General features: G+C 46.2%; 202 protein-coding genes, 5 tRNA genes, 3 rRNA genes and 1 pseudogene (2 of these 211 running past the window's edge). 84 read left to right on the plus strand and 127 right to left on the minus strand.

Going from position 1 to position 230686, the window contains the following annotated elements; all coding sequences use genetic code 11:
- Positions 1 to 559, plus strand: partial view of an autotransporter outer membrane beta-barrel domain-containing protein gene (locus GOL65_RS10525; protein ID WP_140919699.1) — the 3' portion only. It extends 2807 nt beyond the left edge of the window; only the last 559 of its 3366 coding nucleotides appear in the window; the start codon falls outside the window, past its left edge; its stop codon occupies positions 557 to 559.
- A 68-nt stretch (positions 560 to 627) separates the two neighbouring features.
- On the opposite strand, the gene GOL65_RS10530 is transcribed toward GOL65_RS10525, so the two are convergent.
- The 3 genes from GOL65_RS10530 to GOL65_RS10540 form a co-directional block, all read right to left on the minus strand.
- Positions 628 to 1365, minus strand: coding sequence for a DUF3142 domain-containing protein (locus tag GOL65_RS10530; protein ID WP_407657475.1), 738 nt, complete (start codon positions 1363 to 1365; stop codon positions 628 to 630).
- A complete protein-coding gene (locus GOL65_RS10535; protein WP_140919698.1) occupies positions 1335 to 3503 on the minus strand; it encodes a hypothetical protein in 2169 nt (722 codons plus the stop codon). Before GOL65_RS10535 ends, GOL65_RS10530 begins: the two co-directional genes overlap by 31 nt.
- Before the next feature lie 89 nt (positions 3504 to 3592).
- Complete coding sequence (locus GOL65_RS10540) at positions 3593 to 4081, minus strand: YbaK/EbsC family protein (RefSeq protein ID WP_228723086.1); 489 nt, start codon at positions 4079 to 4081, stop codon at positions 3593 to 3595.
- A gap of 123 nt (positions 4082 to 4204) precedes the next feature.
- Between GOL65_RS10540 and GOL65_RS10545 the strand changes: the two genes are divergently transcribed.
- Positions 4205 to 4864, plus strand: a complete 660-nt coding sequence (locus tag GOL65_RS10545) for a helix-turn-helix transcriptional regulator (RefSeq protein WP_140919696.1) — start codon at positions 4205 to 4207, stop codon at positions 4862 to 4864.
- Positions 4865 to 5176: 312 nt separating this feature from the next.
- On the opposite strand, the gene GOL65_RS22210 is transcribed toward GOL65_RS10545, so the two are convergent.
- From GOL65_RS22210 to GOL65_RS22220, 3 genes are read right to left on the minus strand one after another with little or no spacing between them, the layout of a single operon-like run.
- On the minus strand, positions 5177 to 9688 hold the full coding sequence (locus GOL65_RS22210) for an autotransporter outer membrane beta-barrel domain-containing protein (RefSeq protein WP_228723087.1): 4512 nt from the start codon (positions 9686 to 9688) through the stop codon (positions 5177 to 5179).
- Positions 9639 to 14147 carry a beta strand repeat-containing protein gene (locus GOL65_RS22215; RefSeq protein WP_228723088.1) on the minus strand — a complete coding sequence of 1503 codons (4509 nt, stop codon included), beginning with the start codon at positions 14145 to 14147 and terminating at the stop codon, positions 9639 to 9641. The genes GOL65_RS22210 and GOL65_RS22215 overlap by 50 nt, the downstream gene beginning before the upstream one ends.
- Positions 14122 to 14823, minus strand: coding sequence for an ESPR domain-containing protein (locus GOL65_RS22220; RefSeq protein ID WP_228723089.1), 702 nt, complete (start codon positions 14821 to 14823; stop codon positions 14122 to 14124). Before GOL65_RS22220 ends, GOL65_RS22215 begins: the two co-directional genes overlap by 26 nt.
- A gap of 774 nt (positions 14824 to 15597) precedes the next feature.
- On the opposite strand from GOL65_RS22220, the gene GOL65_RS10555 reads away from it, so the two are divergent.
- Positions 15598 to 16554, plus strand: a complete 957-nt coding sequence (locus GOL65_RS10555; RefSeq protein WP_140919695.1) for an AEC family transporter — start codon at positions 15598 to 15600, stop codon at positions 16552 to 16554.
- 75 nt (positions 16555 to 16629) lie between these two features.
- Positions 16630 to 17313: a glutathione S-transferase family protein gene (locus GOL65_RS10560; protein WP_140919694.1), complete on the plus strand. Its 684-nt coding sequence runs from the start codon at positions 16630 to 16632 to the stop codon at positions 17311 to 17313.
- Between the two features lie 315 nt (positions 17314 to 17628).
- On the opposite strand, the gene rlmB is transcribed toward GOL65_RS10560, so the two are convergent.
- The 13 genes from rlmB to nnr form a co-directional block, all read right to left on the minus strand.
- Positions 17629 to 18363 (minus strand): 23S rRNA (guanosine(2251)-2'-O)-methyltransferase RlmB, encoded by a 735-nt coding sequence (rlmB, locus tag GOL65_RS10565; protein ID WP_140919693.1) that lies wholly within the window; start codon positions 18361 to 18363, stop codon positions 17629 to 17631.
- A 73-nt stretch (positions 18364 to 18436) separates the two neighbouring features.
- Positions 18437 to 20872, minus strand: coding sequence for a ribonuclease R (gene rnr, locus GOL65_RS10570; protein ID WP_140919692.1), 2436 nt, complete (start codon positions 20870 to 20872; stop codon positions 18437 to 18439).
- Positions 20873 to 20884: 12 nt separating this feature from the next.
- The gene (nsrR, locus tag GOL65_RS10575; protein WP_130590222.1) at positions 20885 to 21334 is read right to left on the minus strand and encodes a nitric oxide-sensing transcriptional repressor NsrR; all 450 of its coding nucleotides are present in this window, start codon (positions 21332 to 21334) and stop codon (positions 20885 to 20887) included.
- Between the two features lie 316 nt (positions 21335 to 21650).
- Positions 21651 to 22949 (minus strand): adenylosuccinate synthase, encoded by a 1299-nt coding sequence (locus GOL65_RS10580; RefSeq protein ID WP_140919691.1) that lies wholly within the window; start codon positions 22947 to 22949, stop codon positions 21651 to 21653.
- A gap of 307 nt (positions 22950 to 23256) precedes the next feature.
- Positions 23257 to 24270 carry a protease modulator HflC gene (gene hflC / locus GOL65_RS10585; protein WP_140919690.1) on the minus strand — a complete coding sequence of 338 codons (1014 nt, stop codon included), beginning with the start codon at positions 24268 to 24270 and terminating at the stop codon, positions 23257 to 23259.
- A 6-nt stretch (positions 24271 to 24276) separates the two neighbouring features.
- Positions 24277 to 25557 carry an FtsH protease activity modulator HflK gene (gene hflK, locus GOL65_RS10590; protein ID WP_140919689.1) on the minus strand — a complete coding sequence of 427 codons (1281 nt, stop codon included), beginning with the start codon at positions 25555 to 25557 and terminating at the stop codon, positions 24277 to 24279.
- Between the two features lie 53 nt (positions 25558 to 25610).
- Entirely contained in the window at positions 25611 to 26894 is a 1284-nt protein-coding gene (gene hflX / locus GOL65_RS10595; protein WP_179038309.1) for a ribosome rescue GTPase HflX, read from the minus strand.
- A gap of 35 nt (positions 26895 to 26929) precedes the next feature.
- Positions 26930 to 27220: an RNA chaperone Hfq gene (hfq, locus tag GOL65_RS10600; protein ID WP_130590214.1), complete on the minus strand. Its 291-nt coding sequence runs from the start codon at positions 27218 to 27220 to the stop codon at positions 26930 to 26932.
- Between the two features lie 154 nt (positions 27221 to 27374).
- Positions 27375 to 28301, minus strand: coding sequence for a tRNA (adenosine(37)-N6)-dimethylallyltransferase MiaA (gene miaA, locus GOL65_RS10605; protein ID WP_140919687.1), 927 nt, complete (start codon positions 28299 to 28301; stop codon positions 27375 to 27377).
- 4 nt (positions 28302 to 28305) lie between these two features.
- Positions 28306 to 30297 carry a DNA mismatch repair endonuclease MutL gene (gene mutL, locus GOL65_RS10610; RefSeq protein WP_140919686.1) on the minus strand — a complete coding sequence of 664 codons (1992 nt, stop codon included), beginning with the start codon at positions 30295 to 30297 and terminating at the stop codon, positions 28306 to 28308.
- Between the two features lie 27 nt (positions 30298 to 30324).
- Positions 30325 to 32085, minus strand: coding sequence for an N-acetylmuramoyl-L-alanine amidase AmiB (gene amiB, locus GOL65_RS10615; RefSeq protein WP_140919685.1), 1761 nt, complete (start codon positions 32083 to 32085; stop codon positions 30325 to 30327).
- Between the two features lie 4 nt (positions 32086 to 32089).
- Positions 32090 to 32578, minus strand: a complete 489-nt coding sequence (gene tsaE / locus GOL65_RS10620; RefSeq protein WP_140919684.1) for a tRNA (adenosine(37)-N6)-threonylcarbamoyltransferase complex ATPase subunit type 1 TsaE — start codon at positions 32576 to 32578, stop codon at positions 32090 to 32092.
- 25 nt (positions 32579 to 32603) lie between these two features.
- Positions 32604 to 34106: a bifunctional ADP-dependent NAD(P)H-hydrate dehydratase/NAD(P)H-hydrate epimerase gene (gene nnr / locus GOL65_RS10625; RefSeq protein WP_179038310.1), complete on the minus strand. Its 1503-nt coding sequence runs from the start codon at positions 34104 to 34106 to the stop codon at positions 32604 to 32606.
- Here nnr and queG point away from each other — a divergent pair.
- Positions 34105 to 35244 carry a tRNA epoxyqueuosine(34) reductase QueG gene (queG, locus tag GOL65_RS10630; RefSeq protein WP_140919682.1) on the plus strand — a complete coding sequence of 380 codons (1140 nt, stop codon included), beginning with the start codon at positions 34105 to 34107 and terminating at the stop codon, positions 35242 to 35244. The two genes, nnr and queG, sit on opposite strands and share 2 nt — an antisense overlap.
- 355 nt (positions 35245 to 35599) lie before the next feature.
- On the opposite strand, the gene GOL65_RS10635 is transcribed toward queG, so the two are convergent.
- From GOL65_RS10635 to GOL65_RS10645, 3 genes are read right to left on the minus strand one after another with little or no spacing between them, the layout of a single operon-like run.
- Positions 35600 to 37060 carry a hypothetical protein gene (locus GOL65_RS10635; protein WP_179038311.1) on the minus strand — a complete coding sequence of 487 codons (1461 nt, stop codon included), beginning with the start codon at positions 37058 to 37060 and terminating at the stop codon, positions 35600 to 35602.
- Complete coding sequence (locus GOL65_RS10640) at positions 37061 to 38443, minus strand: DUF6384 family protein (RefSeq protein WP_140919680.1); 1383 nt, start codon at positions 38441 to 38443, stop codon at positions 37061 to 37063.
- Positions 38440 to 39591, minus strand: coding sequence for a merozoite surface protein 3b (locus tag GOL65_RS10645; protein ID WP_228723090.1), 1152 nt, complete (start codon positions 39589 to 39591; stop codon positions 38440 to 38442). Before GOL65_RS10645 ends, GOL65_RS10640 begins: the two co-directional genes overlap by 4 nt.
- Before the next feature lie 441 nt (positions 39592 to 40032).
- On the opposite strand from GOL65_RS10645, the gene GOL65_RS10650 reads away from it, so the two are divergent.
- Positions 40033 to 40866, plus strand: a complete 834-nt coding sequence (locus tag GOL65_RS10650; protein WP_140919678.1) for an alpha/beta fold hydrolase — start codon at positions 40033 to 40035, stop codon at positions 40864 to 40866.
- Positions 40867 to 41104: 238 nt separating this feature from the next.
- A complete protein-coding gene (locus GOL65_RS10655) occupies positions 41105 to 43351 on the plus strand; it encodes an ankyrin repeat domain-containing protein (RefSeq protein ID WP_140919677.1) in 2247 nt (748 codons plus the stop codon).
- 61 nt (positions 43352 to 43412) lie between these two features.
- Here the strand turns inward: GOL65_RS10655 and GOL65_RS10660 are convergent.
- Positions 43413 to 43488 (minus strand) — tRNA-Gly (locus GOL65_RS10660).
- Between the two features lie 38 nt (positions 43489 to 43526).
- Positions 43527 to 43602, minus strand: a tRNA-Gly gene (locus GOL65_RS10665).
- Positions 43603 to 44288: 686 nt separating this feature from the next.
- Between GOL65_RS10665 and GOL65_RS10670 the strand changes: the two genes are divergently transcribed.
- Positions 44289 to 44504 carry an antitoxin, Phd family protein gene (locus GOL65_RS10670; RefSeq protein ID WP_140919676.1) on the plus strand — a complete coding sequence of 72 codons (216 nt, stop codon included), beginning with the start codon at positions 44289 to 44291 and terminating at the stop codon, positions 44502 to 44504.
- Between the two features lie 11 nt (positions 44505 to 44515).
- On the opposite strand, the gene GOL65_RS10675 is transcribed toward GOL65_RS10670, so the two are convergent.
- Both GOL65_RS10675 and orn read right to left on the minus strand, forming a co-directional pair.
- Positions 44516 to 44591, minus strand: a tRNA-Gly gene (locus GOL65_RS10675).
- Positions 44592 to 44773: 182 nt separating this feature from the next.
- On the minus strand, positions 44774 to 45319 hold the full coding sequence (gene orn, locus GOL65_RS10680) for an oligoribonuclease (RefSeq protein ID WP_140919675.1): 546 nt from the start codon (positions 45317 to 45319) through the stop codon (positions 44774 to 44776).
- Between the two features lie 90 nt (positions 45320 to 45409).
- On the opposite strand from orn, the gene rsgA reads away from it, so the two are divergent.
- The 3 genes from rsgA to mscM all read left to right on the plus strand — a co-directional run bounded on the left by rsgA (position 45410) and on the right by mscM (position 50890).
- Positions 45410 to 46453: a small ribosomal subunit biogenesis GTPase RsgA gene (rsgA, locus tag GOL65_RS10685; protein ID WP_140919674.1), complete on the plus strand. Its 1044-nt coding sequence runs from the start codon at positions 45410 to 45412 to the stop codon at positions 46451 to 46453.
- A gap of 201 nt (positions 46454 to 46654) precedes the next feature.
- Positions 46655 to 47518 carry an archaetidylserine decarboxylase gene (gene asd, locus GOL65_RS10690; protein WP_140919673.1) on the plus strand — a complete coding sequence of 288 codons (864 nt, stop codon included), beginning with the start codon at positions 46655 to 46657 and terminating at the stop codon, positions 47516 to 47518.
- Between the two features lie 48 nt (positions 47519 to 47566).
- Positions 47567 to 50890 (plus strand): miniconductance mechanosensitive channel MscM, encoded by a 3324-nt coding sequence (gene mscM / locus GOL65_RS10695; protein ID WP_407657476.1) that lies wholly within the window; start codon positions 47567 to 47569, stop codon positions 50888 to 50890.
- Positions 50891 to 51128: 238 nt separating this feature from the next.
- On the opposite strand, the gene epmA is transcribed toward mscM, so the two are convergent.
- Positions 51129 to 52106: an elongation factor P--(R)-beta-lysine ligase gene (gene epmA, locus GOL65_RS10700; protein ID WP_140919672.1), complete on the minus strand. Its 978-nt coding sequence runs from the start codon at positions 52104 to 52106 to the stop codon at positions 51129 to 51131.
- A gap of 394 nt (positions 52107 to 52500) precedes the next feature.
- Here epmA and frdA point away from each other — a divergent pair, with 394 nt between their 5' ends.
- From frdA to frdD, 4 genes are read left to right on the plus strand one after another with little or no spacing between them, the layout of a single operon-like run.
- On the plus strand, positions 52501 to 54309 hold the full coding sequence (gene frdA / locus GOL65_RS10705) for a fumarate reductase (quinol) flavoprotein subunit (protein ID WP_140921525.1): 1809 nt from the start codon (positions 52501 to 52503) through the stop codon (positions 54307 to 54309).
- Positions 54302 to 55036 carry a succinate dehydrogenase/fumarate reductase iron-sulfur subunit gene (locus tag GOL65_RS10710; protein WP_140921526.1) on the plus strand — a complete coding sequence of 245 codons (735 nt, stop codon included), beginning with the start codon at positions 54302 to 54304 and terminating at the stop codon, positions 55034 to 55036. Before frdA ends, GOL65_RS10710 begins: the two co-directional genes overlap by 8 nt.
- An 18-nt stretch (positions 55037 to 55054) precedes the next feature.
- On the plus strand, positions 55055 to 55444 hold the full coding sequence (frdC, locus tag GOL65_RS10715) for a fumarate reductase subunit FrdC (protein ID WP_140921527.1): 390 nt from the start codon (positions 55055 to 55057) through the stop codon (positions 55442 to 55444).
- Positions 55445 to 55457: 13 nt separating this feature from the next.
- Positions 55458 to 55814, plus strand: a complete 357-nt coding sequence (gene frdD / locus GOL65_RS10720) for a fumarate reductase subunit FrdD (protein WP_179038312.1) — start codon at positions 55458 to 55460, stop codon at positions 55812 to 55814.
- A gap of 902 nt (positions 55815 to 56716) precedes the next feature.
- Here the strand turns inward: frdD and GOL65_RS10725 are convergent.
- From GOL65_RS10725 to hypF, 3 genes are all read right to left on the minus strand, one after another.
- A complete protein-coding gene (locus tag GOL65_RS10725) occupies positions 56717 to 59488 on the minus strand; it encodes a S8 family serine peptidase (RefSeq protein WP_140921297.1) in 2772 nt (923 codons plus the stop codon).
- A gap of 894 nt (positions 59489 to 60382) precedes the next feature.
- On the minus strand, positions 60383 to 61423 hold the full coding sequence (locus tag GOL65_RS10730; protein ID WP_140921298.1) for a hypothetical protein: 1041 nt from the start codon (positions 61421 to 61423) through the stop codon (positions 60383 to 60385).
- Between the two features lie 75 nt (positions 61424 to 61498).
- Positions 61499 to 63781, minus strand: a complete 2283-nt coding sequence (hypF, locus tag GOL65_RS10735; RefSeq protein WP_140921333.1) for a carbamoyltransferase HypF — start codon at positions 63779 to 63781, stop codon at positions 61499 to 61501.
- A gap of 235 nt (positions 63782 to 64016) precedes the next feature.
- Here hypF and coaA point away from each other — a divergent pair, with 235 nt between their 5' ends.
- A complete protein-coding gene (coaA, locus tag GOL65_RS10740; protein WP_140921299.1) occupies positions 64017 to 64970 on the plus strand; it encodes a type I pantothenate kinase in 954 nt (317 codons plus the stop codon).
- A gap of 53 nt (positions 64971 to 65023) precedes the next feature.
- Here coaA and birA read toward each other — a convergent pair whose 3' ends face one another.
- From birA to yccX, 3 genes are all read right to left on the minus strand, one after another.
- Complete coding sequence (birA, locus tag GOL65_RS10745) at positions 65024 to 65989, minus strand: bifunctional biotin--[acetyl-CoA-carboxylase] ligase/biotin operon repressor BirA (protein ID WP_140921300.1); 966 nt, start codon at positions 65987 to 65989, stop codon at positions 65024 to 65026.
- Positions 65986 to 67023 carry a UDP-N-acetylmuramate dehydrogenase gene (gene murB, locus GOL65_RS10750; protein ID WP_140921301.1) on the minus strand — a complete coding sequence of 346 codons (1038 nt, stop codon included), beginning with the start codon at positions 67021 to 67023 and terminating at the stop codon, positions 65986 to 65988. The genes birA and murB overlap by 4 nt, the downstream gene beginning before the upstream one ends.
- A gap of 1406 nt (positions 67024 to 68429) precedes the next feature.
- Positions 68430 to 68702 (minus strand): acylphosphatase, encoded by a 273-nt coding sequence (yccX, locus tag GOL65_RS10755; RefSeq protein WP_140921302.1) that lies wholly within the window; start codon positions 68700 to 68702, stop codon positions 68430 to 68432.
- Between the two features lie 167 nt (positions 68703 to 68869).
- Here yccX and GOL65_RS10760 point away from each other — a divergent pair, with 167 nt between their 5' ends.
- Both GOL65_RS10760 and GOL65_RS10765 read left to right on the plus strand, forming a co-directional pair.
- Entirely contained in the window at positions 68870 to 69388 is a 519-nt protein-coding gene (locus GOL65_RS10760) for a hypothetical protein (RefSeq protein WP_228723091.1), read from the plus strand.
- A 141-nt stretch (positions 69389 to 69529) separates the two neighbouring features.
- Positions 69530 to 70525, plus strand: a complete 996-nt coding sequence (locus GOL65_RS10765; protein WP_140921303.1) for an MBL fold metallo-hydrolase — start codon at positions 69530 to 69532, stop codon at positions 70523 to 70525.
- Between the two features lie 156 nt (positions 70526 to 70681).
- Here GOL65_RS10765 and GOL65_RS10770 read toward each other — a convergent pair whose 3' ends face one another.
- The 3 genes from GOL65_RS10770 to GOL65_RS10780 all read right to left on the minus strand — a co-directional run bounded on the left by GOL65_RS10770 (position 70682) and on the right by GOL65_RS10780 (position 72770).
- On the minus strand, positions 70682 to 71122 hold the full coding sequence (locus tag GOL65_RS10770) for an HD domain-containing protein (RefSeq protein ID WP_218652026.1): 441 nt from the start codon (positions 71120 to 71122) through the stop codon (positions 70682 to 70684).
- Positions 71123 to 71207: 85 nt separating this feature from the next.
- A complete protein-coding gene (locus tag GOL65_RS10775) occupies positions 71208 to 71609 on the minus strand; it encodes a hypothetical protein (protein ID WP_140921304.1) in 402 nt (133 codons plus the stop codon).
- 141 nt (positions 71610 to 71750) lie between these two features.
- On the minus strand, positions 71751 to 72770 hold the full coding sequence (locus tag GOL65_RS10780) for a LacI family DNA-binding transcriptional regulator (RefSeq protein ID WP_228723117.1): 1020 nt from the start codon (positions 72768 to 72770) through the stop codon (positions 71751 to 71753).
- A gap of 312 nt (positions 72771 to 73082) precedes the next feature.
- Here GOL65_RS10780 and GOL65_RS10785 point away from each other — a divergent pair, with 312 nt between their 5' ends.
- Together GOL65_RS10785 and GOL65_RS10790 are read left to right on the plus strand one after the other, a co-directional pair.
- Positions 73083 to 74279, plus strand: coding sequence for an L-talarate/galactarate dehydratase (locus GOL65_RS10785; RefSeq protein WP_140921305.1), 1197 nt, complete (start codon positions 73083 to 73085; stop codon positions 74277 to 74279).
- 89 nt (positions 74280 to 74368) lie between these two features.
- A complete protein-coding gene (locus tag GOL65_RS10790; RefSeq protein ID WP_140921306.1) occupies positions 74369 to 75664 on the plus strand; it encodes an MFS transporter in 1296 nt (431 codons plus the stop codon).
- Between the two features lie 192 nt (positions 75665 to 75856).
- Here GOL65_RS10790 and GOL65_RS10795 read toward each other — a convergent pair whose 3' ends face one another.
- Positions 75857 to 77605, minus strand: a complete 1749-nt coding sequence (locus GOL65_RS10795; RefSeq protein WP_140921307.1) for a sigma-54 interaction domain-containing protein — start codon at positions 77603 to 77605, stop codon at positions 75857 to 75859.
- A 377-nt stretch (positions 77606 to 77982) separates the two neighbouring features.
- Between GOL65_RS10795 and dpaL the strand changes: the two genes are divergently transcribed.
- The 8 genes from dpaL to GOL65_RS10835 all read left to right on the plus strand — a co-directional run bounded on the left by dpaL (position 77983) and on the right by GOL65_RS10835 (position 89829).
- Positions 77983 to 79200: a diaminopropionate ammonia-lyase gene (gene dpaL / locus GOL65_RS10800; RefSeq protein WP_140921308.1), complete on the plus strand. Its 1218-nt coding sequence runs from the start codon at positions 77983 to 77985 to the stop codon at positions 79198 to 79200.
- Between the two features lie 35 nt (positions 79201 to 79235).
- A complete protein-coding gene (locus GOL65_RS10805) occupies positions 79236 to 80420 on the plus strand; it encodes a YgeY family selenium metabolism-linked hydrolase (protein WP_130593097.1) in 1185 nt (394 codons plus the stop codon).
- 98 nt (positions 80421 to 80518) lie between these two features.
- Positions 80519 to 82111 carry an N-acyl-D-amino-acid deacylase family protein gene (locus tag GOL65_RS10810; RefSeq protein WP_140921309.1) on the plus strand — a complete coding sequence of 531 codons (1593 nt, stop codon included), beginning with the start codon at positions 80519 to 80521 and terminating at the stop codon, positions 82109 to 82111.
- A 77-nt stretch (positions 82112 to 82188) separates the two neighbouring features.
- On the plus strand, positions 82189 to 83475 hold the full coding sequence (locus tag GOL65_RS10815; protein WP_140921310.1) for an MFS transporter: 1287 nt from the start codon (positions 82189 to 82191) through the stop codon (positions 83473 to 83475).
- A 900-nt stretch (positions 83476 to 84375) separates the two neighbouring features.
- Positions 84376 to 87216, plus strand: coding sequence for an autotransporter outer membrane beta-barrel domain-containing protein (locus tag GOL65_RS10820; protein WP_179038313.1), 2841 nt, complete (start codon positions 84376 to 84378; stop codon positions 87214 to 87216).
- Between the two features lie 87 nt (positions 87217 to 87303).
- Positions 87304 to 87864, plus strand: coding sequence for a GNAT family N-acetyltransferase (locus GOL65_RS10825; protein ID WP_140921312.1), 561 nt, complete (start codon positions 87304 to 87306; stop codon positions 87862 to 87864).
- An 11-nt stretch (positions 87865 to 87875) separates the two neighbouring features.
- Entirely contained in the window at positions 87876 to 89588 is a 1713-nt protein-coding gene (locus GOL65_RS10830; RefSeq protein ID WP_140921313.1) for an AMP-binding protein, read from the plus strand.
- A gap of 1 nt (position 89589) precedes the next feature.
- On the plus strand, positions 89590 to 89829 hold the full coding sequence (locus GOL65_RS10835) for an acyl carrier protein (RefSeq protein ID WP_140921314.1): 240 nt from the start codon (positions 89590 to 89592) through the stop codon (positions 89827 to 89829).
- A 118-nt stretch (positions 89830 to 89947) separates the two neighbouring features.
- Here the strand turns inward: GOL65_RS10835 and GOL65_RS10840 are convergent, their stop codons facing one another.
- Both GOL65_RS10840 and GOL65_RS10845 read right to left on the minus strand, forming a co-directional pair.
- Positions 89948 to 92716, minus strand: a complete 2769-nt coding sequence (locus GOL65_RS10840) for an autotransporter outer membrane beta-barrel domain-containing protein (protein ID WP_140921315.1) — start codon at positions 92714 to 92716, stop codon at positions 89948 to 89950.
- 705 nt (positions 92717 to 93421) lie between these two features.
- Positions 93422 to 94327, minus strand: coding sequence for a winged helix-turn-helix domain-containing protein (locus tag GOL65_RS10845; RefSeq protein ID WP_179038314.1), 906 nt, complete (start codon positions 94325 to 94327; stop codon positions 93422 to 93424).
- A gap of 421 nt (positions 94328 to 94748) precedes the next feature.
- Between GOL65_RS10845 and GOL65_RS10850 the strand changes: the two genes are divergently transcribed.
- The 13 genes from GOL65_RS10850 to fdhF all read left to right on the plus strand — a co-directional run bounded on the left by GOL65_RS10850 (position 94749) and on the right by fdhF (position 109180).
- Entirely contained in the window at positions 94749 to 95390 is a 642-nt protein-coding gene (locus GOL65_RS10850) for a 4Fe-4S dicluster domain-containing protein (protein WP_140921317.1), read from the plus strand.
- Positions 95390 to 97408, plus strand: a complete 2019-nt coding sequence (hyfB, locus tag GOL65_RS10855) for a hydrogenase 4 subunit B (RefSeq protein WP_140921318.1) — start codon at positions 95390 to 95392, stop codon at positions 97406 to 97408. Before GOL65_RS10850 ends, hyfB begins: the two co-directional genes overlap by 1 nt.
- Before the next feature lie 55 nt (positions 97409 to 97463).
- Positions 97464 to 98387, plus strand: a complete 924-nt coding sequence (locus GOL65_RS10860; protein ID WP_140921335.1) for a respiratory chain complex I subunit 1 family protein — start codon at positions 97464 to 97466, stop codon at positions 98385 to 98387.
- Between the two features lie 18 nt (positions 98388 to 98405).
- Positions 98406 to 99845 carry a hydrogenase 4 subunit D gene (locus GOL65_RS10865; RefSeq protein ID WP_140921319.1) on the plus strand — a complete coding sequence of 480 codons (1440 nt, stop codon included), beginning with the start codon at positions 98406 to 98408 and terminating at the stop codon, positions 99843 to 99845.
- A gap of 11 nt (positions 99846 to 99856) precedes the next feature.
- Positions 99857 to 100507, plus strand: a complete 651-nt coding sequence (gene hyfE / locus GOL65_RS10870) for a hydrogenase 4 membrane subunit (RefSeq protein ID WP_140921320.1) — start codon at positions 99857 to 99859, stop codon at positions 100505 to 100507.
- A 5-nt stretch (positions 100508 to 100512) separates the two neighbouring features.
- Positions 100513 to 102078, plus strand: coding sequence for a hydrogenase 4 subunit F (locus GOL65_RS10875; protein WP_140921321.1), 1566 nt, complete (start codon positions 100513 to 100515; stop codon positions 102076 to 102078).
- 23 nt (positions 102079 to 102101) lie between these two features.
- Positions 102102 to 103814 carry a hydrogenase large subunit gene (locus tag GOL65_RS10880; protein ID WP_140921322.1) on the plus strand — a complete coding sequence of 571 codons (1713 nt, stop codon included), beginning with the start codon at positions 102102 to 102104 and terminating at the stop codon, positions 103812 to 103814.
- A 16-nt stretch (positions 103815 to 103830) separates the two neighbouring features.
- Positions 103831 to 104385, plus strand: coding sequence for a hydrogenase 4 subunit H (gene hyfH / locus GOL65_RS10885; protein ID WP_140921323.1), 555 nt, complete (start codon positions 103831 to 103833; stop codon positions 104383 to 104385).
- Positions 104382 to 105164, plus strand: a complete 783-nt coding sequence (locus GOL65_RS10890; RefSeq protein WP_140921324.1) for an NADH-quinone oxidoreductase subunit B family protein — start codon at positions 104382 to 104384, stop codon at positions 105162 to 105164. The genes hyfH and GOL65_RS10890 overlap by 4 nt, the downstream gene beginning before the upstream one ends.
- A gap of 4 nt (positions 105165 to 105168) precedes the next feature.
- Positions 105169 to 105579: a formate hydrogenlyase maturation HycH family protein gene (locus GOL65_RS10895; protein ID WP_179038315.1), complete on the plus strand. Its 411-nt coding sequence runs from the start codon at positions 105169 to 105171 to the stop codon at positions 105577 to 105579.
- Positions 105579 to 106052: a hydrogenase maturation peptidase HycI gene (hycI, locus tag GOL65_RS10900; protein ID WP_140921326.1), complete on the plus strand. Its 474-nt coding sequence runs from the start codon at positions 105579 to 105581 to the stop codon at positions 106050 to 106052. Before GOL65_RS10895 ends, hycI begins: the two co-directional genes overlap by 1 nt.
- Before the next feature lie 404 nt (positions 106053 to 106456).
- The gene (locus GOL65_RS10905; RefSeq protein WP_140921327.1) at positions 106457 to 106996 is read left to right on the plus strand and encodes a 4Fe-4S dicluster domain-containing protein; all 540 of its coding nucleotides are present in this window, start codon (positions 106457 to 106459) and stop codon (positions 106994 to 106996) included.
- Between the two features lie 39 nt (positions 106997 to 107035).
- Complete coding sequence (gene fdhF, locus GOL65_RS10910; RefSeq protein ID WP_140921328.1) at positions 107036 to 109180, plus strand: formate dehydrogenase subunit alpha; 2145 nt, start codon at positions 107036 to 107038, stop codon at positions 109178 to 109180.
- Between the two features lie 322 nt (positions 109181 to 109502).
- Here the strand turns inward: fdhF and GOL65_RS10915 are convergent, their stop codons facing one another.
- The 3 genes from GOL65_RS10915 to GOL65_RS10925 all read right to left on the minus strand — a co-directional run bounded on the left by GOL65_RS10915 (position 109503) and on the right by GOL65_RS10925 (position 113398).
- A complete protein-coding gene (locus GOL65_RS10915) occupies positions 109503 to 111143 on the minus strand; it encodes a sigma 54-interacting transcriptional regulator (RefSeq protein WP_140921329.1) in 1641 nt (546 codons plus the stop codon).
- 321 nt (positions 111144 to 111464) lie between these two features.
- Positions 111465 to 112385 (minus strand): NAD(+)/NADH kinase, encoded by a 921-nt coding sequence (locus GOL65_RS10920; RefSeq protein WP_140921330.1) that lies wholly within the window; start codon positions 112383 to 112385, stop codon positions 111465 to 111467.
- Positions 112382 to 113398 carry an SPFH domain-containing protein gene (locus GOL65_RS10925; protein WP_140921331.1) on the minus strand — a complete coding sequence of 339 codons (1017 nt, stop codon included), beginning with the start codon at positions 113396 to 113398 and terminating at the stop codon, positions 112382 to 112384. Before GOL65_RS10925 ends, GOL65_RS10920 begins: the two co-directional genes overlap by 4 nt.
- Positions 113399 to 113599: 201 nt before the next feature.
- On the opposite strand from GOL65_RS10925, the gene GOL65_RS10930 reads away from it, so the two are divergent.
- On the plus strand, positions 113600 to 114322 hold the full coding sequence (locus tag GOL65_RS10930; protein WP_140921332.1) for an NUDIX hydrolase: 723 nt from the start codon (positions 113600 to 113602) through the stop codon (positions 114320 to 114322).
- A gap of 254 nt (positions 114323 to 114576) precedes the next feature.
- Here the strand turns inward: GOL65_RS10930 and rrf are convergent.
- The 5 genes from rrf to GOL65_RS10955 form a co-directional block, all read right to left on the minus strand.
- Positions 114577 to 114692: ribosomal RNA gene (gene rrf / locus GOL65_RS10935) — 5S ribosomal RNA — on the minus strand.
- A gap of 126 nt (positions 114693 to 114818) precedes the next feature.
- Positions 114819 to 117725: ribosomal RNA gene (locus tag GOL65_RS10940) — 23S ribosomal RNA — on the minus strand.
- 201 nt (positions 117726 to 117926) lie between these two features.
- Positions 117927 to 118002, minus strand: a tRNA-Ala gene (locus GOL65_RS10945).
- A 131-nt stretch (positions 118003 to 118133) separates the two neighbouring features.
- Positions 118134 to 118210, minus strand: a tRNA-Ile gene (locus GOL65_RS10950).
- A gap of 74 nt (positions 118211 to 118284) precedes the next feature.
- Positions 118285 to 119827: ribosomal RNA gene (locus tag GOL65_RS10955) — 16S ribosomal RNA — on the minus strand.
- The 16S, 23S and 5S rRNA genes sit together here with 2 tRNA genes alongside, the layout of an rRNA operon.
- A gap of 437 nt (positions 119828 to 120264) precedes the next feature.
- Between GOL65_RS10955 and GOL65_RS10960 the strand changes: the two genes are divergently transcribed.
- From GOL65_RS10960 to GOL65_RS10980, 6 genes are all read left to right on the plus strand, one after another.
- The gene (locus GOL65_RS10960) at positions 120265 to 120408 is read left to right on the plus strand and encodes a hypothetical protein (RefSeq protein WP_179038317.1); all 144 of its coding nucleotides are present in this window, start codon (positions 120265 to 120267) and stop codon (positions 120406 to 120408) included.
- A 134-nt stretch (positions 120409 to 120542) separates the two neighbouring features.
- Positions 120543 to 120899 carry a phage holin, lambda family gene (locus GOL65_RS10965; RefSeq protein WP_140921451.1) on the plus strand — a complete coding sequence of 119 codons (357 nt, stop codon included), beginning with the start codon at positions 120543 to 120545 and terminating at the stop codon, positions 120897 to 120899.
- A complete protein-coding gene (locus GOL65_RS10970) occupies positions 120865 to 121290 on the plus strand; it encodes a lysozyme (RefSeq protein WP_140921452.1) in 426 nt (141 codons plus the stop codon). Before GOL65_RS10965 ends, GOL65_RS10970 begins: the two co-directional genes overlap by 35 nt.
- The gene (locus GOL65_RS10975) at positions 121287 to 121661 is read left to right on the plus strand and encodes a hypothetical protein (RefSeq protein ID WP_140921453.1); all 375 of its coding nucleotides are present in this window, start codon (positions 121287 to 121289) and stop codon (positions 121659 to 121661) included. The genes GOL65_RS10970 and GOL65_RS10975 overlap by 4 nt, the downstream gene beginning before the upstream one ends.
- The gene (lysC, locus tag GOL65_RS22640) at positions 121582 to 121797 is read left to right on the plus strand and encodes an Rz1-like lysis system protein LysC (protein WP_456152040.1); all 216 of its coding nucleotides are present in this window, start codon (positions 121582 to 121584) and stop codon (positions 121795 to 121797) included. The genes GOL65_RS10975 and lysC overlap by 80 nt, the downstream gene beginning before the upstream one ends.
- Positions 121798 to 121954: 157 nt before the next feature.
- The gene (locus GOL65_RS10980) at positions 121955 to 122491 is read left to right on the plus strand and encodes a gamma carbonic anhydrase family protein (RefSeq protein ID WP_140921454.1); all 537 of its coding nucleotides are present in this window, start codon (positions 121955 to 121957) and stop codon (positions 122489 to 122491) included.
- Positions 122492 to 122502: 11 nt separating this feature from the next.
- Here GOL65_RS10980 and GOL65_RS10985 read toward each other — a convergent pair.
- From GOL65_RS10985 to dprA, 5 genes and pseudogenes are all read right to left on the minus strand, one after another.
- Positions 122503 to 122760, minus strand: a pseudogene (locus tag GOL65_RS10985) (DUF1488 domain-containing protein).
- On the minus strand, positions 122757 to 123575 hold the full coding sequence (gene aroE, locus GOL65_RS10990) for a shikimate dehydrogenase (protein ID WP_140921455.1): 819 nt from the start codon (positions 123573 to 123575) through the stop codon (positions 122757 to 122759). Before aroE ends, GOL65_RS10985 begins: the two are co-directional and overlap by 4 nt.
- Before the next feature lie 17 nt (positions 123576 to 123592).
- Positions 123593 to 124150 (minus strand): L-threonylcarbamoyladenylate synthase type 1 TsaC, encoded by a 558-nt coding sequence (gene tsaC / locus GOL65_RS10995; RefSeq protein ID WP_140921456.1) that lies wholly within the window; start codon positions 124148 to 124150, stop codon positions 123593 to 123595.
- Complete coding sequence (locus GOL65_RS11000; RefSeq protein WP_140921457.1) at positions 124143 to 124694, minus strand: DNA topoisomerase family protein; 552 nt, start codon at positions 124692 to 124694, stop codon at positions 124143 to 124145. Before GOL65_RS11000 ends, tsaC begins: the two co-directional genes overlap by 8 nt.
- A 77-nt stretch (positions 124695 to 124771) precedes the next feature.
- Positions 124772 to 125872: a DNA-processing protein DprA gene (dprA, locus tag GOL65_RS11005; RefSeq protein WP_140921458.1), complete on the minus strand. Its 1101-nt coding sequence runs from the start codon at positions 125870 to 125872 to the stop codon at positions 124772 to 124774.
- A gap of 292 nt (positions 125873 to 126164) precedes the next feature.
- On the opposite strand from dprA, the gene def reads away from it, so the two are divergent.
- From def to mscL, 5 genes are all read left to right on the plus strand, one after another.
- Positions 126165 to 126677: a peptide deformylase gene (gene def / locus GOL65_RS11010; RefSeq protein ID WP_140921459.1), complete on the plus strand. Its 513-nt coding sequence runs from the start codon at positions 126165 to 126167 to the stop codon at positions 126675 to 126677.
- A gap of 42 nt (positions 126678 to 126719) precedes the next feature.
- Positions 126720 to 127667: a methionyl-tRNA formyltransferase gene (fmt, locus tag GOL65_RS11015; protein WP_140921460.1), complete on the plus strand. Its 948-nt coding sequence runs from the start codon at positions 126720 to 126722 to the stop codon at positions 127665 to 127667.
- Positions 127668 to 127734: 67 nt separating this feature from the next.
- The gene (gene rsmB / locus GOL65_RS11020; RefSeq protein ID WP_140921461.1) at positions 127735 to 129024 is read left to right on the plus strand and encodes a 16S rRNA (cytosine(967)-C(5))-methyltransferase RsmB; all 1290 of its coding nucleotides are present in this window, start codon (positions 127735 to 127737) and stop codon (positions 129022 to 129024) included.
- 45 nt (positions 129025 to 129069) lie between these two features.
- Positions 129070 to 130446: a Trk system potassium transporter TrkA gene (gene trkA, locus GOL65_RS11025; RefSeq protein WP_140921462.1), complete on the plus strand. Its 1377-nt coding sequence runs from the start codon at positions 129070 to 129072 to the stop codon at positions 130444 to 130446.
- A gap of 120 nt (positions 130447 to 130566) precedes the next feature.
- Positions 130567 to 130968 (plus strand): large-conductance mechanosensitive channel protein MscL, encoded by a 402-nt coding sequence (gene mscL, locus GOL65_RS11030; protein ID WP_140921463.1) that lies wholly within the window; start codon positions 130567 to 130569, stop codon positions 130966 to 130968.
- Positions 130969 to 130981: 13 nt separating this feature from the next.
- On the opposite strand, the gene GOL65_RS11035 is transcribed toward mscL, so the two are convergent.
- Entirely contained in the window at positions 130982 to 131188 is a 207-nt protein-coding gene (locus GOL65_RS11035) for an alternative ribosome-rescue factor A (RefSeq protein WP_140921464.1), read from the minus strand.
- Between the two features lie 65 nt (positions 131189 to 131253).
- Positions 131254 to 131694: a Zn(2+)-responsive transcriptional regulator gene (gene zntR, locus GOL65_RS11040; RefSeq protein ID WP_140921465.1), complete on the minus strand. Its 441-nt coding sequence runs from the start codon at positions 131692 to 131694 to the stop codon at positions 131254 to 131256.
- A 156-nt stretch (positions 131695 to 131850) separates the two neighbouring features.
- Here zntR and GOL65_RS11045 point away from each other — a divergent pair, with 156 nt between their 5' ends.
- On the plus strand, positions 131851 to 133140 hold the full coding sequence (locus GOL65_RS11045; RefSeq protein ID WP_140921466.1) for a tetratricopeptide repeat protein: 1290 nt from the start codon (positions 131851 to 131853) through the stop codon (positions 133138 to 133140).
- Between the two features lie 79 nt (positions 133141 to 133219).
- Here the strand turns inward: GOL65_RS11045 and rplQ are convergent, their stop codons facing one another.
- From rplQ to rpsJ, 28 genes are all read right to left on the minus strand, one after another.
- Positions 133220 to 133606 (minus strand): 50S ribosomal protein L17, encoded by a 387-nt coding sequence (gene rplQ / locus GOL65_RS11050; protein WP_108900569.1) that lies wholly within the window; start codon positions 133604 to 133606, stop codon positions 133220 to 133222.
- Between the two features lie 40 nt (positions 133607 to 133646).
- Positions 133647 to 134636, minus strand: coding sequence for a DNA-directed RNA polymerase subunit alpha (locus tag GOL65_RS11055; RefSeq protein ID WP_029095697.1), 990 nt, complete (start codon positions 134634 to 134636; stop codon positions 133647 to 133649).
- 25 nt (positions 134637 to 134661) lie between these two features.
- The gene (rpsD, locus tag GOL65_RS11060) at positions 134662 to 135282 is read right to left on the minus strand and encodes a 30S ribosomal protein S4 (protein ID WP_130593136.1); all 621 of its coding nucleotides are present in this window, start codon (positions 135280 to 135282) and stop codon (positions 134662 to 134664) included.
- 34 nt (positions 135283 to 135316) lie between these two features.
- Positions 135317 to 135706, minus strand: coding sequence for a 30S ribosomal protein S11 (gene rpsK, locus GOL65_RS11065; RefSeq protein ID WP_027275681.1), 390 nt, complete (start codon positions 135704 to 135706; stop codon positions 135317 to 135319).
- Positions 135707 to 135722: 16 nt separating this feature from the next.
- Positions 135723 to 136079 carry a 30S ribosomal protein S13 gene (gene rpsM, locus GOL65_RS11070; RefSeq protein ID WP_130593137.1) on the minus strand — a complete coding sequence of 119 codons (357 nt, stop codon included), beginning with the start codon at positions 136077 to 136079 and terminating at the stop codon, positions 135723 to 135725.
- A 163-nt stretch (positions 136080 to 136242) separates the two neighbouring features.
- Entirely contained in the window at positions 136243 to 136356 is a 114-nt protein-coding gene (gene rpmJ / locus GOL65_RS11075) for a 50S ribosomal protein L36 (RefSeq protein ID WP_108900572.1), read from the minus strand.
- A gap of 33 nt (positions 136357 to 136389) precedes the next feature.
- On the minus strand, positions 136390 to 137718 hold the full coding sequence (gene secY, locus GOL65_RS11080) for a preprotein translocase subunit SecY (protein ID WP_130593138.1): 1329 nt from the start codon (positions 137716 to 137718) through the stop codon (positions 136390 to 136392).
- 7 nt (positions 137719 to 137725) lie between these two features.
- Positions 137726 to 138160 carry a 50S ribosomal protein L15 gene (gene rplO / locus GOL65_RS11085; protein ID WP_130593139.1) on the minus strand — a complete coding sequence of 145 codons (435 nt, stop codon included), beginning with the start codon at positions 138158 to 138160 and terminating at the stop codon, positions 137726 to 137728.
- A 3-nt stretch (positions 138161 to 138163) separates the two neighbouring features.
- On the minus strand, positions 138164 to 138343 hold the full coding sequence (gene rpmD / locus GOL65_RS11090) for a 50S ribosomal protein L30 (protein ID WP_029095691.1): 180 nt from the start codon (positions 138341 to 138343) through the stop codon (positions 138164 to 138166).
- Between the two features lie 6 nt (positions 138344 to 138349).
- The gene (gene rpsE / locus GOL65_RS11095; RefSeq protein ID WP_029095690.1) at positions 138350 to 138850 is read right to left on the minus strand and encodes a 30S ribosomal protein S5; all 501 of its coding nucleotides are present in this window, start codon (positions 138848 to 138850) and stop codon (positions 138350 to 138352) included.
- Positions 138851 to 138864: 14 nt separating this feature from the next.
- Complete coding sequence (gene rplR, locus GOL65_RS11100) at positions 138865 to 139218, minus strand: 50S ribosomal protein L18 (RefSeq protein WP_130593140.1); 354 nt, start codon at positions 139216 to 139218, stop codon at positions 138865 to 138867.
- Positions 139219 to 139227: 9 nt separating this feature from the next.
- A complete protein-coding gene (rplF, locus tag GOL65_RS11105) occupies positions 139228 to 139761 on the minus strand; it encodes a 50S ribosomal protein L6 (protein WP_108900575.1) in 534 nt (177 codons plus the stop codon).
- A gap of 13 nt (positions 139762 to 139774) precedes the next feature.
- The gene (gene rpsH / locus GOL65_RS11110) at positions 139775 to 140167 is read right to left on the minus strand and encodes a 30S ribosomal protein S8 (protein ID WP_130593142.1); all 393 of its coding nucleotides are present in this window, start codon (positions 140165 to 140167) and stop codon (positions 139775 to 139777) included.
- Positions 140168 to 140198: 31 nt separating this feature from the next.
- Positions 140199 to 140504, minus strand: a complete 306-nt coding sequence (gene rpsN, locus GOL65_RS11115) for a 30S ribosomal protein S14 (RefSeq protein ID WP_047779700.1) — start codon at positions 140502 to 140504, stop codon at positions 140199 to 140201.
- A 13-nt stretch (positions 140505 to 140517) separates the two neighbouring features.
- Entirely contained in the window at positions 140518 to 141057 is a 540-nt protein-coding gene (gene rplE, locus GOL65_RS11120) for a 50S ribosomal protein L5 (RefSeq protein WP_140921467.1), read from the minus strand.
- Between the two features lie 14 nt (positions 141058 to 141071).
- A complete protein-coding gene (gene rplX / locus GOL65_RS11125; protein ID WP_108900577.1) occupies positions 141072 to 141386 on the minus strand; it encodes a 50S ribosomal protein L24 in 315 nt (104 codons plus the stop codon).
- Between the two features lie 10 nt (positions 141387 to 141396).
- Complete coding sequence (gene rplN / locus GOL65_RS11130; protein ID WP_108900578.1) at positions 141397 to 141768, minus strand: 50S ribosomal protein L14; 372 nt, start codon at positions 141766 to 141768, stop codon at positions 141397 to 141399.
- A gap of 161 nt (positions 141769 to 141929) precedes the next feature.
- Complete coding sequence (rpsQ, locus tag GOL65_RS11135; protein WP_140921468.1) at positions 141930 to 142184, minus strand: 30S ribosomal protein S17; 255 nt, start codon at positions 142182 to 142184, stop codon at positions 141930 to 141932.
- A complete protein-coding gene (gene rpmC, locus GOL65_RS11140) occupies positions 142184 to 142375 on the minus strand; it encodes a 50S ribosomal protein L29 (RefSeq protein ID WP_047779697.1) in 192 nt (63 codons plus the stop codon). The genes rpsQ and rpmC overlap by 1 nt, the downstream gene beginning before the upstream one ends.
- Positions 142375 to 142785, minus strand: coding sequence for a 50S ribosomal protein L16 (rplP, locus tag GOL65_RS11145; RefSeq protein ID WP_029095681.1), 411 nt, complete (start codon positions 142783 to 142785; stop codon positions 142375 to 142377). Before rplP ends, rpmC begins: the two co-directional genes overlap by 1 nt.
- Before the next feature lie 12 nt (positions 142786 to 142797).
- Complete coding sequence (rpsC, locus tag GOL65_RS11150) at positions 142798 to 143499, minus strand: 30S ribosomal protein S3 (protein WP_108900580.1); 702 nt, start codon at positions 143497 to 143499, stop codon at positions 142798 to 142800.
- 17 nt (positions 143500 to 143516) lie between these two features.
- Positions 143517 to 143849 (minus strand): 50S ribosomal protein L22, encoded by a 333-nt coding sequence (rplV, locus tag GOL65_RS11155; protein WP_047779694.1) that lies wholly within the window; start codon positions 143847 to 143849, stop codon positions 143517 to 143519.
- Positions 143850 to 143863: 14 nt separating this feature from the next.
- A complete protein-coding gene (rpsS, locus tag GOL65_RS11160) occupies positions 143864 to 144142 on the minus strand; it encodes a 30S ribosomal protein S19 (RefSeq protein ID WP_029095678.1) in 279 nt (92 codons plus the stop codon).
- A 14-nt stretch (positions 144143 to 144156) separates the two neighbouring features.
- Positions 144157 to 144981 (minus strand): 50S ribosomal protein L2, encoded by an 825-nt coding sequence (rplB, locus tag GOL65_RS11165; protein WP_130593145.1) that lies wholly within the window; start codon positions 144979 to 144981, stop codon positions 144157 to 144159.
- A gap of 19 nt (positions 144982 to 145000) precedes the next feature.
- Positions 145001 to 145303: a 50S ribosomal protein L23 gene (gene rplW / locus GOL65_RS11170; RefSeq protein WP_029095676.1), complete on the minus strand. Its 303-nt coding sequence runs from the start codon at positions 145301 to 145303 to the stop codon at positions 145001 to 145003.
- Positions 145300 to 145905, minus strand: a complete 606-nt coding sequence (gene rplD, locus GOL65_RS11175) for a 50S ribosomal protein L4 (protein ID WP_108900583.1) — start codon at positions 145903 to 145905, stop codon at positions 145300 to 145302. The genes rplW and rplD overlap by 4 nt, the downstream gene beginning before the upstream one ends.
- A 16-nt stretch (positions 145906 to 145921) precedes the next feature.
- Complete coding sequence (gene rplC, locus GOL65_RS11180; protein WP_140921469.1) at positions 145922 to 146551, minus strand: 50S ribosomal protein L3; 630 nt, start codon at positions 146549 to 146551, stop codon at positions 145922 to 145924.
- A 32-nt stretch (positions 146552 to 146583) separates the two neighbouring features.
- Positions 146584 to 146895 carry a 30S ribosomal protein S10 gene (rpsJ, locus tag GOL65_RS11185; RefSeq protein WP_001181005.1) on the minus strand — a complete coding sequence of 104 codons (312 nt, stop codon included), beginning with the start codon at positions 146893 to 146895 and terminating at the stop codon, positions 146584 to 146586.
- Between the two features lie 440 nt (positions 146896 to 147335).
- Between rpsJ and GOL65_RS11190 the strand changes: the two genes are divergently transcribed.
- Positions 147336 to 149000: an LTA synthase family protein gene (locus GOL65_RS11190; RefSeq protein ID WP_140921470.1), complete on the plus strand. Its 1665-nt coding sequence runs from the start codon at positions 147336 to 147338 to the stop codon at positions 148998 to 149000.
- A gap of 96 nt (positions 149001 to 149096) precedes the next feature.
- Here the strand turns inward: GOL65_RS11190 and tuf are convergent, their stop codons facing one another.
- The 10 genes from tuf to GOL65_RS11240 form a co-directional block, all read right to left on the minus strand.
- The gene (gene tuf / locus GOL65_RS11195) at positions 149097 to 150281 is read right to left on the minus strand and encodes an elongation factor Tu (RefSeq protein ID WP_179038318.1); all 1185 of its coding nucleotides are present in this window, start codon (positions 150279 to 150281) and stop codon (positions 149097 to 149099) included.
- 70 nt (positions 150282 to 150351) lie between these two features.
- The gene (fusA, locus tag GOL65_RS11200; RefSeq protein ID WP_140918845.1) at positions 150352 to 152457 is read right to left on the minus strand and encodes an elongation factor G; all 2106 of its coding nucleotides are present in this window, start codon (positions 152455 to 152457) and stop codon (positions 150352 to 150354) included.
- A gap of 95 nt (positions 152458 to 152552) precedes the next feature.
- A complete protein-coding gene (rpsG, locus tag GOL65_RS11205) occupies positions 152553 to 153023 on the minus strand; it encodes a 30S ribosomal protein S7 (protein ID WP_108900587.1) in 471 nt (156 codons plus the stop codon).
- Between the two features lie 96 nt (positions 153024 to 153119).
- The gene (gene rpsL / locus GOL65_RS11210; RefSeq protein ID WP_047779685.1) at positions 153120 to 153494 is read right to left on the minus strand and encodes a 30S ribosomal protein S12; all 375 of its coding nucleotides are present in this window, start codon (positions 153492 to 153494) and stop codon (positions 153120 to 153122) included.
- A gap of 195 nt (positions 153495 to 153689) precedes the next feature.
- Positions 153690 to 153980 carry a sulfurtransferase complex subunit TusB gene (gene tusB / locus GOL65_RS11215; protein WP_140918846.1) on the minus strand — a complete coding sequence of 97 codons (291 nt, stop codon included), beginning with the start codon at positions 153978 to 153980 and terminating at the stop codon, positions 153690 to 153692.
- Positions 153981 to 153989: 9 nt separating this feature from the next.
- Positions 153990 to 154349 carry a sulfurtransferase complex subunit TusC gene (gene tusC / locus GOL65_RS11220; protein WP_140918847.1) on the minus strand — a complete coding sequence of 120 codons (360 nt, stop codon included), beginning with the start codon at positions 154347 to 154349 and terminating at the stop codon, positions 153990 to 153992.
- An 11-nt stretch (positions 154350 to 154360) separates the two neighbouring features.
- Entirely contained in the window at positions 154361 to 154747 is a 387-nt protein-coding gene (gene tusD, locus GOL65_RS11225; RefSeq protein WP_140919177.1) for a sulfurtransferase complex subunit TusD, read from the minus strand.
- Between the two features lie 2 nt (positions 154748 to 154749).
- Positions 154750 to 155463, minus strand: a complete 714-nt coding sequence (locus GOL65_RS11230; RefSeq protein WP_140918848.1) for a helix-turn-helix transcriptional regulator — start codon at positions 155461 to 155463, stop codon at positions 154750 to 154752.
- A gap of 159 nt (positions 155464 to 155622) precedes the next feature.
- Positions 155623 to 156408 (minus strand): FKBP-type peptidyl-prolyl cis-trans isomerase, encoded by a 786-nt coding sequence (gene fkpA, locus GOL65_RS11235; RefSeq protein WP_140918849.1) that lies wholly within the window; start codon positions 156406 to 156408, stop codon positions 155623 to 155625.
- Positions 156409 to 156677: 269 nt separating this feature from the next.
- Positions 156678 to 157877 carry an FKBP-type peptidyl-prolyl cis-trans isomerase gene (locus tag GOL65_RS11240; RefSeq protein ID WP_140918850.1) on the minus strand — a complete coding sequence of 400 codons (1200 nt, stop codon included), beginning with the start codon at positions 157875 to 157877 and terminating at the stop codon, positions 156678 to 156680.
- 169 nt (positions 157878 to 158046) lie between these two features.
- Between GOL65_RS11240 and GOL65_RS11245 the strand changes: the two genes are divergently transcribed.
- On the plus strand, positions 158047 to 158274 hold the full coding sequence (locus GOL65_RS11245; RefSeq protein ID WP_140918851.1) for a protein SlyX: 228 nt from the start codon (positions 158047 to 158049) through the stop codon (positions 158272 to 158274).
- Positions 158275 to 158363: 89 nt separating this feature from the next.
- Here the strand turns inward: GOL65_RS11245 and slyD are convergent, their stop codons facing one another.
- The 3 genes from slyD to kefG all read right to left on the minus strand — a co-directional run bounded on the left by slyD (position 158364) and on the right by kefG (position 161542).
- Positions 158364 to 158990 (minus strand): peptidylprolyl isomerase, encoded by a 627-nt coding sequence (gene slyD / locus GOL65_RS11250; RefSeq protein WP_130593157.1) that lies wholly within the window; start codon positions 158988 to 158990, stop codon positions 158364 to 158366.
- A gap of 162 nt (positions 158991 to 159152) precedes the next feature.
- On the minus strand, positions 159153 to 160991 hold the full coding sequence (kefB, locus tag GOL65_RS11255) for a glutathione-regulated potassium-efflux system protein KefB (RefSeq protein ID WP_140918852.1): 1839 nt from the start codon (positions 160989 to 160991) through the stop codon (positions 159153 to 159155).
- Positions 160991 to 161542: a glutathione-regulated potassium-efflux system ancillary protein KefG gene (kefG, locus tag GOL65_RS11260; protein ID WP_140918853.1), complete on the minus strand. Its 552-nt coding sequence runs from the start codon at positions 161540 to 161542 to the stop codon at positions 160991 to 160993. The genes kefB and kefG overlap by 1 nt, the downstream gene beginning before the upstream one ends.
- A 356-nt stretch (positions 161543 to 161898) precedes the next feature.
- On the opposite strand from kefG, the gene GOL65_RS11265 reads away from it, so the two are divergent.
- Positions 161899 to 163818: an ABC transporter ATP-binding protein gene (locus GOL65_RS11265; protein WP_140918854.1), complete on the plus strand. Its 1920-nt coding sequence runs from the start codon at positions 161899 to 161901 to the stop codon at positions 163816 to 163818.
- 299 nt (positions 163819 to 164117) lie between these two features.
- Here the strand turns inward: GOL65_RS11265 and GOL65_RS11270 are convergent, their stop codons facing one another.
- Positions 164118 to 164720, minus strand: a complete 603-nt coding sequence (locus GOL65_RS11270) for a LysE family translocator (protein ID WP_140918855.1) — start codon at positions 164718 to 164720, stop codon at positions 164118 to 164120.
- A gap of 101 nt (positions 164721 to 164821) precedes the next feature.
- On the opposite strand from GOL65_RS11270, the gene GOL65_RS11275 reads away from it, so the two are divergent.
- The 5 genes from GOL65_RS11275 to GOL65_RS11295 all read left to right on the plus strand — a co-directional run bounded on the left by GOL65_RS11275 (position 164822) and on the right by GOL65_RS11295 (position 170085).
- The gene (locus GOL65_RS11275) at positions 164822 to 165802 is read left to right on the plus strand and encodes a hydrolase (protein ID WP_140918856.1); all 981 of its coding nucleotides are present in this window, start codon (positions 164822 to 164824) and stop codon (positions 165800 to 165802) included.
- The gene (locus GOL65_RS11280; protein WP_130593163.1) at positions 165799 to 166047 is read left to right on the plus strand and encodes a YheU family protein; all 249 of its coding nucleotides are present in this window, start codon (positions 165799 to 165801) and stop codon (positions 166045 to 166047) included. Before GOL65_RS11275 ends, GOL65_RS11280 begins: the two co-directional genes overlap by 4 nt.
- A gap of 84 nt (positions 166048 to 166131) precedes the next feature.
- Positions 166132 to 167001 (plus strand): phosphoribulokinase, encoded by an 870-nt coding sequence (locus tag GOL65_RS11285; RefSeq protein ID WP_140918857.1) that lies wholly within the window; start codon positions 166132 to 166134, stop codon positions 166999 to 167001.
- Positions 167002 to 167297: 296 nt separating this feature from the next.
- Positions 167298 to 167930 (plus strand): cAMP-activated global transcriptional regulator CRP, encoded by a 633-nt coding sequence (crp, locus tag GOL65_RS11290; RefSeq protein ID WP_027273485.1) that lies wholly within the window; start codon positions 167298 to 167300, stop codon positions 167928 to 167930.
- 70 nt (positions 167931 to 168000) lie between these two features.
- Positions 168001 to 170085, plus strand: a complete 2085-nt coding sequence (locus tag GOL65_RS11295; protein ID WP_140918858.1) for a YccS/YhfK family putative transporter — start codon at positions 168001 to 168003, stop codon at positions 170083 to 170085.
- A 220-nt stretch (positions 170086 to 170305) separates the two neighbouring features.
- Here the strand turns inward: GOL65_RS11295 and argD are convergent, their stop codons facing one another.
- Positions 170306 to 171532 (minus strand): bifunctional acetylornithine/succinyldiaminopimelate transaminase, encoded by a 1227-nt coding sequence (gene argD, locus GOL65_RS11300; RefSeq protein WP_140918859.1) that lies wholly within the window; start codon positions 171530 to 171532, stop codon positions 170306 to 170308.
- A gap of 327 nt (positions 171533 to 171859) precedes the next feature.
- On the opposite strand from argD, the gene manD reads away from it, so the two are divergent.
- The 4 genes from manD to GOL65_RS11320 all read left to right on the plus strand — a co-directional run bounded on the left by manD (position 171860) and on the right by GOL65_RS11320 (position 177108).
- On the plus strand, positions 171860 to 173074 hold the full coding sequence (manD, locus tag GOL65_RS11305; protein WP_140918860.1) for a D-mannonate dehydratase ManD: 1215 nt from the start codon (positions 171860 to 171862) through the stop codon (positions 173072 to 173074).
- A gap of 14 nt (positions 173075 to 173088) precedes the next feature.
- Positions 173089 to 174102 carry a Zn-dependent oxidoreductase gene (locus GOL65_RS11310; protein WP_140918861.1) on the plus strand — a complete coding sequence of 338 codons (1014 nt, stop codon included), beginning with the start codon at positions 173089 to 173091 and terminating at the stop codon, positions 174100 to 174102.
- Positions 174103 to 174176: 74 nt separating this feature from the next.
- On the plus strand, positions 174177 to 175583 hold the full coding sequence (locus GOL65_RS11315) for an MFS transporter (protein WP_140919178.1): 1407 nt from the start codon (positions 174177 to 174179) through the stop codon (positions 175581 to 175583).
- Between the two features lie 43 nt (positions 175584 to 175626).
- A complete protein-coding gene (locus GOL65_RS11320; protein ID WP_140918862.1) occupies positions 175627 to 177108 on the plus strand; it encodes a mannitol dehydrogenase family protein in 1482 nt (493 codons plus the stop codon).
- A gap of 323 nt (positions 177109 to 177431) precedes the next feature.
- On the opposite strand, the gene GOL65_RS11325 is transcribed toward GOL65_RS11320, so the two are convergent.
- The 3 genes from GOL65_RS11325 to GOL65_RS11335 all read right to left on the minus strand — a co-directional run bounded on the left by GOL65_RS11325 (position 177432) and on the right by GOL65_RS11335 (position 180956).
- Positions 177432 to 178829, minus strand: coding sequence for a heavy metal sensor histidine kinase (locus tag GOL65_RS11325; protein WP_140918863.1), 1398 nt, complete (start codon positions 178827 to 178829; stop codon positions 177432 to 177434).
- A complete protein-coding gene (locus tag GOL65_RS11330) occupies positions 178816 to 179508 on the minus strand; it encodes a heavy metal response regulator transcription factor (RefSeq protein WP_140918864.1) in 693 nt (230 codons plus the stop codon). The genes GOL65_RS11325 and GOL65_RS11330 overlap by 14 nt, the downstream gene beginning before the upstream one ends.
- Positions 179509 to 179663: 155 nt before the next feature.
- Positions 179664 to 180956, minus strand: a complete 1293-nt coding sequence (locus tag GOL65_RS11335) for a ferredoxin reductase family protein (RefSeq protein ID WP_140918865.1) — start codon at positions 180954 to 180956, stop codon at positions 179664 to 179666.
- Between the two features lie 447 nt (positions 180957 to 181403).
- On the opposite strand from GOL65_RS11335, the gene GOL65_RS11340 reads away from it, so the two are divergent.
- Entirely contained in the window at positions 181404 to 182093 is a 690-nt protein-coding gene (locus tag GOL65_RS11340) for a GntR family transcriptional regulator (RefSeq protein WP_140918866.1), read from the plus strand.
- A 345-nt stretch (positions 182094 to 182438) separates the two neighbouring features.
- Here GOL65_RS11340 and GOL65_RS11345 read toward each other — a convergent pair whose 3' ends face one another.
- Complete coding sequence (locus GOL65_RS11345) at positions 182439 to 183953, minus strand: helicase HerA-like C-terminal domain-containing protein (protein ID WP_140918867.1); 1515 nt, start codon at positions 183951 to 183953, stop codon at positions 182439 to 182441.
- 356 nt (positions 183954 to 184309) lie between these two features.
- Between GOL65_RS11345 and GOL65_RS11350 the strand changes: the two genes are divergently transcribed.
- The 4 genes from GOL65_RS11350 (at position 184310) to GOL65_RS11365 (ending at position 189676) form a co-directional block, all read left to right on the plus strand.
- Positions 184310 to 187126 carry an FAD-binding and (Fe-S)-binding domain-containing protein gene (locus GOL65_RS11350; protein WP_140918868.1) on the plus strand — a complete coding sequence of 939 codons (2817 nt, stop codon included), beginning with the start codon at positions 184310 to 184312 and terminating at the stop codon, positions 187124 to 187126.
- A gap of 178 nt (positions 187127 to 187304) precedes the next feature.
- The gene (locus GOL65_RS11355; RefSeq protein WP_140918869.1) at positions 187305 to 188291 is read left to right on the plus strand and encodes a TIGR04222 domain-containing membrane protein; all 987 of its coding nucleotides are present in this window, start codon (positions 187305 to 187307) and stop codon (positions 188289 to 188291) included.
- 11 nt (positions 188292 to 188302) lie between these two features.
- Positions 188303 to 189370, plus strand: coding sequence for a radical SAM/SPASM domain-containing protein (locus GOL65_RS11360; RefSeq protein WP_140918870.1), 1068 nt, complete (start codon positions 188303 to 188305; stop codon positions 189368 to 189370).
- Positions 189371 to 189538: 168 nt separating this feature from the next.
- On the plus strand, positions 189539 to 189676 hold the full coding sequence (locus GOL65_RS11365) for a hypothetical protein (RefSeq protein WP_179038320.1): 138 nt from the start codon (positions 189539 to 189541) through the stop codon (positions 189674 to 189676).
- 148 nt (positions 189677 to 189824) lie between these two features.
- Here the strand turns inward: GOL65_RS11365 and GOL65_RS11370 are convergent, their stop codons facing one another.
- The 3 genes from GOL65_RS11370 to codB form a co-directional block, all read right to left on the minus strand.
- A complete protein-coding gene (locus tag GOL65_RS11370; RefSeq protein WP_140918871.1) occupies positions 189825 to 190391 on the minus strand; it encodes a peptidylprolyl isomerase in 567 nt (188 codons plus the stop codon).
- Between the two features lie 142 nt (positions 190392 to 190533).
- A complete protein-coding gene (codA, locus tag GOL65_RS11375) occupies positions 190534 to 191814 on the minus strand; it encodes a cytosine/isoguanine deaminase (protein ID WP_140918872.1) in 1281 nt (426 codons plus the stop codon).
- Complete coding sequence (gene codB / locus GOL65_RS11380) at positions 191804 to 193057, minus strand: cytosine permease (protein ID WP_140918873.1); 1254 nt, start codon at positions 193055 to 193057, stop codon at positions 191804 to 191806. The genes codA and codB overlap by 11 nt, the downstream gene beginning before the upstream one ends.
- Before the next feature lie 401 nt (positions 193058 to 193458).
- Here codB and GOL65_RS11385 point away from each other — a divergent pair, with 401 nt between their 5' ends.
- On the plus strand, positions 193459 to 194046 hold the full coding sequence (locus GOL65_RS11385) for a dual specificity protein phosphatase family protein (RefSeq protein ID WP_179038321.1): 588 nt from the start codon (positions 193459 to 193461) through the stop codon (positions 194044 to 194046).
- A 73-nt stretch (positions 194047 to 194119) separates the two neighbouring features.
- Here the strand turns inward: GOL65_RS11385 and trpS are convergent, their stop codons facing one another.
- From trpS to pilM, 12 genes are all read right to left on the minus strand, one after another.
- Positions 194120 to 195124: a tryptophan--tRNA ligase gene (trpS, locus tag GOL65_RS11390; protein WP_140918875.1), complete on the minus strand. Its 1005-nt coding sequence runs from the start codon at positions 195122 to 195124 to the stop codon at positions 194120 to 194122.
- 9 nt (positions 195125 to 195133) lie between these two features.
- Complete coding sequence (locus GOL65_RS11395) at positions 195134 to 195826, minus strand: phosphoglycolate phosphatase (protein ID WP_140918876.1); 693 nt, start codon at positions 195824 to 195826, stop codon at positions 195134 to 195136.
- The gene (gene rpe / locus GOL65_RS11400; protein ID WP_130593183.1) at positions 195823 to 196497 is read right to left on the minus strand and encodes a ribulose-phosphate 3-epimerase; all 675 of its coding nucleotides are present in this window, start codon (positions 196495 to 196497) and stop codon (positions 195823 to 195825) included. The genes GOL65_RS11395 and rpe overlap by 4 nt, the downstream gene beginning before the upstream one ends.
- A 65-nt stretch (positions 196498 to 196562) precedes the next feature.
- Positions 196563 to 197381: an adenine-specific DNA-methyltransferase gene (dam, locus tag GOL65_RS11405; protein ID WP_140918877.1), complete on the minus strand. Its 819-nt coding sequence runs from the start codon at positions 197379 to 197381 to the stop codon at positions 196563 to 196565.
- Positions 197382 to 197459: 78 nt separating this feature from the next.
- Positions 197460 to 198407, minus strand: coding sequence for an SPOR domain-containing protein (locus tag GOL65_RS11410; protein ID WP_140918878.1), 948 nt, complete (start codon positions 198405 to 198407; stop codon positions 197460 to 197462).
- Positions 198408 to 198482: 75 nt separating this feature from the next.
- The gene (gene aroB / locus GOL65_RS11415) at positions 198483 to 199568 is read right to left on the minus strand and encodes a 3-dehydroquinate synthase (protein ID WP_140918879.1); all 1086 of its coding nucleotides are present in this window, start codon (positions 199566 to 199568) and stop codon (positions 198483 to 198485) included.
- Between the two features lie 55 nt (positions 199569 to 199623).
- A complete protein-coding gene (aroK, locus tag GOL65_RS11420) occupies positions 199624 to 200142 on the minus strand; it encodes a shikimate kinase AroK (RefSeq protein WP_108900624.1) in 519 nt (172 codons plus the stop codon).
- A gap of 359 nt (positions 200143 to 200501) precedes the next feature.
- Positions 200502 to 201836, minus strand: coding sequence for a DNA uptake porin HofQ (gene hofQ / locus GOL65_RS11425; RefSeq protein ID WP_228723092.1), 1335 nt, complete (start codon positions 201834 to 201836; stop codon positions 200502 to 200504).
- A 3-nt stretch (positions 201837 to 201839) separates the two neighbouring features.
- Complete coding sequence (locus GOL65_RS11430; protein WP_140918880.1) at positions 201840 to 202202, minus strand: hypothetical protein; 363 nt, start codon at positions 202200 to 202202, stop codon at positions 201840 to 201842.
- Complete coding sequence (locus tag GOL65_RS11435) at positions 202199 to 202768, minus strand: hypothetical protein (RefSeq protein ID WP_140918881.1); 570 nt, start codon at positions 202766 to 202768, stop codon at positions 202199 to 202201. The genes GOL65_RS11430 and GOL65_RS11435 overlap by 4 nt, the downstream gene beginning before the upstream one ends.
- Positions 202765 to 203310, minus strand: coding sequence for a PilN domain-containing protein (locus GOL65_RS11440; RefSeq protein WP_140918882.1), 546 nt, complete (start codon positions 203308 to 203310; stop codon positions 202765 to 202767). Before GOL65_RS11440 ends, GOL65_RS11435 begins: the two co-directional genes overlap by 4 nt.
- A complete protein-coding gene (pilM, locus tag GOL65_RS11445; protein WP_140918883.1) occupies positions 203310 to 204173 on the minus strand; it encodes a pilus assembly protein PilM in 864 nt (287 codons plus the stop codon). The genes GOL65_RS11440 and pilM overlap by 1 nt, the downstream gene beginning before the upstream one ends.
- 134 nt (positions 204174 to 204307) lie before the next feature.
- Between pilM and GOL65_RS11450 the strand changes: the two genes are divergently transcribed.
- Positions 204308 to 206926, plus strand: coding sequence for a PBP1A family penicillin-binding protein (locus tag GOL65_RS11450; RefSeq protein ID WP_140918884.1), 2619 nt, complete (start codon positions 204308 to 204310; stop codon positions 206924 to 206926).
- A gap of 52 nt (positions 206927 to 206978) precedes the next feature.
- Here GOL65_RS11450 and nudE read toward each other — a convergent pair whose 3' ends face one another.
- A complete protein-coding gene (gene nudE / locus GOL65_RS11455) occupies positions 206979 to 207548 on the minus strand; it encodes an ADP compounds hydrolase NudE (protein ID WP_140918885.1) in 570 nt (189 codons plus the stop codon).
- A 348-nt stretch (positions 207549 to 207896) separates the two neighbouring features.
- Here nudE and GOL65_RS11460 point away from each other — a divergent pair, with 348 nt between their 5' ends.
- The 4 genes from GOL65_RS11460 (at position 207897) to pckA (ending at position 213418) form a co-directional block, all read left to right on the plus strand.
- A complete protein-coding gene (locus GOL65_RS11460) occupies positions 207897 to 210077 on the plus strand; it encodes an IgaA/UmoB family intracellular growth attenuator (protein WP_179038322.1) in 2181 nt (726 codons plus the stop codon).
- Positions 210078 to 210237: 160 nt separating this feature from the next.
- Positions 210238 to 210642, plus strand: a complete 405-nt coding sequence (hslR, locus tag GOL65_RS11465; RefSeq protein WP_140918887.1) for a ribosome-associated heat shock protein Hsp15 — start codon at positions 210238 to 210240, stop codon at positions 210640 to 210642.
- A gap of 47 nt (positions 210643 to 210689) precedes the next feature.
- Positions 210690 to 211574, plus strand: coding sequence for an Hsp33 family molecular chaperone HslO (gene hslO / locus GOL65_RS11470; protein WP_130593195.1), 885 nt, complete (start codon positions 210690 to 210692; stop codon positions 211572 to 211574).
- A gap of 221 nt (positions 211575 to 211795) precedes the next feature.
- Positions 211796 to 213418 carry a phosphoenolpyruvate carboxykinase (ATP) gene (gene pckA, locus GOL65_RS11475; protein WP_140918888.1) on the plus strand — a complete coding sequence of 541 codons (1623 nt, stop codon included), beginning with the start codon at positions 211796 to 211798 and terminating at the stop codon, positions 213416 to 213418.
- A gap of 98 nt (positions 213419 to 213516) precedes the next feature.
- Here pckA and envZ read toward each other — a convergent pair whose 3' ends face one another.
- The 3 genes from envZ to greB all read right to left on the minus strand — a co-directional run bounded on the left by envZ (position 213517) and on the right by greB (position 216245).
- A complete protein-coding gene (gene envZ / locus GOL65_RS11480) occupies positions 213517 to 214845 on the minus strand; it encodes a two-component system sensor histidine kinase EnvZ (RefSeq protein WP_140918889.1) in 1329 nt (442 codons plus the stop codon).
- Positions 214842 to 215561 (minus strand): osmolarity response regulator transcription factor OmpR, encoded by a 720-nt coding sequence (gene ompR, locus GOL65_RS11485; RefSeq protein WP_179038323.1) that lies wholly within the window; start codon positions 215559 to 215561, stop codon positions 214842 to 214844. The genes envZ and ompR overlap by 4 nt, the downstream gene beginning before the upstream one ends.
- Positions 215562 to 215759: 198 nt before the next feature.
- Positions 215760 to 216245 (minus strand): transcription elongation factor GreB, encoded by a 486-nt coding sequence (gene greB / locus GOL65_RS11490; protein ID WP_140918891.1) that lies wholly within the window; start codon positions 216243 to 216245, stop codon positions 215760 to 215762.
- Positions 216246 to 216407: 162 nt separating this feature from the next.
- Here greB and GOL65_RS11495 point away from each other — a divergent pair, with 162 nt between their 5' ends.
- The 4 genes from GOL65_RS11495 to GOL65_RS11510 all read left to right on the plus strand — a co-directional run bounded on the left by GOL65_RS11495 (position 216408) and on the right by GOL65_RS11510 (position 222156).
- Positions 216408 to 218732 (plus strand): Tex family protein, encoded by a 2325-nt coding sequence (locus tag GOL65_RS11495; protein ID WP_140918892.1) that lies wholly within the window; start codon positions 216408 to 216410, stop codon positions 218730 to 218732.
- Between the two features lie 574 nt (positions 218733 to 219306).
- Positions 219307 to 219531 carry a ferrous iron transporter A gene (feoA, locus tag GOL65_RS11500; protein ID WP_130593780.1) on the plus strand — a complete coding sequence of 75 codons (225 nt, stop codon included), beginning with the start codon at positions 219307 to 219309 and terminating at the stop codon, positions 219529 to 219531.
- Positions 219532 to 219590: 59 nt separating this feature from the next.
- Complete coding sequence (feoB, locus tag GOL65_RS11505) at positions 219591 to 221906, plus strand: Fe(2+) transporter permease subunit FeoB (RefSeq protein WP_140918893.1); 2316 nt, start codon at positions 219591 to 219593, stop codon at positions 221904 to 221906.
- Between the two features lies 1 nt (position 221907).
- Complete coding sequence (locus tag GOL65_RS11510) at positions 221908 to 222156, plus strand: FeoC-like transcriptional regulator (protein ID WP_140918894.1); 249 nt, start codon at positions 221908 to 221910, stop codon at positions 222154 to 222156.
- Positions 222157 to 222178: 22 nt separating this feature from the next.
- On the opposite strand, the gene bioH is transcribed toward GOL65_RS11510, so the two are convergent.
- A complete protein-coding gene (gene bioH / locus GOL65_RS11515; protein WP_140918895.1) occupies positions 222179 to 222973 on the minus strand; it encodes a pimeloyl-ACP methyl ester esterase BioH in 795 nt (264 codons plus the stop codon).
- Between the two features lie 59 nt (positions 222974 to 223032).
- On the opposite strand from bioH, the gene GOL65_RS11520 reads away from it, so the two are divergent.
- Together GOL65_RS11520 and nfuA are read left to right on the plus strand one after the other, a co-directional pair.
- Complete coding sequence (locus tag GOL65_RS11520) at positions 223033 to 223731, plus strand: phosphoribosyltransferase family protein (RefSeq protein WP_140918896.1); 699 nt, start codon at positions 223033 to 223035, stop codon at positions 223729 to 223731.
- A 42-nt stretch (positions 223732 to 223773) separates the two neighbouring features.
- The gene (nfuA, locus tag GOL65_RS11525) at positions 223774 to 224352 is read left to right on the plus strand and encodes a Fe-S biogenesis protein NfuA (protein WP_140918897.1); all 579 of its coding nucleotides are present in this window, start codon (positions 223774 to 223776) and stop codon (positions 224350 to 224352) included.
- A 366-nt stretch (positions 224353 to 224718) separates the two neighbouring features.
- Here nfuA and glpD read toward each other — a convergent pair whose 3' ends face one another.
- The gene (gene glpD, locus GOL65_RS11530; protein WP_140918898.1) at positions 224719 to 226224 is read right to left on the minus strand and encodes a glycerol-3-phosphate dehydrogenase; all 1506 of its coding nucleotides are present in this window, start codon (positions 226222 to 226224) and stop codon (positions 224719 to 224721) included.
- A gap of 224 nt (positions 226225 to 226448) precedes the next feature.
- Between glpD and GOL65_RS11535 the strand changes: the two genes are divergently transcribed.
- Positions 226449 to 227006, plus strand: a complete 558-nt coding sequence (locus GOL65_RS11535; RefSeq protein WP_140918899.1) for a glycine zipper 2TM domain-containing protein — start codon at positions 226449 to 226451, stop codon at positions 227004 to 227006.
- A 59-nt stretch (positions 227007 to 227065) separates the two neighbouring features.
- Here GOL65_RS11535 and GOL65_RS11540 read toward each other — a convergent pair whose 3' ends face one another.
- The 5 genes from GOL65_RS11540 to ftsX form a co-directional block, all read right to left on the minus strand.
- Positions 227066 to 227827, minus strand: coding sequence for a DeoR/GlpR family transcriptional regulator (locus GOL65_RS11540; RefSeq protein WP_130593208.1), 762 nt, complete (start codon positions 227825 to 227827; stop codon positions 227066 to 227068).
- A 48-nt stretch (positions 227828 to 227875) separates the two neighbouring features.
- The gene (gene glpG / locus GOL65_RS11545) at positions 227876 to 228715 is read right to left on the minus strand and encodes a rhomboid family intramembrane serine protease GlpG (protein WP_140918900.1); all 840 of its coding nucleotides are present in this window, start codon (positions 228713 to 228715) and stop codon (positions 227876 to 227878) included.
- Between the two features lie 269 nt (positions 228716 to 228984).
- Positions 228985 to 229308 (minus strand): thiosulfate sulfurtransferase GlpE, encoded by a 324-nt coding sequence (gene glpE, locus GOL65_RS11550; protein WP_140918901.1) that lies wholly within the window; start codon positions 229306 to 229308, stop codon positions 228985 to 228987.
- 192 nt (positions 229309 to 229500) lie between these two features.
- Positions 229501 to 230358, minus strand: coding sequence for an RNA polymerase sigma factor RpoH (gene rpoH / locus GOL65_RS11555; protein WP_130593211.1), 858 nt, complete (start codon positions 230356 to 230358; stop codon positions 229501 to 229503).
- A gap of 241 nt (positions 230359 to 230599) precedes the next feature.
- A protein-coding gene (gene ftsX / locus GOL65_RS11560) for a permease-like cell division protein FtsX (protein WP_140918902.1) crosses the window boundary here: on the minus strand, positions 230600 to 230686 show its end. Its footprint extends 891 nt past the window's final position; only the last 87 of its 978 coding nucleotides appear in the window; its start codon lies off the right edge, out of view; the stop codon is at positions 230600 to 230602.

A 230686-nucleotide genomic window follows, 5' to 3' on the forward strand; every position in this document is an offset into this window, starting at 1 on the left:
AGATGGTTCAATGGATCACAGCGTCAGAGTGGGTAATTACCGTACTAATAATCAGTCCGACTGGACTGGTCTGAGCGGTTCGTTGATGGCTGGTGGTGGTTATAACTGGAAACTAACACCTGAATTCAGCGCCGGACCTGTTGCCGCACTGAACTATACGGTGTTATCTCATCCGGACATTAATGAGAACGGCTGTGACAGCGCCTGTCTGGAACTGGATGCTAAAAATTTTAACTCACTGCGTTCCAGTATCGGTATTGGCAGTTCACTGGATCTGTCGCGAACAACAGGTCAGGGATTTAAAGCCAGCCTGCAACTTACCTGGAACCATGAATATCTGGATACTGATTTGGTGCAAAATACCAATTTCAGTGGATATGATAATGTTTCATTTAGCAGTAAGAATCGGATCACCAGTCGTGACTCCGCAGGCGTTCAGGCAAATCTGAGCTATCAGATTAATAAAGACGTGACGGCGAATGTTGGTGTATCCAGCGATCTGTTCCGTTCTGGCTATAACAATGTATCGGGGAATGCTTCGGTGAACTGGCGTTTTTAAACTATTCCAGCATCTTCGTTAAAAGTATGCCCTGCCTAAAAACAGGGCATTACATCAATATTAGTCAATCAGCCTGGATTCAACAAAAAAACCACCTCCCCCCTATAGTGAGGAGATTGTGATAGTCGCTGCTGCCACTGCTTATCCCACTCACCATGCTGAACTAAACCTACGCGAAAAGGTATAGTTAAACCAAGTAGCGCGGGTAAATAGGCATCATAGTTAGTAACAGTCTTACGCCCCTGATAGGTTTGCACCACCAGTTCATCCACCGGCAGTTGATTAAGCTGATTAACATTACCGGTTTTCGCCCAGTCCAGCAGACCCGTAACGCTTAAAGGACAATCTTTTGGCAGCTTGTTCCGAACCCGGCTTAAAAACTCTGCATATTTATCAAGTTGGTAGCTGGCGGCATCAAAATCAATTTGAATACCCACGTGCTGATTGCCTGCTGCAACCCACTTTTCCCGCAGCGTTAACATGGCATCCAACATTGGCTCCGGAATATCCAGCGTAGTAACCCGTATTGATAACCAAAGCTTGGGTGCCTTTAATCGACTTACCGGGATCCCTTTGCTCCACAACCGGGCTTTTCCCTGCTGACGGACAATTTCTCCCTGATAGAGATAAAGCTCAGACATCTGATGTAGCACGGGCTGAGGACGAACCCCAGCCCATAGCCAGAACTTCTGATACTGACTGGCATCAACCCCGCTTTGAGCAACACAAACCATCGGGCTCAATAGCAGGCTGAATACCAGCAGAATGCGTTTGGTTACCAGTAGTAACGCAATTTTTCTGCCCACACCGAACCTTTGTAATCACGCTTTAACTGCTGGAACCAGGATTTACGCACATTGCTGTCAATTTCCTGCCCATCGCAACTGTTGTAGCCTGAAGGGGCATAACACATGATCGCCCGATACAGGGCATAGCTTTTATCTTCCGGCTCTGCACCAGGATTGGCGATTACTTGCTGATAGCGAGTTAAACGGCTCTGAGCTTTGCCTTTAAACATGGCGGGTGCATCATTTAGCTGCCACTGTAAACCATACTCCATTCCGGTATCGACGTGAGTTTCGGTTAAGCGGAAAAATTCCCCCATACAGTTAAGCGCATGTCCATCTTTAGGCTGACTGGTCAGTACTTCTGCGGTCTTATCCAGAGATGCACAAAGGTAGCCTTTCTCGGTATTGCTACCATCCCAGTCAAATAGAGTGATATTCACATCACCCAGCTTCTCTTTATCAAACTTCAGTGACACTGAATCTTTACCCAAAGCGCGATCTTTCAGGTAATCCGAATAATTCCCGGTAATCAAATCCCGGGTAAGTAACGTATGCAGCGCAATAACACGTTCTTCATTATTTACACCAGAAGCTACCTGTTGGCGTAACAGCGAAGCATTGGCCACATCTTTTAATACTAAAGAACGGAAGCGAAGTGAGGTAACCGGACTGTTGGCAGCAAATACCAGTTCAGGTTTTCCCTGATAGGCCAGTGAATTAGTTAGCATTAACTGCAGGAACTGCTGCTGAATAGCAGTGGTTTTTAAAGTTAGTAAATGACGCCAGTGCGCTTCTGCCTGAGGCCATTTTTTCTGCGCCTGTAACGCCTGCCCCAAAAGAACCTGCAGGCTGAAATCTACAGTATCAGTCAACGCTTGTGTGGTCGCAGCAGGAATAGCAGACTCTACTTTGGCATAATCTTTTGGCAGATAAAACAGCCAGGCATTATGTAAATAGTTCCATGCCGAAGCCATACCCGCCTTTTCAAACATAGGTTTATAACCGTTAATTTCTGCTTCAGTAACCAGAATCGCATTGGGGCGGGACTGATAGCCTTCCCGCAAACGGCGTAGCGTTTGAGTCAGAGTTAACATTGGCGTTTCTGGCGCGGAAACAAATTGATTATCGATATCCTGCCATGCGTAGCTGCTCAATAATTTGGTATCAATTTCATTAATCAGAGACTGTAGCATCTCCATATTGGCTGCCCGCCCCAGCGCCTGTTCTGAACTTTTAGCCAATTCATTCCATTCAGAAGCAAACCAGTAAATACGGCGATACAGGTCTTGAGTTGATGTCGCATAGCGCCCGGTCGGATAAGCCGTAAGATAATCCTTCGCCTTCTGAGCAGCCAGCGAGGTCAGATTTTTATCGCTTTTGGTTACGTCAAACATCTCATACTCATCCAGGGCATGTTCAACGGCCTGATTTAGCGCCACGCGAAATAACATGTAAGTCGCAGTTTCCGCTACCCAAGGCTGACTCGCCTTTACCAGATTCTGAAAGCCCGCGGTCGCCTCACTAAAGTTGCCATTATAAAAATAGGCGGCGCTGAATAAATAATTATGCAAATCGGCAGCATGTGATTTTTCAGGGAACGCAGCGGTTGAAACGTCTGCCAGCTCGGGATCGATCAGGATGTTCATTCGCTGATGGGCTAAATCTTTGCGTTGTTCCGGCGTCAGTTCTTTATCATCAATCAATAGCTGAAAAAAGTGAGCCAACGCTGCAGGCGTATTAGACACCATTCGACCACGGCCCCCCAACAGCATCTTATCCGACAGATCCAAAGAGCTAATATCAACCCCTAATTGATCCGCCAGCTTTTTAATCGCTGGTATATCAACTTCAGTGAAAGCAAAACCATATTCATTAACACCAGACGGAGGCGCAACACGAGGAATATTAAAAGGCAATTCACGACTGCGACCAGGTTCAGCCGCTAAAGGTGCATACGCTGAAGCAAATTGGTGCTTATCTGATTCCAGTAACAACAAGTTTGCACGGGTATCGTTGCTTACCCATAAAAATGGATAACTGCCAAGAGGCAGGGAACATGGGGCTAACCAAAAATCACATCCATCACCATCAAAAGATGCCTGCACTGGCTGACACAATAATCCGGTAAGGCATACCGCTAAAAATAGCTTTTTCACTTGCACCAACTCCCTGTCATCACTGAATTCATTCGCCGTTTTTTATCATATTATTTATGGGTTATCACCATATGATTGTTCACCAAATCTCAGGCTGATTCCGAAAATTCAACTTGCTCTGGTTTAACAATACGTTGGTAATCTTCCACATTAAGCAACAGCGATCTTTCTAACGATCCGGCATTAAAAACCATCTCGTCCAATTGTTGAAATAGCAAAGGGTCAACCACCAGCTTAAGGTCAGGATGAAAACTAAAAGGAGGGATAGCACCAAACACACACTGAGTTAGCGCCATCACTTCTTGTGGACTGGCCAGTGATGCTCGCGTTCCGCCTAATTTTTGAGCCAGCATTAGCAAGTTAGCTTTACGATGAGCAGGAAGTACTGCCAAAACATGTTGCTTGATACCATTGCCTTTTACATGGCACACCAGTGCCTTAGCTCCCTGTTCAATTTGCGTTCCTCTGGCTTTAGCCGCCTCTTCAGAACGCCCGGCACTGGCATGTTCAATGACCCGATAGCGAGCCTGCCCACCATCTAATAAAGCAATAAGCTGGTTAAAAATAACTGATGACACAATGTCCTCCCTTTGTAAGGTGCAAGATGCCGGAAAGCATACTCGTTCCCCCATCAAATATGCTATAAACTTCTTATCATATTGTATAAGAGTCAACAGAAAGTAAAATCGGATACCAGACTGATGCCATCAAATAAACAACCCTCTTCACCTGCTGAAAATGAAAATCAACTATTACTGCGTGAAGCGAAAAAAATAGCGACGGCGCTGGGTAAAATGTTTGCCCCCAGCTGTGAGGTGGTATTGCACGATCTGACTCACCCGGAACATGCCATTATCGCTATGGAAAACCCGCTTTCGGGACGCCAAATTAGCGATCCGGCAACAGAGATGGGTCTGGCAAGAATTCAGGACGATCAATTTCCTGATGTAGTACAAAACTATGAAAATCACTTTCCCGATGGCAGGCCAGCTAAAAGCACCTCGATAGGACTAAGAAACAGTCAGGGAGAATTCGTCGCAGCCCTGTGTATGAATCTGGATATTTCGCTATTTAATACCATGCAGCAAGTGCTCAGCCAGCTAACCGCTGTGAATAACCACGAAGCCCCGCTGAATGAATCACTAAAATCATGGAAACTGGACGACATCAAAACAGAGATCAACCACTACGCCGCCACACTAAACACCCAGCCTCGTGCCCTCACCTCTCAACAGCGACAAAAACTCATCCGCCACCTATCCGATCAGGGAATGCTCCAGCTACGCGGAGCCGCTACCACCGCCGCCGACACCCTCGGCATCTCCAGAGTCTCAATTTATAACGCCCTGAAAGGGCAATGAATTTTTAAAATTGAACATAAACAAACGGCAGCCTGTTGGCCGCCGTTTTTAATTGATGACAAAATCTGGTGACTTAGCCATGGCCCTAATAGCTAATCGTTGGGAGAGACGGGTGTTGGGGTCGACTTGGCGTAAGCCAACGAAGTGCCCCTAACCCGGCTAGGCCCAACGCACTCCAAAGCTAAGTACAAACGGTCTTCCGGCCGAGCACATGAGCTATATTCGCTCAATTGTTTTTACGGCCGGAATACCCATTGATGCCGATTTAATTCATTTATCAGCACCCAAAGACCACCATCCCCATCACCCCAATCAGAACCTAACCTTAAACCCTACCGATCCAGCAACCGACGATTCCACCTGAGAGTCATTGCTGTTATTACTGTAGGTTTTCCCCACTTCACCATAAGTTTGTACCTTATCGCTAATGTTCCAGGTGCCACCAATAGCCACTTCAGTACTCTGATAGTTTTGATCTGAACTTAACGAAGTACTGGCAACGTTATTACTGAAGCGAGAACTATCTTTACCGCCAGATAGCCCCTGCCACAGGTTTACGCGCACATACGGCTGAATTTTCCCTTTATCGGTTGGATAATCACCCACAATACGAACTCCCAAGCGACCAATTACCGAATCATCTGAATCCATTGATGCTGTAGTATTAGAGTTGCCACTCAGGCCAATACTATCAAAATCGCTATATTGATAGATTATCTGAGCCTGAGGTTCAATTCGCCATGCACTCTCAGCAATTCGGAAAGGTTTGCCCATTTCAAGGGAGGCCATCAACGTATTACCATCAGGATGATAGTTGGTACTCCCGGTTTTCAGATTCACATCAATGCTGTGGTTACCATATTGCAACACACTGTCGAGATAAAAATCATTATCAGCGGTGTAAGTGGCATAACCACCCAAATAGAGCGAATTGGAGTCAATTGATCCCGCCGTTCCCCGGCTGCCGGAGAAATCACCAACCACGTTACTATTAACATCCATCACCGAAGTATAAAAACCGGCTTTCCAGTTGCGATTGCTGTAAACATCAACACCAACCTGCAATCCAGTCATATGGGCATTCAGCTTAGAACCAACCTGATCGTTAAGGGTTAAATCAGAAGATTTACCAATCATTCGGCCCCACACCCGATTTTCATGAGACAGCTCGCTGCCTTCATTAACGGTCAATTCATCCCCTACACGTTGGTGAAGAGTACCCAGAACCGCCAGATCCGACTGACGAATCAGAGGTGCAACAGACGTCATCAACGGCACTTCCGGGCGATAGGCAGTACGTAAATACCAGTTCTCACCGCGGCCCTGAGCGTTACCGGCAAACAGTTGATACTGATAAGCACCGGCTTCCAAATGGTCAGCCGTCAGAGCAAAACCATCACGGGAGCTTTGTGCGGTAGTAGTTGCGCCATTCAGAGCCGTAACCACCTCAATACCATCACCAACGCTCTGCCCACCTAACTGGCTGACATCAATATCCAGAATAGTTTTGCCAGATACGTTGCCGCCATCAATCACCAGTCGGTCAGCGGTACCGTTACTACCCGGCTGCTGTTGGGCTGCTAATTTAATAACCCCATTCAGACCAACATAATCACCTTTAGCCGTCAGGGTTGAACCAACCTGTGCACCACGTAACGAGATGATTCCCTGATTCAAAATACCGGCAACGGTCTGGTTACTACCGCCGGTATCCAGTAAGGCATCACGACTTACTACGTGGATAGAGCCAGCACTAAGCGTATTTGCACCCTGAGCCAACAATGTTCCCTGTTCCACCAGTGTTCGACCGGTATAACTATTTTGTCCGGCAAGTACCGTAGTACCGCTACCTTGCTGCCACAATTGACCTGTTCCGCTCATCACACCATCAAGGGTATAACGGTCAGAGCGATCAACCTGTAATATTCCGTTATTCAACACATCACCAGAAATACTACCAATAGTGCCGCCGGTACCTAATTTCAATGCGCCTTGATCTATCACCGTTCCGCCGGTATAGGTGCTGTCCTGAGTCAGGGTTAACTGACCTTCACCGGTTTTAGTTAATTTACCTTCACCGGTCACCGCGGTTAGCAATGAAACTACCTGACCCGCAGTATCAATAGCGCCACCATAGCTACCAAGGCTAACTTCACGAGCAGTATCAAATGCCGCACCATAACGTAATGTACCGCCGTTAATGGTAATGCCGTTTGATATCAGCCCCAGATTGTTATCACCGGAGACTTGCAGCGTACCGCCACTGATGGTGGTACCTCCCAGATAATCATTATTACCGTTGAGAATTAATCTGCCGATATCCGCTTTATCCAGACCGCCGCTGCCGGTAATTACACTATCAATAGTTGCAGTATAAGATGCGCCCGGCGCAGTACCATCGCCTACCCGAATCACCGTATCTGCCGTATTAGTAGTGATGCTGCCACCAGTAACCAAATAACCATCGGAAGCAAACTGTGCTCCGCTAATGCGAACCGTTCCCAGACTGTTATCAACCGTTACAGTACCTTTATTACCCTCAAATACCGCAAAAGCATCATCACTGTATGGCGCATTAAATGCCCCTTCAGGCGTGGTTTCATTGGTAGTCCAGTTATCATTGCCTGCGCTGGCCTGCCATAGACCATCACCACCATCAATCGTATTATTGTTTTTCAGGTTACCGCCAGTGCCACCGGTACCATCCCAGAAACGTAAAGTGGTACCTGCACGGTTAACCAGATTCACCTGATTAGCAACTGAAGTCTGAACATACAGGTCTTCTGCCGCCACCGGACCACTGGCGATATCCAATACGTTATTAGTTAGAGAACCGGTGTAGTTGATCAAGCGGTAAACACCCACATCAAATCGACCACCGGCAGGCTGGGTGATATTCAGTTTACCGTTGAGATCCAGATCACCGTTGACATTCATCAGGTCGTTATAAGCACCACCCGGGTGATAAGCCTGGCCCAGTTGATAATCCAGTTGAGCATTATCTGCCAGGGTCAGACCACCCATGGTTAATACACCAACCTCACCAATGGTAGAGCCTGCTGCAATATGCCCATCGTCAGCTACGCTAACATGACCACCCAATACGCCAGAACCACCCAACGTAGTTTGAGCCATAACGCTAACGTCACCCGTTGCAGTACCCTGCTGACCATTTACCAATAGGATACCCTGTTCGATCAGCGTATTACCGGTATAGCTATTGTTACCGGAGAATGTCAGCGTTCCGCTACCGGTCTTAGTGAAACCGCCACCAATACCGCTGATGACACCGCTAATGGTTTCACTACGATTAAGCGTTCCTTCCGTTAAGGTATTTGCACCCAAGTGAACATCACCAGCACCAGACAGAGAGCCAACCGTTGTTGAGGCATTACTGGTATCAACTACCCCACCTACCTGATTCACAATGGTGGCGTTTTCCGCTAAAGCCTGACCAAAGAACGCAACGGTTCCGCTGTTGGTAATCAAAGCAGAGCCCGCATTAGAATTATCAGCCAGATTCAGCGTTGAAGTACTTAACAGATTAATATTGGACTGTGCGCTATTTGACTGGCCAAAGAAGTTAATCACGCCATTGGCTTTACCATCAATCAGCGCAGTATTTGCCGATGAAGTATCGTTGAAGTTCAGGGTACTACTGTCTACAGAGAAATGATGCTGTTCCGCACTACTGGCCGCATTCATATTGACAGTAGAACCAGTTTCCAGAGTAACCAGGCTGCTGCTTTTACCTAATGCTCCGGTAATGTTGGCATTGACCACCACCTGACTCAGGCCGTTAGTGCCTTTCACTGTGGTGTCACCCTGATAGTCATTTAACAGATCAAGGTTTAGGGTGCTGTCTCTTTGGGTTTTACTACTGAGGACTGTCAATGCGCCGTTACCGCTAATCAGCCCCTGGGTATTTAACGTATAACCATTCAGGTCGAAATTACCCCCTGAGGTTCCCAGGAAGATTTCACGTTGAGTGGTAAAGTCTGCCCCATTTTGTAAGGTAGAACCGTTATTAATCGTCAGTGATGTACCCAGTTGCCCCAGGTTTTGTTCTGCAGATATCTGCAAAATACCACCGTTGATACGGGTTCCTCCGGTGTAGCTGTTATTTCCTTTTAGGATCAGACGACCATTATCAGTTTTCAGCAACGTCAGTGAATCACTGCTGTCAAGCTGCTGGAGGTCTGAATTAATGGTGGCAGTATAATCGGCACCCGCACCACCAACACCGACACGAATCAGGAAATCACCTGTACCAACAGTTTGTCCGGTATAAAACTCAGGAGCCATAGATGTGTTGGTTTCAACAATCTTGATAACATCCCCACCAATCACATAACCCGATGAAGCAAACTGCGCGCCAGCCAATACGATGTCACCAAGGCTGTCATTGACCGTAACTGCCGCAGCTTCTCCCTGAAAAATCGCAAATGAAGCCTGCTGCCATGGGGCATTACCATTACCGTCCGGTAGCGTCCAGTTGTTATCACCCAATGAGTTACCCGGTGCCAGCCAGTTACCCACACCACCATCTACTTTTTTGTTACCTACCACGCCATCGATACCATGGTGCGAAAATTCACCGCCATCCCAGAATTGCAGCGTCAGATTATTACCGTTTACCAGGTTAACTTCTGTATCAATTGAGGTTTGAACAAATACGTTGTTTCTGTCTGCCGTTGACGGAATTGAACCGATGGTCAGAGTGTTGTTGGCATCATTCGGATCGGAAGCATCATTGGTGATATTGCCGGAGTAGTTAAACAGACGATAAACTCCCGGGCCAAAGTACCCCCCCCTGAGAAACATCAACATTCACCTGACCTTTCAATACCAGATCTTTCACATTCACCAGGTCATTCAAATCACCGCCCTGATTGTATGCCAAACCCAATTGGAAATTACTTTGGGTAGTACTGGTAAGGTCCAGGTTACCTTTAATATTTAATGTACTGGCGCTATTGTCTCCCGGTGTAAGAATGCTATTAGCATTCATAACCACATCACCACCAATGGTGCCTTTACCGCCCAGTGATGCGCCCGAAAGTACTGTTGTCAGCCCGGTAGCCGCACTTTGATCGCCATTAATCAGCAAGGTCCCATTATCAACACGCGTTTCTGCCTGATAACTGTTATTACCGTTCAGTCGGGTTAAACCACTGCCGATCTGATGGAATGCACCGGTACCAACGATAGCTCCGCTTAACGTTAACTCTTTTGATAAATCAATGGTAAACAGGCCGTTATCGATAATGGATGTGGCTTCAGACAGGCTGCCGCTGGTACCGCCATCACCAATTTGTAATGCGCCCGTAGCATCAATTAATGTATTACCGGTGTAGGTATTTTCTCCCAGTAAGATAGTGGTTCCGATAGCACCACGTTCAAGCTGACCGTCACCACTAATCACCCCGCTGTAGACTTGAGTGGCAGATGTACCATCCAGTACCACTTTACTGGTGCTGCCACTGGTGGCGACATCATAGTTATTCAATGTGGCTTTAGTGGCATCACTGATGTTATCAGCAGCACGTAAGGTGGCACCATTGGCCACACTAATGGTTGGAGTCGTGCCGGATAGCGCCAGATTATCAACAATACGGACATCTGCCTGACTGCCGGAAACCGCAAGACTATTCCAGCCAGTACCTATGTTTGTCGCTTTAGCCAGATCGTCAGTTGTCAGAGAACCAATTTTGGCACTTGGACCTGCGCCATTCCATAAATGGGTATCGGTTAATGTCAGTTGACTGTCTGTTCCCCCTTCACTAAGAATGTGGCGAGTGGCAAACAGATCAACATTACCCAACTGTGCGGAATCACCACCGTCAGCTCCGGAGAAGTTAACTTCTCCGGCAAAAGTACCGCTATTCCAGACGAAACGATCCTGGCCTGAGTCCGCATTGATTACGCCGCGCGTTGCGCCGCCGTCGAGAGTAATAACATCATTGCCGCTGCCTGACTGAATGGCTAACGCAGTATCACTGACAGCCTGCAATGTTCCTTTATTCGTAATAGTATTATTGGCACTACCACCAGCGTTAATCAGCGTAGCCTGCTGACTGTTAGCAATAATAGAAGCATTGGTATCATTAAGAATGGTTCGACTACCGGTACCAGCACCACTGATATCAATAACATCCATCTGACTGGTGGTACTACCCGCTGTAATAGAACCGGTATTGGTAAATGCGCCAGCCAGAGCCGCCTGAACAATATTCGACCCTTCACTGAAGCTGTTAATCACACCACCATTACTGATACTGCCAAGGGCTATCGGCGCATAAATAGCCGCACCACCCGCTGCATCAACATAAATATTGGCCTGAGTATCAACGCTGCCGTCGGTTCTTGCACGAATAGCATCCCCTGTTGCAGTATGGGTGGCGTTATCTACGTTGATGGTATAACCGCTACCAATATGCAAATCACCGGTAGTGTTACTACCATCTTCATTTTCAAAAGCGAAGCCCGCGCCGCTGAAGTTGCTATCGTCGCCCATAACGTTCAGCACGTTACCGGTATTGGCATTACTGTCATCGGCAGTAAATGTCACCGCAGTACGTATTGCCGGGCCATCTGCCGCATTAATCGTCACGTTATTCAGTTTGATGTTAGAACTGTTGGCGTTGTTCTGGATACCTGCACCGCTGCCGCTGACGTTGATGGTAGTATTTTGTGCCGTCAGAGAAACCGCACCGGTATCCATCAGAATACCGTGAGCACCATCCGTCGCATCTACCCGGTTATCATTACCGTTGATGGTTAATGTAGCGCCATTAATTAACTGTACGGCAGCCAGACCACCATTGGCAGTCACCACACCCAGTTTATTCACCACGGCGCCACTGCCTTCAACTTTAACCCCAACGCTACTACTTGGGCCTGTACTACCTGCGCTACGGCTAACGGAGATGGTACCTCTATTGGTTAGCTGCCCCTGATTCTGAATATATACCCCGAGGTTGTTATCACCTTCAACGGCGATATCAGAGTTATTGGTAGCAATTCCGCCATTGTGCAGATAAACACCAATATTATCGCTGCCCCCCAGTTGCATACCGGAATCATTGCCCAGAATTAACTGGCCATTATAGGAAACGTCATATCCTTTAATACCGCTCTGAGAGCTTTGAGTACTGATGTCAGCATGGGAATCAACAATAGTTGGCAGAGTCGTCGTGCTGATATTGCCGTTGATTTTATAATCCCGTCCATCAACGACTACTGCTGTAGTATTATTGTTCTCCAGCAGAATAGCACCATCACTGATAACACCCTGGGCACCACCGGTTACTTTCACACCAACAGCCTGCTCTCCTTTAACATGAATTTGAGCATCACCGGTTAATAATCTTGATGCAGTTGAACCGTCGCGCCCATTGGTATGTACTGCGACCGATCCTGCACCGCTGACGGTCAGATTGTAAGGATTTGCCAGACTTCCGGTTGAACTACCGGTAAAGCTGGCACCGTGGTCGATAGCAAACAGAATAGTTCCCGCTTGTCCATTGTCACCCAAGGTAGCAGTAGCCAAATCGATTTCCGCCTGTGGGCCATAGGCGTAATAACCGATCTGATTTTCACCGTTAAACTGAATAGTGGCTGAAGGTTGAACATTAATCAGTGCATTACCCCGGGCATGAACCCCTACCGCACCTCTGGCATTCAGGATTATTTGTGAAGCAATATTCCCGGTGGCGCGATAACTATTATCACCTTCAACAAACACAGCAAAGTTACGGTAATTAATATCACCGGAGCCATCCACGGTAATGGTGCCACCTAAAGACTGAACATCGGCATTGGCTTTATTTGCCAACACGTTTAATGCTACGTTGTTATCACCATTGACATAAATATCGCCGTTATTTCTCACCGTCGTGGTATCAATCGCCGACAGGCCAAAGTTTTGCGCTACATAACCAAGTACCTTGGTACCTAATACTTCAATTCGTCCGTTATTGATGACCAGACCACTGGCACCATTGACCAGCATACCAACGGCATTACGAACCTTAGATCCCAGAATAATGGTGCCATCATTGGTTACGTTGCCGCTGCTACTGGTTCGCACACCGGCAGCCTGTGAGGCACCGCCAATCATATTGACGTCGGAATAACTATCGGTCATCGAGGTTTGTGCCTGAGTACCAACATAAATCTCACCGCTGGCACTATTCACAAAGGTTGAGCTACCGCTGATATCTGCACCATAACCAGAAGCTTTACCCCTGGCATTATGGCTATTGCTGACAAGATTAATTCGGCCATCGTTAGTTGCCTGGGTATTTCCTTCTGCCACCATGCCCGCAGCGCCGTCACTATCACCATTGGTTAATGCAGCATTAATCAGTGAGCTATTGGTCAGAGTACTGTTGCCCTTGCCGTGCATAGCATAAGAGCCATTGTTATTGACGTTCTGGTTAGTACCATTCTTCTCAATAAACAGACCGGCATTAATCGTACCCAGGTTAGTGGCGCTGGAATCCTCCGCCAGCATGCCATCAGAAAGTGGGCTATTGCCACTTTCACGCCAGGCGTTTAGAGCACCCTGATTAATTAAAGTAGCATTATCTTTGGCATGCATTACCGAACTGGCACCGCTCACCGCCAGACTGCCTTCTGAAGTAATAATACCTGAGGCATTAGAACCGGTCGCCAGAATGACATTCAGCTCGCCGGTATCCAGAGTGCCATTATTACTGTGTGCCAGTCCGTCCTGCCAGATATGGTATTCCCAATCAACCCTGTCGGTTTCCCTCAGGGCCAGGACAGATAAGATAAGAGAGTTGTAAGCATCCTGCGCAGTTTTGGCAGAGTTAATCACCTTACCATCGCTGCTGGTTACTTCGCCATCTAACCAAAGCTGAACCTGGCTGGGAGTGGTGCCATCATCCCGAATTAACCAGTCATTCAGCGTGGCAATATCGGCCGCGGATTGAATCGTAAACGTTTTGTCCGCCAGACGAACCACTTCACCGGACGCATCCATACCATAAGCAGGTACACTAATTTCCTGACTGTATTTAGTACTGCTTACCGTTCCGGTCTGAGTATCGGAAGGGAGGACTATTGCCGGAGCAAAGTTAATGCGGTTATCTGAATACCAGTTAACATCGCTGGTTGCAGACCCGGTACCTTCGGCCGCCGCCAGAGTAGTATGTTTACTAAGTAATGAGATAGTGTTAGACGCGTCAGAAATCGCAGTATTACTGTTGGTATCAGCACCCAAATAGACATTAACCGTCCCACCTACCGGGGGCAATACGAGCAATGCCTAAATTGTTATATATTTTAATCGAAGAAGGATCATAAGTTGGTAACTGAATAGCGCCAACCTGTTCAGAGGTATTGGTACCAAAAGTGGAAGAATCATACACTTTTAGTACTGACTGACTTCCTTCCAGGCCAGGTATGGTTACATTAACTTCCTGGTTTTGTTGTGGCTGCCCTGCTGAAGTAGAATAGAAAAAGCTATCTATATTATCAGCAGTGATCTGTTCAGCTTGCTGGCTGCTTGACAGGGCCTGAATAGTTTTTATTCTTCCCTGAAGCAACAGATCTTTTAACGTTGCATTAATCACGTTACCGTTGCTGCCCGCTTCCAGTACAGGAATTGGCCCTACGATATTAAGAACGGTACCTGCCAGGTAGTGCTGATCGTTTGCGGTATTATCATTCTGATCGATGCCATCAATATTAAAATGCACTCCAGTTTGAAACTGCTGGTCCGGACTTTGTGCAGGAAAAGTGTAATTACCTATCCAGGATTGATTAATAGTTGCACTATGCGAAATAAACGGGAAAAGGCTAAGAGCCAGTATTAGTGCGGTTTTCAGTGTTGTTCGTCCAGAACCTTTCTTTCTTCCTTTTGTTGTTTCAGGGGCTACCACCATGGCATTAAGAGTGTCACTCCAGACCAGTCTATAAATGGTGTTCATATATTATTACCTATTGGACAAACAAATACTCACAAATACAGGGGGTATTCAATATAAATATTATATTCAACAACCCATTCCCATTAGTTATAAAGAAAAAGAGGTTTAATTATTAAGGTCATACTTAAAAAATAGCCCATGTATTTTATACAACAAGTTAATAGAGGTTAAATATTGAAGAAATTCTTTTTAAATAGCTTATTTTTTACATAGTATCATTATTGAAATTTCACCACTTTGAAAATGTAATAATTTGTTTTTCATAATATTTTATAAAATAAGAAATAAAATAACGTGTGTTTTTTATACATATAACCATGATATAAACATGGTTTATTTATAAATAAAAATAGATTTAACGTTCAAAAAACAACCTGATTATATAAATCCATTAGTATTTCTTAATAAAAAATAGTTTTTTAGGAACCATATAATCTATTTTAATTCATTGACTTTATTAACCTCATTATATTCAATAAATTAACCACAGAATTAAAATCGTACCGGGTGTAAACTAATATTTACCATACTAAAAAAATGCTTAAAATCACTAAGGCAGCTCAAAACTATTTCTGTAAATGGTTAAAATTTCAGCTTTATCACATTGTCTGATAGCTAAATAAAGCACTTATTTCTGAATCACCCGCAGAGTATTGACGTTTTAGTCGCGCTACGTAATAGTCATTAATTAATCATTTGGCAAATACTTAATATAAAAAGATTACCAAAATGATTAGCGCGATCATTATTTGTCTATTCATTTAACAGGATCACATGCAAAGCTTCCTTCTTCCTCTGTGGCATCAAATTGTACTTTCTGCACCGTTGTTTATTCTGGCCATATTAGGATATGCCTTAATTCGTTGGGCAAAATGGAGCAAGAATGTCGCCGATGGCCTGACTAAGTTCGTCTTCTCTGTCACACTACCCGCCATGCTGTTCCGTATGATGTGTAACTTCTCTAAGCAGCCACCGGTGGATGCACGTCTACTAATTGCCTTTTTTGGCAGTTGCCTGATCGTTTTTGTAATTGGTCGGATACTGGCGGCAAAGATGCTAAAACTGGACGGCACCTCAGGTTCAGTATTTGCACTGGGAGGGATATTCTCTAACAACGTTATGTTAGGCATTCCGGTAGCGACGGTGGCTCTTGGTGAAGCCTCTCTGCCTTCCGTTGCCCTGGTATTGGTGTTTAACGGGTTAATCCTCTGGACTCTGGTCACTGTATCAGTTGAATGGTCGCGTAGCGGTTCACTCTCTATCAACGGCTTTGCTAAAACAGCGGTCAATGTACTAAAAAATCCGCTCATTATTGGCATCATCTCCGGTACGCTATTTAGTTTAACGGGTTATGATTTACCTGCGGTTGTTGACCAACCAGTAACCATGCTCGGGCAAATTGCAGCCCCTATGTCATTGGTTGCTTTAGGAATGGGGCTGGCGGAATATCGAATTCGGGATGGCTGGCAAATTAGTTCGGTGATTTGTACCCTAAAACTTATCGTACAGCCCTTTATTGTCTGGCTACTGGCGGTTGCTCTTAACCTTCCGCCAATGGAAACGCAAGTCGTTGTGTTATTGGGGTCTATGGCGGTTGGGGTTAATGTCTATCTGATGGCACGCCAGTTCAACGTTATTGTTGGTCCGGCGGCGTCCAGTATGGTGATCTCAACAATTCTGTCAGCCGTAACCACCCCGCTGATTCTGACCCTGATTGGCGTTCGGGTTTAATCAATTGAAAAATTTTAGCCTACAATCAAATACTGAAGTGTTTAATTATTCATTGATAATCAGGAGAAGCTCATCATGTATCAGTTGTATATTGCCAATAAAAATTACTCCTCATGGTCGCTTCGCCCCTGGATCTTACTCAGTCAGTTAGGCATTCCCTTTGAAGAATGTATCGTTCCATTTGATACCGGTTCCAACTGGGAGAAGTTTCGTCGCTTCTCTCCATCAGGAAAGGTGCCTTGTCTGGTTGACGATCAAACCATTGTCTGGGACTCTCTGGCTATTGCTGAGTATCTTGCCGAGTCTTATCCTGAAGTCTGGCCAGACTCCCGGGAAGCTCGCGCCTGGGCCCGCTGTGCCAGTGCAGAAATGCACTCCGGATTCAGCGTATTACGCAACAGTTGCCCAATGAGCGTTGGTGTACGAATTCGCCCGCATCAACTATCAGAATCACTCATTACCGAACTGGCACGACTCAGTGAACTGTGGGAACAAGGACTAAATCAATTTGGCGGTCCTTTTCTGGCTGGTAAAAAGTTCACCGCCGTGGATGCCTTTTTTGCACCGGTTGCGTTCAGAATTCAAAGCTATGACTTACCGGTTTCTCCAGCCGCCAAAGCCTATGCTGAACGTCTGTTAAACCTTCAGTCCATGATGGAATGGGAAGAAGAAGCACTTAAAGAAGTCTGGCGCGAAGAGGGGCACGAACAGGAAGCACTGGCGATTGGCGTACTGTTAAATGATTTGAGAGCCGAATAGATTCAGAGACAATATGACCAGCATCCATACTGACCGTCAGACTGCTGACAAACCTAATAAATCAGCATCTGCTAATATTCCGACCGTAAAAGTACTGTGCTTATATTAATATCGGTAACGGTCGGTAAACCATCTATGCTCAGCTACGGAGCGCGTTGGGCCTGGCCGGGTTAGGGGCGCTTCGTTGGCTTACGCCAAGTCGACCCCAACACCCGTCCCTCCCAACGATTAACTATATTAAAGTTCTAAACTGAACTATCAATGTTTGTTATCAATGATAAGACCAGCATAAATACAATGTCACCGAATAAGGCTCTACTCTCCTCGCTGGCGCACAATCTCAAACAGGCATATGCCGGTCGCCACTGATACGTTCAGTGATGACACACTTCCCGCCATGGGAATACTAATCAGCTCATCGCAGTGTTCACGCGTCAGACGACGCATACCTTCGCCTTCCGCCCCCATGACTAAAGCAACCGGGCCAGTACATTTAGTCTGATACAGCGTATGGTCAGCTTCTCCCGCTGTCCCCACAATCCAGATATTTTGTTCTTGCAGGTATCGCAAGGCGCGGGCCAGATTAGTCACCCGAATCAAAGGAACGGTTTCTGCCGCGCCGCTGGCTACTTTTTTCGCCGTTGCGTTCAGTTGAGCTGAACGGTCACGAGGAACAATTACCGCATGAACTCCAGCCGCATCGGCACTACGTAAACAGGCACCCAAATTATGAGGGTCAGTAACACCATCCAGCACTAACAGGAATGGCTTTTCTAATCCCTCAAGCAGATCTGGTAGATCGTTTTCCTGATACTGACGCCCTTCTTTAACTCGGGCAACAATTCCCTGATGTACTGCGCCTTCGGCCTTATTATCCAGCCACTGGCGATTAGCGACCTGAACCGAAATACCGTTTTGCTCAATTTCCTGAATCAACGGCAGCAGGCGGCGATCTTCACGACCTTTAAGAATAAACACTTCAATAAAACGTTGAGGATCGCGTTCTAACAGTGATTGAACAGCATGGATCCCGTAAATAATTTCACTCATGTCTCAGTTCTTCTTCAATACTATATAAAAGCAGGGCGACACTCTGGCCGCCCTGCGATAATGACCGGACAGATTAAAGATCGGCGGCTTTCTTAGCCCGTTTACTCTTTAATGCTGCAGTTATTTTTTTAGTTTTTGCTGAAGGTTTAGCCTTCGCTTTGGTTTTAGATTTAGCCGGAGCTTTAGCTTTGCTTCCCGCCTCTTCCTGCTTAGGCTTGCTTCTTCTTGGCGCTTTTACCCGAACATTACTGTCAGCAGCAAAGTTATCCGCTTTAGAACGGGCAGCTTTTTTGCCCCTTTCTTTTTCAGTTTTACCTTCACCGCGTGGACGACGCTCACTGGAAACCAGTGAAAAATCTATTTTGCGCTCATCCAAATGAACAGCCTCAACTTTTATCTCAACTTTATCACCGAGACGGAAAGCCTGACCGGAAGACTCACCAATTAAGCGTTGACCGACATTATCAAACCGATAGTAGTCATTTTCCAGTGTTGAAACATGCACTAAACCATCAATATACAGGTCGTCCAAACGTACAAAGAAACCAAAGCCAGTCACGCTGGAGATAGTACCTTTAAATACTTCACCTACGTGATCCTGCATAAAGTCACACTTCAGCCAGTCGGCTACGTCGCGCGTGGCTTCATCAGCACGACGTTCGGTCATAGAACAGTGCTCACCCAACTGCAACATCTCTTCCATAGAGTAGTGCCAACCACCGCTGGAAGTTGAACCGCCTTTCTTACCGGACAGTACAAACTTGATTGCACGATGTAAAGAGAGGTCAGGATAACGACGAATGGGTGAGGTAAAGTGAGCGTAGGCATCCAACGCTAAACCAAAGTGACCACGATTTTCCGGGTCATAAACCGCTTGCTTCATCGAGCGCAACAGCATGGTTTGCAGCATTTCACGATCCGGACGATCGGCAACGGCATCCATCAATTTGGCGTAATCTTTCGGTTCAGGCTCCAGGCCTCCGCCCAGAGTCAGGCCCAGTTCAGACAAGACGCTGCGCAATGAAGCCAGATTATCGCCTTTAGGGCGATCGTGAATACGGAACACCGCTGGCTCTTCCGCACGCTCAACAAAACGAGCGGCTGAGATATTCGCCAGAATCATGCATTCTTCAATGATCTTATGCGCATCATTACGTACCAGAGGTTCAATACGCTCGATACGACGTTCGGCATTGAAGATAAACTTCGGCTCTTCAGTTTCGAATGAAATACCACCACGCTGTTCACGTGACTTATCCAGCACTTTGTACAATTTATGCAGCTCTTCCAGCATCGGAACCAGCGGCTGATAGTGTTGACGCAGGTCGGCATCACCTTCCAGGATATGTGCGACCTTGGTATAAGTCAGACGAGCATGAGAATTCATCACTGCTTCATAGAATTCAAATGAAGTCAGCTTACCGGTTTTGGATACCGTCATTTCGCAAACCATGCACAGGCGATCGACCTGAGGGTTCAGCGAGCAGAGACCGTTAGATAACACTTCCGGCAGCATCGGAATAACCTGTGATGGGAAATAAACCGAGTTACCACGGCTACGCGCTTCAGCATCCAGCGATGTTCCCGGCCGGACATAGTAACTGACATCGGCAATAGCAACCCACAGGCGCCAGCCACCACCACTTTTTTTCTCGCAGCACACTGCATCATCAAAGTCGCGGGCATCTTCGCCATCAATGGTAACCAGCGGAAAATCACGCAGATCAACGCGCCCTTTTTTCGCTTTCTCTGGTACTTGTTCTTTCAGACCTTCAACTTCTTTCAGTACTGCTTCAGGCCAGACATAAGGAATTTCATGGGTACGCAGCGCGATGTCTACCGCCATTGAAGTGCCCATATTGTCGCCCAGTACTTCAATAATATTACCGATAGCTTTAGTGCGGCGAGTTGGTCGCTGAGTCAGCTCAACCACCACCACATAGCCCATGCGGGCACCCATGATGCTTTCTGGCGGAATCAAAATATCAAAGTTCAGACGGCTGTCGTCCGGCACCACAAAGCCAGTTCCGGCGTCAGTGAAATAACGTCCGACAATATGACTGGTCTTTGGTACTAAAACTCGCACTACACGAGCTTCGCGGCGACCTTTACGATCTAACTCCATCGGCTGGGCTAAAATAACATCCCCATGGATGGTGAGTTTCATCTGTTCAGGTGAAAGGTATAAATCATCTTTACTGCCTTCAACCCGTAAAAAACCATAGCCATCACGATGACCGATTACCGTGCCTTTCACCATATCCAGGCGTTCCGGCAGGGCATAACATTGGCGACGGGTGAAAACCAGCTGGCCATCACGTTCCATCGCTCTTAAACGGCGACGCAGCGCCTCTTGTTGTTCTTCGCTTTCCAGTCCCAGTGCTTCTACCAGTTCATCACGACTGGCTGGCGTCTGGCGCTTTGATAATAAATCGAGAATATATTCGCGGCTGGGAATGGGATCCCCGTACTTTTCAGTTTCACGGGCTAAGAAAGGATCTTTTGTCATTATTTATCCTTATTATTTATTGACCGATATGGCAGGATGCTCCATAAACAGCAGTGTTTGAAGTCCAGTATTATCAACCACCATATCAGCAAGAGTATGACTATCGAGTTCGTGTAAAAAAGCCTTTACCGCATTATCCAATACTATCTTTAAACGGCAGGAAGGGGTGATATGGCAGAACTGCGGACTGCAGTTAACCAGAGCCAGCGGCTCCATGGCTCGAACCACATCACCAATTCGGATATCTTCTGCGGCCTTACCTAAACGAATACCACCATTTTTCCCGCGCACGGCGTCCACCAGGCCGACACGACTCAACTGATTAATAATCTTCACCATATGGTTACGCGAAACTCCATAGACTTCGGTGACCTCAGTAATATTGGTCAACTCCCCCTCTGGTAACGACGCCATATATATTAAGGCCCTCAAGCCATAATCGGTAAAACTGGTTAATTGCACAAACACCTCATAACAATAATTACGTACCAAACAGCCAGTAGCATCCTGTCGGCTGTATATCGCGAGCTTAACGATTCACCCGCATTTCTGGCGCTTTTTTCTCCTTGCGCCGAATAAAAGAACTCATTTCTCTCTTTTTAGAATAGCAAACATGTTGACTATTCGCTTGAAAATTATCCGGTTTGCATATTATACATACAAATGTCACCGCCTATTATCAGCCTATAGTAAACGATAGCTGGCAAAGCGGATAACTTTCCTGATAAAAAAACCGGGCTGATTAGCCCGGTTTTTACCTGTACATCAATAATAAAACTTACGCGTCAAATGGGTCACGTAGAATCATTGTTTCAGTACGGTCAGGACCGGTAGAAACGATATCTACAGGTACACCGGTTAACTCCTCAACGCGCTTAATATAGTTACGCGCAGCCTGAGGCAGTTTATCAAACTCTTTAACACCAAAGGTGGTTTCAGACCAGCCAGGCATGCTCTCATATACTGGTTCGATACCTTCCCAGGCGTCAGCATCCAGAGGCGTAGTTTCAACAACCCGACCATCTGGCATACGATAACCAACACAGATTTTGACTTCTTTCAGGCCATCCAGCACGTCCAGTTTGGTCATACAGAAACCAGAAAGCGAGTTAAGCAGTACCGCACGACGAACGGCGATAGCATCTAACCAGCCAGTACGACGACGACGACCCGTAGTTGCGCCAAATTCATTGCCTTTCTGGCAAAGGAATTCACCTACATCATCAAACAGTTCTGTCGGGAATGGACCTGCACCAACGCGAGTTGAATAGGCTTTTACAATACCTAATACATAATCAACATAACGAGGACCTAAGCCAGAACCCGTAGCAACACCACCAGCGGTAGTATTCGAAGAGGTAACATACGGGAATGAACCGTGGTCAATATCCAGCAGTGTACCCTGAGCCCCTTCAAACATCATCAACTCGCCTTTCTTGCGCGCGTTGTCCAGCAGATCAGATACATCAACCACCATTGAGGTTAAAATATCTGCAACCGCCATGACATCATCCAGAACGGTTTGATAATCAACAGCGTCAACTTTGTAGTAATTCACTAATTGGAAGTTGTGATATTCCACCACTTCTTTCAGCTTAGCCGCGAACGTCTCTTTGTTAAATAAGTCGCTGACGCGCAGAGCACGACGAGCAGCTTTATCTTCATAAGCAGGTCCGATACCACGTCCTGTGGTGCCAATCGCTTTTGAACCGCGTGCTTTCTCACGAGCTACATCGAGAGCCACATGATAAGGCAGGATCAGCGGACAAGCACCTGACAGGAGCAGACGCTCACGCACAGGAATGCCGCGATCTTCCAATTCACGCATCTCTTTCATTAAAGCTTCTGGAGATAACACCACACCGTTACCAATTACGCTGATAACGTTTTCGCGAAGAATACCGGAAGGAATCAAATGAAGAACGGTTTTTTCACCGTTGATAACCAGAGTATGGCCCGCATTGTGTCCGCCCTGATAGCGTACAACATACTTAGCCCGTTCAGTCAGCAGGTCAACGACCTTACCCTTACCTTCGTCACCCCATTGAGTGCCCAGTACGACGACGTTTTTGCCCATCTCACTATTCACCAAGTCAGTTAAAAAAGAATTCTACCATTACATTTCGTTGCTTTCAGTATTTTTTAACACACTTAGTTAAACTCAGACCAGATAAAAACCTGAGTAGCTTAAAAGATCGTCATTTCTTTGTTCTGGCGCAAGTAATCGATTGCCTGACGGGCATCTTCCATGAAGGTTTTTCATCAGGATTTTCTTTTAATAAGAAAAATGAATAAACCATTAAACTATTAATAACGCCCAAAATCCCAAATACAAAAAGGGCCCGGAGTTTCCCCCAAGCCCTTCCCAATCAAAAAAATATAACTTACTGCTTTAATCCAACCGACGGCGACTTCATATACCGGAAGAACTCACTATCCGGACGAAGTACCATCACATCACTTCCGCTATTAAAGCTGGTCTCATACGCACGTAAACTACGAATGAAAGCATAGAAGTCAGGATTTTGACTAAAGGCATCAGCAAACAGTTTAGCTGCTGTAGCATCACCAGAACCACGAGTCATACGTGCTTCACGCTCTGCTTCCGCAATAGTCTTGGTTACACGATAGTCAGCCAGTGCGCGGATCTTTTCAGCTTCTTCCTGACCTTGTGAACGGTGACGACGGGCAACAGCTTCACGCTCTGCACGCATACGCTGATAAATCGCGTCCGACACTTCTGTTGGCAGGTTGATTTGTTTAATCCGCACGTCGATAACCTGAATACCCAGTTCAGCCATACTGTTAGCGTTAACTAAAGGTAGCTTATTGTCCGCTGGCAGTGTATCTGCCGGAGCAGTACTATCCGTCGCAGCAGGCGCGGCGGCAGCTGCTGCCGGCACTTCAGATGGCTTATCTTCATACCCGTTGTTTAATGCATTACGAACGTCCTGCATTAATTGACCACGGGAGTCAGTTACCAGATCTTTAATATCGCGCTGACCAATCTCAGAACGTAAACGGTCACTCAGCTTACTGTTCAGAATACGTTCTGCATTGGCGCGGTTACCGTCACCGGTTGCCAGATAGTAGCGGCTAAAATCAATAATCTTCCACTTAACGTATGAGTCAACAATCAGGTCTTTGGTCTCTTTGGTTACAAAGCGGTCAGCCTGGTTGTTCATAGTTTGAATACGTGCATCTAACAGTTTTACCGAATCGATCAGGGGCATTTTAAAATGCAGACCCGGTTGGTAAACCTTTGGATTATCCTGAGAATCACGTAACACTTTACCGAAGCGCAGAACAATACCGCGGCTCCCTTCTTCCACGACAAACAGGGAAGTGAAGATACCGACTACAACAATAACAATAATAGGAATAAGTAATTTACGCATCGGTGATTATCCTCTTCCTAAGCCAAATGAATTAAGACGCTCGTTGTAAGCATCGTTACGCTCTTGCGTAACTTTATTGGTGCTCTGTGATGCCGTTGAACGTCTGGTCGTTTCTGGCTTACTGTTGGTTGCTGTTGCTGCCTGAGGTGCTTCAGTTGGCGTTTCAGTACTTGCCTGTGGAGCTACAGGTTGTTGTACTGCTGCGCCACCTTTACCACGCATCAGTTGGTCCAGCGGTAGAACCATCAGGTTATTACTCTTATCATCCACCAATACTTTGTTGGTTTTACCCAATACTTTTTCCATGGTTTCAATATACAGACGCTCACGAGTGATATCCGGAGCTGCCTTATACTCAGGCAATAGCTTGGCGAAACGAGAGACTTCACCTTCTGCTTCCAGAACGGTACGGGCCTCATAAGCTTTAGCATCTTCAATCAGACGTTGAGCTTTACCATTGGCGATTGGCTGTGCGGCGTTAGCATAAGCTTCTGCTTCACGGATATAACGCTGTTCATCTTCCCGCGCGTTAATCACGTCATCGAACGCGGCTTTTACTTCTTCCGGCGGGCGAGCTGCCTGGAAGTTAACGTCCAGCACTTTCAGACCCATATCATAAATCTGAATGGTCTTTTCCAGCTCTTGTTTGGTGTCATCACGAACAATGGTACGACCCTGAGTCAGGATACGGTCCATGGTGTACTTACCAATAACAGAGCGTAATGCGCTGTCGGTCGCCTGACTCAAGCTATCATCAGCATTGGTCACGCGGTACAGATATTTAATCGGATCGGAAACCTGATACTGTACGTTCATCTCTGCACGTACCACGTTTTCGTCAGAAGTCAGCATAATGCCTGATGCTGCCAATCCACGAACCGCTTTGGTGTTAACAGGTTTAACTGAGTCGATAAACGTTGGTTTCCAGTTCAGACCCGGGCCAACCATCGCTGGTTGTACCTGACCAAAACGGGTAATTACACCTAATTCACCTTCTTTGATGGTATAGAAACCACTGGCAGCCCAGATAACAACCACAACAACAGCAAGAATGCTGAACAAGCGACCACCCATAACAGGTAGGCCAGAATTGCTGCTGTTACCACCACCGCTACCGGATTTACCCAATAACCCACCTAACTTACTAAAAATATTGTCCAGATTCAGCGACTGCTGGCCACGACCTTTATTCGGTCCACCGCTGTTATTCCCCCCGGGGTTGTTATTGTTACCACTCCCCCACGGATCGCGGTCCTGGCCATTATTACCGGGCTGATTCCACGCCATGTTTTTTGCTCCACTCATTTACGATCGTTTTATCGGGCACAATCTAACAGGTCTCATTCAACAATGAAGTTTTCCAGAGCCTGCTCTTGTTTACAGAGGCGACGCCAGTCAACGATTGGCATCCTAATAACCAAACCGATGCTTCCATCCTCTTCAATCCACTCTTTAATAATGGCCTGAAGCTGATAAAAACGACTGCGTAACCGACCCTGTTCTACAGGCAATTTCAGTTCGTATTGCGCAATCTCACCGGAAAGACGTTCCGTCAATGCACGGAACAATAATTCAATACCATCACCAGACTCGGCTGAAAGCCAAACCCTGACGGGTAAATTGTTTTCATCTCGATCAATACGCGGCGCAAAATCCTCCAACATATCAATCTTATTCATTACCAGCAGAACTGGTATTTCATGGGCTTCAATTTCAGTTAAAACTTCATTGACCGCTTCAATATTCTCATCGACCCGACCATCTGCTGCATCAATCACATGCAACAATAAAGATGCCTGACGTGTTTCCTGCAGAGTTGCTTTAAACGCTGCCACTAAATCGTGGGGCAAATGGCGAATAAAACCAACGGTATCAGCTAAAACAGTTGCTCCCACATCTTCCACCTCAATACGGCGTAAGGTTGGATCCAGTGTCGCAAATAGCTGATCGGCTGCATAAACACCGGCAGTCGTAATACGATTGAAAAGGGTAGATTTCCCTGCGTTGGTATAGCCCACCAGCGATACGGTTGGAATATCGGCTCGCATGCGAGCTCGCCTTCCTTGCTCACGCTGCTTTTCAACTTTTTCAAGTCGGGCAAGGATCTGGCGTATCCGGTCCCGAAGCAAACGACGGTCAGTTTCTAACTGCGTTTCCCCCGGGCCGCGTAAACCTATCCCACCTTTCTGACGTTCAAGGTGAGTCCAGCCACGAACTAAGCGGGTTGCCAGATGGCGCAACTGAGCCAACTCAACCTGCAACTTACCTTCGTGAGTTCTTGCCCGTTGGGCAAAAATATCGAGAATCAACCCGGTACGGTCAATTACCCGACACTCACAAAGCCGCTCAAGGTTACGTTCCTGAGCGGGCGAAAGGGAGTGGTTAAACAACACTACCGAAGCACCTGTAGCCTGTACAGCATCAGCAATTTCCTGAGCTTTACCTTCGCCTACAAAGTATTTGGCATGTGGGGCTTTACGGCTACCAGTAACGACCTGCAACGCCTCCACTCCCGCAGAAGAAACCAGAGATTCAAACTCACTGAGATCTTCCGTATCTTTTTCCTGGGAGAAATAAACATGCACCAGTACCGCCTGCTCACCAGCATCATATCGGTCAAACAAGTGCATAACTCCTCAAAGAGAAATAACTGAGTAACTTATTCAGATACATCATCTTCCTGTTGTGACTGCATACCACCCTGGTAATTACCCACACTTCCAGTTGGCGCATTGCTATGATGCGAAACCGGACGAGAAGGTACTACCGTAGAGATAGCGTGCTTATATACCATTTGGCTAACCGTATTTTTCAACAGGATAACGAATTGATCGAAAGATTCGATTTGGCCTTGTAACTTAATACCGTTTACCAGATAAATAGAAACTGGAACACGTTCACGCCGCAGTGCGTTTAAAAACGGGTCTTGTAAAGATTGCCCCTTAGCCATTTTTCTTTTCCTTATCTCTTTGTATATATTTGTTGTTTGTTACCAAGAGCCAGAGGCCCTAAAATAAACTGCGTAAAAATGATACATTTCGTACAAAACAAAGCCATTGAGTACATTAAAGTATATAACCTATTAATTGTACACAATCATAAGCCTATACACTAATAGCACGTGTAACTCTTTCCATGGCATTTTTCAGTTGTTCACTATCTAACCAATCGACGTTTTCCCAACCGCGCAACCATGTCATTTGCCGTTTAGAAAGCTGCCGCGTTGCACAAATTCCCCGATAAACCATGTCGTCGTGGTCTATCTCTCCATTCAGGTACATCCACATCTGCCTGTAACCCACGCAGCGCATAGAGGGAAGGTCAGTATGTAAGTCGCCACGAGACATCAATTGTCGAACTTCATTTTCAAAACCTGCAGCAATCATCTGATGAAAACGTACTTCAATTCGCTGATGTAACAATTCACGGGAAGATGGCGCTATAGCAAATTGGTGTACACGATATGGTAACGTTTCACCAGCAATTTGTATCAACTCTGTTAAAGTTTTACCTGAAATGTAAAAAACTTCCAGTGCTCTGCTTAATCGTTGCGGGTCATTTTGATGAATTCTGGCTGCCGCTATCGGATCAATCTGTTGTAAGCGTTGGTGCAAACTCGCCCACCCCAGCTGCATTGCTTCACTTTCTATTCGTTCACGTACTTCAGGATCCGCTGAAGGTAAAGGCGATAATCCTTCCAACAGTGCCTTAAAATACAGCATGGTTCCACCCGCTAACAGGGGAATCCGTCCACGATTAACAATATCAGCCATTTCTGTTAGTGCATCCGCACGAAAATCTGCTGCGGAATAAGCTTCTGACAGATCGCGAATATCAATCAGCCGATGTGGTGTCTCATCCAGTTCCTGTTGGGTTGGCTTGGCTGTACCAATATCCATACCACGATATATCAAAGCGGAGTCAACACTCACTACTTCAACAGGTAAATGTTTGTAAAGCTCTGCCGCCAAAGCCGTTTTCCCCGAAGCCGTTGGTCCCATAAGAAAGATAGCAGCAGGTAAGGAATTCATATCGCTATTCACCCTGTAGAGCCTCCAGGGCTGGCTGCAGGTTAATCGGTTGCAGCATATTAGCGGGAGGATTAGCAATCAGTTCCGGACACAATCGCTCCAAATCTGCCAATAACTGTATCGCATGGGCTTGAGTCCACTGAGTATTTTCACTGATGAGCTTGCTCGCCAGCCAGTGTGTTAACATTTGCTTATCTACCGCCTCATTTTCCCCCAGATAGCGTAACAGTGCAGGCAACAGCTGCTGTAAATTCTGCTGGCGTAATGGCAAAGGCACACCGTGAACCTGCAGGCGATTACGTTCAAGGGAGAGATCAATACCAAAATGATTCAGTAATTCTTTGTGATTGCCAATTCCCAGTTTCTCTTTATCACCCAATGTTAATGCCAGTGGAATCAACAGTGGTTGTGGCTTAAGCGGTTCGGACGACGGTAATAATTGAGTCTGTCGTAAATAGTGCTCCGCCACCGGTAGTGATAATAGAGCCAATACAGCACCCCGCTCTACAATGGCATGGCAAGGTTGCCATACTGACAGCACTCGCCCAAAACTATGGGCTGCACCTTTATCCAGCATGGATGCAGGAATCGGCGATGTTGGCTGTGGGCGAGAAGAAAACTGCGGCATTTTTAGCGTGGTTGCCACATCCGGTAATGGTGCACTTTTTTCCGGAAACAGAGATGGTTTAACCGAATCAGATGAAGTGTCTGATACGTTATTATTGGAACTAACATCAGTTTGCAACAGTCGACGATAAAGCTCATTTTCGCGAGCGACCAGCGTCGGTGAACGTGTTGCTCCTGGTGTATAAGGCGCGGAACTATTGCCACCACCCTGCCCTGAAGATGACTTATCCGTCGCCGGACGTTTGGTTTCATTCTGCGAAGTATTGCTGTCTGCCGGACGATTAAAACGATTTTCCCCGGCAGATGAGCGATTTTCAGGCTGCCAGTTAATTTCGTCGGCTGAATTATCGCTAAGTGGCAATGCCGGAGCACCAGATTGCTGTAATACAGTGACCACTGCCTGATAGATAAAATCATGCACCAGCCGGGATTGATGGAATCTGACCTCATGCTTAGCCGGATGCACATTAACATCCACCTGATGCGGGTCAACTTCCAGATATAAGACATAAGCCGGAGATTGATCTTCTGCCAGTTGGGTCTGATATGCCTGACGTATAGCGTGATTTAATAAACGATCGCGCATCATGCGACCATTAACATAACAATACTGCATATCGGTCAGCGCCCGGGCACCGACCGGATCGACAACCCATCCATCGATTTTCAGGTCACCATGCTGCCATGAAATAGCCAGCGCATGCTGTAAAAACTGGGTACCACAAATGCTGCCTAACCTGCGCTCACGAGGCTCATTCTCTTTTATTGCCCGATACTGACGAATCATTTTGCCATTGTGTTGCAGATTAATGCTGACATCAAAACGTGCCAGAGCAATACGACGGATCACTTCGTCAATATGGGTGAATTCTGTTTTTTCAGTACGTAAGAATTTGCGACGTGCGGGAGTGTTATAAAACAGGTCGAGAACTTCCAGCGTAGTCCCAACCGGATGAGCAGCTGGTTTAAGCGTAACGTCCATATCCCGACCTTCCGCATAGGCTTGCCAGGCTTCATTTTGCTCTACGGTACGGGAAGTCAGAGTTAAACGAGAAACGGAGCTGATACTGGCCAGCGCTTCTCCACGAAATCCGAGGCTGATAATCGCTTCCAGATCGTCAAGGGTGGCAATTTTGCTGGTTGCATGACGAGCCAATGCCAAAGCAAGCTCATCTTTGTTAATTCCACAGCCATTATCACGGATGCGAATAAGCTTAGCGCCACCTTTCTCAATATCGATATCAATGCGAGTTGCTCCGGCATCCAGGCTGTTTTCCACCAGCTCTTTCACCACGGATGCCGGCCGCTCTACAACTTCTCCAGCGGCAATTTGGTTTGCTAACTGTGGTGGCAAAACCTGAATCGGCATGACAACTCCTGATAATAAACCCGATATTTATGAACTTGATATAGTCAGAACCTGCCCTAAACGCACTTCATCTGACATCATTTTATTATTCTGCTTTAATTCTGCGATGCTAACGCCATATCGACTACTGATGCCGGACAGAGTATCACCCTGTACTACCTTATGTTTACGGATATCAGTCGTCTTTTTTACAGATTTAGTCTCTTTTTTACTTGCGGAAACCGTTACCTGATTAGTTATGGGGGCCGTTGCAGGCACTTTCAAGCGCTGACCAACCCAAACACTCTCTTTTTTCAATGAATTTAGTTCGGTCAGCATTTTCGTGCTTGAACCATAGCTTACTGCAATTTGCGATAGGGTTTCACCGCGTTTAACCACATGAACTGATGTTTTACCCTTACTATCCCTATTTCCATTGCCGGCCAGCGCTTTGGTCTGCTCAGCTGGAACCTTACTTTTTTGGATAGCACTGGTCTTTTTCGGCGGAGTGGCAGAATCTAGTGGGTGAGCCTGAAAATAGCTGCGAATACCTTTATAGATAGCCTGCGCCAGCTTATTCTGGAAATCTGCACTACCCAATAAACGCTCTTCACCAGTATTGGAAATAAACCCGGTTTCTACCAGCAAAGAAGGAATATCTGGTGAACGCAATACCCCTAAGCTAGCGTGTTCCGGACTGCGTTTATGTAACGACCCAATACGTCTCATCTCAGACAGTACTTTCACCGCTACGTCATACCCTACACGCTGGGAATGACCAAATTGCAAATCCAGCACCGCCTGGCTCAAATAAGGATTGTCTTCGCTGTTTGCCAGCACATCCCCTGCACCACCCAGTAATTCTGACTGCTTTTCATGCTGCTCCAACCAACGTCCTAACTCAGTATTGGCCCGACGATTAGACAATACCCAAACAGAGGCCCCTGTCGCATTACGATTAGGTGCAGCATCAGCATGAATGGAAACCAATAAATGGGCATTTTTATTACGGGCAACGTCTGAACGCCCCATCACAGAGATAAAGTAGTCACCATCGCGGGTTAATACCGCTTTATAGTCAGGATCGTTATCCAAAAGTGCTTTTAGCTTACGGGCAACGGAGAGCGTAACAGTCTTTTCCTGCAACCCATTTAAGCCAACCGCACCAGAATCTTTTCCACCGTGGCCTGCATCAATAGCGATCACAATCTTTTCGCCATTACTATTTCTAACCCGAGCTGGACGGCTTTCGGTTTTGACAATCACATCATCTTGCGGTGCAGTTGCATCGCCCGAGAAAGGATTACGCCCCGTGCTGTTACCTGAAGTTTTAGACTGGTTGGTTTTAGTCGTAGAGGTTTTAGCTGTAGTCGTCTTATTAGTAGTATTGGTGGCGGCTGTTTTTGGTACCGCCTGTTTTTCAGCCTGAATAGTGAATACCACCAGATATTGAGCCCCTTGCTTACTGGAGCTGGCTTTTACTGTGGCATTTTGTTTCAGTTCAAAAACCAACTGAATACTGTTGTTATCTTTTGGGGTACCGGAGCTAATACGATTAACTATGTTTTGGCCGCTAAATTTCAGCGGTAATCCCTGAACAGCACGTCCACTTTGGCGCACATCGATCAGCACTCGCGCCGGGTTTTTCTGGCTGGAATAGGCATATATCGGCTGGCTATCAAACGCCAGTGTTACTTTCGCCTGTGAAGCACTATTATTAACCTGCACATCAATTAAAGATGCCGCTCCGGCTGGCCAGGCAATCGCTAACCACACCAGAGAGAGCAATCCAATCCAGATGTTTTTCATTGTTTTACTTTCCCTGTAACCCAGACTGGTGAGTATCATTAAGACGCGCCAGCATCAGTTCACCTTGAGCGGTTCCCGCTGACAATACAACCTGCCGGCCTTCATCATGGTAACTGAAGTGTAATTCCAGATCTGGCTGAGGGAACATACCGCTTCCTCGCTGTGGCCATTCGACCAGGCACAGACTGTCTGATTGGAAGTAATCACGGATGCCCATAAATTCAAGTTCTTCCGGATCGGCCAGACGATATAAATCGAAGTGATAAACGTTAAAACTGCCTAAATTATAAGGTTCTACCAAAGTATAAGTGGGGCTTTTTACGTTCCCCTTATGGCCTAAAGCCTGTAAGAAACCACGGCTAAAGGTCGTTTTTCCTGCACCAAGATCGCCCTGTAAAAAAATCACACCTGATTTATCACAGACACCCGCCAGTGCGGCACCTAAAGCAACCGTAGCTGCTTCGTCGGTTAATGTTAAAACCAATTCTTTCATGTATTCCTGAATATCATTCAATTAATCAAGGGTTCACCAGCTTCGGTATTTCCCGCAGTAAATCCGTTGCTATCATACCTCTTTCCCCCTGTCGCCATGCGACAATATCTGCGGCGCCGCCGTGAATAACACAACCAGCACAGGCAGCATCAAACGGAGAAAGACCTTGTCCGGACAAGCTGGTAATAATTCCTGATAACACATCACCCATGCCGCCGGATGCCATACCCGCATTACCTACATCAGCAATCGCCAGATGAAGGTTTTCGTCAGCGATAACCGTTCCCGCACCTTTCAGTACCACTACACCGCCATAGCGTTCAGCCAGTTTCTGAGCTGAAAGTAAGCGATCGCTTTCAATTTGTTGAATATTACACTGCAAAAGCCGGGCGGCCTCCCCAGGATGGGGCGTAATGATGCGATTTTGCCGTTTATCGGGGCTGATTGCCAGCAAGTTAAGCGCATCTGCATCCCAAAGCATTATTTTTTCACTGGCACCCACCTGCTTTATGGCCGCTTTAGCCCATTCAGACGTGCCCAATCCCGGTCCAATCGCTATAACGTCTGCCCAGGCGATACCGGCATCCAGGCTCTCTTCGGTCAGTTCTTGCACCATCAACTCCGGGCGAGCGGCTAAAACAGGCGCTATATGCTCTGCACGGGTCAACACCCTCACCAATCCTGAACCGGTGCGTAACCCAGCCTCTGCCGCCATTCGTATAGCGCCACCGGTTCCAATCTCACCACCAATCACCAACAGCTTGCCATGGTCGCCTTTATGGGAACAGGGACTACGCGGCTTAATCCACCGTTGAAGATCGGCAACGGTAAGACGTTGAATCGGGGCATTTTGTTCCCTGACCCAATCAGATAATCCTAAGGCGTCATAATACAGCGCACCGGTAACGTTTCTGGCTTGTCCGGTTAACAGTCCTGATTTGAGCGCAACAAAAGTCAATGTTTGATTAGCCTGAATAACCGCTCCGCTTACCGAACCCGTGTTAGCATTCAAACCGGAAGGAATATCCAGTGCAACAATAGGGGCCGGATACTTATTCGCTTGGTGAATAAGGGTAGTATAAGGCTCTCGTAGTTCAGACTGAATTCCGGTACCTAATAAACCATCAATAATTAAATCGTAATTTTCTGGCCATGCCGCATTCTCCGGCAATACAGAACCATAATTATTGCTCCAGTTATCCCTCGCCTGACGTGCTTCCGGCGGTAATGTAAATGCATCACCACAGCCAACCAAAGTCACTTCAATGCCATATTGTCTGGCATAGCGCCCGATAACATAACCATCGCCACCGTTATTACCGTGCCCACATAAAATTAACCAGCGTCGGGCATCCGGATAGAGTTTACGACATAAAAGAAACGCAGCTTCCCCGGCACGCTCCATAAGTTGATAGAGAGAAACACCGACATGTCGGGCACCTTGTTTCTCATTTTCACGTACCCAGTCGGCGCTGAAGACAGAATGTGGTAAACTTATGCGGTTCCGTTTCTGCTGATGGTCTGTCATGTCACATCCTCTCGATCTCAATCTATTAGCCCAACATATCAAGCAATGGGGGCAAGCACTAGGTTTTCAACAGGTTGGTATCTGTGACACCGACCTGACGCTGGAAGAACCTCGATTGCAAACCTGGCTTGATAAGCAATACCATGGCGATATGGCGTGGATGGCTCGTTATGGCATGATGCGGGCCAGACCCCATGAACTGGAGCCGGGAACACTGCGCGTTATCAGCGTCCGTATGAATTACCTTCCACCCCATGCATCATTCGCAAAATCTCTTGCCGATCCTAATATTGGTTACATCAGCCGATACGCGTTAGGCCGCGATTATCATAAAGTATTACGTCAGCGATTAAAAAAGCTGGGAGAGAAAATTCAGCAACATTGCGAAAATTTACATTTCCGTCCTTTTGTCGATTCGGCTCCGATTATGGAACGACCATTGGCAGTCAAAGCAGGAATTGGCTGGACAGGTAAACACTCACTGATTATTAATCGCGAAGCAGGATCCTGGTTTTTCCTTGGGGAATTACTGGTCGACATTCCTCTTCCCATTGACCAGCCGGTAGCAGAAGAATGTGGGCGCTGTATTGCCTGTATGACTTTATGCCCTACCGGTGCCATCGTTGAGCCCTATACGGTAGATGCCCGACGCTGCGTCTCTTATCTGACCATCGAACTTGAAGGCGCAATTCCCGAAGAATTACGTCCACTGATGGGTAATCGAATATATGGCTGTGATGATTGTCAAATGGGATGCCCATGGAATCGGATAGCACCACTCACCGAAGAGCAAGATTTTCTGCCGAGACCCGCGTTACGCCACTCCTCACTTTTAGAACTATATGCCTGGAATGAGGCCACTTTTCTATCTAAAACCGAGGGCTCCCCTGTTCGCAGAATTGGTCACTTTCGTTGGCTAAGAAATATCAGCGTTGCGCTGGGGAATGCACCTTATCAGGCTGAAATTATTGAAGCTTTAAAACAAAGAAAAGGCCTCTACCCAATAGTTGATGAACATATAGAGTGGGCACTTGCTCGTCAGTGGGAAAAGCGAGAACAGCAAGGTACAGAGGTACTGACACCGAAACAACTAAGACTTATTCGTTCCGTGGAAAAAGGATTGCCCAGAGATGCATAATCTACCTCATAAGAGTGAGAAAAGAGCATAATATAAAACTACAGTAGTTTGTGCATAAAAAAAACAAAAGGCTTTATCTATCAATCGCGAAAAAAACGTCAAGCGATCGAAACAACAATTTTAAAATTAAAAATCCTTTTAATTTCAACTTATAAAGTTTCCGGAATTTTTAGATCATTAAGTAATAATCTTATCCCCTGAGAGAATAAATCTGTGGATAACTCTGTTGACAATAATCAGAAGGCATATAAATAAAGACTCACAGAGGTATTTTAAATACCTCTGTGAGTAACTAAGCAAAGAGCACTAATAATATTAAAACTAAAAGATAGAATTATTCGCTACCGGCTTTAAATTAAAAACTATCGGTGGTAGTAAATTTACCGCCACCGCTTGAGGAAGAAGAACTAAAACTTCCCCCACCGAATGAAGAAGAGGAACTATATCCCCCACTTCGGGACGAAGATGGGCGACTGGAACTGCTTCGGGAAGACGATGAACTGCTGGAGCTTGAGCTGGATGTAGACCAGAAGCCACCAGAAGAACTTGAACCAGAGCCGTAGCCGGAAGAACTGGAGCTATTATTGCTCGGCACGTACCTGACACTTTTTAATATTTCTAACAAATGGCGGGAACCAAAATCACCGCTAAAAATTGAAACTAAAATAGTTTCGATTTGATTTATGCCAATATCATAATGGTATTTACTACGATTCAAATCACTATTAATAAAACTCTGCGCCATCGCATGAATACGATCGTATTCCGTGCCGACTCTTACCCATTCGGGATAGCGTGTAGCAATATCATTTTCAAACGAAGCAATACTATTTTTCGTTGCCAGTACTCTTTTCAATAACTCATCATCTAAAGATGATTCTGTTTTTAAGGTCAATGCATTTAACCTATCCAGTGGTAGTGTTTGCATTACCTCGGCAATTTTAGCGGTAACAGATTCAAATAATATACCGTCTCCGGTGATATTTTTACGCAGCTCTTCATGCAACTTTTTAATATTAATATGGCCTTCATCGAGCACTTTTCCTAACCGGTCTAACTGCTGGTTTACTTCCGCCAGGCCTACATTTTGTGCAGCGCCGGCAATCATTGTGTCACGCTCGGCAGAGAGCGCTTCCAAACGCTGATTTATAGTCAATTGACGTTTAACAATCTCCTGCTTCATCGCATGCAGCATGTTGTAATTACGGAAATTACGAGGGAAATCAACCTGACGAGCTAACCAGTTATCAAGATTACGGAAAATCCATTTTCCCCGATAATCAGGCTGACCAAACTTACGCTGCATTAAATAATGAAACGAAGAGTTTGAATCATATTCAGCCAGTTTGTTATCAGCTTCTTCCTGTATTTGATGGCTCAATCCATTAATCGATAATGCCTCATTATCAACCTGAATATATTTGTTATTCAGGGATACAAAGGCAGGATCTTGCGACAGCAGTTCATCACGACGCTTTTCTAACTCTCCGGCTTCTGCCGTTAGTTGGTCATACTTCTGCCGATCTTTTTCTGCTTTTTGTTTTAACGTACTCAGCCGAGTATTTAAATCTGCTATCTGGCTTTTCAGCTGATCAATCAATTGATTAATCTGATTAATCTGATTAATATCCTGAACGTTAGGACTCTCCAGCAGTAACACTTTGGCCATCTGCTGGTAGATACTCATCAGTTCTTTTTTTAACTCCACGATCTTTTCGCGGCTGGACATAATATTGGTGTTCAGTTCGCGGGAGCGTCTTTCCAGCTCAATCTCATGGTTATAGATAAGGTTTGATACTTCAGAAGCTTTCATCACTTACCACTCCATAATGATTTTGCCGTTGCTGGAACGAGCATAGTTGAAATTCAGCGAACCAACCGGCTTTTTGCCCGCCAGATTATTTTGAATATGGCCATCATCCATTTTATCTTTTCTGACTTTCAGATATTCACTTTGTGGAACCTGCAATCCAAAGATGGTCACCTGCCGAAGTTTGCCAGTTTCAGAATCCGTCAGCCACAACGGGAAGGCTCCCCCTTGTGGTGTTAATGCTTCAACCACCACATACCAGGTTTTACCGCCGCTATCGTCATAGGTTCTTTCCACCCCAGACTTTTCACCAACGCGGTCAACAATGGTTAGGGTCAGGTTGGTCTGCGCCAGCTGTTTCAAATACTCCAACTGTTGCAGCGTTTCTTTAGCTTGCGTAACGCGAAACAGACTCAGATCGTTCTGAATAGCATCCGCATAACCTTTAACCGTTTCCTTATCCTGTTGAGATTTAACCAGACTATTCAATGAACTAACGACACTATCGGCCTGTAACGCTAGTTTATGAATATCAAGCGCGTCTCTGTAGCTGGCTTCCAGTGAAGTTAGATCAGCATTGAGAGTAGGCGAGTTATTAGCCACTGCATAGGTTGCAGTATCAAAAGCTTTACGAACCGGCTGATATTTTTGATACAGCTGCTCAAAACTCCTGGCATCAGCAACCTGTTGAATACGCCAGTCATTACTTACTACTGATTGATAACGAGTCAGTGTATCGCCCAGTGATCGATAGTCTTTCTCCATCATCTGGTAAATAGCAGTCAGATACTCTTTTTGATCCAACAGGGCAGGACGAGAAGACTCGCTCAAGTTCAACGTACGATCGAAAGCAACCTGCTTCTCGCGCAGTTGCGCTATCAACTTAGCGCTCTCATCTTTCAGAGCCTGGCCTTGTGATGTGGCATAGCACAGTGGCTTCTGACTTAACGAATCGAATTCACGCTGATAACCTGCGATGTTCTTAATCAGCTGAACTTCAGCTTCTTGCTGTGTAATAATCGAATCTTTTACTACTCTGGTCATCATATAGTCAGCGCTAAAATAGACGCCCAGCGCAATTAATACCGCGATAAACAGGTAAACAAATATTCGACGTTTAAGGTAAAGCTTAGCCAGCAGGCGCTGATGCCATGCAGGCTTAATCATTTGAAAACGCAATCGATCGGAGAACCATTCATTCACGCCCTGTTCTATCAGTTCGTCCTGAATGTTCATGCCTCTCGACTGGTAATACTCCTTGATTTTTTCAGCGATTTTGCGGCGTAACCCGGCAGGATTAAGCTGCTCCTCTAACGCGATCTGCTGCTGATAGAGGTCATCAATAATCGCCATTGCACCTAACTGATCGCTAAGCTTTACTTCACTCATTCAACAGCAGCCTTCAGCACAATTTCAGAGAAGCGACGTTTTCCGTCTTCTACGATATTTTCCAGCTCTTTAGCATTGTTGGTTGACTCAGCCCGCAGCTCTTCAATGAGTTTATGGCTGGATTCCTGATAGCTGGTAATGGCGTTCACCAGTGAGCGAATAGATTCTGCTTTGATGGTAGAACCATAACCCGCACGCAATCCTGCTTCCAGATGCTTATTGCCAGCTTCCGCAATAGTTTCCAGACCCTTGTTGATGCCGTCTTTCATCGCTTCTAATGTTTTAGTGCTTTCAGACAGGCCGCTTAATGATGTCATTGAGGCAGACAATGCGGTAAATACAATTTCATTGGTGGAGAAAAACACCACGCTCTGGCGATAAACCCGCTCTTTTACTGATGAAGTTTGCTGTAAACGGGCAAATACCGCTTCCGCAGAGTTATAAGCTACCAGCAGGTTTTCAGTCAGATCTTTCACGATCTGATAGCGCTCATCTTCTTTTTGCATTAAACGCAGTGCTTCATCACGGCTCAGTTCTAAACGAGCCAGCTCAGCGGCATCAGTGGTGGTTACGCTCTCTCTGGTATCATGAGCGGCCTGGAGCTGAGTTTTACACTGTTCCAGGCTTTTTTCCGCCAGCGTCAGCAGTTCCTGAGCATCAATCTGAGCCTGTTTTAAACCAAAACGGAAATCCTGATATGCATCCAGAATGGTACGCTCACGGCTGATTTGCTCGGATGAGGCTTTAGCAACCTCCATATAGGTTTCTTTGATCTTATTAAAACGGTCGGGAATTGAACCTCTGACTAATACCATCCAGCCATTCTTCACGCGTTCAACCAGATCCAGCTTACCGTCATCCAGCCAGGTCACCATATTTTCAGCATCATTACGAATAGAATCGAATGCCGCCACAATTGTGCCCTGACGGTTAGCGATATCCATACCCATGATGTTGTCACGTACGATGGCGTTGAAGCTACTTTGTTGTTGTAGAGTACGGGCAATAGCAACTACGCGATTATTATCAAGATTAGAAATAGCATCCAACAGCGTCATGACCGGCGCTTCTGGCTCTCCGGCAACAATAATGCCAAGTTGTTTAAGTTTTTGAACCGCGCGGTCAGTATATGAAACGATAGAATTCATCAGGTTATCCTTGCTTTAGTGCGATATAGGTACGCTAACAGAGTGTGTTTTTCTGACTGCTCCCCGAAGTATCCCTTTCAGTACATTATCGGAACTGGTTCCCCAGCATAGTGTCAGCAATCTGATCTGCCGGATGTTATACCATTCCTGAACTTTTATGCCAATAAAAGAGTAAACACCAAAAACAACAAATCCATTATTAATCATTTGGTTATATTTATATTTTTGCATTACCTGTCTAAATATTTTCTTTTAAAAGCGTTGTATATCGATAAATCGATTCACCTCTTATTTTTGTACTAGGCTTAATTGTTGGGAGGGAAATAACTTAATTTTCGTCCTGCAGGAAATGGTTAAACATAAAAACTTAACGTTTCTTACCTATCTAATATCTTGATTTTAAAAGTTAATCTTTAGCAAAGACGTATAAGGAATGGAAAGATGTCAACAACGAATACGATTAAGCTTAAAGATGGAACGACGCTGTACTATAAGGATTGGGGTTATGGTCAACCAATAGTATTCAGCCACGGCTGGCCACTCTCTTCTGACGCCTTCGAAGACCAAATGCTGTTTCTCGCAGCCCATGACTATCGGGTAATTGCCCATGACCGTCGGGGACACGGGCGCTCTTCCCAACCATGGGGAGGCCACAATATGGATCAATATGCAGACGATCTGGCTGAATTAACTAAAGCGCTGGATTTGCGTGATGCAATACATATAGGGCATTCAACCGGAGGTGGTGAAGTTGCTCGCTATATAGGTCGTCATGGTACTCAGAGAGTATCAAAAGCGGTATTAATTGGCGCAGTTCCCCCCATTATGTTGAAAACCGACTTCAATCCGGCAGGACTGCCCAAAGAGGTGTTTGATGGTATCCGTAAAGGGGTACATGACGATCGCTCGCAGTTCTTTAAAGATCTGTCAGAAACCTTCTATGGTTTTAATCGTCCCGATTCAAAACCGTCACAAGGGTTGCGTGACAGCTTCTGGTTACAAGGAATGTCGGGTTCAATTAAAGCTTTGTATGACTGTGTAAAAGCCTTCTCTGAAACCGACCAACGGGAAGATCTCAAAAAAATGACGATCCCAACGCTGGTTATTTATGGTGATGACGATCAGATTGTGCCACCAAAAAGCTCCAGTGAAGCGGCTATCAAGTTGCTGCCAGATCCACATGTTAAAGTGTATAAAGGCGCATCACATGGCCTTTGCAGCACTCACAAGGACCAAATTAATAAAGATTTACTGGAGTTTATCAGAGGGAAGTAGCATCTCTGCATCTATCGATAACAAAAAATCAGGCCCCAGAAATTATTGGGGCTTTTGATTAACATTTTGCTGTCACACGCTTTTTTGCAACGTTCTATTTGATACCCTGTACAGACAGACGCTAAAGTGTGTAATGAGTTGTAGAGCAAGCTATTACTACCCGGCAGCATTTAATAAAGCCTCATTAGATGGAGCGAAAATCTGTTAACTAATACAGATATATCAAAAGGATGTGCTTGTGCTGAGTCTATCTAGAAATATCTTTCTCGTTCTGGTTTGTTATACCGGAAGTTTTGGCAATTATGCCTACGCACTTTTTGAAGGGCTCCCACCCAACTATTTTGAAGCACAACTGTATCTTTCAGAAGGTCAGGGAAGATTTGTCAAAATGACGAAACTTGATGATAAATCGCTGACGGCTATTCTGACTATAAAAGGCACAAAATTTCAAACTCATGCTTTTGATAAAAGTAATCCTGAACAAAAGAATATCGGCAATAAACCCGCCCCGATTTACAGCTCGCCTGAGCTTCCTGTTTATCCCTCGCTTTTAAAGCCAAATAGTAATTTGGCAACGCGTATGTTTAGCAACACTGCACAACAAAGCTTATTTATAGCTTATGGCCTTGAAAGCGGTAACCAGGCCTGTATTGATCATCATTGTATTAAACAACGGGCTAAAAAGGATTTTGAATTTCATGGTTTTATGTTAATCCCCCTCTCGTTATATCGGGCGGATTCCGCAGAAAACCAATATCGTCCTACTGTTATCGGATTTGATGGAGTAGAAAATTCACCTGAATCTGCTCAACCGCAAGTGGTCTTTACACAGTATTCAGGTGAATGGAATGAGGACTTAAAGAAACAGGCAAAAGATTTCTTTGAACAGGGATGGGCAAGCATTTATAAAAATATAAGTTTCCCTGAAAATATTTCTTACCAGCAACCTGCCATTGAAAGCGTGCAACTCCAGGAATTACGTAAAATATATTCTGAAGTAGCTGCCACTCAATTTGGTTCCAAGGGGTTTAACCAGGCATTTACCAAGATGCAAACTTTTTTTAAGCATAACCGCTATCAGGATCTGGATAAGGAAAATAAACATTCTACCTATACTATCTGGCTTACTGATTATGGCTATTGGCTGTTCAAAACCAACCAAACTCAAGAGGCAATTGAAATATTGCATGAAGCAGTCAGTCGTGATGCAGGCAACCCAGCCAAGTATCTGGTGCTGGCTGATGCACAAATGCATATGTCAATGTCGATGCCCTACCGTCTGGAGCTAAAAGAAAAACGCACCTACTATTCGCTGGCAGCCAAAGATAATTACCGACAATACTGTCGATTTATGCTGGAGCAAGACAAAGAAATCAAAGGGGAAACTCAAGTACGAATTAAGCATTATCTTGGTATTAATGAGATTAAGCCGGAGTATTGTATAGCTCATTTTCGGCTGGTAAATGCAGTACGGAATGGGAAGTTGAACCTGGTGCAATCCCTTATTGACCAAGGACTCAATGCTAATATTCAGGGTTATTATGGCAGATCGCTACTGGGTTATGCGGTGAACAATAATAACTATAATATGGTTTCACTGCTGCTTAAAAATGGCGCTGACGCAGCCTTTACTGAAGGTGAAGGCAATGGCAGACAGGGGATTTTAGTCTTTGCTTTGAAAAACCTCAGTTGGCAAGCCGGGCGTTTAGCCAAAGACCAACCGCTTAATACACGCCTTGCCGATCTTTTATTGTCAAATGGAGCAGATATAAACGCACTTTCATTAAATAATTCCTGGGTATTAATGGATGCAATTATTGACCGCGCTGATGAAAGAGTCATCCGCTATCTCCTGGCTAATGGCGCTAACCCACAACTAAAAGAAGCCAATACCTATAAAACGCCTTTAATTGCCTCTTTGACAAGAAACTTATTAGATACTGCACAAATATTAATGCAGGAAGGTAAAGCAGATGTGAATTACACCACTTATTCATCACTTTATCAGTGTGGAACGCCTTTAATATTCTTTCTGAATGAACTGGATATTCGCGAACGAAGAGATAAAGTTGGTTCTGTTAAACCCGAAGTTATTACAACGCTGAAAATGCTGTTTGAAAAAGGTGCCGATCCTACATTAGGAGGGAAATCAAAAGGTAAAGAATGCAGTGAAAAAAATGGCTGGGAAGTGGTTGAAATGCTGGCCCGAAAAATTCCTTCTCCTGAACTACGCTGCATAATTGATCAGCACCGCCCATCAGACGCAGTTTCATCCGATAAAGAAAACTCGCCTTTATGCCATTTGAAGTTAGTCAAAAAACCAGAGCTAAAACACGGGAAGTGGGTTTATTGGAATAATTCGAACATGAAATATTCAAGCATCTATAAAAACGATAACAAAATTAGCATTTGGAGAGGTTGGGATAATTCAAACAAAACTACATTAGAACAAAATTATGGTAGCGATAGTGATAAAAGCAAATGACTGTTAAATTAAAACAGTATAACTGTCATCATATTAGCTATTGTTTTAGGGGTAAGAATTTTGGAGCGGGAAACGAGACTCGAACTCGCGACCCCGACCTTGGCAAGGTCGTGCTCTACCAACTGAGCTATTCCCGCATTAGGAGGTATTTTACTGACCGCTGTTATCTGAAATTTGGAGCGGGAAACGAGACTCGAACTCGCGACCCCGACCTTGGCAAGGTCGTGCTCTACCAACTGAGCTATTCCCGCATCTCAATGCAGATAACCCCTTACGCAAGATAACTTGTTGTTATAACGCTATGATTATAAAAACAAAATAACTACACCCTGCGTTTGGATGCGCTGCATTATGTACTAAACTCATAACGCTGGCAAGACTTTTAACGAAAATTTTTACTGGTCAAAATAACCGCAAACCCTACTGTCGCAACTCATGCAGACGATTTTTTCATCAATTTATCAAAATTGGCCTGTAGGGGTTGTCTGAGTTTGGGTGGCGGTTTTCTCAACCATTACAGGATAAGCCAAAAGCGTCATTGCATCATTTTATATCGGTAAGTAATCACTACCCTGATGTTGGCATTGTTTGATACTTTAGCTCTTCACCAATTTTAACCAGACTTGGAAATTCATTTCTAATAGATTGGCTTATTAACTGCGTGAGTATCTAGATCAATAAGATAATCTATTCGAATATTTTCATCATAAGGGTAAATATCGTATCCATACCGGGCACAAAAGACGGAAATAAAGTCCTTTTCACTAACCTCACTCAAAACCGCCATCATTCGCTGTTTTAATTGCCCGACAGATGATACTTTGCCTGAAAGTAGTACATCACCGTTAATGCTCTCTATTCCAACTAGCATATATAAATTCTATTTTTCAAATAATACAAACTGATACCATATCTCAAATCTAATAAGACTGAAGTAATGATGAAAATGAAAGAATCTGACTTACCAACGATTATCGCTCAAGATAAGCAAGCTTGGGCGGCAATACAAGATATCGCTTCTTATGAAAAAAAACAGGAGGCACTCGCGTTATTAAAAATACTCACTCTTGGTCAACAGCAAGTTGAAGACAATCAGCTAACACCGATAGGAGATGTAGTTCAACGTTTAAAAAACCGAAGTAAAAAGGATTAATGACTAAAATTTGGAGCGGGAAACGAGACTCGAACTCGCGACCCCGACCTTGGCAAGGTCGTGCTCTACCAACTGAGCTATTCCCGCATTTGGAAGGCCGTACGTTATACAGATAACAACGTGACGGGGAGCGCATTATACGAAAACTAATCTGTCCCGCAAGCCCCACTATCAAAAAATCACACATTATTTCTTTGTCTGCTTATTAAAGCGGCAAAATGCTCTAATAAGCAGCAGACATTAATAATACGGCTCAATCTTCGCCGCTCTTACAGCTTAATAAAATTCTCGCGATAGTAAGCCAGTTCTGCAATTGAATCACGAATATCATCCAATGCCTGGTGGGTACTCTGCTTGGTAATACCTGCCAGTACTTCTGGTTTCCAGCGGCGTGCCAGCTCTTTCAGCGTACTGACATCCAGATAGCGATAGTGGAAATAGCGCTCCAGTTCTGGCATATAGCGATAAAGGAAGCGACGATCCTGACCGATACTGTTACCACAAATAGGTGAGCAGCCATGAGGTACCCACTGCTGTAAAAACTCAATGGTTTTTTGCTCAGCGGCCTGTTCATCAAAAGCGCTCTGCTTAACCCGCGTCACTAATCCGCTTGCGGTGTGGGTAGTGGTGTTCCACTCATCCATCAACGCCATATGTTCATCCGTTTGATGAATCGCGAAAACCGGCCCTTCAGCCAGAACATTCAGGTTAGCATCCGTCACTATGGTGGCGATTTCGATGATGCGATTAATTTCAGGATCTAAACCGGTCATTTCCAGATCGATCCAAATCAGGTTATTCTCATTCCCGGACATGATGTTTCCTGCGTGATTAACTGAACATCAGTGTATCATAGCCGTTTGACGCGTTCTCGGCGACTGTCACTGCTGCTAAAAGGTATTTTTGTGAGTAAGAATAAACTGTCTAAAGGTCAACAACGACGCGTTGCTGCTAACCATCAGCGACGTTTACAGACAACCAATCAAAAACCAGAGCCCGACGATTCGCTGTTTGGCGAACCTCAGGAAGGTATCGTCATTAGCCGTTTTGGCAAGCACGCCGATGTGGAAGCACCGGATGCCAGTCTACACCGTTGCAATATTCGTCGCACCATTGGCTCGTTAGTCACAGGCGATCGTGTCGTATGGCGAGCGGCCATCACCACACAGTCGAAAGGCATTATCGAAGCAGTACACGACCGTATTTCGGTTCTTACCCGTCCCGACTTTTATGATGGCATAAAACCCATCGCTGCCAATATCGACCAAATTATTATCGTCTCAGCCATATTGCCTGAACTTTCTCTGAATATCATCGACCGCTATCTGGTGGCTTGCGAAACTTTATCGGTTGAACCGATCATTGTATTGAATAAAGTTGATTTACTGGATGAAGAAGGTCGTGAGTTTATTAATCAAACCATGCAAATTTACCAGCATATTGGCTATACCGTATTACAAGTTTCCAGCTATACCGGTGAAGGAATGGTTGAGTTAAAGTCTCACCTCGATCACCACATCAGTATTTTTGCCGGTCAGTCCGGTGTAGGTAAATCCAGTCTGCTGAATGCCCTGCTGCCTGCCGATGAAGCCAATATTCATGTAGGTGAAGTATCCGATAACTCAGGACTTGGTCAACATACTACAACCGCCTCTCGCCTGTATCACCTGCCGGATGGCGGTGACATTATTGATTCACCGGGAGTACGTGAATTTGGCCTCTGGCATCTGGAACCGGAACAGGTAACGGAAGGCTATATTGAGTTCCGCGACTATCTGGGCCACTGCAAATTCCGCGACTGTAAGCATATTGACGATCCCGGCTGCGCCATTCGCCAGGCGGTAGAGCAGGGAAAAATCTCTGAAGAACGCTATGATAACTATCTGAAAATACTGGATAGTATGGCCGACGTAAAAGTTCGTAAAAACACATTAGAAACCAAAGATTAATGACATATTATTGTCGGAATCTGGCTATTAACAGAACCCGGTAATTTATTGCCTGAAACATTGCCGATTGGCTGTGGTCATAATCAGGATAAATCACAATTTATAACGGTATGCGGCAGGTGAATGACTTTATATTTCAGCCCCGCTACAATGCGCGACTTTGATTTAACAGCCAGACAAATAACGCAAAGAGGATACCCCGTGCTGGATCGTATAAAAGTACAGTTACAATATTTACTCCCTAAGCAGGGGCTTACTCAACTGGCAGGTTGGGGAGCCAGTAAACAGGCAGGATGGCTAACCCGCCTGGTCGTCAAAGGGTTTGCCAAATATTACCGCGTAGATATGCAGGAAGCTCAGCAGCCAAACCCTGAGTCATACGCCACATTTAATGATTTCTTTGTTCGCCCACTGAAAGACGGTGCTCGCCCGATTGTTGAGGGTGAACGTCAACTGGCACTGCCTGCCGATGGCGCAGTCAGCCAGTTAGGCGCAATTACTGAAGGCAAATTACTTCAGGCCAAAGGACATGACTATACGCTGGAAGCTTTGTTAGCTTGCAACATGCCAATGGTAGAAAAATTTCGCAATGGCCAATTTGCCACTATTTATCTTTCCCCTCGCGACTACCACCGGGTACATATGCCGTGCAACGGCGTGCTGCGTGAAATGCTGTATGTTCCTGGTGATTTGTTTTCGGTAAATCCGCTAACGGCAGAAAATGTTCCTAACCTGTTTGCCCGTAATGAACGGGTTATTTGTCTGTTTGATACCGATTTTGGTCCAATGGTACAAATTTTGGTTGGTGCCACCATTGTTGGCAGTATTGAAACCGTCTGGGCTGGTACTATTACCCCTCCTCGTCAGGGAGTACTGCAACGCTGGACTTATCCGATCGAAGGTGAAGGATCGGTCATACTGAAAAAAGGCGATGAAATGGGCCGCTTTAAATTAGGCTCTACGGTTATTAATCTGTTTGCTGAAAACAGCATCACCTTTTCACCGGCTCTTCAGTGCAAAACACCAACCCGAATGGGTGAATTATTCGCGGAAGCCCGTGAATAATAAAGGTGAACTTCACTCGCCACGATAACTTAACCAATAGCTGAGTAGATGATGAAGCTGACCCGTTTATTATTAGCACTGTTAATAAGCCTGTTGTATCTGGCCCCACTTCAGGCAGCTCCGCAGCTTGATGCAGGACAAATCAAGCAGGAGATAAAACTGGTCGAAGCCGATAAGGATATGCCGAATCAGAAAGAGATTCTGGACGCCTATCAAAGTGCCCTGAATTGGGTAACTGAACGTTCAGACTCTCTTTCACGCAGTCAGCAATACCGTAAAGCTATTGATGAGTTTCCTAAACTCACCAAAACCCTGCGTACTCAGCTAGAAGCCGATAATGGGGAAGCACAGCCACCATCTGAAAATCTGACGCTGGCCGAACTGGAACAGTTGTCAATTCAGACTAACAGCCAATTGCTGGAACTCAGCCGTCAGCTTCAGCAAGAGCAGGATCGTGCACGGGAAATTAGTAACTCACTGACTCAACTCCCGCTACAACAGGCATCGACGCGTAAAGCGCTTGGCGATCTTGAACGCCGTCTGCCAGAACAAAATAATCAAACCACACCACTTAATCAGGCTAAATCACTGCAACTTCAGGCTGAGCTGGCCTTTTACAAATCCAAAGCGGACGAACTGGAATTAGAGCAATTATCCGCCAGTAACCGACAGGAAATTTCCCGCTTACAGATTGAAGTGGTAAAGAAAAAACAGGCTAAAACTGACAGCCTGCTGCAATTGATAAATAATCAGCTAAACACCCGTCGCCAGTTGGAAACCAGGCAAACGCTGGAACAGACCACTCAGTTGGCTGAACAGCATGGCGATTTGCCGCTTTCCATCCGTAAATTATTACAAGAAAATCAGGAACTGTCTGAACGCTTAAGCCAACAGGCAGTCCGTCTGGATGAGATCTCTACTGAACAACGGGCCACAATTTCTAAAATTTTACAGGTTCGTCAGGCGCTAACTTCCCTTAGTGAACAGGCTCAGTGGCTGGGCATGTCTACCGCCCTGGGTGAAAGTTTAAGAATGCAGGTATCCCGCCTGCCAGAAATGCCAAAACCTCAGCCGCTGGATACTGAAATGGCTGAAATTCGGGTACAGCGTTTAAGTCTGGATGAACAGCGCGACAAGCTAATCCATATAACTCCCTTGCTACAGGATGATGGGCAGCCGCTTACCGCTTCACAACAAGAACTCGCTAAACAGCAGATCAAAATGCAGCAAGAACTGCTGTCATCATTGCTTGCCGGTGATGATTCATTAATTCTTGAGCTGACTAAGCTGAAAGTTTCTAACAATCAGTTGATAGATGCACTGGTAGAAATTAAAGATGCCTCCCACCGTTATCTGTTTTGGGTGGCCGACGTGAATACACTAAACCTGAGTTATCCGATTCAGGTTCTGCAAGATCTGAACAAGCTGGTATCGCTGGATACGCTTTCTGAGCTTAGCGGTGCCTTTGGCATGATGTTAACCACCAAAGAATCGGTGGTGCTGATTTTGGCGGCACTTGTATTGGTGGGCTTTAGCTTTAGCTCCCGTCGTCACTATCAGGCATTCTTAGAACGAGTGGCATCACGTATTGGTAAGGTGACTCAGGACCAGTTTTCATCAACTATTCGTACCGTATTTTGGTCAGTGATCGTTGCGGTTCCGCTACCGGTGCTCTGGTGGGCGCTGGCTTATGGCCTGCAACATGCCTGGCAATACCCTATCGCTGTCGCCATTGGTGAAGGAGTTAATGCAACTGTACCGCTGATGTGGGTATTTATGATCAGCGCCAGCTTTGCTCATCCGCAAGGCCTGTTTATCGCCCACTTCCGCTGGTCGCAAAATCGAGTGGCACGCGCTATGCGCTATTATCGCCTGTCGCTCTGGCTGGTTGTACCTTTAATTATTGCTTCCATCAGTTTTGATAACTTTAACGATCGCGAGTTCTCCGGCACATTAGGCCGTATTTGCTTTGTTCTGCTATGTGGCGCATTAGTCATGATGACCACCAACCTGAGGCGGGCCGGCATACCGCTCTATCTTGATCGTAAGGGTTCCGGTGAGAATATGGTTAATCAGGCGCTATGGACCTTCCTGATTTGTGCCCCAATTGCCGCTGCGTTATCCGCCTGCTTTGGCTATTTGGCCACCGCCCAGGCGCTGCTGTTACGACTGGAAGCCTCGGTTGCCATCTGGTTCGGCCTGCTGGTTATTTATCATATCATCCGCCGTTGGATGCTAATTCAACGTCGCAGAATCGAGTTTGACCGGGCCAAACAGCGCCGGGCAGAACGACTGGCACAGCGGGCGAAAGGTGAAGAAGAAAGCCTGCCTACCAGCACTGAGGGACTGTTAGATAACGATGACTCAGTGGTCGTCGATCTGGATGCTATTAGTGCCCAGTCACTGCAATTAGTGCGCTCCATTCTAACCATGGTTGCTTTAGTTTCTCTTATTATTCTCTGGTCAGAAATCCATTCGGCATTCGCCTTCCTGGAAAACATCCGGTTATGGGATGTAACCTCATCAGTACAGGGAACGGAGAGCATTCAGGCCATTACTTTAGGTTCAGTGCTGATTGCTATTCTGGTGTTTATTGTTACTACCCAGTTAGTTCGTAACTTACCGGCACTGCTGGAGTTAGCAATCCTTCAACATCTGGATCTGACACCCGGCACCGGTTACGCCATTACCACCATCACCAAATACATACTGATGCTAATTGGCGGTATGGTGGCCTTCTCGATGATTGGTGTTGACTGGTCCAAACTCCAGTGGTTAGTTGCAGCACTGGGTGTGGGACTTGGCTTTGGTTTACAACAGATCTTCGCCAACTTTGTCTCTGGCCTGATAATCCTGTTTGAAAAACCTATCCGTATCGGCGATACGGTGACAATTCGTGAGCTAACCGGTTCGATTACTAAAATTAACACCCGGGCAACCACCATTGTTGACTGGGATAGAAAAGAAATCATCGTTCCAAACCAGGCATTTATTACCGAACAGTTTGTTAACTGGTCGCTGTCTGACTCCGTCACCCGTATTGTTTTAACCGTTCCGGCAACGGCAGACACCGATCCAAATCTGGTGAAACAATTACTGGAAGACGCAGCACATAAATGCCAATTCGTACTGGAAACCCCTGCTCCAGATGCCTTCCTGGTGGATATTCAACAGGGCATTCAAATCTTTGAACTGCGGGTGTTTGCTGCCGAAATGGGTATGCGAATGCCGCTGCGTCATGAAATGCACTCGCTGATTCTCAAAGCCTATGCAGATCACGATCTGACCCTGCCATTCCCACCATTCCAAATGCGCGCCGACGCCCTCTCCCGCGCGGGCCTCAGACCCCGGTTTAAAACCGGAGAAATTTAAATAATAAAGGCGCTGAAAAGCGCCTTTAAAATAATAAACAAAGCTAATCGTTGGGAGAGGCCGCCGTTGGGGTCGTAGCAGCTTTAGCTGCCGGAGCGCCCCTAGGCGGACTAGGCCCGATGCACTCCGATGCCAAGTACAGATGTCCTTCCGGCCGAGCACATAGCCAATATAAGCACTACATCATTACGGCCGGAATATCCTCAAAAGCTAATCGAATAACTTCTCAAAAACCAATCTAGGCTCTATCCACCGGAAACGCCATAACCTCACTAATCGACTGCGCTGAAAGCGCAATCATAATCAGACGGTCGACACCCAACGCCACACCGGCACACTCCGGCATACCATAAGCCAGAGCGGCCAAAAAGTTTTCATCAATTGGATGAATCGGCAATCCGCGAGCTTCCCGCTTACGGTTTTCCTGCTCAAAACGCTGGCGCTGCTCACCGGCATCGGTCAACTCACGGAAACCATTTGCCAGCTCAACACCTTTATAATAGACCTCGAAACGTTCTGCTACGCGGTGATCTTCAGAGCTAATTTCAGCCAGAGCCGCTTGTGATGCCGGAAAATGATAAACAAAAGTCGGTTTTTCCTGACCAATATGCGGCTCAACACCAAATGCAAACAGCATCTGCAATAAAGTATCGCGATCCTCTTCCCGGTTCGCCAGCTCTTCCATATCTAATTTAGCCGCAGCAGCTCTTAGCTGAGGTTTATCCGCAGAGAGCGGATCAATTTCCAGATGACGAATAAAGATCTGCTGATAAGAAACCACTTCACTGGCTTCACAATCCAGAATCTGTTGTAGCAGATCGTCAACCTCATTCATCAAACGGTACATATCAAAGTGTGGGCGATACCACTCCAACATGGTAAATTCCGGATTATGATAACGACCCGCCTCTTCATTACGGAAGCTTTTGCCCATCTGATAGATAGGGCCGCTACCCGCAGCCAGCAAACGCTTCATATGAAACTCAGGGCTGGTCATTAAAAACAGCGTCATACCATCTGCAGCACCCGGTCCGACAAAACGCGTCTGAAAAGGAAACAGATGGATATCCGTAACCGTTGCCTGACTCATTGCCGGAGTTTCCACTTCCAACACGCCGCGCTCAGAGAAAAACCGTCTGATTTCACTGACAATTTTCGCACGCTTTAATAATTTAGCGATAGAAGCGCTGGGCTGCCAACTGGCCAGGTCGCTCATTTTTTCTACTCCAAAATTAATTTAGTCCGGCAGTCTACCCTTATCTCTTCCGACAGACAAATTTACCCATCGTTTTCTGATTTCCACCATCACAGGTTCCATTAGTTAGGAGTGAAATAATATGAAAATACATTTATTTAATATATTGATCACATTTTATTAATATAACCATTTTCAAAAAAAATGAATGGATTATGCTGACTAACTATAAAAAAAATCGATCTCGTCAATATTCGTCTACACAAGATTAGGTAGAATAGACGTCCTATACTGGATTCACCAATATTTTCGGTGGTTCTAAAGGTTAACATCAGATTTTCCTAACGCTATAGATCTGACTGGCTGGTATAAGACTTACTTTTTATTATTAAACTGGAACATTTGGAGGAATGCAGTGCAAACCTTTAACGCAGACATTGCTATCATCGGAGCGGGTGGTGGCGGTCTTCGTGCAGCCATTGCCGCTGCCGAAGCGAATCCCAACAGTACCATTGCGCTGATTTCTAAAGTCTACCCCATGCGCAGCCACACCGTGGCCGCCGAAGGCGGGTCCGCTGCCGTTATCAAGCCCGAAGACAGCTTCGAGTCCCACTTCCATGATACCGTCGCCGGCGGTGACTGGCTCTGTGAACAGGACGTCGTTCAGTACTTCGTCGAAAACAGCCCCCGCGAAATGGTACAGATGGAACAGTGGGGATGCCCCTGGAGCCGTAAAGAAGACGGCTCCGTCAACGTCCGTCGCTTCGGCGGCATGAAAGTTGAGCGTACCTGGTTTGCCGCCGATAAAACCGGCTTCCATATGCTTCACACCCTTTTCCAGACCTCACTCAAGTATCCTAACATCAAGCGCTTTGATGAACACTTCGTTCTCGACCTGCTGTCTGACGAAGGTCATGTCCGCGGTTTAGTCGCCATGAACATGATGGAAGGCTCCCTGATTCAAATCCGTGCCAATGCCGTGGTCATGGCCACCGGCGGCGCAGGACGCGTTTACCGTTACAACACCAACGGCGGTATCGTCACCGGTGACGGTATGGGCATGGCATTCCGTCATGGCGTTCCGTTACGTGATATGGAATTTGTTCAGTATCACCCGACCGGTCTGCCGGGCTCCGGTATCCTGATGACCGAAGGGTGTCGTGGTGAAGGCGGTATTCTGGTCAACAAAGACGGTTACCGTTATCTGCAGGATTACGGCATGGGTCCTGAGACCCCGCTGGGCAAACCTGAAAACAAATACATGGAGCTGGGTCCGCGTGACAAAGTCTCCCAGGCTTTCTGGCACGAATGGCGCGCCGGTCGTACCATTCCTTCTCCGCGCGGCGATGTGGTCTATCTGGACCTGCGTCACCTGGGTGAGAAGAAACTGCTTGAGCGTCTGCCGTTCATCTGTGAACTGTCCAAAGCCTATGTTGGCGTGGACCCGGTGAAAGAGCCTATTCCGGTTCGTCCTACCGCGCACTACACCATGGGTGGGATTGAAACCAACCAGCAGTGTGAAACCCGTCTGGCGGGTCTGTTTGCCGTGGGCGAATGTTCCTCTGTCGGTATGCATGGTGCTAACCGTCTGGGCTCCAACTCCCTGGCTGAGCTGGTGGTATTCGGTCGCGTGGCCGGTGAGCATGCCATTGAGCGTGCCAAATCTGCCGCGCCGGCTAACGGCAGCGCGCTGGATGCCCAGGTGGCGGATATCGAAGGCCGTCTGCATGCCCTGCTTAAGCAGGAAGGCACCGAGAACTGGTCGAAAATCCGTGATGAGATGGGCCTGAGCATGGAAGAAGGTTGTGGTATCTACCGTACCGAAGAACTGATGCAGAAGACCGTCGACAAGATTGCTGAGTTGAAAGACCGCTTCAAGCGCGTCAGCATTACTGACCGCACCAGCGTGTTCAATACTGACCTGCTGTACACCATTGAGCTGGGTCATGGTCTGGATGTGGCTGACTGTATGGCTCACTCTGCGCTGTTACGTCGTGAATCCCGTGGCGCGCATCAGCGTCTGGATGACGGCTGTACCGAGCGTGATGATGTGAACTTCCTGAAACATTCACTGGCGTTCTACAGCCCGGACAGCACCACGCCGCGCATTGAGTACAGTGATGTGAAAATTACCACCCTCCCGCCGGCCAAACGTGTATACGGTGCCGAGGCGGAAGCCCAGGCTAAAGAAGAGGCATTAAAGAAGGAGCAGGCGAATGTCTGAGATGAAAACCCTCAAAGTTGAAGTCATGCGCTATAACCCGGAGCGCGACAGTGAACCCCACTTCGAGGCGTATGATGTGCCTTATGATGCGTCCACTTCATTGCTGGATGCGCTGGGCTATATTAAGGACAACCTGGCTCCGGACCTGTCTTACCGCTGGTCCTGCCGGATGGCGATTTGTGGCTCATGCGGCATGATGGTGAACAAGGTGCCTAAACTGGCCTGTAAAACCTTCCTGCGTGATTACACGGACGGTATTAAGGTGGAAGCGCTGGGTAACTTCCCGATTGAGCGCGACCTGGTGGTGGACATGACTCACTTTATTGAGAGTCTGGAAGCCATTAAGCCTTATATCATTAATGACAGTCTGAAGCCGGAGAACGGTCCGACCATTCAGATGCCGGCACAGATGGAGAAATACCATCAGTTTTCCGGTTGTATCAACTGCGGTCTGTGTTATGCCGCCTGTCCTCAGTTTGGTCTGAACCCGGAGTTTATTGGTCCGGCGGTGATTACGCTGGGACACCGTTACAACCTGGATACACGTGATAAGGGTAAAGCGGCCCGTATGCCACAGCTTAACGGCAAGAATGGCGTATGGAGTTGTACCTTTGTCGGTTACTGTTCTGAAGTCTGTCCGAAACACGTTGACCCGGCTGCGGCTATTCAGCAGGGTAAAGTGGAGAGTTCGAAAGACTTTATGATTGCCATGCTGAAACCTCAATAAAGGGAGAGGGATACTATTATGATGACCAAACGTAAACCCTATGTCCGCGAGGTGAAAGCTGACTGGTGGAAGCGACTCGGGTTTTATAAGTTTTACATGTTCCGTGAGAGTACGGCGGTGCCTGCCGTGTGGTTCAGTCTGGTGCTGATATACGGTGTGTTTGCGCTGGGCAGTGCAGAGAGCTGGTATGGTTTTGTGGGCTTTTTAGCCAACCCGGTGGTGATGGTAATAAATATCATCACGCTGATAATGGCGCTGGTTCATACCAAGACCTGGTTTGACCTTGCACCGAAGGCGGCGAACATTGTGGTAGGCACAGAGAAGCTGAGTGCGAAGCCGATTGTGATGTTCTTCTGGGGCGTAACGATTGTGGCGAGCCTGATAATTCTGGCCGTGGCACTGATTTAAGGAGTCGACTGACATGATTGAACAAAATCCGAAGCGCTCTGACGAGCCGGTATTCTGGGGCCTGTTTGGTGCGGGCGGTATGTGGGGAGCGATTATTGCGCCGGTGATTATTTTACTGGTGGCGATTATTCTTCCGATGGGCTGGGCACCGGAGGCGCTGAGTTACCCGCGTATTCTGGCGTTCTGTCAGGGATTTATTGGCCGTGTATTTTTGCTGCTGATGATAATCCTGCCGATATGGTGTGGTTTACACCGTATGCACCATATGACCCATGACCTGAAGTGGCATGTGCCTGCGGGCAAGCTGGTATTTTACGGTCTGGCGAGTGCGCTGAGTGTGATTGCGGTGATTGGGGTGTTTATGCTGTAAGCAGCATGCCCGATGATGTGATTGCATCAGATATTAAGACGTAAGGAAGCGCCCCGTTGGGGCGCTTTTTGTATATGGGGATGGGAGTTTTAGTTTTTAAATCAGCGACTGTGGATATTCCGGCCGTAATAGCTAAGTGCTTATATAACCTGATGTGTACGGCCGGAAGGACCATGAGTTCTGAGTGGTCATCAGGTATGGTGTGCGTCGGGCCTAGTCCGCCTAGGGGCGCTTCGTTGGCTTACGCCAAGTCGACCCCAACGGCGGCCTCTCCCGACGATTGACTTTGTCTAAAGACCAAGACCAAGACCAAAATCAAAAGCTAACGGCTAAAAAAGGTACAGAAGCCAATTATCATTAACGATTTCAGTCAACTTCTTTCAGATTCAAACAGCTAAAAACCATTGTGACATTCAAACCAGCCCCCTATTCAGGCGCAAAGCGCCTGAATACTAACTAGTCCCCTGACCTTAGGGAGCACTGGAATTCAGCTGACGACTGAGAGAGGCCAGCACGACCAACAGGGATGTTGGTCGAGGCACTGCTTCGCCGGGAGCGAATCAGTGCCGGTGCGTTAAGGCCGAACGAAAGAGGAAGGAAGTCGCGTAGCGACCTGGATTCGTGTGCGAAGGCGCGGAGGTGCAGGAGGCGTTCGCCTTAACGCCTCCTGCTCGGCCGCCGCACAATAGCTCAGTCATACACTTCGCTATTTGCGGACGAAACTTACTCAAAGCTCAATCATTTATCACACCCAAGCTCATCAATACCAATGCGCACACGGAGTTGCATAGGGCATTCACCTTAATGCCCTATGCTCGGCCGCCGCACAACAGTCTAGTCAGACTCAACATCATTAGCGGACGAAACCTACTCCCAAACCTTCCGTTTCAGTTTAATACTAATCAAAACCTGACACTGACATTCATATTCACCATATTCGACTGCTGGTTATCAGCAAAATACTGCTCATACATCATATTTAGCGCCATGTTATCCGAGAACTCCCACTCCAGGCCGCTACCAACCATCATCACATCGCGCGACAATGGAACACCATCCAGCGGCATGTATTGGTTCACGCCAGTAAAGCTGGCGTTATAGCTACCATTATCCTGAGCAATAGCGCGTTGATAGTGAGTTTGGGCTGTCAGGTTAACCTTACCTTTATTTCCCATATCCCAACCGTAACCGGCACGAGCACCTACACCAGCCTGCCAGCGGGTAGTGGTTTGGGAATTAGCCTGTAAGCCAAAACCAGAAGCACCATTTTCCTTAAAGGCATCCTGTTTCAGGCTGATGTATTGGCTATCAACATAAGGAGTGAACTGCCAGCCCTCTTTCTTCATGCGATAACCCATTTCACTACCAAGGGTGAAGTAATTACCACTTTGATCGCTGTTAACGCGTGCAGTTTGATTACCCAATAACAGCGTCCGTTTTTGTTGACCATCGTAGTAGCCAGATGCAATACGCCCGGTTACGTAATAAGAATCAAAGATCTTACCGCCATATAAAGAAGCTTCACCTACAGTACCGCTGCTGCTTTCTGAGCCGCGACTCAGGCTACCGTTGGTATTACTGCGGGTAAGTGAGCTACCGATAAAGGTATTTTTATCCAGAAAAACGTCCTGCCCCATCACCCAGCCGTTCATATTGTAATTAACACCAGAGAAACCGGTGCTGTTCAGATTACTTTGATAGTTAATATTACCAGTCCAGGCATTACTTCTTGGGGAATCCATCAGTTGAGCAATATGGTCAGAAACCTGACGATTATTAACGTTAACCGCCTGCATCGTCATGGCCATTGCGGCGGCAGGTAGTTGTCCGGACAGGCTTTCCAGTGAGGCTTGAGCAGTCTGAGCATTCGGTGACTGCTGCAAACTGGCTGCACCACTCAAAAATTCAGACATTTTGGCATCAGCCGGAGTTGGTGAGTTAGCCAGTTGTTGATCCAATTGAGTAAATGCTTGCTCAACCCGGGTAGCTCCGGAGGTTGCTGCCGCATTATATTCAACACCGGCAACATTGGTGGCCTGTACTCGTTGAATATTCAACCAAACCTGACTGTTACTGTAATCAGGTGTTGCATCCAGAAAAACGCCGGATGCCTTGGTGAAAGTAGCAAATTTTCCGGTTAAGCCACCCTGAGCGGTTAACACATCCTGACGTTGAGTTGTGGTGACATACCCCTGAGGTACCGCCAGTACGTGAAGATCGCCAGCCAGAGATGCGGTTCCCTGAACATTCAACGTAGAGCCTAATACCAGTGCTAAATGACCATCAGCAGTTTGGGTATAATTACTGTTGAAGTTGGTTTGACCATTACGTAATACCACACTGCCCTGGTTATTAACGTTACCGCCAACACGACGGACATCCAGCGTACCGGAAGGGCCAATGTTTACCGCAGAAACCAATCCGTTATCGGAAGCCAGCGTACCACCTAATACTTGAGTTAAACCGGTATAAGTCGCATCTTTTCCAAGTACCAACGTACCGGTGCCATTCTTAATCAGACCGCCTGTTCCACTGATTGAGTTACCCCATGTTGAGCTATAACCGCTGAATGAAACGCTGACATCACCCCAATCAAACTTCGCCGGGCCACGTACCGCAGCATCAACATTGAGCATGCCATAACCAAATGTCGCATCAACGCCAGGAGCACCAATATCGGTTGCTGTTCCCAACAGAGTCTGGCGAACTAAATCATTAGTAAAATAGGGAAATGCTTGCCACACCATTGCGGCAGCACCAGTTACCTGAGGGGTAGCAAATGATGTACCAGAAACCAGTGAGTTACTTAACGCTCCAGTTTCTGCATTTTGACTGAGAACGGATACCGTACCCGGAGCCACCAGACAATAATTCATGCTGATACCACAGGCATTCGCATAAGCAGAAAGCTCATCCGGTCGATTCACATTCACTGAACTAACCACCAGCCATCCTTTTTCTAAAGCAGCTGAATTAGCAATGGTTGGCAAAGAGGCAATTTTGGTTGGCGTAATATCACTATCATTACCGCTGGCAAACACCACTAATCCGCCATGAGAAACGACAAAATATTGATAAGCATTAACATAACTGTTAGTGGTTGATGTATCAGTAACCGACCAGTCAGGCATGCTCCATGAGTTATTCAGAATTTTAGCGCCCGCATTTGCCATATCATAATTCACTTGGGCTAATGAATAGCCCTTAGTGCCTGCGGAACTGGAGGTATCAGAGATAATGCGTCCGCTGACAATAGTAACACCTGGTGCTGTGCCACCGGAGAAGGGGCCAACCCGCTGTCCTGCCAAAGTTTGAGCGACTGAAGTACCGTGACCACGGACATCCCCCACGCTGGTATTGTTAGTACTTGGGTCAACATAGGTCAGTGACTGGGAAATTTTGCCCTGAAGTGCCAGATTGGTCGTTAATACCCCACTATCAACCAAACCAACAATCACTCCGGCACCGGTATACCCCGCCATACGGGCTTCTGCGGCATGAGTAATAAACAGATTCTGATTGTAGGTATCGCGAGTAAATGGTTCTGTCGCTGAGATAACGGGAGCGGTAGTCTCTGCCGGAGGGGTTGTTGGAACAGAAGTGCCGCCAACGCCGTCATTACCACCGCCGCCACCGCCTCCACCTCCGCCACCACAGGCAGAAAGGGTTAACATTAAAAGAGAATTTCCAGTGAGATATAAAGATTTTTGTAATAATGATTTTTCTGAGGACATGAGGAGTACCTCCGGCTTTTATTAGCCGTTTTTATAAGCAATTTAAACACTCCTTGAATTCCGCAAATAAGATTCAATATTTCGGATTTCAGATATAAGTCATCCCTCCCCCTGAAAGCTTTCCCAAAGGCTTCGGAGATAATACTTATGAATAACAATGTTATGTTGCTTACTGACTAACCCTATCAAATGAATTGGCAACGACACTTTTGATGGTTATTCTAAATGTAATGCTAGACGTACTATCCACACCCGTCAAATATATAGGATGATTTTATTTACAATTAATTAACAATAAAATTAATTCAATCAAAACAGTTAACTAAAATATTAAACGATCATTTCCGGTTAGAAAATGCTCACCAATCCTTATAAAACAATAAAATAACCACACAGTTATAAGTGGTATGAAAATATTATAACCACTCATAAAGGAACACTTTTTATGTGGATTTAAATAGAAAAAATAAAAACAATATTTTTTTTGAGGATATTAATATCCTGATAACATATTTGATTAACAATTAAAAAAGAGAGTATTTCAGACAAAGTAAATTTATTTTGTATTATTTAGCTTTGAATATTAAGAATTTGAATAAACCATATAAAAAACAGGTGAATTAACCTGTTGTTAAAATTAAATATGATATCAATGCGATGCTGCTATACCTGAAAAGTACCTATGCAGCATCGCTTTGATTAGTTAGTGATGCTAAATCCCCCGGTATGGGTTTTAATAGCAGAGTAAGGTAGTACTGACCAATCAGGATATTCACATGCCCGCGCAACTCGGGGAAAAGAGGGACTAAAATAAAGACCTTTCGGCGTAAAATGCTAGTTAACAAATGACCAATATTCAACAGTACTATAATCACATTCATCGCTCTTTTTCATTTGAGACGGATGAAGTTTACGCATTTGTTCTACAATCCAGGGGGCAAACACAGTATTCCGATAACCGGAGAATGCTTCAAAACTTGCGTCATCTCCGCCCTGCTCATTGTAATAAACTGGCTTGCCCTTGCCGAGCCAGATTACATCTTCAAGCGCCAGTTCCTTGCCGCTCTTCATATCCAAATTAATCGGTGAATCAGCGAAGTCTGGATGAGCACCACCGCAATAATAATCAGTAAATACCGATGCACTGATCACCGATGGGGAAAAGTAGGTTGGTTTTACTGATTGATTAAAGTCCGCCTGCCCGGAGCTACCGGATAACCCGCCCAACATACAACCATGATAATCAACAACTTCACGCCACAGGCGATCTCTCAATCGTACATTGACTTGGGCCATCTGGTCCTGAGGGTAGTCAGACACCAATTCAAACATCCGAATCCCGGAATTTGGTTCTTTCCACCAGCGGATACGATATCCCATGAACTCCTGTTCATTCTCTGCCTTCAAAGGCATATTCAGCAAACGCAGATAATCGTAGAGATTATCCTTACTCAATGCATTTTGATAAGGCGTGAGCGCTTGTTTTTGGCCTACAGGAATAATTGCCGGCAACAGTGACACATCGATAGTTTTTGCTTTATCTCCATGCCATTGGCCGCTAAGCCCGCCTTCAGGTGTTGGAGTCAACGTTATCCTCGGCGCTTTTTGCTTACCGATAACACTTTCATTTTCATATAACTCAAGGCTACCACCTTCTGACTGAGTTCCCGTCAGGGCAATATCTTTACGATAACGCAAATAAAAATAGCGCCCCGTAACTTCATTAGATTCAGAAGTAACCAGTTCAATCACCACTGGAGATTTACCAATTTGGCCGGTATAGGTCATTTGCTGTTCATCATGTTGAGCATACGCAGGGCACAACACACTGAGCCAAATAATTCCTGTGGCGGCAAGTAACGTTAATAATTTCATAGCAACCCTTAACTGATATCGACACATATTATGTGTGTCGCCAGTTCCCAATAACAGATCAATGATAGACGTTTATTAACGGGCTGCCGCAATAATTGCCTGTCCAAGAGATAATCCCCCATCACCCATCGGCAAACGTTCAGGCCAAATGACTTGCATGTCACCCAGATAATGAATCAATAACTCCCGTAATAATCGGTTGTGCATAACACCACCAGACAGCACAACAATGTCGATCTGATGCTGACTGGCAAACATCTTAGCCATGCTGGCAAAGCCTTGCGCTAATGCATCGTGAAACGCGTAGGCTCTCTCTGCAGCAGGTGCCTGATAGGCCAGCCATTGATTCCAGAATGTCGCCAGGTCCAACTGATTATTCACAACAGGCATAGTTACCGGGTGAGCGGTTCGGCAACATTGTCGAGCCAACGCCTCCAGCTTACAGGCCGCCTCACCCTCCCAACTGATAGCAGAAGGACAGATTGCCAACGCAGCCGCAACCGCATCAAACAAACGGCCACAGGAAGACGCTTGCGGGGAGTTTAGTCCTCGTTCAATTGCAGTAGCTAATGGCTGCCAGTTTTCCCGATTAATCACTGCCGCAGCAGAATAGTTCTGCCAGTTGGGAACAAAGCGCAGCCACTGAGCTAAAAGATTACGCCATGGTTGAGAGGAAGCCTTATCACCTCCCGGCATCGCCACTGAAGGTAATCCACCAAGATGCTCACAATGCTGATAATCAACCAGCAGGCATTCCCCACCCCACAACTGACCATTTTTACCGTATCCCAGACCATCCAAAGCCAAACCAATTACTGGCCCTTGCTCTTTTCGCCAGCCGTGCTCTGCCAGACAGGCTGCAATATGGGCATGATGATGCAAAACTTCTATAATCGGTAATCTACGCTGTGCCGCCAGTTCTCTGCCATAACGATGACTGACATAGCCCGGATGGGCATCAACTACAATAGCCTCTGGTGTAAATTGATAAATATCTTCAAATAGTGTCAGTGATTGCTGATACTGCTGCTGAATATCTAAATCATCCAGATCGCCTAAGTGCTGGCTGAGTACCGCCGCGTTACCTCTTAGTAAGCAAAAAGTATTTTTCAGATCGGCACCCATGGACAGAATCGGTGGTATATGTTCAAAACCGTCCGGCAATTCAATAGCATCAGGTACATAGCCTCTGGCACGACGTAACATCTCCGCTTTACCACGGTGGTAGCGTATTACCGAGTCATCTGCCCGCTGCACAATATCCCGATTATGCATCAACCACAGGTCGGCAATATCGGCTAAATCATCCTGCGCCTGCTGATTTGACAATGCCGGCGGTTTACCTGACGAATTACCGGAAGTCATCACCAGCGGCCTGTTCACCATACCAGTCAGCAAATGCTGCAAAGGATTTGATGGCAGCATCATTCCTACCTCATCCAACCCGGGGCAAATGGCATCACTTAAAGGAGAACCCAGAGATTGAGTCAGCAAAATAATTGGGGCCGGACTGCTTTTCAACAGCTGTTTTAATCCGTCATCCTGTTCCTGACTACAATAATTCAGCCATTGTGCAGAAGGCAACATAACCGCTAAAGGTTTAGACGGGCGATGCTTACGTTGGCGTAATTTATTAACTGCATCACTATTGGTGGCATCACAGGCCAAATGAAAGCCACCCAAACCTTTAATGGCTAGAATACCGCCGCTTAACAGTAAATCAGCGGCTTGTTGCAACGCATTATCTCCGGTTATTCCAGTGGTTGATGCGTCACCTTTACGACTAAGCCAGATGTGAGGGCCACAAACCGGGCAGGCATTGGGCTGAGCATGAAAACGACGGTCTGCCGGTGATTCATACTCCACTAAACAGGCTGGACACAAAGGAAATTCAGCCATTGCCGTATTGGGTCGGTCATAAGGCATTTTACGAATAATAGTAAAGCGTGGACCACAATGGGTACAGTTAATGAAAGGGTAGTGATAACGACGATCTTCAGGGTGATAAAGTTCACTCAGGCAACTGGGGCAAGTTGCTGCATCGGGTATCACTTGAGTATCCATATGACCTTCACCGCTGCTGCGAATGGCAAAATCCGCTGGTAAGGTCTGCCAGTCTAAAGAGTGAGGGGTAATACTCTCTATCCGGGCCAGCGGCGGGCAGCGCTGATAAAGCTGGGTTAAAAAGGTCTGATAAATATCTTCTGGTGGCATCACCAGACGAATCAGAACACCTTCAGCATCATTGCAGACATCGCCTGCTAACGCTAAATCATGAGCTAATTGCCAGACATAGGGACGGAAGCCAACCCCCTGTACTTTTCCTTTAACCCGAAGCTGTATCCCATTCGATATCACATCATGCCCCTTAACAATAACGTTCACGATTATCGCCCGTATTACCGTTATTTTGCGCTACCAATCACTGCGGGTCATCCAAAAAGATCAAAGAAATTATCAATTAGGCCACAAAAACTACTCGGCTTTGGCCGAAGATGTCTATAATGTCACCTCACGTCGACTATTCCCTTGTTCGGCCCGCAGCTATGACGCAATAACAATACACAGGATGCTGACCAACAGAGTACGGTTTATGAATAACAAACAACAACTATTTGCTTTAGGCCCCTACATGGAATTTAGTCGTAAGCAGTGGGCTGCTCTGAGGGATTCAGAGCCATTGACGTTAACCGAACAAGAAATTATTAACCTGAAAGGGATCAACGAAGACCTGTCGCTGGACGAGGTTTCTCAGGTCTATCTGCCGCTTTCTCGTCTGTTAAATTTTTACATCGACAGTAACCTGCAAAATCAGGCAGTACTGGAGAAGTTTCTGGGAATTAAAAACCAACGGGTTCCTTACATTATCAGCGTTGCTGGTAGCGTTGCCGTGGGTAAAAGCACCAGTGCTCGGGTGCTACAGGCGCTGTTGAGCCGTTGGTCTACACATCGGCGAGTTGAATTAGTCACCACCGATGGTTTTCTGCACCCCAATCATATTCTGCGTGAGCGGGATATGATGCAGAAAAAGGGATTTCCTCAGTCCTATGATATTCAGAATCTGGTGCGTTTTGTTTCAGATATTAAATCAGGCGTACCGCGGGTAGAAGCGCCGGTCTATTCACATCTGACTTACGATATTTTACCGGGTGAGACTCAAATTATTGAACAACCGGATATTCTGATTCTTGAAGGGCTAAACGTGTTGCAGAGCGGAATGGATTATCCTCAGTCGCCGCATCGGGTCTTCGTTTCCGATTTTGTCGACTTTTCTATTTATGTTGATGCTAAAGAAGATCTACTGCATCAATGGTACGTTAATCGCTTCCTTAAATTCCGTAAAGGCGCGTTCTCCGATCCTGACTCTTATTTCCACAGTTATGCACAACTGTCGGAAGAGGAAGCAGTTAATATTGCCAACAATATCTGGCTGGAGATTAATGGAAAGAACCTGATTCAGAATATTCTGCCCACCAGAGAAAGGGCCAGCCTGATTCTGACAAAAGGGGATAATCATGCAGTAGAGAAAGTCCGGTTGCGTAAATAACCAGGCTTCGCCATCAAGATATAATATTCCCCGCGCCAAATGCGGGGAATTAATTAGTCGTTATCAGGACGCAGAGAGATTTCTCCGCCAATAAACGGTTTAAGTACGCCATCCTGATCCAACAACAGTGCCCCCTGCTTATCAATCCCCCTGGCAATACCATGAATTTGCTGTTCGCCAATTAACAGTTTTACCGGACGATCGATAAAGTTATCCAGCTTACGCCAGCGAGAAATAAACGGAGCCAGTCCCTGCTGTTCAAACTGAATCAGTGATTCCCGCAAGGTTGAAAGTAAGCAGGGTACTAACTCGTTACGATCGATAGCGATGCCGCTATCAGCCAGATTTGCCCATTGCTGATTAACCACATTGCTGTCTGGCTCACGCATGCTCAAATTGATACCGGCTCCAATCACCACATTGGCGGCATCACCGGTTTTTCCGGTCAATTCAACCAGGATTCCGGCCAGCTTACGATCGTTCAGATAAAGGTCATTCGGCCATTTTACCTTTACCCCTTCTGCACCGAGTTTCCGCAGAACTTCAGCCATAACGATACCAATCACCAGACTAAGACCAATAGCCGCTGCCGGCCCCTGCTCCAGACGCCAAAACATAGAAAGATACAGGTTAGCACCAAAGGGAGAAAACCACTGGCGACCGCGACGACCGCGACCTGCCTGCTGATATTCAGCCACACAGGCATCACCGGACTGGAGCTGATCGAGTCGCTCCATCAAATACTGATTAGTGGAATCAATGACCGGTAATACCGTCACCCGCCCTTCAGTCAAACGCTGTTTAATTAATTGCTCATCAAGCAGCTGGATTGAAGCAGGCAAGCTATAGCCTTTACCGGGAACGGTAAATACATCTAATCCCCAATCTCGCAGGGTTTGCATATATTTATTGATAGCGGCACGACTCATACCCAGCTCAGCGCCAATTTGCTCACCGGAGTGGAATTCTCCGTCAGATAATATCTTTACCAGTTGCAACGGCACCGCAATGTTTTTCATGCCAGCACCTCAAGCGCGTTGCGCTCACCAGTTTTGCCAATAAAACGAACTTCCGGCTCCAGTACAACATTAAAACGCTCAGCCACTTGCTTTTGCACATAGGCCGCTAAAGCAACAACATCCTGAGAGGTCGCATTATCCTGATTAATCAGCACCAGAGCCTGCTGTTGATGAACGGCGGCTCCACCAATACGATGGCCTTTCAATTGGCACATATCAATCAACCAGCCTGCGGCCAGTTTTTCCTGACCGTCAGCCTGTGGATAGTGAGGCGCTCCAGGATAATGTTTCAGAATATCGGCGGCCTGCTGCGCACTGACTACTGGATTTTTAAAAAAGCTACCGGCATTTCCCGTCACATTTGGGTCGGGTAACTTGCTGGTACGCATCGCGCAAACCGCGTCAAATACCTGCATTGGCGTCACCGTTGCCAAATCAAACTGACGCAGATCGCCATAGCTTAAAACCGGTTTCCATTGCTTTGGTAGCTTCAAACCAACTGCCACAATGGCATAGCCATCGCGGAACTGGTGCTTAAAGATGCTTTCCCGATAGCCAAAATGACACTGCTCAGCTTTCAGTCGGGTTAACTCCCCGGTTCTTAAATTGAGAAGGTCGACATATTCACAAACATCTTTTAACTCAACACCATAAGCACCTATATTCTGGATGGGTGCAGAACCAACACAGCCAGGGATTAACGCCAGATTCTCTAACCCGGCAATATTATGTTCCAGCGCATAGCGCACCAGTTCATGCCAGTTTTCACCGGCCCCCACATGCAAATACCAGTTATTAGCTGACTGGCCGATTTCCCTGCCTTTAATACGATTTTGAATAATCCAACCGTCGAAATCCTCTAAAAACAACATATTGCTGCCTTCTCCCAACAACAATGCCGGACACTGTTGCTGTTCAGACTTCTGCCATGCATCAACCAATTGCTCAGCGGATTCAGCAACAATCACGCGCCGGGCATGAACGGGTAAACCAAAAGTATGAAGATTCTGAATCGACACGAATGGATGAGTCATAGCAGGTCCTGACGTAGTTATTAGAGTGATTAAAATACAGGGAAAATGATGTGGTTAGTCTACCTGAATATAGGGGGATGACATAGGGGGGAATAGACCTCTCTGTCTTTGCTCGGCTTCATATCAGGACTGAGCACATTTCGTCGCCTTAAATGCCGAGTCTAACTCTGTCTCGCTGCGTTCGCAGACTGGTTCTGTGTTTATACACTAGTCACTGCCTGTATGGGCATGGGTGTTTCGGGGTTACGACATGTGCTTTGGTTTGCTTTTCTGAGATGGATTTCTTCTGGATCAGTGAACATTTCGCCGCCTCAAATGCTGAGCCTAGCTCAGCCCCGCTGCTCGCACCGAGTCAGGGGTGTTGAGGGGCGAACACCCCTGACAACCCCCGCCCTTTTTAATCGCCGCTGCGTTCGCAGACTGGTTTTGTGTTTGTACACCAGTCACTGCCTATATAACCATGGGTGTTTCGGGGTTACGACATGTGCTTTAGTTTGCTTTTCTGAGATGGGTTTCTTCTGGATCAGTGTACATTTCGCCGCCTCAAATGCTGAGCCTAACCCAGCCCCGCTGCCCGCGCCGAGTCAGGGGTGTTGAGGGGCGAACACCCCTGACAACCCCCGCCCTTTTTAATCGCCGCTGCGTTCGCAGACTGGTTCTGTGTTTATACACCAGTCACTGCCTATATGGGCATGGGTGTTTCGGGGTTACGACATGTGCTTTAGTTTGCTTTTCTGAGATGGATTTCTTCTGGATCAGTGTACATTTCGCCGCCTCAAATGCTGAGCCTAACCCAGCCCCGCTGCCCGCGCCGAGTCAGGGGTGTTGAGGGGCGAACACCCCTGACAACCCCCGCCCTTTTTAATCGCCGCTGCGTTCGCAGACTGGTTCTGTGTTTATACACTAGTCACTGCCTATATGGGCATGGGTGTTTCGAAGTTGCAACTTGTGCTTTAGTTTTCTTTTCTGAGAAGTATTAAGTAAGGCCTTCCATTTCGCCCTTTGCCGTTTGCCGTTTGCCGTTTGCCGTTTGCCGTTTGCCCTTCAGGTTAAAGCATCCGAATGTTGCCGAAGGAGGCAAAAAAATAGTACGACCCGCAGGGATGCGGGGCGAGGCGCAGCGACATCTGACAAAATTGCAGGAGCAATTTTGAACAGCACGCAGTGCTGGCCCAAAGGGCCGAGCCTCATGGATGAGGCGAGTACTCCGGCTCTGCGCCGGTGCGTCATTTTTTTGCTGACTGAGGTTGCCGCCGCAACGCGGCGGTCAACAGTCAGCTGCGCAGGCGCGGGGAGTGCAGAGGGGCGTTCGCCCCAACGCCCCTCTGCTCGACGCAAACACCATTGCCGAGATAAGCACTGCATCAAAGACGGCGAAACTTACACCAAACCAAACTAAACTAACCTCAATACCTAATCCTAAACCCCGCAATATCCTTCACCGCCCGCGGCTCCATCAACACTCTTTCCACCCTCGCCGACTTCGGCCCAACCTTAAGCCACGCCAGTAACCTCTCCACCTGTTGCTGCTCGCCGCAGGCTAAGACCTCAACCCGACCATCATCCATATTATAGGCATAGCCCGTCACACCCAGCTTTATCGCCTGCTGCTGAGTGTAATAACGAAACCCAACTCCCTGCACAATCCCTGAGACATAAGCCACATAACAAACCTGCATTACGCCCTCCTTTACTTACTGGAAATAAATCACTTTCTATTCTTTACGCACAAAATAAGAAATCGATTACATCATTTACCGGATATATTCATTATCATATACCCGCACTCAATTACCATTTGTTGAGGCTACGAATAAAAAATAACAACGTTCAGAAGGAACCTGACATGTTTAAAAATCTCTTCGGCAAGAAAACACCTCAAAAAGAATTCATCACCATCACGCTAAACGCCAAACTTCAGCCAATGCATCGTGCAGATTTAGAAGATGCTTTAAGTATCGTGCTCGACAAACAAAATATCGGTGATATTTGCGGTGGTGGCTCACTGTTAGAAGACAATGGCGAAATCAAAGAGTGCGACATCGAAATTGAAGCCATCGATAGTAGCGAACAGGCTATTGAACATATTTTAAGTTTTCTAAAAAACACACTGTCTCCAAAAGGTTCCAGACTGCGCGTCGGGGATAAAGTGATTCCTTTTGGCGAACATGAAGGACTTGGCCTCTATCTTAATGGCACCGATCTGCCGGATGAGATCTACCAAAATTGTGATATTAACGAAGCCTGGGCAGAAATCGAAAAACTGCTGGGCGAAGAAGGTAGCATCCACAGCTACTATCAGGGCAACACCGAAACAGCGCTCTATATATATATGGCAACCAGTTTGAAGTTATGCATCAGTTAATTAAGCCATATCTTGACAGCTATCCACTGTGCCAACAGTGTCGTGTTGTAAAAATAGCCGGATAACTTTTATTTAGTGACAATGCCTCTATAGTTAATAGGGATATGATCACCACCATCAGACACAGAGGAACGACCAAATATGAAGACAAACGTTCGCCGGATTCTGCTTGCTCTGACCATAGCGGGAACCGGTTTAATTGCAGCGATACAACCCGCTGCTGCGAAAATATCAACGCCAGCTCAACAAAAAGTACAGGTTCCCGGCTATTACCGAATGCAATTAGGCGATTTTGAAATTACCGCACTGTATGACGGTTATGTCAAAATTGATAATAAACTTCTTAAAGGGATCAGCGCTAAAGACGCCAAGACCCTGATGGACAAAATGTTTATTGATAGCAATAACGGTGTGCAAACTGCCGTTAATGCTTATCTGATTAATACCGGAAAAAATCTGGTGTTAGTGGATTCGGGTACCGCCAAGTGTTTTGGCCCAACCCTTGGGGCAATCAACAGCAATATTAAAGCTGCGGGTTACTCCCCTGAACAAATTGACACCGTCTTGTTAACTCACCTGCATGCTGACCACACCTGTGGTATTGCTGATGACGGTAAGATGGCCTTCCCTAATGCTACGGTTTACGCTTCTAAAGGTGATGCAGATTATTGGTTAAGCTCTGCGGTTACTGCTAAAGCACCGGATGAAGCTAAACCCTTATTCAAAATGGCTCAGGATGCTGTAGCGCCTTATCAAACGGCAGATAAGTTTAAAGTCTATAACCCTGGAGATACCCTGATTCCTGGAGTGGAAGTGGTTGCAACGCCGGGCCATACGCCAGGTCACTCTTCCTATCTATTCAGTTCAAAGGATCAGAACCTGTTGGTATGGGGTGATATCGTTCACAGCCATTCGATTCAATTTGCCCATCCTGAAGTGGCGCTTGAATTTGACGTTAACAGTAAGCAAGCCATAGAAACCCGTAAAAAGATGTTCGCTAACATCGCTAAAAATGATCTGTGGATTGCAGGAGCACATTTACCGTTCCCTGGACTTGGGCACGTTGGCGTTGAAGGTAAAGGTTATAAATGGGTTCCGATTGAATACAGCCCAATTATTGTAACGCCGGAAAAATAGTTTTGATGATGTCAGAAAGGCAGCTCACGCTGCCTTTTTTATAATCAATTAACTTCCACAGCTATTCAACCGCCTTCTGGCCTCACCAATTCCCCGCATCACCATCTCTTCTGCGCGATGTAGTAAACCACTATCCCCCTGAACTAATACCTCTAACTAGCTGCGTTTCTCCCCCAGATAGTCCACGGCAAATTCAGGATCAAACAGTGCAATATTGCGACTATTATCGATAATATCCGCCAGTTTAATGGTTTTAGCTTCCGGGCAGGCACGAGCGGTATGCAGCAGGTCAAGATGAAATCTGGCTTTGCGATCGCCATCGGCACTTCGGCTAACTTTGGTCAGCATCTCTACATAAGTAGCCACAGTGTGTCCAAAGTATCGTTGAATATCTTTCAGGTTTACTCCGGTATCCTCTACCGTGTCATGCAACCAGGCTGCTGCGATCATTTCCTGAGTGTGGGGCACAGAGCGAACCAGCTCGACGACTGCCGCCGGATGGACAATATAAGGTGCATTAGTATATTTACGCCGTTGATTAACATCAGTATGTGCCTGAGTGGCAAATACCCTCGCTCTCAGCTCCAGATCGCCCATTTATTGCCTCATAAATGATTGGGTTCCTGATATTAACTCTATGACATTGATAGCAAGGTGTCAGGTAAATCAACCCTGTTTTTATTTAACTACAAGTATCGGTTGTGAATTCTTCAACAGGAAGCCAGTAATACAGCGACATCAATCCTGCAATTTGCGCGAGAAAATAGAGCACGACACCCAATACTATGGCTCCAACCAGCCAATATGAAATTCTCAATATGCGAGGTTGTCGTAATAAATCAGAACATTTATACAGCAGAAAGAAATAAAACAGGCTGATGAGTAAACCGATTAATATTGCCGGAACTAATAATTGATCGTTGAACTGTTTTAACTGCTGCCGTAGCGTCTCGGAGCATCCCAACGATGAGATGCCATAAGTCGAGGTCGCCCAGCTCTCCAGTATCAGCGTTAGAGAATGGCAAAGCAGTAGCCATAAGCTGGAAGAGAGTACCAGCGGAAATATTATGCGTAAGTGGTTCATCAATTATGCGGTTCCTTCGCCTCAAACTGCGTTAACTGAATCTGTTATCAGCCAATCAGACTAAATCATATTGCTTAATTATATGAAACCGGGTGGCAACCTCACACCTGATACGGCCTGTTTATCCGAAGTTTGTAGACCTCAGGCCGAATGCCGTTCAATCAACACAAAGCCAACATCAACGATAGGATCGGAAACGAAACCACCCGCCAGTTTTTCCAGCAGCATATCGGTAGCGCGTTTTCCAACCCCCCACCGATCAATCCCTACAGTCGTGATAGCAGGTTCGTGAAAAGCAGCAAAGTCGAGATCGCCAAAACCCATCACTGCAATATCTTCAGGAACTCGCATTCCCCGATGTACTGCTTCCACAATTGCTCCCTGTGCCAGCGTATCTGAGCTACAGACTAAAACGTCAGGCACTGCATCACTCTCAAGCAAACTGGCGCAAGCCTCTCTGCCCAATTTTAGCGAGGCGGGAAGCGGAACCAGCACCTCTGTCGGCGTATCAACACCATGCTGTGCCAGAAGCTCGCAAACGCCATTCTTGCGCTGAGCGGCGCGCCGATCCTCTGTCCATATCAGGCCAAAGCGCCGATATCCCTTATTTAACAGGTATTGCCCTATCGCGTAACCTACTTTTTCGTGAGAAAAACCGACTAACATATCGAGTGGAGTTGGTGTCAGATCCCAGATTTCAACCACGGGAATACTCGCATTGAGCACCGTCTTTCTCAATTCGGGTGAGTGATGGATTCCGGTCAAAACGATGCCGTCAGGTCGACGGGAAAGAATTGTCGTTACAATTTCAGCCTCAGACTCATGGGTATATCCCGCCACACACAGCAGCATATGATAACCCCGCCGGGCAAGTTCATCGCTAATAGACTGGATCGTATCAACAAACATGCTGTTGTTTATCTGCGGCACGACAACCGCAATCAGTTTACTGCGTTTAGAAGCCAGTCCACCAGCCAGTGCGTTAGGTATATACCCCGTTGCGCGCACCGCCGCCATGACCTTTTCTACCGTCTTTGGTCGCACTACCTGTGGCGTGTTTATCGCCCGGCTAACGGTCATCGCAGAAAGCCCCGCTTCGCGCGCGACATCCTCAAGGGTAGCCGGCCGCAACGAGCCTGTGGAAGTTTTTCCAGCTTTAATTGGTCACCTACCGTGTAATCAAACAAGGAGTTAGATACAGGTATTATCATGGAACAGCCCTCTCTTTACCAGTGTAATCCCGCTGGCAACCAGTGCCTTGCTATGTCTTGCCATATCTTACCCATAAATGTTTACGCAAACATTTATGGGTAAATGCACAAAAAACAAAGAACTGTGAATGGCTTCCCGAATACTTAACTAACACTATTAATATATGTGATCAAACAATCAACTTTACATATATGACATGTTTTTATTTTATCGAGTAATTTATAAATGTTAGCGCAAACATTTAATCAATAAGGAACTAAAATCATGCTAAGTGCTAACTCAGATGCAGTTACCTACGCTAAAGTTGCTAACGGGAAAACCGCCGCCGAAACTGGAGACAGAATTGAGTGGGTTAAGCTCTCTCTGGCCTTTTTACCTTTGGCGACACCCGTCAGCGATGCCAAAGTGCTCACCGGTCGCCAAAAGCCGTTGACTGAAGTGGCCATCATCATTGCCGAAATTCGTACTCGAGACGGCTTTGAGGGCGTGGGCTTCAGCTATTCCAAACGCGCTGGCGGTCAGGGAATCTACGCTCATGCCAAAGAGATTGCCGACAATTTGCTTGGCGAAGACCCTAACGATATCGATAAAATCTATACCAAGCTATTGTGGGCTGGTGCCTCAGTCGGACGCAGTGGTATGGCTGTACAGGCGATTTCTCCCATCGACATCGCTCTGTGGGACATGAAGGCCAAGCGAGCCGGTCTGCCACTGGCCAAACTGTTTGGTGCTCACCGGGACTCGGTTCAATGCTATAACACCTCCGGCGGCTTCCTGCACACACCGTTGGAACAAGTGCTCAAAAACGTCATCATCTCTCAGGAAAGTGGTATCGGCGGCATCAAACTAAAAGTCGGTCAGCCCAATACGGCTGAAGACATCCGTCGACTAACGGCGGTTCGCGAAGCATTAGGCGACAATTTTCCGCTGATGGTTGACGCCAACCAACAATGGGACCGGGAAACTGCCATCCGCATGGGGCGTAAAATGGAGGACTTTAACCTTATCTGGATTGAAGAGCCTCTGGATGCCTACGATATTGAAGGCCACGCAGCGCTCGCCGCAGCACTGGATACGCCGATCGCTACCGGCGAAATGCTCACCAGCTTTCGCGAGCACGAACAACTTATTCTCGGTAACGCCTGCGACTATGTACAGCCCGATGCACCTCGCGTTGGCGGTATCTCCCCCTTCCTGAAAATCATGGATTTAGCCGCCAAACACGGCTGCAAGTTGGCTCCTCACTTCGCAATGGAAGTCCACCTGCATCTGTCGGCAGCCTATCCAATTGAACCCTGGTTGGAACACTTTGAATGGCTTAACCCGATGTTCAACGAGCAGTTAGAACTTCGTGACGGCCGCATGTGGATATCTGACCGTCACGGCCTCGGCTTTACGCTAAGTGAACAGGCACGCAAATGGACAGCGTTAAGTTGCGAATTCGGCAAGCGTCCCTGACAACCTGCCAGCGGATGCGCTCCTGCGTCCGCTGAGCCTTCACCTGGAACACCTATAGACAGACGTACCCTATAGAATGGGAGTTGTTTATGAATAACTTAATCAAGCGAACAAATGTTCGCTATACGATCCTTATTTTTCTTTTTTTGGCTACCGTCTTTAACTACGCAGATCGGGCAACGCTGTCCGTCGTCGCACCGATTATGAGTAAAGAGCTGGCATTTGATCCTGAGATTATGGGTTGGGCTTTCTCATCTTTCGGTATTTCCTACGTCATTATGCAAATCCCTGGCGGATGGTTATTGGACAAATACGGCTCTCGCCTGGTTTATGGCTGCGCGCTGATTGGTTGGTCAATAGTCACTATGTTTCAGGGGACGATCTATCTGTTCGCCAGCCCGATAGTCGCACTGATAATTCTTCGGCTGCTAATGGGGGCGATTGAAGCTCCAGCCTTCCCCGCTAACAGTCGCCTGAGCGTTCAGTGGTTTCCAAACAAAGAGCGTGGCTTCGTTACTTCCGTTTATCAGGCTGCCCAGTACATCTCTTTGGGCATAGTGACACCGCTGATGACCATTATTCTGCACAATATGAGCTGGCACTATGTTTTCTACTATATCGGTGCTATCGGCATTATTTTAGGCATCATCTGGTTGATATTTATTCGCGATCCACATCACCATAAAAAAATTAACCAGCAGGAGATAGACTACATTCGCGAAGGTGGCGGCGAGCCGGAGTTGGGTGTCAAAAAAAGCGAGAATAAAGTCAGTCTGGCGCAAATCAAGAGCGTATGTGTTAACCGTATGATGATAGGCGTCTATATTGGCCAATTCTGCGTAACATCGATTACCTGGTTCTTCCTGACCTGGTTTCCGACCTACCTCTATCAGGCGAAGGGAATGTCTATTCTTAAAGTGGGCTTTGTCGCTTCAATTCCCGCTATCGCAGGATTTATCGGTGGGCTCATCGGCGGTATGTTCTCCGACTATCTGCTGCGCAAAGGGTACAGCCTGACTGTTGCGCGCAAACTGCCTATCATCTGCGGTATGTTGCTGTCTTGCACTATCGTCGTGGCCAATTATACCGGCTCCGAAGCAGTCGTTATTGCAGCCATGAGCCTGGCATTTTTCTCCAAAGGCTTTGGTAATCTGGGATGGTGTGTTCTGAGCGACACTTCACCAAAAGAAATTTTAGGCATCGCCGGTGGCGTGTTTAACATGTGCGGCAACATGGCCAGCATCATAACACCGCTGGTTATCGGCGTGATTCTGGCCAAAACAAACTCGTTTGATTACGCCATTCTGTATGTAGGCTCAATGGGCCTGATCGGCCTGGTATCCTATCTGTTTATCGTCGGCCCGCTAAAACGCATTAGCCTCTAAGCGGCGATACAAGATATTGGCGCTCTACCTGCGCCAGGCCGCGGTGAAACCCAGACTCCTTTCACCGCGGCATTTTTCCAATCCTGTCACGACTATATCTCCCCTGCTCAGCTTAACAACACCGCTCTTTTAATATCTCAAGATCGGCTTCGCACCGGATAATATATAGAGAATTGGATGCTGACGTTTTCATCAGATCAGGTCATATTGCTTAATTTTACGATACAGCGTGGCAATCCCTACGCCCAGTGCGGCGGCAGCCTGCTTTTTACCTTCTACGCTGGCGCCATATTGTCGTAAAGCATTTTCGATAACTTCACGCTCAACCTGTTTGCCCTGTTTATCCAACCGCTGAATCCCCTTCATACTGCTTTTTTCTTCTTTCATTACATTCAACAGATGAGGAGGCAAATGACTGGCATTAATTCCCGTCGCATCCCCCTGCATCACATAGATATATTCAATAACATTACGCAGTTCCCGGATATTCCCCGGCCAACGATAGGAGTAGAGCAGGTTAACAATGTCTGCCGGAATCTTCTGGCGCTGACGAGCGTAATTTTCAGAGAATTCATCAGCAAAGTATTGTGCCAGTTCGGCAATATCTTCCCTGCGCTCCCGTAACGAAGGTAATACCAGCGGCACAACGTTCAGACGATAAAATAGATCCTCACGAAACTGTCCGTTCTCTACCATGTCATAAATGTTTTTATTGGTGGCAGCAATGATTCGTACGTCAATATTAATCACATTATTAGAGCCCACACGGGTAATAGCCCTCTCCTGCAACACCCTCAACAACTTGGCCTGTAAATGCAGTGGCATATCACCAATTTCATCCAAAAACAGGCTACCGCCATTCGCCAGCTCAAATTTACCAACCCGCCCTTTTGGGTCCGCGCCGCTAAATGCTCCTCGAACGTAGCCAAACAGCTCGCTTTCCAATAGTTGTTCAGGTATTGCCGCGCAGTTAATGGTGACAAAAGGGGCCGTTTTACGCGGGCTATTTTGATGAATGGAAAACGCTACCACCTCTTTACCAGAACCACTTTCACCAGTAATCAACACGCTGGCATAGCTGTTAGCAATTTTGGCGATGGTATTTCTCAATTGCTCCATTGGCTGAGAATGACCAATTAGCCGGGCCCGGCTGTCTGATTCATAGGCTGAAGTAGTGATTTTGCTCATATAGTCCCGGGCATCGTGAAATATCACCATCGTCAGACTATCGTTTTCCAGTGAAGAGAGGGAAATCTGCTTACACAATACGTGGCGCTTTTGATCCTCCAGCGTTAACCAGGCTTCTTCATCACCATAGATAATATCGCCGGTGGTCTCGATAGTCAGCGGCAGCCCAATCACCTCCCGGTTAAATAGTCGGGCGGCGGAGAGATTGGCGTGCCAGATACGGTTTTGACCATCAATGGCGACTACGCCACGATCCATCGCATCAATCAAACTGCGAAACGCGCCCAATGTCTCCTGTGCCCTAAGGCGTTCCAGACATTCAAAAACTTTACTGGAGATCATTACCGCAATTTGTTCGATAAAAGTAATAAATTTATCAATTTGGTTCAGCAGAGTTTGGCGCTGCTCCTGAGTTGAACAGATGATGCCTATCACGCCAATCACTTTATCGTTAAGAAAAATCGGTGCGTTCAGATCCAACATTTCCGAGCAATAAAGGTGCTTTTCACAGTTCTGACACAGGACGTTTTCACCCGGGTTTTTAATCAGTACAGTTTCCTGCACCTGCAAGACATGGCGATAAATATAGCCATTTTTTGCTACGTTCTGGTTAAGCATATGCCGGTATTTTCCCGTTCCGGCAATGCGAATCAGAGAGTCATCAATAATTTCAACGTCCGTCCCGGTAATACCGGAAATGGCATCAGCATAACTACAAATATCATCCTGAATATTTCTCAACACCGAGATCATTGGCAGATATCCTTATTGAAACATCGATTTATCAAAACTTGATAAATTTTCAGTGTTCAATTCAAAAAAAGAAAAGCAATAAAATTATCCCATTGTATTTAAATAAAAATTATTATTTATCCATACAGATCACACAATTTATCATAATTGATAAATTATCATCTTATTGATAAGTCTCAACTTACCAAATCAGAGCTTAGTCATCTATTTGATTGTTATTAATTCATTAAGAATCAACAGCAAATAGCCGCTTCTTCTTATATCTCTTCAACAAAAAACCAATATGGCACGCCTCTTGCTCTTACCTATTCATCGATAACACCATTTCTGCAATCAATGCGTTGTAGAAAATTAAAAACAGACCATGAGGTTTTTCCATGCAGGATAAATTACAGTTTTTTATAAACCATACGGAATTCACAGAACGACCGACAGCGCCTCTGAAACCGTTTAGCTATGAAGAGCTGCTAAAGGCACTGAACTTTCACCGCTCTATCCCCGGATATGCCCCAACCCCTCTATATAATCTGCCAGCTCTGTCTGAGAAATTAGGGGTAAAAAGCATTTGTCTCAAAGATGAGTCACAACGCTTTGGGTTAAAAGCATTTAAGGTACTGGGTGGCGCTTATGCCATGGCCCGCCATATTGCGGAAAAACTGAATAAAGATATCAGCGAACTGCCTTTTGATGTGATGACCAGTGATGAAGTCAGAAAAATACTAAAAGAAGTGACCTTCGCCACCACTACCGATGGAAACCATGGTCGTGGCGTAGCCTGGATGGCCCGTCAGTTAAAACAAAAATCTGTGGTGTATATGCCGAAAGGCTCTTCTCCAGAGCGCCTGACAGCAATTCGCAACGAAGGTGCTACCGCAGAAATCGTCGATATGAACTACGACGATGCGGTACGAATGACCGCAGAGCAGGCAGAAAAACATGGCTGGATCGTAGTTCAGGATACCGCCTGGGAAGGTTATGAAAAGATCCCTCTGTGGATTATGCAGGGTTACGGCTCACTGATGCTGGAGTCTCTTGAACAACTGCATCAGGTTCCTCCTACTCACGTTTTTGTGCAGGCCGGTGTTGGCTCCTTTGCCGGAATGGCACAAGGCATGTTAACCGCAGCTTACGGTGAAAACAGACCAAAAGTGATTGTGGCTGAAGCGCTGATTGCCGACTGTCTGTACCGTTCCGCCCTGTCCAAAAAAGGCGATGCTATCGCCGTTGGTGGTGACCTGCAAACCGTAATGGCTGGACTGGCCTGTGGCGAAGCTAACAGCATTGGTTGGGATCTATTGCGGGATTACGCCAATGGCTTTGCTTCCTGTCCTGATTTTGTCGCTACCCATGGCATGCGTATTTTAGGCAACCCACTGGCAGGTGACCCGCGTATTGTTTCTGGCGAATCTGGCGCGGTAACCACCGGATTGCTATCCATTCTGATGCAATCCCCGGCAATGGCGGAAACCCGCCAGCAGTTGGGCCTGAATCAGGACTCCCGAATTTTAGTTATCAGCACTGAGGGCGACACCGACCCGCAGCGTTACCTCGACATTGTCTGGGACGGCGAGATTCCCAGCTTTAAAAAATATTAATCACCCATTTTCAGAGTAATAACGGAGAAAAAACAATGTTATCAGCAAGTCGTTTTGATGAAGTGGTGAAAAACTGTCAGACCCTTATTCATGAAAAAAGCTATTCAGGCCAGGAAGGGAATGTCGTTAAAGCTATCGAAAAAATAATGAAGAGCTACCAGTTTGACGATATTCACGTGGATAAGTACGGCAACATTATCGGTGGAATTATCGGCAATAAACCGGGCAAGACACTGGTTCTTGATGGTCATATCGATACCGTCCCGGTTGATGAAGAGAAATGGAGCCGTAACCCTTACGGCGGCGAAATTGAAGATGGCAAAATTTATGGCCGTGGCACCACCGATATGAAAGGTGCTGTTGCTGCCATGATCTCCGCTGTTGGTTTCTACGGTCAGGATCATCAGCGTGATTTTGCCGGTCGAATCTATGTCGCCTGCATTGTGCACGAAGAGTGCTTTGAAGGTGTGGCTGCCCGCCTGGTCACCGAGCGCTATAAGCCAGACTACGTAATCATTGGCGAAGCATCAGAGCTGAACCTGAAAATTGGTCAACGCGGTCGGGCTGAAATAGTGGTAGAAACCTTCGGTAAACCTGCACACTCCGCTAACCCACAGGCCGGTATTAATGCGGTGTATAAGATGTCTCAGTTGATTGACAAAATCCGTACCGTGACGCCGCCAACCCATCCGGTGTTAGGGCTGGGCATTCTTGAGTTAACCGATATCAAATCTTCGCCTTACCCGGGTGCATCTGTGGTTCCTGATTACTGCCGTGCTACCTATGACCGTCGTTTACTGGTAGGTGAAACCAAAGAGAGCGTTATTGCTCCACTGGAATCTGCCCTGCAAGAACTACAGGCCAGCGACCCACAATTCAAAGGCAAAGTCTCTTACGCCTTTGGTAAAGAGTCCTGCTATACCGGCTCTACCATTGAGGGCGAGCGCTTCTTCCCTGGCTGGGTATTTGAAGAGTCCGATCCTTTTGTACAGTCGGTACTGTCTGGCGTGCGTTCAATGGGTATCGAACCAACCATCACTCAGTACTCGTTCTGCACCAACGGCAGCCACTACGCCGGAGAAGCAGGTATCCGTACCGTTGGTTTTGGTCCATCTCGTGAGAATCTGGCTCACACCATTGATGAATTCATTGAAATAAGTCAGTTAACCGGATCGGCTTCAGGCTATTACGGCATCATTCAAAGCCTGTATGGCAAGTAATCACAGCGAATAACCCTATAACAAAGAAAAATAGAACATCAAAAACAAAAAATAAGAATGATGCCTCTCCCTACAACACATCATTCCGGAGAATTGAGATGAAGACCATATTCAAGAACGGAAAAGTGATAGACGGTACCGGCAATGACGGATTCATTGCTGATGTAGTGGTAAACGAAGGACGAATAGTGTCAATCGGTAAGGCAAATATCGGTATCAACGATCAGGTGATTGATGCCACTGGAAAAATTGTTTGTCCGGGTTTTATTGATACTCATACCCACTCTGACCTGTCCGCCATTATTAATCCGGCTCTGTCAGCCAAGATTCGCCAGGGGATCACTACCGAGTTATTGGGTCAGGATGGCGTGGCATTAGCGCCCCTGCCTGAGCAATATATCGCTGCCTGGAGAAAAAACATCGCCGGGCTGGATGGTGATACCGACAAAATCGACTGGAAATACAAAGATACCGAAGGCTATCTGAATCTGCTGGAAGCTCATCAGCCCGCGACGAATCTGGCCTATCTGGTTCCACACGGCAATATCCGTATGGAGGCCATGGGGCTGGATGGTAAGCCTTCCACCCGTGAAGATGTGGCAAAGATGTGCGAAGTGCTGGAACGCGAGCTGAAAGCGGGTGCCTTTGGTCTGTCCACCGGATTGATCTATATGCCTTGCGCCTTCGGTGATACCGCCGAAATGATTGAGCTGTGTAAAGTAACGGCAAAATATGACGGTATCTTTGTGGTTCACCAGCGTAGTGAAGCAGATGACATCATTACCTCCACCCAAGAGCTGATTGATATTGCCAAGGCATCCGGTGTCTGGCTGCACATTTCCCATATGAAAGTATGTGGCAAAAAGAACTGGGACCTGAGCGATAAAATGCTGGGTATGTTGGAACAGGCTCAGGCTGAAGGTATTCGTATTTCATTCGACCAATATCCTTATGTGGCAGGCAGCACCATGCTTGGGGTTATTCTGCCACCATGGGTTCATTCTGGCGGTACCGATAAACTGCTGGAACGCCTAGAATCACCTGAACTGCGTGAAAAAATGATCGCTGATATTAAACAGGGAATTCCGGGCTGGGATAACTTTATCGACTTCGCGGGTCTGGACCAGATTTTCGTCACCAGCGCTAAAACCGCTAAAAATCAGGATGCCGTAGGCCTCAACCTGATTCAACTGGGGGAATTACGCGGTAAAGATCCTTACAACGCTACCTTCGATCTGCTGTATGAAGAAGAAAATGCCGTAGGCATGGTCGACTTCTACGGCACCGAAGAACACGTCATCAAGTTCCTCTGCCGACCAGAGCAAAACGTCTGTACCGATGGCCTGATGGGTGCAGGTAAGCCGCATCCTCGTGTATTTGGTGCATTTCCCCGCGTTCTGGGCAAATACGTACGTGAAGAGAAGTGCCTCAGTTGGGAAGCGGCTATTCGCAAAATGACAGGTAAACCCGCAGAGGTAATGGGCCTGAAAGACCGTGGCCTGCTAAAAGAGGGTTATGCCGCAGATATTGTGGTGCTTAATCCAGAAACGGTTATCGATAAAGGTACCTTTATTGAACCAAACCAGTACCCGGAAGGCATTGATGTAGTGATGGTTAACGGACGACTGGCCTTAATTAACGGCATAGAAAGTTATGCCTGTAGCGGTAGTGTCATCAGAAAAAAATATTAATAAAACAATGATCAGATGCCTGTCCATCGTGCAGATAAACCTGCGGCGATGGGCAGCTCTACCCAAAGGATATCACTATGAGTTTACAATCTACTTTACCAACGGGTAAGCCTAAAACCTGGAAGGCACGATATACCATACTTTCGCTGATTTGGCTGGCCTGGCTGCTCTCTTTCCTTGACCGGATGGTGATGAGCGTTTCCTTGCCTTTTATTGGTCGTGATTTAGGGCTGGATACCACACAACAAGGTCTGATTATCAGTGCGTTCTTTATCGGCTATGCTTCCTTCCAAATTCCTGGCGGTTTTCTGGCAGATAAGTTTGGTGCCCGAAAAATCATGGCTATCGGTATTGCCTGGTGGTCAGTCTTCACCAGTATTACCGGAATGGTCTTCACCCTGCCGCTGATGTTAGCTGTGCGCTTCCTGTTTGGTATTGGTGAAGGTTGCTTCCCGGCAGCATCGTGGAAAATGATCTCAACCTATTTCCCATCCAAAGAGCGTGGTCGTGCAACAGCAATTCAGTCAACGGTTAATACCTTAGGGCCTGCTTTAGCTGTCGTCGTCGCTGCCAGTATTATTGGGGCGTTTGGCTGGCATATGGTGTTTATTGTGCTGGGTATTCCTGGCCTGTTTATTGCTGCCGGTATCTACTTCTTCACTCGTGATAATCCAAAAGATCACCCAAGTATCACTAAAGAAGATCTGGCTGAGCTGGAAGCTGACGGTACCGCCGCAGACATTACCAGCGCTCCGGTTCCGTTTAAAGAAGTGTTAAAAATGCCGGTGCTGTGGCAAATGGCAGCAATCTGGTTCCTGTTTGATATTACTTTCTGGGGTTTCTCCACCTGGTTACCCAGCTACCTAATCACTGTACGTGAATTCTCTCTGGCTAAAACTGGGGTAATGGCAGCCATTCCATTCCTGTTCGGTGCTGGTGGTACTCTGCTGGGTGGTTACTTCTCTGATAAATTTAAACCTCAGCGTAAAATGTTATATGTGCTAACGGCAATTATTGCAGCCGGTTTCCTGTATATGACATTTACCGTTGCCAGCGCCGATATGGCGGTGGTTTATCAGTGTATCTCTGCGCTGTTTATGTTCTTCGCCATGGCAATGTTCTGGGGCATCCTGATGGATACTATCCCGAACAAAATCATGGGGCGGGCATCAGGTATTGTTAACTTCGGTGGTCAGATGGCCGGTGTTGTCTCAGCGCCTATCATGGGCTGGCTGATTCACACCAGCGGCGGTAGTTATAACAGTGCTTTCATCTTTATGATTATTGCGTTGATTGCTTCGGCATTGGTTACCTTAACGGTTAATAATGCTCACTCTAACAAGACAGTAGAAAATCAGGCTTAACCCTACAGTTAAAAATAAAGCGGTTTTAGGCAATAGACTAAAACCGCTTTTATCAATTAATTGATATTACTAATTATTTAAATAATGGCAGTTAGGATTTATATAAATTAGCTGCTAGAAATTGGCTTATACTAAAAATTCAGAGGAAAAAAGCCATATTATTTGCATACAAAACGAACAACTCATCTATCGAAAACTTGCCCTGTCTTTTACTCGCTACTTCATTATCTCTTATCAACATTTCAGTATTTAAATCTGATTGTTTCAATTCAATGAATGGTAATCTCTGACATTCATTCTATATCTATTATATTTGCTATGAAAAATGGACTACACATTGATTAACACCTAAAACCAAAAGGGTTAATATCTATAAAAATAAACAATTAATATACATTTTAATTACTTTTATCATCCTGCATTGATAATTAAAAACATTGACAATAACTTAAATAAATCAAAAAAAAAACTCATTCAATTAAATTAAAATCACTATTAATTATAATAAATAATATCAATAATTATCTGAATAATATAATAAAAACCAATGAAATAATTTCAATTTAATTAACTTACAAACCAAAACCAACACTTTTAATTTTGTTAGTGATATAATTTTCGAAGCGAAGGAACTAGCTTAGATATTCACCGTAGCAATGGAGTCGCGGTTATGGAAAAAACCAAAATAGTAATCCCCAACAAATTTAAAAAAATATAATATTAATCAGCATATTATCCTCATTCTCAATTTTCTCTGCTCAAGCTGAAGATATCTACTGGACCAATGCCAGTGGAAATAATCAATTCTTTGACAATGGAAACTGGTCATCCACTGGTCTGCAAACAGGTACCGATGATAACTGGCATATTTCTGATTCCAGTGGTCAAACTGTTGAATTGGTGTCTGATGGGTCAAGTTACTTATACAACTATGGAACGCTGTTTATCGGCGATGGCGCCAATAATAACGCCCATTTAAAAGTCATTGATAGCGCAGGATATCGTTACTCACACTACCTCAAAGATATGGTTATCGGTGGTAATGGAGGTACAGGTCTGTTTGAGTACCAGCATGGTGCTATCACAGAATCCAGCCGTTTTGATCAGATGGATACTATCAATATTGGTTCCGGATTAAACAGTAACGGAACCATGTCGTTAACCGGCACAGGTAAAAATACTTCTGACCAAAACATGGGTAACTCCATCATTTATACCGAAAAACTTCATATCGGAACCGATGGTGGCACCGGTGAGCTAAATATTATTGGCAGTGCTGTTGAAGCCGATACCTTTAACTCTGCCGGTCATATTATCGCTTTCTCATTAGGAAGCGGTAGTGGCAGTCAGGGCACCATGAATGTACTGTCCGGCGGTAAAGCTACGATTTCAACCGGTATGGGTTATAGCGATAACCCACTATCAACCGCAGTGATTGGCCTGAATCAGGGTTCTGGTACTCTGAATATTGCCGGTTCTGCCACTAATAATGGTAAAACAACGCCAAGCCGAGCCGTTTTTGCGCACGGACTGGATGTTGGTAAAGGCGATGACAGTACCGGTATTGTTCGGGTTGAAGATGGGGCCCGTCTGATAACTATTGCCCCTGGCGGAGACGATGAGAATATCTCTGCCTTTATTGGTGTAGATGACGGTAAAGGCGCGGTGTTAGTTTCAGGTGAAAACAGCGTCTGGCACGTATCGGGGCATTCATCATTTTCCGGAGCACCTGGAGAAGTTGGTCATTTATCCGTGGGGGAAAGCGGTACCGGTGACCTCACTATCGCCAACGGCGGTAAGGTTTCACTGGGTGCGATTACCTATGTGAACACCTATGATGAAGATGAAGGTATGTCTTACTATGATTTAACTTTTAGTAATGATGTATCAGGCGATCTCTATTTAGGCCAGCAGGCCGGTAGCACAGGTAACCTAAACTTCGGTGCGGCTGAAGGTGAAACCGCTCAGGCGGTTGGCTCACTGGAAGTGAATCAAATCATCTTTGGTGCCGGTGATGGCTCAATGGTATTTAACCATACGGATAATTCCGGTCTTTATATCTTTGAAACTGAATTGGTTAGCAGTACTGAAGGTCAGGGCTCAATCAAGCAGGTAAACGGCGTTACCACCTTTGACAGCGATCGTAGCATCTTCACTGGTAAAACCTATGTGACGGGCGGTACGCTGGTAGCCAATAGTGTCTTGGGTGGCACTATGTTTGTCTCCAATGGCGGTACATTAGCCGGTATCGGCAATGTTGGTCATACCACCGTGGGTAACGGCGGTATCATTTCTCCGGGACAGTTTGGTTCCACCACGCCAGAAGTCCTTACCATTGATGGCGATCTGGTGATGGAAGCCGGTTCCACGTATATAACCAATCTCTCCACCGATATTGAGTCCTCTGGCACCAATGCTGAAGGTGATGTGGTTAATACCTACATCGCTGACGTGATTCAGGTTAACGGCAGTGCGACACTCAATGGTGCAGGAGTTATCGCCATGGCGGGTGGTGAACCGGTTCTGTACGTACCGGACAGCCGCTGGCGTATTCTTAGCGCTACCGGTGGCGTATCCGGTGCATTTGGTCCGCTGGAATCACGACCTTACGTCGATCTGGGCTATGAATATGATGCAGATAACGCTTATCTGGTTGTCACCCGTAACGAACAGGATATCTGTACTGATGATATGACCTCTAACCAATGTAACGTTGGCGGCAATGTTGATGAACAGGAAGACCAGGATAATGACATCAAGGAAGAGATTATTTCTCAACCTGATGCAGAATCCGCCAAAGATGCGCTAAACCAGCTTTCTGGTGAAATCCACGCCTCAGCCAAGAGTGCCTTGCTGGAAGATAGCCGTTTCCTGCGTGAAGCCATTAATAATCGCCTGTTAGATACCGCTGTTGGTACCGGAGCCTGGGGTCATATTTATACCTCATGGGGCACTTTCGACGCTTCAGATAGTTCAGCCCAAATGAAACGCAATATCGCCGGTGTTATTTTAGGGGTTGATAAATCTCTGAATGACAACTGGAAGATGGGTTTAGTAGGTGGTTATGGGAAAGCGGATATTAAAGTATCCGACCGCTCCTCTGGTGCCGATCGTTATGATTATCATGTGGGGGCTTATACCAAAGGTCAGTGGGGGAACTTTAATCTGCATACCGGTGTAGGTTACACCTGGCATGATTACACCACCGACCGTTATGTGAAGCTCCAGAAGTTACGTGACCATCTGGAAGCGGATTACAATGCCTCAACCACTCAGGTGTTCACTGAAGGCCGCTATCTGTTTGATATTGCCGAGAGCCTGACCGTTGAACCTTACGTAGGTGCGGCTTATGTCCATATCGATACCGATGGATTCACTGAACGGGGCGGTAAAGCTAAATTAACCAGCGCCAGCGATAATATGGATATGTTCTTTACTACAGTCGGCAGCCGTCTGACCAAACAATTCACACTGGAAAACGGTCAGACTGCTAAAATCTGGAGCAACCTTGGCTGGCGTCATGCTTATAATGATGTGACCTCAACCTCAACGCTGAATTTTAGCGATGCAAACAGCTTTAACGTGGTTGGCTCGTCGATCAGTCGGGATGCAGCTATATTTGAAGCAGGGACTGAAATCAGCGTTACACCTGATACCAATATCGGGGCTATGTATAATGGCCAGGTTGGTAATAACACTGAAGATCATGGAGCAAAAGTATATATAAACTGGCGCTTCTGATAGTGTTATTCTGAAAACCTCCCCAGTTGTACCTTTATACAACTGGGGAATTCTACATAATTAACAGCAATCAAGACGGGAGAAAAAATGGCTTCCAACAACCCCAATCTGGCAGGGATCCTGATTTATATTGAAACCAACGGATATTTGTTACGTAGTTTAACGCCCAATGATGTCACACCTGACTTTCTTAAATGGATGAACAGTCAGGATATGATGGAAGGGCTTAACCTCCCACCGCTGAACTTTACCCACCAGCAGTTAGCTGATTACACTAAACAGTTTGATAATCATCGTAATTACTTTATTGGTATCTTTGATAAGAAGAATGACTTATTAGTGGGCTTTTATACTATTGATGTCAACCTTAACCATAAAGTGGGCCATATTACCGCTGGTGTTGGGGCTCCCGGATATCCGGGCAAACCCGTACTTTGGGCAACCATTGATGCCTTATTGGATCACTTCTACCTTTATCGCGACCTGCATAAAATGGCGGCACGCATTCTGGCAAAAAATAAGCGCATGCTATTTTGCTTCGTTAAAAACCCACGCTTTAATCTGGAAGCCGTACTTAAAGAGGAGTGCCTTGCTCCTGACGGTGAGCGGGTTGATATCCTGATCTTCTCTTCATTACGACACAAATAGTAGCCACGCTTATGCCATCAGAATTAGTTGTTACACCAACACTTAACAGTATCCCAATCCGACACGGTGATTTTACTACTACCACGGAAGCACTGGCCTATGCAGCTGGTGGCGAAGCCGGATTCAACTTTTTTAATGTCTCCGGTGAGCTAACGGGCGTTCTGGATTATAAGCAAATGCAGGCCCAGTCCATGCGGGTAGCGCTACAGCTTAAACAACAGGGGTTCTCCCGTCATGACCGCCTGATTTTTATAGCGGAAACTACCCCTGACTTTTTGCTGCTGTTTTTTGCCTGCCAATATTTAGGGTTAATTCCCTGCCCGATAGCTTTTACTGTCAACCTCGGCGGTATGCCAGCCTATCTGGAGAAGCTAGACAGAATTATTGCTTCTTCTCAGGCTAAAGCCATTATCAGTTCACAAGCTATTGCCGATGCTATTAATAAATCAGTTTCCATCCCGACTCTGGTGTATAGCGAAATGGTTCATCAGGCGCAGAAGTTTCACCAACCGGAACTAGCGGAACTTTCTCCCTTTACTGCGGATGAACCTGCCTATATTCAGTTCTCTTCCGGTTCGACAACCCACCCGAAAGGCGTGCAAATAAGTCAGCGTGATTTACATACCAATATCTATGCAGTTTTACGCTATGGCATGAAGCTGCGTCCGGAAGACCGCTCATTTAACTGGCTGCCCTTCCATCACAACATGGGAATGATTGGCTTCCTTTTGGCCTCGGTATATGGGCAACGTACTGTCGATTGCCTGAGTGCAGAGAATTTTGTTCAAAACCCGCTGATTTGGCTGGAACTGATGTCGAAGTACAAAACGGCGATTACTTTTGCTCCGGTATTTGGCTATCAGTTCGCCATGAAAAAATATGCCGAAAGTGAAAATAAGCCATCTCTCGATCTCTCTTCACTGCGGGTAGCCGGTATTGGTGGCGATTTAATTAGCCCGGATATGCTGAAGATGTTTTCTGGCTGTTTTGCCAACAGCGGCTTTAACTATCAATCTTTCCTGCCAAGCTATGGACTTACAGAAACGACACTGGCCGTGACCACATCAGATGTGGATCAACCGCCGGTCATCGACACATTAACCAGCGAGCTGATTCAAAAACCTATTGTCTCTTGCGGTAAAGCACTACCGGGCTTTGAGGTTAAGATCATTGATGGCGCAACCCAAACCAAACTGCCAGAACGAGAAATTGGTCAAATTTGGGTAAAAGGCCCCAGTATTATTACTCGCTATATTGACGATCAGGCACCTATTGAGTCAGATGACCAAGGCTATATTTATACTGGCGATCTTGGTTATCTGTGGCAAGACCAGCTGTTTATCAGCGGTCGGGAAAAAGATGTGATCATTATTCGCGGCCGTAATATTTGGGCGCAGGATATAGAGTGGTCGCTGTTACAGGCCATGCCACAGATTGGCGTCAACAATATGGCTGCTATTGGTATCAACGAGCAACAAGAAGAGAGCATGGCAATTCTGTTTAGTGCCAGTGAAGAACTGGCGGCAGACCATACTCAGCTTCATCAACTGGCTACAGAGATCCAAAACCTGACGCGTAAAATTGCGGGCGTTCAGGCCAGAGTATTGTTTACCACCCGGACGTTACCGTTAACCTCTTCAGGAAAACTGGCCAGAGCACAGGCCAAAGAGGCGTATCTGTCTGGCAATATGGCTATTATCTACGATTCAGAGGGGCATATCTGAGATGAACTATCTACATAAGAGTAAAGAAATACTATCGGGCTGCCTGTCGATTCCAGTGGAGCAGATTCAGGATGACAACCTGATTGAGCAGTTAAAACCCACGCTGGACAGCGTAGATTTCGCCGGCATCATGATGCAAGTAGAGCGTTTTTTGAAAAAAGAAGTGCCCGTTGCAGAGTGGCTGGAATTAGCCTCGGTGAAAGATCTGGCGGATATTTTGGAAAGAAATCACACCAGTTAATCAGGTTGTAGCTAATCATTGAGCAAAAATAGCGCCAGAGTTGGCGCTATTTTTCTGTATACAGAAAAACGGCCAGCTTTCGCTGACCGTTATTATTAATAAATTACACCATTAATCATCAGAAGCTGTATTTAATACCAATCATTCCTTGTGTATCGGTGTAAGAGTTACTACCGAATTGCTGAGCAACGTTAACCCAACTGGTCAGATTATTATTCAGTTTACCTTCGATACCTACTTTCACTTCGCCGATATCTCTGGTGCCTTTCTGTTTATTTTTAGTGTCGTTCATCACAACGGCATAGTTGCTGGTGTTATGAATCCAGTTTGCCTCAATAAATGGTTCAAACTCACGGTTTTTGCCATCATCCAACTCGCTATGGCCATTCGCATAGAAGCGTGCACCAACGCGGGTTTGCACATTGGTATCGGTATCAAACTTCACTCGAGTACCGTTATCTTCAGTATGGTTGTCAGCAGTAACACCCATCCAAATCACCTGCGCTTTTGGCTGGAACCAATAACTGGCACGCTCACTTTCACCCAGTCTGAAGCTATATCCCCCCTCAATCGATGCGGTAATACCACGGGATTTATAGCTCTCTTTCTTCAGTTGTTCACCGTTTACTTCGTTATCAAACCAGTTATACAGCATCCAGGTATCAATATAAGTACCTGTCTTGTCTGCCTGATTGGCATACCAGGTTCCATACAGGCCTACGCTGTAGCCATCAACTTCACCTTTAGAAGAATATTTCATTACGTTAGAGGTAGTATGGCTGCTGTTACGAGCATAACCTGCCATCAATCCTACATGCCAACGATCCAAACCATCAGTGCTCCACTGAGCCAGGTCACCACCAATCTGCATGACATAACGATTACTGGTAGTTTTTAACTGGCCACTACCATCGTGGAAACGGTTATGCCCACCAACGTGACGCATCCACATACTGGTGACTTTTTTCTCACCGGTTAAAGCATCAGTGTATTGTGTTTCACCTAAACGATCGTGTAACCGAGTGATAAACATAGTGTTTGCTGCAGCCATGTTTGCCAGGTAGCTACCCGCTTCCGGACGATAAACCGGAGAGACTGGTTTTTCCTCTTCAGGGTCCGGGTCCGGAGTTGGTGTCGGTCCTGGTCCTGGATCAGGATCCGGGCCTGGTTCCGGTTCCGGCTCTGGCTCTGGTTCCGGCTCAGGTTCTGGCTCCGGATCAGGCGGTGGAGTGTAATCAGAAATCAGATACCAGTTTTTATCTTCTGCCCCAGCAATAGTGCTACCGGAACGGACAAAGTAGTCAAACGCACCAGCAACAATACGGCGGCTATTACCAAATGTACCCGCAGAAATACCATCAACGGTAACAATCTCAATGCCGTCCGGGGTCAGAGCGCCATTACCACCGATGTTAACGATCTGAACATCGGTATGACCTGCGGTATCACCTTTAACAATCAGTTTATCTGTTGGAGAAGTTTCGTCTTCCAATACGGTATTCAGCACCAAAATACCGTTGTTACTGGTGTAGTTACCGGCAACAATCAGGTTTTTAGTCACAAATGCGGTTGGGTCAGTCAAATCTGTAGGTTCAACATATTTCAGCGTTGCACCATCCAGAGTCAGATTGGACACCACAGAATCAGCGGTCATATTCCAGACGCTGTTAGCTCCGGAAATATTCAGATTTACCGTACCGTTGGTGGTGGTATTCGCTACACCGCTGGTGTCATATTCGTTAGAGTAGGTTGCGCCAGTGAAGTTACTGCCGTCGATCATGGTTAAATCGATTTCACCCGTTTTCTGAGCAAACAAATCGCCAGTTACAGTATAGATACCCGGAGCACTGCTTCTATCAGAATAGGTCGAACCAATAAAAGAATCGGTACCTGATGCATACATGGCATAACTACCAGCACCACTCACCGTAATCTCAGTATTACCGGTTAAATAGACCTGACCACCATCATAATCTCTTTGGTCGGTATAATTTGTACCAAGTGTTATGCACCAATTATCAGGACATTTTATAGTAGACCCGTTTTCAGTCGCTATACCATGCGCGCCAGTATTAGTAGTGGTTATCTTGGTACTGCCTAACTCAATAACCCCAGTTTTATTCGCATAAACAGCATGAGCATTTCTACCAACGGTACTAATCTCGCTATTGTCACCAACAATCACTTTGGCAGTCCCTACCAGTGGTAGGTTCGCCGTGTCCCTATCCCGGTTACCTGCATATACGGCATACCCCTGACCAGCGCTGAGGTTTGAACCAGTACCCAGTGTTTTAATCGTTGCGCCATCGGCAATGACGATTTTATTTCCTCTGCTATTCGCTGTTATATTTGCCCGAACGCCGATTCCACCCTTACTCTCAATGTAGGCACCCTCACCAGCGATATGGACATACCCTCCGGCATTATTCGAGTTGGCAACGTTAATACCATCACCAGAACTACCCTGGGATTTTATGGTCAATTTACCTAATATTGTAAAATCGTAATTCCCTTTATTAATGCGGATACCGTCAGCACCGCTACCGTTTGTCGTGATCAGGATATTATCCGCCGTCAGTGTTCCACTACTGTCAACGTAAATACCGAATCCACGAGGGCCTACACCACCAGCGGCAACGGCAGAACCCGTCGCATTGATTTCAACGTCAGCATATTGATTCAGAGTGGCATAATCCCCCCCCATAATCGATGCTACGGTACCTGATGAATTACCAACAACGGTACAGACTAAAGTACCGCCATTAGGGCTACAGTTAGCAGCAGAAGATGCTCCAGAAAAACCAGCTAAAAACAAAGCAGAACTTATGCACAGCGCTGTTTTTGACAGCTTTAATTCTTTTTTTCCTGTCCGGATAAAATTTTTCATTTCACCACCTTTTCCTTAAGAAACTTAGAGATACCAGTGTCCTGAATGCCAGAGTTACCGCTCATGCCAGCCTTTCGCAATTCACAATAATTCAGTTACTCAATCATCATTTATGTCATTAAATGGAAACTACGCTGTTGTAGTCTCTTAAAAAGGAATATTTGAATGCGTGTCTCATAAGCCATAATTTTCGAACTAATTTCTATGGATGCCACTGAAACAACACTTTGGAAGGAATTTGAGATGAATCTTTCAAGGTTTTCATATTCCTTCCGAAATCAAACTCGAAATGCATCAAATTTAATTTAAAATTCCGTTTTAAAACGCCATGAAAAACAGTGCAGCTATTAATGCTTATATTACTGCAAAAACAACGCTTTCAATACATTACATGACCAAATCGTATGAATTTAGTTTTTTATTCCAAAAATAATGTTTTTATTCAAAATAATAATCACATTGCACTAATAAAAACATTTAACATCAGGATTAAAACCCAATGAAATAATCGAAACCACAATGATATAGATAACAAACAAAAAGGTTGTTATTGAATAATTTAAAATAAAAAAATTGATATATGAAATTACACTTCAATTGCGTTTACTGACAGAGAAGAAATGAATTTTGAAATAATATACAATGCAAATCAATTTTGTGGCATGGAAGCATACTGAAAGCTTCGTCACTTTCTATAAAATTGATTTAATTAGAAATTATAGCTTTTTCACTACCTAATCCTGAACACATCTCAATCCGATGCTCTCTCAGAATCTCGCATTTCAGCAGAAACAAGCGCTTAACTCCAGGAATATAGCTTTGTACTAAAGCATCATCCCTAATCAATAAATACTCATCCCCACGGCAAACTTGTTGCTTACTGGCCGCATATCTAAGCATTTCCTCACTCACTGGTTTATTATTGATAATATTTTCGCCCTGATTTGTCACCAGAAACACTTTACAACCATTCACCATCCCCAGATAACCTTCATTCGCCACTGGTGTCATACGATAGTTAAACAGGTAAACCATGGCGGCAGCTAATGTGATTAATGAGATAAAAAACAGCAGATATATTTTTTTCTTATTTAACAATAAACTAGAGGAAATGAGTTTTTTGGGCGAGTTTGATACTGGCTCAGTTACAGATAGGGACGTGTTTCTCTCGCTAACATCGCTACTTTCATCAGCATCACCAACAGGTAAAGTTTCATCCAACCCCAGAGTGGCTGTGGCTGGTTCTTCTTCTCCCTCAGCCTCACGTAACACATCCAGCTTAATTTCTTTATTTAATACAAATCCCGTCTTAGGCACCGTTGAGATAAACTCATCATCAATACCTAACGTTTTGACTATTTTCCTGAGCTTACTAATGTTTTGATTTAAATTGTTATTTCCTGAAATCATGCCGTAGTCATCCCAGATGCGCTTAAATAGCACATCCCGACTGATTACTTCACCATGATTCTCTACGAACAACTGTAGCAGACGACAGGTTACGCTGGAGATAGCAATAACGTCATCGTCATTAAGATCCCCCAGGCTCAGTGTAGCTTCGTCCGGGTCGAATACAACAAGATCGTTAAATCGATATTTTATACCATGCACAATGGTTAGATCCCTTTATCCATTTTCCATTACAAAACAAATGCATTGCTAAAAATCAAAAAAATACTGATTAATAAATATTAAAAATAACACATAAGATATATACATCATCTCATAAAACACACTTTTACCAAAACAAATGCGTTTTTAATATTCATTTCACTGTAATTAAACACGTAATAAATTATTAATCACAATTTAATTACGTTATTAATATTAATCATCCTACCTATTTACCCCTTTGTTACGTCATTTATGTCGAACGACACAGTCCTTTCGTCACAAAAAACAAAAACATCATTAGTATCATGCAATTAAAGAGTCCCTCTATATGGCATGGAATATGCTTAAGGTATCTCATCCGTTAAAAGTATGACTATTTCATCTGTCAGACGACGATCTCAATACCGGAGGGATGGCTATGAACCGCTTTGTTATTGCGGAGCCAAAAGATTGCATCGGATGTAATACCTGTATGGCTGCCTGTAGTGAAGTGCATAAGGCAGCGGGTCTACAGTCACATCCCCGATTAACCGTAATGCGCGATGCCAGCAGCACAGCACCTATTCTGTGTCGACATTGTGAGGATGCGCCCTGTGCCCGGGTTTGCCCGGTTAAAGCAATTACTCATCAAGACAACGCCATTATGCTTAATGAAAGCTTATGTATTGGATGCAAGCTTTGTGCTATCGCCTGCCCGTTTGGGGCTATTACGCCAGATGGAAGTAAACCATTATCAGCTCCCGTCAACTATGAGCGCTTTTCACAGGCCGATGCTCATGCGCGTGAAGCACGAACGGCCCCTTACAATCAGGGACTCCACCCGATGCTCAGCTGGGCACCTGGCTTACGTCAGGTGGCGGTGAAATGTGATTTATGCACTTTCCTGCCCCACGGCCCCGAATGTGTTCGCGTTTGCCCTACCAAAACCCTGTTTTTAGTCGATGAAAATGCCATTGAGCAAGCCAGTGCCGCTAAGCGACTTGAAGCCATGGAAGTCTTTCATACCGACAATGCCTTCGGGGATAACCCTTCAGACCAACAGCGAGCGGGGAAAGAATAATGGGTAATCCTCTTCAATTACTGCTTATCTCCATCGTCATTTATGTGGTCGGAGCCATTTTGCCTCCGCTGGTTAGCCGTAGCGAACGACAGGTTATCAGGCTATCTGGTATCGCCAGTATGGTTGGCGGTATTTTTGGTTTGTTAGCTTCAGCGCCTGTTTTGATGGGTGCTGAAGTGATGACGTTTGCCACTGATGGCCCCTTCTCATTTGCCCATTTTATTGTGCGTCTGGATGGGCTAGCCGCTTTTATGGTGATGGTCATTTCTCTATTGGTGGTCGTCACCGCGTTGTACTCCCTCTCTTATGTTGAGGAGTACATTGGTAAAGGGGCCAGATATATGGGTTTGTTTATGAACCTGTTTATCGCCTCGATGGTGGCGCTGGTGGTAATGGATAACGCCTTCTATTTTCTGGTGTTCTTCGAGATGATGTCGCTGGCATCTTACTTTCTGGTGATTACCGAACAGGATGATGAAGCCGTCAGCGCCGGGTTGCTTTACTTTTTAATTGCCCACGCCGGTTCAGTGCTGATCATGATTGCCTTCTTTATTCTGTATAAAGAAAGCGGCAGCATGGACTTCGACAGTTTCCGTCAGGCAAGTTTGTCAGCCCCGGAGGCATCCGTCGTCTTCCTGCTGGCATTCTTTGGCTTTGGCGCTAAAGCCGGGATGATTCCATTACACGGCTGGCTACCCCGCGCTCACCCGGCAGCCCCTTCTCATGCATCCGCCCTGATGTCCGGCGTCATGGTTAAGATTGGTATCTTCGGCATTATTAAAGTCGGTATTGATATTCTCGGAGCCACCAGCGCCTGGTGGGGACTGGTGGTATTAGCCTTTGGTGCAGTCTCTGCAGTACTGGGGGTTATGTACGCCCTGGCTGAACACGACATTAAAAAGCTGTTGGCTTACCACACGGTAGAAAATATCGGCATTATCCTGATGGGCGTGGGAGTAGGCATGATTGGAATCGCCACTCAGCACCCGGTGCTGGCGGTGGTGGGGATTCTTGGCGGCTTGTACCATCTGCTTAACCATGCAGTATTTAAAGGATTGCTGTTTTTAGGTGCAGGGTCCGTGATGTATCGGGTTCACACCAAAGATATGGAACTGATGGGCGGTCTGGCTAAATTAATGCCTTACACCGCAATAACCTTCCTGATCGGCACCATGGCGATATCAGCCCTGCCGCCGCTAAATGGTTTTGTCAGCGAATGGTTTACCTATCAGGCTTTGTTCACCATGAGCCATGAAGGTTCATTTATCATGCGTATCGCTGGCCCTGTTGCCATCGTCATGCTGGCCATTACCGGTGCGCTGGCTGCGCTGTGTTTTGTGAAAGTGTACGGTATCAGCTTTGCCGGTGCGGCTCGCAGTGAAAAAGCGGCTAATGCCACTGAAGTTCCGCTACCGATGATTCTGGCAATGGTACTGCTGGCACTGCTCTGTATTGCGCTGGGTGTTGGAGCTCCACTGGTATCCCCGGTGATTGCTGATATTTCAGCCCAGCTAACCGGACAAGCAACCATGTCGGTTGCCAGCGGCTCGCTGGTCTTCCCGGGATCTTCACCACAAACCGTTCTCTCTACCCCATTAATCGCCCTGTTGCTGATTGGATTCCTGACTCTGCCGCTGCTGATTTATTCCATCTTCAAAAGTCAGCGTCTGCGTCATCGTCATGGCGGTAACCCCTGGGCCTGTGGATATGGCTATGATGGCCAGATGGCAGTGTCAGCCGGTGGTTTCACTCAGCCATTACGCACTATGTTTGCACCATTGTATCGCCTGCGCAAAACGCTGGACCCTTCTCCCGCTCTGTCACAGGCAATGCAATCCACTATTCGTGGTGCCACTCGGGCTGAGCCCTGGTGGGAAGAAAAGGTGGTACTCCCCATTGCCAGGGCGGTGCTGTGGTCCGGTAAACGCATTCAATGGTTGCAGCACGGTGACTTCCGGCTTTATTGCCTGTATGTGGTCATTGCGCTGACGGTCCTGATGCTGGTTACGGTGATGTAAGGAGCGAAACATGCCAATCACACTCTCTGACTCAGAAATCATGTCCTCCTTCGGTATGTTTCTGTTTGCCCTGATTCAGGCTGTAGCCTTACTGGCCCTGTCGCCATTAATGTCCGGTATTTCCCGGGTGATTAAGGCCAGAATGCAATCCCGCCGCGGTCCCGGCGTACTACAGGAATATCGGGATATCTTTAAACTGCTGCGCCGTCAAAATATTGCTCCGGAAGCTTCCGGCATCATTTCGCGCATTATGCCTTATGTGCTGATCAGCTCGATGCTGGTAGTCGCTATGGCGCTACCCATTGTCACACTGGGTTCCCCGTTTGGCGTAGGGGGCGATTTGATTACCGTTATCTATCTGTTTGCCCTGTATCGCTTTTTCTTCGCACTGGCAGGACTCGACTCCGGCAGTATTTTTGCCGGTATCGGTGCCAGTCGGGAAGTCACATTGGGAGTACTGGTAGAACCTATTCTGGTGCTGTCGCTTATCGTCATTGCGCTGATTGCAGGCTCGACTAATTTAGGCAGTATCAGTACCTCGCTGGCAACCGACCCACTGCAATCACCAACTGCAACCCTGCTGGCCATGGCGGCCTGTGCCTTCGCGGTATTTATTGAGATGGGAAAAATTCCTTTTGACGTGGCAGAAGCCGAGCAGGAATTGCAGGAAGGCCCTCTGACAGAATATTCCGGCCCGTCACTGGCGCTGGTAAAACTTGGGCTGGCACTAAAACAGGTGGTCATCGCCTCGCTGTTCGTTGGAGTGCTGCTGCCTTTTGGTAACAGTGAAGTCCTGACGATTGGCTCACTATCTATAGCTATCGTGCTGTTTCTTATCAAACTGCTGGTGGTGTTTGTGATTGCTTCACTGTTTGAAAACAGCCTGGCCCGGGGCCGATTCCTGTTGACATCACGTACCACGTGGGTCGGGTTTGGCGTTGCCGCACTGGCATTTGTGTTTTATCTCACTGGTCTGTAAGGAGCTAAGAAACCGATTATGGAAAATATCGCTCTCGCGGCCATTTTGGTCCCTTTTGTCGGTGCCATCATCACCGGACTGGCGCCACAGCGTACCGCTAAATGGCTCTGTACGCTGTTTGCCGCCATCGCTTCAATAGCAACAGTGTTACTGGCCATTACCTGGTTTAGCCATGGCAGAACAGATGTTACTTACGAACTGGTGAGTTTTGGTCGTTCGGTGCTGTTTGGCCTGACCATTGACCGCATCAGTACGCTGATTGTGTTTGCTGTAGTAGTACTTGGGTTATTAGTTAGTATTTACTCCGGCGCTTATCTGACTAAAGAGAACCGTGAACACCCCCACGAAGGTCAGTCGCGCTACTATGCGTTGTTACTGGTATTTATTGGCGCTATGGCAGGTTTAGTTCTCTCCTCAACGCTGGCCGGACAACTGCTGTTCTTTGAAATTACCGGTGGGTGCTCATGGGCGCTGATTGGTTACTATCAAAAACCAAAGTCGCTGCGCTCTGCATTAAAAGCATTGCTGATTACCCATGTTGCCGCCATTGGTCTTTATCTGGCTGCCGCCTGGCTATTTGCTGAAACCGGAACCTTCTCCCTCACGGCACTGGCAGATCTGAACTCTGATGCTAAAACCATCGTGCTGTTTGGCATTCTGTTTGCCGCCTGGGGCAAATCTGCGCAACTACCGCTGCACGTATGGCTGCCGGATGCCATGGAAGCACCAACTCCGGTAAGTGCTTACTTACATGCGGCCTCAATGGTGAAGGTCGGGGTGTACATTTTTGCCCGTGCGTTGATGTCTGCCGGTGAAATTCCTGAGATTGTTGGCATCGTTGGCGTAACCATGGCGATGATTACGCTGATTTATGGCTTCATCATGTATTTACCGCAGACCGACCTTAAACGCCTGCTGGCCTACTCCACCATTACTCAGCTTTCCTATATTTTTCTGGCGCTGTCTCTATCGGTTTTCGGTTCCAGAATGGCCTTCGATGGCGGTATTGCTTACATCTTTAACCATGCCTTTGCCAAAAGCCTGTTCTTCCTGGTGGCAGGAACCCTGAGTTACAGCTGTGGAACCCGTATGTTGCCAAAACTGCGCGGGATTATGCGCTGTATGCCACTGGTTGGTATTGGTTTCTGTATTGCCGCTCTGGCCATTACCGGCATTCCACCATTTAACGGATTCTTCAGTAAATTCCCGCTGTTTGCTGCCGGTTTTGAAATGTCCACAGACCATTGGTGGATGATGCCAGTCATGATTTTGGCACTGATTGAGTCGGTAGCCAGCTTTGGTTGGTTCCTCTACTGGTTTGGTAAAACCGTACCGGGTGAGCCTTCAGAAACCGTGGCAACCGCTTCACCGGTACCTGTTGCGATGCAAGGGGTACTCATCATTCTGATTGTAATGTCCCTGTGCTCGAGCTTTATCGCCGCCTGGTGGCTTGGATAACGGAGTTGATAATGACCGGAACGCTTATTGTAAACAATCTGGCGGGGCTGCTAATCATCAGCTCACTGCTTGTCATCGGCGCCAGGCAGCCGAAAAACTCTGCTCTGTTTTATGCTCTGCAGTCGCTGATACTGGTGCTCATTTTTATCGCCCTGGCTTATACCATGCATGCCGAGGAACTGTTCCTCTGGTCGGGAACGGCCTTTGTAACCAAAGTTCTGCTGGTGCCCTACATTATGTACAAAGCACTGGGCAAACTTCAGGATACTAACGCCGATACCCCGGTAATTGGCATGGGACTGCTGATACTGATTGCTGCCATCATCATTGTCTTAAGTTATCTGGTGGTGGACTCAGTGAAACTGCCGATGGTTGAAGATCTGAAACCGGCGCTGAGTGTCTCTCTCAGCCACTTCTTTCTTGGTCTGCTGTGCATTGTTAGCCAGCGCAATATCCTCAAACAGATTTTTGGCTACTGCCTGATGGAGAACGGTGCTCATCTGACACTGGCACTAATGGCATATAAAGCGCCGGAACTGGTAGAGATTGGTGTGGCAACCGATGCCATTTTCGCCGTAATCATTATGTCCGTGATGGCGCGTAAGATATACCGCACGCTGAAAACCCTGGACGTACGTCAACTTACTGCGTTGAAGGGGTAATCAAGATGACCAATATACAATGGATTTATGCACTGTTACTGGTGCCGCTGATTATCTCCCTGCTCTGCTTCGCCTCTCGCGGATTAAGAGGCGCATCCCGTCAGGCAACCACGCTGCTCCATCTGACAGGAATTATCCTTACCTGTCTGTTATCTCTGATGGTAGTAAGCAGTGTGATAACCAGTGGCACATTGCTGGCCATGCATCAGTGGATCTATATCGACAGTTTAGGAGCCCTGTTTATTGCCATTATCGGGATTATCGGTTTGCTTACCGGATTGTACTCTATGGGATATATGGGACACGAAGTAGATCACGGAGAAGTCACGGTACCAACACTGTGTAACTACTACGGTTTTTTCCATCTGTTCCTATTCACTATGCTGGTAGCGGTAACGGCTAATAACATCATTATGATGTGGGTAGCCATTGAAGCAACCACCCTGAGCTCCGCATTCTTAGTGGGGCTATATGGACAACGTTCTTCATTAGAAGCGGCCTGGAAATACATCATCATTTGTACTGTCGGGGTAGCCTTTGGCTTGTACGGTACCGTGCTGGTTTATGCTAATGCGGCCAGCGTGTTGAGCGATCCGGGCAGCGCTATATTCTGGACAGTTCTCCACGATAACGCGGAGTTACTGGACCCAACCCTGATGCATCTGGCATTTGCCTTTGTACTGATTGGATTTGGTACTAAGTCTGGCTTATTCCCTATGCACGCCTGGCTACCGGATGCCCATAGTGAAGCCCCCAGCCCAACCAGCGCCATGTTGTCTGCCGTACTGCTTAATTGCGCCATGCTGATTGTTATCCGCTATTACATTATCGTCAGCAAAGCCATCGGCCCGGCCTTCCCACAAACTCTGATGCTGGTATTTGGCCTGCTGTCCGTTGCTGTTGCAGCCCTGTTTATTATCGTCCAACGCGATATGAAGCGACTACTGGCTTATTCCAGCGTAGAAAACATGGGACTGATCGCTCTGGCAATGGGTATCGGCGGCCCATTGGGTATCCTCGCGGCTCTGTTGCACACTATCAATCACAGTCTGGCAAAAACGCTGCTGTTCTGCTGCTCCGGTAACGTCCTGCTGAAATATGGCACCCGGGATATGGACGCAGTTAAAGGCATCATGAAAGTAGCTCCGGTCACCGCAATTCTGTTTGCCGGAGGTGCACTGGCTCTCGGTGGTATGCCGCCATTCAACGTATTCATCAGCGAATTTATGCTGGTCACTGCCGGTATTCAGAGTGGAAAAATCGCTGTGATTATCATCACGCTGTTGCTGCTAACCATTGTTCTTGCCGGATTGGTGAGAATGGTGGCAGGTACCGTTTTAGGCCCTGGGCCTGAGGCGGTGGCAAAAGGTGAGCTTGGCAGCCTGACAACCCTACCCATTGCAGTGCTGATGGTGCTAATGCTGGTCATGGGCCTGCATATCCCTCAACCGGTTTTACAGTTGCTGTACAACGCCACCAGCATCGTGCTGGATAATGGCGGTGCGCCGTTAAGTGACTACCTGACGTTGCCGTGGCAAAGCGTTCAATCTGCCGTCACGCACGGTCAATAGCAAGGATCGACAGGAGAAGAAAAGTGAATATATCCAATGAAACCAAAGTCGGTCATGGCTATGTCGAAGGTTTAAGACAAAAATTTCCTTCAGCAATCATTGATGAAAGCTGGCAAACGGAAAATCAGGTTACCGTAACGATAAAAATCAACATGCTACCGGAAGTGGTGGAGTGGCTGTACTACGTACAGGGCGGTTGGATATCGGTGCTGTTTGGTAACGATGAACGCCCACTTAACGGACACTATGCCGTATATTACGTGCTCTCAATGGAAGCTACGGTCAAAAGCTTTGTCACGGTTAAAGTGTTGGTGGACGATCGCACATTGGAGTTCCCTTCGGTAACTCCCCGGGTTCCGGCCTGTGTATGGGGGGAACGGGAAGTTCGCGACATGTACGGTCTCCGCCCTGTGGGTTTACCTGATGAACGTCGTTTAGTGCTGCCTGATGACTGGCCGGACGATATCTATCCGTTACGCAAAGATGCAATGGACTATCGCGAACGCCCGGATCCAACCACTAAAACCGAAACCTACCAGTTTGTAAACGAGGCGGGAGAAAGCCGGGTAGTACCCATTGGCCCATTACATATTACCTCCGATGAACCGGGCCATTTCCGTCTGTTTGTTGATGGTGAAGACATCGTGGATGCGGATTATCGCCTGTTCTATGTTCACCGCGGCATGGAAAAACTGGCAGAAACCCGCATGGGTTATGACGAAGTTACATTTCTCGCCGACCGGGTATGTGGTATCTGCGGCTTTACCCATAGCGTCGCCTATGCCAATTCGGTAGAAAATGCGCTGGGTATCCGGGTACCAGAACGGGCTCAAATGATCCGTACCATTTTACTGGAGGTGGAACGACTACATAGCCATCTGCTGAATATTGGACTCTCCTGTCACTTTGTCGGCTTCGACACGGGCTTTATGCAATTTTTCCGCGTGCGTGAGAAAGCCATGAAAATGGCAGAAATGTTAACCGGTGCCCGTAAAACTTACGGTCTTAACCTGATTGGCGGTGTCCGGCGAGATATTCTGAAAGAACAGCGTATCCAGACCATCAAAATGCTACAGGAGATGCGCGCTGAAGTGACCCGTCTGGTAGAGATTCTGCTGGAAACGCCAAATATGCATCAGCGTACCAGCGGAGTGGGTGTGCTGGATCGTAAAGTCGCCCGTGATTACAGTCCGGTTGGCCCGGTGGTTCGTGCCAGCGGTTATCATCGTGACGTGCGTAAAGTTCATCCTTTCACTGCCTACGCCTCTATTCCTTTTGATATGCATGTGATGGAAGGTTGCGACGTTAATTCGCGGGTCATGATCCGTATTCAGGAGTTTTTTGAATCGATTGGCATTATTGAGTACGCACTGGATAATCTGCCGGCAGGTCCATTGTTGGTAGAAGGCTTTAGCTATAAGCCGCATAACTTTGCTCTGGGTATTACCGAAGCACCACGCGGTGAAGATATTCACTGGAGCATGCTGGGTGATAATCAAAAACTTTATCGCTGGCGCTGTCGTGCCGCAACCTATGCTAACTGGCCACCGCTACGTTATATGCTGCGGGGAAATACCGTATCCGATGCACCATTGATTATCGGCAGCCTTGACCCCTGCTACTCCTGCACCGATCGGGTCACCGTGGTTGATGTGCGCAAGCGCAAAGCTCAAACCGTTGCTTATAAAGAGATTGAACGGTATGGCATTGAGCGCAAGAACTCGCCGCTGAAATAACGGAGGATAACCCAGTATGTTTAAGTTATTAAAAACCATACTTAACGTCGGCGATACTACGGTTAAATATCCGTTTAAGCCCTACGAAGTTTGCCCTGACTTTCGCGGCAAGCCGGAATATCACGCAGAGCAATGCATCGCCTGTGCTGCTTGCACTATGGCCTGCCCGGCAAACGCCCTGACCATGAGCACCGATACCGTTACCGGTGAACGTAAGTGGTTACTATTCCTTGGTCGCTGTATCTTCTGCGGACGCTGCGAAGAAGTTTGCCCGACTAAAGCAATTCGTCTGTCGGAAGATTTTGAACTGGCGGTTTTCAATAAGCAGGACCTGTTCCAGGAAGCCATATTTCAACTGACCGATTGCCAGGTCTGCCATCAACCATTTGCTCCACGTAAATCTATCGATTACGCCATCTCTCTGTTGGTTCAGTCGGGTCTTTCCCCTGAAGAAGCGCAGACCATGCGCCCACTATTTGAAACCTGCCCGGACTGTAAACGAAAACATAACTCTATCAGCGCGCCGGGTGTGACCCTGGGGCAGCATCTGAATCAGGAGGCGGCTAAATGAATATCAGTGTTCCGGACGCAGTTAACGGTATCTCAACGCCAATCACCGTCGATGAGCAAGTGGCAAAACTGAAGAAAGCATTATTAAAGGACATTCAGCGTTCCGCCTACGTTTACCGTGTCGACTGCGGTGGCTGTAATGGCTGCGAAATTGAGATCTTTGGTACTATCACTCCGGTATTCGACACCGAGAGATTTGGCATTAAAGTGGTCTCTTCGCCCCGTCATGCGGACATTTTGTTGTTTACCGGTGCCGTTACCAGAGCCATGAGAACCCCAGCTATCCGTGCCTATGAATCGGCCCCTGACCCTAAAATTTGTATCTCTTACGGTGCTTGTGGATGCGGTGGGGGTATTTTCCACGACCTCTATTGTGTGTGGGGTGGCAGTGACCAGATTGTCCCCATTGATGTATATATTCCCGGCTGTCCTCCGACGCCTGCCGCCACTATCTATGGTTTTGCCATGGCATTAGGGCTGTTGGATCAAAAACTCAAACTGCCCGACCATACGGAAACCGCTGGTGAGCAATCACTACTGCGCTTCCCTTCGCTGCCGCCTGAGCTAAGAGTCGAGTTGGAACGAGAAGCACGCCGCATGGCGGGTTATCGTCAAGGTGATGACATTGCCCAAACCTTTATGCAGTTACTCACTCAGGATAGCCCTCAGCCCGTTGATGAGCGCATCCACCATTATCTCAAACAGCATGACGACCCGCGTTTAACCGAAATCGTCACTAATTTGCAAAATATCTGTACGCCGTTAATCAATGGGAAATAGCGTAATGAATGAAGATAAAGTGGTGTTCTACTCTCTCAATCAAAAATTCCTCGATAGTGATGAGGATATGCCAGAACAGGCTCAGCAAGTTATGTATTACTCGCTGGCCATTGGTCATCATGTTGGTGTAATTGATTGCCTGAAAACCCTGATGGAGTGCCCAACAGAGGAATACCGCCGCTGGATTGCTCAATTACCCGAAGGTAGTGAGGCTCGTCGTAAAATGGAAGGGCTAATCAAATTCGGCGAAATCACTATTGATTGTACCCACACCCAACTTCTGGCAAAAGCCTGGTCGCGGGTCACTCAGCAACTGACAGAAGAGCAACACCTCTGGACCAATACTCTGATGAAGGCATTGCACGACATCGAACGAGAGCCCGCTATCTATCTCATGGTCAGGAGGAGAAATTGATGTCACAGCAAGCCGCTCATAACAATGTGGTGCTTACCGTCGGCAATAACATGATGGGAGATGACGGCGCAGGCCCACTGCTTTATGACATGATGAATGAAGTACCTATTTCCGGCTGGCTGGCAATTGATGGTGGTTCTGCGCCAGAGAACTCTGCTCATCAGGTTCGGGAACTCAAACCTGATACGTTGATCATCGTTGATGCGGCAGATATGGAGCTGGATGCCGGAGAGATTCGCATTATTGATGCGGAGATGATCGCAGAAATGTTCATTATGAGTACTCATAACTTACCGTTGAGCTTTCTGATTGACCAACTAAAAGAAGATATTCCAAGCGTCATTTTTATTGGTATTCAGCCCTCTATCGTCTCATTCGCCTTTCCTATGGCGGATGAAGTTAAGGTGGCAGTAAAAGAGATATATCGCAGTTTGATCACCGGGCAATACGAGCAACAGTTCATAACGCTCTAAATATATATTCAGGCATATTCACAAATTGATAACCATCAAATAGACAAGTTTGCTGAATCATACTGAATATTGCGGCACATCAAGATTGCCATTGTTTATCTGGTGTATCACTGCTTGGGGCAGGCTATTTTTTGCCAGGGAATTATTCACTCTGCAAATAGTTATCACGCCCGGTTTATCGACATATTTGCCGAAATATCTGTCGATACAATGGCCTTATGGCACTCAGCACAAATTCACTTTGTTGTATTAGTTATTAGAATTCAACAAATTATAAAATAAGAAAAACTGGCATAAACCCTGCTTAGTTAATGGTGAGCATACTTAACGCAGGGCATACCAACGTTTAAACACGATTTACTACTGGCGGGTTGCCGTCGGAAGTGAGTAATGGAGATACATTTATGAACCGGTTCGTTATCGCCGATCCGAAAAACTGCATTGGATGCCGCACTTGTGAAGTTGCCTGCGCGGTAGTTCATAGCACTGATAACGATGTGGCTAATATGTCGGTTAAAAGCTTTGCCCCTCGTATCAAGGTTGTCAGAGGGCAAACCGTAAGTACCGCCATTCTTTGTCGTCATTGTGAAGATGCCCCCTGCGCAGAAGTATGCCCTAACGGCGCAATTGTCAGACGCAACGACAGCATTCAGGTTATTCAGGAAAAATGTATTGGTTGTAAAACCTGTGCTATCGCCTGCCCTTATGGTGCCATGAGCATTGTGACGAAAAGCATCACTGTTCCGGGAGTTGTAACCAGCCAGCGACAAAAAACTGAAGCGCTGAAATGCGACCTCTGTGAAGGAATTGCTGAAAGTCCTACCTGCGTCAGAGTTTGCCCAACCAATGCATTACGTCTGGTCACACCGGAATCGCTTGATGCCATGATGAAGCAGAAACAGGAACGGGCTGCGCTGGATGAAGCCATAGAAATTCATTTTTAGTCATCAGGTATATCGACTGGCTTGAGGAGTTAAACGAGCATGAAAAAAGTTATTACCGTCTGCCCGTATTGTGCATCGGGCTGTAAAATCAACCTGTTGGTTGATGGCGGAAAAGTCGTTGGAGCCGAAGGGGCCAACGGTGTGACCAATCAGGGTGAGCTTTGCTTAAAAGGCTACTATGGTTGGGATTTCCTGAATGATACCAAAATTCTGACTCCCCGCCTGACCAAGCCGATGATTCGTCGTCAGCGCGGCGGTGAGCTCGAAGCCGTATCCTGGGACGAGGCAATCGAGTTTGCCAGCTCCCGTATGAAAAAGATCATTGAAGAGCACGGTCCGGATGCTGTTATGACTTCTGGTTCATCTCGTGGCCCCGGCAACGAAGTGAACTACATTATGCAGAAGTTTGCCCGTGCCGCCATTGGCACCAACAACGTGGATTGCTGCGCACGCGTTTGACATGGCCCTTCGGTTGCAGGTCTGCACCGCTCAGTGGGTAATGGCGCGATGAGTAACTCCATCGTTGAAATGGAAGACACTAAATGTCTGTTTATCTTCGGCTATAACGCCGCAGATTCTCACCCTATTGTTGCCCGCCGTATTTTAAAGGCCAAGGCAAAGGGTGCCAAAGTGATTGTTTGCGATCCACGTTATATCGAAACGGCACGTATTGCCGATATGTATCTACCATTGAAAAACGGCAGTAACGTCGCGTTGCTGAATGCTTTTGCTAACGTGTTGATCAGCGAAAATCTGTATAACAAAGAGTTTGTTGAAAATCATACTGAAGGGTTTGAGGAATACTGCAAGAACGTTGAAAAATATACTCCTGAGTATGTTGAAAGCATCACTGGATTATCGGCTAAGCAGATCCGTGAAACTATCCGCATGTATGCTGCAGCACCATCGGCAACTATTCTGTGGGGTATGGGAGTTACTCAGTGGGGGCAAGGGGTTGATACCGTTCGCTGTTTAACCAGTCTGGCATTACTGACGGGTAATATCGGTCGTCCTAATGTAGGTGTTGCACCAGTACGCGGCCAGAACAACGTTCAGGGCGCCTGCGATATGGGAGCACTGATTGATACTCTGCCGGGTTATCAGTATGTCAACGATCCTGCTGCTCGTGAGAAATTTGCTAAAGCCTGGGGCGTTGAGTCGATTCCGGAGAAAAAAGGTTATCCGCTCAGTGAACTGCCACATAATGCGATTTCCGGTAAGGTAAAAGCGTTCTATGTGATGGGCGAAGACCCAATGCAAACCGAGCCGGACCTGTCGGTAGTGCGTCAGGGTTTTGAAGCGCTCGAACTGGTTATCGTTCAGGATATTTTTATGACCCAGACGGCGGCTATGGCTGACGTTATCTTCCCTGCCACCTCATGGGGTGAGCATGAAGGGGTTTATACCAGTGCAGACCGTGGATTCCAGCGGTTCTACAAAGCCGTTGAACCTAAGGGCGATGTTAAAACTGACTGGGAAATTATCTGCCTGATGTCCACGGCTCTTAACTATCCGATGAAGTACAACAACACCAAAGAGATTTGGGATGAACTGCGCGAGCTGTGTCCTAATTACTATGGTGCGACTTACGAGAAGATGGAAGGTTTAGGCTATGTACAGTGGCCATGCCCAACGTTGGATCATCCGGGAACCCAGTATCTGTTTGCCGGTAGTAAATTTAACCGTCCGAATGGAAAAGGTGAACTGTATGCCACCGACTGGCGGCCACCGATGGAGCTCACCGATGAAGAGTATCCGTTAGCACTGGCAACGGTGCGGGAAGTCGGTCACTATTCCTGTCGTTCAATGACTGGTAACTGTGCCGCACTGCAAACTCTGGCAGATGAACCTGGTTATGTTCAAATCAATACGCAAAATGCTGCAGAACTGGGCATTCGCGATCAACAATTGGTTTGGATCTCTTCTCGTAGGGGTAAAGTCATTAGTCGTGCTGCTGTTAGCGATCGTACCAATAAAGGCGCGGTGTATATGACCTACCAGTGGTGGATTGGTGCCTGTAACAAGCTGACGCTGGATGAGCTGGACCCTATCTCCAGAACGCCAGAATTCAAGCACTGTGCGGTTAAGCTTGAGGCAATTCCCGATCAAAATTGGGCTGAAAGCTATGTGCAGAAAGAGTACACTGCGTTGAAGAGTCGGTTACGTCAGGCGGCAGAAGTCTAGCGATTAGTGTTTGTTTTGATTAAAGAAAAGGGCTGAGGTGTTGGCCCTTTTTCTTTAAGCTTTATTAATAAACACTTCTATTTTGATTTCCGTGAATATTTCGCCCGTAATAGCTATGTGCCAATATTAATACCGTGCCCGGTCGGAAGGGTCATATACTTAGCGCTAGTGCGCGTTGGGCCTAGCCGGGTTAGGGGCGCTTCGTTGGCTTACGCCAAGTCGACCCCAACACCCGTCTCTCCCAACGATTAACTTTTAGGTATTACTATCATTCTATAGATAAATTTTTCAGATCTTTTCTTTATATTCTGAACATCACTATCTAGTCATTATCCTGAATATCCTTTACTGAAATACCCAGGCGCTGCATGCGGGATAGCAGAGTGGTGCGCTTAAGTCCCAGTTTTTCTGCTGCTCCTCTCGGGCCAGCAACAATGCCGTTGGTTTCTTTCAGTATCCGGATAATTTCCTGACGTTCAGTTTCATCATCATCGGCCAGTTTTACCGGTTTGGTTTTCATCAGCTTAGCCATAACTTTTACCGGCTGAGGATGGCTGTCCATAGGTGAAAGATGATGCTGTAATTCATGCGGTTGAAGAGTCAGCGTGGTGCCTTTGGTCAGTATCACCGCCCTTTCAATGACGTTTTCCAGCTCACGCACATTTCCCGGCCAGGGTAGCTTCTTAAGCAAGTTGATAGTTTCTGTTGGCACACTCTCAATATGTCTGTTCATGCGACGGGCAATCTTTTTGGTAAAAAACTTAACCAGCAGAGGAATATCTTCCGGACGACCGCGTAGCGGCGGAATCACAATAGGAAACACATTCAGACGATAATAAAGATCGCTGCGGTACTGCTTATCAATGACCATCTGATGCAAATTACAATTAGTTGCGGCAATCAGTCTGACATCAACGGGAATAATTTTATTGCTTCCCAGACGTTCAATTTCTCTTTCCTGAATAACCCGCAGCAACTTAGATTGTAATTCCAGCGGGATATCGCCCACTTCATCAAGAAACAATGAGCTACGGTTAGCCTGTTCAAAACGGCCAATACGTTGGGCCGTTGCTCCGGTAAATGCCCCTTTCTCATGACCAAACAGATCGCTCTCCAGTAAACCTGAAGGGATTGCAGCACAGTTAACTTTAATCATTGTACGGGTGCTGCGCTGGCTCATTTTATGGATTGCTCTGGCTATCAATTCCTTCCCGGTTCCGGTTTCTCCCAGTATCAGAACCGTACAATCACTTTCTGCCACCATAGCAACTTGTTCAAGCACTGATGACATGGCCTCGCTTTGACCAACTATCTCATCAAAATTTTCAAAGTTTTTGATCTCTTCAGTGAGGTATTGGTTCTCATACAGCAGATTGTCTTTCAGGCGAGAGATCTCTTCATAGGCCAGAGCATTATCAATGGCTATCGAGATTCTGGCTGCAATATGCTGAAGCAGATGAATATTTTTGCTGGAAAACACGCTGTCATCAATGCTGCCTAAACACAGAACACCCAGCACTTTTTCATTAAATATCAGCGGTAAGAGACAAAAAACCGGCAAGGTAGTTTTGAGCATTGAGCCAATATAATCGTCATTATTGTCCCGCCGGTTAAACTTACAGCCATATATCAGACGGGCCTGCGGGTCGTTAAATACCAACGATAGTGTTGAGCTATTTAATGAAAGACTTTCCTGAGTACGTTGTACTTTTTGGCTGGATTTAAAGTGGGTGGTATAGCGGCTCAAACATTGATTAGTATTATCCGGCAGGTCAAGGCTGATATAGCTGATATTAAAGAAGTGATGTATTTCATCGGAGAGTTCACAAGAGAGTTCATTAAGGTCTCTTTTGGCAATCACAGTATTGGTAACATCAACCAAAATGCGAAAGTTCTCCAACTCCTGTCGGAGTGCATCTTCCTCATCAAGACCGGTTGATTGCTCTATCTGTAACAATGCCATAGTCCTATCGCCATTAAAGCCAGAAAATAAATTACTCAGGCAGACTATATTGGTGCAGGTGCGATGTCAGTGAATTCGCTATCTTCTGCATTGAGTATCAGGGACGAGTTCTGAACTTACTGTAATAGCTAATAGTTTACGCCATTAACCTTATTGTTTGTATGACTTTTGCCAACTAGATTACTAAAAATGAACGTGGATCAAATTTAGGCTGTAATAACGACAGATAGCTTTGATGAATTATGCGAGATGCATGCACATTATGTATTTAATCATCTGATATGGTTATAATTTATCACAAAATTTATCTCCGATATCTTATTACACCACCAGTTTACCAACGCTTTTGCTAATACCAATATTAACCAAGGTACCTGCTGTAAAGTCAATACGATCGTTTTCAATTCCATCTGAAAAAATCACACCATTATCAGCCATATTAGACTGAAGGCTTAATGGATGAGCGCTATCCACTTTACCAAAAATTAAATTGGTTCCTGTCGTTTTACTGGGAAAAGGTTCCCTGACAGAAAAATAGAGAAAATCACTGTCCCAGCTAAATCCCTGAGTCAGTTTAGATGAAACCTCTACTCCGGCAATACCTGCCGCGCCCGCCAAAATACTTTTAAACCATCCGGTAGAACCAAGACCGGTGCTGATAATCACCCCGCTGCTACTTTGTCGTTCACGCTGATTACCGGATACAATTTCATAGCGAGCGGAGCTATGGCTGGCAGGACCAATAAATAGATCGTTAACCGCCAGCAGCGATTGGCCACGATTAGTCGTGGCCTCTGCCATTTTGATTAATTTAATTGTTGAGCGATTTAATAGAAGGGATTTCAAAACTCCGGTTAAATCGCTGACCTTAAAAGGTAACAATATGCCATCATAAGCAGCAGGAATAGGATTAATTCCAATTACCGGCTGGCCAGACAAATATTTCAGGGTATTAGCAACCAGACCGTCCTGCCCCAATACCACTACAATATCATCATCAGAAAACTGATAAGTAGGCAAGAAACGCCGGTCCAATACTTGCAGCCGGCCTGTTAACCTGAGTTTTTCTACTATAGAGTCATACGCCTGCATAAACAGGCGATGTTCCTCTTGGTAGTAGTCAAATGACTCTCCCAAATGTTTCAGGTAGAATTCGGCTTGCCCCTTGGTGCCATAGCGCTGGATAAGCTCCTGTAAGCGCGTAGGCCGGGTTACTAATATTAATTTGCGATCAGTAATCATGATGCCTCCTGACGAATCAGTGAATTAAGCAGTTCTGGACTAATATTCAGATTGCCAACCTTATTCTCTCCCTGAGTCAAATTTTCAAATACCTGAGCTATTAGCTGTTCAGGGCGCATACTGCTCATTGCCAGAGCTTTAAGAATTTCAGGGCCAACAGACTCGTACACTTTCATTCGTTTCTCAATACCGTATGCGGCTACGTCTGCCAACGCTCGTTCGTTTTCTGAGGTAAGCTGAACCAGTGCCTGTCGCTGTTGCTCTTCAGCAATTTCAGCCTTAATTTTTTCCTCATTCAGCACATATTTTTTCTGTAGTACCATCCTCTGAGCTTCAATCTTCGTTTCCTCAATTTCTTGCTTCTTACGTTGAATTGCCACCTCCGTAGCCAGTTCTTTCTCTTTTACCGCCTTCTCTTGCTCGATACTGGATAAACGGCGGATATAAATTGCATCGTCAGACTCTTTCAGTAACTGTTCACGCACCTCTGCTTCCAGCGCTTTGGCCGTTTCCGGAGATGGTGAAATCGCTGTAATCGCTACATCCAGAACACTAACCCCCAAGGCTTCTAATACTTCAGATGAAGCCAACTGAGTTTTCAGGTATTGAATCAGTTCCGGAGCAAATACCAGCGCTTCTCTCAGGGGCTGCTGCTGTAATCTGTCACGAACCGCAACCTGCACGCTGCGCTGTACTCTGTCATCCAATTTTTGAGGATCGTCAGAAACGTAACGTCCACTGCTTTTAATCGTGAAGTTCAACATTTTTGCTGCCTGTTCCGGAGTAGAAATACAATAAGTCACTTGCCCCTGAATAGTAACCTGCTGAAAATCTGAGGTTTGTAGTAAGAAGACGAATGGCAGCTCTTTACTTGAAACCGGTACTGCTGCGAGTGTTGAAGTAAAAGATGAATAGTAAAAACTCATCCCTATCCCCTGCCTGACAACCTGACCCTTTTGAAATTGAATCAGGTGAGTTGATGAGTCAGCTTTAATAAAATTTAATCCAAACATAAATACCTCCAATTAATGTCTCTATGACATTAATATAATTGTCTCAGAGACATTAATAGTCAAGCTATTATGTGATTAAAATAAGAACTTAAACATATCAATTTGTAATATAAGAGTTTATTCCTATATTCTGAGTTACTGCTTGTTGAAACATACAGACTCTGATAATTTTGTCTTAAAGACATTTAAATCACAGAAACCATGCAATCAGAACAAGAGTTCCTCAAACATTACGACTCCTCCAAATTTCCCTCACCCATAGTCACGGTTGATAGCGTACTGTTTACGCTAAAAGATGAAGCGTTGTGCGTACTATTAGTGAAACGCGCCAATCACCCTCAGCAAGGGTATTGGGGATTACCCGGTGGGTTTATTGATATGTTGCGTGATGAAACTATCTACCAAACGGCTATACGGAAGATCGTTGAGAAAACTGGGGTTACCCCCGCTTATCTGGAGCAGCTTGAGACATTCTCCGGAGCAGAACGCGACCCAAGAGGCTGGAGTCTGACAACTGCCTATTTTGCACTTATTGCTTATCAAAACTGCCAAACTCAGATTGATGATGTATTAGATGCACAGTGGTGGCCAGTAAAACAGGTTCCATCGATAAAAGAGATCGCCTTCGATCATCAACATATTATTGAAAAGGCTATCTATCGCCTGGAACAGAAAACCTTGTATTCAATGTTGCCGGTTTACTGCCTGCCTGATGAATTCACATTATCGGAACTACAAACAGTAATCGAAACAATTCTGGACAAGCCGATTCAACGCAAAAGTCTGGTAAGGCGCTTTGATGCTTCAGGTATTTTTGAAGAAACCGGCAAGTTTGCAGCTACAGGATCACGACAGGCGAAGATCTATCGTAAAAAGGATAATGTAGATATTCAGAACTTTTCGCGTAACTTAGGTGCAGATTGACGATTTTCATAGTGAAAAAAACATTTGATATTTCACAATTTGCATAAAGTAAAAAACCTCAGTCTTTTGACTGAGGTTCTTCTTAATTAAAGCCTGGCTGTTTATGAATGACCGTGTCATTCACCCTTCGGGTCAACGCGTTGCGTTGCTCAAACCCGCTTCGCAGGTTTGTCCTACTCGCCATCGAGTAGAGAACTGCATTACCACCAAAGCAAAAAACCCCCAGCTTTCGCTGAGGGTTCTTCTTAATGAAAGCCTGGCAGTTCCCTACTCTCGCATGGGGAAGCCCCACACTACCATCGGCGCTACGGCGTTTCACTTCTGAGTTCGGCATGGGGTCAGGTGGGACCACCGCGCTATCGCCGCCAGGCATATTCTGTTTCATGAACCGTTGCATTCAATATCACTATCGCACACAACCATTCATTCCAATCCTGAACATTCGCTGAAATCTGACTTCTTTACTCTCTCAATCCCAAAACACCTTCGGTGTTGTAAGGTTAAGTCTCACGGTTCATTAGTATCGGTTAGCTCAACGTATCGCTACGCTTACACACCCGACCTATCAACGTCATAGTCTTTAACGTTCCTTCAGTGGACTTAAAGTCCAAGGGAAGACTCATCTCGAGGCAAGTTTCCCGCTTAGATGCTTTCAGCGGTTATCTTTTCCGCACGTAGCTACCGGGCAATGCCATTGGCATGACAACCCGAACACCAGTGGTGCGTTCACTCCGGTCCTCTCGTACTAGGAGCAACCCCTCTCAATCTTCCAGCGCCCACGGCAGATAGGGACCGAACTGTCTCACGACGTTCTAAACCCAGCTCGCGTACCACTTTAAACGGCGAACAGCCGTACCCTTGGGACCTACTTCAGCCCCAGGATGTGATGAGCCGACATCGAGGTGCCAAACACCGCCGTCGATATGAACTCTTGGGCGGTATCAGCCTGTTATCCCCGGAGTACCTTTTATCCGTTGAGCGATGGCCCTTCCATTCAGAACCACCGGATCACTATGACCTACTTTCGTACCTGCTCGAGCCGTCACTCTCGCAGTCAAGCTAGCTTATGCCATTGCACTAACCTCACGATGTCCGACCGTGATTAGCTAACCTTCGTGCTCCTCCGTTACTCTTTGGGAGGAGACCGCCCCAGTCAAACTACCCACCAGACACTGTCCTCAACCCGGATTACGGGCCAAAGTTAGAACATCAAACATTAAAGGGTGGTATTTCAAGGTTGGCTCCACGATGACTGGCGTCACCGCTTCAAAGCCTCCCACCTATCCTACACATCAAGGCTCAATGTTCAGTGTCAAGCTATAGTAAAGGTTCACGGGGTCTTTCCGTCTTGCCGCGGGTACACAGCATCTTCACTGCGAGTTCAATTTCACTGAGTCTCGGGTGGAGACAGCCTGGCCATCATTACGCCATTCGTGCAGGTCGGAACTTACCCGACAAGGAATTTCGCTACCTTAGGACCGTTATAGTTACGGCCGCCGTTTACTGGGGCTTCGATCAAGAGCTTCGCTTACGCTAACCCCATCAATTAACCTTCCAGCACCGGGCAGGCGTCACACCGTATACGTCCACTTTCGTGTTTGCACAGTGCTGTGTTTTTAATAAACAGTTGCAGCCAGCTGGTATCTTCGACTGGCTTCAGCTCCATCCGCAGGGGACTTCACCTAATGCCAGCGTGCCTTCTCCCGAAGTTACGGCACCATTTTGCCTAGTTCCTTCACCCGAGTTCTCTCAAGCGCCTGAGTATTCTCTACCTGACCACCTGTGTCGGTTTGGGGTACGATTTAATGTTACCTGGAGCTTAGAGGCTTTTCCTGGAAGCAGGGCATCAACTACTTCACCACCGTAGTGGCTCGTCATCACGCCTCAGTGTTAACAGCCAACCGGATTTACCTGGTCAACCCACCTACACGCTTAAACCGGGACAACCGTCGCCCGGATAGCCTAGCCTTCTTCGTCCCCCCTTCGCAGTAACACCAAGTACAGGAATATTAACCTGTTTCCCATCGACTACGCCTTTCGGCCTCGCCTTAGGGGTCGACTCACCCTGCCCCGATTAACGTTGGACAGGAACCCTTGGTCTTCCGGCGAGCGGGCTTTTCACCCGCTTTATCGTTACTTATGTCAGCATTCGCACTTCTGATACCTCCAGCAGACCTCACAGTCCACCTTCGCAGGCTTACAGAACGCTCCCCTACCCAACAATACTTTCGTATCGCTGCCGCAGCTTCGGTGCATGGTTTAGCCCCGTTACATCTTCCGCGCAGGCCGACTCGACCAGTGAGCTATTACGCTTTCTTTAAATGATGGCTGCTTCTAAGCCAACATCCTGGCTGTCTGTGCCTTCCCACATCGTTTCCCACTTAACCATGACTTTGGGACCTTAGCTGGCGGTCTGGGTTGTTTCCCTCTTCACGACGGACGTTAGCACCCGCCGTGTGTCTCCCGTGATAACATTCTTCGGTATTCGGAGTTTGCATCGAGTTGGTAAGCCGGGATGGCCCCCTAGTCGAAACAGTGCTCTACCCCCGAAGATGAGTTCACGAGGCGCTACCTAAATAGCTTTCGGGGAGAACCAGCTATCTCCCGGTTTGATTGGCCTTTCACCCCCAGCCACAGGTCATCCGCTAATTTTTCAACATTAGTCGGTTCGGTCCTCCAGTTAGTGTTACCCAACCTTCAACCTGCCCATGGCTAGATCACCGGGTTTCGGGTCTATACCTTGCAACTATACGCCCAGTTAAGACTCGGTTTCCCTACGGCTCCCCTATTCGGTTAACCTTGCTACAAAATATAAGTCGCTGACCCATTATACAAAAGGTACGCAGTCACACCCATAAAGAGTGCTCCCACTGCTTGTACGTACACGGTTTCAGGTTCTGTTTCACTCCCCTCGCCGGGGTTCTTTTCGCCTTTCCCTCACGGTACTGGTTCACTATCGGTCAGTCAGGAGTATTTAGCCTTGGAGGATGGTCCCCCCATATTCAGACAGGATGTCACGTGTCCCGCCTTACTCATCGAACTCACAATCTGTGCATTTTGGTGTACGGGACTATCACCCTGTACCGTGCGACTTTCCAGACGCTTCCACTAACACACAAACTGATTCAGGTTCTGGGCTCCTCCCCGTTCGCTCGCCGCTACTGGGGGAATCTCGGTTGATTTCTTTTCCTCGGGGTACTTAGATGTTTCAGTTCCCCCGGTTCGCCTCATACGACTATGTATTCATCGTATGATAGTGCAACGAATTGCACTGGGTTTCCCCATTCGGGTATCGCCGGTTATTACGGTTCATATCACCTTACCGACGCTTATCGCAGATTAGCACGCCCTTCATCGCCTCTGACTGCCTAGGCATCCACCGTGTACGCTTAGTCACTTAACCTCACAACCCGAAGGTGTCTCGAAAGACAACATTCTAAAGTCGTAAACAATTGAGAGACTCGCTCAGTCCAATTAGTGTCAGTGTATTACTCACTATTGGCTGAGGATTCAAATTTCAGCTTGTTCCGGATTGTTAAAGAGCATAATACTTCACAGCATACTGTTGCCAATATACTCTGAAGTATTGATTTACAGGACTAAATGGTGGAGCTAAGCGGGATCGAACCGCTGACCTCCTGCGTGCAAGGCAGGCGCTCTCCCAGCTGAGCTATAGCCCCATATAGTCACGTACAGATACCTTAATAACTCATCAGTTGATGAGTCAGCCAATTTATTTCCAGGCAAGGCGGAGTCATACGACGTTTGCATCGGCAAACGAGTGTGACGACAACGCAGCATGGGAAGAAATTGGTAGGCCTGAGTGGACTTGAACCACCGACCTCACCCTTATCAGGGGTGCGCTCTAACCACCTGAGCTACAAGCCTATAAAGGTATTTCTGCTCGTTATTCTTCATCAGACAATCTGTGTGGACACTGCACTCAATCAGTATCTTTCAGGTAAGGAGGTGATCCAACCGCAGGTTCCCCTACGGTTACCTTGTTACGACTTCACCCCAGTCATGAATCACAAAGTGGTAAGCGCCCTCCCGAAGGTTAAGCTACCTACTTCTTTTGCAACCCACTCCCATGGTGTGACGGGCGGTGTGTACAAGGCCCGGGAACGTATTCACCGTAGCATTCTGATCTACGATTACTAGCGATTCCGACTTCATGGAGTCGAGTTGCAGACTCCAATCCGGACTACGACGTACTTTATGAGGTCCGCATGCTCTCGCGAGGTAGCTTCTCTTTGTATACGCCATTGTAGCACGTGTGTAGCCCTACTCGTAAGGGCCATGATGACTTGACGTCATCCCCACCTTCCTCCGGTTTATCACCGGCAGTCTCCTTTGAGTTCCCACCATTACGCGCTGGCAACAAAGGATAGGGGTTGCGCTCGTTGCGGGACTTAACCCAACATTTCACAACACGAGCTGACGACAGCCATGCAGCACCTGTCTCAGAGTTCCCGAAGGCACATTCGCATCTCTGCAAACTTCTCTGGATGTCAAGAGTAGGTAAGGTTCTTCGCGTTGCATCGAATTAAACCACATGCTCCACCGCTTGTGCGGGCCCCCGTCAATTCATTTGAGTTTTAACCTTGCGGCCGTACTCCCCAGGCGGTCGACTTAACGCGTTAGCTCCGGAAGCCACTCCTCAAGGGAACAACCTCCAAGTCGACATCGTTTACAGCGTGGACTACCAGGGTATCTAATCCTGTTTGCTCCCCACGCTTTCGCACCTGAGCGTCAGTCTTTGTCCAGGGGGCCGCCTTCGCCACCGGTATTCCTCCACATCTCTACGCATTTCACCGCTACACATGGAATTCTACCCCCCTCTACAAGACTCTAGCCTGCCAGTTTCGGATGCAGTTCCCAGGTTAAGCCCGGGGATTTCACATCCGACTTGGCAGACCGCCTGCGTGCGCTTTACGCCCAGTAATTCCGATTAACGCTTGCACCCTCCGTATTACCGCGGCTGCTGGCACGGAGTTAGCCGGTGCTTCTTCTGTGGGTAACGTCAATACATGAAGCTATTAACTTCACATCCTTCCTCCCCACTGAAAGTGCTTTACAACCCTAAGGCCTTCTTCACACACGCGGCATGGCTGCATCAGGGTTTCCCCCATTGTGCAATATTCCCCACTGCTGCCTCCCGTAGGAGTCTGGGCCGTGTCTCAGTCCCAGTGTGGCTGGTCATCCTCTCAGACCAGCTAGGGATCGTCGCCTAGGTGAGCCATTACCTCACCTACAAGCTAATCCCACCTGGGCACATCCGATGGTGTGAGGCCCGAAGGTCCCCCACTTTGGTCCGAAGACATTATGCGGTATTAGCTACCGTTTCCAGTAGTTATCCCCCTCCATCGGGCAGTTTCCCAGGCATTACTCACCCGTCCGCCACTCGTCACCCGGGGAGCAAGCTCCCCTGTGCTACCGTTCGACTTGCATGTGTTAGGCCTGCCGCCAGCGTTCAATCTGAGCCATGATCAAACTCTTCAATTAACAGCTTGATGCTCAAAGATTACTTTCAATAATTCAAATGAATTACTGTCTGGTCACTCTTTAAGACTTGGTATTTTTTGTGTCGTTACACCGAAGTGCAATGACGTGAGATACCGTCTTGTGAGTGCCCACACAGATTGTCTGATAAATTGTTAAAGAGCATGGCCGACAGAAAGCTGCGCTTCCCGCGGCACGGGCTGCGTATATTACGCGAATCCGTTTCAGAGTCAATGAGTTCATTCACTCTATTTTGTTTCTCATTTAAGAGAATTTCGAATTGGGATTTGTGAGTTCGCTCACATCCGTTCGATGGAGGCGCATTATAGGCATCGGATCTTTTTGCACAAGGCTTTTTTGATAAATGGTTTGCACCAGTACGGTCAGACCAGGAAGTATGTGGCGACGCATGTCGAATGCGGAAATCGAGGGCAAAGACGATGATAGCAACGAAAAGCGGTAAAAAGTGGCACGTGCTGGGAGAGGTAAAAGATAAGGATGTCGCGCTGGTGGCCTGTAAGCACTACGACAAGAGCAAACGGTTATGGGTTTATGAGCTCAAACCGAAATCAGAAGTACAGTAACAACACACAGGTCATCTTCGGATGGCCTTTTTCATTTTAGCCCATCTGAGAGCTGGTATGCCTGACATCCGGAGATAAGCGCCGGGGGCTAATTCTTTTCACTTAAACACGGACACTCCAGCGGGGTGCGAGATATGCGTATGCCAGAAAAAAACATAGGGTTCTGGGCGGAAGTTTGGAACTGGATCAACACCAATACCCCGGTCATTTCTGGCGCGTTAATGGCTTTTCTCGTTGCAGTAGCCAGGTCAATGAAAGAAGGGGAAGGGCTTAAAAGATCGCTGCTTGAAGCCACTCTATGTGGAATATTAAGCCTCGGCATTATCTCAGCATTTGAATACTTCGGTCTCCCACCCAACCTGGCCACGTTATTCGGCGTCATCATCGGATTTCTGGGCACGAAGAAACTGGCTGAAATACTCGACACATTAATTGGACGCCGGATAGGAGGTCACAATGGAAACCAGTCAGACCGGAATAAACCTAATTAAAGAATTTGAGGGATGCAGGTTAAAGGCGTATGTATGCCCTGCTGGTGTCCTCACGATTGGCTACGGCCATACTGACCAGGTGAAGCGCGGTGATGAAATCACTATTAGTCAGGCAGAACGATACCTGAGAGGTGACTTAGTCAAGTTTGAGGCTGATGTGAGTCGTCTGGTGAGGGTGCCACTGACACAGGGACAGTTTGATGCGCTAGTCTCCTTTGCTTATAACGTAGGATCGCGTGCCCTGAGCACATCCACACTGCTGAAAAAACTGAATGCACAGGATTATATCGGTGCCGCTCATGAGTTTCAGCGCTGGAATAAGGCAGACGGTAAGGTACTGGATGGCTTAGTCAAGCGCCGGAGAATGGAACGGCGGAGGTTTGAATCATGATCTGGCGAACATTATTACCAATAGCTGCGGTTTTTTTTGCGCTCATATTCGGTGTTTATCACCTATGGTCAGCGAACGCCACGCTGAAATCTGACAACGCCACACTGACTAAACAGCGTGATGACGCTAAGGGCGAAACCGCAACACTCCGTAATCAATACAACACGATTAACGAGGCTCTCAATAATGCAGCAGAGCAGAAAAGACAATCAGATGAAGCAACAAAAATGCTCAAAGACAGGCTTACTGAATTACAGAAAAGTTCTGTTTGTAACCGCGAGCCTGTTTCTGATGCTGTCTCTGACCAGTTGCGCCAGCGAGTCGCCGAAGTTAATAGTACCGTTGCCGATACCACAAACGTTGTTCATTAAATGCCATGCCCCGGATTACTGGGTAAAGACTTACGGCGATTATCCGGGCTATGTTGCTGAGCTGCTGGTGGTGATTGAGCAATGTAACAATCAGATATCAGCAATAGAGAAGATAGAAAGAAAGCGGAGCAAATAAAAAGATTTCATATGCACACTTTTTACTCTACAGGCTCTATTTTAGCTTATTTTTTAAACAAAAAAAGGCAATTTTGGATCCATTCATACTAAAAGGATCCAAATCGCATAAAATAGAATGATCTACTTCTCTAATAATTTTCAGGATGCCATTCAAAATGTCAGGTGCTATTCGTAACTATCTCCATCATACACCCCAAATTGGTCAACGGGTCATGATAGATCGATCCAGTCAGATCATTGGTCAGGTAACTCTAGCTGATGATTCAAATGTTTGGCCTTTAGCTATTATTCGGGGAGATGTTAATTTTATCTCTATTGGTGCCAGAACGAATATTCAGGATGGTTGTATTTTGCATGTCTCCCGGGGCAGTGAGTCAAATCCTGACGGGCATCCTTTAATTATTGGAGACGATGTTACCGTTGGGCATGCGGCAATTCTTCATGGTTGCACTATTGGTAACAATACACTGATAGGAATGGGAGCCCGGGTACTTGATGGCGCTATTGTAGAAGATAATGTAATGGTCGGTGCTGGCAGTTTAGTTGCACCAGGCAAACGTCTTGAAAGTGGTTATCTGTATCTCGGTAATCCCGCCCGGCAAGCTCGCCCGTTAAATGAAGCAGAAATAGCCTCGTTAGCAGCTTCAGCTAAAAACTATGTCATTTTGAAAGACGAATATTTAAATGGCTAAATAGCTATCCATTAAATGATTATCCAGCCATCGCTGTCGAATTCTGCATTTAAAATCATTTGTTCGAATTCATCTTCCAGATCCCAACGATACTACCTGAACAATTCAATAAACTGTTCAGGCAATTCGGCAAAACCAAAACGCGCTTTGATAACTTCACTCGAAATACAGCAGTGAACCTGAAATCCATTAGCCAATGCCGTGCAGACAACAGCATTACGAATCGGATCCCATTCTTCATTATCGGTGAAAATGATTGCCTGATTCACTTAGCCAGCTCTTTGCGCAATTCATTCAGCACTGGTTCAACTTCTGGCATTACATCATGCCAAAGATAAAAAGCATGAGCTGCTTGCCCCACCAGCATCCCTAAACCGTCAGCATGTTTCCCCACCCCATGTTCTACAGCCCATTTCAGAAACGGAGTTAATGCGGCCTGATAAAACATGTCATAACATGCTGTATCTGAAGATATTAATGATGATGGAATGGAAGGAGTATCTCCACTAATCCCTGTCGAAGTCGCATTAATGATCAGATCAAACTGCTCTTCTGCTAATGCATGGGATTCTTTACTGCTAATGCTGCCAAACGATGAAAATAATGTGGCTAGCATTTCTGCCTTTGCATATGTTCGGTTAGTAACTACTAACTTACAGCCGTGTGACAGTAACGGTAAAATAACGCCTCTCGCTGCCCCACCAGCACCTATCAATAAAACTCGCGATCCGGGTATAACCATGCCCAAACGCTGCAAATCGCTCAGTAATCCAATACCATCGGTGTTATCACCTAACAGACGTCCATCATCCAGACGTTTTATGGTATTGACTGCACCAGCAGAAGCCGCACGTTTAGTAAGCTCATCGCATATTGCATAAGCTCGCTCTTTAAAAGGCAAAGTAATATTGGCGCCTTTGGCTCCATCAGCAAAAAATGTCCTGATTTCATTTTCAAATTCATCAAGAGAGCCTAACTGCGTAGCATAGTGCAAATCGATCCGGCAACCTTCGGCAAAAAGATGGTGAATACGCGGTGATTTACTATGAGCGATTGGATTACCAAAAACAGCGAATTGTTGCATAAAACCCCTGAGAATTATTATCCCTGTCTGTATAATTTTCCGGTTAATACGTCCCGGATTTCTGAAGGTTTTTGACGACCACCCACCAGACCTTTCAATACTGGAAAGCTATCACCAAACTGCTGCTGAACACATTGTTCTGTTTTGCAGGGCTCTAATCCACTTAAATTGGCACTGGTTGAAACCAGAGGCTTACCAAACGCCTGACAAAGTTTCTGTACCAGTAAGTGATCGCTAACCCTGACGGCCAGTGAGTTAAACCGCCCGGTTAACCACTTTGGCGTGGAAGGTCGTGCCGGTATGACCCAGGTTACAGGCCCCGGCCAGCTAGAAAACATCGCTATTTTTTGTTCTGCAGTTAACTGTGCATCATTGATATAAGGCTGTAATTGCTCATAATTTGCAGCAATCAATATTAACCCTTTCTCCCATGAGCGCTGTTTTAATTGCAGAAGATGTTCCACTGCTGATCGATCGTCTGGATCACAACCCAAACCAAATACTGCTTCTGTTGGATAAGCAACAACTTGCTGTTGCTGAAGTTGCTCTACTATAAATTCTAAATTATCAGTCATCTTTCTCTGTCGAAACTTCTTTGCCGCACACTTTACTTGCACAAAACAGGCGATTACCTTTGGAGGTGCGTTTTTCCATCAAAAGAGGATAGCTGCATATTGGGCAGATTCCAGCTACAGGAGTATGATTAAGTGCAAATTGACACTCAGGATAGCGATCGCAGGCGTGAAAAACCTTGCCATAACGAGACTTTCGCTGGAGTAACTTCCCTTGCTTACACTGTGGACAAGCGATCTGTGTTTCATCAGGCTTATCAATCACCGCAATATATTCACAGTCAGGATAACTACTGCACCCAATAAACATACCGTAGCGTCCCTGGCGTAATACCAGAGTTTCACCGCATTGAGGGCAATTCTGTCCATCCAACACTTTAACCACATGACCATCGCTTTGCGATGTCAACGAGTGAATATAGGTACATTCAGGATAACGAGAACATCCTTGAAATGGCCCCTGCTTTCCCGTGCGAATAACTAATGGTGCGCCACACTCGGGACAGAGCTCTTCGCTTTTTCCTGTAAACAATGCTGTTTTACTCATAGCCTCACTGCTAATCGTTTAAAGCCGATTGATAACTACAGTCTACCTGATTAAAACCATTTTTAGATCCCCCTTGTTTATCTGGCTCTGATATATCCTCCCTGAACCACCTGCACCGCACCAGACAATTCCAACTCAAGCAGTTGAATCATCACCTCAGTAACTGATAAAGACATTTTCTCCGCTATAACATCAACGGAAATGGGCTGAGAACTAACATGTTCATACAATGGTGAATCCACCAGCGGACAATCCGGACTAAACAACAAAGGAACTGGTTCAGCCGACAGTTCAGATGATAGCGGCGTTATCCAACATAATGAACTGTTAAGGTTTTCTATAATATCTTCTGGTTGAGCTACCAAAAGTGCGCCTTGCTGAATCAGACTATGAGTTCCTTCACTATTACGGCTATCTAATGGGCCTGGAATTGCAAATACTTCCCGACCTTGCTCCAGTGCATATTTTGCCGTAATCAGTGAACCGCTGCGTAAACCAGCTTCAATGACCAGAACCCCCAAACAGAGGCCGCTGATAATTCGATTTCGTCGTGGAAAATACTCAGCCCTTGGTGCTTCAAAAGGTAAAAACTCAGAAACTAACGAACCCTGATTTTCCAATATCTTTTGAGCCAGTCCCAAATGACTTCTGGGGTGAAGTTTGGCAAGTCCGCTTCCCAAAACAGCTATTGTAATTCCCCCCACAGCCAAAGCTCCCTGATGACTGATACCATCAATACCTACAGCTAAGCCACTGGTTATTACTAATCCCGTAGTTGCCAGCTGTTGTGAGAAATAGCTAGCCCAAATTTGGCCATAGTGACTGTAATGACGACTACCTACTATTGCCAATTGAGGCTTGGTTAAATTAACTTTTTCTCCACGAACGAATAAAGCCAGCGGAGCCGAAGAGATATTTCGTAAAAGGTCCGGATATTCCGGGTCAATATAGGTGACTAAATGGCAATCCTCCCCTTCCAACCATCTGAGGTTTTTTATCAGCTGATGTGGTTCTACCTGTAAAAATGCATCCACTTGGTCACGGCTGAACCCCAGCACAGGTAAAAGCTGTTCACTAAAAACGATCTGCGATGGTTCTACATTTCTTAGCCGACGGATATAAGGAAGCTTTTGCCCTGATATCATCAGCAATCTTAGCCACCACTCGTCCCTTTCCATTAAATTACCTGCATCATGCCGTAGCCTGTTTAGCAGATTAAAATGAAAAATCATCAAAAACGAACACCAGAATTGCTTATTTTGAGAGTGTTCTCATTGATGTAATAACAACATCGCCCATATGACTTAATTCTTCGCTAAAGCTCGCATTTATGAAGATTGAATATTCGACAAACCCGCTACCACTAGGTTATCTATCACTTCAATAGTTGACTGATACTGTCAATCATCGCCGGAAAGGTCTAGAATATAAGCATGATATTTTACCCATTAATTGGTGATTTAAAGAGATATGGCAGTATTACCTGTATTACATTTTCCCGATGAAAGACTACGCATCAAAGCCAAACCGGTTGCGGAAGTTACGCCAGAAATACAGCAGATCGTCGATGATATGCTGGAAACGATGTATGCCGAAGAAGGTATTGGCCTTGCAGCTACGCAAGTTAATATCCATCAGCGTATTATCGTGATTGATGTTTCGGAAAATCGCGATGAACATTTCGTTATTATTAATCCGGAAGTACTGGAAAAATCTGGTGACACAGGTATTGAAGAAGGTTGTCTTTCCGTACCTGAATCCAGAGGCTTTGTGCCTCGTGCAGAACAGATCAAGATTCGCGCTTTAGATCGCGATGGAAAACCGTTCGAATTAGAAGCTGATGACCTGTTGGCAATCTGTATTCAGCATGAGATGGATCATCTGGAAGGCAAACTGTTCGTTGACTATCTTTCTCCGCTTAAACGCCAGAGAATCCGCCAGAAATTAGAAAAAATTGCCAGACAGGAAGCTCGTTCACAGTAACAGCGTGGCAACTTAATCCATCAGATAGGGTAGGAAATTGTAGTGTCTCAACCTTTGCGAATTATTTTTGCCGGTACCCCTGATTTTGCAGCGCGTCATCTGGACGCACTGCTTTCATCCCATCACCAAATCGTAGGTGTATTCACTCAACCCGATCGCCCTGCTGGCAGAGGCAACAAGCTGACGCCAAGCCCTGTTAAACAATTGGCTGAACAACATAACATCCCTGTATTTCAGCCCAAATCATTGCGGCCAGAAGAGAACCAACAGTTAGTTGCTCAACTTAATGCAGATGTTATGGTGGTCGTTGCCTATGGTCTGATTCTGCCTCTGGCTGTATTAAACATGCCCAGATTAGGCTGTATCAATGCGCATGGTTCGCTATTGCCTCGCTGGCGTGGTGCTGCACCTATTCAGCGCTCACTATGGGCTGGGGACAGTGAAACAGGTATCACCATTATGCAAATGGATGAAGGGCTTGATACTGGCGATATGCTATACAAGCTTACCTGCCCTATTTTACCTGAAGATACCAGCGCCACTCTGTATGACAAACTGGCTAAACTGGGTCCTGAAGGCTTACTTAACACACTAACGGGACTAGCCGAAGGTTCTATCAAGGCAGAAAAACAAGATAATGCCTTGGCTAACTATGCCGATAAGCTGAGCAAAGAAGAGGCTAAACTCGACTGGTCACTCTCAGCGGCCCAGTTAGAGCGCTGTATTCGTGCCTTTAACCCCTGGCCTGTCAGCTATTTCATCATTGACGATCAACCGATAAAAGTCTGGGCTGCTGATGTTATTGAAGATAATACTCAGGCAGAACCTGGTACCATCGTTGAAGCCAGTAAGTCAGGTATTCAGGTTGCTACTGCTCAAGGTATTTTGAATATCACTCAACTTCAACCTGCCGGTAAAAAAGCGATGTCCGCTCAGGATTTGCTAAATTCTCGCCGGGAATGGTTTGTCTCAGGTCATCGATTAGCCTGATTTCAGGTGCTGGTCATCCTGACCAGCACAGTTATGAATAGCCTAATAATGGCTCGGTCCACTTTCTATGAATAACAAATATAATCTTCGGGCTATTGCTGCCAGCGCTATCAGCCAGGTTCTGGATAAGGGACAATCCCTCAGTACGGTACTTCCTGAATACCAAAAAAACATTTCTGATAAAGATAAATCACTACTGCAAGAACTTTGTTTCGGCACGCTGCGCGTTCTACCTGAGCTAGAGTGGTATGTACAGCAGCTAATGGCAAAGGTCATGACTGGTAAACAAAGACCATTACACTATCTGTTAATGGTTGGCCTCTACCAACTGTTATATACCCGAATTCCTGCTCATGCTGCTGTCGCAGAAACAGTAAATGGCGCGGTTGTATTAAAACGGCCACAAATGAAAGGCCTAATCAATGGCGTAATGCGTCAATTTCAACGCCAGCAACAGATTATGTCCGAACAATTTCAATCCCAAAATGGCCGCTTCTTGCATCCCGGATGGCTGTTACAACGAATACAACTTGCCTATCCACAACAGTGGCAAGCCATTATCGATGCCAATAATCAAAAACCTCCAATGTGGCTACGAGTAAATCGCCAGCATCACTCATGCGAGCAATATCTGCAATTATTGCAGCAAGCAGGTATCGAGGCTTTTCCTCATCCTGATTATTCTGACGCTTTACGTTTAGCTGCTCCTTGTTCCGTTACGCTTTTACCTGGTTTTGAACAAGGTTGGGTTACCGTTCAGGATGCATCAGCCCAAGGCTGTGTATCTGTTCTCGAACCACAAAATGGCGAAATTATTCTGGATCTGTGTGCGGCCCCAGGTGGAAAAACCACTCATATACTGGAAGCAGCTCCAGAAGCTAAAGTTATTGCTGTGGATGTTGATGAAGGACGCCTGAAGCGCGTTACTGAAAATCTGGTCCGTTTAAATCAGCAAGCAACTGTCATTGCCGGGGATGGTCGAGAACCACTGACCTGGAGCAATGGTCAAATATACGATCGCATCTTATTAGATGCCCCATGCTCAGCTACTGGTGTGATTCGCCGCCATCCGGATATCAAGTGGTTGCGCCGTAACAGTGATATTGATGAGTTGGTATCACTACAGAAAGAGATCATTAATGCTATCTGGCCACAATTAAAGTCAGGCGGCACCATGATTTATGCAACCTGTTCTATTCTTCCTGAAGAGAATAAATTGCAGATTGATGATTTTATTCAAAATCATAGTGATGCTAAATTGGTGAGTATTGGTGATTCACCATCACCCTATCGACAAAATTTACCTTCACCTGATGGTGGTGACGGATTTTTTTATGCCAAACTGATAAAGGCATAAGCTGGGTCAGTAACAAAATATCTTCGGCGCTAAAAAGAGAAAAAAATGAAAATTATCATTCTCGGTGCAGGTCAGGTTGGTGGAACACTGGCAGAAAATCTGGTTGGTGAAAATAACGATATTACTCTGGTTGATAATAATATTGTTCGCTTACGCCAATTGCAGGATAAGTTTGACCTGCGCGTAGTACAAGGGCATGCCTGTCATCCCCGGGTATTACGTGAGGCCGGTGCTGACGATGCAGATATGTTGGTAGCCGTTACTAACTCTGACGAAATCAATATGGTGGCCTGTCAGATTGCTTATTCTTTATTTAATACCCCAAACCGTATTGCCCGTATTCGTTCACCAGAATATATCCGTGAAGAAGACAAGCTGTTTGAACCTGAAGTTATTCCTGTCGATCACATAATCTCTCCTGAACAGTTAGTTACTGATTACGTATACAAGTTAGTTGAATACCCAGGGGCTTTACAGGTAGTGAATTTTGCCGAAGGTAAGGTCAGTATTGCTGGCGTTAATGCCTATTATGGCGGCCCGTTAGTAGGTAATGCATTATCTTCTCTGCGTGAACATATGCCCCATATTGAAACTCGCGTGGCTGCAATATTCCGTCAGGACCGTCCAATTCGCCCACAGGCTTCCACGATTATTGAAGCAGGTGATGAAGTATTCTTCGTTGTCGCCTCTGAAAATATTCGCGCGGTAATGAGTGAATTACAGCGTCTGGAAAAGCCTTACAAGCGATTAATGATTGTTGGAGGCGGTAACGTAGGAGCCGGTCTCGCCAAGCGTTTAGAGAAAGACTACAGCGTCAAGCTTATTGAACGGGATGCAGAGCGCGCGGCTGAATTAGCAGAGATCCTACAAGATACGGTGGTGTTTTGTGGCGATGCGTCAGATCAGGAGCTCCTTTCAGAAGAACATATTGAACAAATAGATCTGTTTATCGCCCTAACCAATGATGACGAAGCCAATATCATGTCGGCAATGTTAGCCAAACGATTAGGTGCCAAAAAAGTCATTGTACTGATTCAGCGACATGCTTATATCGATCTGGTTCAGGGTAGCGTTATTGATATTGCCGTTTCTCCTCAGCAGGCCACTATTTCAGCACTGTTAGGTCATGTCAGAAAAGCAGATATCGTCAGCGTTTCTACACTACGCCGTGGAGTGGCTGAAGCCATAGAAGCTATTGCCCATGGTGATGACACTACGTCCAAAGTTGTTGGCCGTCAGCTTGAAAATATTAAGCTACCACCGGGCACCACCATCGGGGCGCTTGTTCGTGGGAACGATGTAATTATCGCCGACAGAACGACAGTCATTGAGCAAGGTGACCATGTCATCATGTTCCTGGCAGATAAAAAATATATTTCTGATGTTGAACGGCTATTCCAACCAAGTCCATTCTTCCTCTGATAACTCAGGGCTTATTCACTGAACACAGTAGTAATAAGCCTATATTTTTCCTCATTTATCTGGAAAAATACCGATCGATTGTTATGCTTATAACACACGTTGAATTAAAGGTAATTGAATATGAGTCTGCTTAAAGAATTTCGCGAATTTGCAATGCGCGGTAATGTTGTTGACCTGGCTGTCGGTGTCATTATTGGTGCAGCATTCGGTAAAATCGTATCATCACTGGTATCTGATATCATCATGCCGCCACTGGGATTATTGATTGGCGGAATAGATTTTAAGCAATTTGAATGGGTGCTGCGTGCCGCACAAGGAGACACTCCTGCTGTTGTGATGCATTACGGCGTTTTCATTCAGAATATTTTTGATTTTATTATTGTTGCTTTTGCTATCTTTATGGCTATTAAGCTGATGAATAAAGTGCGTCGTGAACAACCGCCAGCGACTCCACCGGCCCCAACAACAGAAGAAAAGCTGTTAACCGATATCCGCGATATCTTAAAACAACAGCAAAAGTAATATAGACTGAAAATTAACAGAAGGCTGGAGATAAAAAGACGCTCTGCATCACCTTATCTCCAGCCTCCCGCACTATTTTTCCTGCATGTTTTGGTTTGCGCTGATAGCTGCCTTTTCCTTTCACATTCTTTTCTATGCGCTGCCGAAACAACGGATCGTGTAATAACGCCTGCAACGCATTATCCTGAATAGTTCCTTTTTGGTGCTGATATTTCGCCATAACGACCTCTCAAATTTATATTGGCTATAAAACGCGCGCATCATAGTACAAAAATGATTTATTGCCTATCTGGTTCTTAGATCTATATGTGGCAACTTGTTAGTTGCACCATACTCTAATGCTTCAAGAATAGAACAATAAGCACTACTGTGAGCGCTACCACAACAGGCATCACTTAATCTTTGCAGTGATACTCGCATATGTTCCAACTCTTTCAGTTTCTTTTCCACTTCATCTAATCTGGCTTGAACAATAGACTTAGATTCCTGACAAGTATGTTGTTCAGGTTCAACTCTGATAGATAGCAATTCGGCAATAGATTCCAGCGTAAAGCCCAATTGTTTAGCATAACGAATAAACTTAAGCCGCTGTAAATCCTGTTCAGTATAAAGACGGTAACCACCTTCAGAGCGGATATCGTGTGACATCATACCCTGCTTCTCATAATAACGAATGGTGTCTGGCGTAACACTGGCTAATTTAGCCAACTGCCCAATACGATACATTGTGCTCTCCCCCTTCTTATCGTCAATTTCTATCCCACATGTTAAAATGAAAGGATATATATAGAATACCACTAACCCACTTCCGGCGTTTTGAAAAAGAGTTCTCTTTATAAAGTAGCCTTGTAAGTGACAAATAATTCAAATATGAGGTATCACATGCGCCCTGTTCAAAATAACAGACGCTCTGCTGATTTAATCGCAAAACAAGAGCAGCAGTTTCATCAACTGGCCAGTCAATTTCAGGAGGCCATGAGAAAAGCTGATTACCAGAAAGGTAAAGAGCTTGCTGAAGCCACGCTGAGAATAATGCCGCGCAACCAGGATGTTCAGGCCAGTTATGCACTTTGTTTAATGCGTACCGGTGAATATGAAAAGTCATACAAGCTTTATAAGCGTCTTTTAAAAACCGCCCCCCTGAATCAACTGCCATCAACTATGATTGATGGATTAACTGAGGTTTGTGGCTGGTTACAACGTCCTGAAGAAGTTCGCCGCTATGGTCTGATGTCACTCGAAGAAGCAGATAAAATCTTTAGCGCAGGAAAAGTTTACCCATTACCTACGGGCAACCCACCTCCGTTCAATCCAAATAATCCACAAGAAAACGTTATCTCCTTCACGCTATTCGGCTCTGCACCGCGTTATTGCGAAGCGGCCGTAATGAATGCGATTGTTAGCAAAGATCTATTTCCGGATTGGGAATGTCGCTTTTATCTGGATGACACCGTTCCTCAGGGTGTTCAGGAACGTCTTAGCAAAGCTGGAGCTAACGTCATTAAAGTGGACGAGGCGACTCGTCAGGCTCTACCGGCCCTGATGTGGCGTTTTCTGGTACTGGATGACCCTAAAGTTAAACGCTATATTATCCGCGATGCTGACTCACTGCTTTCTGAACGTGAGCAAGCAGCTATAAATGAATGGGTCAATAGTGATTATTGGTATCACCATATTCGTGACTACTTTACCCATTCAGAGCTGATTCTTGCGGGATTATGGGGTGGATGCCACAATGAGAACCTTCCTTCTGTTATCGATGCAACTCGTGAATACCTAAGCCAACAGGAAGCGCATAAACGTTTTGTGGATCAATACTTCCTGCGTCAATATATTTGGCCTACGGTTCGGCAAAGTGTGCTCTCTCATGATGATATATTTGGTTTTCACCACGCTAAACCTTTCCCTGTACATCCACCAATTCGTTGGAAAACCAATAAATTCCATGTCGGTAGTAATGCCAGCTATCAGCGAGTTGAAGTCAGCAGCAAATTAGCTGATGGAGAACTACAGTCCTGGGAACTAACAGACGAGAATGGCGTGAAGCAGGCTGAATATCGCTCAGTTGTACATAATGGTGTCTGGGAAGAATTTCTACCATTCTTCACATTAGATCAGATTAACGACAAAAAATTGACGATCCGAAATATCAATACGCCAGAGAAAGCATAATTCGAAAAGAATTTGATGTAATAAACATCAGACGTAAAAAAGCCGGGATAAACCCGGCTTTTTCTTTCAGCAACAAATATTACTCTGCTGCTTCTGCTGGAGCTTTTTCTGCACGATCAACCAGCTCGATGTAAGCCATCGGAGCGTTATCACCTGCACGGAAACCACACTTCAGAATACGAGTGTAACCACCTGCGCGGCTCGCAAAACGCGGGCCAAGCTCATTAAACAGTTTTGCCACGATCTCGTTATCACGAGTACGGGCGAATGCCAGACGACGATTAGCAACGCTGTCGGCCTTAGCAAGTGTAATCAGTGGTTCAACCACGCGACGCAGTTCTTTCGCTTTAGGTAAAGTCGTCTTGATAATCTCATGACGAACTAAAGAACCTGCCATGTTACGAAACATAGCTTGGCGATGACTGCTGTTGCGGTTCAGTTGACGTCCACTCTTACGATGGCGCATGACCTTATCCTTCTCAGTAAAACCTTAACCTGTGATCCGGTTACTCGTCAGCAATGCTCGCTGGTGGCCAGTTTTCCAGGCGCATGCCCAGAGACAAACCACGAGATGCAAGCACGTCTTTAATCTCAGTAAGAGATTTTTTACCCAAGTTAGGAGTTTTTAACAACTCAACTTCGGTACGCTGTACCAGATCACCGATGTAGTGGATAGCTTCTGCCTTGAGGCAGTTAGCGGAGCGGACAGTCAGTTCCAGATCGTCAACAGGGCGTAGCAAGATCGGATCGAACTCTGGCTTCTCTTCTTTAACTTCTGGCTGACGTACATCACGTAAGTCAACGAAAGCTTCAAGTTGTTCAGCCAGGATGGTTGCCGCACGGCGAATTGATTCTTCCGGATCAATCGTACCGTTAGTTTCCATCTCGATGACCAGCTTATCCAAGTCAGTACGCTGTTCTACACGCGCTGCTTCAACATTGTAGGCAATACGCTCTACCGGGCTGTAGCATGCGTCAACCAACAGACGACCAATTGGACGCTCATCTTCTTCCGTATGAATACGGGCAGAAGCCGGCACATAACCACGACCACGCTGAACTTTGATACGCATACTAATAGATGCGTTCTCATCAGTCAGATGGCAGATCAAGTGCTGAGGTTTGACGACTTCAACATCCCCATCATGGGTAATGTCGGCTGCAGTCACAGGGCCAATGCCAGACTTATTCAAGCTAAGAATAACTTCATCTTTACCATGAACTTTCACCGCCAGCCCTTTCAGGTTGAGCAGGATTTCCAGGATATCTTCCTGTACGCCTTCTTTGGTGCTGTACTCATGTAGTACACCATCAATCTCAACTTCAGTTACCGCACAACCCGGCATTGATGAAAGCAGAATGCGGCGCAGTGCGTTACCTAAAGTATGGCCGAAGCCACGCTCTAACGGCTCAAGGGTCACCTTAGCGTGCGTCGAACTCACTTGCTCGATATCTACCAGGCGTGGTTTTAGAAACTCTGTCACAGAACCCTGCATTGTGTCCTCTCTTTGGTACTAAACTTTACTTAGAGTAAAGTTCGACGATCAGGTGTTCGTTAATGTCCGCAGACAGATCGGTGCGCTCTGGATTACGTTTGAAAACGCCTTCCATTTTAGCAGCGTCAACTTCGATCCAAGTCGGCTTTTCGCGCTGTTCAAACAGCTCTAAAGCGGCTTTAACACGAGATTGCTTTTTCGCTTTCTCACGTACGCTGACTACGTCATTCGGAGATACCTGAAAAGAAGCGATGTTAACAACGCGACCATTAACCATTACAGCTTTGTGGCTAACTAACTGACGTGCTTCTGCACGAGTAGCGCCGAAGCCCATACGGTAAACCACATTGTCTAAGCGACCTTCTAAAAGCTGCAGCAGGTTTTCACCTGTGTTGCCTTTCAGACGCGTTGCTTCTTTATAATAATTACGGAACTGACGCTCAAGAACACCGTAGATACGACGAACTTTTTGCTTCTCACGTAACTGTACACCATAGTCAGACAGACGTGGCTTACGCGCACCGTGCTGACCAGGAGCTTGTTCAATTTTACACTTGGTATCGATCGCGCGAACGCCAGACTTAAGGAATAAGTCGGTGCCTTCACGACGGCTAAGCTTGAGCTTAGGACCCAAATATCTTGCCATTTTCTTTCTCCAACAATCCTAGAAACTGTGGCGATTAGACGCGACGTTTCTTAGGAGGACGACAACCGTTGTGAGGAATCGGAGTCACATCAGTAATATTAGTGATGCGGAAACCAGCCGCGTTTAATGCGCGGATAGTAGACTCACGACCGGGACCTGGGCCTTTAACCATAACTTCCAGATTCTTAATTCCATACTCTTTTACTGCTTCTGCGCAGCGCTCTGCTGCAACTTGCGCAGCAAATGGAGTGGATTTACGAGAACCACGGAAGCCGGAACCACCAGCTGTTGCCCAACCCAATGCATTACCTTGACGATCGGTAATAGTCACAATGGTGTTGTTAAAAGAAGCATGGATATGAGCCATACCGTCAGAAACTTGTTTTCTTACACGCTTACGTGCACGAACAGGTGCTTTTGCCATTATTCAATCACCCCGATTATTTCTTGATCGGTTTACGCGGACCCTTACGGGTACGGGCGTTAGTCTTGGTACGCTGACCGCGAACCGGTAGACCACGACGATGACGTACACCACGGTAACAACCAAGGTCCATCAGACGCTTGATGCTCATGGTAACTTCACGACGTAGATCACCTTCAACAACGTACTTGGCAACTTCGTCACGCAGCTTGTCAATTTGCTCTTCAGACAGTTCACTGATCTTAACATTTTCAGCAATACCAGACGCTACACAGATAGCCTGTGAACGGGTTTTGCCGATACCGAAGATCGCAGTTAATGCGATAACAGTATGTTTATGATCAGGAATGTTAATGCCTGCTATACGGGCCACTATGCACTCCTACAATAAAATAAGGCAACATTACTCTGAAAAGCCCGTTTTCAGGATACTCAAATAATGTTGCTTGTCTTACACAAAAGATTGGCTGGCTAATCTAGCCAGCTCAATCACACTTTGCAAGAAAAATATGTCAAAATTTTAGCATTAACAACAATCAGCCTTGACGCTGTTTGTGTTTCGCTTCAACGCAAATCACACGAACAACGCCGTGGCGCTTGATGATTTTGCAGTTGCGACATAACTTCTTGACGGAAGCACGAACTTTCATTTTAACTCTCCGTAACTTCTCAAGCTAGCTGAATTAACGGCCATAGCCTTTCAGATTTGCTTTCTTCAATGCAGACTCATATTGACTCGACATCATCAGAGTTTGCACTTGAGCCATAAAGTCCATGATGACGACAACGACGATAAGTAGTGAAGTACCACCAAAGTTGAAAGGTACTTTCATTGCGTCACGCATAAACTCCGGGATCAGGCAGATAAAGGTAATGTACATAGCACCAACAAAGGTTAACCGAGTCATTACTTTATCGATATATTTAGCCGTTTGCTCTCCCGGACGAATCCCTGGTACAAACGCACCGGACTTCTTCAGGTTATCTGCTGTTTCACGAGGGTTGAAAACCAACGCTGTATAGAAGAAACAGAAGAATATGATCGCGGCCGCATAGAGTAACACATAAAGTGGCTGTCCGGGTTGCAAATACATAGAAATAGTTGTCAACCAGTTCCAACCAGTACCACCACCGAACCATGAGGCAATTGTAGCAGGGAACAGAATGATACTTGAAGCAAAAATCGCAGGTATTACACCGGCCATGTTCACTTTCAACGGTAAATGGGTACTTTGTGCAGCATAAACGCGGCGACCTTGTTGGCGTTTTGCATAGTTAACGACGATACGACGCTGACCACGTTCAACAAACACAACAAAGAAAGTAACTGCGAATACTAAAACCGCAACCAACAGCAGCAGAAGAACATGTAAGTCACCCTGCCGAGCTTGCTCGATAGTCTGTCCAATAGCAGGTGGTAAACCAGCAACAATACCTGCAAAAATGATGATAGAAATACCGTTACCGATACCCCTTTCAGTCACCTGCTCACCCAGCCACATCAGGAACATAGTCCCCGTCACTAAGCTCACAACAGCAGTAAAGTAGAACGCAAAACCTGGATTAATTACCAGACCTGGCATTCCCATATTCGGCAAACCGGTAGCGATACCGACTGACTGGAATATGGCCAGAACCAACGTACCATATCGAGTGTACTGGCTAATCTTGCGACGGCCAGACTCGCCCTCTTTCTTCAATTCCGCTAACTTAGGATGAACCACAGTTAACAGCTGCACGATAATAGAAGCCGAAATGTACGGCATAATACCGAGCGCGAAGACAGAAGCACGACTGAGGGCGCCACCAGAGAACATGTTAAACATGTCAATGATGGTGCCTCTCTGCTCTTCGACTAACTTAGCAAGCACAGTGGCGTCAATACCAGGAATTGGAATGAAAGAGCCGATACGGAACACGATCAGAGCACCGACAACAAATAAGAGTCTGCGCTTAAGCTCGCCTATTCCGCCTTTTGCACTTTGAAAATCTAATCCTGGTTGCTTAGCCATCTGCTACTTATTCCTCAATTTTCCCGCCAGCGGCTTCGATTGCAGCACGAGCGCCTTTGGTAACACGCAGACCGCGTACAGTAACTGGACGACTGATTTCGCCAGAAAGCATAACTTTCGCGAATTCAATTTGAATGCCAACTACGTTTGCCGCTTTCAGCGCATTCAGGTCAATAACTTCGCCTTCAACTAAAGCCAGTTCAGACAGACGAACTTCTGCCGTGATCATTGCTTTACGAGAAGTAAAACCGAATTTCGGTAAACGACGATATAAAGGCATTTGGCCGCCTTCAAAACCACGACGTACGCCACCGCCAGAACGAGACTTCTGACCTTTGTGACCACGGCCGCCGGTTTTACCCAGGCCAGAACCAATACCACGACCTAAACGCTTAGCAGCGTGTTTTGCACCTTCGGCCGGAGCCAGAGTATTTAAACGCATCTCTTACTCCTCCACTTTAACCATGTAAGAAACCAGGTTGATCATGCCACGTACAGCAGGAGTATCCTCGCGCTCTACGGTGTGACCGATGCGACGCAGACCTAAACCGACCAGAGTTGCCTTATGTTTAGGCAAACGGCCGATGGAGCTGCGAATTTGAGTAACTTTAATAGTCTTTGCCATTGCTCATTACCCCAGAATGTCTTCGACAGTTTTACCGCGCTTGGCAGCAACCATCTCAGGAGACTTCATATTCTCCAAGGCATCAATAGTTGCACGAACCACGTTAATCGGGTTAGTTGAACCATAAGCCTTAGCTAATACGTTACGTACTCCGGCGACTTCCAGAACGGCGCGCATTGCACCGCCGGCGATAATACCGGTACCTTCGAATGCTGGCTGCATGAATACGCGAGAACCAGTATGAGCACCTTTAACAGGGTGCTGCAGAGTTCCGTTGTTTAATGCAACATTCATCATGTTACGACGGGCTTTTTCCATCGCTTTCTGGATCGCTGCTGGAACTTCACGCGCTTTACCGTAACCAAAACCAACACGGCCGTTGCCATCACCCACTACAGTTAGTGCGGTGAAGCTAAAAATACGACCACCTTTAACGGTTTTAGATACGCGGTTAACCGCGATCAGCTTTTCCTGCAGTTCGCCAGCTTGTTTCTCGATGTGAGACATCTTACACCTCTACCTTAGAACTGAAGGCCAGCTTCGCGGGCAGCATCTGCCAGCGCCTGGACTCTACCATGATATTGGAAACCAGAGCGGTCAAAAGATACTTTCGTAATCTCTTTAGCTAATGCACGCTCAGCGATAGCTTTACCTACTGCTGCTGCTGCATCTTTGTTTCCGGTATACTTCACTTGTTCTGCGATAGCCTTTTCTACTGTAGAAGCGGCTGCCAGAACTTCAGAACCGTTTGGTGCGATAATCTGCGCATAAATATGGCGCGGAGTACGGTGAACCACCAGGCGAGTCGCACACAGTTCTTTAATCTTACGACGTGCGCGGGTCGCACGACGGATACGAGCTGCTTTCTTATCCATAGTGTTACCTTACTTCTTCTTAGCCTCTTTGGTACGCACGACTTCGTCGGCGTAACGGACACCCTTGCCTTTATATGGCTCAGGACGACGGTAGGCACGCAATTCTGCTGCGATTTGACCAATTACCTGCTTATCAGCCCCTTTCAGGATGATTTCAGTTTGGCTTGGACATTCAGCAGTAATGCCTGCTGGCAGTTTATGGTCAATAGGATGAGAAAAGCCTAAAGCTAAATTCACCACATCACCTTTAACTGCTGCACGGTAACCTACGCCTACCAGCTGTAGCTTCTTAGTGAAGCCTTCAGTAACACCGATCACCATTCCGTTAATCAGAGAACGTACGGTACCCGCTTGGGCCCATCCGTCTACAAAACCTTCGCGTGGAGCGAAAGTAATTGCATTATTTTCCTGTTTAACTTCAACGGAATCATGGACTGTACGCGACAGCTCGCCGTTTTTACCCTTAATAGTTATAACCTGACCGTTGAGTTTTACCTCTACGCCAGCAGGAATAACGACGGGTGCTTTTGCAACACGAGACATTTTTTCCTCCTGATTAAGCTACGTAGCAGATAATCTCGCCACCAAGTCCTGCCTGGCGAGCTGCACGATCGGTCATGACACCTTTAGAAGTAGAAATAACAGCAATACCTAAACCAGCCATAACTTTTGGCAGCTCATCTTTTCTTTTATAGATGCGCAGACCTGGACGGCTGATTCGCTGAATACTTTCTACAACAGGCGCTCCCTGGAAGTACTTAAGTACTAATTCCAGTTCAGGCTTGGTGTCGCCTTCAATTTTGTAATCTTCAATATAACCTTCTTCCTTCAGCACTTTGGCAATAGCCACTTTTAGCTTGGAGGAAGGCATAGTGACCGCAACTTTGTTCGCGGCCTGACCGTTTCGGATACGGGTCAGCATATCCGCGATCGGATCTTGCATGCTCATCTGTCTCTACTCCCGTGATTCAATGGTGATATTACCAACTAGCCTTTTTCAGACCCGGGATTTCACCGCGCATTGCGGCTTCACGGACCTTGATACGACTCAATCCAAATTTACGCAGAACACCGTGTGGGCGGCCTGTTTGACGACAACGGTTACGTTGACGGCTTGGACTGGAATCACGTGGAAGAGTTTGCAGTTTGAGCACTGCATTCCAACGGTCTTCATCGGATGCATTCACATCAGAGATAATCGCTTTAAGTTCAGTACGCTTTGCGTAGAACTTGTCTGCTAACTTCACACGTTTAACTTCACGTGCTTTCATTGATTGCTTAGCCATTAGTAACCCTACCTTACTTGCGGAACGGGAAGTTAAAGGCAGCCAGCAGAGCGCGGCCTTCTTCGTCAGATTGCGCAGAAGTGGTAATGGTAATGTCCAAACCACGTACACGATCGACTTTGTCATAGTCGATTTCTGGGAAGATAATCTGCTCACGCACGCCCATGCTGTAGTTACCACGACCATCAAATGACTTAGGATTTAAGCCACGGAAGTCACGTACACGAGGTACAGCAATAGAAATCAGACGCTCTAAGAATTCCCACATACGTTCGCCACGTAGGGTCACTTTACAGCCGATCGGATAGCCCTGGCGGATTTTGAAGCCTGCAACAGAGTTGCGTGCTTTGGTGACTAGCGGTTTTTGACCACTGATCGCTGCTAAATCAGCTGCTGCGTTATCCAGCAGTTTCTTATCAGTGATCGCTTCACCAACACCCATATTAAGGGTGATCTTCTCGACCCGAGGGACTTGCATGACAGATTTGTAGCTAAACTGTTCTACCAGTTTACTAACTACCTGTTCTCTATAGTAATCATGCAGTTTCGCCATCGTACTACTCCAAATTACTTGATAGTTTCGCTATTAGATTTGAAGAAACGGACTTTTTTGCCGTCTTCAAAACGAAAGCCTACACGGTCAGCCTTGCCTGTAGCTGTATTGTAGATTGCAACGTTAGAAACTTGAATTGCAGCTTCTTTTTCAACGATGCCACCTGGTTGATTCAGAGCCGGAACCGGCTTCTGATGTTTCTTCACCAGGTTGATACCTTCAACAACAATCTTACTGGAAGACAGAACATTCTTAACTTTACCGCGTTTACCTTTATCTTTACCGGTTAACACGATAACTTCGTCATCACGACGGATTTTCGCTGCCATGGTTCGCTCCTTACAGTACTTCTGGTGCCAGAGAGATGATTTTCATGAACTTTTCAGAACGCAGTTCACGAGTCACCGGCCCAAAAATACGCGTACCGATCGGTTGCTCACTGTTGTTATTTAATAACACACAAGCATTACGATCGAAGCGAACGACAGATCCGTCAGGGCGACGAACACCCTTTCTGGTGCGCACCACTACAGCCTTAAGGACATCACCTTTTTTAACCTTACCGCGAGGAATTGCTTCCTTGATGGTAATTTTAATGATGTCGCCCACGCCAGCATAGCGACGGTGCGATCCACCCAGAACCTTGATACACATTACGCTACGTGCGCCAGAGTTGTCAGCGACGTTCAGCATAGTCTGTTCTTGGATCATCTTAGTGCTCCGCTAATGTCAACTACTAAGGACCCTCACGGGTCGTATAAAAGCCCCATACATCGGGGCGCGGCATTATACCACCGCTTTTCGATGTTGGGTAGAAAAAATAAACGGCTCGTTAACTGAGCCGTTTATTCTGTTTAAGAAAGCATACTCTATTACAGAACAGCTTTCTCTACAACTCGAACAAATGTCCAGGACTTAGTCTTAGACAGTGGGCGGCATTCACGAATTTCGATCAGATCGCCGATTCCACATTCATTGTTCTCGTCATGTACGTGCAGCTTAGTCGTACGTTTGATGAACTTACCATACATCGGGTGCTTCACCATACGCTCAATCGCTACAACAAGGGATTTCTCCATCTTGTCACTAACAACACGACCTTGCAGAGTACGGATTTTATCAGTCATTACGCACCCGCCTTCTCATTCAGTAAAGTCTTCACACGTGCAACATTACGACGCACTTGTTTCAACAGGTGAGACTGTTGCAGTTGACCGCTTGCTGCTTGCATGCGCAGATTAAACTGTTCACGCAGCAGGTTAAGCAGCTCAGTGTTTAGCTCTTCAACACTTTTTTCACGCAGCTCTTTTGCTTTCATTACATCACCGTCTTAGTTACAAAGGTGGTTTTAATCGGCAGTTTTGCTGCTGCCAGCTTGAATGCTTCACGGGCAATTTCTTCCGAGACACCATCCATTTCATACAGGACTTTTCCCGGTTGAATCAGGGCAACCCAATACTCCACGTTACCCTTACCTTTACCCATACGCACTTCAAGCGGCTTTTCAGTGATTGGTTTGTCTGGGAACACACGGATCCAGATTTTACCTTGACGCTTAACTGCACGTGTCATGGCACGACGTGCCGCCTCGATTTGGCGAGCAGTCAGACGACCGCGGCCAACAGCTTTCAGACCGAAAGTGCCGAAGCTCACATCCGCGCCAGCAGCCAGACCACGGTTGCGGCCCTTGTGCACTTTACGGAATTTTGTACGCTTTGGTTGTAACATCAGCGATGCTCCTTATTTACGGCCTTTACGCTGCTGCTTCTTCGGTTGAGCAGCCGGTTTTTCCGGTTGTTCAACGGCAGCCATACCACCCAAGATCTCACCTTTGAAGATCCACACTTTTACGCCGATTACACCATAAGTGGTGTGCGCTTCAGAAGTGTTATAATCGATATCCGCACGCAGAGTGTGCAACGGAACACGACCTTCACGGTACCATTCGGTACGCGCGATTTCAGCACCGCCTAAACGGCCGCTTACTTCCACTTTGATACCTTTAGCGCCTATACGCATGGCGTTTTGAACTGCACGCTTCATAGCACGACGGAACATAACGCGACGTTCCAGCTGTGAAGTGATGCTGTCAGCAACCAATTTAGCGTCTAGTTCCGGTTTACGGACTTCGGCGATATTAATTTGCGCAGGCACGCCAGCAATAGATGCTACCGCGTTGCGCAGTTTTTCGACATCTTCACCTTTCTTGCCGATAACGATGCCTGGACGAGCAGTGTGAATAGTCACACGGATGCTCTTCGCAGGACGCTCGATAACGATGCGAGAAACAGAAGCTTTCGACAATTCTTTAGTTAAAAATTGACGAACTTTAAAGTCGCTGTCCAGGTTATCAGCGAATTCTTTGGTATTTGCGTACCAGGTAGAGTTCCAAGGTTTGACAATACCCAGTCGAATACCATTCGGATGTACTTTCTGACCCATTGCTATTCTCCAGAGTCTCAGCGATCGGACACAACCACAGTAATGTGGCTGGTGCGCTTCAGGATACGATCTGCACGGCCTTTCGCACGAGGCATGATACGCTTCATGGTTGGACCTTCGTCGACAAAGATTTTCGCGACTTTCAGATCGTCGATGTCAGCGCCATCGTTGTGTTCTGCGTTTGCAATGGCAGACTCAAGTACTTTTTTAACCAGATCAGCAGCTTTCTTGTTGTTGTAGGTTAAAATTTCCAGAGCTTGTGACACTTTCTTACCGCGAATCAGGTCTGCAACTAAGCGAACCTTCTGAGCAGAAGAACGAGCGTGGCGATGTTTAGCGATAGTTTCCATCTCTTCCTCCTACCTTAGCGCTTTTTGGCTTTTTTGTCAGCCGCATGGCCGCGATAAGTACGAGTCGGCGCGAATTCGCCCAGTTTATGACCGACCATTTCGTCGGAAACAAATACTGGAACGTGCTGACGACCATTATGGACAGCGATGGTCAAACCGATCATGTTTGGAAAGATCGTTGAACGACGGGACCAAGTCTTAACAGGCTTTTTGTCTCCGCTTTCCACCGCTTTCTCTACCTTCTTCAGCAAGTGCAGGTCTATAAATGGACCTTTCTTGAGAGAACGTGGCATGGCTTATCCTCTAATTATTTTTTACTACGGCGACGTACGATATATTGATCGGTACGCTTGTTGCTACGGGTCTTCTTACCTTTGGTCTGAACACCCCATGGAGTCACAGGATGTTTACCAAAGTTACGACCTTCACCACCACCGTGTGGGTGATCGACTGGGTTCATCGCCGTACCGCGAACGGTAGGACGAACACCACGCCAACGGCTAGCACCAGCTTTACCTAGTACGCGCAGCATATGCTCTGAGTTACCAACTTCACCTAAGGTGGCGCGGCAATCAGATAATACTTTACGCATTTCGCCAGAACGAAGACGTATCGTTACATAGGAACCTTCACGGGCAACGATTTGAACATATCCGCCAGCAGAACGAGCCATTTGGCCGCCTTTACCTGGTTTCATTTCAACGTTGTGAACCGTAGAACCCACTGGGATGTTACGCATTGGCAGGGTGTTACCTACCTTAATAGCTGCATCAACACCAGATTGGATTTGGTCACCGGCTTTCAGGCCTTTTGGCGCCAGAATATAACGGCGTTCACCGTCTTTATACAGAACCAGCGCGATATTCGCGGAACGGTTCGGATCATATTCCAGACGCTCAACAACAGCAGGGATACCATCTTTGTTGCGTTTGAAGTCAACTAAACGATAATGCTGCTTGTGACCACCACCAATATGACGCGTGGTGATACGGCCATTGTTGTTACGGCCACCTGATTTGCTGTTTTTTTCCAGCAATGGGGCATAAGGCTTGCCCTTGTGCAACTCAGGGTTAACCACTTTAACTACGTGGCGACGACCCGGAGATGTTGGCTTACACTTAACAATTGCCATTGTTTTTCAATCCTCCGACTTACTCTGCGCCGCCGATGAAGTCCAGATTCTGGCCTTCTTTCAAAGTGACGTAAGCTTTTTTCCAGTCGCTACGACGACCAACACGCTGACCATGACGTTTCGTTTTGCCTTTAACCAGCAAAGTACGAACTTCATTGACTTCAACCTCAAACAGCTTCTGAACAGCAGCTTTAACTTCTGCCTTGGTTGCATCTTTAGCAACTTTCAGCACGATTGTATTGTGCTTTTCCATTGCGCTAGAGGCTTTTTCAGAAACATGTGGTGCGCGCAGGACTTTCAGCAGGCGTTCTTCACGGATCATGCCAGCATCTCCTCTACTTGCTTCACAGCGTCAGCAGTCATCACCACTTTATCAAAAGCGATAAGGCTAAATGGATCTATGCCAGCAACATCACGAACGTCAACCTTGTGTAAGTTACCTGCTGCCAGGTACAAATTAGGTTCAACTTCGCTAGTGATGATCAGTACATCATCCAGAGCCATTTCTTTCAGTTTCTGTACCAGCAACTTAGTTTTAGGTGCTTCTACAGTGAACTTCTCGACTACAATCAGACGATCTTGACGTACCAGTTCGGACAGAATGCACTTCAGTGCGCCGCGGTACATCTTTTTGTTGACTTTCTGGCTGTGGTCTTGTGGACGAGCAGCAAAGGTCACGCCGCCTGAACGCCAGATCGGGCTCTTTACAGAACCTGAACGCGCACGGCCGGTGCCTTTTTGACGCCACGGTTTTTTACCGGAACCTGTTACTTCAGCGCGGGTCTTCTGAGCACGAGTACCTTGACGAGCTGCAGCTGCATAAGCAACAACAACCTGATGTACTAACGCTTCATTGAAATCACGCCCGAAGGTAGTTTCGGAAACAGTCAGCGCGCCAGGCGCGTCTTTCATTACCAATTCCATTCCTATCTCCTCGACGTTACGCCTTGACAGCCGGTTTAACGATCAGGTCGCTACCGGTTGCTCCCGGAACAGCACCTTTGACCAGCAGCAGGTTGCGCTCAGCGTCAACACGTACTACGTCCAGGCTTTGAACGGTTACACGCTCGTCACCTAAGTGGCCTGCCATTTTCTTGCCTTTGAACACTTTACCTGGAGTCTGGTTCTGACCGATTGAACCATGACCACGGTGTGCCAAAGAGTTACCATGGGTAGCATCCTGGGTACGGAAATTCCAGCGCTTAACAGTGCCAGCATAACCTTTACCTTTTGATGTACCGGTAACGTCAACTTTTTTAACGTCTGTAAAAATATCAACGTTAATTTCTTGACCTGCTGCGAACTCTTCACCTTCATTCAGGCGGAATTCCCACAGGCCGCGGCCAGCTGTAACGCCAGCTTTAGCGAAGTGACCCGCTTCTGGTTTGGTTACACGGTTTGCTTTTTTAGCACCGGTAGTAACCTGTACAGCACGGTATCCGTCGTTAGCCAGGTCTTTAACCTGAGTAACACGGTTCGCTTCAATTTCGATAACTGTAACGGGGATAGATACGCCATCTTCAGTAAAGATGCGGGTCATTCCCACTTTACGACCGACTAAACCAATCATTGTTTCAACCTCTCAATCGCTCAATGACCTGATTAACCCAGGCTGATCTGCACGTCAACACCGGCAGCCAGATCCAGACGCATCAGAGCATCAACCGTTTTTTCAGTTGGCTCAACGATGTCAACCAGACGCTTGTGAGTACGAATTTCGTACTGATCGCGCGCATCTTTATTGACGTGCGGAGAGATCAGAACGGTAAAACGCTCTTTGCGGGTCGGCAGCGGGATCGGACCACGAACTTGAGCGCCAGTGCGCTTAGCAGTCTCGACGATTTCCGCAGTTGATTGGTCGATCAAACGGTGATCAAACGCTTTCAGGCGGATACGGATTCTTTGGTTCTGCATGAGACCAGAGCTCCAATTATTTTATAAACGTAAAAAATTACTACTCACACCCATTTCGATTGATGGGGGAGTGTAATCGTTCTTCATGTAACCCCCAAATCGGGAGTATTGTTACTAATCAATCTATGTCGAATTGACAGAAATTTCTTAGTAATAAGTTCTTATTTGAACTTATACCGCACCACATAAAAGTGCAGGCCTGAGCATTTTACAGATTTAGGGCCATAGCGCAAGGGCTATATGGGATTAAATTCAACAATACTGGTTCAAACGGAGGTTTAGCGGGGCTTTTCTGACTGTGCTTGGCTGAAGTAGAACACTTAACATTTGCTGTATTTCTAAGCTGCTCTTTCGGCTTACCTCTGAATATGATAAATCAGCCAACACTCACTTATCAAAATACCTTATATTAAGCTGCAAATATAATAATGATGATGACTATGAATTTGAATAATCATTTGAGAGCTTATCTCTCAGTATCCAACATTTATCTAAGCCTGATGACAATTGCTGCACTGGCAATATGTGGCACCCGCTTTAGCTTTTCTTATGTGGGCTTTATTTCTTTTGCTTCTTTTGTTTCTATTTTTGGTTGTCTGCTATTACTTTCAGGCCGTATTAAGTTGTCATTAAGTATTACCAGTACGTTGATAGTTATCCTGCAACTGTTGAATCAGATAAAAGTTCATTACTATAAAGAGCGGTTATTCTTTTCTGATGTCAGTATTGCTCTTGACCCAACCAACTTCAGCACTCTGTTTCATTACCCTCTGGCATTATTAGGTATTATTGGCCTGATTATCCTGCTGATTCTTAATATTGCGCTCTATATTCGAACGCCCAAAATACGCACCTCTTCTCGTTTACTTTCATTAGTTGTAGTTGGAGGTTTAGTTACCGGTATTCTTTTTGCCAGTCAGAACAAAACAAATATTGAACATTGGCAGGCATCACTCCCAAAAGGCAAGGGAACCATTGTTAACTTATTTATGTCCGCTCAACAAATGTATTATCAGCCACCGCAATATGACGGTTCTGCGAAGTACTTTTTATCAGCTTCATCATTTAAATATCTGCCAAATGCAGAAACTAAAAAACCCGATATTGTCGTAATGTTGCAAGAGTCAACCGTTAATCCGGCGCTTTATCATTTACCAGATATTACGTTACCTGAGTTTAAAATGTTTGTCGCTGATGAAGGAACTCGTGCCAACAGTCCACTCAGGGTACAAACATTTGGTGGAGGAACATGGCTATCCGAATTTTCTCTTCTTACTGGCCTAAATACCGATGACTTTAAGTTTCGTAAGAATTCGGTTTTCTATACCGTTGCCCCACATATTAAAACCAGTTTGTTTCGTGAGCTAAAGAATAATGGTTACTATACGGTAGTTCTAACCCCGATGTATAAGATGAACTACAATGCAGGGCCAACCTATAACCACTTGGGTATTGATCTAATTATTCAGCCACAAGAATTGGGATATCCCGCTGAGCTGGATGATAATTTATGGACTATTCCAACCAAAACCATGCTGGATTATGTGAAAACATTACTAGCCCGTTATACCGATAAGCCGGTATTCATTTTTGTTCTTACCATGAATGAGCATGGACCATACAACACCGGACATTCTGATGACTTCGGTATAGAAAATTCAATTGATAATCGCGATGTAGCCGGTGCTTTAAGTCACTATATTAGTAAGCTCAAACTGTTGAATGAAGCAACTGAGGAATTCTCTCAATTTGTCATCCATCGAGAAAAACCAACCATGTTTCTGTATTTCGGCGATCACCAACCTAACATCGGTTGGGATGACGATTACAATACAGGTTGGACAAAAGAATCTCGTATAACTCAATTCTTTCTAAAAGATAATTTATCCTCAAAACCCATTGCTAATATCGGGGGTTTAACTGATATTTCGTTTTTAGGCGGCATGCTACTTGAGCGTGCGGGCTTAAAAACATCACCGTTCTATGAAGCAAACATCCGTATGCGGAATCTTTGTCTGGGACTTCTTGATGATTGTCCCGATGAACAACTGATTAAAAGCTATAAACATTATATCTATCAGGATTTAAAAAATGCAGGTGAATGATTGAAAATAATAGTGCGGTTAATCGAGTGATATTAACAAAATTTAGACAGTAAAAAGGGTGCCGAAGCACCCTTTTTTATCGATAAGTAATAATTATTACTTAATGATCTTAGCAACAACACCAGCACCAACAGTACGACCACCTTCGCGGATAGCGAAGCGTAAACCTTCGTCCATCGCGATTGGCGCGATCAGCGTTACTGTCATCTGAATGTTATCACCTGGCATTACCATCTCTACGCCTTCTGGCAGTTCGATAGTACCGGTCACGTCAGTTGTACGGAAGTAGAACTGTGGACGGTAACCTTTGAAGAATGGAGTATGACGACCACCTTCATCTTTGCTCAGAATATAAACTTCTGATACGAACTGGGTATGTGGGTTGATTGTACCTGGCTTAGCCAGTACTTGACCACGTTCGATTTCTTCACGCTTAGTACCACGTAACAGAACACCAACGTTCTCACCCGCACGACCTTCGTCCAGTAATTTACGGAACATTTCAACACCGGTACAAGTGGTTTGAGTGGTTTCTTTGATACCAACGATCTCAACCGCTTCACCCACTTTAACGATACCGCGCTCTACACGACCGGTTACTACTGTACCACGGCCAGAGATAGAGAATACGTCTTCGATTGGCAGCAGGAACGGCTTATCAATTGCACGCTCTGGCTCTGGGATATAAGAATCCAGTGCTTCTGCTAATTCGATGATTTTTGATTCCCATGCTGCGTCGCCTTCCAGCGCTTTCAGAGCTGAACCACGGATTACCGGAGTATCATCACCTGGGAAATCGTACTGAGACAGAAGCTCACGAACTTCCATTTCAACTAATTCTAACAGTTCTTCGTCATCAACCATGTCACACTTGTTCAGGAACACGATGATGTAAGGAACGCCTACCTGGCGACCTAACAGGATGTGCTCACGAGTTTGTGGCATTGGGCCGTCAGTTGCAGCTACTACCAGAATAGCGCCGTCCATTTGAGCAGCACCAGTGATCATGTTCTTAACGTAGTCGGCGTGTCCCGGGCAGTCAACGTGTGCATAGTGACGGCTTGGGGTGTCGTATTCTACGTGAGAAGTGTTGATGGTAATACCACGAGCTTTTTCTTCTGGTGCGTTATCGATTTGATCGAATGCACGAGCCTGACCACCGTAAGTTTTTGCTAATACGTTGGTGATAGCTGCTGTCAGAGTAGTTTTACCATGGTCAACGTGGCCGATAGTACCAACGTTAACGTGCGGTTTTGTACGTTCAAATTTTTCTTTAGACACGATTCTCTTCCTTTACACTATCCCCCTCTATCCGAGGGGGACTGGGATATAAATTTATTACCCGTGAGGCTTATTTAGCCTTGCGAGCTTCGATAATTGCTGTAGCAACGTTATTAGGTGCTTCACTGTACTTCAAGAACTCCATAGAGTAAGAAGCACGACCCTGTGTTTGTGAACGCAGGTCTGTAGCATAACCAAACATTTCAGATAGTGGAACTTGAGCACGTACAATTTTACCTGTAGCCAAGTCTTCCATACCTTCGATGATACCACGACGACGGTTTAAGTCACCGATCACATCACCCATGTAGTCTTCTGGAGTTTCTACTTCAACCTTCATGATTGGTTCCAGCAGAATTGGTTTTGCCTTCATGAAGCCTTCTTTAAAGGCGATAGAAGCAGCCAATTTAAACGCCAGTTCTGAGGAGTCGACATCATGGTAAGAACCGTAGTGCAGACGCACTTTGATATCAACAACCGGATAACCAGCCAGAGGACCAGATTTCAGTTGCTCCTGAATACCTTTGTCAACCGCAGGGATGAATTCACCAGGAATCACACCACCTTTAATATCGTTGACGAACTCGTAGCCTGGGCCACCCGCTTCCAGTGGAGACATATCAATAATGACGTCACCATACTGACCACGACCACCAGATTGTTTAGCGTGTTTACCCTGAACGTCTTTAATCGTTTCACGGATAGTTTCACGATAAGCTACCTGAGGTTTACCAATGTTAGCTTCAACGTTGAATTCACGACGCATACGGTCAACTAACACGTCTAAGTGTAGCTCACCCATACCCGCGATAATGGTCTGGCCTGATTCTTCATCAGTCTGAACGCGGAATGATGGATCTTCTTGTGCCAGACGGCCTAAAGCGATACCCATTTTTTCCTGGTCAGCTTTAGTTTTTGGCTCAACAGCTACAGAAATCACTGGCTCTGGGAATTCCATACGTTCCAGGATAATAGGCTTAGCCTGATCACATAATGTGTCACCAGTAGTCACGTCTTTCAGACCGATAGCAGCTGCGATGTCACCAGCACGAACTTCTTTGATCTCTTCACGTTTGTTAGCGTGCATCTGAACGATACGGCCAAAACGCTCACGTTTGTCTTTTACTGAGTTCAGTACTGTGTCACCAGAGTTAACAACGCCGGAATAAACACGGAAGAACGTCAGGTTACCAACAAATGGGTCGGTGGCAATTTTAAATGCTAACGCAGAGAACGGTTCGGCATCGTCAGCGTGACGAGCAGCTGGAGTACCATCATCCAGTTCGCCGTTGATCGCTTCGATATCGGTTGGTGCAGGTAAATATTCAATTACCGCATCCAACATTGCCTGAACGCCTTTGTTCTTAAACGCAGAACCACAGGTAACCAGAATAATTTCATTATTCAGGACACGCTTACGTAATGCTGCAGTAACTTCTTCTTCAGTCAGCTCTTCGCCGCCTAAATACTTGTCCATCAGCTCTTCTGAAGCTTCAGCTGCTGCTTCAAATGCATTCTGCTGCCATTTTTTCGCATCTTCAAGCAAATGAGCTGGAACATCTTCATAGGTAAAGGTAACGCCTTGATCGGCTTCGCTCCAGTTGATTGCTTTCATTTTCAGCAAGTCAACGATACCGGTGAAGCTATCTTCAGCACCAATTGGTAACTGAATAGGAACAGCATTTGCTGCCAGACGCGATTTTAATTGCTCAACTACGCGCAGGAAGTTAGCTCCCATACGGTCCATTTTGTTAACGAACGCGATACGTGGAACTTTATATTTGTTAGCCTGACGCCAAACGGTTTCAGACTGTGGCTGAACACCACCAACTGCACAGTAAACCATTACTGCACCATCCAGAACACGCATAGAACGTTCTACTTCGATAGTGAAGTCAACGTGTCCCGGGGTATCAATAATATTGATACGGTGTGCGTCGAATTGTTTAGCCATACCAGACCAGAATGCCGTAGTCGCAGCGGAGGTGATAGTGATACCACGCTCTTGCTCCTGTTCCATCCAGTCCATAGTTGCTGAACCTTCGTGAGTTTCACCGATTTTATGGTTTACACCAGTATAAAAAAGGATACGTTCAGTAGTGGTTGTTTTACCGGCATCAATGTGAGCACTGATACCGATGTTGCGATAACGCTCAATAGGGGTTACACGAGCCATTTTATTCCTCGATTACTAGGTCGTTCTTCAGATAACCCATGCGGGTCAACTTAAAAAGCGCCCGCATGATGATTAGCATAACTACCGAAAACAAATTACCAACGGTAGTGGGCGAACGCCTTGTTGGCTTCAGCCATACGGTGAACGTCTTCACGTTTCTTAACTGCAGTACCTTTGTTCTCTGCAGCATCAGACAGTTCATTCGCTAAGCGTAAAGCCATGGATTTATCACCTCGTTTACGAGCTGCTTCTACAATCCAACGCATGGCAAGTGCATTACGGCGAACCGGACGAACTTCAACCGGTACCTGGTATGTAGAACCACCAACACGACGAGACTTAACTTCTACAGTCGGTCTTACGTTGTCCAGGGCAATTTCAAAAGCTTCCAGTTCGTTTTTACCTGAACGCTGAGATAAAGTCTCAAGCGCAGTATAAACGATAGCTTCAGCGGTAGATTTTTTACCATCTACCATTAAAATATTTACAAATTTGGCCAGTAAGTCAGATCCGAACTTAGGATCTGGCAGAATTTTACGTTGACCAATGACGCGACGACGTGGCATGGAAATACTCCGTTGTTAATTCAGGATTGTCCAAAACTCGATGAGTTTATTTTGACATTAAGTTAAAAATGTTTGGCCTTACTTAACGGGTAACCATTAAGCCTTCGGCTTCTTCACGCCATACTTGGAACGGGCTTGCTTACGGTCTTTAACACCTGAGCAGTCCAGCGCGCCACGGACGGTGTGATAACGCACACCCGGCAGGTCTTTAACACGGCCACCACGAATCAGGATCACGGAGTGCTCCTGCAGGTTATGACCTTCACCACCGATATATGAAGAAACTTCAAAACCGTTAGTTAAACGTACACGACAAACTTTACGTAATGCAGAGTTTGGTTTTTTTGGAGTGGTGGTATATACGCGAGTACATACTCCACGTTTCTGCGGGCAAGCTTCCAGCGCAGGAACGTTGCTTTTTGCAACCTTCATTGAGCGCGGTTTGCGTACCAGCTGGTTAATTGTTGCCATTAAAAAAAGCTCCTGGTTTTTTTACTTTCGTAAACACGTAATAAATCGATCCCTGAATGCATAGGTACACTGAGGGACGCAAAATTTTATGGCTGAAGTGGGTAACTGTCAAGAAATATACAGTATTGAACAATGAACAAAGGAGTGGACAGCTTGATTTATCAGAATATTCACTAAAACAATAATAAATAAATGTCACCAATTCACTTGAGGATAATGGTCAACACTGAGATCCACTAAGCCTGAGTAATCAATAATCTCAACATGACTATCAATAAGTAGCAATAACCCCCGGGCCTCAATATCTTCCCGAAGCACATAAATATTTATTGGGTTACGCTGAATAAACAGTGCCAACCAGCGGCTATCTTTCAATGCCGCCGTTACACCATCCTGCAACAATACCAACACATCATCCTGCGCGATGGTATTGACCAGTGCATTCATATCAATTTGATAAGGCGAATGTGAGACAGTATGTAACACGCTTAATCCTTAAAAAGTTAACACTACGTCATAACCCGATAAATGCTCATGCATTTGCTGCTGATTCAGGCGAATTGCGTTAATGATTAATGCGGCATCCTGATTAATCCCACGTTCAAACATTGAATCCGTACAAACAAAACATTGCTCAATATCGTATAACGCCAGGACACCAAAGGTGGCAATATAGTTACGCATCAGTATCTGCTCAGGTTGTTGTCCGGGAAGTAACTGAAAAACACCATCTGAAAGAAAGAACAGGCCGATTTCTTCTGTCAGGGCAGAGGTTGCTAAAACAGCGTCTAACCCTTCTCTACCGCCTGAAGAACCATGAGGAACATGAGTAAAAACAAAGGCTATTTTCTTCATATCCAGCCTGCCTAAAACTGCATGACGCGATCGCAAGTCAGCATCGCTTCCGCTAATGAACCCAATCCACTTAGCACAAATCCCGGTTGCAAATTAGCCGTCGTTTGTTGACGCAATGCAGCTTCTTGTTCATCCACTACGCCACGACGCAACGCGGCGGCGACACAAACATTCAGCACGGTTCCTTGTTGCTCCGCTAATCGTTGCCAGGCTCGGACTAAATCAAATTCGTCACTGGCAGGCGATATCAGCTGATTAGCATTGCTAATCCCTTCCTGATAAAAGAATACGCTCTCCAACTTATGACCACGGGTAATCAATGCCTGCGCAAATTGCCAAGCGCTGGTTGCCTGCTGAGTACCATAAGCCGGGCCGGTAACTACCAGCGTATAGCTCAGACTCACCGCTCATTTCCTGAAAAATCACCGTTCTTAAACTGACGGATATAGAGATAAACCGTGTGTTTAGAGATATTCAGACGATCGGCGACCTGATTAATTGAATCTTTAATATCGAAAATCCCTTTTTCATACAGATTAAGTACAATTTGGCGATTCTTGGCATTATTTGATACGTTCCGATCCGCATTCACTTCTTCGATACTGAATTCCAAAGTTTGAGCAACCAGATCGTCAACCGATGAGGCAAAGTTAACATTAGAATGAACGTCTTTGGTTTCCGGTGGAATAAAGGTTTGCATAATCTGGGAGAAAGGCACATCCAGATTCATATTAATACACAGCAATCCAATAACCCGATGATCTTTATTGCGAATAGCAATAGTCAGCGATTTCATTAATGAACCGCTTTTTGCACGAGTGAAGTAGGCTTTAGAAACACTACTGTCATCATTTGACATGGCGTGTAGCATTCGCAATGCCATATCAGTAATTGGAGAACCTATTTTACGACCGGTATGTTCGCCATTAGCAATGCGAATAGCCGAACACTTCAAATCTTCCAGCGAATGTAAAACGATTTCACAATGCGAGCCAATCAGCATAGCTAAGCCATCAACTACCGATTCATAAGAGCGTAGAATATCGTGGTCTTCACTGGTAAATGGCTGCTCATCCAACGTCTCATATTCGCCGGATAGCGGTGAATCAGACATGATAACTCTCCAATATATTTAGTCCATATTGGTCCTCAGACTGAAAAAAACCTGGAGACTCATTCTTAACAAGTGTTGGATAGTTTAACAAAAACAGTACCGACATAAGAAATAAAAAAACCGCAGTGATATTCTGCGGTTTTTCTTAAGGTCAAAAAATTATTGCTTATCTTTTGCCGGAGCTGCTGGCGCTTCCGCTTTCTCAGACTTAACATCCAGTAATTCAACCTGGAATACTAATGTAGAATTAATTGGAATTCCTGGAACAACGTTTTCACCGTAGGCTAAAGATGGTGGAATAACCATGGTCATTTTTCCGCCTTTCTTCAGGAATTTTAATCCTTCAGTCCAGCCTGGAATCACGCTATCCAGACGGAAAGTAGCTGGCTGGCCACGGGTATAAGAGTTATCAAACTCAGTACCATCGATGAGTGTGCCTTTATAGTTCACTACAACAGAATCGCTGTCAGTCGGTGCGTTACCTGTACCTGCGGTTTCTACTTTATACAATAACCCTGATGCAGTTTTCTTCACACCAGCTTCTTTAGCGAAAGTATCACGATAGGCTGCGCCTTTTTCTTCGTTAACTTTGCCATCAGCCAGCATTTTCGCATGAGCTTTTTCTTTCACGCGGGCTTCAAAGGTCTGTAAGGTTTGTTCAATTTCAGCATCTGTTAATTTGCTTTTGCTTTCAAAAGCATCTTTAAAACCAGCCTGGATTTGGGAGCGATCCAGCACTACACCTAACTTATCCTGATCCTTCAGAGAGTTAGTCATATAACCACCCAGAGAAGCACCTAACGCATAGGCAGCCTTCTGGTCTTCGCTGTCAAACTTAGCCGGCGCGGCACTTTTTGGTGCTGCTGTTGCAGCAGTATTGGCCATTGCCCCGGTAGCGAAAGCCATTGCGGTCGCTAACAGCGTTACTTTAAATAATGATTTCATCTACATCTCCGGTGATAGGACATATGTTGTTATGCGATAAAACAGAATTCGAATTCTATACCATACAGGCTAATTCTAAACCGGCACAAAGAATATCAGAAATATATTATTGCTCAGAAATAATAGCCCATTATGCTAATTACTCATGTTTGACAACATAAATTAAAATGGTTCGCTGAAATGAGGAATTGTCTTCATTAGCGAACCATAAATCATTATATCGCACAGATAAATAACCACACTCAGTCTTTCGGCTAAGCTATTGGTGATTATTTCGATTTAGCCGGATTAACCTGCAGTACTTTAATATTAAAAATTAACGTAGCATTTGGAGGAATGCCCGGTAAAGCACCCTTAGCACCATAACCTTGCTCTGGCGGTACGACCAATTTAATTTCTCCGCCTCTGCCCGCCAGTTTAATACCGCTACGTAATGCAGGAATAACATCCGCTACTTTTAAAGTAATTGGCGAAGCTGTTTTTTCAAACACGGCACCATTTACCCGCATACCCTGTAGCTCAACGACAACAATGTCTTTATCTGTAATTGCTGCACCACTGCCTTTCTTATCAACGAAATAAAGCAATCCTGTTTTGCTTTTCTTCACGCCATCCATTTTAGAGAATTCAGCCTGATACGCATCACCCATCTCACGTTCCCGTGCGGCTTCTTGCTCCATCTTGGCTTTATTCAAGGTGTTGACCTGATCGTCAAACGCCGCCATGGTTTTTTTGACCATCGCTTCATCCATTTTTATATCACTGGCAAAAGTATCAACAATACCCGCCAGCACAATATTAGGATCAAGCGTAATATGCAGTTTCTTCTGTTGAGCCATATTTTCCTGCAGGTAACGCGCCAGCGTTACGCCACTGGCATAGGCGCGTTTCTGTTCTTCACTGTTCAGAGAAAATTTTACTGATGATAATGGCGTGGTTTCCAACTCAGTGACTGCCGGGGCAGGCTCTTTCTTTGGCTCTGCGGTTGAGACGACTTCACCAGTTGTCGATACCGAAGTAGCATTAGCCGGGGCCGTTTCTGCAACTGGAGTGGCTTCTGTAGCGGCTGTTTTTTCCGCAGATGCTGGCGCTGCATCGGTTGCAGCAGGAGTTTCACTCACTACCGGAGCTGTTTCTACAACAGGGGTAGAGTTTGTCGCCGCAGGCTCAGTGACAGCTTGCTGCGTACTCGTCTTTGGGTCTGTTGGTACGCTATCCTTAGCAGGTTCTGCAGTTGAAGATGGCTGGCTATTCTTCTGTTCTTCCGCTGTAACGGGTGCCGTATCAGCCGCTTGTTCAACCTTTGCTGCTTCAGGTTGAGATGGTGCAGCCGTTGTCGCTGGTTGAACAGCAGTAGCACTTTGTTCAGCTTTAGTATCTGACGCAGCAGGATTAGCGAATACGGTAAAAACAGGTAGCGTTAACAACAACGCCCCAATCGCATATGAAGGCTTATTTAAAAAAGACATCAATATATTCCTTGTGTTTCATTGTAGAATAGAGCCATTAACGGTCATCATCTCCTGCCAGTTGCATTACTGGCAAGCACACAGATATTTATGCGCATCTTACAAATTTATGCGCTGATTTAATATCACATTCATAGTACGAGATTCATCATGATTCACCGGAGAAAATATGCAACAACTAAACTCTGACAGCCTGTTACAACGACTGGAACTACTGGAGAGTCGTCTGGCTTTTCAAGAGGTGACTATTGAAGATCTCAATCAGGCGGTCATTCAGCATCAACTTGAAATTGCTAAACTTCAGGAGCAGTTAAGACTACTGACAGATAAACTGAAAGCCTCTCAGCCATCGATGATAGCTTCACAGTCAGAAGAATTGCCTCCCCCACATTACTGATATTTCATCAACGCTATAGCGGCGACTCAGACAAAAAATAAAATGGCAGCTTTAGTTAAGCTGCCATTTTTTTACTTCTTAAATGATGATTAGTGGCTGCAGCCACAACCACCATGACCTTTACCATGACCACCACAGCCACCTTCACCGTGTTCGTGATCATGATCGTGACCGCCACCACCGCAGCAACCACCGCCATCACCGTGACCATGACCGCCACAGCAGCCACCTTCACCATGTTCGTGATCGTGCTCACCGTGAACATGACCATGAGCCAGTTCTTCCGGTGTTGCTTCACGAATAGCAACAACTTCAACATTAAAGTTAAGGTTTTGGCCGGCCAGCATATGGTTGCCATCAACGACTACGTGGTCGTCTTCTACTTCAGTGATTTCAACCGGCACAGGACCTTGATCGGTATCAGCCAGGAAACGCATACCTACCTGAAGCTCGTCAACACCCATAAATACATCTTTAGGTACACGCTGAACCAAGACTTCATCATAGTTACCATAAGCTTCGTTAGCCGGTACAAACACGTCAAAACGATCGCCTACGTTATGATCTTCTAATGCTTTTTCTAAACCTGCGATCAGAGAACCATGTCCATGCAGATAATCTAACGGTGCGCTCACCGGAGACTCATCAACTAATACACCGTCTTCTGTACGAACCTGATAGGCCAGGCTGACCACTAGGTCTTTTGCTACTTTCATGATTTCTCCTACCGTTGATACTTAATTTCCGCTGATTGTAGCTGAAATCAACGGCGCTGTACTCACTGAGATAAAAATTTAGGCAACTTTATATTACTAAGTATGATGAAAGTCGACTAATTGATTGAGATCCTGTGGCCCTTCAGCCTATCTTTTTTTCGACTAATCACGTTCTTCATGCCGGGCTTCCTGTACTTCATCATCCAGATCCCAGGCGTCAGATAGCTTACTGTCATGCTGAATTTCTCGCTGGAACAGATTTTCCAGTTCACGCCGCGCTTCCGCTACCCGAGATATCTGCTGAACTTCACCCTGTCGAACAGGTACCAGTTCACGCAGCATATTCTCATCCAGACGCTTAAAGTACTGTTGAGCACGATAGGCCTGATGAGGATGCATGCCCAAATCGATAAGTGCCTTACGCCCTAAATCAAGAGCACTGGAGAATGTTTCCCGGGAAAATAATTCAACACCGGCGCTCAACAGTTCATGAGCCTCTACCCGCCCTCTGGCTCGCGCCAGAATCGACAGATTAGGGAAGTATTGCTGACACAGACGAACTACCGTCATAGTCTCTTCCGGTAAATCACTGGCGATAATAATGGCTTTGGCTTTTTCCGCACCAGCAGCGCGTAGCAAATCAAGTTCTGTTGCATCACCGTAATAAACTTTATAACCGTAGCTGCGCAATATACTTACCTGACTGACATCCCGCTCCAGTACGGTCAGACGGATTTCATTTGCCATCAACAAGCGGCCAATCACCTGACCGAAACGACCAAATCCAACCACTATCACCTGAGGTTCATCATCTTCGACATCAGATGCCTGAGTCGGTTCATCTCCAGGGTTATAACGGCGGGCCAATATCTTATCAACCAACTGCATTAATATTGGTGTGGTCATCATAGAGATAGTCACCACCACCAACAGCATAGCTATCTGTTCTGAATTGAAAATATTCTGAGACTTCGCCGCAGCAAACAGTACAAAGGCAAATTCACCTCCCTGGCTGAGTACCGCAGAAAACTGTAATCGTTCTGAACGGTTAATTCGGAAGAAACGGGCTAACCCATATAACACGACGCTTTTGACCAGTAACAGAACACATACCCCCACTAACACCTGTAGGATATGAGAATAGAAAACCCCTAAGTTGAGTACCATTCCGACGGAAATAAAAAACAGCCCTAACAGCAGACCCTTAAACGGTTCAATAGCCACTTCAAGTTCATGCTGATACTCGCTTTCTGCCAGTAGCACACCCGCCAGGAAAGTACCCAGCGCCATGGAGAATCCTATCTGCTGCATAAGCACGGCTGCGCCCAATACCACCAACAGCGCGGTGGCGGTAAACACTTCCCGTACCCCTGAAGCAGCAACATAGCGAAAAATTGGACGCAATAAATAACGACAGCCCAACACTAAAATTGCCAGTCCAACCACTTTACTGAGAATGGTAAACCAATCTGCGCCGGTTCCACCTGTTCCCGCTAAAATGGGTACCAGTGCCAGTGCCGGAACAACAGCCATATCCTGAAACAGCAGCACCGCAAAGCCTGACTGTCCGCCATCACCGCGCATTCCCTTCTCTTTCATCAACTGTAGGGCCATTGCAGTAGATGACATGGACAGGCCAATGGCACCAATAATTGCCGCAGACAAACCAAACCCGGCCCAATATAGCAATCCGCAAAGAACGGCGCTGGTTATCAATACCTGAGCAGTACCCAAGCCAAAAATGGGCTTTCTCATTTTCCACAGCTTGGCCGGATTCAATTCCAGACCAATAACAAACAGCAGCAGAACTACGCCCATTTCAGAAAAATGAAGGATTTCATCAACATCATTAATCAGTCGAAATCCCCAAGGCCCAATAGCAATACCGGCTACCAAATAACCCAGCACCGCGCCAATACCAATACGTTTTGCCAGAGGAACCGCCAAAACGGCCACGGAGAGAAAAACTAAAACAGCGATAAGTTGGGGTGAAGTATCCATTATTCGCTATCCTCTTCTGCGGACACACTAAGCCATTCGGCATATTTCAGCGCATGTTGCTGTAATTCATCCTCTTCCAGGCGGCGGGCACGATAAATGATCATTGGGTCAACCCACTCCATTCCACAGGCTTTAGCCATGATCCTGAATGGCAGCAGGATATCGTCGAAGGTATAACCCACCGACCCTCCAGGCTGATAGTTACTCTCGGTGGCGCCAGCTGTGACCACCAGACGAAAACGCTTACCAGAAAGTTCATTAGCACCAATACTGCCAGCAAATTGCAGGTTTAATACCCGATCAATCCACTCTTTCATTAATGCAGGGCAGCTATAGGTATGGATGGGGAACTGAAAAATAATAACCTCGTGATCTCTTAATAATTGATGTTCACGATGGGCATTAATAAAAAAATCGGGATAGTAAGCATACAAATCACGGACTGTGACGTTATCCAAATTGCGGATAACCTTTAATAACGCCTTATTGGCAACCGAGCGCTTGGGCTCCGGATGAGCAAACAAGACGAGGGCTTTTGGCAAGTGCGACATTTTCGCTTCCCCTAAACATCGTCATCACTGACATTTTCCGCTACCATGCATGGCTTATAAATTACTGGTGTGAATCAATGGTGGTTTTATACAACCGTCGCACTCTGTAAGTTTAGCCAGTAAATTGAAATATTGAACAATAATAATATTAAAAAGAGGCTGTTACGAATAAGCAGGCTCTCAATTGTCAATATGGCTAAGTGCTTTACTTTTAAACAATAATATTAAAAATAGTGTAGCGGCTGCTGTTGTACTCCTCTCACTGTTTTCTATCAATAGTTTCATGCCGTACTTATTTTTAAAGTCGGGTATTCACTGTTGATGACCCAGCGACTAATAACTTGATATGTGGCCCTATGATTGTTTTTTCTTCATTACAGATTCGACGTGGCGTTAACGTCCTGCTTGATAACGCAACAGCAACCATCAATCCTGGACAAAAAGTGGGACTGGTAGGTAAAAACGGCTGTGGAAAATCGACGCTGCTAGCACTACTAAAAGGTGAACTGTCGGCAGACGGTGGCAACGCCACCTTTCCGGCCAGTTGGGCTTTATCATGGGTCAATCAGGAAACACCGGCATTAGATATTCCCGCCGTTGAATATGTGATTGATGGCGATCGGGAGTACCGTCGGCTTGAACATGCGTTAGCAGAAGCCAATGAGAAAAACGACGGTAACGAAATTGCTTCACTGCACGGCAAACTGGATGCCATACAGGCATGGACCATCTATCCTCGCGCTTCCAGTTTGTTACACGGTTTAGGTTTCTCTCAGGAACAGTTACAACAACCGGTAAGTGCCTTTTCCGGCGGCTGGCGTATGCGACTGAACCTGGCTCAGGCTCTGCTTTGCCGTTCCGACTTACTGCTGCTCGATGAACCGACCAACCACCTCGATTTAGATGCGGTAATCTGGCTGGAGAAATGGCTGAAAAGCTATGAAGGTACTCTGATCCTGATTTCCCACGACCGGGATTTCCTTGATCCTATCGTGGATAAAATTTTGCATATCGAGCAGCAACAGCTGTTTGAATATACCGGCAACTACTCCTCCTTTGAACGCCAGCGCGCCACTAAGCTGTCGCAACAGCAGGCGCTGTATCAAAGCCAGCAAGAGAAAGTTGCTCATCTACAAAGCTATATCGATCGCTTTAAAGCTCAGGCAACCAAAGCCAAACAGGCACAAAGCCGAATTAAAATGTTAGAGCGCATGGAGCTGATCGCTCCTGCTCACGTTGATAACCCTTTCAGCTTTAGTTTCCGCCAGCCAGAAAGCTTACCGAATCCACTATTGAGAATGGAAAAAGTCAGTGCGGGTTACGGCGATAAAACCATTTTGCAATCCATCAAGCTGAATCTGGTACCCGGCTCACGTATCGGTTTACTGGGGCGTAACGGTGCAGGTAAATCTACATTAATCAAACTTTTGGCGGGAGAATTAGCACCTCAACAGGGGGAAATTGGTTTAGCTAAGGGGATCAAATTGGGTTACTTTGCCCAGCATCAATTGGAAACCCTTCGTCCTGACGAATCACCATTACAACATCTTAGCCGTCTGGCCCCGCAAGAATATGAGCAACCGCTACGGGATTATCTGGGAGGTTTTGGTTTTCGCGGTGATAAAGTCAGCGAAAATACCGAGCGCTTCTCCGGAGGAGAAAAAGCCCGTTTAGTGTTGGCATTAATTGTCTGGCTGCGTCCGAATTTACTGCTGCTCGATGAACCTACTAACCACCTCGATCTGGATATGCGTCAGGCACTGACCGAAGCGCTGATTGATTTTGATGGCGCTCTGGTGGTTGTTTCCCACGATCGTCATTTACTACGTTCCACTACCGATGAGCTCTATTTAGTTCATGACAAAAAGGTAGAGCCTTTCGACGGTGATTTAGAAGATTACCAGCAGTGGTTAGTTGAGCTGCAAAAACAAGAAATGCAACCGGAAGCGAATGATAAAGAGCCAACCGCGAACAGCGCTCAGGCACGTAAAGATCAGAAACGTCGTGAAGCAGACTTCCGCACTCAAACTCAGCCCATTCGTAAAAAGATCGACAAACTGGATATTGAACTCAATAAGCTGGCAAAACAGTTGAGTGATATTGAGCTGGCACTGTCGGATACCGCTATTTATGAGGCGGATAAAAAAGCCGAACTGACAAAACTGCTGCAACAGCAGGTTAGCGTGAAGTTAGCTCAGGAAGAAACCGAGATGAACTGGCTGGAATTGCAGGAGCAGTTGGAAGAGATGACGGCGGTGTTTAATCAAGGGGAATGATTAACGTTAAATATCAGATGCGGTGATACACATCGCCTCTGACAGTTCAGTTTAGTCCCTTAAGATAGCCAATCGACGGGAGGGACGGGTGTTGGGGTCGACTTGGCGTGAGCCAACGAAGCGCCCCTAACCCGGCCAGGCCTGGCGCGCTCTACAGCTGAGTACAAACGATCTTCCGGCCGAGTACGAAGGTGATTTGGGCAACATCGTTTTTACGGCCGGAATATTCACCAAAGCTGATTTAATAGCAGTTTCAGGCGACAATACACACCGCCTCTGCTGATAATGTTCTGGTTTCACTACAACCAGATAAGCACCACGCAGCCTGCCGTCAAAATACCCATGGTGATATTAAAAATCGCCCACGATTTGCGACTTTGCAGCAAACGACCAATGGCAGAACCAAAACCCATCCAGATAAATCCGGCCACCAGATTTACCATAAACATGGCAATACTAATGGCTATCACTGATGCACTGTACATACTCCCTGCCAGGCTGTAGCTGGCTATCGAGCCAATGCCCATTAACCAGGCTTTAGGATTTAATGCCTGTAACAGTAACCCCTGATATAACCGAACCGGCTGTGCTGTGCCTTTTTCAGTCTCCAGCTTTTCATAACGAGAAGTGGCTATTTTCCACGCCAGCCAAATCAGGTAGAGGCTACCCGCAATTTTCAGCGCCAGATGTAACGAAGGATAAGCAGTTACCAATGTACCAACACCCATGGCAACTAACAGCAGCAGCAATTGCATGCCAATCATAATGCCAAACATCAACGGTAAAGAACGGGTGAAACCGAAGTTAGCAGTTGAAGAGGTGAGTAACATATTATTTGGACCCGGTGTAACTGCCGCTATCCATAGAAACATCGACATAGAAAGAAACCAGCCTAACTCCATTCTGTATAACCCTTTACCAGTGAGAGATGTTTAATCATTCCATTCAAGCTAGCAGTGTGATATTGATCGCACAAGTCCCCAAGAGTGAATTTAATTTTGTTATGGATGCACAATTTCGGCCCATACCGGGCACCGGTAACCCACACATACAAACTCTGCTACCCCGGATTATCCGCAGAAAGATTAGTCTGGACCCCGTGTGGCAGCGTCTGGAACTTCCGGACGGCGATTTTATTGATGTTGCCTGGAGCGAAGACCCTCATCAGGCCAAACATAAACCGCGTCTGATATTGTTTCATGGTTTAGAAGGCAATTTTTATAGCCCTTATGCCCATGGTTTGCTGGCGGTTTGTCGGCAAAACGGCTGGTTGGGGGCCGTTATGCATTTTCGCGGTTGTAGCGGTGAACCTAACCGTAGCCCTCGTGCTTATCATTCTGGCGAAACCAGCGATACTCGATTTTTTCTCAACTGGTTACAAGATACATTGGGAGAAGCACCTACTGCCGCAGTAGGTTACTCGCTGGGTGGCAATATGTTAGGTTGCTATCTGGCTGAAGAAGGTGACAAAGTTCCACTTGAGGCAGCAGTCATTGTCTCCGCTCCGCTGATGCTCGGTCCCTGTTCCCGTCGTTTAGAGCAAGGTCTGTCGAGAGTTTATCACCGCTATCTGCTGGGTTTACTTAAGCAAAGTACCAAACGTAAGCTCATTCGCTATCCTGGTATTATGCCGCTGCCCGGCTTATCACTGAAAAATATACGTTCTATTCGTGAGTTTGATGATGCTCTTACAGCACCATTACATGGATTTAAAGATTCCACCGATTATTATCAAAAGTGCAGTGCTCTACCGGTATTGCATCAGGTACGCATTCCTTTGCTGATTATTCACGCCAAAGACGATCCCTTTATGTCACCGGAAGTGATTCCGGCAAAAAACAGCCTGCCCGAAAATATTGAATATCAGTTAACGGAACACGGCGGTCACGTTGGCTTTGTCAGTGGTACATGGAAAAAGCCACAGATGTGGCTGGAACATCGTATCCCTGAATGGTTAACCCGCTATCTGGAGAAAAACAAATGATGATCCCGTGGCAGCAACTGGCTCCCGAAACGCTGGAAAGTATTATTGAATCCTTTGTTTTGCGTGAAGGCACCGATTACGGAGAACACGAAAGATCACTACAGCAGAAAGTCGATGACGTTAAGCGTCAGCTAAAAAGCGGTCAGGTCATATTGGTTTGGTCAGAACTACATGAAACCATCAATATTATGCCCAAAGATCGTTTCAGTGATGATATGGAAGAACAACCTTATCCGGAGTATTGATTCATCTGAATAAAATTTTATGACAGCCCTGCATCAATCCGACTATGCTCTGGTAATAATAATGAAAATTAAGGAATCAGGTTAATGTCAGCAAAACATCCAATCATTGCAGTTACTGGTTCCAGTGGAGCCGGTACTACTACCACCAGTCTGGCCTTCAGGAAGATCTTTCAGCAGTTAAATTTAAGTGCCGCACGCATTGATGGTGATGCATATCATCGCTATACACGCCCGGAGATGGATGCGGAAATCCGTAAAGCCAGAGAGCAAGGTCGCCATATCAGCTATTTTGGCCCCGAGGCCAATGACTTTGCACTGTTGGAAAACAGCTTTATTGAATACGGAAAAACCGGAAACGGACGCACACGTAAGTACTTGCATACTTATGATGAAGCGGTCCCCTATAACCAAACCCCGGGTACCTTTACTCCCTGGCAACCGTTACCTGAAACCACAGACTTGCTGTTTTATGAAGGACTGCATGGTGGCATCGTCACCGCTAAGCATAATGTTGCCCAGCATGTCGATCTGCTGGTTGGCGTAGTTCCTATCGTTAACCTGGAATGGATACAAAAGCTAATCCGCGACACGGTGGAGCGAGAACACTCCCGGGAAGCCGTGCTGGATTCCGTAGTTCGCTCTATGGATGACTACATCAATTACATCACCCCACAGTTTTCCCGGACTCATATCAACTTCCAGCGCGTCCCCACCGTTGATACTTCTGATCCATTTTCTGCGAAGAGTATTCCAACGATGGACGAAAGTCTGGTAGTTATTCACTTCAGGGGGCTGACAGGCATTGATTTTCCCTATTTACTGGTCATGTTACAGGGATCGTTTATCTCCCAAACAAACACTCTGGTCATTCCGGGAGGAAAATTGGGGCTGGCAATGGAGTTAATTATCACACCATTAATACAGCAACTATTAGAAGGCAGAATATTAGAATAGGGAAATGAGGGTAAAACAGGCGAATAACCCGAATCAGCGCCGCTTAACCCTCATTTTAGTAAGACAACACGAGACTCTTGGCTCAACCTGTGTTAAAATCATAGTGTGGGTACAATAGATAAATTAGAGTTCGCTCAGGCTGATGTGGCACCAGCCCACAAACACCTCTATATTCTTTTTTACATCAGCTATAATAGCGCTCACCTGGCAAGTTATATGCTTCGGGGCGGGTAAGATTTTCGGCAAGCTTCTCGCTTTGCTGTGTTAGGCAGTGACTACAAAGAGGATAACAACAAATGGTTCTCGGCAAACCGCAAACAGACCCTACTCTCGAATGGTTTTTATCTCATTGTCATATTCATAAATATCCATCCAAGAGCACACTTATTCACCAAGGTGAAAAAGCAGAAACTCTTTACTATATTGTAAAGGGTGCCGTAGCCGTTCTGATTAAGGATGAAGAAGGTAAAGAGATGATCCTCTCCTATCTCAATCAGGGGGATTTCATCGGAGAACTTGGCCTGTTTGAAGAAGGTCAGGAACGCAGTGCCTGGGTCAGGGCAAAAACAGCATGTGAAGTTGCTGAAATTTCATATAAGAAATTTCGCCAGCTGATTCAAGTTAACCCGGATATTTTAATGCGTTTATCCGCTCAGATGGCCAGCCGCTTACAGGTTACCTCTGAGAAAGTAGGAAGCCTTGCCTTCCTTGATGTTACGGGCCGTATCGCACAAACATTACTCAATCTGGCTAAACAACCGGATGCAATGACCCATCCAGACGGAATGCAAATCAAGATCACCCGTCAGGAAATTGGTCAAATTGTTGGATGTTCCCGTGAAACGGTAGGACGTATTTTAAAAATGCTGGAAGATCAAAATCTGATCTCCGCTCATGGAAAGACTATCGTTGTCTACGGGACTCGTTAAATAATAAAGAGAAGCGGATAGGTTTAGGGCCTCCAGTTGCCATATCCGCTTCCCTTTACCCGGGAGGCCTATGTGGCGACGAGTCATTTATCATCCAGAAGTCAATTATGCTCTGCGCCAAACGTTAGTTCTCTGTTTGCCTGTCTTGCTGTTTTGGCTACTCGACGACCTGGCAACCGGCTTTTTACTCTCCCTTGTTCCTGCCTGCTGCAGTATTGGTGGTTTGGATACTCCCCATAAACACTTTTTCAAACGGCTGGCTATTGGCGGCGGGTTGTTTGTTATCAGTAGTGTATTGTTGCAGTTTCTTCTGTTGTGGTCGGTTCCACTACCGATCTGCATGCTTATTCTGACGCTATTATTTGGCGTAACGGCAGAAATTAGTCCGCTTTATGGTCGGTTAATGCCTGCTGCATTAGTCACCGCTATTTTTACCCTCAGTATGGCGGGCAACTTACCTGTTTGGCGAGTAGCCATGTTATTTGCCATTGGCACAGTCTGGTATGGTTTGTTTATCCATCTGTGGTTTCGGCTTTGGCAAGAACAGCCCATGCGAGAATCACTTAACCTGCTTTTCCGTCAGTTAGCCTGTTATTTTGAAGAGAAGTACAGCTTACTGACCCAGCACACCGACCCGGAGAAAGCTCTCCCTCCACTACTGTTACAACAACAGAAAGTGATGGACATCATCTCATTGATTTATCAGCAAATTTATATGATCCCTAACCTGAAACACCCTCGTCATCGGCGATTAATTCAGGCGTTTCAAGTGGCCCTCGATTTGCAGGAACACATTACCGTCAGTTTGCACCAGCCAGTCGAGGTACAAAAACTGGTTGAACAGAGTCAGGCCGAAGCCATCATTCGTCATAATGCAAAGACCATTAGTCAACGTTTGCAGGCATTAGCCGATAATATTCTCTATCACCGCCGTTCAACGCCTTTCAATATGGATTCTGAGTTATCAGCACTGGCAAAAATTGCCCGACAGCATCCGGATAATCCGGTAGGAACTTTTTGTTATTATCATTTCAGCCGTATTGCTCACTTACTTAGCCGCCAAAAGCCTCTATACAACCGAACACTGATGCCGATGCAAAGTCGTCTTCCTTTTTTGCAGGCGCTAAAAAGTTATTGTTCCCTTAAATCTGCCGCATTCAAAAATGCCGCACGCCTTGGCCTCACATTAGCGGCAGGCGCCGGCATTGGGCTGACGCTCAATCTACCCAAGCCTTATTGGATACTAATGACCATTATGGTGGTCAGCCAGAATGGCTATAACGCGACCCGTATTCGAATTCAGCACCGCTCACTGGGCACCATGATAGGTATTCTTGCCGGAGCGGCAATTTTGCATCTCTACTACTCTCAGAACCTGATGTTGATTTTGATGTTGGTACTGACATTTTGCTCTTATCTAATAGTACGTAAGAATTATGGTATGGCGGTGATTGGGTTCACCATTACCGCGCTCTATACCTTACAGATTATCTCTAACAGTGGTATGAACTACCTGTTGCCACGTCTTATCGATACGGTTATTGGCTGTATGCTGGCATTTGCCAGTAGCCTGTGGCTGTGGCCTCAATGGCAAAGCGCACTGTTACGTAAAAATGCTCACAACGCACTGGAGACCTATCAACAGCATCTGCGGCAAATATTTAATATGGGCACAGATGTTGCTGAACTGGCCTATACCCGAATGAGAGTTAATCAGGCTCACAATACGCTTTTTACCGCATTGAATCAGGCCATGCAGGAACCGGGATTCAATACCCGCTATCTGGCCGATATGCGTCTTTGGGTTACCCATAGCCAGTTTTTGGTTGAGCATCTGAACGCGATAACAACCATCGCCCGAGACCAATATGTACTGGTTCCCGCGTTGGCACAGAAGTATTTAAACGCTTGTGAAGTCCTGATTCAGATTTGTCAGCAGCGTCTGGAATATGACGGCCCCAGCGGTGATACCAGCATATTACCGATTGTGGAATCCGGGGATGATAAAGATGAGTTATCAGAGATCTCGATGGAGAAACATATCGAAAGGATACTGGCACACCTTACGACAATGCATACTATTTCTTCACTAGCGTGGCAGCAGAGGCCGCATCATGGAATGTGGTTGAAGAGGAGATTGAGAGAAGAGGGGTAGCTAATAATTTTTTGAAAATTTACCTCGGTGGATATTCCGGCCGTAAACACTATGTATTCATATCTTCACTGTGCTCGGCCGGAAGGGCTATGTACTCAGCTTCGGAGTGCTTCGGGCCTAGCCGGGCTACGGGCACTTCGTTGGCTTACGCCAAATCGACCCCCACGCCCGTCTTTCCCTCAGTTTAACTCTGCTAGTTCATAACTATTTTCAGTTTCAACTAGTTACCTTTCGCTTCAACCATTTGTTTTACCGCTTTTTCAAAGCAATCCATCCCCTGTTGTAGATCTTTTTCCGGGATAACCAGAGATGGAGCAAAACGGATTACGTTAGGGCCGGCATTAAGCAACATCAGGCCATTTTCTACTGATGCAGCAAGAAACTCTCGCGCCATGCCCTGATAACCAGGCTGTAGTTCGGCACCGATTAGCAAGCCAAGGCCGCGAACGTCGGTGAATACATGATAAAGCTGATTAATTTCTTCCAGACGGGTAACGATGTATTCATAGCGTGATTGCACACCCGACAGTACTTCCGGGGTATTGATCACATCAAACGCCGCTTCTGCTACTGCACAGGCCAATGGATTACCGCCATAGGTGGTGCCATGAACACCGGGTTCCATTACTTGTGCCACTTCATCAGTGGTTAACATAGCACTAATAGGGAAACCACCACCCAGTGCTTTGGCTGAAGTTAAAATATCCGGAACGATACCGTATTGCATATAGGTAAACAGTGAACCGGTTCTACCCATGCCAGACTGTACTTCATCAAATACTAATAGCGCTTTATATTGATCGCACAGCTCTCTAACTCCGCGCAGAAACTCAGCGTCAACCGGGGTGATTCCCCCTTCTCCCTGAACCGGTTCCAGTACCACGGCACAAGTGTGGTCATCAATAACGGCTTTAACAGCATCCAGATCGTTAAAAGGAATATGCACGATATCTGCTGGTTTTGGGCCAAAACCGTCAGAGTATTTAGGCTGTCCACCAACGGAAACGGTAAACAGGGTGCGGCCATGGAAGGCATTATTAAACGCAATAATTTTGGTTTTATAAGGGCTATGGCGAGTAATGGCATAACGGCGAGCTAGCTTAAATGCGGCCTCATTGGCTTCAGCACCAGAGTTAGCAAAAAACACCCGGTCGGCAAAGGTTGAATCAATCAGTTTCCGGGCCAGTCGCAAAGCAGGTTCATTGGTAAATAAATTACTGGTATGCCAAATCATCTCCCCCTGAGTCTTCAATGCATGAACTAAAGCAGGATGACAATGACCTAAGGCGGTAACCGCAATACCGCTGGAAAAATCGATATACTCATTTCCCTGCTGATCCCAGACGCGACTACCCTTACCTTTAACCGGTACAAAAGCTGCTGGCGCATACACGGGTAACATAACGTTATCAAAAGTATTGCGATTAACTGATGTATTACTATCCATAAAACTGCCCTATTGATTTCACCGCGAATGACTCCACACTACCAAAATTGCATATAAAATCAATTTATATAAATAAAAATACAAATAAAAATCTTACAACACCTAATAATCAATTAATTACCACAACTCTCGCAATAAATAATAATTCACAATTATTCAATAATTAATCATGCCATGCTGTGGCTACCACGGTGATTTTGGTCACAGATCTCAAACTTTCCCGCCAAAACATTCTAGACCTACTTGTATGGTAGTTAATCCAGAAGTATCTTGTGTTCACTTTCTATACCGAATTAGTTCTCTTTATTCCGTCAGGATGGATGCATTATGAAAATCGTAAAGGCTGAAGTTTTTGTTACCTGCCCGGGCCGTAACTTCGTTACCGTCAAGATCACTACTGATGAAGGCATTTATGGCGTGGGTGATGCCACTCTCAATGGGCGAGAGCTCTCCGTTGCCTCCTACCTTAAAGACCATCTTTGCCCACAATTGATTGGTCGCGACGCTCACCAAATTGAAGATATCTGGCAATTTTTCTATAAAGGCGCTTACTGGCGTCGTGGTCCGGTCACCATGTCTGCTATCTCCGCTATTGATATGGCCCTATGGGATATCAAAGGTAAAGCGGCAAACATGCCAGTTTATCAACTGCTCGGTGGTGCTTCACGTACCGGGGTTATGGTTTATTGCCATACCACTGGCCGCACCATTGATGAAGTACTGGAAGACTACGCTAAACACAAAGAGATGGGCTTTAAAGCTATTCGTGTTCAGTGTGGCGTGCCAGGAATGAAAACCACCTATGGTTTAAGCAAAGGTAAAAACCTGGCTTATGAACCAGCTACCAAAGGTCACCACCCGGAAGAACAGCTGTGGTCTACCGAGAAATATCTGGATTTCACACCAAAACTATTTGATGCCGTACGTAATAAGTTCGGTTTTGATGAGCATCTGCTGCACGACATGCATCATCGCCTGACGCCAATTGAAGCCGCGCGTTTTGGCAAAAGCATTGAAGATTACCGTATGTTCTGGATGGAAGATCCAACACCAGCGGAAAATCAGGAGTGCTTCCGTCTGATCCGTCAACATACCGTTACCCCTATCGCCGTAGGCGAAGTGTTCAACAGTATCTGGGACTGCAAACAGCTGATTGAAGAACAGCTGATCGACTATATCCGTACCACCATCACTCATGCCGGCGGAATTACCCATATGCACCGCATTGCTGATTTTGCAGCCATGTACCAGGTGCGTACCGGTTCTCATGGTCCATCCGATCTCTCACCAATTTGCCACGCTGCAGCCCTGCATTTTGACCTGTGGGTGCCGAATTTTGGCGTGCAGGAATATATGGGTTACTCCGAGCAAATGCTGGAAGTCTTCCCCCATAACTGGACCTTTGATGATGGCTATATGCACCCAAGCGATAAGCCTGGTCTGGGCATCGACTTCGATGAAAAGCTGGCTGCCAAATATCCCTATGAAGCCGCCTACTTACCTGTTGCCCGTTTAACTGACGGCACACTGTGGAACTGGTGATTAAGGAAAACAATATGAAAAGCGTAGTCATTCAACAACCCGAAGTTTTAGTGATTGAAGATCGCCCGGTACCACAGCCACAAGCTGGTGAAGTGCGTCTGCGGGTGGAAAGTGCCGGTATCTGTGGTTCCGACGTGCATATTTATCGTGGTCATAATCCTTTTGCGAAATACCCGCGCGTTATCGGTCATGAGTTCTTTGGCCGCATTGATGCGGTTGGTGAAGGCGTTGATACATCCCGTGTTGGTCAGCGTGTGGTTGGCGATCCGGTGGTCAGCTGTGGTCACTGCTACCCGTGCTCAGTGGGCCGCCCGAATGTTTGTACCTCTTTACAAGTTATTGGGGTTCATCGTGATGGCGGGTTCAGTGAATACATCACTCTGCCAGCCAAGAATGCCCATATTATTCCTGACAGCATCCCGGATCGGGAAGCGACCATGATTGAGCCTTTTACTATCGCTGCAAATATCTGCAGTCAGATGAACCCTGGCCCTCTGGATGTTGCTCTGGTATATGGCGCAGGCCCAATGGGTTTGACCTCTATTCAGGCACTACGTGGCGTATACGGCGTTAAAGAGATTATTGTTGCGGATCGTATTGATGAGCGCTTAGCCATGGCTAAAGAAAACGGTGCCGATCGCGTAATTAACAATACCGATATCGACCTTACCGCAGAGCTGGCAAAGCTGGGTATCCGCCCCACTCTGATTATTGATGCTGCATGTCACCCGTCAATTTTGCCGGAAGCCATTGGTTTGGCATCACCAGCAGCCCGTATTGGCATTATGGGTTTCTCTTCCGACCCTTGCGTCATTAACCAACAGGGTATCACCAGTAAAGAGCTGACTATTTATAGCTCCCGCCTCAACAGTAATCGTTTCCCGATGGTTATTGACTGGATGAACAGCAAAAAAATCCATCCAGAAAAACTCATTACACATCAATTTGATTACACACAAGTCGTTGAAGCAATGGAGATATTTGAAAAAGATCCTAAGTTCTGTTGCAAAGTTTTATTGAAGTTTTAACAGAAAACCTCTGTACCCAAACCTTTTCTGTATATATAACAACAACTGTAGAGAGCAGAAATATGACTAAAAGCATGGAATCAACAAATAATAAACCGGAAAGAAGTACTTCTGATCTGGTTAAGGCCGCAGTTTCCGGCTGGCTGGGAACCGCACTCGAATTTATGGATTTTCAGCTGTACTCACTGGGTGCCGCGCTGGTTTTCCATGAGATTTTTTTCCCTGAGCAATCGGCAGCGATGGCGCTGATTCTGGCAATGGGAACCTACGGCGCAGGATATATTGCGCGTATCGTTGGCGCCTTTATCTTCGGCAGAATGGGCGACACCCTTGGCAGAAAAAAAGTTCTGTTTATTACCATCACCATGATGGGTATCTGTACCACGCTAATTGGCGTACTACCTACTTACGCTCAAATTGGTATCTTTGCGCCTCTATTATTGATTACTTTACGTATCATTCAGGGGCTGGGCGCAGGAGCTGAAATCTCCGGTGCAGGCACTATGCTGGCAGAATACGCCCCTAAAGGTAAGCGCGGCATTATCTCTTCACTGGTTGCTATGGGAACCAACTGCGGAACATTGAGCGCAACAGCGATTTGGGCAGTAATGTTTGTTCTGCTCGACAGAGAACAGCTGCTTGACTGGGGATGGCGTATCCCGTTCCTGTCCAGCGTAGTTGTTATGATCTTTGCAGTTTGGTTACGGATGAACCTGAAAGAAAGCCCGGTCTTTGAGCAGGCCAGCGAAACCGCCGCTACTGAAACAGCAGCCGCGAAAAAGGCCGCCTCTGAAGAAAGCTCCATTCTTTCAATGTTCACCAGCAAATCCTTCTGGCTGGCAACCGGACTACGCTTTGGGCAGGCGGGTAACTCTGGCCTGATTCAAACCTTTCTGGCTGGTTATTTAGTACAAACACTGCTATTTGAAAAACGTATTCCAACTGATGCATTAATGATCAGTTCAATTCTTGGATTCCTGACCATTCCGCTGTTGGGCTGGCTGTCTGACAAAATTGGTCGCCGTCTGCCTTATATTGTGCTGAGCATCAGTGCCATTATCTTAGCCTACCCAATGCTATCAATGATTGTTGATAAAACCGGCGAAGTTAATGTGATTATGGCCTGCATTATCGTTATCCATAACGTTGCGGTACTGGGTCTGTTCGCCCTTGAAAACATTACTATGGCCGAAATGTTTGGCTCACGTAATCGCTTTACCCGGATGGCTATTTCTAAAGAGACTGGTGGTCTGGTCGCGGTAGGTTTTGGCCCGGTACTGGCAGGTATTTTCTGTAACATGACCGACTCCTGGTGGCCAATCGTGGTGATGATTATTGTCTATTCATCTATCGGTTTAATCTCGGCTATCTGCATGCCTGAAGTGAAAGATCGCGACCTGAGCGATCCAAGAGATGCGGCGGAAGTTCCAGCCCATGAGGCAGCAGAGGTTGACGTTCGCCGTGGTGCGGCAGAAGTTTAATCGCATCAGCGCTTATTTATCATTTAACGGGTTAACCGACGATATGAATTTATCAAACAAATCATTACGCGATCTGCCGAAAAATGTCGTAGTGCCGAGCTACGACAGAACCAAACTTCAGACTCGAATTGTGCATTTAGGCTTCGGCGCGTTTCACCGCGCCCACCAGGCAGTTTATGCCGATATTCTGGCATCAGAATACGGTAGCAACTGGGGATATTGTGAAGTTAACCTGATTGGTGGCGAACAGCAGATTAGTGACTTGAACGCACAGGAGCTGTTGTATTCGGTAGCTGAAATGGCTTCTGAAGGCTGGTCAGGTCGTGTGGTGGGCGTGGTTCGCCGCGCTATTCATGGTGAAGTTGATGGAATCAACAGCGTGCTGGAAGCCATGGCACAACCAGAGATTGCCATCGTTTCCATTACCATTACTGAGAAAGGCTATTGTTACCAGCCAGCTACCGGTACGTTAATTGAAGATCACCCACTGATTCAGCATGATATCGCTAACCCATCAATGCCAAAATCAGCACCCGGCGCGATAGTTCAGGCTTTACGGTTGCGTCGTGACCGCAATCTTCCCGCTTTTAGCGTGATGTCCTGCGATAATATGCCGGAAAACGGTTACGTAACCCGTAATGTGGTTCTGGCGTTAGCCCGTATTCAGGATGCTCAACTGGCAAACTGGATTGAAACTAACGTCAGTTTCCCATCCACGATGGTGGACCGTATTGTACCTGCCGTTACCCCGGAAACGCTGGAGAAAATAACGCAACAGCTTGGTGGAATTAACGATCCGGCAGGCGTAGCCTGCGAACCGTTCCGCCAGTGGGTGATTGAGGATAACTTTGTTAATGGTCGCCCTGAGTGGGAAAAAGCCGGGGCAGAGCTGGTAGAAGATGTGCTGCCATTTGAAGAAATGAAACTGCGTATGCTAAACGGCAGCCATTCATTTCTGGCCTATCTCGGCTATCTGGCAGGATATCAGCATATTAACGACTGTATGCAGGACGACAACTACGCCACAGCTGCTCGCCATCTGATGCTAAGCGAGCAGGCACCAACGTTGCGTACTCAGGGTGTTGATTTGGAAGCCTATGCCGATTCATTACTTAACCGCTATCGCAATACAGCCCTGAAGCACCGTACCTGGCAAATCGCGATGGATGGAACGCAGAAGCTGCCACAGCGGATGCTGGATTCAGTACGCTACCATCTTGCCCATAACAGCCGCTTTGACTGTCTGGCGTTGGGGATTGCGGCCTGGATGCGCTACGTTGGTGGTATTGATGAGCAAGGGCAACCGATTGAAGTTAGCGATCCATTGCTGGAACAGTTAAAAGCACTGGTTGCTGCAAGTGATGAAGGTGCTGAACGAGTAAAAGCATTGCTGTCACTGGAAGTGGTGTTTGGTAAAGAGCTGCCGCAAAACACTCGCTTTGTTACGGTTGTGACAGAAGCCTATTTGCAGTTGTTAAAGTCTGGCGCGAAACAGAGTGTTGCTTTGTTACTTAGACAGTTCTGATAAATCAGCAACTGTGTATATTCCGACCGTAAAAACACAGTGCTTATGTCTACACTGGTAACGGTCGGAAAACCGTCTGTACTTAGCTACGAAGTGCGTCGGGCCTGGCCGGGTTAGGGGCCGTTACAAAACACCTTCGGTGTTTTGCCCTACGGGCCAGCGCTAGCGCTGTTCAAACAGGCTTTGCCTGTTTGTCGTTGGCTTACGCCAAGTCGACCCCAACACCCGTCCCTCCCGTCGATTAGCTATCTTAGGAACTATCTGGCTTTATCATCAATCTGAAATAACCTCCCTCTCGGGTGGTTATTTTTCATCATTCAAAACTAAACAACCGGAAAACTCATCACGAACCGACTGCCGTGTCCCACTTCACTTTCTACCCAAATAGTACCGTTATGCAGCTCTATAATAGATTTCACCAAAGCCAGCCCCAGTCCGGTGCTTTCATTCGAGCTTCTGGCGCTATCGGCACAGTAAAAACGTTCGAATATATGGTCGATGTGTAATGGTTCAATCCCTTCACCGGTATCAGTCACCGACAAAATCAGGCGATCGTTCTCTCTTTCTGCTGCCAGCGTAATTTTTCCGCCTACTGGCGTATAGCGTAATGCGTTATCAACCAGATTAGAAAATGCCCGTCGTAATAACATCACGTCAGCCTGCATGGTGTAATCGCCAGAAATTGATAACTCAACCTGCCTCTCTTCCGCCAAACCGCTAAAGAATTCAGCCACCTGATTAAACAGAATCGAAGTTGATACCGGCTCAATATGAATAACTTCCCGAGAGTTATCTGCTCTGGCAAGAAACAGCATGGAGGAGATCATTCGGGATAACCGTTCCCCTTCTTCCATAATTTTCTCCAGCGTTTCCTGATACTCTTCCGGAGTACGAAGCTGGGACTGTGTTACGCTGGCGGCGGCAACCATATTATTGATGGGCGCGCGGAATTCGTGAGCAATATCCGATGAGAAGCGCGATAGTTCAGCAAAAGAGCTTTCTAATCGACTAAGCATATCGTCGAAAGAAGCGGCTAACTCTTTTAGCTCTCTGGGCCATTTTTGTTGGCCTATGCGAGTATTGAGCCGTTCCACATGAATATTCTGTATTTGCTTATTCAGAATATTTAATGGTTTAAGACCACTTCGTACTATCAACCATCCAAGCAGTGCTGAAATAACCAGTGCAATGGATACCACCACTTTCAGAATATCCAGACAAAGATCCAGAATTTCTCGTTCCTGGCTAACGTTCAGCGCTGCCTGTACTAACCATACTTGCCCGTTAGCCTGAGCTACCTTGCGGCTTCCCAGTAACATCTTGCTCTTGCGTTCTCCCTGCTTAGAGAAGGTTATTTTATAGTTAAACTTCTCGTCAGCATCGGGAAACTCCTCTGGTGAAATCGTCAATTGGGGAGATTCCGCAAACAGTTGCCCGTTCGGCATAATCACTCGCAAAAATGCCCGCTTATCCGGATCGATATTTTCAAACCAGCGTTGCTGCCAAACCCTCAACTTACGATTATCGTGAATACTTTCAATAACACTGCTTTGCGACTGAAGAATATTATTTAATTCAAGTTGGTTCTTTTTCTTTAGCTGTTCGACCAGTGCAGTAAATACGATCACAGAGACGATTAGCACTATTATCGTCATGGCTAAAGTAAAAAAGATACTCAGCCGCTGGGTTAACGACCAGCTACGGATATCAAACAGTTTCATCTCTCAACTCCATCACGTAGCCGGCACCCCGGATAGTGTGTAACAGCTTGACCGAATAGGGATCATCCACTTTGGTACGTAATCGGCGAATAGCCACATCTACCACATTAGTTCCGGAGTCAAAATTCATATCCCAGACCATTTCGGATATCACAATACGCGATAACACCTCGCCGCTGCGGCGCATCAGCAAACTTAACAAAGTGAATTCTCTTGGTGTCAGCTCCAGACGTTTTCCCTGCCGATAAACCTGATGTTTCAATAGATCGAGTTCCAGGTCGGCTACTCGCAATACTGTAGATTCCGGCTGTTGTGGATCAATCTGGCGTCGCTGAATAACACGAATACGCGCCAACAGTTCACTGAAGGAAAACGGTTTTATCAGATAATCATCCGCCCCTAACTCCAGACCCCGCACCCGATCTTCAACATTATCTCTGGCGGTCAGATACATTACCGTAGTTTGCTTACCCGCTTTACGCGCCATTTCCAAAATATCCCAACCGCTCAGGCCTGGCAGCATGACATCCAGAATCGCCAAATCATATTCATTGGTTAACAGATAGTGCAAACCATCGGGACCATTGGTCGCAATATCGACCACCATGCCTTGCTCTTTGAGCCCACGGGCGATGTATTCCGATGCCATTTTCTGATCTTCTACCAATAATATTTTCATAGCAGTTATCCGTTTACTTTATGCATATCAACAGGATTTTCTTTTTGTATCTGACTTAATTAAAACGACCCAATCAGAGCCATGATGATTAATGGCTCTGATGATGTAAATAAATATAAAAGTCCCGCTTTCATCTGGATTGGTAAAATGAGCCATCAACGCATTGAAAATATTTCATGGTGAAACTGACTCTGACACCACCCTGAAGCGGATAAACCTTTCTTTAAATGTTCAGCAAACACTTCCGGACCACAAAAACTAACGGAATAATCGGTGCAGTTATCCATCTGGTGAATAATCTCTTCCGGCGTTAATAGTTCTCCGTCGTCCGCCAGCAATACTCGCAGCTCCACATGAGATATTCGTTTGGTTAAAAGCTGCAGGCGTTCAATAAAAAAGGCCTCTTGCCGATTTCTGGCACAGTAGAAAAATATTACTTTTTCCAGTGGAGCTTGAGCACTTCTGCCTGACGCGAGGGATTCCAGCCAGGCAATAAATGGCGTAACCCCAATACCAGCACCGACCCATACTTGCTTCTTGTTATCCGACAGCAGAAATTTGCCGTAACCTCCTTCAACTTCAACCTGCTGCCCTGCTTGCAAATCATTTACCAGCTTAGCGGTATAGTCACCCAACGCTTTAACTGCTATTTCGATGATTTTTTGCTGTTTGTCATAATTAACCACGGTAAAAGGATGAGGGGATTCACCATCATGAAAGTTGAGATAGGCAAACTGCCCCGGCTGATACTTCATCGGCTGATCGACAGTTATCTGAAAATGAACAGTATTGCTGGCATAACGCTCAACATTAATTACCGTACCGTTAACCTTTTTCTTATTACCAATCTGGCTGGTCAGTGACAACAGAGCACAATAACAGCCAACAAATACCATGGCTATAACCGTAATATCATACAACAGGGTATTCATCAGATATTTTAGTGACATAACAGAATGAAGCGCTCCGGCGATAAATATGATCCCCGCCAACTTATGCAGAATCACAAATCTTTTATAACTGATGGCTTTTAACAGGCTTACCAGCGCAAAAACGACAAAAGCATAAAACGCCCACTCACCAATATCATTAGCAATGGCATGCCAGTTAATCCCTTCCGCTTCAGGACGAAAAGGTCGTTGCACCACACCGGCTTGCGTTAGCCATTTACCGGCTTTAAATGCCAGCCAATGGGCCGATAGCGCCACTAATGACCCAATTCCCAGATATTTATGCAGGCGATACATTTTATCCAATCCGTTCAGGCGTTTTTCAAGCCAGGCGGGGCGGATAGCCAATAACATTGCGGCACTCATATAGCCAAAGCTAAGAATACCGGTCAATAAAATGAGCTGGCGTCGCCAGAAGAAGAAGTTGAATGTCTCTGGTAATGAAAACAGAAAAGTCACTGCCCAAATTAAAATTAAACCACCCGTTAACCGGCGCATAAGCTATTCCCTCTATGACAATGATTGCTGGCTTAATAGCCCAATAAATTGCAAAAAGAATAACAATGTCCGAATGACAAACCGCCAATGCACAGATTACATTTCTGTCATTTTTATCTGCACGCAGGCAATTACATAACACGCCAATGAATTGCTGATTTACACGCCAAAGATCAAATTAAATGGACTTTAATCATGATAGGTTCATTTATATTTAAGGCGGTTTGTGGGTGAAATACCGGTTTTATGGTCAAAAACAACCTGTTCTCTGCTAAATAACCTTTGTGCTAGTTAACTGGGTAATATATTCCAGTGAAAATATTCATTCGCTACTCAATTGGATTTGTTAAAAATGACGCTTTTCCATAAGAATTCTGGCGAATTATCCGTGAAATTCCGCTATAATGCGGAAAGTTGCTAACTACAGTAAGAGCTCTATCGACATCAATGACCATTGCTTACCCATTCGCTACCAGTGAGCCCGTCAATCAGCAAATCTACCGCCTGTTAAGGCAGGAGATCGTTGATTGTACGATTCGTCCGGGTACTTTACTGTCAGAAAAAGAGATCTCAACTCGCTTCAATGTATCCCGGCAGCCAGTCAGAGAAGCATTTATCAAACTGTCAGAAACCGGATTAGTCCAAATTCTGCCGCAGCGAGGCACCTTCGTAATGAAGATTTCCGCCAAGCGCGTGTCTGATGGGCGTTTTATCCGAGAAGCCGTCGAAATAGCGATTATTCGCCGGGCTGCGTTAGCTATCACTCCTGAACACTTGATGCAGTTAAAACACAATCTCCATCGTCAGGAGCTTGCTGCCAGCAATAAGCGTATCAAAGAGTTTTTAGAGCTGGATGATGAGTTTCATCGCACTTTCACCCAGATCGTCGATTGCCCAATGGCCTGGGAAACCATCGAAACCATTAAAGCCACTATGGACCGTGTACGGTTTATGAGCCTGGCCGATGTTTCTCCACCAGAGAGCCTGATTGAGCAGCACTACAAAATCTATGACGGGCTGGAAAAACGCGATCCCGATGCAGCAGAAGCCGCAATGAAACAGCACCTTGGAGAGATGATCTCCACCGTCACGACCATTTCCCAACGCAATACTGACTGGTTCGAAGCTGACGAATAACGTTTCGCTTTAGTTGGTAGGTGTAAACAATAAAAAATAGCGGCATTAAGCCGCTATTTTTTATTGTAAACGTATTTAATTCAGTTCTGAGAATATTCCGGCCACAATTACAAAATACCAATATCTACATTGTGCCTGGCCGGAAGACCATCTGTACTTAAGCCCCAAGCGCGTCGGGCCTAGGCTGCCTACGGGCACTTCGTTGGCTGACGCCAAGTCGACCCCCACGGCACCCTCTCCCTCCGATTAGCTACTTTTAAAAACAAACACTGAATAACCAAACTTTGTCATTTATTTTTAAATAGCGGCCTCTAAGGCCGCTATTTTTATCGGATAACTAATTAATTATCTACGTTTACCACCCAGAATACTCCCCAAGATACCCCTTACTATCTGGTTACCCAGCTGGCGGGTCATCGATTTAGCCGCAGTCTGTACTATGCCATCTTTTTTGCCGCCACGTGGACCCGTAGTGCCAAACAGAATATCGTTCAGGCTACCCAGTAAACCGCCATCTTCGTTCTCTTTCTGTTCAGCCTCTTGCTTAGTCGCTGGAACATCTTTCGCTGCTGGCGTTGCTACACCTGCGCCTGCCATTAGTTTTTCATAGGCAGACTCGCGATCGATCATCTCTTCATAGCGACCATACAGCGGAGAGCGATTAATCAAGCCATTACGCTCATCATCACTCAGCGCTCCCATACGAGAGCAAGGTGCGATAACAAAACCGCGTTCGACAATATTTGGACGCCCTTTCTCATCTAAAAATGAAATCAGTGCTTCGCCAACGCCCAATTCAGTAATCGCCTGCTCTGCATTAAATGCCGGGTTTGCCCGCATGGTTTCTGCCGCAGCTCTGACCGCTTTTTGATCCCGTGGTGTAAACGCACGCAGAGCATGCTGTACCCGGTTACCTAACTGTCCCAGTACGCTGTCCGGAATATCCAGTGGGTTTTGAGTAACAAAATAGATACCTACACCTTTAGAACGAATCAGGCGAACCACTTGTTCAATTTTTTCCAGCAATGCGGTTGGGGCATCGTTAAACAACAGATGGGCCTCATCAAAGAAAAACACCATCTTCGGTTTATCCATATCACCCACTTCCGGCAAATGCTCAAACAGCTCAGACAATAGCCATAACAGGAAGATCGCATACAGTTTTGGTTGGTTATACAGCTTATCTGCTGCCAGAATGTTAACGATACCCTGACCAGATGCTTTGGTTTTAATCAGGTCGAAAATATCTAACATCGGCTCGCCAAAGAAGCTCTCTGCCCCTTGTTGTTCTAACGTCAGCAAACCGCGCTGAATAGCGCCAATGGAAGCGCTGGAGATATTCCCGTATTGGGTTTGGAACTGTTTGGCATTATCACCAACAAACTGCACCATTGAGCGCAGATCTTTCATATCTAACAGCAGCAGGCCGTTATCATCAGCAATTTTGAATACTAATTGCAGCACGCCAGACTGAACATCATTCAGATTCAGTAAACGGGAAAGCAAAATCGGCCCCATATCAGAAACCGTTGCGCGAACCGGATGTCCTTTCTCACCAAAAACATCCCAGAATACGGTAGGGCAAGCAGCCGGATCCCAATCAGTTACTTTCAACGCTTCCAGACGCGACTGAAGTTTCGGGTTCATCACCCCTTCTGCAGCGATACCCGACAGGTCGCCTTTGACGTCAGCCATAAATACCGGCACGCCAATTCGTGAAAAACTCTCTGCCATTTTCTGCAGCGAGACGGTCTTTCCTGTTCCGGTTGCTCCGGTAATCAATCCATGACGGTTAGCCAGCGCAGGCAAAATCGCCAGCTCTAACTCATTGCTTTTGGCAATAACAAGAGATTCTAACATCAGAGTTCATCCTATATATAACGACTCCACTGAGTCGAAAAGTGCACCTGTCAGACGTTTTATTCAGAAAGGCCACGGCATGTCACTATGCGCAATGTCCTATACTGACACAGTATAAATGACTCAACCGAGGATGATTAATAAAAATTCCGTTTATCTCGACCCGTAGCACATCAGCTAAAAATATCGGGATATTTTTCTCACCGGACAACGCCATGGAAACACATTTGTAATATGAATCGATTCAATAGCGATTAAAGATAGAGTGCGATCACAATAATTTCATGATTTTACTATTATAATCAACAACAAAGAAACGCATTTATTGCGCAAAAAGTAAAATAAAGGAAGTATAAATGAAAGTGTCGTACCAACTTTTTTATCGTGAGCTTTGTCGTGTTATCTCTAAAGAATTTATCTATACCGATCCATCAAGAACCATGGCTTATGGCACAGATGCCAGCTGTTATCGTTTAATCCCTCAAATTGTTGTGCGGGTTAATAACGAACGGGAAGTACAGCAAACCTTAGTATTGGCAAGAAAACATAAACTTCCGGTAACTTTCCGGGCGGCGGGTACCAGCCTGTCCGGTCAGGCGATTACGGACTCGATTCTGATCATTCTGGGCGATAGTTGGCGCCAGTATAAAATTTTTGGTGATGCAGGTTATATATCCCTGAAGCCGGGAGTTATAGGCGCAGACGCTAACCGCTATCTGGCACCTTTTGGCCGTAAAATTGGCCCTGACCCGGCGTCTATTGATGCCTGTAAAATTGGCGGCATTGCAGCCAATAACGCCAGCGGCATGTGTTGCGGCACCGCCCAAAACTCTTACCAAACGTTACAGGCAATGCGCCTGATTCTGGCAGATGGCACTCTGATTGATACCGCCGATAGCGAATCTGTTGCTTCCTTCAATAGAACCCACGGAAAAATGCTGGAGCAGCTTGGGCTACTGGCTCAACAAACTAAAGCCAATAGCCATTTGTCAGAGCTGATTCACCATAAGTATCGACTGAAAAACACCACCGGATACAGCCTGAATGCGCTGGTTGATTTTGTCCATCCGCTGGATATCCTGACTCACCTGATGATTGGTTCAGAAGGTACATTAGGATTTATTGCAGAAATCACCTACCGCACGGTGGAAGAGCATCCATTTAAAGCCTCTGCTCTGTTTGTATTCGGTGATATTGAAGCCGCCTGTGAGGCAACCCGAATCCTCAAACAACAGCCGGTCTCTGCCGTAGAGTTAATGGACCGCGGTGCACTGGCCTCAGTAGAGAATGAAGAGGGTCTGCCTGACTTCATGCCTCATCTCAGTGAAGATGCCACGGCGCTGTTAGTCGAAGTCCGTGCCGCCGATGCTGATACGTTAAAAGATAAGATGGCACAAATCATGTCATCCATTGCCAGCTTCACGCTGGAACAGCAGGTTCCCTTCACCGATAAACCTGAAGAATTCGGTCGCCTGTGGGCAATCCGTAAAGGCATTTTCCCGGCAATTGGTGCCGTTCGCCCTGTGGGTTCAACGGTTATTATTGAAGATGTGGCGTTCCCTATTGAACAACTGGCCGCTGGCGTACGCGACCTGCGCAAACTATTTATTAAACATGACTATAACGCGGTGATTTATGGCCATGCTTTGGATGGCAATATGCACTTTGTCTTCCAGCAATCGTTTGACTCCCCGGCAGAAGTTTCTCGCTATCAGTTATTTATGGAAGACATTGCTCACTTAGTGGCGGTTGAGTACAAAGGTTCACTCAAAGCAGAGCATGGTACTGGTCGTAATATGGCCTCTTTTGTGGAGCTGGAGTGGGGAAGTGAAGCCTATGAGCTAATGTGGCAGCTGAAAAATCTGCTCGACCCGAATCATCTGTTAAGTCCTGGAGTCTTGCTTAACCGCGATCATCAGGCCCATCTGCAAAACTTAAAGTTACTGCCCGCCGCCGATAAGCGTGTAGATAGCTGTATTGAATGTGGATTCTGTGAACCAGTTTGCCCTTCCACCAGTCTTTCTTTCACACCACGTCAACGCATCGTTATGTGGCGTGAGATTAATCGCCTGCGCCGCAGCGGTGATGATAATAAACGGCTGAAAAAGCTGGAGAAAGACTTCCTGTATCTGGGTGATGTTACCTGCGCGGCTACTGGCCTGTGTGCCCGTCGCTGTCCGGTAGGGATTAATACCGGCGAACTTATTCGTGATATTCGCACTCAACGCAATATGCGCTATGAGCGCATCGCCCGCTGGACCGCAGATCACTTCACTACTATTACTGGTGGAGCCCGTCTGGCATTAAATACCGTAGCTGCAACCGGTAAGGTTATTGGTCAGCCACGCTTTGGCAAAATCACTAAAGCACTCCACGTTGCCAGCGCCGGATATATCCCTCTGCTAACGCCATCATTCCCACGAGGAGCCACTTCGCCAAAAGCACCGAAGTTAGTGGCTGGCGATTTAAAAGTAGTCTATTTACCAAGCTGTGCATCACGCACCATGGGAGCATCAGCCAATGATGCAGACCAACGTCCTCTGACGGACATTGTAGAAAGCCTGTTAAACAAAGCGGGTTTCTCGGTGATTTATCCACAAAAGCTGGATAGTTTGTGCTGCGGAATGCCTTATAACAGTAAAGGTATCACCTCTGTTGCCTCAGAGAGACTGGCAGATATGGAGCAAGCCCTCTGGGAAGCCAGCGAACAGGGGAAATACCCGGTACTGATTGATACCAGCCCGTGTGCCCTGCGCGCGGTGGAAGGTTTCACTAAACCAATGGCGCTATTTGAACCGGTTGGTTTTGTGAATCACTATCTGCTGGATAAGTTAGCGTTCACTCCGGAAGACAAGCCTATCATGCTGCATGTTACCTGCTCCAGCGTGAAGATGGGGCTGTCAGCACCAATGAAAAATCTGCTGGATCGCTGCTGTAATCAGGTCATTATTCCTGATGGTATTCATTGCTGCGGCTTTGCCGGAGATAAAGGGATAAAAAATCCAGAACTGAATGCCAGCGCACTACGTCTGTTAAGTCAGCAAGTACCGGCTAACTGTGTTGAAGGGGTATCCAATAGCCGAACCTGTGAGATTGGTTTAACAGAACACTCCGGTGTGCCTTATCGTTCTATTTTGTATGTAGTGGACAGAGTAACTAAGCCGTTAAGTTAGTCAGTGCTTACATAAAACATAACGTTTTATCATGTGCGCCCGGTTCCTTTAGCCAATCCTATATGGCTGAATAAAGGAGCCCGGGCGCAATCTTCTTTAGTCAATCGGTGACACACGCATTTATCTGTATACAATAGCAACTATCACTCAATTATCATTTGGTCGCGGAGTTTAGCGTATGACATGGACAGTCATGAGTAACCCGATTGTGGACATGTACGGCCCCTGGTTTCTGTTGTTTTATTTGGTCTACTGTATCGCCATCATGATTGCCGCAGGGATAATCAGCCTGCGTTGTTACCCTGATACTTCTCGTACTGCTAAGAATCGTGACCTGTTGCCCTCCCATATCGATCCGTACTTTCTTGCCTGGTTGCAAAGCGGTCGTGAGAAGGTATTACAGTTAGCGATGATGCGCCTGTCTTATGCCGGATTACTGGTTCCCGGTAGCAAATCTCAAACCTATATGCTCCGCCCTGTCACTAATCCAGAGTCTATTCAGTCAAAGATGCAAGAACTGAATCGGTTAGAGACATCAGTTTTATCCTGTTTTGAGCAACAGCATGAGCAGAGCAAAGAATGGGCCTTTAACTCCCTCGCTCCTGCCAGCCGAAATTTTCGAGCTAAAGCGCAAAAGGAAGGCCTGGTTCACTCGACCACCAGCGAAAACTTATCCGCCATGGTAGTGTGGATCGGGTTTATTTTGTTAGTCGGCATGGGTGCCTATAAGCTGATTGTTGCCTGGGGAAATGGCTACCATAACGTTATTTTTCTTAGTCTGATGATGTTGTTTTTTGGCTGGATGTATTACCGAATCTTTCTACGCCATCGGGCTGACAGGGTTCACCTGACCGATAAAGGTAAAGTATTTCTTGAGCGACTCAGCGCCAGCCTGCCAAGAGACAAAAAATCGCTGAAAAAACTGGATATCGCCATGGCTGTGGTCGCCCTATCAACCAGCAACTTTATCTATTTAGAGTGCAGTTTTGGTCAACATGCTTATCTGCTCAGCTTTGCGGTACTTCCAACAGCAAACGCATCTGGCAGAGGGGCCGCAGGTGGAAGCTCTTCTTCTGGCGGAGCCGATAGTGACAGTAGCTCATCTTCAGGTTCAAGCAGTTCTGGTGGGTGTTCCGGATGTGGTGGATGTGGCGGTGGTGACTAAGAGCATAAACAATGATTTCTGATGTCACCGATCAACTTGCTCAACTTACTCAACTACAGCGCTTAACCGTACAGTGGCATATCACCGATCGCTGTAATCTCCGCTGTAGCCACTGTTATCAGGATAGCTATCGCGACAAAGGCCCTGATTTGGTCATGCTGAAACAAATTGCTCAGCAAATTTTCACTCTCCACCAAATTGCCCAAGCCGATAGAAAGACGCCTTTGCAGATTAATCTGACAGGTGGAGAACCCTGTGTACACCCGGACTTCCCTACCCTGCTGGAATATCTGAGTTCTCATCCATCCCATCCTTCGCTGGCTATTCTAAGCAATGGTGCATTGATTGATACAGAATGGGCCGCTCTCTTTGCCCGGTTACAGATTAAATTTGTACAGCTTAGCGTTGAAGGTAACGAATCAACCCATGATGCCATTCGCGGTCGCGGTCATTTTCAACAGGTATTAAGCGCAACCCACAGCCTGAAGCAAGCTGGCGTCCGGGTATTGTGGTCGTTTACGGCTCACGATAAAAATTATCAGGAATTCAGTCAGGTTGCCGAACTGGCCCATATTCATCATGTTGATCGGATATGGTCAGATCGAATGCTGCCTTCCTGCCACCGCGATGCACCACAGCCTTTGGATACCCATCAAAGCGCAGAGTATTTTCAGCAAATGTATCAGGTTAAGTGCAAGGTGGAATCTAAAGCGAATAACAAAACGGAAATAGCCATGTTTCGCGCTCTACAGTTTCAGGCTGGAGGAAACTCGCCCTACTACTGTAACGCAGGAAAAGAACTAATCACTCTGATGCCGGACGGCAGCGTTCTGCCATGTCGGCGTATGCCAATCAATGTTGGCAATGTACAGCAACAACCACTTGCTGAAATCTACTATCAATCCACACTATTACAGCAGCTACGAAACTTCTCCTCACCCGAAGAGTGCTCTACCTGCCTGTACCGCACCACATGTCAGGGCGGCCTCCGCTGTCTGGCCTATGCAAAACACCAAACCCCATTTCGAGCCGATCCCGCCTGTAGTTATTTGGCGAAGCCTGTCGAACAAAACCAATAAATCAGCCTCTGCGTATATTCCGACCGTAAATACATGGTGCTTATATCTGCATCGGAAAACGGTCGGTAAACCATCTGTACTCAGCTACGGAGTGTGTTGGCCTGGCCCGCAGGGCAAGCGCTGTATGCACCTTTCTTATTACTGATAAAACTCAGAGGTTAACTATTTGTGTTTAAAAATAGTCAATCAGAGGGAGAAATTGCCGTTGGGGTCGTAGCAGCTTTAGCTGCCGGACAAACAGGCAAAGCCTGTTTGAACAACGCTTGCGTTGGCCCGAAGGGTGAAACACCATTAGGTGTTTCATAACTGCCCCTGGGGAATTTAGGCCCGACGCGCACCTAAGTTAAGTATTATTGATCTTCCGGCCGGGCACACTGGTGATAAACTCACGTTGCATTTACGGCCGGAACATCCACTCAAATTAAAATCACTCTTTCAACCGCCAAAGGCGGTATTACGGCATTACCTTCGCCGACTTAATCACAATCGGAGTAACCGGAACATCCTGATGTTGACCAGAGAACTGAGTTTTCTCTTTCATCATTTGGTCTACAACGTCCATTCCTTTCACCACCTTACCAAACACCGCGTAACCAAAGTTACCGGCTGACTGGTCAAGGAAATCGTTATCAACCACGTTGATAAAGAACTGGCTAGTCGCACTGTCAACCGCATTAGTGCGCGCCATGGCAATAGTTCCTCTAACGTTTTTTAAACCGTTAGCCGCTTCGTTTTTAATCGGAGCATTGGGTTTCTTCTGATTCATCTCGGTAGTAAAACCACCCCCCTGAGCCATAAAACCAGGAATTACGCGGTGAAAAATCGTTCCGTCATAAAAACCATCTTTGACGTAAGTAACAAAATTTTTGGTAGAGATTGGTGCTTTGTCCTGATCCAACTCGATTTCAATATTACCCAGAGAGGTAGTCAGTACAACATGAGGATTAGCAGCCAGTGCAGCGGGAGCCAGTAATACCAGAGAGAACAGCGCCGTTAAGGTGATACAAATACGCTTCAACATAAGAAAATACCTTCTTGTTAGGTAGCAATAATTTCAAACCTTCCCGATTCTAGTGATTTTCCCCCTCAGCGGCTACTGATTTAGCGGACAAAAAAAGGGCCGGATAATCTACCCGACCCTCTATATTTCCGGCACAGGTGAATTAACGCTTAAAGCTCACGTTTTCCGGCTGCTTCAAATACAACGTAGTTTGGCTTGGGACTGTCTCTGCAATCACCTTACCCCGACGTACAGAATAACGCACTGGCGTCTGACGGCGCACCGCGTCAAAACCATTCTCTGCCGGTAAAATCACCAAATTACCAGAACGCCCGGTTTCAATACCGTAATCCTGTAGGTTCAACGTCTTCGCACTATGAGTAGTAATCAGATTCAAACCATCATTAATCTGACCATAGCCCATCAGTTGGCAAACGTGCAGACCCATATGCAATACCTGTAACATATTGGCGGTACCTAATGGATACCAGGGGTCATATACATCATCATGACCAAAACAGACATTGATACCCGCTTCCAGCATCTCTTTCACCCGCGTGATACCACGGCGTTTAGGATAAGTATCAAAACGACCCTGTAAGTGAATATTCACCAGCGGATTGGCAACAAAGTTAATGCCGGACATTTTCAACAAACGGAACAAGCGAGAAGTATAAGCCCCGTTATACGAGTGCATCGCGGTAGTATGGCTGGCGGTAACCCGCGCGCCGGTACCATCACGATGGGCCAGAGCGGCTACTGTCTCAACAAAACGCGATTGCTCATCATCAATCTCATCACAATGCACATCAATCAGACGATCGTACTTTTGCGCCAGTGCAAAAGTTTTATGCAGTGATTCCACGCCGTATTCGCGGGTGAACTCAAAATGAGGAATGGCACCGATAACGTCTGCACCAAGGCGTACCGCCTCTTCCATCAGTGCTTCGCCATTTGGATAGGAAAGAATCCCCTCCTGTGGGAAAGCAACAATTTGCAAATCCACCCACGGAGCCACTTCCTGCTTCACTTCCAGCATGGCTTTCAGCGCGGTCAGAGTTGGGTCGGACACATCCACATGAGTACGAACATGCTGGATACCGTTGGCCATTTGCCATTTCAGGGTTTGCATTGCACGCTGCTTCACATCATCGTGAGTCAGCATCGCTTTACGTTCGGCCCAACGCTCAATACCTTCAAACAGAGTGCCAGATTGGTTCCAGCTTGGCTCGCCAGCGGTTTGCGTAGTATCTAAATGGATATGTGGTTCAACAAACGGAGGAATGGCTAAACCACCTTCAGCGTCAATCGTCTGCCCGGTAGCCGGGGCCGCAGAACCCTGTGGCTCAATGCGGCTAAAAACACCATTCTCAATAGAGAGTTGCCAAAGACCATCACGCCCCTGTAGACGGGCATTGGTAATAACAACGGAATTATTCTGCATGACCAACCTCTGGCAGTTTTACAAATTTACGATTAACTAGCGGATTAAATAGCATATAGCTGACAACACCACCCAACACCGCATTAACCGGTACGATACCTGGTAAGTAGTTACCCGCTGCGATACCGATAGCAACTGCCAGAATCGCTACCCAGTTTACCGTCAGGAAATGTGCCTTACTGAAATCAGCGGCGTAGCGGCGATGATTCATCAGATAGTCAGCAATAATCACGCCACCAATTGGCGGGATTGCGGCGGACAGGAAAGTCAGCCAGCCAACAAAATTATTATACAGCCACAGCGCGGTTAATGTACCAATGACACCATTAACCACGGACAGAGTACGGCTGGAAAGGCCGGTAATATTGGCAAAACCAAGACCGGAAGCATACAGAGCATTATCGTTGGTAGTCCAGATATTCAAACCCAGTACTACAATCGCCGGAATCAACAGACCCTGAGCAATCATCACATCAGAGATATCTGCCTGCCCTACTGCAGCAGCACCCGCCGCCCCAAAGATAAACATCAGAGAGTTACCGAGGAAGAAGGCAATCATTGCTACCAGCACCGCCCCTTTGGCGCTGCGGCCAAAGCGCACGAAGTCAGCCGTTAAAGTACCTGCACTGATAAACGAACCAACCACCAGCGCCAGCGCGGTAGAAAAGTTAAGCGGCGTCTGAGGTACAATAGCGCGTAAGTGATCCAATCCACCGACATCATTTACCGCCAGCCAGACAGAGTAGCTACCAAGGATGGCAATCGCCGGTACCGCAATGGCTGACAAAACCGTTAATGCTGAAATACCGAAGAAGATTGTTACCGTCATCAGCAAACCGGAAACCATAATCAGCATATTGGTATCCAACCCCGTGGCTTTGCTAACCGGAATAGCAAACATCGCTACACCCACGCCAAACCAGCCGACCTGAGTGCCGCCTAACAGGAATGAAGGGAGCCATGAACCTTTAATGCCAAATGAGTAACGAGCCAGGAGGTGGGTAGAGAGTCCGGTTTTAGAACCGATATAACCAAGAAATGCTGTATAGATACCGAGGAGGAGATTACCGAAGAGAACTGCTAAAAAGAAATCATTATAGGAAAGACCGGTACCGAGAGTGCCTCCGGTCCACATACTGGCTGAAAAAAACGTTAATCCCAACATGACAAATGTCAATGAAATCACGCCTTTCCGCGCAGCCAGGGGGACGGGCCCCTGACTATAATTGTTATCTTGCGACACAATATCTCCTTAAATCCGGGCCAAAAAATTCGCGGTATAATATACGCATCTCACGATAAAGCAATCGGTTTCGTTTGAGTTTTTTTACGAATACATCCCATACAAATGATTTATAAAGTGATTTTTTATCGAAAAATAGATGTGAGTCGCTATTCACAATAGGTGCTTGCATTCATCAAATGATTTAAGCCGTCAGGTAATAGATTAAGAAAAGTACCGCAGAAATAGTTATGATATGAAAATTGGATGATTAAAATATCCAGGTTAAAAACCGATGACCGGGGTAATGAAATCTTTACCCATTACCGGGATAATTGAAAAATACAGCAACGCAATGATGCAACCCTGGAATGATTGAGTTTGAAAACTCTATATCATATTTACCATTAAATGGATTATTCATGAATATTTTCAGCAAGATCGGAGTTATTGGTGCAGCCCTGTTGGTTTTATCTTCTGCTTCTGCCATCGCCACCATGCCGGTTGAAACCGATGTACATATGCCAGCAACTAAAGTGAGCGATACAACACTGGAGAATTTTTATCAGGTGGATAAAGATCTGTACCGTTCCGGCCAGCCGGGTACTGAACAGATGCAGGAGCTGGAACGTCGGGGAGTTAAATCTATTTTTAACCTGCGTAACTTCCACACCGATAACAGCGAAGCAAAAGGCACATCGCTGAAGCTTTATCATATTCCTATGGAAGCCGGTCGTTTTACCGAAGAGCAGGTAGTTTTAGCGCTGAAACAGCTCTACCATGCACCAAAACCAGCCCTGATTCACTGTTGGCACGGTAGCGATCGTACCGGGTTGATGGTCGCCATGTACCGTATGGTATTTCTTGGCTGGTCAAAGCAGGATGCAATTGAAGAGCTTAAAAAGCCTGAGTTTGGCTACCACAAATGGGCCTATTACAACATCATTCAGTATCTGGAAAAGGTAGATGTAGAGAGTATACGCAAGCAGGTAACTGGAACAGCAGAATAAAATAACCGTCGTAAATGCTTATATATCAGCATTCCTCCGCGTGTATGGAATGCTGATATTAACGGAAAAAAGATTACGGCATTGCCACAAATCCAACGGCTTGATTTACTTTTTCCATGGTCTTTTTAGCCTGTGCACTGGCTTTAGCTGCGCCTTCACGCATCACTTGCTGTAAGAAAGCTTCATCATTACGGAAACGGTGGTAACGTTCCTGAAGTTCAGTCAGCATATTTGCTACCGCTTCAGCTACTTCAGTTTTCAGATGACCATACATTTTGCCTTCGAACTCTTGTTCCAGCGTTGCAATAGACTTGCCAGTTACCCCGGACAAAATATCTAACAGGTTAGAAACCCCAGCTTTATTCTCAATATCATAACGAACCACAGGTGGCTCATCGGAGTCGGTTACCGCACGCTTCAGCTTTTTCATCACTGATTTTGGATCTTCCAGCAGGCCAATAACGTTATTGCGGTTCTCGTCAGACTTAGACATTTTTTTAGTTGGCTCCAACAGTGACATCACTCGGGCTCCAGACTTAGGAATAAACGGTTGTGGAATTTTAAACACATCGCCATACAGAGCATTAAAACGTTGTGCTACATCACGGCTCAATTCCAGATGCTGTTTCTGGTCTTCCCCAACCGGAACCTGATTGGTCTGATACAGCAGGATATCCGCCGCCATTAACACCGGGTAGTCAAACAGACCGGCGTTAATATTTTCTGCATAGCGGCTGGATTTATCTTTAAACTGAGTCATACGGCTCAGCTCACCAAAATAGGTATAGCAATTCAGAACCCAGCTCAGTTGAACATGTTCAGGAACATGAGACTGAATAAAGATGGTGCTCTTCTTCGGATCGATACCACAGGCCAGATACAGTGCCAGCGTATCCAGCGTTGCTTTACGCAGCTTCTCCGGGTCCTGACGAACGGTAATCGCATGCAGGTCAACGATGCAGTATACACAGTCATATTCATCCTGCATCTGAACCCATTGACGCAGCGCTCCCATATAGTTACCAATGGTCAATTCACCTGATGGCTGTGCGCCACTAAATACAATGGGTTTACTCATGATTTCGTCCTAATTCATCTTTGATGTAAGCTGCCCGATAGTGGGCAGGAGGTCGGCGAATGAAGCTAATACACGATCAGGATGACTCAATGCAATAGATTCGCCATAGTTATATCCGTAGGAAAATCCTATCGTTGGGCAACCAGCTGCCTGGCCTGCCTGAATATCGTTGCGGGAGTCACCGACAAAAACCAGCTCATCTGCCCTCAAGCCTAACTGGCCTAAAACCAGATAGAGCGGTGCAGGATGAGGTTTCTTTTCAATCACATCATCTCCGCCGATAATCACGCTAAAATAGTCTAAAATACCCAGTGAACTCAATAAAGGCCGGACAAATTGTGTCGGTTTGTTGGTCACCAGCGCCATTTTCATGCCGCTGCGGGCCAGCGCTTTCAGGGTTGATTCTACATGAGGATAGAGCTGAGTTCCCGGCTCAACAAACTCATTATAATAACGGTCGAACAGGGTACGGGCGCTATCCTGATACTCTTTAGAGGATTCACCACCGGCCCAGCTCAATGCGCGCATAATCAACACATTAGCCCCATTACCAATCCAGTGAGAAACACGCTCTTCACCGGCAACAGGCAGGCCTAAAGATTTCAATGTGGCATCAATAGCCGCAGCCAGCCCCGGTAAACTATTTACCAGTGTACCATCGAGATCAAACCCTACGCCTTTAATGCCGGTAAACATACTCATTGAGTGGCCTTCGTCAGTTCCTGTCTCATTTGGTCAATAACCGCTTTATAGTCAGGCTGATTAAAAATAGCTGAGCCCGCAACAAACATATCCGCTCCAGCTGCTGCAATCTGCCCAATGTTATCGACTTTAACGCCACCATCAACTTCCAGACGAATATCAAAACCGCTGTCATCAATCATTTTGCGAACCTGACGCAGCTTATCGTAAGTGGATGGTATAAATGATTGTCCGCCAAAACCCGGGTTAACCGACATCAGCAGAATCACGTCCAGCTTATCCATAACATAATCCAGATAGCTTAGTGGCGTGGCAGGATTAAAGACTAAACCCGCTTTACAGCCGTGTTCTTTAATCAGTTGAATGGTACGATCTACATGCTCTGAAGCTTCAGGATGAAAAGAGATATAGGACGCTCCTGCCTTAGCAAAATCAGGCACAATCCTATCAACAGGTTTCACCATCAGATGCACATCGATAGGCGCAGTAATACCATAGTCACGCAGTGCCTGACAGACCATCGGACCGATCGTTAAATTCGGTACATAATGGTTATCCATAACGTCAAAATGCACTACATCAGCGCCGGCTGCCAATACCTTCGCCGTATCATCACCCAAACGAGCGAAATCAGCAGAAAGGATTGAAGGAGCTATCAGAAATTTATTCATGCATATATCCACTGGTTATCGAAAACATTGTTTAAGAACAGGCGTTCTGGTTTAAAAATATTTAATCAACGCGGGCGATACAAGGCTAATAATTCATCAACTTTTGTTCTACCCATCACGTTGCGGCTGATGGTTCTTCGCCCTTTCACCACCACCAGCTTAGCCTCTTTATACCATTCACGGGTTAATTCGGTTGCATGGTTAGAGATCAGTACCGGAACACCTAAATTACCAGCCACATTCCGAGCCAGCAAGGCCAAATGTTGTTGATCTTTAAGGTTGAAATTATTGGTGTGATAGGCAGTAAAATTAGCGGTAGCAGATAAAGGGGCGTAAGGCGGATCGCAATATACCACGGCACCTGATGAAGCTTTCATCATGGTCTGCTCATAATTTTCACAAAAGAACATGGCTTTTTTTGCTTTTTCAGCAAAAAAATAGATCTCAGCTTCCGGAAAGTAAGGGCGCTTATAGCGACCAAAAGGTACATTAAATTCGCCGCTCAGGTTATAGCGACATAATCCGTTATAACAATGACGATTCAAATAGAGAAACAGTAATGCCCGACGATAGCGGTCACGGCTTTGGTTAAACTCTTTACGCAACGCGTAATAAACTGCTTCCTGATTATTTTCATCATTAAACAGTTCTCTGGAATCTTTTACTACTTGCTCAGCACACTCTTTAACAATCTCATACAGATTAATTAGATCGCTATTTATATCTGCCAGAATATATTCATCATAATCTGTATTAAGAAACACTGAGCCTGCACCAACAAAAGGCTCGATTAAACGATCCCCTCTGGGCAAATGCTCCCGAATTTCATCGACCAGGGGATATTTCCCCCCGGCCCATTTTAAAAAAGAACGATTTTTTTTCATGCTGCGAGTCAGCTACTTATACAATTCACAACGGCGTTTTGCACTCTGTTTCAAGCAGCACATTTGCTCATTTTATGGTTATTTTTGTTTTAGATCCTGATGCACTTGTTGCATAGACCTTACCCATGGCTTATTCGCCTGAACTTCTTTCGACATGCCTGATAATGCAGATCGGGCTTCTGTGGCTGAAGCATAATTACCGGTAACTAAAACAAACCACGGCTTACCATCACGACGAGTTGAATATACCCAGTAATCCGTCATGTTGTTCTTTTTAGCAAAAGCTAACAGCGTATCAGAACGGGAAGCGCTGCTAACTTGTAGTGTCACGCGATTCGCCGGAATAGCTGACAGCCCGGAAGCTGTACCTGGCGTTGTGGAACCTTTAGCAGTTGGAGCTTCGCTCGCCTTTGGTGTGGTTGTTTTTGGTGTCGTCGTTGGCTGACTTACCGGCTTAGGCTGGGTTGTTGGCCGTGGAGAGGTGGTCGCTGGCTGAGAGTTCTGAGCCGGTGCTTTTACTGGTGTAGTACTCGTTGGCTGCTGCCCCGGAGCAGTAGTTGGTGTACCTGAACCAGGCATTTCAGTCTCTTTCAAACGGTTCAGTTGCTCTTGTTGCGCGGTCAGAGCATCCGTTATCTCGCCAGGGATTTCAACTCGCTGTTGATTTGGCGTACCAGGCAGAGGTTGAGATTCTGTAGGCGTACCTGAAATCGGTGGTGGAGTAATTTCTTGTGGTTGTGTATTGGCTGGCGGAGTACCCGTCGCTTGCGTCGGCGTACCAGAATCTGAATTAGTGCCTAAATTGACTTCACGAGGCCCATTATTTTGTGGTGTCGGCCCTTTTAAAGCTGAACTCACTAAAAAAATCAGAAGCAGTAGTACCAGAATACCAATACCAATCTTGATATGCTGACGAGATACCGATGCGCTCTTTTGTGGTTTGCTACGTTCACGACGTGCGACCCGATCGTCAACATCCGGTTTCATTTCATCAGATTCAAAGTCGTCTTGATCTTCTACTCGCACTTTCCCACCTCTTCAGATAAATGATATACCGCGCCAACAACGCTTTATGAATAATAACTCTCGCTGACGCTGAAATTATATCAGGCAATTTCCTATTGCTGACAACACAACTTGATGGTCAACGCCACTTTTCACTTCAGACTGACCGATGGCCGTCGGTAATACCAATCGTAATTTACCTGCCAGAGTTTTTTTATCGCGTAACATGTGAGGTATATAGGCCTCTGGCTTCATACTCTCAGGCCCGTAGATTGGGAGATCTGCGCGTAGTAATAAGCGTTTAATTCGGTCAATATCCTGCTGGCTAAAAGTACCCAGTAGTTTGGCCGTTTCAGCAGCCATTACCATACCTGCGGATACCGCTTCACCGTGCAGCCAGTTACCGTAGCCCATTTCAGCTTCAATCGCATGACCAAAGGTGTGACCAAGATTTAACAATGCTCTGACGCCATTTTCCCGCTCATCAGCAGCTACCACCTGTGCTTTAATTTCACAACAGCGGCGAATGCAGTACCCCATTGCTTGCTCATCCAGTGCCATTAATCGATCAATGTTTTGTTCAAGCCAGTCGAATAAGTCTGAATCCAGAATAATGCCGTACTTAATCACTTCAGCCATGCCAGAAGAGAGCTCACGCTTAGGCAGAGTTTTCAGGCAGTTAAGATCAATAACCACTGACGCTGGCTGATAAAATGCGCCTATCATATTCTTACCCAACGGGTGATTAACCGCTGTTTTACCACCAACGGATGAATCAACCTGAGATAAGAGTGTGGTTGGTACCTGAATAAAGCGCACGCCGCGTTGATAGCATGCCGCAGCAAAACCAGTCAGGTCACCAATTACACCTCCGCCTAACGCAATCAGTGTAGTATCGCGACCATGATTATTTTCCAGCAGACGAGTGAAGACCTGATCCATTACTGACAGCGTTTTATATTTTTCACCGTCGGGCAATATTACAGAATCAACAACAACACCTAAAGTTTCCAGGCTCCTGCTTACCGTTTCCAGATAAAGCGGAGCAATCGACTCATTGGTAACAATTAGTGCTTTGTCTCCAGACCGGAGAGGAAGAAAAGAATCCGGATGGCTAAACAAACCAGCCTCAATCGTAATAGGATAGCTACGCTCTCCTAAAGTAACACTTACCCTCTCCATAGCATGCCTTTTTAATCTTATTCTTAGATTTAATGCAGAACCACAACATGAAAAATTAGCGGTTTTCGATTAACTGAATAATTTGGTTTGCAACAACTTTAGCGCTTTGATCGTCGGTCTGAATGGTGACGTCAGCAATCTCTTCATATAAAGGATTACGTTCCAACGCTAGCGCTTCTAGCACTTCACGTGGTGTGTCAACCTGCAACAGAGGACGTTTTTTATCGCGCTGAGTACGAGCCAGCTGCTTTTCGATTGTAGTTTCTAAATACACCACAATACCGCGTGCGGATAAACGATTACGGGTTTCTTTTGATTTTACAGAACCGCCGCCAGTAGCCAGGACAATGCCTTGCTTTTCCGTCAGTTCATTAATAACTTTTTCTTCACGATCGCGAAAACCCTCTTCGCCTTCTACGTCGAATACCCAGGCTATATCAGCTCCAGTACGGCGTTCAATCTCGTGATCGGAGTCTACAAACTCCATATTAAGCTGTTGAGCCAACTGACGACCTATCGTACTTTTACCTGCACCCATAGGACCAATCAGAAAGATATTGCGTTTCTCTGCCATATTTTATTGGTATTACTAAGATAATTCGTTAATGACAACCCACCCCGTAAGGTAAATACATAAACGGGAGTTCACCTGAAACCTCATATGCATGATGTGTGAGATCAGACTGGAAATTATCTCAACACTATAGGTGGTTTGGCAACCTAATAAATTTTAACACCTCAATTTCTCGGTAGCAGAGCACAATAATTCCATCAAATTTTAGGCTCAAACCTCATGTCAGACCGATTTCAGATAGACACTTGTAAGCTAAATCCGCCTACGCGTCAAATTTGAATGCTATTTGATAAATAACTCTCTGACAATTTATGCCATTTTTATCAGTCATCATCATGATAAATATATTTTCCCGATCGCTATCCATTTACTGTTTTTCCTGTCGATATTATTGCCGGCGATGTAATGATGGTCGGTGTAATAAATATTACCAACTCTCGTTTACTCTGCTTATGTGAATTGCGCTGAAATAATGCCCCCAATACAGGTATATCGCCCAATACCGGAACCTGTTCCTTTCCTGATGCCTTATTCTGCTGAAAAATACCGCCCAACACGATAGTTTCCCCATCTGCCACAGAAACCTGAGTTTTAATCTCTTGTGTATCTATGGTTAGAATTTCACTTCCATCGCCCTTTTTTAGCCCTTTCCCCGGCATATTCTGGCTGATCTGTAGCGCCAGTTCTAATTGCCCTCCAGGAAAGATTTGGGGCGTCACTTCAAGTCCAAGTACCGCTTGTTTAAATTCAATGGATGTTGCGCCGCTGGCACCACTGGAGACTTCATAAGGAATCTCTGTTCCTTGTTTGATACTGGCAGTTTGTCGATTTACCGTCATGAGTCGCGGACTGGCAATAATATTCACACTACTCTCCGCCTCCATAGCTGACAGCTCCAGCCCAAGCAAGCGTCCGTTTAAACGAGCAACCTGAAAACCTATTTGTCCGGCGGGTGAGCCTGCGGCTAACGCCACATTAAAATGACTGTTAATACCACTTCCCTCTGCCAGCAACTCACCACCCCATCCCCATCTGACGCCTAATTCCTGCAGATTCTCATGACTGATGGTTACGATATGTGCCGTTAGCAATACCTGTGGTTGTGGGCTGTCTACTTCTTGTAAAAAAGACTCTATTGAGGACATGGCTGATGCAATATCCCGCACAATCACAATATTGCTTCTTATATCAGCAACAACACTTCCCCGGTCTGACAAAAAATGACCTTTTTGGCCATTGAGCAATTTAGCCAACTCATTGACATCCGCATAGCGAACCCGGTACTTAAAGGTGGTTAACGGCTGTTCTTCAGTCTGCTGCTCCTGAAGTTGCTTATCCCGCTGGTTTTGAGCCTCTTTCTCCTGACGAGGGATAACCACCATCACATTACCGTCCAGTTCCGCATCCAACTGACCGGCCTTCAAAATAGCGGACAATGCCTGCTGCCAGGAAACCTGATTAAGGCGAATACTCAACTTACCTTTTACGCTATCCATCACTACCAAATTCAACTGTTGGTAATCCGCCAGTGCCTGCAAAATCACACTTATTGGCGCATCCTGAAAATCCAGCGAAACCGGGCTTTCCACAGCCTGTGTCATAAGATTCTGCTCAATATCAACCGAGTATGCGGGTAATGACAGACATAGCGCCCCGCACAAACAGATAATGCGAATATGCATAAAAAACCCCATTACTTACTTCCTTAATTTAAGTTCAATGACGCTTCGGCTACGGCAGGAATAACGGCTCGCAAACTTATTGGCGAATTGAGCGCTGCCATACAACAGACGATCCAGGTGCCAGGAAAACAAAGGTAATGGCTTTTGCCTGGCAATTTGTATCCAGCCGCCGGCCTGAGTTTGTACCCATCCATACCAGTTATCATCGCGCCCAATCACTCCACGCAGCGTCCAGCTCAATAACTGCTGCTCCTCTTCAACCACTTCGGCCGGGCACTGAGCTATGTCATCAGGTATAAAGGGGTTACGGCGTAGGACTTCTTGCGTTAAAACTTCAGCGGAAAAGAACAGTAATGAAACTAATAAGAGCTGCTTCATGATGTGCCTTGATTTAACTGGTATAAACGAACGGTCATATTGATAGTTAAATATGGGCCACCGTCCAACGTCAGACGGCTAATGGTTGTTAAACTCGTTCCACTATTGAGCAATCGGATTAACTCAATAAATTGAAAATAGTCGGCACTCACTTTTAACTGCCAGTCGTATAAAGTAAGAGCGCCCTGTTGAGAAACCGAGGGAGATCCCATGTCTATCAATCGACAGCCTGATGCTGACAGGTATCCGGTAATAGCGCGAATAAAGCCCGCGCCATTGCCGGGTTGATACTGATATGGTTGAAGTTCACGCTCAGCCTGTTCAATCTGCATCTTTAGCTGCTCTTTTTCCGGCAAAGAGAGCCATTGCTGCTGATAGAGCTCTGCCTGTTGATCCGCTTTTTCTAACTGCATTTGAAGCTGTTGATTAACCTCCGTCAACGGAATAACCAGCAAATACCAACCCCAAAATCCCGCCAGTATCCAGACAAAAGTCATGATGGTATGACGTAACCATAGCGGAGCAAAAACCACATGCCGCCAGTTAATTTGGGCCCATCCAGTCACAGGGCAGCTCCTGTCCTGTTGGCCGTAAAGGCAAAAGAGAACAAAGAAAACTCTGTGTTCACAGCCATCACTTTTCCCAGTTCAAGCCCTGTGAGTAATGATGAACCGCTCAATTTTTGCTGAAAATCTATAACGCTCAGGTAGCCATTACCCTGGCCTTCAATCACCAGTTTCGCCTCCTGAAATGCTATTTTTTTCAACCAAAGCGACTCGGGCAAAGCAGATTCGATATCGGTAAATAATGTCTGTAATAAGAGAGAACTCTGCCTGATTTTCTGAGCCTGACTTTGTAACTGAACCAAGGCTAAGGCTGTCTGTTCAGTATCTTTAATTTGTTTAATTTCATTCAGTCTGATGGTGTTAGCAGCCGTCATCTGCACCAACCGTTCGGAGAGTTGTTGATGCTGACTGGTTGCAGCAACATAAAGTGCACTCAGACAAAATAATGTGACCACCGCATAACAAAAAGCCATTATCACAAAGGATCGAATCGCCTTCTTTTGCCGTTGAGCACGCCAGGGCAAAAAATTTACCTGAAGCATCAGCAATCCTCTGAACGCAAGGCCAGACCACAGGCCAGAACAAACTGTTGAGGTGCCTCAGGCAGTGGTGGTTGCATTTGCTGCAGAGCTACCAAAGGTGACCAACATTGAATATCAGAGGGAAAAGCTTCTGATGTCGGCAAACCACTGTAGCTAACCTGACTAACGGTATAACCGCTTATTTGTTGATATGTTTGCCGGGCATGCTCGATTCGTTCCAAAACCGTCATCGAGTTATCAGGAATAACCTGATAATAGAGAGCATGATTCAGTGGTGAAACCAACAGGTACTTTTCATACAGTTGATGGACCAACAGTGAATCCGGTGATACACCACCAGACAATGCCATAGAGCGTAATATACAAGGTGTGGTATCAATAATATCGGGGGAAATATTGGCGCGAGCCAGCTCGGTTTTCCAATGTTCGATAACCGAACGCCGGGTTGCACTCACCACGATTTCTCCACTGGCTGATTGATTCGAATTTACGGAAGACATTAAACGGTAATCGACTGCTAATTCACGCGCAGCTAACGGAAACAGTTTGCTCATTGATGCTTCAACTAACCATGTCTGTTCCTGCAGAGACAAAGAGGGTTCAGGTAGCTTTATTGATTGTTGCAGAATCACTTCAGCAGGCAGTGCAATTCGCAAAGAAACACGCCTTGGTAAATTGCAACGCCACTCACTCAGAGCCGTCATGATTTCTGGCGAGAACATGGCTGTATTATCGCCAATACACAAAGGCGTCACCTGCTGATAATGCCAGTGACGCAACTGCCAACCATATCGCCTGCGTTGTACTGCCAGCGCACAGAAGCTATCTTCCTGAATATCTAAGCCAACCTGCCAAATGTGCATAATCCGGAAATCTCCTTTTCTCTTACTTTCTCTTATCCATTGATAAAAGAACGTATCCACAATGTCGTGTTGCCTTTATACTATCGACCGATTGTTTATAAACCACTCAATATCCATTGCATGGGAATTATCAGGTGAAGTTCGTAAAGTATTTGTTCATCATTGCAATTTGTTGCTTTTTTTTGGGAATTGGCGCGATTTTTGGCCTCTATAAATACCTTGAACCGGAATTACCGGATGTTTCAACGTTAAAAGAAGTCAAACTACAGATGCCTATGCAGGTATTTAGCGCAGAGGGAGAGCTTATTGCTCAATTTGGTGAAATGCGCCGTATTCCGGTGACGCTAAAACAAATGCCGCCTCAATTAATTCATGCATTTCTGGCAACAGAAGATAGCCGTTTCTATGAGCACCACGGTCTTGACCCTATTGGTATTGCCCGTGCATTAGTCGTTGCTGTTGGTGCCGGTTCTGCCCAACAAGGGGCCAGTACCATTACTCAACAACTGGCAAGAAACTTCTTCCTTAGTCCAGAGAAAACCATTACTCGTAAGGCAAAAGAAGCCTTTCTGGCCATTCGTATTGAAAGATCGTTGACCAAAGATGAGATTCTTGAGCTCTATCTGAACAAGATTTATCTGGGATCACGAGCTTATGGTATTGGTGCAGCTGCACACGTCTATTTTGGTAAAGATGTCAGCCAACTGACATTAAGCGAAATGGCGATGATCGCCGGTCTGCCAAAAGCACCATCCAGCTACAACCCGATCAACTATCCTGATCGAGCGCTGATTCGTCGTAATACCGTGCTTTATCGTATGCTGGAAGAGAAATACATTACTCAGCAAGAGTACATGGAGGCCAAGAATTCACCGTTGGTCGCCAATTACCATGAACCAGAAGTGGCATTTACCGCCTCTTATCTGGCAGAAATGGTACGCCAGGAAATGATTGATAGATTTGGTGAAAATGCTTATACCGATGGTTATAAAGTTTACACCACGATTACTAAATCCTTGCAGACCGCAGCAACTGATGCGGTGCGCAACAATATCATTGATTATGATATGCGCCACGGCTACCGCGGTCCTGAACACGTATTATGGAAAGGGGCTGAAACCCCATGGGAAAAACAGCAGATTGTTGATTTCCTGAAAGGCGTTTCCAGCTATGGTCCTCTTGTTCCTGCTGTAGTAACAAAAGCGGAAGGTCAACAGGCTACCCTAATGCTTCACGATGGCGAAGCTCTGGCATTACCATTCTCAGCAATGCGTTGGGCCAGACCTTTCATTAACGATCGGGCAATGGGCGCCAGTCCAAGAAAAGTGACCGATGTCGTTAAAGCAGGTCAACAAATCTGGATCCGTAAGAGTGGCGAAAACTGGGTACTATCACAGGTTCCTGGCGTTAACTCTGCGTTAATCTCATTAGATCCCCATGATGGTGCTATAAAAGCATTAGTCGGCGGATTTGACTTTAACCAAAGTAAATTTAACCGGGTAACTCAGTCTGTTCGTCAGGCGGGGTCAAACATCAAGCCATTTGTGTATGCGGCAGCGTTGGATAAAGGGATGACCCTTTCTACACTGTTAACCGACTTGCCAATTACGCTAAATGTTGGTGGTGGCAGAACCTGGTCACCTAAAAACTCACCACCTACTTATGCCGGGCCTTTGCGTTTACGGGTTGGTTTAGGTTTATCCAAAAACGTAATGATTGTTCGCGCTATGCGCGCCATTGGTGTGGACTACGCTGCTGATTATCTACAGCGCTTTGGCTTCCCGGAACAAAATATTTCGCGGACTGAGTCATTAGCACTGGGAGCAGCATCATTTACTCCGCTGCAATTAGCTCGTGGTTATGCGGTGTTCGCCAACGGTGGTTATCTGGTAGATCCTTATTTTATCTCCAAAATTGAAGATGATACTGGCGCTATTATCTTTGGTGCTAAACCTAAGGTAGCCTGTGGTTTTACCTGTGATATCCCTGTGGTTTATGGTCCAACGGCAAAATCTCAGGCGCTGGTTAGTAACACTGTTGACCTGCACAATCAGGAAGATGCGGCAGCAACTGCAGCAGCCTTAGCGGCAGCTGCGACTGCAAACCCAGAACCAGCCGATCCTGCTGATGACAGTTCCGATGATGTCGACCCATTAACTGAGAATGCGGTTAACAATATTGCACCAGTGCCAAATCTGGCGAAAATTGATCCATCTAAAGTTCCACCAGCAGATCCTTATGCTCCTCATGTTATCAGTTCAGAGTTAGCCTTCCTGGTACAGGATGCGTTGAAGAGTGATATCTCTGGTGAACCTGGTGGTGGCTGGAACGGTACCGGTTGGCGTGCGGCAAGGGACCTGAAGCGTAATGATATTGGCGGTAAAACCGGTACCACGAACAGCTCAAAAGATGCCTGGTTCTCTGGTTTTGGTCCATCTACCGTGACTTCCGTTTGGATTGGCTTTGACGATCATCGTCGTGGATTAGGTCGTGGTGAAGCAGGTGCACAGAGTGCTCAGCCGGCCTGGATTAACTTCATGAAGGTCGCGTTAAATGGCTTACCGGTACAGACCACGCCACAGCCGAAAGGCATTATCAGCGTAACTATCGATATGTCTACAGGGCAGCTTCCTGGCGGAGGTCGTAGCCGTTCAGAATACTTTATTAAAGGGACTGAACCAACCGCTCGTGCTTATTCTGAGGTTGGTACTACAGTAACCGACAGTGGTGGTAACACCCATGAGCTGTTCTGATAAATTTTAGAAAGTAAATGTAAAAAGGCCGTTCTACTGAACGGCCTTTTTGTTATTTCTTTGATGCTACGATTCGCTGTCGCAGATATTCACGCGCTAAAAACAGGGCGCTAACATTACGCGCTTCATTAAAATCCGCTTCATTAAGCAAATCCATCATGGTTTCCTGCGGCCAGGTCACCAGCGTCAACGGTTCCGGCTCATCCCCTTCCAGCTTCCGGGCATACAGATCTTCGGCCAATACGATGGTCATGGTACTAGCAAAATAGGTTGGGGCCAACGTCAGCTTTGATAATATGGTTAGCTTTTTCGCACCATAACCAATCTCTTCCATAAGCTCACGGTTAGCTGCTACCAGAACATCTTCATCTGGTTCTACCAGACCTTTAGGGAAACCCAACTCATAGTCTTCAATAGCTACGGCATATTCACGAATCAATAAAATATCGTCACCAGTCACAGGGACGATCATCACCGCCTGACGACCTTCCGGCAGCAGACGTTCGTAAACCCGGTTTTCTCCGTTGCTGAAAGCTAAATCAACTGATTGAATACGAAACATACGAGAACGCGCAATTGTCTCAACATTTAGTATTTGGGGTTTTTGCTGCACTTTACTCATTAATGAAACCTCAGGGGTAATTCCTTTCATACAATAATAATGTTAGCTGGCTTATACTTATTATTACTGATAATATGAAACATTTATATGACAATATTTTGGAAGTGGCCCGCAATTCATCTTACTGGCTTTGTATTCTGGCTGATACCACTTTACTATAAGTAAATGTTTACATCTGCTTTTTGATACCAACGCCAACTAAATATAAGATAGTACAGATAAACAAAACTGATGCGCTAAACATGTGCAGATAAGAGAGTCTCTGACGACTACTCTCTGAATAAAAATTAAATCCCTATTTATTTAATATATATGACAGAATGGCAGGCCAACGAGTGAGAGTTATCCATGTTACCCAGTGATGATATAAGCATATTCACCATATTACTGCTTATCATTTTTATTGCGCTATCCGGCGTAGGGTTCTATCAATGGTTTATCCGTTGGAGGGCAAAAAATAATCAATCCCAAACCAGTCACCTGCCTTTTGTGCATAACAACACCCGTAAATTATCAACAGATGAAACGCTGGCCATCAGCGAATATCTGGAATTTTTGGAAAAAGTGCGTAAAGAGGGCAATAAATCAGGAAATTTCGTCAAATCTGCCCTGATGCCCTACAGTGATAATGTTTACGCTTCTAATTCTCCAATTATGTCGTTACCGTCCCCTGACGATAAAGAGAATATAAAACGCTATTACATTGATGGTATCGAAATTTATTTAGAACCTGAATGGATTGAATATATTGAAAATATCAATCAGGTTGAGATCGTCAAAACCCAAACTATTCCACTGGTTATTGCGTTAAACGGCCATAAGCTAACTGACTTTGTACAATCTAAACGCCCGAATGATGCTACTGCAATACCTCAACTTAAACACCCGTCACCAAAAGATAAAAACGACAGTGATAATGTGGAATTAATTCGTCTGCGTAAAGAGACTACTGCCGAATACAATTTAAAGCCGAAAAAGAAGGTGTATCAGTCTCTCATTATCGCCCTCTCTTACATTATTTTGTTCTTTAGCCTGATTAGTTCCACTGAAATTTTACCCTGGCTAGTGATTCTGGCGATATTGCTGTTAGGTATCGGAATCTGGCGTATGTTCCGCAGTGAGTTAAAGCAAACCCAATACAATATCCATTGTTTACGTGGTATTCCCAAACGTTGGGGACTCTTTGGTGAGTCGGATAACGGCCAGTTAACCAATATTTCTATTGGAGCTATCGACCTGATTTATCCGCCGCACTGGCAGCCTTATGTAGGCTACGATCTCGACCATAAAACCAATATTGATATTTATCTGAATCGTTATGTAGTTAAACAGGGGAAATTTCTCTCTCTACATAATGAATCGGTTAATTTTCCGCTGTTTCACTGGGGAAAAAATCTGGTGCTGGCGCTAGCCTCATTGCTGGTTATCATTTTATTGCTAACTTCAATTCCCATGAAGCGCCCCCTGGAACTCAGTCTGGCCCTGTTGGACGGTTCAAAAAATATCAGCGTGACCTCGCCTGAACAATTGAGAACCTCACAGATTGAAATCGGCGATCACTTAACCGTTCAGGGTTCCGGTATGTGTAGTATTCTGGCCATTTACCGTAGCGATATTCTTTATCCCTTCATGCCTTTTGACTGTACAGAAATGTATTGGGGTTCATCCAATTTACCTTCTCTACCTTCATCTGAGGTGATTGATAATGCGCTTGCACTACTGGATACCATGAACTATCAGCTGAATCCGCTAAATAATCAGGCGATAAAAAATAATCCTGATCTGGCCAGAACCGCTGAACGCGCAGGTATGACCGTAGTACCAGACTTTTCAGACATTGTGCTAAAAACCGAGAATTTATGTAAAGACTCCGGTGACTGTCACCGGTTAAAAGGGTCATTGCTGATTCTAAGCAACGAAAAAGACTGGGATGAGCTGGTAGAGAAATCGCAAATCCATTCATTGAAAGACACTGATGTTTTCCTACGGCCTGTAGCAGCAGATACGCTTCGTTCACAGGTTAACTCTATTGTTTCATCATTCTTTTACAGTCAGACCCATCAGGCAGCACAGGCGCTATACAATAAGCCGAAAGGCGGATTTTATATTCGTAATGACGATGATGAAAAACAGATGGTTGACGGTGACGAAATTAAAGAACTGACCAATCCAAGCATTCCTCTGGATACTCTGTATGACAATACAGCGATTAAACAATGGTTTGAGTTAAAACGCCTGTCGAATAAACTACTGAATGCTCACTTCAGTTCCAGCGGCATTGTGATTGATATTCAACCTATTGAGAATGGTACTACCAAGATTTCACTGCACAGTGAATCCAGTCTGGTTTCATTCTGGCGTTATGTGGGTTCCAGCCTGTTATTTATCATTATGTCCTTGAGCCTGATTTATAACATCACGCTATTAATTATTCGGCTACGTAAAAATGCCCATCGAACAGAAAAAATTCAGGCTTATTACGATCGCTGTTTTGCCAAGGATTTCAGACATACTGTTCAACAAAGCTAATATCAGCTTCTCGCTCTCAGGGCGAAATACCTTGATTTATTGTATTTCGCCCATATGTTGAAGTATCGGCTATTTTCATCCCCCGTTTCATGCTCCCGGCAAGCGTCAGAGCGAAGTTATCTATTTCATCGCTTGCCAGAGTCACTCAGGAGATTCAGTGATGGCAAACTCACCCGAAGAACAGGATATTCGGCTCGATAAGTGGCTTTGGACTGCGCGTTTTTATAAAACCAGAGCCATTGCCAGAGAGATGGTTGATGGTGGCAAGGTTCATTACAACGGCCAACGTTCCAAACCCAGCAAACTAGTTGAGGTTGGGGCCGAAATTCGCCTGAGACAGGGGAACGATGAAAGAACCATCATCGTTAATGCCTTGAGTATGCAGCGCCGGGGAGCCAGTGAGGCACAACAGCTTTACCATGAAACGCCAGAAAGCGTGACCAAAAGAGAAAACATATCTCAGGCACGCAAACTGAATGCGCTAACCATGCCTCATCCGGATCGTCGCCCGGACAAGAAAGAACGCCGTAATCTGATAAAATTTAAATATGGTGATGATGAATAATCTCCGGATGTTTCGAGAGTAGCCATTGCCTTAACGAGAGAAAACACATGCAAAACGCAGATCTGTTACACCGCTATTTATTTGAAAAACATGATGTTCGGGGTGAGCTGATCTCGCTCAGTGATACCTATTGTCAAATTCTTGAGAACCATGATTATCCGGTTGCGGTACAGCGCTTACTTGGTGAGATGCTGGTCGCCACCAGCTTGCTTACCGCTACGCTAAAATTTGACGGTGATATCACTGTTCAACTTCAGGGTGATGGCCCGGTTAAACTGGCGGTTATTAATGGCAATAATCTACAAGAGATGCGAGGTGTTGCCCGCCTTCAGGGAGAGGTAAGTGATAACTTCACGCTGAAACAAATGATTGGCAATGGTTATCTGGTTATTACCATCATTCCTAAAGAAGGTGAGCGCTATCAGGGCGTTGTAGGTCTGGAAGGTGAAACTGTTGCGGAATGTATTGAAGCCTATTTCCTTCAGTCTGAACAGTTGCCTACCCGCCTGTTTATCAGAACAGGGGCTTATCAAGGGCAAGCTGCTGCTGCCGGTATGTTGTTACAGGTTCTACCTGCTCATAAAGGCAACGATAGTGAGTTCGAGCACCTGGCTACGCTGACAGAAACTATTAAAGGGGAAGAGCTTTTCTCTCTGAATGTTGAAGAAGTTCTACGTCGTTTATACCATGAAGAAGATGTCACGCTATTCGATGGTCAAAAAGTTAGCTTCCACTGTACTTGTTCCAGAGAGCGTAGCGCACAAGCCTTGATGGCTCTTCCACAAGATGAAGTGGACTCTCTGATTGCTGAAGAAGGGCATATTGATATCCACTGCGATTATTGTGGTAATCACTACCTGTTTGAAAAAATGGATATTGATGCCTTACGATTAAATGGCAGCACCACATTAGAAAACGACACTCGTCATTAATACACGCTTTGCCGGGAATGAAATATCGTTATTCCCGGCATTTTTATCTTTATTCTCTGCTCATATCCCTTCGTTAATCGCTTCACCTCTCAATTACCGAGATGTGGATCGCATCTTCTATCAAAATTTAGAACAATGTGCCGATCCTTGATAGTTATCTCAGTCACCGTCAGGAAAGCCTTTACAATAAACATCAGTATTCATCTTTTTAAGGAAAAATTATGAGCACAACCCGTATCACTCCCCAAGTTCTTACTACCTACGGTATCCAAGACGCCACTGAGATAGTGTACAACCCAAGCTATGATTGCCTGTATAAAGAAGAAACTCGCCCTGATTTACAGGGATATGAGAAGGGAACAGTAACCACCTTAGGTGCTGTAGCTGTAGATACCGGTATTTTCACCGGTCGCTCACCAAAGGATAAGTATATCGTTCGCGATGACACCAGCCGTGATACGGTTTGGTGGGCAGATCAGGGTAAAGGTAAAAACGATAATAAACCTATCACTCCTGCTGTCTGGGCCGAACTGAAAAAACTGGTTGCTAACCAACTGTCAGGCAAGCGTCTGTTTGTGGTCGATGCTTACTGTGGTGCTAACCCTGATACCCGCCTGAAAGTACGTTTTATTACTGAAGTAGCATGGCAGGCTCACTTCGTGAAAAACATGTTTATCCGCCCAACGGATGAAGAACTTCAAAGTTTTGAGCCTGACTTTATCGTTATGAATGGCGCGAAATGCACCAACCCTAACTGGAAAGGGCAGGGTCTGAACTCAGAAAACTTTGTTGCTTTTAACCTGACAGAACGCATTCAACTGATCGGCGGTACCTGGTACGGCGGCGAAATGAAGAAAGGTATGTTCTCCATTATGAACTATCTGCTGCCATTAAAAGGCATTGCATCTATGCACTGTTCTGCCAACGTAGGTGATAAAGGTGATGTGGCAATATTCTTCGGCCTGTCCGGCACCGGTAAAACGACGCTTTCCACCGATCCAAAACGTCAGCTGATTGGTGATGATGAGCACGGTTGGGATGATGATGGCGTATTCAACTTTGAAGGCGGCTGCTACGCGAAAACCATCAAACTTTCCCAAGAGGCTGAGCCTGATATCTATAACGCAATCAGACGTGATGCCCTGCTGGAAAACGTAACTGTGCGTGCCGATGGCAGTGTAGACTTTGATGATGGTTCAAAAACCGAGAACACTCGCGTTTCCTATCCGATCTATCACATTGAAAACATTGTTAAGCCAGTTTCTAAAGCGGGACATGCGAAAAAGGTTATCTTCTTAACCGCTGATGCATTTGGCGTTTTACCTCCGGTGTCTAAGCTAACTCCTGACCAAACCCAGTATCATTTCCTGTCTGGCTTTACTGCCAAACTGGCAGGTACCGAGCGCGGTATTACAGAACCAACACCAACCTTCTCCGCCTGTTTTGGTGCGGCATTCCTTTCATTACACCCAACTCAATACGCAGAAGTATTAGTAAAGAGAATGAAAGCGTCTGGCGCACAAGCCTATCTGGTTAACACCGGCTGGAACGGTACCGGCAAACGTATCTCGATTAAAGATACCCGCGCTATTATCGATTCAATCCTGAACGGTGAAATCGAGAATGCAGAAACGATCCAACTGCCAATCTTCGATCTGGCGGTTCCAACCTCTCTGCCGGGCGTAAACCCAGCTATTCTGGATCCGCGTGATACTTACGCCAGTGAAGCAGAATGGAAAGAGAAAGCAGAAAAACTCGCAGACCTGTTTGTCACTAACTTTGATAAATATACCGATACCCCAGCCGGTGAAGCACTGGTTGCGGTTGGTCCAAAAGTGAAGTAATCGTCTTCAGTTAGTAAAATATAAAGGCGCCAACTGGCGCCTTTATAATGATGGTAAAATTCGATAGTTCAGCGGTCTACCCTAAACCCCGGTCAAAGCTACTCTTCAACCCGGCTTTCCATCAGATAAATCCTCACGCTCAATCCACCACGTTCACTGGTACCCATCATGATCTCACCGTCATGACCATCAATGATACGGCGTAAAATCGATAATCCCAGACCAGTACCACTAATGCTACGCGCGCTATCACCGCGAACAAAGGGCTGGAATAACATTTCTAACTGTTCTTCAGGAATACCGGGACCATCGTCATCCACCTGAAACCAGACTCGCCCCTCTTCTCTGCCGCTGCTAACTTTAATCCAGCCATTGCCATAGCGGGAAGCATTCACAATCAGATTAACAATTGCGCGTTTAATAGAGAGCGGATGAATATTGGCAATCAACTCACCGTGATATAAATCAGTAGCAATTTCTTGATCTAACCCGCTGGCAGACACTACTTCAGCCAAAATAGTATTGATATCACCTGGCTCAGTACGCTGTTCCCTGCCAGTACTCAGATAATCAATAAACTGCTCAATAATGGCATTGCACTCTTCAATATCTTTATTAATCGACTCCGCCAGATAATCCTCTTTCGACCCCATCATCTCTGTTGCCAGACGAATTCGGGTCAGCGGCGTTCTCAGGTCGTGGCTAACGCCAGCCATCAGTATGGTGCGATCGTTATCTAATTGTTTAACGCCGGAAGTCATACGGTTGAAAGCCCGGGTAACAGAACGTACCTCAGATGCACCATACTCTCGTAATGGTGGCGGAATCATGCCCATCCCAACCTGCTGAGCGGCATGCTCAAGATCTGCCAGAGGTCGGTTTTGAATACGAATAAATAGCCAGGCACCACCAATGACCATCAAAATAATGGCCAGGGTATAGCGAAATAATGGGGCAAACTCCCCCTGACGTATTTCAGTCAGAGGTACACGAACCCAAACTTTTGGAGAGAGCTCAGTCTTCAACCACACTACCGGAGAGTGATTTCCCAACTGAATACGAACCTCTGTGGGCCCATCAAGCTGCTGCGACATCTGCTTACTGAGGAAATCATAGCGCTGCGACCAGCGTAATCCACTCTCTTCAGCAGAAGCATCAGTATGTAATGAGATCCCCAATTCCCGATACATCTCTTGCTGGAATTGGGGAGGGATAATCAGGTAAGTTCCATCCTCAAGCTTTAAGCGGTCGGTCATTAACATCCGTACTTCATAAGCCAATACTTTATTAAACTGTTGGATACTTGGCAAAATAGCAAAGTTCAACACTACAAAGTACGTCGTCACCAGACTGATAAACAGCAACGAGACAATCAGTAATAAAGTACGAGCAACCGCACTGCGGGGAGGAAACCGCCAAAAAATCATGCAGCACTACCGTCCGGCACAAAAACGTAGCCTAATCCCCATACGGTTTGAATATAACGCGGGTGTGCCGCATCTTCTTCCACCATACGACGCAGGCGAGAAATCTGAACATCAATAGAGCGCTCCATGGCACTGTACTCGCGGCCACGTGCCAGATTCATCAGTTTATCCCGGGATAATGGCTCTCTCGGATGACTTACTAATGCTTTCAGCACCGCAAATTCACCGCTGGTTAACGGCATAGGTTCATCATCTTTAAACATTTCACGAGTGCCGAGGTTCAGCTTGAACTTACCGAATATAATAACGGCTTCTTCCTGAGATGGCGCACCGGGCAGCTCATTGGCCTGACGACGTAACACTGCACGGATTCGGGCCAATAGTTCTCTTGGATTAAATGGTTTCGGAATATAATCATCCGCACCAATCTCAAGGCCGACGATACGGTCAACTTCTTCACCCTTGGCGGTAACCATAATAATAGGTATCGGATTGCTCTGGCTGCGCAGACGGCGGCAGATGGATAATCCATCTTCACCGGGGAGCATCAAATCAAGTACCATCAAGTGAAAAGACTCTCGGGTTAATAACCGATCCATCTGTTCGGCGTTAGCAACGCCGCGTACCTGAAAGCCCTGCTCGGTAAGATAGCGTTCTAATAAACTGCGCAGACGCATATCGTCATCAACGACCAGAATCTTATGATTCTCTTGCATGATTTCGCTCCAAAGGTTTCCTGTGAACAGCTAAACTCAAATCTCAAATAGGTTTAGCTGAGACAACACAATTTGCATAACTGACACGGGAAAATTGTTACAAAGATTAATAACTGTAAACTTGTGTCTGGTCAGCGCCATAACGCCCATTGATGAACCCCTTGTTATCCGCGTGATTCACCGATTTTAAAAACAGTTCTATTCTTCAAAAGGTTGATAGCGAATATCTAATACCCAATAGCTAACCCGGCCATTCGGTGTTTCCACACTCACTTCATCATCCACCTTTTTACCAATCAGCGCCCGGGCCACCGGCGAATCGATAGAGATCCATTTTTTTGCCGGATTAAACTCATCAGGCCCTACCAGCCGGAAAACGTTGGTCTCCCCTTCTTCGTTCTCCACCTGAACCCAGGCACCAAAAAATACTTTACCTTCCTGCTGAGGATTAGGGTCAACAATCTTCAGTACTTCCAAACGCTTAGTCAGAAAGCGAACCCGGCGGTCAATTTCACGCAACCGTTTCTTACCATAGATGTATTCAGCGTTTTCAGAGCGGTCCCCCATCGCGGCTGCTTCAGACACTGCCTGAGTCACGATCGGACGTTCTTCTCGCCACAAATACTTCAATTCCTTGTCCAGCGCTTCCCAGCCCTGGCGGGTGATGTAATTACTTTTTGCCATTAGATTCTCTGCACTTCAAACTATTTCAAATTGTAGCTTAATCAGAATGTTTTCACCTTAGTTTATAGTGATTCAGCTGGTCTTGTGTTGGTTTCTTCTGGCATTTTTATTCAGTAATCCGTATAACGACTCCAATTTTTCATTCAGACAGATATAGGGTTTATGAATAATCTATTAAGTCGCACTATTGCCAATGAGCTACAGGTAAGACCTGAACAGGTTCTGTCCACCATTAACTTATTAGATGAGGGCAACACGGTTCCCTTTATTGCCCGTTACCGTAAAGAGGTCACCGGCGGGCTGGATGATACTCAGCTCCGGCAGTTAGAGACCCGACTGGTTTATCTGCGCGAACTGGAAGACCGTCGCCAGACCATTCTGAAATCCATTGACGAGCAGGGCAAATTATCAAGCGAGCTGGCTTCCGCCATCAATGGCACCATGAGTAAAACCGAGCTGGAAGACCTCTACCTGCCCTATAAACCTAAACGCCGTACCCGTGGGCAGATCGCAATTGAAGCAGGTCTGGAACCATTGGCGGACTCATTATGGCAAGATCCGCAGCAGGAACCCGAACAGGCTGCGCTGCCTTATGTCGATAATGACAAAGGCGTGGCGGATACCAAAGCCGCACTGGATGGTGCCCGTTATATTCTGATGGAGCGCTTTTCAGAAGATGCTGCACTACTCAGTAAAATACGTGAATACCTGTGGAAGAATGCTTATCTGACCTCCCGTATGTTGGAAGGTAAAGAGCAGGAAGGGGCAAAATTCCGCGATTACTTTGCCCACCAGGAGCCTATTTCAGGAACCCCTTCTCACCGGGCACTGGCCATGTTCCGTGGTCGTAACGAAGGCATCTTAAGCCTGTCTCTGAATGCCGATCCGCAGCATGATGAGCCACCGCGTGAAAGCTATTGTGAGCAAATTATTGCTGACCATCTGAACTTACGTCTCAACAATGCTCCAGCCGATAGCTGGCGTAAAGCAGTCGTTAACTGGACATGGCGCATCAAAATTTTGATGCATATGGAAACTGAATTGATGGGTAGCCTGAGAGAACGGGCTGAAGATGAAGCCATCAATGTTTTTGCCCGTAATATGCAGGATTTATTAATGGCAGCTCCGGCGGGAATGCGTGCCACTATGGGTCTGGATCCGGGTCTGCGTACCGGTGTGAAAGTTGCAGTGGTTGATGCAACCGGTAAGTTAGTAGCCACTGATACCATTTATCCGCATACCGGTCAGGCCGCCAAAGCCGCCGCGATTGTCGCCGCACTCTGTATCAAACATAACGTAGAACTGGTTGCCATTGGTAATGGTACCGCTTCAAGAGAAACAGAACGTTTCTATCTGGAACTACAACGCCAGTATCCGGAAGTAAAAGGCCAAAAAGTGATTGTCAGTGAAGCGGGAGCATCAGTCTATTCTGCTTCTGAGCTGGCTGCTTTGGAATTCCCCGATCTTGACGTATCGTTGCGCGGTGCGGTTTCTATCGCCCGTCGTCTGCAAGATCCATTGGCGGAGCTGGTTAAGATTGAACCAAAATCCATTGGGGTTGGTCAGTATCAGCATGACGTTAGCCAAACGCTGCTGGCGCGTCGTCTGGATGCAGTGGTTGAGGACTGCGTAAACGCCGTTGGTGTTGACCTGAATACCGCGTCTGTTCCTCTGTTAACTCGCGTTGCAGGCTTAAGTCGAGTGATTGCGCAAAATATTGTCGATTGGCGTGATACCCACGGCCGCTTCAATAATCGTAGTCAGCTAATGGACGTGAGCCGCCTTGGACCGAAAGCGTTTGAACAATGTGCGGGCTTCCTGCGTATTAATCAGGGTGATAACCCACTGGATTCCTCAACGGTTCACCCGGAAACCTATCCGGTAGTTGAGCGTATTTTACAGGCAACACAAAAGACTCTGCACGACCTGATGGGTAGCCCTGATGCATTGCGCGGTATCAGAGCCTCTGACTTTACCGATGAACGTTTTGGGGTACCTACTGTTACCGATATTCTGAAAGAGCTGGAAAAACCGGGCCGTGACCCACGCCCTGAATTTAAAACCGCTAATTTTGCTGAAGGGGTAGAAACCCTGAACGACCTTAATATCGGTATGATTCTGGAAGGTACGGTGACTAACGTGACTAACTTTGGTGCGTTTGTGGATATTGGCGTACATCAGGATGGTCTGGTGCACATCTCTTCTCTGGCCGATAAGTTTGTTGAAGACCCCCATACGGTAGTCAAAGCCGGTGATATCGTTAAGGTCAAAGTGATGGAAGTCGATCTGGATCGCAAACGTATCGCCTTATCCATGCGCCTGGATGAGCAACCGGGAGAAGGTAGCAGCCGGAAATCAGCACCTGCCGATAACAATAGCAGACCACAACGCCGCCCGGCTCCACAGCAGGCAAAACCAGCCTCTGGCAGTAACAATAGTGCCATGGGTGATGCACTGGCGGCAGCGTTAAATAAAATGAAACGTTGATATAAATGTAATAAATTATCACGGCTGTTGATGAATAAATATTTTCTAACCACAGCCGTGATGATTATTTAGTTTGATATAAATCAAAAAATACACATTAACTGATTTAACTATTTCACCGTTAACTTTTCAGATAAATACTAATAACAAGCCCCACTTAATCACTTATTAAGTAAGCTTAATTTATTTTCTAATTCGTTAAATAGTAGTAACGCGACGTATATTCGCTTCTGATAAACAGCAATAATAGCTAACTTAATTTCAATATAATCAATGCATTAAAAATTGCGTTTTTTAACCTACTCTTCAATATTCAGATATCTCTCTATTCTTGCCACTTATATTGGTAGACAAAGGTAGTAATAATTATTTACGCTTAGCATGCCTCATAGCATTGTTTACGATAATCATTCTTAATAACATTAGCATTGAGGGCATAAAGAGTTGCGTAAATGACAGGATGATATGGTTTATCGCAGGAAGCAGAACTCAAATATCATTTATTGCTAAATACCATCTTTAGACAAATCTTATGCTGTTATCAACATGAGTTAAGGTTACCCAGAACGTTATGATTCCACTACAACCTCAGTGCTCATACAAAATTACCGGGTTTACTCCTGAGATCAATCCTGCGTATCGTCAAAAATTGCTGTCTCTCGGGCTATTGCCCGGTTCGGTATTCCGCGTTATTCGCGTAGCGCCACTAGGCGATCCTATTCAAATCGAAACACCGCGGGTGTGTTTAGTTCTGCGCAAGAAAGACCTGAATTTTATTAAACTCGCACTGGTTGAATAAGTTAAAACCGGTTCGGTAAATAGACGTATTACTCATCTTTATCTCTTTTTGGCTGAAAAATGAAACAACTTACTATCGGGTTAATCGGTAACCCAAACTCAGGTAAAACCACGCTGTTTAATCAGCTTACCGGCTCACGTCAACGCGTAGGGAATTGGGCAGGGGTTACCGTTGAGCGTAAGGAAGGTCATTTCAAAACCGATGACAGCCAGGTAACTCTGGTGGACCTACCGGGAACCTACTCGCTAACCACTATTTCTGAGCATACTTCCCTTGATGAACAGATTGCCTGTCATTACATCCTGAGTGGTGAAGCCGACTTGCTTCTCAACGTAATGGATGCCTCCAATCTGGAACGTAGCCTTTACCTGACGCTTCAACTGTTGGAGCTAGGGATCCCCTGCATTATCGCTCTCAATATGCTGGATATTGCTCACGATCAGCATATTGAAATTGATATTGAAGCCTTATCGAAAAAGTTAGGCTGCCCAATCATTCCGCTGGTTTCAACCCGTGGTCGTGGCCTGAAAGAACTGAAGTCTGCTATTGATAAATTACAATTAAATCAGCATCAGTCGTTAATTACTTATCCGGATGTCGTTGAAGAGCAGGCGGCTAAACTGGCCAGTCTGATGCCATCCCAATTGCCGGACCAGCAAACTCGCTGGCTGGCTTTACAAATGTTAGAAGGCGATATTTATAGCCGGTCGCTATCCGGTGCAGCAGAAGCGCAGCTACCTCAGGCTCGTTCTGTGTTGCAAGAGCATTATCAGGAAGATCCGGGACTCATTATTGCTGATGCCCGTTATCAAACCATTGCCGCCATTTGCCACGATGTGCATAACCTGAGTCAGGCACAGCCGAGCAAACTGACCCAGGCGTTAGATAAAATCGTGATTAACCGCTGGCTCGGATTACCTATTTTCCTGTTTGTGATGTATCTGATGTTCGTGCTGGCCATAAACATCGGTGGTGCGCTACAGCCGCTGTTTGACGTTGGCTCTGCGGCCATCTTTATTTCAGGTATCCAATGGGTCGGTCACACGCTGAACTTTCCTGAATGGCTGACGATTTTTCTGGCGCAAGGTATTGGCGGTGGTATTAACACCGTCTTACCATTGGTACCGCAAATTGGCCTGATGTACCTGTTCCTCGCATTTCTGGAAGACTCCGGTTATATGGCCCGTGCTGCCTTCGTGATGGACAAACTGATGTATGCGTTGGGATTACCCGGCAAATCATTTGTTCCACTGATTGTTGGCTTTGGTTGCAACGTTCCTTCCATCATGGGCACCCGTACTCTGGACGCTCCACGGGAACGTTTAATCACTATTCTGATGGCCCCATTTATGTCCTGCGGCGCACGACTGGCTATATTCGCTGTGTTCTCCGCCGCTTTTTTCGGCAAAGATGGCGCACTGGTAGTTTTCTCGTTATACCTGTTGGGTATTGTGGTAGCCATTCTTACCGGCCTGATGCTGAAATACACCATTATGCGCGGTGAATCGACGCCGTTTATTATGGAGCTACCGGTTTACCACGTTCCTCACGTTAAAAGCCTGTTGCTGCAAACCTGGCAGCGTCTGAAAGGCTTCGTGTTGCGTGCCGGTACGGTTATTGTGATTGCCAGCGTACTAATCGGTGGCCTTAACAGTTTTTCATTTTCCGGCAAGCCGGTGAATAACCTGAATGATTCAGCGCTGGCTTCCACCAGTAAGGTACTGACGCCGCTGCTTCACCCAATTGGGGTGACACAGGATAACTGGCAGGCTACCGTTGGCTTAATTACCGGAGCCATGGCGAAAGAAGTGGTGGTCGGTACATTAAATACCCTGTATACCGCTGAACAGATTACCAACGAACCATTCGACTATGAAAACTTCAATCTGTTAACCGAGCTGGAAGGTGCATTAACGGAAACCTGGGACAGCCTGAAAGATACTTTCACCCTCAGCGCTTTAAGTAACCCGATTGAGGCCAGTAAAGGCGATGGCGAGATGAATGGCACCTCAATGGGTGTCATGAGCAGCAAGTTCGGCAGCATTTCCGCCGCCTATAGTTATCTGATCTTCGTGTTGCTTTATGTTCCTTGTGTTTCAGTTATGGGTGCAATTGCCCGGGAAAGCAGTAAAGGTTGGATGATGTTCTCTATCTTCTGGGGATTAGATATCGCCTACAGCCTGTCAGCGGCTTTCTATCAAATCGCCAACTTCTCTGCTCATCCGCAGCAAAGTACCGTGATTATTGCCGCTATTGTGATATTTAACCTGCTCCTGATGTACGCCCTGTATCATTTACGCGATAGGGTAACCACCAAAATGCCAAAAGCAGCTACAGAAGATTGTTGTAAAAATAAAGCGGGACATTGCCACTAAAATGATCAGCTTAATTGCCATCCGCGATGCCATTGCCTTACAGGGTATCGCGGAATTAAATCAGCTCAGTCGTCAGTTTGACCAACCTCCAGCGCTAATGCAGGCGATGCTAAAACAGCTGGAAACAATGGGGAAAATTGAACGAGTAGAAGCAGACAGCAGTTGTCTGATAGGCAACTGTAAGGACTGTCCTGATGGCAAAAAATGCCTGACTGAAGCCTACAGAATCAAAAAGCATATCTCGGCCTGAAATAGGCCAAAACTTGTCCTGCTTAATCCTGCCCCTCCGGTGAAAACTCCCGAATAAAACTTATTACCTGCTGACAAAACTCATCCGGATGCGAGATAAACGGCGCATGAGCCGCATGGTTAATCAGAACCGAGCGAGATCGCGGCCATAACGCATCCAGTTGGGGGACAATTCGTCTTGGTACCAGCCCATCAAGAGAACCATAAATTCGCAGCAGAGGTACAGGTAAGTCAACCAATGCCTGACGCAAATCATTCTCTGCCAACAAACGCAGGCCACCATGCAATACGCTAACTTTCGGCATAGGGCAATTCAGCACCACCTGATTCAATTTTTTTGCATCGTTGCGGGCATCAGGTGCCCCCAAAGTTTGTAACGCCATAAACTGAGCGACGGTTTGCTCGAAGTTTCCACTGAGCTGCTCTTCAAAACCACGCAATACATCGGCCCGGATGCCCGGCCATTTCTCTTCATCTCTGGCACAGAAACAGGGGGAAGAAGCTACACTAATCAGCGCCTGAACGCGTTCTGGTGCAATTAACGCCATTTTACTGGCAACCAATCCACCCATTGACCACCCAAGCCATACTGCCTGCTGGGGCGCTTTCTCCAACATAACCTCTGCCATCTGATGCAAACTGAGTACACCAAAGTCCTGACTTCGACCATAACCGGGTAAATCCACCAGATGCAGTCGAAAATGCGGTGCAAGTCTGTCAGTAATGCAACCCCAAACCTCGGCATTCAGTCCCCATCCGTGCAACAGCACAAGATCGAGTTTACCTTCACCAAAAGTCCGCCAGTAAAGTGATGTCATGAAGTAAAGTCCACTAAGAAACCCGTTAGAGAAAACCAATCAGGGAAAGATAACTTACTATGCCGTTTATCGATAGCTTATGCTGGCTCTGTCAGCGCCCTTTGGCAATAGCACAACAGGGTATTTGCAGTATCTGTTTGAATCTATTACCGGCGTTACCCAACTGCTGTCAGCGTTGTGGTTTGCCAACAGAACCACTATTACCATGCTGTGATGAATGCCAACGAAAGCCACCTGGCTGGTCACAGCTTATTGCCGTCAGCGACTATTGCTATCCGGTGAAATACTTTATCACCCGTTTGAAATTTTATGGAGAGGATAAATATGTTCCTCTGCTTTCACGTCTGCTACTTTTACGCTGGCTCGATGCGCGCCGCAATCGACAAATCAAACGCCCACAATTATTGCTTACTGTTCCATTGCACCATACTCGCCACTGGAAACGAGGATTTAACCAAACAGCGCTGATTGCGCGTCGTCTGGCGCACTGGGTCAACGTTCCTTATCGTGAAGATATCCTGATTCGTCATCGCGCTACGCCACCTCAACAAAGCCTGAAAGCCGAACTTCGCCAGCATAATCTGACCAATGCCTTTTCCTGTCTTGGTGACATACGCGGGCTGCATATCGCCTTACTTGACGACATAGTTACCACAGGCAATACGGTGGCAGAAATCACTCAATTACTATTACATCACGGGGCTGCTTCAGTACAGATTTGGTGTTTATGCCGAACCTTGAAGAGTGAGGGTAAATAGGCGTATTATATCCGACAAGAAAGGTCAACTACTGAGTATGTCATGGTTACAATTACTGATTCGGCACAATCCCACTTTAAAAAATTACTGGCTAATCAGGAAGAAGGCACGCAAATCCGTGTTTTCGTGATTAACCCTGGTACACCTACCGCTGAGTGTGGCGTATCTTATTGTCCGCCGGATGCGGTTGAAGCCAATGACACTGAACTTAAATTCAACGAGTTCTCTGCCTATATTGATGAAATTAGCGCTCCCTACCTGGAAGATGCAGTGATTGATTTTGTTACTGACCAGTTGGGTGCACAGCTTACGCTGAAAGCACCAAACGCTAAAATGCGTAAAGTTGACGACGACGCACCTCTGATTGAGCGCGTTGAATATATGCTGCAATCACAGATCAACCCTCAGTTAGCAGGCCATGGTGGTCGCGTTTCTCTGATGGAAATTACCGATGAAGGTTATGCCATTCTGCAATTCGGCGGCGGCTGTAACGGCTGTTCGATGGTGGATTACACCCTGAAAGAAGGCATTGAAAAAGAATTGCTGCAGAAGTTCCCTGAATTGAAAGGGGTTAAAGACCAGACCGAGCATGAGAGTGGTGAGCACTCTTATTATAAGTAATAGTTAAAAGGGGCCAACGGCCCCTTTTTAATACCAATAAATCTACTTCTGTGGATATTCCGTCCGTAATAATACAGTGCTTAAATTCACTTCGTGTGCGGCCGGAAAACAATCTGTACTTAGCTACAAAGTGCGTCGGGCCTAGGCTGCCTACGGGCAGTTATGAAACACCTTACGGTGTTTCACCCTTCGGGCCAGCGCAAGCGCTGTTCAAACAGGCTTTGCCTGTTTGTCGTTGGCTTACGCCAAGTCGCCCCCAACGGCAATCTCTCCCTCCGATTGGCTTAGCTTATTATTAGAAATAATGCATGATTTATTAGCAAAAAGGGGCCTGCGGCCCCTTTTTGATTCATTCAGAAGATAAAATTATTCTGCGTACTGCTGCTTTCTACCGGCAACATCCGCCAGCCATGCGGCGACGCGTTGTTTTTGGCTTTCATCCAGCCACATGCCCATCTTGGTGCGGCGCCAGATGGCGTCGTCCAGATTATGTACCCATTCTTTAGTAACCAGATACTCCAGTTCGGCTTCATACAAGCCATGACCAAAGTCTTCACCTAAATCCGCCAGGCTGGTTTTATTTTCCAGAATCATTTCACTACGTGAACCGTAAGTATGAGCGTAGCGAATCGCTAAGCTATCCGGTAACCAGTTATATTTACGGCGCAATGCTTCTGCATAACGATTACGATCGGTTCCCATACCACCGCCAGGCAATACGCTGTTTTTGGTCCACGCCGGGCCAATTCCAGGGTAATAGTTAACCAGCTTTTCCATCGCGTGCTCAGCCAATTTGCGATAGGTGGTTAACTTACCGCCAAAGACTGACAGTAATGGTGCCTTACCTGCATCGTCAGCCACTTCCAGCGTATAGTCACGGGTTACCGCCTGCGGGGAGTCAGACTCATCATCACACAATGGACGCACACCAGAATAAGTCCAGACAACATCATCTTTAGCTAGCTGCTTTTTAAAGTGATCGTTATAAACCTTAAGCAGGTAATTCACTTCATTATCATCAATTTTCACATCCAGTGGATCGCCATGATATTCCACATCGGTGGTACCAATGATAGAAAACTCGCCCAGCCATGGAATCACAAATACAATGCGGTTATCTTCGTTTTGCAGAATATAGGCCTGTGGCTCGGAATGAACCTTACGCACCACAATATGACTGCCTTTAATCAGGCGGATACCGCGTGGAGATTTAAGCTGCAGGCCATCATCATAAAATTGTTTCACCCAAGGGCCGGTCGCATTAACTAAACCTTTCGCGCGCCAGGTCAGCACTTCACCGCTGATCTCATCCCGGGCTTCAACTACCCAGATCCCCTGTTCACGCCATGCACGAGTCACTTTAGTTTGGGTGCGAACTTCACCACCACGTTCAACCACTTCAAGGGCATTTGATACCACTAAACGAGCATCATCTACCCAACAATCAGAATATTCAAAGCCGCGGGTCAGCTCAGGATTTAGTACTGAATCCGGACCAAACTTCAGGCCGTTACTGGCCGGTAAGCTGGTACGCTTACCCAAGTGATCGTAAAGAAACAGTCCTGCACGAATCATCCAGGCCGGACGCAAATGCGGTTGATGCGGTAAACGAAAACGCAGAGGGAAAGCAATATGCGGTGCCAGACGCAATAATACCTCGCGTTCAGCCAGCGCTTCACTGACCAGACGAAATTCATAGTGTTCCAGATAGCGTAATCCGCCATGAATCAGCTTAGAACTGGCTGATGATGTAGCACAGGCGAGGTCTTTAGCTTCCAGTAGTAAAACGGAAAGCCCACGCCCGGCAGCATCCGCAGCAATACCAGCACCATTGATCCCTCCGCCGATAACAATTAAATCTTTGGTTTCCATTTTATCTACCTCAGCATGCTCGAAAGAGCTTTTTATGTTCGAATTCGAGCATTATTGTAGATGAAAACAAACAAACTAGCCAGTAATTAACCAAATAAAAACATTAGCGCGTGATCTTAATAACATTATATCCACAATAAAATAAAGGTTAATTATTAGTAATATTATAATATGTCATATAATAAATATTGTTATTACTTGTTGGTGTCATCTCAGGAGGAGTTATGAATAAATCGTTGTTGGTAGGAATTGGCTTTGGTATTGCCATTGCATTAGGCATTACTGCAATTGCATCCGATGGAATAAGTCTTTTCTCTTCCCAGCCTAAATACGCCGACGTTGTTTCTGTTACTCCCGTTAAAGAAACGATTAAGACGCCTCGTAAAGAATGTCAGGATGTGGTCGTAACCCATAAAAAGCCAGTGAAAGATCAGCATCAGGTTGCTGGTTCCATTCTAGGGGCGGTTGCCGGTGGGGTGATAGGTCATCAGTTTGGTGGGGGACATGGTAAACAGTTGGCAACCATTGCCGGTGCCGCTGCAGGTGGCTACACCGGTCACGAGGTACAGGGCCATTTACAGAATAGTGATACCTATACCACCACAGAAAAACGCTGTAAAACGGTGCAGGATAGTTCAGAGAAGATTCTTGGCTACGATGTGGCTTACAAAATAGGTGATAAACCGGGGAATGTTCGTATGGACCACCAACCTGAAAAGCAGATCCCTCTGGATGATAAAGGACAGCTAATAGTAACGGCGCCGGTCACTCAGTCAAAATAGCGTTTGTAACTTCAACAGGCCGTATCATACAACGGCCTGGTTGAGTTATCAGAGCTCAATCAACACAGTTCCAGTTTCACATCGTACTGTTTGATAATGTTCATTACGCTGGCTGGTGGCTCTTCATCGGTAAACAGATAATCAATCAGCCCCATATTACCTAAGTTAACCATCGCATTACGGCCAAATTTGGAGTGATCGGTTACCAGCATCACACTACGAGAATTTTCAATAATCGCTCGTTTGGTGCGCACCTCATGGTAGTCGAACTCCAACAGGCTGCCATCCATATCAATACCGCTGATCCCCAAAATACCGTAATCCAATCGAAACTGAGAGATAAAATCCAACGTTGCTTCGCCGATAATACCGCCATCCCGGGAACGAACTTCTCCACCGGCCAGAATTAAACGAAAATCAGGTTTGCTGGTTAACAGAGTCGCGACGTTCAGGTTATTGGTAACAACTCGTAAATTCTTATGATTCAACAATGCATGGGCCACCGCTTCCGGCGTGGTACCAATATCGATAAACAGCGTTGCTCCGTCGGGAATATGGCTGGCAACGCGCTCAGCAATACGGGCCTTTTCTTCCAACCACATCACTTTACGATCGTGATAAGCCGCATTAACAGCTGAACTCGAAGGCAGTGCAGCACCGCCATGATGACGCTGGATTTTATTTTGATCCGCCAGCTCGTTCAGATCGCGACGAATGGTCTGCGGGCTTACACCAAAATGTTCTACCAGCTCTTCAGTACTAACATAACCATGTTTACGCACTAAATCGATAATAGACTCATGTCGTTGAGTTTGTTTCACTTCGAGACCCTATACGCGTATATCCTTCGCGCCCTTTGTTATTGTTTATTAAGATCTTTGAGAAGATCGGGTATCCCACCATGCCAACGCCAGACCAACAACTAACCCACCCAAGTGAGCAGTATTGCCGACGGACATACCAACCAAACTGAGAGCACCAAAATAACCTATCAATATCCACGCCACGGCAAATGCCATCAACGAGCGCTGCAAAAAGATCCCCCTTTCCGGCGCTCGCTCACCCGACAACCAACAGTAGCCTATCAGGGCATAAACCACACCAGATAAGCCACCAAACATATGGCCGCTAAATAGAGCCTGTCCACAACCGGAAAGAATAGCGGATAACAAGGTAATTTCTAACAGCTTTCTTGTTCCCAGCCGCTTTTCCAGCGGGCCACCTAAATACCACCACCACACCAGATTGAAAAGAATATGCATCAGAGAAAAATGTAAAAACGCATGGCTTACCCAGCGCCATATCTGAATATATTGGCTACTGTCTGCCGGATAGGCAAATATCTCCATTAATGCATCGTCACCAAACAATTGCATCAACAAATAAACAATAACGCAGATAGCAATAACCGCAAACGTTAAAGGTCCGGCCTGATTTCGCAACGTTGCCAACGAGTAGGCTCGATGATAAGTAATATTGGCATCAGATCGTCCTGATTGCCAACTGGCAGCCAGATAGCGCGGATCGTTTGGATTATGTAGAAATCTATCCAATTCTTGATGAGCCAGCTGTTCGGATGACTCATCAACCAGCCATAGCTCTATTTGTTGTTGTTGGTAATGAATCTCGATGGTCACATTTAGCGTAGCCATATAGTCAACAAAGGCATGCGCCATACGGGGATTAGAAAGAACAATTAGTCGAACCATCCAGACTCACTCTACCATTAACCAGAAAATAGATAATTTAGCGTACCAATACTGATTGCCACAATAAACAACACTTGCAGCAATGCGTTAACGCTTGTGTATGCCTAATTTACCACAACATTCCCTACATCATCAGGGGATATATTAACAGGCAAGAGCTCTGACCAATAAAGTTATTACGTAAAGAGGCCCACCAGCAGGCAAAGAGGGGAGAAAAAATAGCCTGGCAACAGGCTACCTTAACAATCGTAGCCCGCCTGTTTATAAAATCAGGAAACGACCACCTGTTGTGGATAGTGGCGAGCCCAGGACTCAAAACCACCTTCAATACTGTATACCTGTTCAAAACCCTGATGAACCAGATACTGTGCCGCTCCACGACTGCTAATACCGTGATAGCACATAACAAAAATTGGATGATTAAAATCCGTCTCTTGCATAAAGCGATTCAGACTGGCATCAGTCAGATGAATGGCCTCAGGGGCATGACCTGAGTGAAAACTCTGAGCATCACGAATATCAACCAGCGTTGCTTCACCCTGCTGCAAACGTAAAAAAGCATCACTCACACTGATAGTACTGAACTGTTCCATAATCTCGCCATACCATAGTAAAACACTCAACTATTATAACGAGATTTTCTGAATATCGTCACCCTCTGGCTGATAAAAATTATGTTTTTTTACCGGGTTAAGCTCAACGATAACGACTAAGAAATCAGTGAAATCTATGCAATAAAAAAGGTGGCTAAAAGCCACCTTTTTCTAATTTGCTGTTGCCCCTAATCAGGCTTCAATTGCGACACGCAGTTTTTTCATCGCGTTCTTTTCAAGCTGACGCACACGCTCAGCAGAAACACCGTAACGATCTGCCAACTCCTGCAGAGTTGCCTTGGTCTCATCATTATTGAGCCAACGGGCACGGATAATATGCTGACTGCGCTCATCCAAACCGTCCAGAGCCAGAGCCAGTTTATCAGCGGCATCATTGTCCCAGTTTTCGTCTTCAATGCTTTCAGCAAAGTCTGACGTTTTATCTTCCAGGAACATCGCAGGTGCAACTACGCTGTTTTCATTCTCGTCATCAGGCGAGATATCAAAAGCCATATCCTGAGCCGCCATACGGGATTCCATTTCAAGCACATCTTTACTTGAAACCCCTAACTCGCGGGCAACCAGTTCCACTTCATCCTGATTAAACCAACCTAAACGCTGCTTAGACTTACGCAGGTTAAAGAACAGTTTACGCTGTGCTTTAGTGGTTGCGACTTTCACAATACGCCAGTTACGCAGAACGTATTCGTGAATTTCAGCCTTAATCCAGTGGACCGCAAAAGAAACCAGACGGACACCCACTTCAGGATTAAAACGGCGAACCGCTTTCATCAGACCGATGTTACCTTCCTGAATTAAATCAGCCTGAGGTAAGCCATAGCCTGAATAGTTACGAGCGACGTGAACAACGAAACGTAAATGGGACAGAATCAGCTTTTTAGCAGCTGCCAGATCGCCGTCGTAATGCAGCCGTTCAGCCAGTTCACGCTCTTCATCCGCTGTTAACATCGGATAGGTATTTGCAGCCCTGATATAGGCCTCCAAACTACCTTGGGGAACCAGGGCCAAAGTTTGCATTTCTTTAGTCATTCAAACCCTCTCATAGAGAAACTAATTATTGGTACTTTTGAACTGCATCATTAAAGATCTATCCGATCGATGCATAAAGGTCAACCAATTGCTTATTCGGTAATTAGACTAATATCTCAGTCATAAGTTCACAACCCGAGGAGAAATCTTTAACTCTATGGTTGATAACACAAAACCAAACACGGTACCTTCAATATGTTCAATTAATGAACCAAACGTCTTTTAGTATACCAAATATTCACTACCTTGGTGTAAATTGGCGTAAATGTCTTACCGTTGCCAGCCAGGCCGCAACCCAGCCAATCATTGCAGCAACCACCAGTAATAA

The sequence above is a fragment of the Limnobaculum xujianqingii genome, assembly GCF_013394855.1.
Classification (GTDB): Bacteria; Pseudomonadota; Gammaproteobacteria; order Enterobacterales; family Enterobacteriaceae; genus Limnobaculum; species Limnobaculum xujianqingii.

What these genes read in the sequence shown, in the direction of transcription:
- mutL (WP_140919686.1), bottom strand. Translation starts at nt 30,297, where the DNA reads ATGCCGATTCAGGTTTTGCCACCACAGTTAGCAAACCAAATTGCCGCT.
- GOL65_RS10930 (WP_140921332.1), top strand. Translation starts at nt 113,600, where the DNA reads ATGCAATCAGAACAAGAGTTCCTCAAACATTACGACTCCTCCAAATTT.
- GOL65_RS11230 (WP_140918848.1), bottom strand. Translation starts at nt 155,463, where the DNA reads ATGTCTGATTCACCGCTATCCGGCGAATATGAGACGTTGGATGAGCAG.
- GOL65_RS10730 (WP_140921298.1), bottom strand. Translation starts at nt 61,423, where the DNA reads ATGAAATTATTAACGTTACTTGCCGCCACAGGAATTATTTGGCTCAGT.
- rlmB (WP_140919693.1), bottom strand. Translation starts at nt 18,363, where the DNA reads ATGAGTGAAATTATTTACGGGATCCATGCTGTTCAATCACTGTTAGAA.
- GOL65_RS11285 (WP_140918857.1), top strand. Translation starts at nt 166,132, where the DNA reads ATGTCAGCAAAACATCCAATCATTGCAGTTACTGGTTCCAGTGGAGCC.
- GOL65_RS11350 (WP_140918868.1), top strand. Translation starts at nt 184,310, where the DNA reads ATGAAAGTGTCGTACCAACTTTTTTATCGTGAGCTTTGTCGTGTTATC.
- rplE (WP_140921467.1), bottom strand. Translation starts at nt 141,057, where the DNA reads ATGGCGAAACTGCATGATTACTATAGAGAACAGGTAGTTAGTAAACTG.
- rpoH (WP_130593211.1), bottom strand. Translation starts at nt 230,358, where the DNA reads ATGACTAAAGAAATGCAAACTTTGGCCCTGGTTCCCCAAGGTAGTTTG.
- hofQ (WP_228723092.1), bottom strand. Translation starts at nt 201,836, where the DNA reads ATGGGGTTTTTTATGCATATTCGCATTATCTGTTTGTGCGGGGCGCTA.
- GOL65_RS10970 (WP_140921452.1), top strand. Translation starts at nt 120,865, where the DNA reads ATGGAAACCAGTCAGACCGGAATAAACCTAATTAAAGAATTTGAGGGA.
- rpsQ (WP_140921468.1), bottom strand. Translation starts at nt 142,184, where the DNA reads ATGACTGATAAAATCCGTACTCTGCAAGGTCGTGTTGTTAGTGACAAG.
- rplC (WP_140921469.1), bottom strand. Translation starts at nt 146,551, where the DNA reads ATGATTGGTTTAGTCGGTCGTAAAGTGGGAATGACCCGCATCTTTACT.
- epmA (WP_140919672.1), bottom strand. Translation starts at nt 52,106, where the DNA reads ATGAGCGACCTGGCCAGTTGGCAGCCCAGCGCTTCTATCGCTAAATTA.
- GOL65_RS10710 (WP_140921526.1), top strand. Translation starts at nt 54,302, where the DNA reads ATGTCTGAGATGAAAACCCTCAAAGTTGAAGTCATGCGCTATAACCCG.
- frdC (WP_140921527.1), top strand. Translation starts at nt 55,055, where the DNA reads ATGATGACCAAACGTAAACCCTATGTCCGCGAGGTGAAAGCTGACTGG.
- rplQ (WP_108900569.1), bottom strand. Translation starts at nt 133,606, where the DNA reads ATGCGCCATCGTAAGAGTGGACGTCAACTGAACCGCAACAGCAGTCAT.
- bioH (WP_140918895.1), bottom strand. Translation starts at nt 222,973, where the DNA reads ATGACATCACTTTACTGGCGGACTTTTGGTGAAGGTAAACTCGATCTT.
- GOL65_RS10810 (WP_140921309.1), top strand. Translation starts at nt 80,519, where the DNA reads ATGAAGACCATATTCAAGAACGGAAAAGTGATAGACGGTACCGGCAAT.
- rplX (WP_108900577.1), bottom strand. Translation starts at nt 141,386, where the DNA reads ATGGCAGCGAAAATCCGTCGTGATGACGAAGTTATCGTGTTAACCGGT.
- GOL65_RS10915 (WP_140921329.1), bottom strand. Translation starts at nt 111,143, where the DNA reads ATGGCATTGTTACAGATAGAGCAATCAACCGGTCTTGATGAGGAAGAT.
- nfuA (WP_140918897.1), top strand. Translation starts at nt 223,774, where the DNA reads ATGGTTACAATTACTGATTCGGCACAATCCCACTTTAAAAAATTACTG.
- hyfB (WP_140921318.1), top strand. Translation starts at nt 95,390, where the DNA reads ATGGGTAATCCTCTTCAATTACTGCTTATCTCCATCGTCATTTATGTG.
- GOL65_RS11190 (WP_140921470.1), top strand. Translation starts at nt 147,336, where the DNA reads ATGAATTTGAATAATCATTTGAGAGCTTATCTCTCAGTATCCAACATT.
- rsmB (WP_140921461.1), top strand. Translation starts at nt 127,735, where the DNA reads ATGAATAACAAATATAATCTTCGGGCTATTGCTGCCAGCGCTATCAGC.
- hflC (WP_140919690.1), bottom strand. Translation starts at nt 24,270, where the DNA reads ATGCGTAAATTACTTATTCCTATTATTGTTATTGTTGTAGTCGGTATC.
- lysC (WP_456152040.1), top strand. Translation starts at nt 121,582, where the DNA reads ATGCTGTCTCTGACCAGTTGCGCCAGCGAGTCGCCGAAGTTAATAGTA.
- crp (WP_027273485.1), top strand. Translation starts at nt 167,298, where the DNA reads ATGGTTCTCGGCAAACCGCAAACAGACCCTACTCTCGAATGGTTTTTA.
- GOL65_RS10865 (WP_140921319.1), top strand. Translation starts at nt 98,406, where the DNA reads ATGGAAAATATCGCTCTCGCGGCCATTTTGGTCCCTTTTGTCGGTGCC.
- GOL65_RS10925 (WP_140921331.1), bottom strand. Translation starts at nt 113,398, where the DNA reads ATGTTTGGATTAAATTTTATTAAAGCTGACTCATCAACTCACCTGATT.
- GOL65_RS11035 (WP_140921464.1), bottom strand. Translation starts at nt 131,188, where the DNA reads ATGGCGAAATATCAGCACCAAAAAGGAACTATTCAGGATAATGCGTTG.
- hfq (WP_130590214.1), bottom strand. Translation starts at nt 27,220, where the DNA reads ATGGCTAAGGGGCAATCTTTACAAGACCCGTTTTTAAACGCACTGCGG.
- GOL65_RS11440 (WP_140918882.1), bottom strand. Translation starts at nt 203,310, where the DNA reads ATGCTTCAGGTAAATTTTTTGCCCTGGCGTGCTCAACGGCAAAAGAAG.
- GOL65_RS10960 (WP_179038317.1), top strand. Translation starts at nt 120,265, where the DNA reads ATGATAGCAACGAAAAGCGGTAAAAAGTGGCACGTGCTGGGAGAGGTA.
- GOL65_RS10560 (WP_140919694.1), top strand. Translation starts at nt 16,630, where the DNA reads ATGTATCAGTTGTATATTGCCAATAAAAATTACTCCTCATGGTCGCTT.
- GOL65_RS11495 (WP_140918892.1), top strand. Translation starts at nt 216,408, where the DNA reads ATGAATAATCTATTAAGTCGCACTATTGCCAATGAGCTACAGGTAAGA.
- dprA (WP_140921458.1), bottom strand. Translation starts at nt 125,872, where the DNA reads ATGGAAAGGGACGAGTGGTGGCTAAGATTGCTGATGATATCAGGGCAA.
- GOL65_RS11045 (WP_140921466.1), top strand. Translation starts at nt 131,851, where the DNA reads ATGCGCCCTGTTCAAAATAACAGACGCTCTGCTGATTTAATCGCAAAA.
- GOL65_RS10875 (WP_140921321.1), top strand. Translation starts at nt 100,513, where the DNA reads ATGACCAATATACAATGGATTTATGCACTGTTACTGGTGCCGCTGATT.
- feoB (WP_140918893.1), top strand. Translation starts at nt 219,591, where the DNA reads ATGAAACAACTTACTATCGGGTTAATCGGTAACCCAAACTCAGGTAAA.
- fusA (WP_140918845.1), bottom strand. Translation starts at nt 152,457, where the DNA reads ATGGCTCGTGTAACCCCTATTGAGCGTTATCGCAACATCGGTATCAGT.
- GOL65_RS11345 (WP_140918867.1), bottom strand. Translation starts at nt 183,953, where the DNA reads ATGTTAGAATCTCTTGTTATTGCCAAAAGCAATGAGTTAGAGCTGGCG.
- tusC (WP_140918847.1), bottom strand. Translation starts at nt 154,349, where the DNA reads ATGAAGAAAATAGCCTTTGTTTTTACTCATGTTCCTCATGGTTCTTCA.
- dpaL (WP_140921308.1), top strand. Translation starts at nt 77,983, where the DNA reads ATGCAGGATAAATTACAGTTTTTTATAAACCATACGGAATTCACAGAA.
- GOL65_RS10760 (WP_228723091.1), top strand. Translation starts at nt 68,870, where the DNA reads ATGTTTAAAAATCTCTTCGGCAAGAAAACACCTCAAAAAGAATTCATC.
- rpsL (WP_047779685.1), bottom strand. Translation starts at nt 153,494, where the DNA reads ATGGCAACAATTAACCAGCTGGTACGCAAACCGCGCTCAATGAAGGTT.
- secY (WP_130593138.1), bottom strand. Translation starts at nt 137,718, where the DNA reads ATGGCTAAGCAACCAGGATTAGATTTTCAAAGTGCAAAAGGCGGAATA.
- GOL65_RS11535 (WP_140918899.1), top strand. Translation starts at nt 226,449, where the DNA reads ATGAATAAATCGTTGTTGGTAGGAATTGGCTTTGGTATTGCCATTGCA.
- rplD (WP_108900583.1), bottom strand. Translation starts at nt 145,905, where the DNA reads ATGGAATTGGTAATGAAAGACGCGCCTGGCGCGCTGACTGTTTCCGAA.
- hflK (WP_140919689.1), bottom strand. Translation starts at nt 25,557, where the DNA reads ATGGCGTGGAATCAGCCCGGTAATAATGGCCAGGACCGCGATCCGTGG.
- rpsJ (WP_001181005.1), bottom strand. Translation starts at nt 146,895, where the DNA reads ATGCAGAACCAAAGAATCCGTATCCGCCTGAAAGCGTTTGATCACCGT.
- fkpA (WP_140918849.1), bottom strand. Translation starts at nt 156,408, where the DNA reads ATGAAATCATTATTTAAAGTAACGCTGTTAGCGACCGCAATGGCTTTC.
- rpmD (WP_029095691.1), bottom strand. Translation starts at nt 138,343, where the DNA reads ATGGCAAAGACTATTAAAGTTACTCAAATTCGCAGCTCCATCGGCCGT.
- GOL65_RS11385 (WP_179038321.1), top strand. Translation starts at nt 193,459, where the DNA reads ATGAATATTTTCAGCAAGATCGGAGTTATTGGTGCAGCCCTGTTGGTT.
- manD (WP_140918860.1), top strand. Translation starts at nt 171,860, where the DNA reads ATGAAAATCGTAAAGGCTGAAGTTTTTGTTACCTGCCCGGGCCGTAAC.
- glpE (WP_140918901.1), bottom strand. Translation starts at nt 229,308, where the DNA reads ATGGAACAGTTCAGTACTATCAGTGTGAGTGATGCTTTTTTACGTTTG.
- queG (WP_140919682.1), top strand. Translation starts at nt 34,105, where the DNA reads ATGTCACATCCTCTCGATCTCAATCTATTAGCCCAACATATCAAGCAA.
- rplV (WP_047779694.1), bottom strand. Translation starts at nt 143,849, where the DNA reads ATGGAAACTATCGCTAAACATCGCCACGCTCGTTCTTCTGCTCAGAAG.
- envZ (WP_140918889.1), bottom strand. Translation starts at nt 214,845, where the DNA reads ATGATTTTTTGGCGGTTTCCTCCCCGCAGTGCGGTTGCTCGTACTTTA.
- GOL65_RS11355 (WP_140918869.1), top strand. Translation starts at nt 187,305, where the DNA reads ATGACATGGACAGTCATGAGTAACCCGATTGTGGACATGTACGGCCCC.
- GOL65_RS11370 (WP_140918871.1), bottom strand. Translation starts at nt 190,391, where the DNA reads ATGTTGAAGCGTATTTGTATCACCTTAACGGCGCTGTTCTCTCTGGTA.
- GOL65_RS11000 (WP_140921457.1), bottom strand. Translation starts at nt 124,694, where the DNA reads ATGAGTAAAACAGCATTGTTTACAGGAAAAAGCGAAGAGCTCTGTCCC.
- nudE (WP_140918885.1), bottom strand. Translation starts at nt 207,548, where the DNA reads ATGAGTAAAGTGCAGCAAAAACCCCAAATACTAAATGTTGAGACAATT.
- nnr (WP_179038310.1), bottom strand. Translation starts at nt 34,106, where the DNA reads ATGACAGACCATCAGCAGAAACGGAACCGCATAAGTTTACCACATTCT.
- GOL65_RS10640 (WP_140919680.1), bottom strand. Translation starts at nt 38,443, where the DNA reads ATGAGTGAAGTAAAGCTTAGCGATCAGTTAGGTGCAATGGCGATTATT.
- dam (WP_140918877.1), bottom strand. Translation starts at nt 197,381, where the DNA reads ATGAAAAAAAATCGTTCTTTTTTAAAATGGGCCGGGGGGAAATATCCC.
- GOL65_RS10825 (WP_140921312.1), top strand. Translation starts at nt 87,304, where the DNA reads ATGGCTTCCAACAACCCCAATCTGGCAGGGATCCTGATTTATATTGAA.
- hyfE (WP_140921320.1), top strand. Translation starts at nt 99,857, where the DNA reads ATGACCGGAACGCTTATTGTAAACAATCTGGCGGGGCTGCTAATCATC.
- GOL65_RS10975 (WP_140921453.1), top strand. Translation starts at nt 121,287, where the DNA reads ATGATCTGGCGAACATTATTACCAATAGCTGCGGTTTTTTTTGCGCTC.
- GOL65_RS10765 (WP_140921303.1), top strand. Translation starts at nt 69,530, where the DNA reads ATGAAGACAAACGTTCGCCGGATTCTGCTTGCTCTGACCATAGCGGGA.
- aroE (WP_140921455.1), bottom strand. Translation starts at nt 123,575, where the DNA reads ATGCAACAATTCGCTGTTTTTGGTAATCCAATCGCTCATAGTAAATCA.
- kefG (WP_140918853.1), bottom strand. Translation starts at nt 161,542, where the DNA reads ATGTCGCACTTGCCAAAAGCCCTCGTCTTGTTTGCTCATCCGGAGCCC.
- GOL65_RS10790 (WP_140921306.1), top strand. Translation starts at nt 74,369, where the DNA reads ATGAATAACTTAATCAAGCGAACAAATGTTCGCTATACGATCCTTATT.
- trkA (WP_140921462.1), top strand. Translation starts at nt 129,070, where the DNA reads ATGAAAATTATCATTCTCGGTGCAGGTCAGGTTGGTGGAACACTGGCA.
- GOL65_RS10850 (WP_140921317.1), top strand. Translation starts at nt 94,749, where the DNA reads ATGAACCGCTTTGTTATTGCGGAGCCAAAAGATTGCATCGGATGTAAT.
- miaA (WP_140919687.1), bottom strand. Translation starts at nt 28,301, where the DNA reads ATGAATTCCTTACCTGCTGCTATCTTTCTTATGGGACCAACGGCTTCG.
- hycI (WP_140921326.1), top strand. Translation starts at nt 105,579, where the DNA reads ATGTCACAGCAAGCCGCTCATAACAATGTGGTGCTTACCGTCGGCAAT.
- GOL65_RS10905 (WP_140921327.1), top strand. Translation starts at nt 106,457, where the DNA reads ATGAACCGGTTCGTTATCGCCGATCCGAAAAACTGCATTGGATGCCGC.
- GOL65_RS10645 (WP_228723090.1), bottom strand. Translation starts at nt 39,591, where the DNA reads ATGAATTCTATCGTTTCATATACTGACCGCGCGGTTCAAAAACTTAAA.
- GOL65_RS11310 (WP_140918861.1), top strand. Translation starts at nt 173,089, where the DNA reads ATGAAAAGCGTAGTCATTCAACAACCCGAAGTTTTAGTGATTGAAGAT.
- GOL65_RS10555 (WP_140919695.1), top strand. Translation starts at nt 15,598, where the DNA reads ATGCAAAGCTTCCTTCTTCCTCTGTGGCATCAAATTGTACTTTCTGCA.
- greB (WP_140918891.1), bottom strand. Translation starts at nt 216,245, where the DNA reads ATGGCAAAAAGTAATTACATCACCCGCCAGGGCTGGGAAGCGCTGGAC.
- rpsH (WP_130593142.1), bottom strand. Translation starts at nt 140,167, where the DNA reads ATGAGCATGCAAGATCCGATCGCGGATATGCTGACCCGTATCCGAAAC.
- glpG (WP_140918900.1), bottom strand. Translation starts at nt 228,715, where the DNA reads ATGGTTCGACTAATTGTTCTTTCTAATCCCCGTATGGCGCATGCCTTT.
- aroB (WP_140918879.1), bottom strand. Translation starts at nt 199,568, where the DNA reads ATGGAGAGGGTAAGTGTTACTTTAGGAGAGCGTAGCTATCCTATTACG.
- GOL65_RS11055 (WP_029095697.1), bottom strand. Translation starts at nt 134,636, where the DNA reads ATGCAGGGTTCTGTGACAGAGTTTCTAAAACCACGCCTGGTAGATATC.
- tsaC (WP_140921456.1), bottom strand. Translation starts at nt 124,150, where the DNA reads ATGACTGATAATTTAGAATTTATAGTAGAGCAACTTCAGCAACAGCAA.
- slyD (WP_130593157.1), bottom strand. Translation starts at nt 158,990, where the DNA reads ATGAAAGTAGCAAAAGACCTAGTGGTCAGCCTGGCCTATCAGGTTCGT.
- GOL65_RS10835 (WP_140921314.1), top strand. Translation starts at nt 89,590, where the DNA reads ATGAACTATCTACATAAGAGTAAAGAAATACTATCGGGCTGCCTGTCG.
- rpsS (WP_029095678.1), bottom strand. Translation starts at nt 144,142, where the DNA reads ATGCCACGTTCTCTCAAGAAAGGTCCATTTATAGACCTGCACTTGCTG.
- GOL65_RS10805 (WP_130593097.1), top strand. Translation starts at nt 79,236, where the DNA reads ATGTTATCAGCAAGTCGTTTTGATGAAGTGGTGAAAAACTGTCAGACC.
- GOL65_RS11245 (WP_140918851.1), top strand. Translation starts at nt 158,047, where the DNA reads ATGCAACAACTAAACTCTGACAGCCTGTTACAACGACTGGAACTACTG.
- argD (WP_140918859.1), bottom strand. Translation starts at nt 171,532, where the DNA reads ATGGATAGTAATACATCAGTTAATCGCAATACTTTTGATAACGTTATG.
- rplN (WP_108900578.1), bottom strand. Translation starts at nt 141,768, where the DNA reads ATGATCCAAGAACAGACTATGCTGAACGTCGCTGACAACTCTGGCGCA.
- glpD (WP_140918898.1), bottom strand. Translation starts at nt 226,224, where the DNA reads ATGGAAACCAAAGATTTAATTGTTATCGGCGGAGGGATCAATGGTGCT.
- GOL65_RS11265 (WP_140918854.1), top strand. Translation starts at nt 161,899, where the DNA reads ATGATTGTTTTTTCTTCATTACAGATTCGACGTGGCGTTAACGTCCTG.
- orn (WP_140919675.1), bottom strand. Translation starts at nt 45,319, where the DNA reads ATGTCCGGGAATGAGAATAACCTGATTTGGATCGATCTGGAAATGACC.
- GOL65_RS11325 (WP_140918863.1), bottom strand. Translation starts at nt 178,829, where the DNA reads ATGAAACTGTTTGATATCCGTAGCTGGTCGTTAACCCAGCGGCTGAGT.
- rpmC (WP_047779697.1), bottom strand. Translation starts at nt 142,375, where the DNA reads ATGAAAGCAAAAGAGCTGCGTGAAAAAAGTGTTGAAGAGCTAAACACT.
- GOL65_RS10545 (WP_140919696.1), top strand. Translation starts at nt 4,205, where the DNA reads ATGCCATCAAATAAACAACCCTCTTCACCTGCTGAAAATGAAAATCAA.
- GOL65_RS10670 (WP_140919676.1), top strand. Translation starts at nt 44,289, where the DNA reads ATGATGAAAATGAAAGAATCTGACTTACCAACGATTATCGCTCAAGAT.
- GOL65_RS11340 (WP_140918866.1), top strand. Translation starts at nt 181,404, where the DNA reads ATGACCATTGCTTACCCATTCGCTACCAGTGAGCCCGTCAATCAGCAA.
- tsaE (WP_140919684.1), bottom strand. Translation starts at nt 32,578, where the DNA reads ATGAAAGAATTGGTTTTAACATTAACCGACGAAGCAGCTACGGTTGCT.
- GOL65_RS11295 (WP_140918858.1), top strand. Translation starts at nt 168,001, where the DNA reads ATGTGGCGACGAGTCATTTATCATCCAGAAGTCAATTATGCTCTGCGC.
- rplR (WP_130593140.1), bottom strand. Translation starts at nt 139,218, where the DNA reads ATGGATAAGAAAGCAGCTCGTATCCGTCGTGCGACCCGCGCACGTCGT.
- rpsE (WP_029095690.1), bottom strand. Translation starts at nt 138,850, where the DNA reads ATGTCTCACATCGAGAAACAAGCTGGCGAACTGCAGGAAAAGCTGATC.
- hslO (WP_130593195.1), top strand. Translation starts at nt 210,690, where the DNA reads ATGCAAAACGCAGATCTGTTACACCGCTATTTATTTGAAAAACATGAT.
- rpmJ (WP_108900572.1), bottom strand. Translation starts at nt 136,356, where the DNA reads ATGAAAGTTCGTGCTTCCGTCAAGAAGTTATGTCGCAACTGCAAAATC.
- GOL65_RS10770 (WP_218652026.1), bottom strand. Translation starts at nt 71,122, where the DNA reads ATGGGCGATCTGGAGCTGAGAGCGAGGGTATTTGCCACTCAGGCACAT.
- GOL65_RS10890 (WP_140921324.1), top strand. Translation starts at nt 104,382, where the DNA reads ATGAATATCAGTGTTCCGGACGCAGTTAACGGTATCTCAACGCCAATC.
- mscM (WP_407657476.1), top strand. Translation starts at nt 47,567, where the DNA reads ATGATGAAGCTGACCCGTTTATTATTAGCACTGTTAATAAGCCTGTTG.
- rpsG (WP_108900587.1), bottom strand. Translation starts at nt 153,023, where the DNA reads ATGCCACGTCGTCGCGTCATTGGTCAACGTAAAATTCTGCCAGATCCT.
- GOL65_RS11510 (WP_140918894.1), top strand. Translation starts at nt 221,908, where the DNA reads ATGATCAGCTTAATTGCCATCCGCGATGCCATTGCCTTACAGGGTATC.
- def (WP_140921459.1), top strand. Translation starts at nt 126,165, where the DNA reads ATGGCAGTATTACCTGTATTACATTTTCCCGATGAAAGACTACGCATC.
- GOL65_RS11240 (WP_140918850.1), bottom strand. Translation starts at nt 157,877, where the DNA reads ATGTCTTTTTTAAATAAGCCTTCATATGCGATTGGGGCGTTGTTGTTA.
- GOL65_RS22220 (WP_228723089.1), bottom strand. Translation starts at nt 14,823, where the DNA reads ATGAACACCATTTATAGACTGGTCTGGAGTGACACTCTTAATGCCATG.
- GOL65_RS10840 (WP_140921315.1), bottom strand. Translation starts at nt 92,716, where the DNA reads ATGAAAAATTTTATCCGGACAGGAAAAAAAGAATTAAAGCTGTCAAAA.
- frdD (WP_179038312.1), top strand. Translation starts at nt 55,458, where the DNA reads ATGATTGAACAAAATCCGAAGCGCTCTGACGAGCCGGTATTCTGGGGC.
- GOL65_RS11320 (WP_140918862.1), top strand. Translation starts at nt 175,627, where the DNA reads ATGAATTTATCAAACAAATCATTACGCGATCTGCCGAAAAATGTCGTA.
- GOL65_RS10650 (WP_140919678.1), top strand. Translation starts at nt 40,033, where the DNA reads ATGTCAACAACGAATACGATTAAGCTTAAAGATGGAACGACGCTGTAC.
- GOL65_RS11430 (WP_140918880.1), bottom strand. Translation starts at nt 202,202, where the DNA reads ATGAAGCAGCTCTTATTAGTTTCATTACTGTTCTTTTCCGCTGAAGTT.
- murB (WP_140921301.1), bottom strand. Translation starts at nt 67,023, where the DNA reads ATGACTCATCCATTCGTGTCGATTCAGAATCTTCATACTTTTGGTTTA.
- yccX (WP_140921302.1), bottom strand. Translation starts at nt 68,702, where the DNA reads ATGCAGGTTTGTTATGTGGCTTATGTCTCAGGGATTGTGCAGGGAGTT.
- GOL65_RS11330 (WP_140918864.1), bottom strand. Translation starts at nt 179,508, where the DNA reads ATGAAAATATTATTGGTAGAAGATCAGAAAATGGCATCGGAATACATC.
- mscL (WP_140921463.1), top strand. Translation starts at nt 130,567, where the DNA reads ATGAGTCTGCTTAAAGAATTTCGCGAATTTGCAATGCGCGGTAATGTT.
- GOL65_RS10860 (WP_140921335.1), top strand. Translation starts at nt 97,464, where the DNA reads ATGTTTCTGTTTGCCCTGATTCAGGCTGTAGCCTTACTGGCCCTGTCG.
- rpe (WP_130593183.1), bottom strand. Translation starts at nt 196,497, where the DNA reads ATGAATAAATTTCTGATAGCTCCTTCAATCCTTTCTGCTGATTTCGCT.
- codA (WP_140918872.1), bottom strand. Translation starts at nt 191,814, where the DNA reads ATGCAGAATAATTCCGTTGTTATTACCAATGCCCGTCTACAGGGGCGT.
- birA (WP_140921300.1), bottom strand. Translation starts at nt 65,989, where the DNA reads ATGAAAAACATTGCGGTGCCGTTGCAACTGGTAAAGATATTATCTGAC.
- amiB (WP_140919685.1), bottom strand. Translation starts at nt 32,085, where the DNA reads ATGAAAAACATCTGGATTGGATTGCTCTCTCTGGTGTGGTTAGCGATT.
- GOL65_RS10830 (WP_140921313.1), top strand. Translation starts at nt 87,876, where the DNA reads ATGCCATCAGAATTAGTTGTTACACCAACACTTAACAGTATCCCAATC.
- GOL65_RS10980 (WP_140921454.1), top strand. Translation starts at nt 121,955, where the DNA reads ATGTCAGGTGCTATTCGTAACTATCTCCATCATACACCCCAAATTGGT.
- GOL65_RS10815 (WP_140921310.1), top strand. Translation starts at nt 82,189, where the DNA reads ATGAGTTTACAATCTACTTTACCAACGGGTAAGCCTAAAACCTGGAAG.
- GOL65_RS11520 (WP_140918896.1), top strand. Translation starts at nt 223,033, where the DNA reads ATGCCGTTTATCGATAGCTTATGCTGGCTCTGTCAGCGCCCTTTGGCA.
- GOL65_RS11395 (WP_140918876.1), bottom strand. Translation starts at nt 195,826, where the DNA reads ATGAGTATGTTTACCGGCATTAAAGGCGTAGGGTTTGATCTCGATGGT.
- coaA (WP_140921299.1), top strand. Translation starts at nt 64,017, where the DNA reads ATGAATAACAAACAACAACTATTTGCTTTAGGCCCCTACATGGAATTT.
- hslR (WP_140918887.1), top strand. Translation starts at nt 210,238, where the DNA reads ATGGCAAACTCACCCGAAGAACAGGATATTCGGCTCGATAAGTGGCTT.
- aroK (WP_108900624.1), bottom strand. Translation starts at nt 200,142, where the DNA reads ATGGCAGAGAAACGCAATATCTTTCTGATTGGTCCTATGGGTGCAGGT.
- GOL65_RS10775 (WP_140921304.1), bottom strand. Translation starts at nt 71,609, where the DNA reads ATGAACCACTTACGCATAATATTTCCGCTGGTACTCTCTTCCAGCTTA.
- zntR (WP_140921465.1), bottom strand. Translation starts at nt 131,694, where the DNA reads ATGTATCGTATTGGGCAGTTGGCTAAATTAGCCAGTGTTACGCCAGAC.
- GOL65_RS10965 (WP_140921451.1), top strand. Translation starts at nt 120,543, where the DNA reads ATGCGTATGCCAGAAAAAAACATAGGGTTCTGGGCGGAAGTTTGGAAC.
- rnr (WP_140919692.1), bottom strand. Translation starts at nt 20,872, where the DNA reads ATGACAAAAGATCCTTTCTTAGCCCGTGAAACTGAAAAGTACGGGGAT.
- GOL65_RS22210 (WP_228723087.1), bottom strand. Translation starts at nt 9,688, where the DNA reads ATGTTTCTCAGGGGGGGGTACTTTGGCCCGGGAGTTTATCGTCTGTTT.
- GOL65_RS10580 (WP_140919691.1), bottom strand. Translation starts at nt 22,949, where the DNA reads ATGGGCAAAAACGTCGTCGTACTGGGCACTCAATGGGGTGACGAAGGT.
- GOL65_RS11280 (WP_130593163.1), top strand. Translation starts at nt 165,799, where the DNA reads ATGATGATCCCGTGGCAGCAACTGGCTCCCGAAACGCTGGAAAGTATT.
- pilM (WP_140918883.1), bottom strand. Translation starts at nt 204,173, where the DNA reads ATGCACATTTGGCAGGTTGGCTTAGATATTCAGGAAGATAGCTTCTGT.
- GOL65_RS10795 (WP_140921307.1), bottom strand. Translation starts at nt 77,605, where the DNA reads ATGATCTCGGTGTTGAGAAATATTCAGGATGATATTTGTAGTTATGCT.
- GOL65_RS11270 (WP_140918855.1), bottom strand. Translation starts at nt 164,720, where the DNA reads ATGGAGTTAGGCTGGTTTCTTTCTATGTCGATGTTTCTATGGATAGCG.
- GOL65_RS11335 (WP_140918865.1), bottom strand. Translation starts at nt 180,956, where the DNA reads ATGCGCCGGTTAACGGGTGGTTTAATTTTAATTTGGGCAGTGACTTTT.
- GOL65_RS11315 (WP_140919178.1), top strand. Translation starts at nt 174,177, where the DNA reads ATGGAATCAACAAATAATAAACCGGAAAGAAGTACTTCTGATCTGGTT.
- GOL65_RS10920 (WP_140921330.1), bottom strand. Translation starts at nt 112,385, where the DNA reads ATGATTACTGATCGCAAATTAATATTAGTAACCCGGCCTACGCGCTTA.
- kefB (WP_140918852.1), bottom strand. Translation starts at nt 160,991, where the DNA reads ATGGATACTTCACCCCAACTTATCGCTGTTTTAGTTTTTCTCTCCGTG.
- ompR (WP_179038323.1), bottom strand. Translation starts at nt 215,561, where the DNA reads ATGCAAGAGAATCATAAGATTCTGGTCGTTGATGACGATATGCGTCTG.
- rpsK (WP_027275681.1), bottom strand. Translation starts at nt 135,706, where the DNA reads ATGGCAAAAGCACCTGTTCGTGCACGTAAGCGTGTAAGAAAACAAGTT.
- GOL65_RS10895 (WP_179038315.1), top strand. Translation starts at nt 105,169, where the DNA reads ATGAATGAAGATAAAGTGGTGTTCTACTCTCTCAATCAAAAATTCCTC.
- rplF (WP_108900575.1), bottom strand. Translation starts at nt 139,761, where the DNA reads ATGTCTCGTGTTGCAAAAGCACCCGTCGTTATTCCTGCTGGCGTAGAG.
- GOL65_RS11360 (WP_140918870.1), top strand. Translation starts at nt 188,303, where the DNA reads ATGATTTCTGATGTCACCGATCAACTTGCTCAACTTACTCAACTACAG.
- GOL65_RS11460 (WP_179038322.1), top strand. Translation starts at nt 207,897, where the DNA reads ATGTTACCCAGTGATGATATAAGCATATTCACCATATTACTGCTTATC.
- pckA (WP_140918888.1), top strand. Translation starts at nt 211,796, where the DNA reads ATGAGCACAACCCGTATCACTCCCCAAGTTCTTACTACCTACGGTATC.
- rplB (WP_130593145.1), bottom strand. Translation starts at nt 144,981, where the DNA reads ATGGCAATTGTTAAGTGTAAGCCAACATCTCCGGGTCGTCGCCACGTA.
- rplO (WP_130593139.1), bottom strand. Translation starts at nt 138,160, where the DNA reads ATGCGTTTAAATACTCTGGCTCCGGCCGAAGGTGCAAAACACGCTGCT.
- hyfH (WP_140921323.1), top strand. Translation starts at nt 103,831, where the DNA reads ATGTTTAAGTTATTAAAAACCATACTTAACGTCGGCGATACTACGGTT.
- rpsD (WP_130593136.1), bottom strand. Translation starts at nt 135,282, where the DNA reads ATGGCAAGATATTTGGGTCCTAAGCTCAAGCTTAGCCGTCGTGAAGGC.
- trpS (WP_140918875.1), bottom strand. Translation starts at nt 195,124, where the DNA reads ATGAGTAAACCCATTGTATTTAGTGGCGCACAGCCATCAGGTGAATTG.
- rpsN (WP_047779700.1), bottom strand. Translation starts at nt 140,504, where the DNA reads ATGGCTAAGCAATCAATGAAAGCACGTGAAGTTAAACGTGTGAAGTTA.
- GOL65_RS11275 (WP_140918856.1), top strand. Translation starts at nt 164,822, where the DNA reads ATGGATGCACAATTTCGGCCCATACCGGGCACCGGTAACCCACACATA.
- GOL65_RS10725 (WP_140921297.1), bottom strand. Translation starts at nt 59,488, where the DNA reads ATGTTAACCCTTTCTGCCTGTGGTGGCGGAGGTGGAGGCGGTGGCGGC.
- rplP (WP_029095681.1), bottom strand. Translation starts at nt 142,785, where the DNA reads ATGTTACAACCAAAGCGTACAAAATTCCGTAAAGTGCACAAGGGCCGC.
- rplW (WP_029095676.1), bottom strand. Translation starts at nt 145,303, where the DNA reads ATGATCCGTGAAGAACGCCTGCTGAAAGTCCTGCGCGCACCACATGTT.
- rpsC (WP_108900580.1), bottom strand. Translation starts at nt 143,499, where the DNA reads ATGGGTCAGAAAGTACATCCGAATGGTATTCGACTGGGTATTGTCAAA.